Below are 226,568 nucleotides of genomic sequence, written 5' to 3'. Positions count from 1 at the left end.
ATTGAAACACGCGCGCCGCCTTCCGGACACGCGCGCGAAACACCGACCGGACAGACTGGCTGCATCATCCGACACAATGGAGAGCGCCATGACCCTGACCCCGCAGCACATCACCGACATCCGCCTCAGCTGGCAGGTGCTGGCAAGCGACGCTGACGGCTTCGCATCGGGCTTCTACCACCGCCTGTTCCGCCGCGATCCGGACCTCGGGCCCCTCTTTGCCAGCACCGATCTGCCCGCGCAGCGCCGAAAGCTGATCGCGGCGATCGCGCTCGTCGTGCGCCATGCCGACGATCTTTCGCCCGTGCTCGGCCCGCTCGCGGAGCTTGGCGCCCGCCACCTGGGCTACGGTGTGAAGACCAGCGACTACACCACCGTCGGCGGCGCGCTGATCGAGACCATGGAAGCGCAGATGCAGGGGGCCTTCACGCCTGAGGTCCGTGACGCCTGGCTCACCGCCTACGGGGCCGTCGCCGGCACGATGATGGCCGGAGCCGAGACGGCCGCCCGGCGCGCGCGTGCCTGAGGTGATCGCCATGCCCGCTGCGCCCGCTCCCTCGATTTCGCCCGCCGCACTGACGGCGGCGGGTCCGCGCAGGCTCCTTGTCGCCGGGGTGCTGGCCTCGGCTCTCGGGGTCCTCGTCCATTGCCTTCTCCCGCTTCTCTGAGCGCTCTACACAAAGGGATTTTCTCATGACCAGAGCTTTCCAGAACATCCTGCAGACTGTCGGGCATACGCCCATCGTCCGCATCAGCAAGCTCGCGCCCGAGGGCGTCGAGCTTTACGTCAAACTCGAGGCCTTCAATCCAATGGGCTCGGTCAAGGACCGGCTGGCCCTGGGCATCATCGAGGCCGCGGAACGCGACGGCTCCCTCAGGCCCGGCCAGACTGTCGTCGAGGCGACAAGTGGAAATACCGGCATCGGCCTTGCCATGGTCTGCGCCGCCAAGGGCTACCCGCTGGTGGTCACCATGGCCGAGAGCTTCAGCATCGAGCGCCGCAAGCTGATGCGCTTTCTTGGCGCCAAGGTCATCCTGACCCCGGCCTCGGAAAAGGGCTCCGGCATGATCGCCAAGGCGCGCGAGTTGGCCGAGAAGCACGGCTGGTTCCTTGCCCGGCAGTTCGAGAACGAGGCCGGGCCTGACTTCCACTCGCGCACCACGGCGCAGGAAATCCTCGATTGCTTCGAAGACGCGCCGCTCGACTATTGGGTGAGCGGTTTCGGAACCGGCGGCACGCTCAAGGGCGTGGCGCGGCGGCTGAAGGCCGAAAGCCCCGGCACGCAGATCGTCGCCGCCGAGCCGGACAATTCCGCGCTGCTCGCCTCGGGGTGGTGCCAGCCCTACAACGCCGACGGCTCTCCCGCCGCCAGCCATCCCGCGTTTCGCCCGCACCTGATGCAGGGCTGGTCGCCGGACTTCGTGCCGAAGCTGGTCGATGACGTGCTGCGCGAGGAATGGATCGACGCGCTGCAGCCGGTCGCCGGGGCCGACGCGATGAGGTGCGCGCAGGAGCTCGCGCGCCACGAGGGCATCCTCTGCGGCACCTCGGGGGGCGCGACCTTTGCCGCCGCGCTCGAGGTGGCACGGCATGCGCCGAAGGGCGCGCGCATCCTCGCCATGCTGCCCGACACCGGCGAGCGGTACCTCTCGACCCCGCTCTTTGCCGAGATCGAGGAGGTGATGAATGCCGGGGAGCTGGACATCGCCGCCTCCACCCCGCGCTTCCGCTTCGACGCGGGCGCCAGCGCCCCGGCGCCGCAATCCGCGCCGGTGGCGGCGAGCGGGAGGGCCAAGGCCGAACTCGAGGCGCTGATCTCGGACCCGGCGCAGCCGGTGGTCTTCTTCGCGCTGGAGTGGTGCGAGTTCTGCTGGTCGGTGCGCAAGCTCTTCGCCGCGGCGGGGATCGAATACCTCTCCGTGGATCTCGACGGGGCGGCCTACCGCGAGGGCGATCGCGGCGGCGCGCTGCGCCGGGCGCTGGCCGAGAAGACCGGCGCGGTGACCATTCCGCAGGTCTTCATCGGCGGCAGGCACGTCGGAGGCGCCACCGAGACCTTCGATGCCTTCAACAGCGGTGCGCTGCAACAGATGCTGGCCTCCGAGGGCCGAGAGGTGCATACCGAGGGCATCGGCAATGCCTATGGCTTCTTGCCTGCCTGGCTGCACCCGCGCACGCCGGCCACCGCCTGAGGAGGCGAAACGATGCAAGAGATCTGCAAGGATACCCCCGCGCAGCCGGGCCGCTACCGCTGGGTCATCGTGGGCGCCGCCTCGGTGGTGCTGGCGGTGGCCATGGGGCAGCTCGTCAATGGGCTCTCGGCCTTCTTCACCCCGCTCGAGCAGAGCGAAGGCTGGAGCCGCGGCGACATCGCCCTGATCAACTCGGCGGGGCTTATCGGTCTTGCCATCGGCGGCATCGCAATGGGCTGGCTGGCCGACCGGATGGAGACGCGCAAGGTTGTGCTGGCCGGAACCGTCGTCACCGGGCTCTGCGTGACCGCGGCGGGTTTTGCCAGCACGCTCTGGCAGCTCTATGCGCTCTTTTTCGTGGCGGGCGCGCTTGGCGGCGGGGCGCTGTTCGCGCCGCTCTTCGCCCTTGTCGGCAACTGGTTTCGAACCGGTGCGGGGCTGGCCATCGGCATCGTCTCGGCCGGGCAGGCCATGGGGCAGGGCGGCATCCCGCTCGCCAATGCCATGCTGATCGACGCCTTCGGCTGGCGCGGTGCCTTCGTCGCCATCGGCCTCGCCTCGCTCGCCATCATGGTGCCGCTTGCGCTGCTGGCCCGCGCGCCGAGCGCCGCGGAAGGTGCCGGCGCTCAGGCCGAGAAAGACGCGCCCGCCGTCCACCCCGCTGTCGTGGTGGTGCTGATGAGCCTTGCTGTCATCTTCTGCTGCGCATTGATGTCGGTGCCCCTGATGCATCTCGCACCGCTGGTCGAGCTTTGCGGCGCGACCGGGCCGGAAGCCGGGGGCGTGCTTTTCGTCATGATGCTGACCGCCATCGCCGGCCGTGTCGCCTTCGGCAAGCTGGCGGACATGATCGGCGCGCTGCCGGCCTATCTGGCGGCAAGCGTTTGGCAGACGGCGCTGGTCTATGTTTTCATCCAGATCGACGATATCGGGCTCTTCTACCTTTTCGCGCCCATCTACGGCTTCGGCTATGCCGGGGTGATGACCGGGGTGCTGACCACCCTCCGTGCGCTGATCCCGGCCCGGTTCCGCGCCAGCGCAAGCGGCATCGTCATCGCCTTCGCCTGGGGCGGTCACGGGCTGGGCGGATGGCTCGGGGGTCTGTTCTTCGACCGCACCGGCAGCTACGATCTGACCTTCGGCGTGGCCGCGATGGCCGGGCTGGTGAACCTCGCACTGCTCTTGGCCCTCGGGGCACTGGTGGTGCGCGGCAAGTCCGGGCCGCCCTCGCAACAGGCGTTGACCCGAACGGCCTGATGTTTCTGCGCGGGAGACCGCGGCAGGGCCACGACGGGCAGGGCGCCTTCCCCCCGGACCGCCGAACCACAGCGGATCCCGCAGCGCGCGACCTCGCGTCCCCCGTCAGAGGTCCTCGAGCGAGGCCATGAACTGCGAGAAAAGCTCGCCCTGCGAGCTTACCCCCAGCTTGCCGTAGATATTTCGCCGGTGGATGCGCACCGTGCCGGGGGCGATCCCCAGCGCGTGGCCGGTGGCCTCGGCGGAATGGCCCTTGAGCGTGTATTCAACGATCTCCGCCTCGCGCGGGGTCAACAGGTTGCGCCCGAAACTTTGGAAGGCATCGTCGATCAGCTTGGGCAGGCGTGGCCCCTCGCTGCTCGGCTGTCCGGCGAAGTCCTCGATCAGCCCCGCCCAATGGCGCTTCGCGCAGGCTTCGACGAAGGGAAAGATCGTCTGGAAGTCGCGGAATTCCCGCGCCGAGAACGCCTTCAGCTCGCGCATCGCCGATATCACGACGCTTACATCGTCACCAACGTCAACGATAAAGCCTATTTCTTCGGCAAGCCCGGTCTGCACATAGTAGTTCCGGAAGTATTCGGCTTGGTAGAAACGGTCGGGCGCAAGCTCGCGCAGGCGCACAAGCCGGGACGTCGTGGGAGCGGCGGAGTGGAGGTAGAACGGGTCCAGAAGATAGGGGCCTTCCTGGTAGTCATCGACCATGACCCGCCGCTTGGCGCTGGGAAAATCGTCATAGATATCAATAGGTCGGCGGTCCTTATAATAGGCGAATGTGACGGTGAACTCGAAGGGCACGACAGCGCGCATCGCCGCGGTCAGCGCCTTCGGAAAGCGCGGGGTGCCAATGGCAGAGACGACCTCTGTACTCGCCGCGACCCAGCCTTCTACGTCAAATTTCCCAGCCATCTATGCCCTTTGTGGTATATACAACCATTTACTGTTTTTGTACCGTTTTTTAAAATTACGGCATATGCCGCTCGGCGCAAGGGGAAACAGCCATGCCGGGCAAGAGGGGATAAGCCGGGCCGGGGAGCACGATGATTCAGGAACCGCACATGACCGACGCCACCACCACTCACGTCCGCGCGCCGGAGGCCGTGGCGGAATTCGTCGGCGCGACCAAGCGCTTCGGCGAGGTACTGGCTGCCGACCGCATCGATCTGCGCATCCGGCGCGGCGAGTTCCTGTCGTTCCTTGGTCCCTCGGGCTGCGGCAAGACGACAGCGCTGCGCATGCTGGCGGGCTTCGAAAGCCCGACCGAGGGCGAAGTGCTGATCGATGGGCGCGATGTCTCGGCGGTTCCTGCGCACAAGCGTCCGGTCAACATGGTCTTCCAGCACTACGCGCTCTTTCCGCACATGACCGTGGCGCAGAACGTCGGCTACGGGCTGCGCCAGCGCCGCCCGCGCCTGCCGAAGCGCGAGATCGAGATCAAGGTCGCCAAGGCGCTCGCCACGGTGCGGCTGACCGATTTCGGCCCGCGCCGGATCTGGGAGATGTCGGGCGGCCAGCAGCAGCGCGTGGCGCTGGCGCGGGCCATCGTCAACGAGCCGCAGATCCTGCTGCTCGACGAACCCATGGCCGCGCTTGACGCCAAGCTGCGCGGCGAGATGCAACGCGAGCTCTTGGAGTTGCAGCGCAGCCTCGGGATCACCTTCGTGCTGGTCACCCACGATCAGGAGGAAGCGCTCGCGATGTCCGACCGCATCTGCATCATGGGCAAGGGCCGGATCGCGCAGGTGGGCACCCCGCAGGAGCTCTACGACCGCCCGCGCAGCCGCTACGTCGCCGATTTCGTCGGTAAGGCCAATATCGTCTCGGGGCAGATCACCGGCCGTCAGGGCGGCATGGCGCAGGCGGTGCTGGGCAACGGCGTCAAGGTGGTTCTGCGCGACGAGCCCGGCGACGCGCGCACCTCGGCCGAGATCGCCGTGCGTCCCGAGGCGCTGGCTCTCGCGCTGCGCGAAAGTGCTGTCCCCGCGGGGACAGCGGCTGTCCCCGCGCGCATCACCCACCGCACCTTCCTGGGAAGCCACACCGAATACCTGCTGACGGCCGATGGAATAGGACCGCTTCAGGTGAATATCCCGCGACAGGCCGAAAGAGCCTTGGGCGGACATGACGTGGGCGCCTCTGTCCACGTGCTCTGGCCGGAGGGAACGGGTCTCGTTCTCGCCGCCGACGACTGAAGACATCCAGATAAGTCAAAGTCCAACAAGGGAAAATCGAAATGAAAGACGACAACACGCCGATCTCGCGCAAGGCGTTCATGGAAGAGCTGCGGCGCTTTCAGAAAGGCTCCGTGACCCGTCGCCACTTCCTCGGGGTGACCGGCCTAGGCACCGCTGCGGCGGTGATGGGCGGCGCCATGCCGGGCCTGCTGCCGACCCGCGCCCGCGCCCAGGACATCGGCGACCGCGTGGTGCTGGCGACCTGGCCGAACTACCACGATCCGGCCAACTTCGATGCCTTCACCGACGAGACCGGCGCCTATACGCAGGTCAACGTCTTCGGCTCGAACGAGGAAATGCTGGCGAAGATCCAAGCCGGCGGCTCGGGCTGGGACGTCTTCGTGCCCACCAACTACGCCATCCCGACCTATGTCGAGGCCGACCTGATCGAGCCGCTCGACCTGAGCAAGATTCCGAACTTCGACGCGGCGGCTTTTGAGAAGCGCTTCTCGGACGCGGGCACCATCGACGGTGTCGTCTACGGCGTGCCGAAGAACTGGGGCACCACCGGCATCGCCTTCAACTCCGACAAGACCGGCGGTGTTGTGGACAGCTGGAAGGCCTTCTTCGACGGGGCGCGCGACAAGTGGGACGGCCGGGTGATGGTGCATGACTATCAGCTCACCACCATCGGCAACGCACTGTGCTACCACGGCTTCTCGTTCAACTCGGTAGACCCCGAGGAACTGGCTCAGGCCGAGAAGCTGCTGATCGACGTCAAGCCGCACCTCTACGCGATCTCGTCGGACTACCAGCCGGCGATGCGCAACGGCGATGCCTGGCTGACCATGTGCTGGACCGGTGACGGCAAGCAGATGAACACCGACATGCCGGAGATCGGCTTCGCGCTCGGCAAGGAAGGCGGCGAGATCTGGTCGGACTATTACGCCATTCCCAAGGACGCGCCCCACAAGGAGGCCGCCTACGCGCTGATCAACTTCCTGCTGTCGCCGGAGGTGAACGCCAAGGAGGCGCTTGCCCATGGCTACCCGGTGGCCGACAGCCGCACCAACGCACTGCTGCCCGAAGAGCTGCTGAACGATCCGATCATCTACCCGGCCGCCGAAGCGCTCAGCCCGCTGGAGTTCGGCGCGGCGGTGACCCTGACCGACCCGAACCGCGCCGAGCTGATGGCGCGCTTCAAGTCGGCGTAAGACAGAAGACGGAGACAGGACGATGGCCATGACCCAATCACGGGCGCGGGCGCTGCTGCTGACACCGGCAGGGCTGTGGTACGCGGCGATGTTGCTGCTGCCGCTGGCCGTCGTCCTGATCTTCTCTTTCGGCGAGCGCAGCGCCATCGGCGGCTACGCGCCCGGCTTCACCTTCGAGCAATATGCCAACCTGCCGGCGCGGTTCGCGGCCTTCCGCAACACGCTGACGCTGGCGCCGGTGGGCACGCTGGCCTCGCTGCTCATCGCCTATCCGCTGGCCTATTTCCTGGCGGTCAAGGTCTCGCCCAAGTGGAAGACCATGCTGCTGGTGCTGGTGATCGTGCCGTTCTGGACATCGATCCTCATCCGCTCCTACGCATGGATTTTCTTGCTTGGCGGCAAGGGCATCCCGGCACTGCTCGAGACCATCGGCCTCGATGACGTGCGGCTGCTCAACACGCCCTTCGCAGTGCTGGTGGGCATCGTCTATGGCTACCTGCCGCTGATGGTCTTCCCGATCTACGTGGCGCTCGAAAAGCTCGACAAGCGGCTTCTCGAGGCGGCGGCCGACCTCGGCACGCCGCCCTGGCGCGCCTTCCTGCAGATCACCCTGCCGCTGTCGATGCCCGGCGTTCTGACCGGCTCGATGCTGGTGTTCATCTTGCTGATGGGCGAGTTCCTGATCCCCGCGATCCTTGGCGGCGGCAAGGTCTTCTTTGTCGGCAATGCGCTGGTCGATCTCTTCCTGCAGTCGCGCAACTGGGCCTTCGGCTCGGCGGTGGCGGTCGGGCTGGTGGTCATCATGCTGATCACCGTCGGCATCTACACCCGCCTCGTGAAGCGCTTCGGCGCGAGCCGCGACGATGTCGGCCTGATGTAATCCTCCGGAGGCACCCATGAGACTTTACGCCTGGGCGGTCTACGCCTTTCTCTACCTGCCGATCGGCATCATCGCGCTGTTCTCCTTCTCGGCGGGGCGCTCGGCCTCGCAGATGCAGGGCTTCTCGCTGCAATGGTACGGGCGCGCGCTGAACAATCCCTTCGTGATGGAGGCGCTCTGGACCTCGGTGCGTGTCGCCTTCCTGTCGGCGGTGCTGGCGACGGTGGTGGGCACCATGGCGGCGCTGGCGCTGACCGGGATGCGCGGACGCGCCCGCAAGGTCTTTGACCTCCTGGTGCAGATCGCGGTGATGATCCCCGGCATCGTCATCGGCATCGCGACCCTCATCGCGCTGGTGTCGGTCTTCGATCTGGTGAACCCCTGGCTCGAGGCGCTGACCGGCTGGAAGCTCTCGCTCGGCACCGGCTCGCTGATCGGCGCGCATGGTCTCTTCACCATGTCGCTGGTGGTGCTGCTGGTGCGCGGGCGGATGGAGACGCTGGACGGGGCGCTGATCGAGGCGTCGAGTGATCTTGGTGCCACGCCTATGGGCACCTTCTGGCAGGTGACCTTTCCGCAGATCCTGCCGGCGATCCTCGCGGGTTTCCTGCTCGCCTTCACCTTCAGCTTCGACGATTTCATCATCGCCTTCTTCGTCGCGGGCGCCGAGACGACGCTGCCGATCTACGTCTTCTCGTCGATCCGCCGCGGCGTCACCCCCGAGATCAACGCGATCGGCACCATGGTGATGGCTGCCTCGCTGCTCATGCTGATCGCCGCGCAGCTTCTGCTGCGGCGCTCTCAGGCGCACGCGCGCCGCTAACTCAAGACTTCAGGAGAGACCCATGCTGAAAGACCGTGTCGCGCTGGTGACCGCCGCCGGATCCGGGATCGGCCGCGCCGGGGCCGTGGCCATGGCCCGCGAGGGGGCCTATGTGGTGGTGACCGATCTGCGCGAGGATCTCGCCGCCGAGACTCTGGCCGAGATCGACGCCGCGGGCGGTCGCGGCATGGCGCAGGGCCTTGATGTGCGCGACGATGCGGCGGTCGAGGGGCTGATCGAGCGGGTCGCAAAGGACCACGGTAGGCTCGACGTGCTGCACAGCCACGCGGGCATCCAGATCGAGGGCAAGGTCGAAGAGGTCACCCCTGCGCAGATGGATGCCGCCTGGGCGCTGAACGTGCGGGCGCATTTCGTCGCCTCGCGGGCTGTGATCCCGCACATGCGGGCGCAGGGGGGCGGGTCGGTGATCATCACCGCGTCGAACTCGGGCTGCCAGTATGACCGGGGCATGGTCTCTTACGCCACCACCAAGCACGCCGCCGTGGCCATGGTGAAGCAGATGGCGGTGGATTACGCGCGCGAGAGGATCCGCTTCAACGCGCTTTGCCCGGGGTTCGTGGATACGCCCTTCAACCTGGGTTTCGAGAAGCAGATGGGCGGGCGCGCGGCGCTCGAGAGCTATGTCGCCGACACCATCCCGATGGGCCGCTGGGCCAGCACCGAGGAAATCGCCGAGGGCATCCTCTACCTTGCCTCGGACCGCTCGGCCTTTGTCACCGGGCTGGCGCTGGTGATCGACGGGGGCGAGATCCTCTGATCTCGCCCGGCGCGGCTCAGCCGTTTGGGGAGCCGAAACCGATGGTCGCCTCGACCGCGCGTTTCCAGGCCGCGTATTTGCGCTCGCGCACGGCGGGGTCCATCTTCGGCTCGAAGCGCGCATCGCGGGCCCAGGCGTTGGCAAACTCCTCCATCCCCGGCATGATCCCGGCCTTCTGACCGGCGAGCCACGCCGCACCCATGGCGGTGGTTTCGAGCACCGTGGGCCGTTCGACCGGCGCGTCGAGGATGTCCGACAGGTACTGCATCCCCCAGTCCGAGGCACTGAGCCCGCCATCCACCCGCAGCGCCGCCATTTCGGCGTCGCCATGTTCGGCACCCCAGTCGGCCTTCATCGCCTCGATGAGGTCGCGGGTCTGGTAGCCGACGCTTTCCAGTGCGGCGCGGGCGAATTCGGCGGGGCCGGAGTTGCGGGTGAGCCCGTAGATGGCCCCCCGGCAGTCGGCGTTCCAATAGGGCGCGCCGAGACCGGTGAAGGCGGGGACCAGAACGAGTTCCTGCGCCTCGTCGGCGGCCTCGGCCAGCGGCTGGCTTTCCGCGGCATCGCGGATCACCTTGAGCCCGTCGCGCAGCCATTGGATCACCGCGCCAGCGACAAAGATCGAGCCTTCGAGCGCGTAGGTGGTCTTGCCGTCGATGCGGTAGGCGATGGTGGTCAGCAGGCGGTTCTGCGAAACGACCGGCGTCTCGCCGGTGTTGAGCAGCGCAAAGCAGCCGGTGCCATAGGTGGATTTCACCATGCCGGGGGTGAAGCAGGCCTGACCGATGGTCGCCGCCTGCTGGTCGCCCGCGATGCCGAGGATCGGGATCGGGCGGCCGAAGAGATCAGCCCGGCAGTCGCCGAAGTTGGCGTCGCAGTCGCGCACCTCGGGGAGCATGTTGGTCGGGATATTCAGGCGCTTGCAGATGGCTTCCGACCAACGGCCTTCGCGGATGTTGTAGAGCATGGTGCGGGCGGCGTTGGTGGCATCGGTGGCATGCACCGCGCCGCCGGTCAGCTTCCAGACGAGCCAGCTGTCGACCGTGCCGAAAAGCAGCTCGCCCGCCTCGGCCTTTTCGCGCGCGCCGGGGGTGTTGTCGAGGATCCACGCCAGCTTGGTTGCCGAGAAATAGGGGTCGAGCAGCAGGCCGGTCTTTTCGGTCACCGTTTCCTCGAAGCCCTCGTCGCGCAGGGCCCGGCACATCTCGGAGGTACGGCGGTCCTGCCAGACGATGGCGTTGTGGATCGGCTTGCCGGTGGTCTTGTCCCAGACCACGGTGGTCTCGCGTTGGTTGGTGATGCCGATGGCGGCGATGTCATCCGCGCCGACGCCCGCCTTTTCCACGACGGCGCGGCAGGTGGCAGCGGTGGTGGACCAAAGGTCGAGCGGGTCGTGCTCGACCCAGCCGCTTTGCGGGAAGTGCTGCGGAAACTCCTCCTGCGCCGAGGCGACGACCTGCAGCTTGTCATCAAAGAGGATCGCGCGCGAGGAGGTGGTGCCCTGGTCGATGGCGAGGATGAGGGTCATGTCTGTCTTCGGCCTTCCTGTGTGTCGTCAGTCCCGTTTGGACGCGCGGGGCTCGGCCTGCGCGATCGTCGTCCCGGAGTTTTGCGTCCGGGATCAGTGTCTTGCCCGACTCGTATCGGCGATGGCCCCGCTTGGCCATGGCGGAGACGAGAAAGCGGGGGCAGGCCATGGCCCGCCCCCGCGCAGTTAGCTCAGTTCCAGGAGGCGACGAGCTCGTCGTAGGCGACAGTCTTCGGCTCCTCGCGCTCGTTCTCGATCTTCGGCTTCGGCGAGCCTGCGGTATCGAGCCACTCCTGCGGATCCTTCTCCTCGTTCATCACCGGGCCCAGATCGCCCTGGATGCCGGCGCGCTCGAGGCGCTCCATCACCTTTTCCATGTCCGAGCAGAGGCTGTCGAGTGCGTCCTGCGCGGACTTGGCACCCGACATGGCGTCACCGATGTTCTGCCACCAGAGCTGCGCGAGCTTGGGGTAGTCCGGCACGTTGGTGCCGGTGGGCGACCAGCGCACGCGGTCGGGCGAGCGGTAGAATTCCACGAGACCGCCGAGGTTCGGCGCGCGGTCGGTGAAGCTCTCGTCCTGGATGGTGCTCTCGCGGATGAAGGTGAGACCGACGTGGCTCTTCTTCACGTCCACGGTCTTGGAGGTGACGAACTGCGCGTAGAGCCAGGCGGCCTTGGCGCGGTCCTCGGGCGTGGACTTCATCAGCGTCCAGGAGCCCACATCCTGATAGCCAACCTTCATGCCGTCTTCCCAGTAGACGCCATGCGGCGAGGGGGCGAGGCGCCACTTCGGCGTGCCGTCCTCATTCATCACCGGCAGGCCGGGTTCGACCAGCGAGGCGACGAAGGTGGTGTACATGAACATCTGCTGGGCGATGTTGCCCTGCGCCGGGACCGGGCCCGCCTCGGAGAAGGTCATGCCCATGGCCGAGGGGGGCGAGTACTTGTTGAGCCACTCGATCGCCTTGTCGACGGCATAGACCGCTGCCGGGCTGTTGGCCGCGCCGCCGCGCGCCATGCAGGCGCCCACGGGCTGCGACTTGTCGTTCACCCGGATGCCCCATTCGTCGACCGGCAGGCCGTTCGGCTCGCCCTTGTCGCCCATCCCGGCCATCGACATCCACGCGTCGGTGTAGCGCCAGCCGAGCGAGGGGTCCTTCTTGCCATAGTCCATCGAGCCGAAGATTTCCTGCCCGTCGATATTGCGACCGGTGAAGAACTCCGCGATGTCCTCATAGGCCGACCAGTTGACCGGCACGCCCAGCTCGTAGCCGTACTTTTCCTTGAACTCGGCCATGATGTCGGGATCTGTGAACCAGTCGTAACGGAACCAGTAGAGGTTGGCGAACTGCTGGTCGGGCAGCTGGTAGAGCTTGCCGTCGGGGGCGGTGGTGAACTGGGTGCCGATGAAATCGTCCAGATCCAGCGTCGGGCTGGTGACGTCCGCGCCCTCGTTCGCCATCCAGTCGGTCAGGTTGCGCACCTGCTGGTAGCGCCAGTGGGTGCCGATGAGATCGCTGTCGTTGACATAGGCGTCGTAGATGTTCTCGCCCGACTGCATCTGGGTCTGCAGCTTCTCGACCACGTCACCCTCGCCGATGAGGTCATGGGTGATCTTGATGCCGGTGATCTTTTCGAAGGCCGGGGCGAGCACTTGGCTTTCGTACTCGTGGGTGGTGATCGTTTCCGAGACCACCTTGATCTCCATGCCCTGGAACGGCTGGGCCGCGTCGATGTACCACTGCATCTCGGCTTCCTGGTCGGCGCGCGAGAGGGTCGACAGATCGCCGATCTCCGCGTCGAGGAAGGCCGTGGCCGCCTCCATGTCGGCGAAGGCCGGCCCGCTCAGCAGGCCGAGCGCAAGCGCCATGGCGGTTGATCTCTTAAGGTTCATGGTTTCCTCCCTTATTGAACCATTTATTCTCTTTCGGCGGTCCGTGCACCTCCAGCCCGGGCCGGCGTCCTCGGGGGTCTCAGACCCAGCGGAACACCGCCGCCGCGTAGATAAGGCAGACGACAAGCGCCGCCGGCTGCGCCTGGCCGACAAGGCCGAGCCAGGCGAGATTGATGAAGGCCGAGCCCAGCAGCGTGATGAAGAGCCGGTCCCCGCGCGTGGTCTCGATGCCGAGGATCCCGCGCTGCGGGGTCTCGGGAAAGCGGATCGCCAGCACGGTGAAGATCACCAGCAGCGCCGCGATGGTCAGAAAGAAGGCCGCTGTGGGCCAGGTCCATGCCATCCAGTCCATGTCGATCTCCTCTCAGACCCGGCCCAGGGCAAAGCCCTTGGCGATGTAGTTGCGAACGAACCAGATCACGAGCGCCCCCGGGATGATGGTCAGCACCCCCGCCGCCGCCAGCACACCCCAGTCGAGCCCCGAGGCCGAGACGGTGCGGGTCATGGTGGCGGCGATGGGCTTTGCATCCACCGTGGTCAGCGTGCGCGACAGCAGCAGCTCGACCCAGGAGAACATGAAGCAGAAGAAGGCAGCGACGCCGATGCCGGACGAGATCAGCGGCATGAAGATCTTCAGGAAGAAGCCGCCGAAGCTGTAGCCGTCGATATAGGCGGTCTCGTCGATTTCCTTGGGCACGCCACGCATGAAGCCCTCGAGGATCCAGACCGCCAGCGGCACGTTGAAGAGGCAATGCGCCAGCGCCACGGCAATATGCGTGTCGAAGAGCCCGATCGAGCTGTAGAGCTGGAAGAAGGGCAGGGCGAAGACCGCCGGCGGCGCCATGCGGTTGGTCAGCAGCCAGAAGAACAGGTGCTTGTCGCCCATGAAGTGATAGCGCGAGAAGGCGTAGGCCGCCGGCAGCGCCACGGAGAGTGAGATCACCGTGTTCATCACCACGTAGATCAGCGAGTTGATGTAGCCCGAGTACCAGCTCGGATCGGTGAGGATCGTCGCGTAGTTAGCGAAGGTCAGGTTGCGCGGCCAGAGCGTGAAGCTGCCGAGGATCTCGGTGTTGGTCTTCAGGCTCATGTTGAGCAGCCAGTAGATCGGCAAGAGCAGGAAGAGCAGGTAGAGCGTCATGACGATGGCGCGCCCGTTGATCCGCGGCAGGCTGCGCGACCGGCTGGCGGCGGGGGCGAGGGTGGTGTCGGTCATCTCACATCCCCTTTTTGTCGAGGTTGGTCATCACGGTATAGAACACCCAGGAAATCAGCAGGATCACCAGGAAGTACATGATCGAGAAGGCCGCCGCCGGGCCAAGGTCGAACTGCCCAAGCGCCATCTTCACGAGGTCGATCGACAGCAGCGTCGTGGCATTGCCCGGACCCCCGCCGGTGACCACGAAGGGCTCGGTGTAGATCATGAAACTGTCCATGAAGCGCAGCAGGATGGCGATCATCAGCACCCCCGCCATCTTCGGCAGCTCGATGTAGCGGAACACCTTCCAGCGGCTGGCCTGGTCGATCTTGGCCGCCTGGTAATAGGCGTCGGGGATCGACTTGAGGCCCGCATAGGCCAGCAGCGCCACCAGCGAGGTCCAGTGCCAGACGTCCATGACGACGATGGTGATCCAGGCGGCCAGCGTGCTCTGCGTGTAGTTGTAGTTGATGCCCATCGACGCCAGCGTCCGGCCCAGCAGGCCGATGTCGACCCGTCCGAAGACCTGCCAGATGGTGCCCACCACGTTCCACGGGATGAGCAGCGGCAGCGACATCAGCACCAAACAGAACGACGCCCAGAAGCCCGACTTCGGCATGTTGAGCGCGACGAAGATGCCCAAGGGGACCTCGATGGCGAGGATGATCCCAGAGAACATGAGCTGCCGACCGAGCGCATTCCACATCCGGTCGGAATGCAGCATCTCGTCGAACCATTCGAGCCCGGCCCAGAAGAACTGGTTGTTCCCGAAGGTGTCCTGCACCGAGTAGTTGACCACGGTCATCAGCGGGATCACCGCCGAGAAAGCCACCAGCACCAGCACTGGCAGCACGAGGAACCATGCCTTGTGATTGACGGTCTTGTTCATCAGGCAGCCTCCCCCGAGGGTGCGACGCGCCAGTCGTCGCGGTAGACGTTGACGTGGGCGGGATCGAAGCGCACGCGGGTCATGTCGGGCCCGATGCTCTCGTCCTCGCCGGCGACGATGTTGATGTCATGGCCGAAGAACTCGGCGCGGATGATCTTGTGCCGCCCGGCGTCCTCGACCCGGCGGATCTTGACTGGGAGCCCCTCGGTGGCGCTCAGCCGGGCAAACTCGGGGCGCACGCCGATCTCGACCTTTCCGTCCATTGCCCGATAGCCGGCGCCGAGGTCGAAGTCCGAACCGTTGATGTAGCCACGGCTGCCCTCGACCTTGGCGGGGATTACGTTCATCCCCGGCGAGCCGATGAAATAGCCGACGAAAGTGTGCTCGGGCCGCTCGAAGAGCTCCTCGGGCGTGCCGATCTGCACGACGCGGCCGTCGTACATCACCACCACCTTGTCGGCGAAGGTCAGCGCCTCGGTCTGGTCGTGGGTGACGTAGATCATCGTGTGGCCGAAATCATGGTGCAGCTTCTTGAGCTGGGTGCGCAGTTCCCACTTCATGTGCGGGTCGATCACCGTCAGCGGCTCGTCGAAGAGCAGCGCGTTCACGTCCTTGCGCACCATGCCGCGCCCGAGGCTGATCTTCTGCTTGGCATCGGCGGTGAGCCCGCTGCACTTGCGGCGCAGCTGGTCTTCCATGCCGATCATCCGCGCGATCTCCTGCACCCGCTCGGCGACATAGGCCTCGTCGCGGCCGCGGTTGCGCAGCGGGAAGGCCAGATTGTCGCGCACGGTCATCGTGTCGTAGACCACCGGGAACTGGAACACCTGCGCGATGTTGCGCTCGGCGGTCGGGGCATGGGTCACGTCCTGCCCATCAAAGAGCACGCGGCCCTGCGAGGGGATCAGCAGACCCGAGATGATGTTGAGCAACGTGGACTTGCCGCAGCCCGAGGAGCCGAGCAGCGCATAGGCGCCGCCATCGTCCCAGTCGTGGGTCATCTGCTTGAGCGCGAAATCCTCTTCTCCGCGCGGGTTCGCCATGTAGGAGTGAGCGAGATTGTCTAGCGTTATCTTGGCCATATCGCCTCCTCCTCAGGCAGCTTGCGCATAGGCGGCGGGGGCGACCAGATCGCCGTTCTCGCCGAAGACGTAGACGTGCCGCGGCGACAGCCAGACATCCAGAGGCTTGCCGAGCGGCAGGTCGTGCACGCCGCCCACCAGCCCCACCCAGCGCTCGCCGTGGTGATCGAGGTGGACAAAGGTCTCTGAGCCCGTGAGCTCGCTCACCTGAAGCTCGGTGCGGAAGTGCAGCGCGTCGGGATCGTGTTTCCGGATCTCCAGGTGGTTGGGCCGGAAGCCCGCCATGTAGCGCCCGTCGGGCAAATCCTTGAGCTTGCCGGTGGCTGGCGCGCTCTGGCCCTCGCCGAACATGAGCCGGTCGCCGGTCTTGGAGATCTGCAGGAAGTTCATCGGCGGGTCGCTGAAGACGCGCGCGGTGGTCGCGTCCAGCGGCTGGCGGTAGACCTGCGGCGTCGGGCCGAACTGCGTCACGCGCCCCTCCCAAAGAGTCGCGGTGTGCCCGCCAAGCAGGAGCGCTTCCTCGGGTTCGGTTGTGGCATAGACGAAGATCGAGCCGGAAGCCTCGAATATCTTTGGGATTTCCACCCTAAGCTCTTCGCGCAGCTTGTAGTCGAGGTTGGCAAGCGGCTCGTCCAGAAGCACCAGTCCGGCGTTCTTCACCAGCGCCCGCGCCAGCGCGCAGCGCTGCTGCTGGCCGCCCGATAGTTCCAAAGGCTTGCGCTCGAGGAAGGGGGTCAGCTTCATCAACTCGGCGCTCTCGCGCACCCGGCGGTCGATCTCGGCCTTGTCGACACCCATCAGCTTCATCGGAGAGGCGATGTTCTGGTAGACGGTCATCGAGGGATAGTTGATGAACTGCTGGTAGACCATGGCCACCTTGCGGTCCTGCACCCGCATCCCGGTGACGTCCTTGCCTTCCCAGAAAATCTTGCCGGTAGAGGGCGCATCAAGCCCCGCCATCAGCCGCATCAGCGACGTCTTGCCCGACAGGGTCGGGCCCAGCAGCACGTTCATCGTGCCATTCGCGAGCGTCAGATCGGTGGGGGCGATATGGGTCTGCCCCTCGACGATCTTTGAAACGCCCTTCAGTTCCAGCGACATAAGGTCCTCCTCCCCGCGCCGTATGTCTCCGCCGTGCTATTCGGCGGCGTCGGCCCTTTCGCGGCGGGATGTCATCCAGCCGTCCAGCGCCGATATCTCCTCCTCGCTCAGGCGCAGCCCGAGCTTGGTGCGTCGCCACACCACGTCCTCGGCCGTGCGGGCGAACTCCTGCCGCATCAGCCAGATCACTTCCGCCTCGGTGAGAGTCGCGCCGAATGCCCTCCCGAGATCCGCAGCGCTTATTGCCTCCCCCAAGAGGGTTTCTGCCTCGGTGCCGTAGGCGCGCGCGAGCCGGCGCGCCCAAACCTCTCCGAGAAAAGGATATTTCTCGGTCAGAGCTTGCACAAGAGCGTCGAAGCCGTCGACCGGGAAATCCCCGCCGGGCATCGCAACGCCCGCAGTCCAGGGGCCGGACTTCAAGGTAACATGTTCGCCGATCTTCTCGAGCGCGCTTTCCGCCAGCCGCCGATAGGTGGTGATCTTGCCGCCGAAGACATTCAGCACCGGTGCGCCGCCCTCCGCGTCCACTTTCAGCGTGTAATCCCGCGTCGCCGCCGTGGCGCTGGAGGCGCCGTCGTCATAGAGCGGCCGCACGCCGGAGTAGGTCCAGACCACGTCCTTATCCGAGATCGACTGCGCGAAATACTGGTTGGCGAAATTGATCAGATAGGCCTGTTCCTCGGGGGTGCAGACCGGGCGGCGATCCGGGTCTTTATGCTCGGCATCCGTGGTGCCGATCAGGGTGAAATCGCGCTCGTAGGGAATCGCGAAGATGATCCGCCCGTCGGTGCCCTGGAAGAAGTAGCACTTGTCGTGGTCGTAGAGCCGTCGGGTCACGATATGGCTGCCACGGACCAGCCGGACGCCCTCGCGCGATGGCAGGTCAATCTTGTCATGGATCACGTCGCCGACCCAGGGACCGCCCGCGTTGATGAGCATCTTCGCGTAATGCGTCGCTTTCGCGCCGGTTTCGGCGTCCTTGGTCTCGATCCGCCAGAGCGCGCCGTCGCGCTGTGCGTGGGTGACCTTGGTTCGGGTCATGATCGTCGCGCCGCGCGCTTCGGCGTCGCGCGCGTTGAGCACCACCAGCCGCGAATCCTCGACCCAGCAGTCGGAATATTCATAGGCGCGCTCGAAGCGCGGCTGCAGCGGCGCGCCCTCCTTCGCGCCCTTCAGCGAGAGTGTCGCCGTGCCCGGCAGGATCTTCCGTCCCCCGAGGTGGTCGTACATGAACAGCCCCATGCGGATCAGCCACGCCGGACGGCGCCCCTTCATCCAGGGCATCGCCAGCCCGAGCATCTTGGAGATCGGCGTCTCGCTCTCGAAGCGCATGTCCCTGTGGTAGGGCAGCACGAAACGCATCGGCCAGCTTATGTGCGGCATGGCGCGCAGCAGAACCTCGCGCTCGACCAGTGCCTCGCGCACCAGCCGCACCTCGAGATACTCGAGATAGCGCAGCCCGCCGTGGAACAGTTTGGTCGAGGCCGAGGAAGTCGCCGAGGCGAGATCGCCCATCTCGGCCAGCAGCACGGAAGCGCCGCGCCCGGCCGCGTCCCGGGCGATGCCGCATCCGTTGATGCCGCCACCGATGACGAAAAGATCTGCAGGGGTATCGGGGGTGGTCTTGCGCACGGGAGCCTCTTTCACGTTGGGGGCAGGCTAAACCTGGACCGCGCATTCACGCAAGGAATTTGTTTTCGTTTTTTTTCGTTCAAGAACGCGTGGAGATTTCCTATTATAATCGCGCACTTCTGTCGCAATCTTTGGTTCAGACCATGCAGATGCAGAAACGAATCCTCTGGAACCGGCGAAGATTTGCGGTTTTTCTGCCCGAGTCAGGATAAAGCGAAAGAAACCGAACACCCATGTCCCAGTCCCTGCGCCACCCGGAGATTCTCGAGATCGCCCGCCGCGACGGCAAGGTCACCGTCGAAGGGCTGGCGCAGCACTTCGGTGTCACGCTGCAGACCATCCGCCGCGACCTGAGCGATCTGGCGGACGCCGGGCGGCTCGACCGGGTGCACGGCGGAGCGGTGCTGCCCTCGGGTACGATGAACATCGGCTATGAGGAACGGCGCCATCTCAACATGGAGGCCAAGACTGGCATCGCCCGTGCCTGCGCCGCGCGCATCCCGCACGGCATCTCGCTGTTCCTCAACATCGGCACCAGCACCGAGGCGGTGGCGCGCGAACTCTTGCATCACAAGGGGCTGATGGTGGTGACCAACAATATGAACGTCGCCAATATCCTCGTCGCCAATCCCGATTGCGAGGTGCTGGTCAGCGGCGGCAGCCTGCGCCGCACCGACGGCGGGCTCATCGGCGCGCTGGCGACCGAGAGCATCCGCCAGTTCAAGTTCGACCTCGCGGTGATCGGCTGTTCGGCGCTGGACGCCGAGGGCGACATCCTCGACTTCGACCTGCAGGAAGTCGGCGTCAGCCGCGCCATCCTGCGACAGTCGCGCCGCACCTACCTTGTGGCCGACCAGTCGAAGTTCAAGCGCAGCGCCCCGGCGCGCATTGCCTCGCTGGCGGAGATAGACAAGTTCCTCACCGACGCCCCGCTCGAGCCCGGCCTTGCCGCGGCCTGCGCCGATTGGGGCTGCGAGGTGGTGGTGGCCGCGCGGAGTTGACCGCCGGCTTGCGCCCGTCACCGGTCCCGCTATAGCACGCCCATGCGTTTCGAGACCCCGCTCATCCCCGCCCGCCTGCTGCGCCGCTATAAGCGTTTCCTCGCCGATTGCCGGCTCGAGGATGGCTCAGAGATCACCGCCCATGTGGCCAATCCGGGCAGTATGCTTGGCATGGCCGAACCCGAGAGCCGGATCTGGCTCGAGCCAAACGAGGATCCGAAGCGGAAGCTGAAATACGCGTGGCGGCTGATCGAGCACGAGGGCGGCGCCTTCATTGGCGTCGACACCGGTGTGCCCAACCGCGTGCTGCGCGCCGCGCTCGTGGCCGGGCAGGTGGGGGGACTGGAGGGCTACGAGACCGTCCGCCCCGAGGTGAAATATGGCGAGAAAAGCCGCATCGACTTCCTGCTCACCGGGGCGGCCCGCCGGGACTGCTACGTGGAGGTGAAATCGGTGACCCTTTCGCGCAGCCCGGGCCTCGCCGAGTTCCCCGACAGCGTCACGGCGCGCGGGGCCAAGCATCTCGCGGAACTCGCCGCGATGGTCCAGCAGGGCCACCGCGCCGTGATGCTCTATCTGGTGCAGCGCACCGATGCCGAGGTGGTCACGCTCGCCTCCGACATCGATCCCGCCTATGCTGCGGCTTTCGCCAGCGCGCGCGCGGCGGGGGTCGAGGTTCTCGCGCTCGGCTGCCGGATCACGCCCGAGGAAATCACCCTCGGCGCGCCACTGCCGTTCCGCGCGCCCTGAAGCGTCCGGCGCGTCCCCCTCTAGGTTCAAACGTCCCGCGGGAGTCTTCCAAAGCGGACGGGACGGTGCCCCATCCGCCGATGCCATCAAGGGACTCAGGCCAGTCGCGAACGCGGCTCCGCGGCCACCTCGGCATCCTCGTCGCGCGAGAGGTGCAGCGTGCGGGTGGGGAAGGGGATGTCGACGCCATTGGCGTCCAGCGCTTCCTTGACCTTGCGCTTCATGTCGGCCTGATAGGCGAAATAGTCGCCGCTCCCGACCCAGACGCGCACCAGGAAATCGACCGAGCTGTCGTTCAGCGCGTTGACCTGGATGAAGGGTTCGGGATCGTTCAGCGAGCGCGGATCGGCCATGATGGTCTCGCGGATCACCCGCTCGGCGGTGGCGAGGTTTGCGCCGTAGCCGACGCCAAAGGTCCATTCCGCGCGGCGAGTCTTGTAGATCGAATAGTTCTCGATGACGTTGCCCCAGACTTCGGAATTCGGCACGATGATCTGCGTGTTGCCGAGGCTGGCAAGCTCGGTGGTGTTGAGGGTGATGTCCTTGACCGTCCCCGAGACCCCGGCCACCGAAACGAAATCGCCCAGCTTGATCGGGCGGAAGATGATGATCATCACCCCCGCTGCGACATTCGACAGGGTGCCCTGAAGCGCGAGCCCGACGGCAAGGCCGGCAGCGCCGAGCGCGGCGATGATCGAGGTGGTCTGCACGCCGAAAGTGTTGAGCACAACAAGGATGGTGAAGATCAACACCACGTAGCGCGCGATATTCCCGAGGAAGTTGAAGAGCGTGTCATCGAGCCGGGCGCTGCGCGCCGACATCGCGGTGATCCGGCCCTTGACCCAGCGGCCGATGAAAAGCCCCACCAGCAGCAGCACGATGGCTGCCACCACGTTGCCGAGAACGCTGGCCATGAAGTCCAGCGTGAACACGTCGGAAAGCGACGTGCCGTTGTAGATCTCGGTGTTCATGACTTCGTTGATACTGTCCATTGTCCCTCGTCGGTCCTTTTCTGCGCCTTGCGGCTTTCTTGCGCGCCGCTGCGTCCGGCACGTCTTTGGGTCGGGTCTGCCTGATCCCCTTCAGGCGGTCTTCGGGCGATGCCCTGGCTGGCAGGATCGGCGCCGCGGCCCGCATCGCGGGACTTAACTCCGGGACATGCCATTGCGTTCCCCTGCCATCCTCTGGCAATGGAGCGCAATACGCATTAAGTATTGAAGGGAAGAGACCCATGGAGCGCCCCGTCTTGCGAAATGACACGAGCGGCCGTCTCACCCGCGACGGCATCCGCATTCACGAAACCGCCGATTTTGCCGGCATGCAGAAGGCCGGCGCGCTGGCCGCGAAGATCCTCGACGATCTCGCGCCGCTGGTCGAGCCCGGTCGCACCACGGCCGAGATCGACGACTTCATCCGCGGTGCGGTCGAAGAGGCGGGCGCGGTTTCGGCCACGATCGGCTACAAGGGCTATCAGCACGCCAGCTGCATTTCGATCAACCACGTGGTCTGCCACGGCATCCCCGGCGACAAGAAGCTGAAGGATGGCGACATCCTCAACGTCGATGTCACGGTGATCGTCGACGGCTGGTACGGCGACACCAGCCGCATGTACGTGGCCGGCAAGCTCTCGCGCAAGGCCGAGCGGCTGATCCAGGTGACCCATGACTCGCTCATGATGGGCATCGAGGCGGTGAAGCCGGGCAACACCTTCGGCGACATCGGCCATGCCATCCAGAGCTATGTCGAATCGCAGCGCATGTCGGTGGTGCGCGATTTCTGCGGTCACGGTCTCGGCCGGGTGTTCCACGCCGCGCCCAACGTGCTGCACTATGGCCGAGCCGGCACCGGGCCGATGCTCGAGGAAGGCATGTTCTTCACCATCGAGCCGATGGTGAACCTCGGCCGTCCCGAGACAAAGGTGCTCGCCGACGACTGGACCGCCGTGACCCGCGACAAGTCGCTCTCGGCGCAGTTCGAGCATTCGGTTGGCGTGACCGTCGACGGGGCCGAGATCTTCACCCTCTCTCCGGGCGGTAAGTTCCACCCGACCTGGGGCTGAAGGGCTGAAGGGCTGGCCGGGCGCGATCTCGGGCGAGGGGCAGTCCACCAGCCTCAACGCCGTCTCGATGCCTGGATGGTCCAGCGCCTCGCCGAGGGATGAGGCGTCGGCCCGACAGGCTCAGCCCACCAGCGCCTTGCGGAGCATGTTCCCGGCCAGCACCAGCACGGTGATCGCAAAGACCAGCCGGAGCCGGGCCGGGCTCAGGCTGTGCGCCAGCTTCACACCGATCGGCACGGTGAGCAGCGAGGTCACCATGATCAGCAGAACGGCGGGCAAATTGACGTAGCCCACGGTGCCCGGCGGCTTGCCGGTGATCCCCCAGCCGGTCAGCAGGAAAGCGATGAACCCGGGGATCGAGATCAGCAGCCCGAAGCCGGGCGAGGTGCCAACGGCACGGTGCGGCGGCACGTTGTAGGCGGTCAGCAGCGGCACGGTGAAGCTGCCTCCGCCAATGCCCATCAGCGCCGAGAAGAAGCCGATGATGCCGCCGTAGAGCGCGCTCAGCCCGCGCCCCGGCAGGGTCTCGGAGATCCGCCAGGTCTTCTTGCCGAGCAGCATGTAGAGCCCGAGGCAGACGCCGATCACGCCGAAGACCAGCAGCAGCTGGTCGCTGTGCAGCACGGTCGCGGCCAGAACGCCCAGCACCGAGCCCATGGCGATGAACGGCCCCCACCCCTTGATCAACTCGAGGCTCACCGCGCCCCGCTTGTGATGCGAGGTGACCGAGCGCAGCGAGGTCACGATGATCGTGCCGGTCGAGGTGGCGACGCAGATCTGCATCAGCTGCTCGGGGTGATAACCGAGGCCGGTGAAGACGTAATAGAAGGCCGGCACGAGGATGATCCCCCCGCCCACGCCCAGAAGACCCGAGATGATTCCGGCCACCGTGCCGGCGGCGGCGATGACGGCGAATAGCGTGACGTAATCCATGGGGCTCTTTCTGCTGTGCGGCGGATGCGGCGGGGCGTGGACCCGGCGGCGCGGTGGCCGCCTGCCGGAGAAACGCGGCGCCGGGGCGAAGGTCAAGGGGAAGCGGTGCGCGCCTCGGGGATCACGCGGCGACTGCGCCCCGAATGCCGCGCCCCGCGCCACGCAGGGCCGAGCGGCGCGTCACACGAAAAAGACCCCCCGCCGGTTCGGGCGAGGGGCCTTGTATCAGGGGCAAGCGCCGCGGGTCAGGCCCGCAGCAGGATCTTGCCGCTGCGGGCGGGCGTCTGGGCTGCGTGCATCGCCTCGGTGACCTGCTCCAGGTCGAAAACGCTGCCCACGTCGAGCGCCAGCTTGCCTTGCGCCGCCAGGGTCACCAATTCGGTCAGCAGGCGCACCTGCGTCTCGCTGTTCATCTCGCCGAACACGCGCGAGGCCCAGAAGCCGCGAACGGCCAAGTGCTTGGTGATCATTTCACCGCTCGGCAGCTGAAGCGGTGCGCCGGTCGCCGTGCCGAAGACCACGTATTCCCCGTCCTTGCCCAGCAGCGCGGCCAGCGCCATGCCCAGCTCGGCGCCGACGGAGTCAATGGCCGAGACCGCGCCCGCGGGACCGATCAGCGCCTTGGCGGTGTCGAGCCAACCTTCGTCGGCGGTGGAGAGGACGTGTTCGGCGCCGAGCGCCTTCATTTCCTCGACCGCATCGGCGCGGCGCACGAGGTTCAACAGGTTGATGCCGCGCGCCTTCGCAAGGCTCACCATGATCTTGCCGACAGCGCCATTGGCCGCGGTCTGCACAAGCCAGTCGCCTTCGCCGGCCTTGAGCGAGTCGAGCAGGGCGATGGCGCTGAACGGCATGGCGATGAGCTGCGCCGCGTCCTCGTCCTGGATGCTCTGGGGCAGTTGCACGAGCGTCGCCGCCTTGGCGACGAAGAACTCGGCCCAGCTGCCGTGCACGCCGCCGACCGAAACGCGCTGGCCGAGCAACGCCTTGTCGACGCCCTCGCCAAGGGCGGCGACCATGCCGACCGCCTCGGAGCCGCCGATCTCGCCGGGCAACTCGGGGACGTAGCCGTATTGGCCGCGGATCGTCCACAGGTCGTGATTGTGGATCGGCGACAGGATGGTCTTGATCAGCACCTCGCCCGGACCGGGCTTGGGCGTCTCCATCTCGCCAAAGAGCATCACTTCGGCGGGGTCGCCAAAAACGTCGTGATATGCAGCACGCATGTCGGGGTCCTTCGTGTCAAAAACAGGGGTCAGGGAGTGTCGGGGAAGAGGCGGCGCACGGTGTCGGCGCGAGCCTGCCGCAAGGGCGCGTCGCTCTGCGAGAGCTTGGCAAGGATCGCCGCGCCAAGCCATTGCGCGTAGGCTCCGCCCGCCGCGCCCTCGGGGTCGGGCAGCGGCCGCAGCGAGCCATCCTCGGCGCCTTCAATCAGCAGCGCGGCGAGGCGCGCAACAAGGTCAGAGACCCCGTCGTCGAGCACCCGGCGCATGTCGTCCGAGAGGTCGGCGATCTCGGCGGCGAGCTTGACCACAAGGCAGCGTGACGCCAGTCCCGCCGAGGCGTCCTCGCCGAGCCAGGAGTCCCAATAGGCTGCGAGCCGGTCGCCAGCGCTGCCCGGGGTCTCCGCGAGGGCATCAAATCTCTCGAGATATTCGGAGACGTAGTCCTCGAGCAGGGCGCAGCCGAAGGCCTCCTTGGAAGCGAAATAATAGTAGAACGACCCCTTGGGCACGCCGCTTTCCTTGAGGATTTGCGACAGGCCCACGCCGGTGAAGCCGCCCCTCAGGACAAGCTCGCGGCCGCTGGCCAGGATCTTCTTGCGTGTTGCTTCGGATTTGCTCGACTCGGTCATGGGGAGCTATGTAGTTAAAATAGACCGGTCGTCTAGACGCTCCGCGGCAGATTTTCCCGATGACGTCGCGCCAGACGGAGGCCGCGTGTCACGAGGCGTGATCGGCAGGCGCAGAGCCTGCCGGGGCCACCCAAGGAGGTCTTAGTCGAGACTCGCGGCGAAGCTCGCGAGATAGGCCTGCAGCTGCTCGCGCACGGCGCTGTCGGTGAGGGTGCCCTGCGCATCAAAGGATTTACCCGCGCGCGACACCATCAGTTTTGCGCCAAGCCAAGGTTGCGCCCCCAATGCGCGCAGCACGGGCAGCCAATGCGTCTGCGACAGGATTGTCCCGAACCCGCCGGGCGACGCGCCGATGATCGCCACCGGCTTGCCCTTGAACGCTTTGCCGCCCTCGCCGCGTGACATCCAGTCGATGGCATTCTTGAAAACGCCCGGAATACCGCCGTTGTACTCGGGGGTGACCAGCAGCAGCCCATCGGCCTCCGCCAACTGCGCCTGCAAGGTCTTCACCGCCACGGGCAGCCCCTCGGCGGCCTCTTCGTCGGCGTTGAAAAGCGGCACCTCGTGGATCGAGCCGGGCAGCACCGGGCAGTCTTCGGGCGCCAGCTCCATGGCGGCGCGCAGCAAGCCGGCGTTGTAGGAGGCGGCGCGCAGGCTGCCGCTGAGGCCGAGAATTCGGGGCATGGGTCAGTCCTTCCGCTAGGTGAACCGTAGCATGGCTCGCGGCGGCGCCCCCGGCAAGACATTGATGGTGCGGAGAAAGCGACCGGTCAGTCGAACTTCCGCGAGGGCGCGAGCACCTTGGCCTCGCCAACCAGCACCGGTTTTCCGTCGACCGAGCATTTGCAGTCCAACATGACCCTGCGTTTTGAAAAATCGATCTCGCGGACCGTGACCTCGGCGAGCACCGTGTCGCCGGGGCGGACGGGGGCGATGAACTTCAGAGTCTGGCCAAGATAGACCGTTCCGTGGCCGGGAAGCTGCTCGCCGATCACCGCCGAGATCAGCCCTGCGGTGAGCATGCCATGGGCGATGCGCCCCTCGAAGATCGTATCCTGCGCGTAGGCGTCATCGAGGTGGACCGGGTTGTGGTCGGTTGAGATCTCGGCAAAAAGCGCGATGTCGCGGTCGGTCACCTCTTTGCGCAGGTGCCGGGACATACCCATCTCGATGTCCTCGATGCAGATCGTCCCGCGGGGCAGGTTGTCGAGCATCTTCTCCTCCATGATCTGCGGTCCGGTAATAAAACTGCGACTGAATTGGATCATTGAGTAATTTTATTACTTCGCGACCGCAGAAAATCAAGAGGAGAATTTGTATTTTTCAGCGTAGGAAGCCAATCGAATAGGTCGGTTCCATTTGCTGGTCGGCGAGGTAGCGTTCGAGCGCCTCGGCCTCGGGCTGTTCGTCGGTCTTCGTTTCCTTGGCCGCGAGCCCGCCCGTGATGAACAGCGAGTCGATGTCCTCGCCCACCGCACCGAGGATGTCGGTGCGAATGCCGTCGCCGATGCACAGGATCGTGCTGTCGGGCACGCTGCGGTCGATCTCGGCGAGCCGGCGGCGCGCGAGGTCATAGACCGGCGGATGCGGTTTGCCGAAATAGAGGCTCTCGCCGCCCATCTCGGTGTAGAGCTGCGCCACCGCGCCGGCGCACCATTCGCGGGTCTCGCCGCGGTCGACGACGATGTCGGGGTTCGCGCAGAGCAGTTTCATGCCCTTTTGCTTGGCGTAGAGCAGCTGCGGGCGCAGCTCCGAGGGATCCGCATGCGGATCGAACGGACCGCAACAGACGATGCCTTCGGCCTCTTCCAGCGCGACGCGCTCGATCGGCAGCGGGTTCTCGAGCAACTTGATCGGCTCGAAGAAGGGCTCATCGAAGGGCGTGCCCATGAAGTAGACTTTCTGGCCGACCTCACCGCGGAACATGGCGACGCGGGCGCTGTCGCCGGAGGTGGCGATATTGTCCCAGGCGTCCTCGGGCACGCCGAAACCCTCGAGTTGCTTGACCACCTCGTGGCGCGAGCGCGGGGCGTTGGTCAGCAGCACCACGGTGCCGCCCCGGGCGCGGAAACCGCGCAGCGCCTCGATGGCGGCGGGAAAGGCCTTCACGCCGTCATGCACGCAGCCCCAGAGGTCGACGAAGGCCGCCTCGTAATTCTGCGAGATCTCGGAAAGCGACTGGATGATGCGGGTCATGGGAAGCCTTTGTCGGACTTTGAGTGTGAGAGCTGCGCCCTTGATAGGCCAGCGCGGGCGATGAGGCCAGCGCCGCGGAGCTCAGAGATGCGGGGTGACGGTGTAGCCGAAGCTCGCGCCTTCGCCGGGAGCGAGGCTTAGCGCGCCGGGACGTTCCGAGAGCTGGGACGAGGCGCCTTGGAGCGCATGCATCCCATGCCAGGGCTCGACACAGAGGTAGGGCGCGCCGGGCTTTTGCCAAAGCGCGAGAAAGGGCAGGTTTTCGAAGGTGAAATCGAGCCTCGGGCCGTGCTCCGCGCCATAGGAGAGCGCCGTCCCCGCGCCCTCTGGGAAGATCATCGCGTCCGCCTCGAACTGCTCGTGGGCGAGAGTGAGCTTGCCGTTGCTGAAGGGCGAGGGCAGGCGGGCGTCGCCGAGACGTCCAGCGTCGATCCGGGCCAGCGCTGGCTCGGCCTTGTCGGCGAGCGTTACCTCATGCGGCCGGCCCTCGGCGCCCGGCAGCGGCCAGGCAAAGGCGGGGTGAAAGCCAAGGCAGAAGGGCAGCGGCGCATCGCCGGTGTTGGTGACATCGGCGGAGACCTTCAGCGTGCCACCTTCGAGCGCGTGAGTCACCGCCAGCCGGAAGGAAAATGGGTATTGCGCGCGGGTCGCTTCGCTGTCGATCAGCACATGGCGGCAGGAGGTTGCGGAGCTTTCTTCGAGCATGAATTGGCTCTGGCGGGCAAAGCCGTGCTGGGCCATCTCCGACTCGAACGCGTCGATACGAAGGCGCCCGCCAGGCGCGGGGCCGACGATCGGAAACAGGATCGGCGCACGGCCGGACCACCACGTAGGATCGCCCTGCCAGAGGAGCTCCTTGCCGCTCTTTGCAAAGCTCTGCAGCTCGGCGCCGAGTGGCGCGACGGTGAGGGTGAGATCGGCGTCGGAGAGGGTGACGAGGTCGGTCATGGCAGGGCTCCGGGCAGGGAGGTCACGGGACAAAGGGCACGAAAAAGGGCACCCGCCGGGGTGCCCTTGGGGGTCTGCGCGGCGCGGCGGCTCAGACCTTCAGGTTCGGGATGATCTGCTTCTTGCGCGACATGATGCCCGGCAGCACCACGGTGTCGCCCTCGACACTCGCGCCGAAGCTCTTTTCGGCCACCGTCTTCACCAGATCGTTCGGCACCAGCAGCGTTGCTTCTTCCTTGAGGATGTCCACCACGAAGAGCAGCACCTCGTCGACGCCATCCTCGGCGGCGACGGTCTTGAAGCTCTGCATGAGGCTGTCCTTGCGGCCAAGCGGGATCTCGGGCGCGGTGGTCTCCAGCACCGAGACGCGGAACTTGGTGCCGCCGACTTCGTACTCCTTGCTGTCCATGCGGATCAGTTCGGCGTCCGAGAAGTCCGACACGTCCGATTTGGCGGCGAACATCTCGACGGCGAAGTCGGGGATCTCGACGCCGAGATCGGCCGCCAGCGTTTCGGCGACGGCGCGGTCGTGCGGCGTGGTGGTCGGCGAACGGAAGGCCAGCGTGTCCGACAGGATGCAGGTCAGCGCCGCGCCCTTGATCGCTTCGGGCATCTTCACGAAGTCCTTGCCCATCAGGTCGATCATGATGGTGGCGGTGCAGGCCAGCGGGCGGACAGTGATGTCGATCGGGCCTTTGGTTTCCAGCCCGCCGACCAGCTTGTGGTGGTCGATGATGGCGCGGATGTCGGCGCTGTTGATCGAGGCGGGCAGCTCGGCGGGGTTGTTGGTGTCGACGATCACCACGGGCGCATCGGCCTCGACGTCGGCGATGATCTCGGGCTTCTCGAGGCCCCAGTGCTCGAGCATGAAGGCGGCCTCGGTGTTGGGCTCACCCAGCAGCACGGGCTTGGCGTCCACGCCCTTCACCTCGCTGAGGTACCACGACCAGATGATCGGGCTGCCGGTGGAGTCGGTGTCGGGGGACTTGTGGCCAAAAACCAGGGTGGTCATGCGGAAGAAACTCCTCGGGTTCATAGGGAGGTGCATCGGGATGCGTCACGGCTTTCGCGGGGCGTTATAGGCAGATGCCCGCGGCTTGTCACGCCGCCAAATGCCGCTGCCCTCGCGGGATTTGCGCTGTCTCTGCCACGTTTTCGTTGTGTTTCTGCCCTGTTTCCGCGGTGTCATGGAACCGCGCCCGCAAACCCGCGTTGAGTGCCCCATAAGGAGGAACCACGATGAGTTTCATGACCAGCCCGCGCCCGATCGACGCCGCCATGGATGTGCCGCCCGATCCGCGCCAGCCAATGACCGCTGAGCAGGAGCAGCGCCTTCGTGATCTGTCCGAACGCGCGGGCGAGACCTTTGACGCCGAGCTGACCCTCTGGCAAGCCGAGCGGCGCATCGCCGAGCTCGACGATCTTGCTGGCACCACCCCTCCGGCGTCCTGACCACGCGGCCCGATCACGGCCCTGCTCGAGAGCGGCGGGGCGGGCAGGTCTCCGCCCTTCCAAACACAGCCGTGATGGGCTGTCCGGCGTTTTTCGTTTACCGGCATCGCAAATCCTGATACCCGGCCCCCGAGCCCGCATGGGCAGATTGTTCAACGTTGAACCATCTTCGATGGGAGGCCTAAGACATGACCGATACCGCTCAGGAAAGCCTGCGTCAGGCGGCGCTTTTCTACCACGAGAACCCCAAGCCCGGTAAGCTCGAGATCCGCGCGACCAAGCCCTTGGCAAACGGACGGGATCTGAGCCGCGCCTATTCCCCCGGCGTTGCCGAGGCCTGCCTCGAGATCAAGGCGGACCCCGCCAACGCCGCGCGCTACACCTCGCGCGGCAACCTCGTCGCGGTGGTCTCGAACGGCACTGCGGTGCTCGGGCTCGGAAATATCGGCCCGCTGGCGTCGAAGCCGGTGATGGAAGGCAAGGCGGTCCTCTTCAAGAAATTCGCCAATATCGACTGCTTCGATCTCGAGCTCAACGAGCCCGACCCCGAGAAGCTGGCCGAGATCGTCTGTGCGCTCGAGCCGACCTTCGGGGCGATCAACCTTGAGGACATCAAGGCGCCCGATTGCTTCATCGTCGAGAAGATCTGCCGCGAGCGGATGAACATCCCGGTCTTCCACGACGACCAGCACGGCACAGCCATCGTGGTGGGCGCCGCGGCGACCAATGCGCTGCACGTGGCCGGCAAGTCCTTCGAGGACATCAAGATCGTCTCGACGGGCGGCGGCGCGGCGGGCATCGCCTGCCTCAACATGCTGGTCAAGCTCGGCGTCAAGCGCGAGAACATCTGGCTCTGCGACATCCACGGCCTGGTCCATGAGGGCCGTGAGGAAGACATGAACCCGCAGAAGGCCGCTTTTGCTCAGGCCACCGACAAGCGCACGCTGGACGAGGTGATCGAGGGCGCGGACCTCTTCCTCGGGCTTTCCGGCCCCGGCGTTCTGAAACCCGAGCAGGTGGCCAATATGGCCGCGCGCCCGATCATCTTCGCGCTGGCCAACCCGACGCCCGAGATCATGCCCGACCTCGCGCGCAGCGTCGCGCCGGATGCGATCATCGCCACTGGCCGCAGCGATTTTCCGAACCAGGTCAACAACGTCCTGTGCTTCCCCTTCATCTTCCGCGGCGCGCTCGACGTCGGCGCGACCGAGATCAACGACGCCATGCAGGTCGCCTGCGTCGAGGGGATCGCGGCGCTGGCCCGCGCCACCACCTCGGCCGAGGCCGCCGCTGCCTACCATGGCGAGCAGTTGACCTTCGGCGCCGACTACCTGATCCCCAAGCCCTTCGATCCGCGGCTTTCCGCCGTGGTTTCCTCGGCCGTGGCCAAGGCGGCGATGGAGACCGGCGTGGCGCAGCGGCCGCTCGCCGATCTGAAGGCCTACAAGGACAAGCTGAACGCCAGCGTCTTCAAGTCGGCCCTGCTGATGCGTCCGGTGTTCGAGGCCGCCGCCACCGCTTCGCGCAAGATCGTCTTCGCCGAGGGCGAGGACGAGCGTGTGCTGCGCGCCGCGCAGGCCATCCTTGAAGAGACCACCGAAACGCCGATCCTCATCGGTCGCCCCGAGGTGCTGGAAATGCGCTGCGAGCGTCTTGGTTTGACCGTGCGCCCGGGCCGCGACTTCCACGTGGTGAACCCCGAGAACGACCCGCGCTACCGCGACTACTGGGAAACCTACCACGGGATCATGGCGCGGCGGGGCGTGACGCCGGATCTCGCCCGTGCGGTGATGCGCACCAACACCACCGCCATCGGCGCGGTCATGGTGCATCGTGGCGAGGCCGACGCGCTGATCTGCGGCACTTTCGGCGAGTACCGTTGGCACCTCAACTATGTGACGCAAGTGCTTGGCAGCGAACGGGCGCAGCCGCATGGCGCGCTGTCGATGATGATCCTCGAAGACGGTCCGCTGTTCATCTCGGACACGCAGATCTGGATCGAGCCGACACCCGAGCAGATCGCCTTGACCGCCATCGGCGCAGCGCGTCACGTTCGGCGCTTCGGCCTCGAGCCCAAGGTCGCGCTCTGCTCGCGCTCGCAGTTCGGCAATCAGGCCGACGGCTCTGGCCCGCGTATCCGCAAGGCGCTCGAAATCCTCGACAGCGCACCGCGTGACTTCGTCTACGAGGGCGAGATGCATGTCGACAGCGCGCTTGACCCCGAGCTGCGCGCGCGCCTGCTGCCCAACGGCCGGATGCAGGGCGCGGCCAACGTGCTGGTCTTCGCCGAGGCCGACGCCGCTTCGGGCGTGCGCAACATCCTCAAGGTGAAGGCGGGCGGTCTGGAAGTCGGGCCGATCCTCATGGGCATGGGCAACCGCGCACATATCGTCACCCCCTCGATCACCGCGCGCGGGCTGCTCAACATGGCCGCCGTCGCCGGAACCCCGGTGGCGCACTACGGCTGATCCGAGCCCGGCCGCGGCGCTCTGGCGCCGCGGCCGACACTCCAGGCTCCGCCGTCATTGCGATTCTCCCGTCCGCGCTGGTCGTTCTCCATGGAACGGTTGCGCCGAATTTGCAAAAAATGGCGCGGTTTGCAGAAGAATTTGCAGTCCTCGCGGCTTTGCAAATTTTTTTCGCCGGTGCTTCGCAAAAAACAGCAAACTTCTGCGTCCTTCTGTCCCTGTGCGCGGTAACAGACTTGCCGGGTGACAGCTCCGAGCCGTATCAAAATTGCGCACCGCTGTGGAGACGGGCGCGAGGAGGAGGCACCATGGGCTATAAGGACATCTATGCCGGCTGGGCGTCGGACCCCGAGGGGTTCTGGATGCAAGCCGCCGAGGCGATCGACTGGGACAAGGCCCCCTCGAAGGCGCTCTTCGACCGGGGCGCGGGCATGTTCGAATGGTTCGCCGACGGGCTGACCAACACCTGCTGGAACGCGGTCGACCGTCATGTCGAGAACGGCCGGGGCGAGCAGGTGGCGATCATCTGGGACAGCCCGATCACCCACACCAAGCGCGAGATCACCTATGTCGAGCTGCGCAACCGCGTCGCCACCCTGGCCGGCGCGCTGCGGGCCAAGGGCGTCGAGAAGGGCGATAGGGTCATCATCTACATGCCGATGATCCCCGAGGCACTCGAGGCGATGCTTGCCTGCGCCCGGCTCGGCGCGATCCACTCGGTGGTCTTCGGCGGCTTTGCCGCGCGCGAGCTGGCGGTGCGCATCGACGACGCCAAGCCCAAGTGCATCATCGCCGCTTCCTGCGGGCTCGAGCCGAACCGAGTGGTGCATTACAAGCCGCTGCTCGACGGTGCCATCGACGCTGCCACCCACAAGCCCGACTTCTGCGTCATCTTCCAGCGCGAGCAGGAGGTTGCAACGCTGACCCCCGGCCGCGACGTGAACTGGCACGGCTTCCAATACGGCGTCGAGCCTGCCGAATGCGTCCCGGTCGAGGGCAATCACCCGGCCTATATCCTCTATACCTCCGGCACCACTGGCCAGCCCAAGGGCGTCGTGCGCCACACCGGCGGTCATCTGGTGGCGCTGAACTGGACGATGAAGAACGTCTACAACGTCGAACCGGGCGACCGCTTCTGGGCGGCCTCGGACGTCGGCTGGGTCGTGGGTCACAGCTATATCTGCTACGGGCCGCTGATCCACGGCAACACCACCATCGTCTTCGAGGGCAAGCCCATCGGCACCCCCGACGCGGGCACCTTCTGGCGGGTGATCTCCGAGCACAGGGTGAAGAGCTTCTTCACCGCGCCCACCGCCTTCCGCGCTGTGAAGCGCGAGGATCCCAAGGGGGAGTTCGTCAAGAAATACGACCTCAGCTGCCTTCAAGCGGTCTACCTCGCCGGGGAGCGCGCCGATCCCGACACCATCCAATGGGCGCAGACCCAGCTGAACGTTCCGGTGATCGATCACTGGTGGCAGACCGAAACCGGCTTTGCCATCGCTGCCAACCCACTGGGGATCGAGCAGTTGCCGGTCAAGCTGGGCTCGCCCTCGGTGCCGATGCCGGGCTATGACGTGCGCATCCTCGACGAGGGCGGCCACGAGGTGAAGGACGGAGAGCTGGGCGCCATCGCCATCAAGCTGCCGCTGCCGCCGGGCACGCTGCCGACGCTGTGGAATGCCGAGGAGCGTTTCAAGTCCGCCTATCTCACCCATTTCCCGGGCTACTACGAGACCGGAGATGCGGGGCTGAAGGACGAGGAGGGCTATCTCTACATCATGTCCCGCACCGACGACGTGATCAATGTGGCTGGGCACCGGCTCTCGACCGGCGCGATGGAAGAGATTCTGTCGAACCATCCCGATGTCGCCGAATGCGCGGTGATCGGCGTGACCGACCCGCTCAAGGGCCAGCTGCCCATGGGGTTCCTCTGCCTCAACGCCGGCTGCGACCGGCCGCATGACGAGGTGGTCCGCGAGGCGGTGAAGCTGGTGCGCGACCAGATCGGACCGGTCGCGGCCTTCAAGCTCTGCACGGTGGTGGACCGCCTGCCAAAGACCCGTTCGGGCAAGATCCTGCGCGCCACCATGGTCAAGATCGCCGATGGCGCCGAGTTCAAGACGCCTGCGACGATCGACGATCCCGCCATCCTAGGCGAGATCCGCGAGGCGGTGACGCCGCTCGGCTACGCCAAGGCGTCGGCCTGACACCGTAGGCCCTCACGGCGTCGCGCACCCTGCCTTTGGAGTGGCAGGGCGCGCGCATCATGCGCCCCGCTCGAGACATCACCCGTGCTTCATGGCCGAGCCTTGGCGGTGAGCGTGAGGGCTTTCCGTCGAGGGGTTCTCGCCATGATCGGTCATCCGCGGATCCATCATGCCCTCTTTCACGCCGAACTTGAGCAGCAGCAGGTTCACAGGGTAAGCGGCGAAGAGCCCGCAGCTCAGCGAGACGATCATCGAGGACCAGAAGATCACCTCGCCCATCCCGGCATTGCCGGCCAGCGACAGGTCGACGCCGATGGCAACGATCTCCATGACAGCGATCGACGGGGTCTCGGCGATGAAGGTGTCCTTCAGCGCCTTGTGCAGCGGCACGCCGTCCTGCACCAATGGCCCGAGCGTCAGCAGAAAGCCGATGACATAGGCAAAGACGAAGGTGGTGAGCGCCGTGCCGAGGTTGCCGAAACGCAGCAACCCGACGGCGAGCATGACCCCGGTGATCTCGCCCAGCCCGCAGCCCGAATAGCAATGCGCCACCGAGCGGAAGCCGCGTCGCCAGAGACTGTCGGTTATGATCTCCTTGCGGCCGCAGGTCCAGTAGACGGCGAGGCCGATCGGGCCGGAATAGAGCACGGTCAGCCCCCAAACGAGCTTCATCAGGCTCATCAAGTGGGCGTTGTTGCGTCTCAGGTCTCGGATCAGCACGATCTCGGAGGGGATCATCAGCGCCAGCCAGGCGGCGAGGAACCAAGGGGAGGAGAAAATGTCGGTGAGCATGGTTGGCCTCCTTGCCAGAGGCCAACACGCCGCGGCGTGGCAGGGTTCCGACTGGGTCAGTCCGGCCTTGGCAGCAGCACTCCCACGGCCAGCTCCTGATCGCTGCCGCCCCGCGCCTTGCGGTATTCGGCGGGGGTGATACCGCGCTCGGCCTTTAGGGTGCGCGACAGGTGCGGCCCGTCGCAGAAGCCGCAGGCCAGCGCCACCTCGGTCACCGAGGCATCGCTGCTGCGCAGCCGGATCAGCGCGCGCTCGAGCCGCAGCTCCATGTAGGCCTTGAGCGGGGTCTGCCTGAGATCCGCGAGGAACCGCCGTTCCAGCGTTCGGCGAGAGGTCCCGAGTTCGCGGGCGATCTCGTCGATGGGTTTCGGCAATTCGATGTGCTGCTGCATGCGCAGCACCGCGCGTTTCACCAGCTCGTCGCGGGCGCGCCGGGTGAGTGCCTGACCGGGCTGCGCCTTCTCGCCGCTCATCGCCTCGTCGATCATCATGATGTTGAGGCTCTTGACCGCCGCCGACTGGCCGATGTGGCGCTGCACGAGAAAGGCGGCGAGGTGCGCAGCCCCGTGCCCGCCCGAACAGGTCAGCCGGTCACGGTCGACCACGAAAATCTGGTCTGACACCGGCGTCTCCGCCTCGAACCGGTCGACAAAATCCTGGTGGTGGAACCAGCTCACGCAGCAGCGGTAGCCCTTGAGCAGCCCCATCTCCTGCAGGATGAAGACGCCCGTGCAGAGACCGACCACCGGGACCCCCGCTGCTGCCTGCCGCCTGAGATAGGCAAGCTCCGCCGGGCTCAGCGCCACCTCGTCGCTGATCAGCCCGCCGACCACCACCAGGTAGTCGTAGCTCCCGGCATTGCGCAGGCGCGTGTCGGGCTGGACGCGCACCCCGCAGCTCGACCGGACCGGCCCGAGCGTGTCCGAGAGCACGGTCCAGTCGCAGAGGATTGGGCGCGACAGGTCGGCCTCGTCGGCGGCGAGCCGCAGCACGTCGACGAAATTGGCAAAGGCCGAGAGGGTGAAGCGCCCCGCGAGAAGGAATGCGACACGCAGGCGTTTGGTGGGCAAGGCAGACGGCATGGCGGGATTCTTCATGGACTGGCGTAATCCTACAGAGATGCGGCGGGCAGGGGAAGATGCGCCTCGCGCCGCCGAGAGAGCGGCCTCACCGCGTCGGAAATCCGGCTCATGACGCTTCAGTTCATTTTCTGTGGCGCAATTCTACACGTGGAAGTGACCCGGATGGCTTAGCAAGGGTCCCCAGCACTCTCCTCCAATCCGGGGCCCGCCGATGACGCGCTTCAACGCCTTTTCCCTTCTCAAGAACGCCGTGACCGGTCACAAGGACTGGACAGAGCAATGGCCGGACAGCCAGCCGAAGGCCGCGTACGACGTGGTCATCGTCGGGGCGGGGGGGCACGGTCTGGGCGCGGCCTATTACCTTGCCACCCAGCACGGGATCACCAATATCGCGGTGATCGACAAGGGTTGGCTCGGCGGCGGCAACACCGGGCGCAACACCACGATCATCCGCTCCAACTACCTCTACGACGAGAGCGCGCGGCTCTTCGACCATTCGGTCGACCTTTGGCAAAATCTCAGCCAGGAACTGAACTACAACGTCATGTACTCGAACCGCGGCGTGCTGATGCTGGCGCACACCGTGCACGACGTGCAGAGCTTCAAGCGCCACGTGCATGCCAACCGGCTCAACGGCGTCGACAACCGCTGGCTGACGCCGGAGGAGTGCAAGGAATACTGCCCGCCGATCAACATCTCGCGCGGCGCGCGCTACCCGGTGATGGGCGGCGCGCTGCAGGAGCGGGCGGGCACCGCACGGCACGACGCCGTGGCCTGGGGCTATGCCCGCGGCGCGGCGGCGCGCGGCGTCGACATCATCCAGAACTGCGCGGTGACCGCGATCCGGCGCAATGCCGACGGCTCGGTGGCGGGCGTCGAGACCGAGAAGGGCTTCATCAAGGCGGGCAAGGTCGCGGTCTCGGCCTCGGGCCACAACACCCAGGTGATGGCCACCGCCGACGTGCGCCTGCCGCTCGAGAGCATGCCGCTGCAGGCGCTGGTCTCGGAGCCGGTGAAGCCGATCTTCCCCTGCGTGGTGATGTCCAACGCCGTGCACGCCTATTGCAGCCAGTCGGACAAGGGCGAGCTGGTGATCGGCAGCGGCACCGACCAATACGTGAGCTATTCCCAGCGCGGCGGGCTGCCGCTGATCGAGCATACCATCGCCGCGATCTCCGAGGTCTTCCCGATCTTCAACCGCATGCGGATGCTGCGCAAATGGGCGGGGATCACCGACAACACCCCCGACCGCTCGCCGATCATCGGCAAGACGCCGGTGAAGAACCTCTACGTCAATTGCGGCTGGGGCACGGGCGGCTTCAAGGCCACCCCGGGCTCGGCGCATGTCTTCGCCTGGACCATCGCCAAGGACGAGCCGCACCCGATCAACGCGCCCTTCACCCTCGACCGGTTCCGCACCGGCCGGCTGATCGACGAAGCGGCCGCCGCCGCGGTCGCGCACTGACCTGCGCGCGATGATGTCTGCACATTAAGGACGACGCCCATGCTCCTGATTCATTGCCCCTATTGTGACGAGACGCTGCCCGAGGTCGAGTTCACCTATGCCGGCGAGGCGCATATTGCCCGCCCCGAAACCCCCTCGGAGATGAGCGACGAGGACTGGCAGCAGTTCCTCTTCATGCGCGCCAACGTCAAGGGCGACCATTTCGAGCGCTGGCGCCACCTGCATGGCTGCGGGCGGTTTTTCAACGCCGTGCGCAACACCATCACCGACAAGTTCCTCACCACCTACAAGGCGGGCGCGCCCCGTCCCGATCTCGCCGCGCTGAAGGAGGGCCTGAAATGAGCAGCCATCGCGTTTCCGGCCGTGTTGAAGGCAAGGGCCGGGTCAACCCGAGCCGCCCGGTGAACTTCACCTTCGACGGCAAGACCTACCAGGGCTACGAGGGCGACACCGTCGCCTCGGCGCTGCTGGCCAATGGCGTGCACCTGATGGGCCGCTCGTTCAAGTACCACCGCCCGCGCGGGCCGGTGGCGGCGGGCTCGGAAGAGCCCAACGCGCTCATCGGCACCCGCCGCGGCCCGGGCCGCTTTGAGCCCAACACCCGCGCCACGGTGCAGGAGATCTGGGGCGGGCTCGAAACCAGCTCGCAGAACAAGTACCCGAGCCTGAAGTTCGACGTCGGCGCGGTGAACGATGCCGCCTATATGCTCTTCTCGGCAGGGTTTTACTACAAGACCTTCATGTGGCCGCGCAGCTTCTGGGACAAGGTCTACGAGCCCTTCATCCGCGCCGCCGCGGGCCTTGGCGTCAGCCCCACCGAGGAAGACCCCGACAGCTACGCCTCGCGCAACCTGCATTGCGATGTGCTGATCGTCGGCGCCGGGCCCTCGGGCCTTGCCGCGGCGCGGGTGGCGGCAGAGGCGGGCCTGAAGGTCGTGCTGGTCGACGAGAACCCGGAAGTGGGCGGCACGCTGCTCTCGGAGCCGCAGGCGCAGATCGGTGGCACCGCCGCCTGGGACTGGGTCGCCGCCGAGCTGGCCGCGCTGAAAGCGGCGGGCGTGAAGGTGATGACCCGCACCACCGCCATCGGCTATTACCACCAGAACCTCATCGGTCTTTGCGAGCGGCTGACCGACCACCTGCCCAACCTGCCCGCCGACACCCCGCGCGAGCGGCTGTGGCGGGTGCGCGCGAAGCAGGTGGTGCTGGCGCAGGGCGCGCTGGAAAAGCCGCTGGTGTTCCACGGCAACGACCGTCCGGGCGTGATGCTGGCGGGCGCGGCGCAGAGCTACCTCAACCGCTACGGCGTGCTGGTCGGGCAGCGCCCCGTGGTGCTGACCTCGCATGACAGCGCCTGGTACGCCGCCTTCGATCTGGCCGACGCCGGCGCTAGGGTGCAGGCCATCGCCGACACGCGCGAAACCGTTGACGAGGCGCTGCTGACCGGCGCGCGCCAGCGCGGGATCCCCGTCAAGCTCGGCCGCACCGCCACAGCCACCAAGGGCCGCCTGCGGGTCGCCTCGATCCGGCTCAACCCGGTCTCGGGCGGCAAGGTGGGCAGCGGCGAGGAGATCGCCTGCGACGCGGTGCTGATGTCGGGCGGCTGGACGCCCTCGCTGCATCTTTTCTCGCACACCAAGGGCACGCTGGCCTGGGACGAGGACCGCACCACCTTCCTGCCCGAGCGCACCCCCGAGGACTGCGTCATCGCCGGCGCCAGCCGCGGGATCTGGGGCATCGCGGCGGCGCTGAACGACGGCGCCGAGAAGGGCCGGGAGGTGGCGCTGGCGCTCGGCACATCCGCCGACGCGGCCAGCTACACCGTGGCGCAGGACCGCGCCGGCACCGGCGTGTCGCACAAGGAGCTGCCGACCGACCTCAGCCCCGGCAAGGCCAAGGCCTTCGTCGACTACCAGAACGACGTGACCGCCAAGGACCTGCGGCTGGCGGTGCGCGAGGGCATGCGCTCGATCGAGCACGTCAAGCGCTACACCACCAACGGCATGGCCACCGACCAGGGCAAGATGTCCAACATCAACGGCCTCAACATCGCCTCGGATGCGCTTGGAAAGAAACAGCCGCAGGTCGGTCTGACCACCTTCCGGCCGCCCTATACGCCGACCAGCTTCGGCGCCTTCGCGGGCTATCACCGCGGCGGCCACTTCGAGGTGACGCGCAAGACCCAGATCGACCTCTGGGCCGAGGAGCAGGGCGCGGTCTTCGAGCCGGTCGGCCAGTGGCGCCGGGCCTGGTACTTCCCCAGGCCGGGCGAGGACATGGAGGCCGCGGTGCGCCGCGAGTGCAAGGCGACCCGCGCCGGCGTCGGCATCTTCGACGCCTCGACGCTGGGCAAGATCGAGGTGGTCGGCCCCGACGCGGTCGAGTTCATGAACCGCATGTACACCAACCCCTGGAGCAAGCTCGCCCCGGGCCGCTGCCGCTACGGGCTGCTCTGCGGCGACGACGGCTTCATCCGCGACGACGGCGTCATCGGCCGCATGGCGCAGGACAAGTTCCACGTCACCACCACCACGGGCGGCGCGGCGCGGGTGCTGAACATGATGGAGGACTACCTGCAGACCGAATGGCCCGACCTCGACGTCTGGCTGACCTCGACCACGGAAGCTTGGTCGACCATCGCGCTCAATGGCCCCGAGGCCGCAAAGCTGCTCGCCCCGCTGGTCGAGGGCGTCGAGCTGACCGAGGCAGCCTTCCCGCACATGTCCTGCGTGGAGTGCACCGTGGCGGGCATGCCGGCGCGGCTCTTCCGGGTCAGCTTCACCGGCGAGATCGGCTTCGAGGTCAACGTGCCCGCGCCCATGGGCCGCAAGCTCTGGGAGCTGCTCTGGGAGGCCGGGCAGCGCTTTAACATCTGCGCCTATGGCACGGAAACCATGCACGTTCTGCGCGCCGAAAAGGGCTATATCATCGTCGGCCAGGACACCGACGGCACGGTCACGCCTTACGACGCGGGCATGGGCTGGGCGGTGGGCAAGGCCAAGCCCGACTTCGTCGGCAAGCGCGGGCTGGCGCGGCCCGACCTGGTGGCCGAGGGCCGCAAGCAGCTGGTCGGCCTGCTGACCGAGGATGGCAGCAAGCTCGAGGAGGGGGCGCAGATCGTCTTCGACCCCAAGCAGGCGATCCCGATGACCATGGTCGGCCATGTGACCTCGTCCTACCACTCCGATGCGGCGGGCCGTCCCATCGCGCTGGCGCTGGTGCAGGGCGGTCACGGGCGGATGGGCGAGACCGTCCATATCCCGATGCCGGAGCGCACCATCGCCGCCAAGATCACCTCGACGGTCTTCGTCGATCCCGAAAATGCCCGCCTGAAGATCTGAGGAGGCCTTGATGAACGCTCCGCTTTCCGCCTTCCCGCCCGCCACGCAGGTCGAGACACCGGCCGCCAAGGTCAGCTCGATCCTGCCCAGGCCGCGCTTCTCGCTGCGCGCCCGCGGCGACCTTGCACCGCTCGAACAGGCGCTCGGCGTGGCGCTGCCGCGCACGATCGGGCAGACCGTGAAGGGCGCGGTCGAGCTCGCCTGCCTCGGTCCCGACGAATGGCTGGTGCTGGCCGCCGATCCCGCGCCGGTCGTGGACGCCTGCGCCGGGGTCTATGCGCGTCTGCCGCACAGCCTGGTGGAGATCACCGCCCGCGAGGTGAGCTTCGTCATCGAAGGCCCGCGCGCCGCCGAGCTGATGACCATCGGCTGCGCCCGCGACATCGACGCGATCCCGGTCGGCTCCGCCCGCCGCACGCTCTTTGACGGCGCCACCGTGATCCTCTGGCGCGACGCCGAAACCCGCTTCCGCATCGACGTGTGGAACAGCTTCGCTCCGCACCTGCTCCACCTCCTGCAGGTCGGAGCACGCGAACTTGCCGCTGAAAGTGTTTGATGCGATGAGGGTTTTGCCAGAGGTGATGGCTCAAGAAGAGGCGCTCCAGAACGGGGTTGCGCAGAGCAAGACCTTCCTTCTGTCCGTGGTCTTGCCGGCAGGCCCGGGGGAGTATGCGCCGGAGCGCATGGGCTGACACCGGCGCCGAGCACAATGGAAAAGGCCCGCCGCGACATCCGCGGCGGACCTTCGCTTTTCATGGCGCGGCGGGCAGGGCGCCCGCCGACCGCGGCTTACCAGGAGGTCAGCACGGTGCCGTGGTACTTCTCTTCGATGAAGGCCTTGATCTCGGGGCTGTGGTAGGCGTCGATCAGCGGCTTCACCCAGGGCTGCTCCTCGTCGCCCTTACGCACCACGATGATGTTCACGTAGGGGTTGTCGGCGCTTTCCATGGCGATCGAGTCTTCCTTCGGGTTCAGGCCCGAGGCAATCGCGTAGTTGGTGTTGATCAGCGCGGCATCGAGGTCGGCCAGCGAGCGCGGCAGCTGCGCCGCGTCGAGCTCCTGGAAGCGCATGTCCTTGGGGTTCTCGACCACGTCGAGCACGGTCGGCACGAGGCCGGTGCCCTCGGCGAGCTTGATCAGACCGAGCTGTTGCAGCACCAGAAGCGCGCGGCCGCCGTTGGTGGGATCGTTGGGGATGCCCATGGAGCCGCCCTCGGGGAAGCCGTCCAGCGCGGTGACTTTGTCCGAGTAGACGCCCATCGGGGTGGTGATGGTTGTCGCCACCGGCGCCAGTTCGAAACCGCGGTCCTTCATCTGGTTGTCGAGGTAGGGCTCGTGCTGGAACGAGTTGGCCTCGATGTCGCCGTCGGCCAGCGCCTGGTTGGGCACCACGTAGTCCGAGAATTCGACCACGTCGATGTTGAGGCCCATGGGCGCGGCAACCTTCGCCACTTCTTCCATGATCTCGGCGTGCTCGCCCGGCGAGACGCCGACCTTGATGTCTTCGGCCATCGCGGTGCCGGCCATCAGGGCCAATGCGGAGACGAGGGGGATCATACGCTTCATGGGATTTCTCCTTCCATCTGTGTTCTTATTATGGAGTCAGCGGCCGCGGTTGCGCGGCGCGCGCTTGTCGACCAGCCGGGCCAGACCCTCGCCGAGGGATTGCACGAGCTGGACCAGCACGATGAGGATCACGACCACCGCCAGCATCACCTCGGGCATGAAACGCTGGTAGCCGTAGCGGATGCCAAGATCACCAAGGCCTTCGCCACCCACGGCCCCGACCATGGCCGAGTAGCCGATGAGGCTGACGAGGGCGAGCGTCAGGCCAAGGGTAATGCCGGGCAGCGCCTCGGGCACCAGCACCTTGCGGATGATCTGGAAGGGCGTTGCGCCCATCGCCCGGGCCGCCTCGATGAGGCCGCTGTCGACCTCGCGGATGGCGTTTTCGACGAGCCGCGCGATGAAGGGCACGGCGGCGATGGTCAGCGGCACGATGGCGGCAGTGGTGCCGATCGAAGTGCCGGCAATCATCCGGGTGAAGGGGATGATTGCCACCACGAGGATGATGAAGGGCACCGAGCGCGTCGCGTTGACAACGAGGCCGAGCACCTTGTTCACCAAGGGCGAGGACAGCAGCTCGCCGCGTTGCGAGACGGCCAGATAGACGCCGATGGGCAGGCCGAAGAGCGTGCCGAGCGCGCCCGAGATGGCGACCATGTAGAGGGTCTGAAGCGTGGCTTCGATCAGCAGGTTGATGAGGTTAGCCGACATAGCCCAGCACCTCCGTGAGCAGTTCGTGGCGTTGAAGAAAGGCGCGGGCTTCTGCGCCGCGGTCCGCGTCGACCGAGACCAGCAGGTTGCCGAAGGGATGCGGGCCGATCTCCTCGATCGCGCCGGCCAGGATGTTGACCGGGATGCCCAATTCGGAGGTGAGCTTGGCCAGCATCGGGTCGGTGGCGTGTTGCCCGGCAAAGGTGATGCGGATCACCTCCTGGCTGTCGCCTTGCGGGCGCTCGGCGACCAGCTTGCCGGCGATGAAGCTCGGCAGGGTGATGCCGGTGATCCCCGACAGGAAGGAACGGGTGGTCGGGTGCTGCGGGGCGGCGAAGACCTCGTAGGTCGATCCCGCCTCGACGATGCGGCCGCCGTCGATCACCGCCACGTGGCTGGCGATGTCGCGCACCACGGCCATTTCGTGGGTGATCAGCAGGATGGTCAGGCCGAGGTCGCGGTTGATGTCCGCCAGCAGCTTCAGCACGGTCTGGGTGGTCTCGGGGTCGAGCGCCGAGGTGGCCTCGTCCGAGAGCAGGACCTTGGGCTGGGTGGCGAGGGCGCGGGCGATCCCGACGCGCTGTTTCTGGCCGCCCGAGAGTTCCGCCGGATAGCGGCTGCTGAGCTGCTCGAGGCCGACGCGGGCGATGAGGTCATCGACGCGGCGCTTGATCTCGGCGCCGGGCACGCCCGCGATCTCGAGCGGTAGGGCGACGTTGCCGTAGACCGTGCGAGAGCTCAGCAGGTTGAAATGCTGGAAGATCATCCCGACGTCGCGCCGAATGCGCCGCAGCGCCGCGCCGCTGGCGCGGCCGACGTCATGACCGGCGACGGTGACCGCGCCGGAGGTCGGCTGTTCCAAGCCGTTGACCATGCGCAGCAGCGTGGATTTGCCGGCGCCGGAGCGCCCGATGATCCCGGTGATCGTGCCGGGGGCGACGTCGAGGCTGATATCCTCGAGCGCCATGACCTTGCCGGAGCCCTTCTTGTCGAAGGACTTTCCCAGCTTGTCGAAGGTGATCGCGGCACCTGATGTCTGCACGTCGGCCATCCGAGTCTCTTGTTTCCGTCCGGCCTCCTCCCGCGGCGCGATAGACCGGATATGGGCCGGGGACGCAAGCCCTACCGGGCACTTGCGGGCGCAGGGGTACTGTGCGGCGGAGTGTATCATGCCTGCAGGGCTGGGAGGGTGTTCCGGCTTGTGGCAGGGCACGCGGGGGCTGTTCGCCGGGTGGCGGGCCGGGCCGGAGGATGTTCTTTTTGCAAGAGGACAGACGCGTACATGCCTCACCCGGCGCCTGGTCGGTCCCGGGTGAGGATGTGCAGGGCGGCGCTACCCTTGGCTGCGCGCCGCGAGCCAGGCCTGCCAGGTCGCCTCGTTGCCGGCGAAGGCGTTCAAATCCACCGGCCCGCGCACCCCGGGCACCAGCCCGGTGCCGGTGTATTGCCAGAAGCTCCAGCGTTCGTCGGGATAGCGCTCCGAGGGGTGCGCAGTGACCGAGCGCAGCCAGAACTCAGTGCCGCGCAGGCTGCCGAGATCGTTGCGGGCGTAGAAGTCCGGCGTCGTGTAGATCACCGGGGCGGTGCCATAGTGACGCTCGACGATCCGCGAGAACTCGCGGATGCTGGCGCGCACCTCGCTCGCGGGCGGCCGGATGCGGCAGGTGGGCGAGAGGTGGTTCCACTCCATGTCGAGGATCGGCGGCAGGTCGCCGCGCCGTTTGGGCACGTTGGCGATGAACCACGCGGCCTGCTCGTGCGCCGGGCGGCAGAAGTAGTAGAAGTGATAGGCACCGACAGGCACGCCCGCGGAGCGGGCCCCCGCGGCGTTCTGCCCGAAGGCCGGGTCGATGTGATCGCCACCCTCGGTCGCCTTGAGATAGCCGAAGCGGATACCCGCGCCGCGCGCCGCGTGCCAGTCGATCACGCCCTGATAGCGCGCGGCGTCGAGCCCATGCACAGGGTAGCGGGCCGGGCTGATTGCGCCCCAGTCATGCGGCTTGGTGTCGCCGAAGCGGTGGGGGATGCCGGAGGCGCGGTTCTCTCGCACGTAGAGCGCCTGGGTTTCGCTTGGGGAGAGGGTCGCGGTGCGCGGCGCCGAACTGCCGCAACCACCCAGGGTTGCCGCCAGTGCGACGATCAATGCGCCCGCCCTGACCCATGGTCGGGGGGATGGGGTGATCATTTTCTTGTCCTGCTCTTGCCTGGGACAAGCGTAGCCTGAAAAGTGAGTCGCGGCATCAGGGAGTTGTGCAACGCCGGGTCATCCCCGGGCAGCATCCGCGCCGCCGGTGTGGCGGCGCGAGAAAGGCGTCAGCGCTGTGCCGTTCTCCACTCCGGATGTACCCACGGCTGGGCGTTGTCGCGGGGCAGAGGGTGCTTGCCGAGGATGTGATCCGAGGCCTTCTCTCCGGTCATGATCGAGGGCGCGTTGAGGTTGCCGTTGGTGATCTGCGGGAAGATCGAACTGTCGGCAACGCGCAGCCCCTCGACGCCGATCACCCGGCACTCGGGATCGACCACGGCCATCGGATCGGAGGCCGCCCCCATCCGGCAGGTGCCGCAGGGGTGGTAGGCGCTTTCGGCATGCGCGCGGATGAAATCGTTCAGCTCCTCGTCCGTCTGCACGGCGTCTCCGGGCTGGATCTCGTGGCCACGGTAGGGGGCAAAGGCCTCCTGGCCGAAGATCTCGCGGGTGAGGCGGATGCAGGTGCGGAAATCGACCCAGTCATCCTCATGCGACATGTAGTTGAAGAAGATGCTGGGGGCGTGCTTGGGGTCGGCGGACTTCAGCGTCACCGCGCCCCGCGACTTGGAGCGCATCGGGCCGACGTGGGCCTGAAAGCCGTGGCCTTCGGCGGCCGCCTTGCCGTCGTAGCGCACGGCGATGGGCAGGAAGTGGTATTGGATGTCGGGGTATTCCACGCCCGGCTTCGAGCGCACGAAGGCGCAGCTCTCGAACTGGTTCGAGGCGCCCGGGCCCTTGCGGGTGAAGAGCCATTGCGCGCCGACATAAGCCTTGCCGAAGAGGTTCCAGTACTTGAACAGCGACACCGGCTGCGTCGCCGCCTGCTGGATGTAGAGCTCGAGGTGGTCCTGAAGGTTCTGCCCGACGCCGGGACGGTCGGCGACGACCTCGATGCCGTGTTCCCTGAGGTGCTCGGCCGGGCCGATCCCCGAGTGCATCAGCAGCTTCGGCGAGTTGATCGAGGAGGCCGCGAGGATCACTTCCTTGCCGGCCGTGATCACCTCGACCTTGCCCTTGCGCTCGATCTCGAGGCCGGTGGCGCGGCCGTTCTCGATCACGACCTTGCGTGCGAGCCCGCGCACCACTTCGACATTGCCGGTGGCGATGGCGGGCTTGAGGTAGGCCTTGTAGGCCGACCAGCGCTCGCCCTTGTGGATGGTCGCGTCGAAGGGGCCGAAGCCCTCCTGCTTCTCGCCGTTGTAGTCATGGGTCGCCTCGTAGCCCGCCTGTACCCCAGCCTCGACGAAGGCGCGGGTGAGCGGGTTATCGCGCTTGCCGCGCGAGACGTGCAGCGGGCCCGAGGTGCCGCGCCAGTCCGGATCACCGCCGTGACCGCCCTCGTGCCAGCTCTCCATGCGCTTGTAGTAGGGCAGCACGTCGGCATAGGCCCAGCCCTGCGCGCCCATCTCTTCCCAAGTGTCGAAGTCCCGCGCGTGGCCGCGCACGTAGACCATGCCGTTGATCGAGGACGAGCCGCCCAGCACCTTGCCGCGCGGCGTCGCAAGGCGGCGCCCGCCAAGATGCGGTTCGGGCTCGGACTCGAAGCCCCAGTCGTAGCGCTTCATGTTCATCGGGTAAGAGAGCGCGCCGGGCATCTGGATGAAGGGGCCCGCGTCCGTGCCGCCGAATTCCACCACGATGACCTTTTTGCCTGCCTCGGCGAGCCGGTAGGCGATGGCGCAGCCTGCCGAGCCCGCGCCGACGATGACGTAGTCCGCCTGCATCACGGCCTCCTTCAGAACGGGGCTTCGGTCGGGTTCATGCCGACGTAGACCGATTTCACTTGGCTGTAATGCGCGATGGCGGCCTTGGAGTTCTCGCGGCCAACACCCGACATCTTGGAGCCGCCGAAGGGCGCCTCGACCGGGGTGAGGTTGTAGGCGTTGATGTAGCAGGTGCCCGCTTCGAAGCCCGCGGCCATGCGGTGCGCGCGGGTAAGATCGGCGGTGAACACACCGGCGGCAAGGCCGAACTGCGTGTCGTTCGCGCGGGCTAGTGCTTCGTCCTCGGTGGCGAATTTCAGCACCGACATGACCGGGCCGAAGATCTCCTCGCGGGCGATGGTCATCTCGTCGGTGACATCGGCAAAGAGCGTCGGCTCGATGTAGAAGCCCGCGCCGTCCAGCACCTTGCCACCCTTCACCAGCCGCGCCCCTTCTTCGACGCCCTTGGCGATGTAGCCCTCGACAATGCTGCGCTGGCGGGCCGAGACCATCGGACCGATGGTGGTGGCCTCGTCCATCGGATCGCCGATCACGGCGTTCTCCATGCGCTCGGCGACCCGGGCGACGAATGTCTCATACAGCCCCTCCTGCACGAAGACGCGGGTGCCGTTAGAGCAGATCTGGCCGGTGGAATAGAAGTTGCCGTTGATCGCGGCAGCGACGGCGCTTTCGAGGTCCGCATCGTCAAAGACCACGATCGGGGACTTGCCGCCCAGTTCCATGGTGACATGGCGGATGCCGTCGGCGGCGGCGGCGTAGACCTTGCGGCCCGTGGGCACCGAGCCGGTGAGCGAGACCTTGTCGACGCGCGGATCCGTGATCAGCGACGCGCCGACGGCGCCATAGCCCTGCACGACGTTGAAGATGCCCGCAGGCGCGCCGGCCTCGATCAGGATCTCGGCGAGCTTCAGCGCCGTCAGCGGCGTCATCTCGGAGGGCTTGAAGATCATCGCATTGCCGCAGGCCAGCGCGGGCGCAGCCTTCCAGCTGGCGATCTGGATCGGGTAGTTCCAGGCGCCGATGCCGATGCAGACGCCGAGCGGCTCGCGGCGGGTGTAGACGAAATCGCCGCCTGCCACCGGGATGTGCTCGCCGGTCAGCGTGCCGGCAAGACCGCCGAAGTATTCCAGCGCATCGGCGCCCGAGGCGGCGTCGGCAATCAGCGTCTCGGACATCGGCTTGCCGGTGTCATGGGTTTCGATCTCGGACAGCTCGCGGTTGCGCGCGCGCAGCAGGTCAGCCGCCTTGCGCAGCACGCGGCCGCGCTCTGTGCCCGACAGTGCGCCCCATTCGGCCTGCGCGGCTTCTGCCGAGGCCAGCGCCTGCTCGATGATCGCCGGGGTGGCGGCGTGCAGGGTGGCGATCACCTCTCCGGTGTGGGGGTAGATCACCTCGATCTTTTCGCCTGCGGTGTCATCGACATAGGCGCCGTTGATGAAGTGGCTGCCAGCGGGTTGGTAAGCAGAGGTCATGATTACTCCTGAGGTCCTGCAAGGGGGGCCATGGGCGCCGGATCGGCGTCCGCCATGGAGATGTCGTCGTTTTCGTGGACTTCGGTGCATTCGGCGGCGATGGCGCGCAGCACGTGCTGCGCCCCCTCCGAGCCGTCGACCGCGCCGACCGCCTCTTCGGGCGGGCGCAGCATCTTGGTGTCGAGCGCGTAGCGCAGATAGAGCCCGTCGATCAGGCCACCGATTCGCCGTGCCACATCCGGGGCGCGTTCACCGATTCTGGGGCGCAGCGCGTAGACCAGATTGCTGTGCAGCCGGCGCTGATAGAGATAGAGCAGCCGCCGCGCCTCTTCCGAGCGCAGCGCGAGTGCGTAAAAATTCACCCATGCCGAGATCGCCTCGCGGCGGAAGCTGCCCATGCCGAAACTGGCCTGGACGATGGCATTGACGCGGTCTTCGGGGGTGATGGCGCTCGCTAGCGCCCGGGTCACGTCTGCCTTGTAGTCCGACAGGATAGACCGCATCGCGGCGAGAAAAAGCGTGTCCTTGTCGTGGAAGTAGTGGAACGCGAGCCCCGGCGAGACCCCGGCGCGCTTGGCGATCTGGCTGGTCGTGACGTTGAGCGTGCCCGAGGCACCGATCTCGCGGATCGTCGCAGCGATCAGATCCCTGCGTCTTTCTTCCTCGGATTTGCGGGCCATGTGGGGCTCCCAGAGATTTTTGGTTGCTTTTCCGGGATAGCCTGTCATTAATTGACTCGTCAATCAATATCTCAGATTCATCACGCTAACCTCAAAAGGGGACCCTATGAAACTCGTACTGACCACCTCCGCCATCGCTCTTTGCGCAAGCGCCGCCGCTGCAGATTGCTCCAAAGTCAGGTTCTCGGATGTGGGATGGACGGACATCACCGCCACCACGGCAGCCACCACGACCGTGCTGGAGGCGATGGGCTATGACACTGAGATCAGCGTGCTTTCCGTGCCGGTGACCTACGTGTCGCTGGAAGAGGGTGACATGGATGTCTTCCTCGGCAACTGGATGCCCACGATGGAGGCCGACATTGCCCCCTACCGCGAGGCCGGCACCGTCGACACGGTGCGCGCCAACCTCGAGGGCGCGAAGTACACGCTGGCCACCAATGCCGCAGGCGCCGCGCTGGGAATCAAGGATTTCGCCGACATCGCCGCCCACGCCGATGAGTTGGACGAAACCATCTACGGCATTGAGCCCGGTAACGATGGCAACCGGCTGATCATGGACATGATCGAGGCGGATGCCTTCGGGTTGAAGGACTTCGACGTCAAGGAAAGCTCGGAACAGGGCATGCTGAGCCAGGTGGCACGCCTGTCGAAAAAGGACGACCCCATCGTCTTCCTCGGCTGGGAGCCGCACCCGATGAACGCGAACTTCGATCTTACCTACCTGTCGGGCGGGGATGACTGGTTCGGCCCGGACTTCGGCGGTGCCACGGTCTACACCAACACCCGCGCGGGCTATGTCGAGGAATGCCCGAACGTCGGCAAGCTGCTGACCAACCTCGAGTTCTCGCTGCAGATGGAGAACGAGATCATGGGCGCGATCCTCAATGACGGCGAGAAGTCGGACGCGGCGGCGGAAGCCTGGCTTGCTGCGAACCCCGACGTGCTCGACAGCTGGCTCGACGGCGTGACCACGCTGGACGGCGAGCCGGCGCTTCCGGCGGTGAAATCGGCCCTGGGTCTCTGATCCTGGCTGTCGCAGCTTGGCTTTGCGTTCCGGCGCGGAGCCAGACGACATCCTTCTCCTGACTGCTCATCATAAGGAGCGCAGCCTTGGATTGGCTCACTTCATACAAGATTCCCGTCGGCGACTTCGCGGCCTTCATCTTCGAGGGCATCCGTGACCACGCCGAGGGGCTGCTCGACCTGCTCTCCGTCGTTCTCGAGGCGATGATTGAGGGCATCCTCTGGGTTCTGCAGGAACCCAACCCGTTCTTCATCATCGCCGCCTTCATACTGATCGCCTGGCTTCTGCAGCGCAGCTGGAAGGTCTGTGCCTTCGTCGCGCTCGGCTTTCTGTTCATCCTCAATCAGGGCTACTGGGAGGAGACCACGGAGAGCCTGACGCTGGTGCTGTCGGCCTGCGTGGTCTGCATGGCGATCGGCGTGCCGGTGGGCATCGCTGCCGCGCACCGGCCCCGGCTCTACGCCGTGCTGCGCCCGGTGCTCGATCTGATGCAGACGCTGCCCACCTTCGTCTACCTTATTCCGGCAATCGTCTTCTTCGGCATCGGCATGGTGCCGGGGCTCATCGCCACGGTGATCTTCGTGCTGCCCGCGCCGATCCGCCTGACCCAGCTCGGCATCTCCTCGACGCCGCAGCAGCTGACCGAGGCCGTCCGGGCGTTCGGGGGCACCAACCGCGACGTTCTGTTCAAGGCCGAACTCCCCTATGCGCTGCCGCAGATCATGGCGGGGCTGAACCAGACCATCATGCTGGCGCTGTCGATGGTGGTGATTGCCGCTCTGGTCGGCGCTGACGGGCTCGGCGTGCCGGTGGTGAGGGCGCTCAACCAGGTGAACACCTCGCTCGGCTTCGAGAGCGGACTGGTGATCGTGGTCGTGGCCATCCTGCTCGACCGCCTGCTCAACCTCGGAGGCGACAAGAAATGACCACGGCCGTGAAGATCGACAATGTTTCCATTGTCTTCGGTGATGCGCCGGAAGAGGCGCTGCCGCTGATGGACCAGGGGCTAGACCGCGCCACGATCCAGAAGAAGACCGACCAGGTGCTCGGCGTGCACGATTGCTCGCTCGACGTCGAGGAGGGTGAGATCCTCGTGCTCATGGGCCTTTCGGGCTCGGGAAAGTCGACGCTTCTGCGCGGCGTCAACGGGCTCAACCCGGTGGTGCGCGGCGGCGTGCATGTGCGTGAGGGCGCGCGCATGGTCAATGTCACCGACGCCTCCTCCGCCGACCTGCGCCGCATCCGCCGCGAGCGGGTGGCCATGGTGTTCCAGCAATTCGGCCTGCTCCCCTGGCGCTCGGTCGCCGAAAACGTCGGGCTCGGACTGGAGCTGGGCGGCATGGGCAAGGCGGCCCGCCGAGCCAAGGTGATGGAGCAGCTCGAACTGGTCGGCCTGTCGAACTGGGCCGACAACAAGGTGGGCGAGCTTTCGGGCGGGATGCAACAGCGCGTCGGCCTTGCCCGCGCCTTTGCCACCGAGGCACCGATCCTGCTGATGGACGAACCCTTCTCGGCGCTCGACCCGCTGATCCGCAGCAAGCTGCAGGACGAGCTGCTGGAACTGCAGTCCAAGCTCAAGCGCACGATCATCTTCGTCAGCCACGATCTCGACGAGGCCTTCAAGATCGGCAACCGCATCGCGATCATGGAGGGCGGTCGCATCGTGCAATGCGGCACGCCGAACCAGATCGCCAGTGATCCGGCGAACGACTACGTGGCCGAGTTCGTGGCCCATTCCAACCCGCTCAGCTTCCTGCGGGCCAAGGACGTGATGAAGCCCTCAGAAGCGCCCGCCGAGGTCGAGGTCGACGAGGAGACGCCGGTGCTCGAGTTCGCCGCCGCGATGACCGAGCGCAACGCGCCGGTGGCGGTGACGCGGGGCGGCGTGCGGATTGGCACGGTGACCCCCGCAACGCTGCTGGAGCGGCTGGTGGCGCAGTAGGGCCCTCTGGGCGATGCAGCGAAAAGGCGCGGCTCTGGCTGCGCCTTTTTCAGTGTCCGGTGGTTTGGGCTCGCAGCGCGGGGAGCGGCTCAGCCCGAGTAGACCAGCAACAGGTTCACCCGTGTTTGGCGCCGCCGTGCCTCGCGCTCCAGCAGCGCCTGCCTGCGCGCGAGCTGCAGCTTTTCGAGCGCCCTCTGCCGCGCGTTGTAGAGCTGGCGCACTTTCGAGCCGCGGTTGCCGATCTGCACCGACAAATGCGTCTGGCGGCCCGGGAAGAACCCGGCTAGGTTGCTCTGCGCGGCGCGAAAGGCCGCGTCCGCCTCGATCCAAGCGCTGTAGGTTTTCAGCAAAAGTCGTCGTGATGCGGAAGCCATGCGTTCCTCCCCAGGATGAGCCTCGTCTCGACAGACCCCGAGTATAGGCGGCGCGGCGCCGCCTGTCAGCACCGCGAAGTGACGCAGGGGGAAGATGTGAATGAACGAGAGGCTCAGCTCCCGGCGCGCACCGCCCAGGGCAGGATCTCGGAGACCATCCGCCGCGAGGCCCGGTCGAAGGCGGCGACGACGGTCGTGGTTTCGTCGTCCGCCGCGGGTTCGCGCACCTCGAAAGTGCGGCTCGCCACCACCGCCGAGTCGCGCTCGCGCACCAGTCGCAGCATCAGCCGCAGGTGCACCGAGACCGGCCCCTCGGAGCCAAGGCTCTCGGCCTGGAAATCTGTCAGCTCGCCCAGCAGCGCGTAGTCGCCCTGCGCGCCAAGTGGCGCGCGACCGACCGAGGCAAAGGCGCCGGTCTCGGCAAGGCTGCGCACCAGAAGCGTCTGCAGCATGGCGGGGGTCTCGTCGGACCAGCGCGCGCCGGGCAGGTATTGTGCCTGAAGCGGCGCGGGCCGGATCATGATGCGGTCGGTGCTCAGCGCGCCGCTGGCGATCGGCGGCTCGACCACAAGCTCGGCCCAGCCGCGCCGCGCCGCGCCCTCGATGGCGGGCGTTTGCAGCTCGTAGACATCGAGCGCTTCCGAGGCGCTGTCGAGCGCCGAGATCGCGGCGCAGCCGGAGGTGCCGAGCGCGAGGGCGAGGACGGGCAGGAGGGGTCTCGGGAACATGGGGCTACCTTCGGTATTCTGGGGCACGGTCGTCGAGGAAAAAGCGGGTCGGGTTTCGACGGAGCTGCGTGGTGAGCGCGTCGAGATTGTCGATGAGCGCGCGCGCCTCGGCGGCGAGCCGGCTGAACTGCGGCAGGGCGGTGGCGCTGAAATCGCGCAGGGCCGGGCGGGTCTCGCCGACCGCGCCCTCGAGTCCCGAAAAGGCCGCGGCGGCGGATCTGCTGGCGGCGCGCAGCTCGCTGGTGATCCCGGGGATGTCGCCCGACACCTGGGAGATAGCCGCCTCCAGCTCGGCCAGGGTGCCGCGCAGCTGCGCCGCGATCGGGCCGAGTTCCTGGCTGATCGCCCGGTCGGCGCCGTCAAAGGCCCGCTCGGCGGCCGAGAGCGCGCGGTCACCCGTCTCCAGCGTGCCATTGATCGAGGAGAGCGTGACATTGGCCGCGGCGAAGGTCGAACGCGCCGCCTCCAGCGTCTCCGAGGCCTCCCCTGCGAGCCCGTCGAGCTGCCCGGAGGCCGAACTGAGATCGGCGCCCACCGTTTCGATGGTCTGCACCGCCGAGCGGGTGGCGGTGCGGATGTCCTCGAAGATGGCGCTCAGATCGGCACCGGTGCTGTCGCCGAAGCCCTGGATCACCGAGGTCGCCTCGGCGGTCGCGGTGCGTAGCTCTGCGATCAGCGCGGCACCGTCGCCGGCGAGCAACCCGTCGAGTCGCTGCGCCGCCCCGTCGACGCTGCGCGAGGTCTGCGACAGATCGGCGATGAGCCCGTCGAGACCAGCCAATGTGCCCTGCGCCTCGGCCAGCCGGGCGCTGGCGGCGCTACCGGTCTCGGTGAAGGTCTCGGCCAGGGTCTCTGCGCGCTCGCTCAGGCGGGCGAAGCGCGCCTCGATCTCCGAGACTGTGCCCTGAAGCTGCTCGGTCGCCGGGCCCAGCCGGTCGGTGATGTAGCTCTCTGCCGCGGCAGCGGTCCCGGTGCCCTGGGCGACAAGTGCGCGAGCCTCTTCAGACAGAGTGGTGATCGCGCGCAAAGTCTCCTGCGCGTCGGCGAGCACGCCCGCCACGTCACCGGTCATACCCTCGACGCTGGCGTTGAAGCGGTCCATCTGGTCGGTGAAGGTCGAGACCGCACCGGTCACGCCGGAGACATCCTGCAGCGTCTGCGACAGCTCGGCCGAGGCCTGCTCGACATTGGTCAGGATGGTGACGACACGCTGCTGGTTCTCGGAGCCGAGGAGGGTACGCAGGCTGCGCACCAGCTCCAGCGTCTCGTCGAAGATCTCGGGCGCGGATTCAGTGAGCGATTGCAGGGCCGACTGGCCAGCGTCGATACGCGGCACCTGCTCGCCGGTCTGATCGGACAGCAGCCGCGCGCCGGGGCTGCCCGGGGCGATGCTGACATAGCTGACGCCGGTGACGCCCTGCGCCTCGATTGTGGCAGTGGAGTTGCTGCGCACCGGGGTGCCCGCGGTGACCTCGACGCGGACCCGGACCGTGCCGTTCTGCTCCGGCGAGAGGCCGAGGCCGACCACCTGTCCCACCGGCAGCCCGGCAAAGCGCACCTCGGAAGCGATCGACATGCCCGAGACCGAGGGGAAGTCGATGTCGTAATAGTCGAACTGCTTGTCCAGCTCGACGTTGGCGAACCACAGCAGAAAGCCGAGCAGCCCGACAAAGCCCGCGATGGCGAAGGCTCCGACAAGCACGTAGTTGGCGCGGGTTTCCATGGTCAGTCAGCCTCGGTCTTGGTGTCGGTCCAGACCGCGTCGCGCGCGAGCCGCGCTCTCGGTCCGGTGAAATATTCCTGCACCCATGGGTGATCGACCTCCAGCATCTGGGGCAGCGTGCCGGTGGCGAGCACCCGCTTCTCGGCCAGCACCGCGATACGGTCGCAGGTTGCATAGAGCGTGTCGAGATCATGGGTGACAAGAAAGACGGTCAGTCCAAGCGCGTCGCTTAGTGTGTTGATCAACTCATCGAAGGCCGAGGCGCCGATCGGATCGAGCCCGGCGGTCGGCTCGTCAAGGAAGACGATCTCGGGGTCGAGGGCCAAAGCCCGCGCCAGCCCGGCGCGCTTGCGCATCCCGCCCGAAAGCTCCGACGGGGCGGCATCGCCTGCGCGGTAAGGCAGGCCGACGAGCGAGATCTTGAGATCCGCCAGCGCCCGCCGCAGCTCGGGTGTCAGCTCGGCGATGCGGCGCAACGGCACCTCGACATTCTCGCGCACGGTGAGCGAGGAGAAAAGCGCCCCGTCCTGGAACATCACCCCCCAGTGGTCGTCGAGCCGAGCGCGGTCTTCCGCCGAGGCGGTCAGCACCTCGGTTCCGAAAGCCTCGATCCGGCCCGCGGTCGGGCGCTCGAGCCCGGTGATGGCACGCAACAGCACCGACTTGCCGGTGCCCGAGCCGCCGACCACGCCCAGAACCTCGCCCCGGTAGACGTCAAGGTCCAGACCGTCGTGCACCACGTGGGTGCCGAACTGGGTGCGCAGCCCGCGCACGCGGATGAGCACCTCTTTGTCCTGTTCCGGGCTCACAGTCCCACCTCGGCAAAGAAGATCGAGAACAGGGCGTCGGCGACGATGACCGCGAAGATGGCGGTGACCACGGCGCTCGAGGTCTGCCGCCCGAGCGATTCCGCGTCGCCCTTGACTTGCATCCCGGCGTGGCAGCCAACCACGCCGATGATCACCGCGAAGACCGGCGCCTTGATGAGCCCCACGACGACGTTGCTGATGTCGGTGTCAGAGATCAGCCGGGTGCGGAACATCGAGGGCGAGATCCCGAGCTCGATCCAGGACATCAGCGCGCCACCGAAGAGCCCCATGATATCCGCGATCAGCCCGAGGATCGGCAGCATCAGCAACAGCGCGAGGATGCGCGGCACGAAGAGCACCGTCACCGGGTCGAGTCCGAGCGTGCGCATAGCGTCGATCTCCTGGCGCATCTTCATCGAGCCGATGGCGGCGCAAAAGGCCGAGGCGGTGCGGCCCGCGACGATGATCGCCGTAAGCAGGATCCCCAACTCGCGCAGCACCGAGATCGCAATGAGATCGACCACGAAGACCTCGGCCCCGAACTGCCGCAGCTGGGTCGCGCCCTGAAACGCGAGAACAACGCCGATCAGGAAGGCCATGAGCGACACGATCGGCACGGCCCGCAGGCCGACATCGTCGCAATGGGCGACCAGCGCCGTGAAGCGGAACTCGCGCGGGTGGATGACCGCGCGGAAAAGCCCGGAGAGGAACATTCCGAGAAATTCCAGCAGCCCGCGCAGGAAGTGCAGCCCGCCTATGACCCGGCGCCCCGTCGTCTCGAGAAGCGCCGTAAGGCCTGTCGGGGTGGCGGGCGCGGGCTCGGGCACCGGCAGGGCGCGGCGTACCGTGGCCAAAAGCAGATCGGCGGCTTCGCTCGCGCCGCGATAGCGCAGCGCGCCGCCTTGTGCCGCGACCCGGCCTTCGTAGGTGGCCAGCGCCCAGGCCCCGGCGGTGTCGATCCGCGTGACCCGGGTGAGGTCGATGACCGGGGCAGGCGGCGCCGCGAGCAACTGCGCCTGCAGGCCCGCGAGTTCGCGCACCGTCAGCGGTCCCGAAAGGCGGATGACCTGCCCGGAGCCTGATTCTTCGTGCTCGACCTGCAACCCGCTGCTGTTCATGGATGCGTGGGCTCCCCGCGTATCGTTCTCATTTTGAAAGCTTTTGCCCCGCTGCACCAGCCCATTTCGCGGCGAAGGGCAGGGCGCTTTGACGCAACCGGCGCGGCATGCGCTGCCGAGGCTTTTATCCTCATGGCGGGTGCTCGATGATTCCAATACCCGTCTAGAGGGTGTTGCCGCATGTTTTTTGTGCGCCTTGCCAGCGGAAGCGCTTTGAGTCTGATTAAACGTTTAATTGTCGGTTGACGGGTGCGAAAGCCACTGATTAATCGTTTCACCAAAGAGGAAACGGCATGGCCAGCATCAAGGAAATCGCACAGGACATCGGGGTTTCGGCCGCCACCGTCTCGAACGCGCTCACCGGAAAGGGGCGGGTTTCAAAGGAGCTGGCGGAACGCATTCAGGCCCGCGCCGAGGCGCTTGGCTACCGCCCGAGCCGCGCCGCGCGTGCGTTGAAGACCGGCCAGAGCGGCATCCTCGGGCTGGTGATGCCGGACCTCACCAACCCGCTCTTCCCGCGCATCGCGCAGAATCTGTCGATTGCTGCCGAGGCGCGCGGGCTCGGCATCCTCATCGCCGACTCGCGCGGCAGCGAGGCGCGCCAGACCGAGGCGCTGCAACAGCTCGTGGGGAGGGGGGTCGACGGCGTGGTGATCGTGCCGCAGAAGGGCACCTCGCCCGAGGCGCCCGGCCTGCCGATGGTGACGATCAACACCGCGCGCGACCCGCGCAACACCGTCTCGGCCGATCATGTCGGCGGCGGCGCCCTTATCGGCACGCATATCCGCGAGCTGGGGCACAGCCACGTGGTGCTGCTTGGCGGCGACCGGGTGTCGGACGTTCAGCAGGACCGCCTGCGCGGCATGGGCGAGGGGCTCGGCCCGAGCGTCCGCATCGAGACGGTCTGGGGCGATGCCGGGCTCGCCACGCTGCCCGAGCGCGTGGGGCAGGGCGCCACGGCGATCCTTGCGACCTCGGACCTGCTGGCGCTGGCCGCCTTGTCGGAACTCGCGCGCGCAGGGATCTCGGTGCCCGGGGATGTGAGCCTCACCGGCTTCGACGATCTGCCCTTCGCCACCGCCATGCACCCGGCGCTGACCACCACCGCGCAGGACGTGAGCGCCATCGCCGAGCATGCGCTCGAGGTGCTGAGCCGTCTCATCGCCGGCGCCGCCCGCCCCGAGAGCCACGCCGTGCCCATGCGGCTGGTACCGCGCGGCTCCACCGCCGCCCCCCGACACCCAACCACGACCAACACGGAGAGACTGCCATGAAGACCACCCTATCGCTCCTCGCGCTTGCCAGCGCCTTCGGCACCGCGGCGCATGCCGGCGACAAGACCCTGACCATCTCGGTCTATTCCTTCGCCCAAGATGAATACAAAGAAGCGCTCTACGATCCCTTCGAGGCGATCTGCGGCTGCGACCTGGTCGTCGAGACCGGCAACAGCGTCGAGCGCATGGCGAAGATCGAGGCCAACGCCGCGGACCCGGTGATCGACATGGCTGTCATCTCGACGCAGGACGCCCTCGCCCTGGCCCGCAAGGATCTCATCCAGCCGCTCGACAGCGCCAAGCTGAGCAACTTCGACAAGCTCTACGACAGCGCCAAAGATCCGATCGGCGATCACATGGCGGTCGGCTACACCTTCTACGCGAGCTCCATCGTCTACCGTTCGGACCTCGTCGACATCCAGAGCTGGGGCGATTTGCTGGGCGAAGAGCTGGCCGGCCAGGTCGCGCTGCCCAACATCACCACCACCCAGGGTCCGCTCACGCTGATGATGCTGGGCAAGGCCATGGGCAAAGAGGGAGACCTCGCGCCGGTGATCTCCGAGATCGGCGCGCATTCCGACGACATCGTCACCTTCTTCTCGCGCTCGTCCGAGCTGGTGCAGCTGATGAACCAGCAGGAAGTCATCGCCGCCCCCGTGGGCCGCTTCGCCTGGGGCAGCTTCAAGGACGCGGGTCTGCCCTTTGCCTGGGCCGAACCCGAAGAGGGGCAAGCTGGCGGCATGAACGTGATGGTCATGACCAAGGGCAACGGCAACGAGGATCTCGCTTACCAGTTCATGGACTACTGGCTCTCGACCGAGGTGCAGACCAAGATCGGCGAGATGCTGATCGACAGCCCGGCCAACAAGGAGGTCGAACTGAGCGCGGAAGCTGCCGAGAACCTCACCTACGGCGCCGACGTCATCGAAGCGCTGAACATCATGCCCGCCGCCGAAGTGCTCGACAAGCGCGAGGGCTGGGTCGAGCAGTGGAACGCCGAGGTGATCCAGTAACCCCGCCGGGGCGGCCCCTGCCGTCCCAGCACCCCGCCGGGGGTGACGCGCTCCCCGTTGCCCCCGGCACCTGACACCGCTCCAGACAGACGGGATCCCTACCCATGTTTCGCAACACGCGCGAAGGGCTGGCGCTGGCTCTTCCGGCCGCCATCTTCTCGACGCTGCTCTTCCTCGTGCCGGTGGGCATCCTGCTCTCCGAGGCCTTCCGCTCCGGCGGAAGCTGGTCGCTGCAGGGCTACATCGACTTCTTCTCGACGCCGCTCAACCGCACGGTCTTCCTGCGTACGCTGAAGCTGGGCGTTCTGGTGGCCGGGACGGCGGCGGTGATCGGCTACGCCGCAGCTTTCTGCATCGTCAACCTCGGCCCCAAGTCGCGCGGCAAGGTCTTCGGCATGGTGGTCCTGCCGCTGATGATCTCGCCCGTCGCCCGCACCTATGCGTGGATCGTCATCCTCGGCCGCACCGGCATCGTCAACGAGACGATCACCGGGCTGGGCCTGTCGGACACGCCGCTGCGCCTGCTGTTCACCGAGACCGCCGTCTTCCTCGGCCTCTTGCAGCTCTTCCTGCCGCTGATGATCATCTCGCTGGTGTCGGCCATGGAGAACATCCCGCGCGACGTTATCCCCGCTGCCCGGGTGCTTGGCGCAAGCTGGATCGCCGTCTTCTTCAAGGTGATCCTGCCGCTAACCAAGGAAGGGCTCGTCATCGGCGGCACGCTGGTCTTCACCGGCGCGCTCACCGCCTACATTACCCCGGCGATCCTTGGCGGCTCGAAGGTGCTGATGCTGGAAACGCTGCTCTACCAGCGGGTCAACGTGTCGAATGATTTCGTCTCGGCCAGCGTCATCGCCATGATCCTCATCGTCATGTCCTTCTCGGCGAACCTGCTGCTGAAGCGCATCGCCACCGCCCGGAGCTGACCTCATGCGCCATCTTGCGACCTGGTCCATCCTGGGCCTCACGCTGACCTTCCTGATCGGACCGTTCCTGATCATCATCCTCGCCGGGGCCTCGGCCACCGACTACCTGGCCTTCCCGCCCGAGGGGCTGACCCTCAAATGGTATCTCAAGGTCTTCACCGTCGAGAGCTTCCGCGCCTCCTTTGCGCTGTCGATGGCGCTGGCGGTCTTCGGCACGTTCATGGCGCTGCTGTTGGGGGTGCCCGCGGCCTATGCGCTCAACCGCTACGACCTGCCGGGCGCCGAGACGCTGCGCACCATCGTCGCGGCCCCGATCATCGTGCCGGGGATCATCGTCGGCCTTGCGCTCCTGCGCTACATGGTGGTGCCGACGGGTGTCACCGTCACGTTGGCGCTCTTCATGGCACACACTGCGCTGGTGCTGCCCTATGCGGTGCGCGTGGTCTCCTCGTCGATGCACAACCTGCGCGCCGACATGGAAGAGGCCGCCGTCCTGCTCGGCTGCTCGCGGCTGCAGGCCTTCACCAAGGTGGTACTGCCCAACATCCGGGGCGGGGTGCTTGCCGCCTTCATCCTCGGCTTCGTCACCTCCTTCAACCAGGTGCCGGTCTCGCTGTTCCTGTCGGGTCCCGGCGTCCGCACCCTGCCCATCGACATGCTCGCCTACATGGAGATCACCTTCGATCCCTCCGTGGCCGCGCTTTCGGCGCTCCTTGCCTTCATGTCGCTCGCCATCGTCTTCACCGCCGAACGCCTGCTGGGATTCTCTCGCTATGTCTGACGCTTTCGTCCAACTCTCCGATCTCACCCTCAGCTACGGCAAGTCGGTCGCCGTGCCGAACCTCGATCTGTCGATCCGCGAGGGTGAGCTGATCGCGCTGCTCGGGCCCTCGGGCTGCGGCAAGACCACCACCATGCGCGCCATCGCCGGGCTGCTCTCGCCCACCGGCGGGACCATCACCATCGACGGCCGCGACGTGACCCGCGTGCCCGCCAACAAGCGCGGCATCGGGCTGGTGTTCCAGAGCTACGCGCTGTTCCCCCATCTCAGCGCCTTCGAGAACGTCGCCTTCGGGTTGCGCCTGCAAAAGTTGCCCGAGGCCGAAATCAAGCAGCGCACCGAGGAAGGGCTGGCGACCGTCGGCCTCACCGGCTTCGAGAAGCGCAAGCCCGCCGAGATGTCGGGCGGTCAGCAGCAGCGCGTGGCGCTGGCGCGCTCGCTGGTGATGCGCCCCAAGGTGCTGCTGCTCGACGAGCCGCTGTCGAACCTCGACGCCCGGCTGCGGCTCGAGATGCGCACCGAGCTGCAGCGGGTGCAGAAAGAGACCGGCATCACCATGGTCTTCGTCACGCACGATCAGGCCGAGGCCCTGGCGCTGGCCGATCGCATCGTGCTGATGAAGGACGGCAAGATCGAGCAGCTTGGCACGCCGTCGGATCTCTATGCGCGGCCCGCCACGGCCTTTGCCGCCGAGTTCATGGGGTTCGAGAACATCTTCAGGGTCGAGGGCACCGAGGTCGTGACCGACAGCGGTCGCCTGCCGCTGGAAGCCCGCCCGGAGAGCCCGATCCTTGCCTGGCGTCCGGACGCGGTGACCGTGGGCAGCGGCCCGCATGAGGGCCGCGTTGCCGCCTGCAGCTTCGCCGGGGCGCATCGCGAGTATGTCATCGACAGCGCGCTCGGCCCGATCAAGGCCGATGCCGCCATCGCGCTGCCCGAGGTGCCGCTGGGAGAGACCATCCGCTTCGACCTGCCGCTCTCGACCGCGCGGGGCCTCGCGGCATGAGGCTCTGGGTCGACACAGATTACGGCTTCGACGACCTGTGGGCGCTGCTGCTCTTGCGCCGCCATGGGGCGACGGTCGAGGGTATCTCGCTTGTCGCGGGCAACACGCCGCTGCCGCAGGTCATCGCCAACGCGCTCGGCGCGGCAGAGGCTTATGGTCTCAAAGCCCCGCTGCACGCCGGGGCCGAGAAGGCGCTGGTCCGCGAGGTCGAGACCGCGCAGGCGATCCTCGGCGCGAAGGGCATGGACAGCCGGGGCCGTTTCCTGCCCGATGTGGACGGCCCGCGGCCGCCTGCCGATGCAATCGAGGCGCTGGCGGGCTGGCTGATGCAGGACGGGCCGCGCCCGGTACTGGCGCTGGGGCCGCTGACCAATATCGCGCTGCTGGTGCAGCGCTTCCCCGAGGCCGCCGCCCGCATCACCCGGCTTGTCTGGATGGGCGGCAGCAACGGGCCAGGCAACCATTCGCCGCTGGCCGAGTTCAACGCGCTCTGCGATCCCGAGGCCGCCGCCATCGTCGCCGGGGCCGGCCTGCCGCTCGAGGTGATCGACCTAATGATTTGCCGTCAGGCCACCTTTGGCCCCGAGGACATGCCGCAGACCGATCCGCTCACCGCCGATCTGCTCGGCGGCTACCTCGACATCGGTCTCAAGCGCGGGCGCGCAGGGATGGCGATCTACGATCCCGTTGCGGCGCTGGCCATGGTGCGGCCCGAGGCCTTTGCCTTTGAACGTCAGAGCCTCACCGTCTCGACAATGCAGGACGAAACCTATGGCGCCACCCGCTTCACCGCTGATCCCGAGGGGCTGACCCGCCTGCCGACAGCGCCGCTCGAAGACGTCGCGCGGCTCTGTCTGGACGCCTTGACCGGAGGCGCGGCATGACCTTTCCGAGCGATCTCAATGACCCCGCGCTGCGCGCCCGCGCGGTGCAGGCCGCGCGCGGCGAGGCGCCGTTCGACCTGCTGATCGAAGGCGGCACCGTGCTCGACATGATCACCGGGCGCGCGCGCAAGGCCGATGTCGGCATCACCGGCCCGCTCATCGCCAGCGTACACGCACCCGACCCTGCGCGCAGGGCAAAAGCGCGCATCGGCGCACGCGGCATGACCCTCGTGCCGGGGTTCATCGACAGCCACATGCACGTCGAAAGCTCGATGATCACCGCCGCAGAATATGCCGCCGCCGTGGTGCCGCGCGGGGTGACCACGGCGCTCTGGGATCCGCACGAGCTGGCCAATGTGTCGGGTGAGGCGGGGATTGGCTACGCCTGCGAGGCGGCAAAGGACCTGCCGTTGCGCCTCTTGCCGCTGGTGCCGACCTGCGTGCCCTCGGCGCCGGGCTTCGAGGCCTCGGGCGGGGATTTCACCCCCGAGACCGTCGCGCGCTGGCTGGCGCGCGGCGACACCCATGGCGCCGCCGAGCTGATGACCATGCGCCCGCTGCTCGAGGGCGACGCGCGCGTTGCCGGGATCGTGCAGGCCGGGCTCGACGCGGGAAAACGGGTCTGCGGCCACGCGCGGGGGCTCACCGGCGGCGATCTTGCGGGCTTTGCCGCTGCCGGGGTCGAGACCGACCACGAGCTGACCGGCGCCGCAGATCTGATGGCGAAGCTCGAGGCAGGGTTCACCATCGAGCTGCGCGGCTCGCATGAACACCTGTTGCCCGAGTTCGCCGAGGCGCTGACCGGGTTGGGCGAACTGCCGCAGACGGTGACCCTTTGCACCGACGACATCTTCCCCGACGACCTGCTGCGCAAGGGTGGGCTCGACGGGGTGATCCGACTGCTGATCGATTGCGGCCTGCCGCCGCTCTGGGCCTATCGAGCTGCCACGCTCAACGCCGCAAGCCGGATCGGACGGCCGGACCTGGGCCTTGTCGCGCCGGGCCGCCGCGCCGACCTGGTGCTGCTGTCGGACATCGAGGCGGTGCGCGCCGAGGGAGTTGTCGCGAATGGTCAGCTCGTGGCAGAAGCCGGACGGCTGACCGCCCGACCCGAGCCCGCGCCGGTGCCGGCCGCGCTGCGCGAGACCATGCGGCTTGCGCCCGTGGCTGCCGGGGATTTCGAAGTCCCTGCGAGGGGTCCGCACGCCCGCATTGCGACGCTTTCGAAGCCGCGGTTCCCGGTCTGGGGCGAGCGCAGGGTCGCGGTCGAGGACGGCCGCCTGGTGCTGCCCGAGGACATGATCCGCATGGGCATCGTCAACCGTCATGGCGCCGGCACGCCGATGCGGGTCGCCTTCCTGGAAAACTGGGGCGACTGGCGCTGCGCCTTTGCCACCACGGTGTCGCACGACAGCCACAACCTGACGGTCTTCGGGCGCCGTCCCGAGGACATGGCCGCCGCGGCCAATGCACTGCGCCACTGCGGCGGCGGGGTGGCGGTGGCGTCGCGCGGCAAGGTGCTGCACTGCCTGCCGCTGCCGATTGCCGGACTGATCAGCGACGCGAAGCTGGCACAGGTCGCCGAGAGCTTCGCCGCACTGCGCGCGACGCTCGACGGGCTGGTGGGCTGGCAGCCGCCCTACCTGGTGTTCAAGGCGCTCTTCGGGGCGTCTCTGGTCTGCAACCCCGGGCCGCGGCTGAGCGACATGGGCTTGGTCGACCCCTTCGAGGGGCGGCTGCTGGAGAGCTGCGTGTTGGAAGACGGGTTGGCCTGAGCGCGCGTCTTCGGAGCGGGGCAGAGGAGGAGGGCTCTGCTCCCCGTCCTGCCGCCGTCTCAGGAAATGCACGCGCAGGCCATAAGGGCGCGCTGCGCCAAAAGCAGAAGGGCCCGCACCTCGGGGAGAGGTGCGGGCCGGTGTTTCAGAATGGCTGCCGGATCACTTCAGGTCGAAGCGATCGGCGTTCATCACCTTGGTCCAGGCATTCACGAAAGCCGCCAGGAAGGTCTCGGTGCCATCGTCCTGGGCGTAGATCTCGGCGTAGGCGCGCAGGATCGAGTTCGAGCCGAACACCAGGTCGACGCGGGTCGCGGTCCATTTGATTTCTCCGGTCTTGCGATCGCGGATCTCGTAGAGGTCCTTGCCCGCCGGAACCCAGCTATAGGCCATGTCCGTCAAGTTGACGAAGTAGTCCGTGGTCAGCGCGCCGGGGCGGGCCGTGAAGACGCCGTGCTTGCTGCCGCCGTGGTTGGTGTCCATGGCCCGCATGCCGCCCAGAAGAACGGTCATCTCGTTCGCCGTGAGCCCCAGCAGCTGTGCCCGGTCGAGCAGCATCTCTTCCGACGAGACCGCGTAGTCCGTCTTCTTCCAGTTGCGGAAGCCGTCGGCCAGTGGCTCGAGCGGATCGAAGCTGCCTGCGTCGGTCATCTCGTCGGTGGCGTCACCGCGCCCGGGTGCAAAGGGCACCGAGATGTCGTGGCCCGCGGCCTTGGCGGCGAGTTCCACACCGACGTTGCCAGCCAGCACGATGGTGTCCGCGAGGCTTGCCCCGGCGGCCGTCGCCAGCGGTTCGAGCGCCGACAGCACACGGGCCAGGCGGTCGGGCTCGTTGCCCTCCCAGTCCTTCTGTGGGGCAAGACGGATGCGCGCGCCATTGGCGCCGCCGCGCATGTCCGAGCCGCGGAAGGTCCGGGCGCTGTCCCAGGCGGTTGACACGAGGTCCGACACGCTCAGGCCCGAGGCCGCGATCTTCGCCTTGAGACCACCGATGTCGTAGCCGGTTGTCCCCGCGGGGACAGGGTCCTGCCAGATGAGATCCTCGGCGGGCACGTCGGGGCCGATGTAGCGGACCTTCGGACCCATGTCGCGGTGGGTCAGCTTGAACCAGGCGCGGGCGAAGGTGTCAGCGAAATACTCCGGATCGGCCATGAACTTCTGGCAGATCGCATTGTAGATCGGGTCGACCTTCATCGCCATGTCGGCATCGGTCATGATCGGCATGCACTTGATCGAGGGATCCTCGACGTCGGCAGGCATGTCTTCCTCGCGGATGTCGACGGGCATCCACTGCCAGGCTCCGGCGGGGGATTTCTTCAGTTCCCACTCGTAGCCGAAGAGCAGTTCGAACCAGCCCATGTCCCACTGGGTGGGATTGGAGGTCCAAGCGCCCTCGATGCCCGACACCATCGTGTCGCGGCCGATGCCACGGCCCTTGGTGTTCATCCAGCCCATGCCCTGCGCGGTCACATCGGCGGCTTCGGGATCCTCGGAGAGGTTCGCCGCATCGCCATTGCCATGCGCCTTGCCGATGGTGTGGCCACCGGCGGTCAGCGCCGCGGTTTCCTCATCGTTCATCGCCATGCGGGCAAAGGTCTCGCGGACCATCGCGGCGGTGCGCATCGGGTCGGGCTGGCCGTTCACCCCTTCGGGGTTCACGTAGATCAGACCCATTTGCACCGCGGCGAGCGGGTTCTCCATGGTCGCCGGATCTGCCAGGTCGCCGTAGCGGCCATCTGACGGCGCGAGCCATTCCTTCTCGGCGCCCCAGTAGACGTCCTTTTCCGGGTGCCAGATGTCCTCGCGGCCAAAGGCGAAGCCGAAGGTCTTCAGGCCGGCGACCTCATAGGCGATGGTCCCCGAGAGGATCATCAGGTCGGCCCAGGAAATCTTGTTGCCGTACTTCTTCTTGATCGGCCACAGCAGGCGGCGGCCCTTGTCAGTATTGACGTTGTCGGGCCAGCTGTTCAGCGGCGCGAAGCGCTGGTTGCCGGTGCCAGCCCCGCCACGGCCGTCGGCGAGGCGGTAAGACCCAGCGGCGTGCCAGGCGACGCGGGCGAACATGCCGACGTAGGAGCCCCAGTCGGCGGGCCACCACTCCTGGCTGTCCTTCATCAGGGCGCGCAGGTCGTCCTTCAGCGCCTCCACGTCGAGCGATTTCAGCTCTTCACGGTAGTCGAAGTCCGGGGCGAAGGGCTTCGTCTTGCCATCGTGCTGGTGCAGGATGTCGAGGTTCAGTGCGTTCGGCCACCAGCTGGTCACCGAGGTGGCGGTCGAGGTTTGACCGCCGTGCATCACCGGGCATCCGCCCGAGGGTTTCACATCATTTCCGTCCATCGTTGGCTCCGGCCTTCGCTGCGTTGGGTTCTTTGGTGCGGGGCCTCTGCGCCCTCGACCCTGGGGTCGTGGGGTTGTCAGACACCGCGCACCTTTGGTCTAAAGATCAAAAGCGATAGAGGGAAATCAGATTTATTTTGATTTTTGATAAGAATAGGCTATCACCACGCGGCGCATGAGAAGATCGGGCGCAGGACGGTTGCTTTTTCGGGAACTCCTGCGGCTCTGGACGGTTCCGATGGGATGAATAACCTCGGCAGCCCCTCCAGCCCCAGCTTCAGCAGCAGCGAAACCGTCCACCGGCCTGCCGAGGAGCGGTCGGTCGACAGCGCGTCGCGGCTCTCGGCCCGGCTGATTTACGAGGTCGTCCGCCGCGACGGCGAGGAGGAGTTGAACCGCCCCTCGGTGTCGCTGATCTGGTCGGGGCTGGCGGCGGGAATCCTGATCAGCCTCTCGGTGATCGCCCAGGCGGTTCTTCTGACCTACCTGCCCGAGGCCCGCTGGACAGTACTGGTCGAGAGCCTGGGCTATTCGCTCGGCTTCATCGTGGTGATCTACGGACGGATGCAGCTCTTCACCGAGAACACCATCACCACCGTCATGCCCGTGGTGGCGCAGCGCTCGGCGACTTGCCTGCGCAAGATGGTCCGGCTCTGGGCGATCGTGCTCTCGGCCAACGTGCTGGGGGCGGTGATCGCCTCGGGTTTCCTGCTGCTTCCGGGGGTGCTTCCGCCAGAGTTGAGCGAGAATCTTCTGGCAGTGGCCCGCCACGGGGTGGAGGGTTCGGCGGGTGGCAACTTCATGCGCGCGATGCCCGCCGGTGTGCTGATCGCCGCGCTGGTCTGGGTGATGCCCGGCGCACGCGGCGAGTCGCTGGTGATCGTGCTGGCGATGACCTGGCTGTTGGCAGTCGCCGGCTTTGCCCATGTGATCGCCGGATCGGTCGAGGCGGGCCTGTTAGTCTGGAAAGGCGCGCTCGGCATCGGCAGCGCGGTCTTCGACTTTTTCCTGCCGGTTCTGGCGGGCAACGTGGTGGGCGGCACCGCGATCTTCACCCTGGTCACCTGGGGACAAGTGAAGAACGAGGTGGCCCAGGCGGATGACGCGCCGGACGGTGAGCAGAGTTAAGCGGCTTTGGCCGCCCCGGCGGGCGTGTTGCCAGTCTGCTGGATCCGGAAGTTCCAGGCGATCACCGCATTCAGCACTGCGGCACCAACGAAGGAGTAGAGCACCAGCTCGAGCGGCAGCACGACGCACGAGACCAGGAAGATCACGGCGTCGAAGCTCATCTGGAACCAACCGGTTTTGAAGCCGGTCTTTTCCTCGACGATCAGCGCCAGAACGCCCAGCCCGCCGGCAGAGGCATTGTGGCGAAAGAGTGCGATCAGCCCGGCGCCCGCGCTCGCCCCGGCAAGGATCGCAGCGACGAGCGGCGGCAGTTGATCGAAGGAAACCCAAGCCTGCAACAGCGGCGTGGTGGCCGAGATGCCGACGACCGCGGCGATGGTGCGCAGGGTGAAGGCCTTGCCCCGGCGTTTCCACGAAAGCCAGAAAAACGGCAGGCTCACCAGCAGAAAGATCACCCCGAAATCGAGCGGCATCACATAGGAGAGCAGCACCGAGGCCCCGGCGGTCTGGCCGGTGATCAACCCGGCAGCCTTGAGGAATACCACGCTGAGGCTGGCCATGAGGATGCCGAAGGCGATGCCTTGCGCATCATAGAGCGAGATCGGGGATTTGAGCTTCATGGCGTTGGTCTCCAGCGGGGCGTCGTCTTATGGGAGGCGAGACGGGGCAGGGCGGTCAGAGCCCGCGGCCCGGCGCAAGGGCGCGGGAGAGATCGCTTTCCTCGCCCTCCAGCGCGGCGGCAAGCAGGTTCGCAGTGGTCGGGCCGAGGGTGAAGCCTTGGTGGCCATGGCCGAAATGGAACCACAACCCCTTGTGGCGCGGCGCGGCGCCAGCCAGCGGCAGCATGCCCGGAAGGCACGGACGGGTGCCGGTCCATTGCGGCTCGGCGATGCGGTCACCGATCTCGAGCATGTCCGACAGAGCGGCGCGGCCGCGGTCGAGCTGCCGCAGGTCGGCGGGCGCGGTGCGGGAAACCAGTGCGGCACCGGTGGCGATCCGCAGCCCGGCCTGCATCTGACCCGCAACCACCCCGTTGTCCATGTCGACGATGGGCCGCAGCGGCGGGCGCACGGTTGTGTAATGTCCGTGATAGCCGCGCTTGTAGATCATCGGGATGCGATAGCCGAAGCGGCGCAGCAGCGCGGGCGACCACGGGCCGAGCGCCACCACCGCGTGTTCGGCTTCGGCCCGTTCGGCGACCGTGGTCACGCGCCAGCCGCCGCCAGATTGAACAAGGCTGGAGGCGTCGCCCTCAAGCAACCGCCCGCCGCGGCTGGCAAAGAGCTTGGCATAGGCATGCACCAGGCAGCCGGGCGCGTTGCAGCTCCAGCTGTCGGGCCAGTGAATCACCCCGGCGGGATCGGCGCGCAGGGCAGGGTCCTCGCGGCGATAGTCGGCGCCCGCCAGCACCCGGTGCCGGACGCCGTAGTCGCGCTGGAGCCGCTCGGCATCGGCAGCATCCGCTTCGAAGGCGGCGCGGTTTCGGTAGAGCTGCACCATGCCCTCGCGCGAAACCATGTTGCCTGCGCCTGCGGCCTCGATCAGCGGCGCGTGGTCCTGGGTGGCGCGGGCCGTGAGTTGGGCATAGGTGCGGGAAATCCCGGCGTGGCGGCGCGGCGCGGAGTTGAGGAAGTATGACCAGAGCGCCGGGGCCATCTGCGTGACGCCGCGCAGAGACCATGTCACGTCGTTGCTGCGCCCGGTGGCAAAGGACCAAAGCGTGCTGAGGTCGCGCGGCAGCCCGTAGGGTTCTGCCGCCTCCGCCTGGATGATCCCGGCATTGCCGAAGGAGGTCTCGCGGCCGGGCGCACCGCGGTCGACAAGGCTCACCGCGTGGCCACGGGCCTGCAGCGCGAGCGCGGTGGAGACGCCGACCATGCCGGCTCCGAGGACGAGGATTTCAGCCATGCGAGGGCTCCGAAAGTGCGGGGTCTGCAGGTCGGGACGCGCGGCGGGCGAGCCCGTCAATCAACAATTCGAGCAGCGCGGAAAAGCTCTGGTCATAGCAGACCCGCGCGCCGTTCTGCCAACGCAGCACGAAGATGCGGTTGGCGAGTTGGGGCAGCGCAGAATGGGTCAGCGGATAGGCCTCGGCATCGATCGCGGCCAGGCGCTCGGCGACCCGCCGTTCCCAGGCATCGTCCTCCGATGCCGGGCCGGGCGCCAGCTCCATGGTCACGAAACCGCAGAGCCCGCCGATCAGCGCGTTGAAGGCGTCGCGCAGGTCCGTGCCATGAAATCCGCCGTCGGCCAGCGCCCGGAGCACGGTCTCGATCCACTCGAGGCTGGAATCGCCGTTGGACATCATCTGTGCCCCGAGCAGCGGCGAGATATTCGGGTGCCGGTGGACCGCGGCGCGATAGGCGTGAAAGACCTGCCTGAGCCGTTCGGTCCAGGGCGCGCCAGGGTCCTGCGCAGCGACGAGACCGCCGGTGATCGTCGCAGCGATCGCGGCGAAGAGGTCTTCCTTGGCGCCGCCGACATGCCAATAGATCACCGCCGGAGAGACGCCGAGCCCGCGCGCCAGTTCGCGCAGCGAGAAGGCCGAAAGTCCTCGCGCGTCGATCTGCGCGATCGCGGCCTCGACAATTTGCGCACGGGTCAGGCCGATCGCGGCGGCGCGCCCGCGGGGTGCCTTGGCGGGCGCGGGGGCTCCGCTGTCGGCAACGCCGTTCACAGCGCAGCCGTCGCCGACCCGCACCGCGGGCGGATGGTCGAGCGCAGGATATGCGGGGCCGTGTCGCACATGGATATGGATCCGAAGCTGGGGTGTTTCCGCCATAGCCCATCAATTGAACGTCGTTCAATTGAAAAATGTGACCTCGCCGGACCGGACGTCGCCTGTGGCGCGACGCGGTGTCACCGCGGGCCGTTTGGCCGGCTGAGCACGAAGGACGCGGCGCCGCCCATGCAGATCAGCTGGAGAAGCAGAACGCGCTGCGGGACCGCGAGCCAGAGGCTGAGCGCCAGCGCCGCCAGCATCATGCTCACCGCCAAGGCTTTGTAGCGCGGCGCAATGGCGCCATGCGCGCTCCAGTCCGCGATCATCGGGCCGAAGCGCGGATGCTCGGCGAGAAAGCGATGCAGCCGCGGCGAGCTCTTGGAAAAGGCAAAGGCGGCGAGGATCACGAAGGGCGTCGTCGGCAGAAGCGGAAGAACGATCCCGATGACGCCGGCGCAGAGCGCGAGTCCGCCAAGCGCCAGCCAGGCGAACCGGAGCCGGCTGCGCGGCGGAAGGTGCGGATCCTCTGGGGGGACTGGACTCATCTGGAACTCGGGCGTGGGGTCTGGACGATCAAATAGCGCCACTTGCAGAGAACGCCACGTGGCAATCTTGATCCGATCCTCGAAACTCAGCTGAAGGCAACACCGACGCATCCCACATCCTCCATGCAAACTTCTGTTTTGATACAGAATTTGCACTTCGTTTGTGAATCCACCCACTGTGGGCTCAAGGGTCGTTGCGACAGGCTCCGCTATCTCAGTTTCGCCATTTCCTCTCTGAAGGCTTCCGTCGGCGTGCGCCATCCGAGGCATTTGCGTGGTGTCGTATTCAGTCTCTCGCTGATCTCCTTCATCTTGGGCGTCGAAAGCGATGCGAGAGGCGTATCGCGCGGCAGGACGCGGCGGGCACGTCCGTTCAGGTTTTCCACCGAGCCTTTCTGCCAGGGCGCCTGAGGGTCGCAGAACCAGGCGGTTGTCCCGATGCCGGCTTCGAGCTTTCTCCAGTCGCGAAACTCGAACCCGCGGTCGAAGGTGATCGACTTGCGCGCCACCTGGGGCAGTGGCGTCAGCACGTTCATCAAGCTGTTCATGAAGTGCGTGGAGCTGCGATCGTTGTTGCGGAACAAGACCGCGAAGCGGGTTTTTCGTTCGACCAGCGTTGCGACGTTCATCGAACCTTGCGCACGCTCGAAGATCATCAGATCACCTTCCCATTCTCCGAATGTTTCCCGTGTTTTGACGTACTCGGGTCGCTGGTGGATCGAGCGTTCGGGCGGGAAGACCTGGTTGCGGGACCGCCGTGCATGCCGGGGCCTGCGTTTCTTGCGCCGGCTGGGCAGATGTCGCGCCAACTCTTCGGCTCGACCCTCGGGGCCATAGATATGAGCGTAGATGGTCTCGTGGCTGACGGTCACGGACAGACCTTCGAAACGTAGCCGTCCGGCGATCTGCTCAGGCGACCATCCCGCCTTGAGGCGGTCGACCACCGCCGCGCGCAGCTCGGACAGCCGGATCAACTTCCGCCGTCGGGCGCGGCGATCGGAAGCTTTGCGCTGCGCGACCATCCCATAGTAGCCATCGAGATAGGCGACCTCTTCAGTGTCTGCAGAAAAGGCATTGCGCTTGATCTCGCGGTAGACGGTCGAACGATGCCGACCGATCTCTGCGGCAACCCTGCTGACCGGCAGCTTTGCGTTCAGCAGGTCTTCGATCCTGCGCCGCTCACGCAGATCCAGCTCTTTGTGCGCCATCGTCCGTTCTCCTTGCTTTCCAGCAAGATAGGGGATTTGTCGCAACCCAGTTTAGAATGTGCCCACGCCACCTAAACAGATCGCATAATGAGCATTATGGTAATAATTGTTTAATAATGGTTCAAAGTGTTCTGGACCGAGGGACACGCTGGGAGTTGGCGCCTGCGCGTTCATTCGAAGAACCATGCGTCACGCGACCGCAAGTGCGGCCGGATCCGTTTTCCTGGCAGACGGCAAAGCACTTGCACCTCACTTCGGACGCGCGTGGTCAGGTTTGGCGGCGTTCCTGTCCGGGGGTTACTGGCATCGGCTCGGTTTCCGAGCGCGGGTGCCTTGCGCTGGATCGGTGCAGAGACAGCAGGAAAAGTGCGAGGATCATCGCGGCGGGTGCCATCAGATAGGCCGCGAGCACGATCAACGGGTGCGCTCCAGCGCCCCAGAGCACGAAACCGGCGAGCACGCCGATGCTTCCCGAAAGCGCTGCAATCACGAAACCGCCCCCCGAGGCGACGGCCCGTTCCGTGTCAGTCTCGTTCTTCTTCTGGTTCATGCTCCTCCCTCTCCAGGCACCTTCCAGAAACGGTGCCCAGCAGCATGAATGACACAAAGAAACCCAACAGCCATCTCCCTGCCCGAGCGGAAATGTCACGGAAACCAACGTGGGGGCAGAAAGTTACCCTTAGCATAACCTCGGGGAAGTTACCTAACCCTAAATGCGGACGGCGCTGTGCGCCCGGCGTAGGTCTCTCAGCGTGGAGTTGTGCGTGGGCTGGATTTCCGCCTCGGTCGGCCCTCAGCCGCCGAAGGTGCCGCGGGCTGCGCCGGTCCGGCCGAAACCGCCACGCGAGGCCACGGTGGCGCGGGACATCGGCGGCTTGCCGACCGTCGCCGGCGGTTTCGAGAACATGCTGGTGCCGAGCTTGGCGCGGCCGGAGTTGCTCGAGTAGGTGCTGGCGCCGGTGGCATTGGTGAAGCGTCCGTCGGGCGTGCGGTAAAGCGGTTGCGCCGCGGCCATCCCCGAGCGCCCGCCCAGCATGTTGCCGATCAGATAACCCGCCAGCAGCGGCATGAAGATGCCACCCGAGCCGCCCTGCACCTGCTGCGCCTCGCTGCCGCAGGCGCCTTCGCCGTGCTGTTCCTCGCAGACCTGTAGGCTGTCGTAGCGCGGTGCGGATTCCACATGCAGCGTCTCGGCCTCGGAAAATGCGGCGTCGCAGTCCTGCGCTGAAAACAAGCCGCCGGTGAGCGCGGCGCTGCGGCAGCTCTCGAGGTCGGGAAAGGCCTGCGCGTCGACCTGCTCTTCGCGGCAGCCCGCGAGGGTGAAGGACGCGGCGCCGACAATCGCCAGCGCGACGGTTCTGGAACGTTTACGCATCTTGGTCTCCCTCTGGCCGCGCGTCAGTCGCGGATGAAATGCGGCTTGAACCGCGACAGGTCCTGCGTGATCCGGGCGCGATCCTCGCGCATGCCGATCCCGGCGCAGCTCGCGCCGACCATCCAGGCGCCGACCACCGGCCGGAAGCCTTCGAAGATCGGCAGTGGCTGATAGGCCTGCACCACGCGCGGATGTTCCTCGTAGCCCGCATCGGGCGCGGATTCCAGCAGCTTTCCCTGCTCGAAGATACGCACCGAGGCGCCTTCGCGCGAGAAGATGGGCTTGCTGACATGGCCTTGCGCAAAGACATCCGATGCGCGTTGAAACGCTTCGGGGCCGGACTCGCGCCCGGCCAGCGCTTCGACCACCTCGTCCTCGAAAAACGCCGGCAGCAGGTTCGGGTGGCCCTCGAACATCCGCCAGAGCACCGGCAGCAGGCCCTTGTTCGACAGTACCGCCTTCCAGACAGGCTCAAGCATCAGGCAACCCGCGGTTCGCAGGTGGTCGGCGTAATCGTCGCGCAGCAGATCTTCCCAGGGGTAGAGCTTGAAGAGCGTGCCGATCACCCGGTCCTCGGAATCGATGAACTGCCCGTCGGTGCTGATGCCGAGCTTTTCCAGATCGCTGTAATGCGCGCCGAGATCAGCCTCGCGCGCGGCCCAGGCCATTGTCTCGACCGTGCCGTAATCCTCGGGGCTGTCGGCGGCGGCGGCAAAGTGGAGGTCCGTGCCGGGGGCGAACAACGCGCGGAAGCGCTCGACCAGCGCCTCGTGAATGCCGTTGAACTGGTCGTCGCCCTCGCGCAGCACGCCGGCCGCGATCTGGTCTTCGAGCCAGAGCCACTGGAACGAGGCGCTCTCGTAAAGTGACGTGGGCGTGTCGGCGTTGTATTCGAGCAGTTTCGCGGGCCCCTGCCCGTCATAGGCAAAATCGAAGCGTCCGTAGATCTCGGGGTCGCCGCGCTGCCAGCTTTCGGCCACGAGGTCCCAGTGCGCGTGCGGAACGCCGAGCCGGGTCATCAGGTCCTCGCTCTGGACGATCTCTGCCACCGCCGCGCGGCACATCTCGTGCAGTTCGGTCGCCGGGTCCTCGAGGTCATCCTCGATCTCGCGCAGGCTGAAGCGATAGGCCGAGGTTTCGTCCCAATAGGGCTCGCCATGCATGTCGGCAAAGGTGAAGCCGAGCTCCTCGGCCTTCTCGCGCCACGTCGGGCGCTCGGTCAGGGTGAGTTTTTCCATGCAGGTCTGTCTTCGGCCTCCTCGGGGCGGATCGGCGCCTCCCGGACAGATAGGTCGGGAGAAGTCAGCGCGGATCGGCCGGTCCCGCAGATATAGGAAGCCCCGGCGACGCTTTGAGGCCCCGCGGCGAAATTGACGCAACGGAGCCACGGTTTTTTGCCCGCGGACGGAGCTTTGGACGATGGAGGTAGCGAGCCGCGCGCCCTACTCTGGGCGTTCGGTCAGGCGCAGGACCGTGACGCCCGCCGCATTGGTGAGGCTCAGGTTCTTGCCGTTGCGCACGTAGCCGGTGGTCTGCTCGAGCGCCGCGACCATGTCCTGATCGAGCTTCATGCGCGGCTCGGGGCAGGCCCGGCGCGTTCCCGCGAGCGGTTGCAGGATGCTGAGCGTGCCGTCGCCGATCTCGGCCCGACCCGTGAAGCGGTTGCAGCCCCCGTACATAGAAAAGGCGCCATCGTCGTTGAAGGCCATGCTGGGCGGATCCTCGGTCACCAGCATGCGGCCGCCGATCTCGAAGGCGGCCCATGCGATGCCGGTGATGCGGGGCATGTCGGCGACCGGCGCCGCTGCCATCTGCTCAAGCACGATCTCGGGACGCGCCGGCGCGTCGCGGGTGATCGCCGGAAAGGCGGTGGTGGTGCGCAGCAGCACGGTGTCGCCCTCGCGGACCTTGCCCGCGACCACGTAGCTCATCCGGGTGTCTATCTGCGCCTCATCGTAGGGCAGCTTGACGATCGCCGGCAGCATCTCGATGCGATAGCGGTGCGCCGAAAGCACAGTGGCCGGTGCGTCGGCGCGAGAGACGTCGAGCAGTTCCACCTCGAGCAGCGCCTCGTGTGGCAGGCTTGCTCCCTCGGCAAGGCGCACCACGACGGGCAGATCGACGGTTTCGGCCATGGCGGGCATCCCTCCGAGGCTGGCAAGCAGGGCAATCATTCCCGCGGGTCTGAGGACCTGGCGGACAAGGGGTCGAAAAATGCGCATGTCGCGTCTCCTTCCGGGCTCTGCCGCATTGCCTGACACGGCCCCTGCGGCTGCCGCCCCGCGTTCGCAAAGGGGGGCAAGGGTCGTCGGCATGATGGCGCAAGCCCCCGGACCGGGCAAGCCGGGCGGGCGCGGCGTAGGCGCAGATTTGCCAAGACCTGCCAATGCGATGAGGGTGATCGGCGGGGGCGACGGACGGGATTCGCTGTGCTAGGCTCACAGCGGATTCATCGCCGCGCGCTCCGCGGTGCAGCGCAGACCGGCGCTCAAGGGCATTCGACCAAGATATTCGACCACGACTTTTGACAAGGTGAGGATTTTGCCATGGCACGGCGCCAACGATCACCCAGATACGTGACGACCCTGATGATGGCCCTGATCGGGGTGCTGCTGATCGCCGCCTTCATGGCAGAGGATGCGATCGCCAGGGGGGGTGTCACCTGGGCCGACCTGCCCAAGGGGCTGATGCTCCGCTACCTGCTGGCAATGGCGCTCGGCGGCGCGCTCTCGGGCTGGCTTCTAGCCGGGATGTTCGGACGCAGCGGCCTCGGCGGCTTCATCCTTGGGTTCATCGGCTCGGTGCTTGCGACGCTGGTGGCCGGTCTCTTCGGCAGCGCGGCGGGGTTGCTGCCGGACCTGCTGCGTGACGGCTGGTCGAGCTCGGACCTGATTCCGATCTTCTACGGGCTCGCAGTGCTGCCGCTGGCCTTTGCGGGGCAACCGCTGCTGCTGGTGGGCTGGCTGGTCATCATGCTCTTCACCCACCTTTGGGCACGGCGGGTGCGGACGGGCTGAGCGGCCCCGCCAGACGAAAGACGGCAGCGCCGAAGCGCTGCCGGTTCCCTTCTTGAAGGGGCCCTGCCCTCAGGGCTTCAGCGTCACGCGGCTGATGTGATCGCCGGTGGCATCCTCTTGACCCTTGCTCTTGTTGACCACGAAGACACCGCCGTCCGCCGCGGCGATCAGGTGGTTGGGGAAGCTGCCGATTTGCGCCTTCGCCACGACCTCGCCGTCGGGCGAAACGGCGACCAGCGAATCCGAGCCGCGCACCGCAACCCACGCCAGATCGTTCACCGTGTCGAAGGCGATGTTCAGCGGCCCCGCGCCCACCGGCACGTCGTGCAGCGTCTCGCCAGTGGCGGCATCGACGATCAACACGTTGTCGGTGTTCACTCCGGCGGTGAAGATGCGGTGGGTCTTGGCATCATATGCGACCCCGATGGTGCGCTTCGACAGCGGCAGCGGGTAGACCGAGGTCTCTTCGCCCGACGCAAGATCGACCACGGCGACCTCGTCGGTTTCGAGGCTGACCACGTAGAGCGTGCCACTCGCCGCGTCGATATGCATGCTCGCTGTGGCGAAATCGGCGCCGCGCTTGCCCGAGCTCAGTTCGATGGGCGCCAGTTCCTCCAGCGTTGCCGCGTCGAAGACGTGGATCGTCGGCTCGAAGGTCGCGGTGACATAGACCTTGCCGTCATGCGCCAGAGCATCGCGGGGATGCGGCACCGCACCGGCCTCGAACTGCTTGATCAGCGACAGGTCCTCTCCCGCGTAGACGGCGACGGTGTTCTGCCGCGTGTTGGTCACCCAGACCTGCCCCTGTGCATCGACGCCCACGCCGTAGACCGCGAAGACCCCGCCGTCGCGCCCGTCCGGGCCGTCGGGTGCGTCCTGCGGCGTGGCTTCGGCAAGGATTTCCAGTGTTTGCGGGTCGAGCTTCATCAGCTTGCTCTGAGTCACCGGCGGGCGGCCGACGGCCGAGGTGACGTAAAGCGCATCATTCCCCGCGGCGACCTGGTAGAGACCCGGTGCCAGCTTCTGCGAGGTGATCTCTAGCGCGCCGCTGTCGGGCAGCACCGGAGAGATCTTGAGATCGAAAGTCATCGCATAGGCCGGATCGGCGATCTCGGCGACCACCGGGTAGAGGCCCGGCTCAGCGCCCTCGGGGATGCTGACCTCGGTGCGGAACGCGCCCTCGCCGTCGGCGATCACCGGGGCCTCCGCGTTCAGCACCGTGCCGTTTTGACGCAAGGTGACGCTCTGGCCTGGCAGGAAGCCCTTTCCGCGCACCTCTGCGGTGCTGCCCGCGGTGATCGGGGCGCGGTTGAGACCGTCGGCGATCATCTGGCCGTCGAAGCCCTTGGCGAGCCCGGCGAAGGGATCACAGAGCGCGGCGCCGGCGATCAGGGTGGAAAGCGCGATCCCGCAGACGCCGGAACGAAGTGCCGTGACAAGGGACATGGAAGTCCTCCTTTGAAGACGCGGGCTTGCCGCGTGAAATGTCGATGGGCTGGCTCGGACCCGCGGGTTCCGTGGCTCTGCGGCAGGGCACGCAGTTCGCACCTGCCTAGGATGGTTGACTGTTACAGTCAAGTATTCTGGGCCGCCCCCTACGAGCCCGTGAACGGCGGGTGCGACCGGCATGTCTCCGCAAAGTCAGTGCGCGCATTGTCGGATTGTCTGGCAATCTGGCGATTGTCTTGCTACCGATGGAGTCGGAGGACGATTTAAAGGGAGGAACCTCATGTCCAAGACACTTGTCGCCGTTCTGGCTGGCGCGACGCTGCTCGCCGGTGCCGCGAACGCTCAGACCACGCTGCGCATCCAGACCCATCAATCGCCGGAATCGGTCTCGGGCCAGCTCGTGCGCGATTTCGTCGATCAGGTCGAGACCATGTCGGGCGGCTCGCTCGATATCGAGATGTTCTACAGTTCCGCCGTTGTCGCTTCGGCCGAAACCTTCGGCGCAGCCGCCACGGGCATCCTTGACTGCGACATGACCAACGCCAGCTACCAGACCGGCCTCAACCCGGCCTTTCAATTCGTCGCCGACACGATGGGGGGCTACGACACGCCCCTGCAGTACCTGAGCTGGATCTCGCAGGGAGGCGGTCGCGAGGCAATCAACGAGCTCTACAATGCCAACGGCATGGAATTCGTTGGCGCCTATCTGGGCGGGCAGGAGTCGATGAACTCGACCGCGCCCCTCGCCGGGATCGAGGATCTGAAGGGCTGGAAGTTCCGCTCGCCGCCCGGCATGGAATCGGAGATCTTCGCCGAGCTGGGCGCGACCCCCGTCGTGATGGACTTCACCGAGATCTTCACCGCGCTGGAAACCGGCATTATCGACGGCGCCGACGCCTCGACGCTGGCCAACAACGTCGGTCTCGGCATCTATGACATCGCCAAGCACACCACCTTCCCCGGCTTCCACTCGATGAGCTCGGATCACCTTGCCTGCAACAAGACCGTCTGGGACGGACTTGAGCCGGCGCAGCAGGAAATCCTGAAGGCGGCGATGGACACGCTCGCCATGAACCTGATGATGCGCACCATCGTGCAGAACGGCGAGGCGCTGACCGAGCTGCCCGAGAAGGGCGTGACGATCTACGACTGGTCCGCCGAGGACCGCGCCGCCTTCCGCGAGGCCGCGATCAGCCGTTGGGATGTCTGGGCCGAGAAAACCCCGGAAGCCAAGGCGATGGTGGAGAGCCACAAGACCTTCCTCAAGCGCATCGGCCTCGGCCAGGACAGCGCGAACTGAGCCCGCAACGGCACCCCTAGGCGGGCGGCCCCACGGCGCCGCCCGCTCCCACCCCAGAGATACGGAAAGACACACGGGATGAACGTTCTGATCATCGGCGGCGGCGGCTTCATCGGCCGCAAGGTCGCCCAAAGCCTCGCCACCCGCGGCAACCTGCGCGACGCGCCCATCGACAAGCTGACGCTGGCCGACATCGCCGCGCCCGAGCCCCTCGAGGCCCCCTTCCCCGTCGAGACCCGCGCCTGCGACATCACCGACCGCGCCTCGATCGACGCGCTCATCGACGACGACACCGACGTGATCTTCCACTTCGCCGCCGTCGTCTCGTCCCACGCCGAGGCAGATTTCGAGGCCGGCATGAAGGTCAACCTCGACGGCACGCTCAACGTTCTGGAACGCTGCCGCGCGCTCGGCACCTGCCCGGTGGTGGTCTTCACCTCCTCGCTGGCGGTCTTCGGCGGCGAGGTGCCCGACCCGATCACCGATCACACCATCCCCAACCCGCAGACCTCCTACGGTATGCAGAAGGCGATCGGTGAGCTGCTGCTCAACGACTACTCGCGCAAGGGCTACGTCGACGGCCGGGGCTTCCGCCTGCCGACCATCTCGGTGCGCCCGGGCAAGCCGAACCGCGCGGCCTCCTCCTTCATGTCATCGATTATCCGCGAGCCGCTGAACGGCGAGCCGGCGATCTGTCCGGTGGACGAGGGCCAGGAGCATTTCTACCTCTCGCCAAAGCGGTGCGTCGAAAACCTCATCAAGGGCGCCGAGCTCGACGCCGAGGATCTGGGGATGCAGCGCTGCATGACCATGCCCGGCCAGCGCCTGTCCATCCGCCAGATGATCGATGCGCTCACCGCCGTGGCCGGGCCGGAGCCGGCGAAGCTGATCAAATGGGAGGAGCAACCCGAGATCGCCGACATCGTGCGCGGCTGGCGCTACGATTACCGTTTCGACAAGGCCCTCGCGCTGGGGCTTGAAGCGGATGCGAGCTTCGAGGAGAACGTGCGCTACTACATGGAAGATGACCTTCCGAAAGCCAAAACCCCCGCCTGAGGCCACGACCGAGACCCGCCATGCTGACCCCGATCGTCCAGACCCCGCGATATCGGCTGGTGGCCGAGGAGATCGCCGCGCGCATCCGCGCCGGCGACTTCGCCTCCGGCACCAAGATGCCCGCGGACAAGGATCTGGTTGCCCAACTCGGGGTCAGCCGGACGACGGTGCGCGAGGCGATGATCGCGCTCGAACTGATGGGCTATGTCGTCACCCGCTACGGCGCCGGCGCCTTCGTGGCCGACCCGCTGCCCATGGCGCAGGATGAGACGCACCCCGAGACACCGGGCCTGCCCGGGTTCTTTGAACTGGTCGAGGCGCGCTTCGTCATCGAGCCCGAGATCGCCGCCATCGCCGCCAGCACCGTGACCCCCGGGCAAATCGCGCAGCTGACCCGCTGCATCGAGGGCATGTGCGACACCCGCCTGCCCTTCGACCGGATCGAGGCGCATGACCGCGAGTTCCACCTCGTCATCGCGCGCTCCACCGGCAATTCGCTTTTTGTCACGATGGTCGAGGATTTCTGGCACGCCCGCCAGCGCTACCCGGAATGGACGCGCCTCAACAACCGCCAGAACGCCGAGGACATCGCGCGCTTCTCCCGCGACGAGCATGTCGCCATCGTCGACGCCCTGGTCGCGCGCGATGCCGGGGCGGCGCGCGCCGCCATGGCGCACCATTGCCGCAACTCGGGCCAGCCGCTGCTGGAGCGCTGGCATCGCTTCGAGGGTGAAACCGTTGGCGAGGAGGTTCTGCACCGGCTCAAGGCACGGGCGGGTCAGGGCTGACACCTACCACGGCGATGCGCGGGCTCCGCCATCTTTAAAAAAAGGGGCTCTGACCCCGGCCTGCGGCTCTCTTCGGGATACGTCTGCCAGGACGCAAGGGCGGCGGCTTTCCGTTCTGAGCTGGATGGCAAAAAGGCCCGCACATCTGTCACGTGCGGGCCTTTCCTCAACTTCCGCGCGGCCTCACTTCAGGTCGAAGCGGTCTGCGTTCATCACCTTGGTCCAGGCCTTGGCGAAGTCGGCAACGAACTTGCCAGCGTTGTCGTCCTGGGCATAGACCTCGGCGTAGGCGCGCAGGATCGAGTTCGAGCCGAACACCAGGTCCATCCGCGTCGCGGTCCATTTGACCTCTCTGGTCTTGCGATCGCGGATCTCGTAAAGGCCGCCGCTCACGGGCACCCAAGTGTAGCCCATGTCCACGAGGTTGACGAAGACGTCATTGGTCAGCGCGCCCTCTCGGTCGGTGAAGACGCCGTGCTTGGTGCCGCCGTGGTTGGTGCCCATGGCCCGCATGCCGCCGAAGAGCACCACCATCTCGGGGGCGGTCAGCCCCATGAGCTGTGCGCGGTCGAGCATCAGCTCCTCGGCCGAGACCGCGTAGTCCTGCTTGAGCCAGTTGCGGAAGCCATCGGCCAGCGGCTCGAGCGGATCGAAGCTGCCTGCGTCGGTCATCTCGTCGGTGGCGTCACCGCGGCCCGGTGCAAAGGGCAATTCCAGCTCCACGCCCGCGGACTTGGCTGCCCGCTCGACCCCGAGGTTGCCTGCCAGCACGATCACGTCGGCGATCGAGGCGCCGGTCTCGGCGGCGATCGGCTCGAGCGCCGACAGCACACGGGCCAGGCGGTCGGGCTCGTTGCCCTCCCAGTCCTTCTGCGGGGCAAGACGGATGCGCGCGCCATTGGCGCCGCCGCGCATGTCCGAGCCGCGGAAGGTGCGGGCGCTGTCCCAGGCGGTGGAGATCATCTCGGCATCCGTGAGCCCGGCAGCCGCGATCTTCGCCCTTACCGCGGCCACGTCGTAACCTGTGGCACCTGCGGGGATCGGGTCCTGCCAGATGAGATCCTCGGCTGGCACGTCGGGGCCGATGTAGCGCGCTTTCGGCCCGAGATCGCGGTGGGTCAGCTTGAACCAGGCGCGGGCGAAGGTGTCCGCGAAATACTCCGGATCGGCCATGAACTTCTGGCAGATCGCGTTGTAGATCGGGTCGACCTTCATCGCCATGTCGGCATCGGTCATGATCGGCATGCATTTGATCGAGGGATCCTCGACGTCGGCGGGCATGTCCTCTGGCCTGATGTCCACCGGCATCCACTGCCAGGCCCCGGCGGGGGATTTCTTCAGCTCCCACTCGTGGCCGAAGAGCATGTCGAACCAGCCCATGTCCCACTGGGTGGGATTGGAGGTCCAGGCGCCTTCGATGCCCGACACCATCGTGTCGCGGCCGATGCCACGGCCCTTGGTGTTCATCCAGCCGATGCCCTGGTACTCGGGGCCGGCATCCTCGGGGTCGGGACTGAGGTTCTCCGCAAGGCCGTTGCCGTGGCACTTGCCGATGGTATGGCCGCCGGCGGTGAGCGCCGCGGTTTCCTCGTCGTCCATCGCCATGCGCTTGAACGTCTCACGGACCTGCTCGGCGGTCTTCTGCGGGTCGGGCTGGCCGTTCACGCCTTCGGGGTTCACGTAGATCAGGCCCATTTGCACCGCGGCGAGCGGGTTCTCCATGGTCGCCGGATCTGCCACGTCGCCGTAGCGGCCATCTGACGGCGCGAGCCATTCCTTCTCGGCCCCCCAGTAGACGTCCTTTTCCGGGTGCCAGATGTCCTCGCGGCCAAAGGCGAAGCCGAAGGTCTTCAGGCCCGCGACCTCATAGGCGATGGTCCCCGAGAGGATCATCAGGTCGGCCCAGGAAATCTTGTTGCCGTACTTCTTCTTGATCGGCCACAGCAGGCGGCGGCCCTTGTCGGTGTTGACGTTGTCGGGCCAGCTGTTAAGCGGCGCGAAGCGCTGGTTGCCGGTGCCAGCCCCGCCACGGCCGTCGGCGAGGCGGTAAGACCCAGCGGCGTGCCAGGCGACGCGGGCGAACATGCCGACGTAGGAGCCCCAGTCGGCGGGCCACCACTCCTGGCTGTCCTTCATCAGGGCGCGCAGGTCGTCCTTCAGCGCTTCCACGTCGAGCGATTTCAGCTCTTCACGGTAGTCGAAGTCCGGCCCCATCGGGTTGGTCTTGAAATCGTGCTGGCTCAGAATGTCGAGGTTCAGGCTCTTGGGCCACCAGCTGGTGACCGAGGTTCCGCTCTCGGTCAGACCGCCGTGCATCACCGGGCATTTCCCCCCGGTATCGACGTCGTTTCCGTCCATGTCAGTTCTCCCATAGGATGAGCATCCTTGCGCGGGACAAGGCAGGGCAGCGGGCGAAAACGCGGGCCGTTGGTCCGGCCGGTGCCGCCGCCCAAGTCCCTCCTGCATCGGCAGTCTAACCAGAGGGCGCGGCTGGGTCAGGTGATTCGTAGCCGCTGACTTTGCGCCTGCGGCGGTCCGTCGCGCTCCGAAAGAGGATTTTGAAATCTCACAAATTCATCCCGGTCTCCCAGGGCCGGGGCAGCACTCTCTGCTCCGAAAAACCGCAGCGCCAGTCTCGGCGGGCACGGACGTCGGGGCGGAGCCGCCGCCCCGTGAGGTCGAGGCTCAGACCTTCGCGAGTGCCTCGGCGATGGCCTCCATCCGCCCTGCCCGCTCGGGCAGCAGCGGCAGCAGCGCGGCGAGCAGCAGGCGGGCCTTGGCGGCGCTGAGATCACCGGACAGGATCGCCCCGGCCTCGACCATCGTCACGCCGCCGCTGTCGGCGCCGTAGATGGCCCGGGTCCGCCCCTCGGGACAGCGGGTGGCAAGGATCACCGGGATGCCCGCCGCGACGAGCTTGCGGCAGACCTCGGCAAAGCCCTTGGGGGCATTGCCGCGCCCGAAGGCCTCGATGACCACGCCCGAGACGCCGTTCGAGGCACACCACTCCAAGTAGCGCGGCGTGCTGCCGAGCCCGAGCGCGATAAGCTCGACGTTCGGGTCCAGCGACGGCGCGTCGATCACCTCGCGCGGGCGCGCAGGGCGCGTGTAGAGATGCACCTCGCCCTCGTCGATCTCGCCCAGCTTGCCATGGCCGTTCGAGCGGAAGGTGTCCACGCGCGAGCTGTGCACCTTGCTGACGTAGCGCGCGCCGTGGATTTCGCCCTCGAAGACGATGACCGCACCCACGCCGGCCAGATCCGGCGCCGCCGCGCAGAGCAGCGCGTCGTGCATGTTGCGCGGCCCGTCGGTGTCGGCCTGGCCCGCGTGGCGCTGTGCGCCGGTGAAGACCACTGGCTTGTCGGACCTGACCAGCAGCCGCGCGAGAAAGGCGCTCTCCTCCATGGTATCGGTACCATGGGTGACGACGACGCCATCCACCCCGGGCTCGGCCAGTCGGGCGTCGATGTGGCGACAGAGCTTGTGAATCGTCTCGAGCGTCAGCGCGTTGCTGCCCGCGGCCTCGATGTTGTCGACCTCGACGGTGATCCCGGGCAGTGGTGCGTGCAGGCTTTCGAGCAGCCTGTCGCCGCTCAGCCCGGCGGTGACCGCGCCGCCCTCGGTCTTGGCATAGGAGGCAATTGTGCCACCGGTGGCGACGAGAACGATATGGGACATGCGGACCTCCTGCAGGGCTGAACTGACGGTGCGTGATGTCTGCATATGCGCGCGGGCGGGCGAAAGCCAGATCGCTTGGCGGCGCGCGCCTATCAGGAAGCTTGCGGAGGAAGGGAGGATGCGGCGGCCCCAAGGGAGGAGGAGAAGGGCCGCCGCCGATTTCCGGGGCTGAGGGAGGAGGAGAAACACCCCGAAAAAATCCTTGAACGCGTTGCCGCGTCGACAGGGGCACATTTAGGGGCCCTCCCTGGCCCGGGCAACGCACATTCCTGCAGGGCCGAGTTGTCGAGAATGCATGGCCCGCGCAACCCCTTGCAAAGGCCGCTCCAAGGGTGTCCACCGTGGCCGACTTGCTGCACACAGAGGCTGAAAAATTTTTTGAAGTCGGGCTCGCACAACAGGATATTGACGCATGACCTGCATCCTGTTCTAGATATAGTTGCTTTTCGGTTCATCGAGTCGGGCGACGGCCCGGCGCGGCGCTAAGAGGGAAACCGGTGTAACACCGGTGCTGCCCCCGCAACTGTAAGCGGCGAGTGAAGGCCCAATGAGCCACTGGGACATCCCGGGAAGGCGCGGCCGGACCCACGACCCGCCAAGCCAGGAGACCTGCCGAAGGCCTGACAGAATGACCACGAACGGAGGGTTCGGGGCGTGCGAGGACCGCGTCAGGCACAAGGCCTGCGCGGTGACGCGTCCCCGCCTTCGCAGCTGAGGACGCAAGAGCATGATCACCGTCTATTCGAAACCCGCCTGCGTGCAGTGCACTGCCACCACCCGCGCGCTCGATGCCAAGGGGCTGGACTACAACGTGATCGACCTCACCGAGGACGACGCGGCCATGTCGCTGGTCACCGAGCTCGGCTACCGCCAGGCCCCCGTCGTGACCTTTGGCGAAGACCACTGGTCGGGCTTCCGTCCGGACCTGATCGCCCGCCTCGCGAGCTGATCGCGGCGGGATCGGCAACAAGGGATCGACCATGTCGGGGCTCGTCTTCTTCTCCTCTGCCAGCGGCAACACCGCGCGCTTCGTCGCCAGCCTCGGCCGGGCGGCGCTGCGCATCCCGGTGTCGCCCAAGGAACTGACGCCCGATCCGCGCGATCCCTTTGTGCTGATCTGCCCGACCTATGCCGACGGCGAAGGCCGCGGCGCGGTGCCGAAGCAGGTGATCCGCTTTCTCAACGACCCGTCCCGCCGCGCGCTGCTGCGCGGCGTGATCGCCAGCGGCAATCGCAACTTCGGCGAGACCTTCGCGCTCGCGGGCCGCGTCATCGCGCAAAAATGCAATGTCCCCCTGCTCTACTCGTTTGAGCTGGCGGGAACGACCAAGGATTTCGCCCGCGTCAACGACGGGCTCGACGCTTTCTGGGGGACCCCATGCTTGACCGCCTGAACGAGACGCTGGACTACCACGCGCTCAACGCCATGCTGAACCTCTACGATGCGGACGGCAACATCCGCTTCGAGGCCGACCGGATGGCGGCGCGGCAGTATTTCCTTCAGCACGTGAACCAGAACACCGTGTTCTTCCACTCGCTGACGGAAAAGCTCGGCTACCTCGTCGAGGAAGGCTATTACGAGGCGGAGGTGCTCGAGCAATACCCGCCCGCCTTCCTGCAGAAGATCTGGGACGCGGCCTTTGCCAAGAAGTTCCGCTTCCCGACCTTTCTCGGCGCGTTCAAGTATTACACCTCCTACACGCTGAAGACGCGTGACGGGAAACGCTTCCTCGAGCGCTACGAGGACCGCGTCGTCATGGTGGCGCTGGCGTTGGCACGCGGCGACGAGGCGCTGGCGATGTCGTTCATGGAAGAGATGCTCTCGGGCCGCTTCCAGCCCGCCACGCCGACCTTCCTCAACGCCGGTAAGAAGAGCCGGGGCGAGCTGATCTCCTGCTTCCTGCTGCGCATCGAAGACAACATGGAAAGCATCGGCCGGGCGATCAACTCGTCGCTGCAGCTGTCCAAGCGCGGCGGCGGCGTCGCCCTGATGCTGACCAACATCCGCGAGGCCGGCGCGCCGATCAAGGGCATCGAGAACCAGTCCTCGGGCGTCATCCCTGTGATGAAGCTGCTCGAAGACAGCTTCTCCTATGCCAACCAGCTGGGTGCGCGTCAGGGCGCGGGCGCGGTCTATCTGAACGCGCACCACCCCGACATCCTCAAGTTCCTCGACACCAAGCGCGAGAACGCCGATGAGAAGATCCGCATCAAGACGCTCAGCCTTGGCGTGGTGATCCCCGACGTGACCTTCGAGCTCGCCAAGCGCAACGAGCCGATGTATCTCTTCTCGCCGCATGACGTGCAGAAGGTCTACGGCGTGCCCTTCTCCGAAATCTCGGTCACCGAGAAATACGAGGAGATGGTCGAGGACAAGCGCATCCGCAAGACCAAGATCAACGCCCGCGCCTTCTTCCAGACGCTGGCCGAGATCCAGTTCGAGAGCGGCTATCCCTACATCATGTTCGAGGACACGGTGAACGAAGCCAACCCGGTCGACGGGCGCATCACCATGTCGAACCTCTGCTCGGAGATCCTGCAGGTGGCCGAGGCGTCGGAGTTCAACGACGACCTGAGCTACTCGAAGCTGGGCACCGACATTTCGTGCAACCTCGGCTCGATGAACATCGCCAAGACCATGGACGGCCCGGACTTCGGCGCCTCGATCGAGACCGCGATCCGCGCGCTCACCGCCGTGTCGGAAATGTCGGCGATCGACAGCGTGCCTTCGATCCGCCGCGGCAACGACGAGAGCCGCGCGATCGGTCTCGGCCAGATGAACCTGCATGGCTACCTTGCCCGCGAGCACGTGCATTACGGCTCCGACGAGGGCGTCGAGTTCACCTCGGTCTATTTCGCCGCCGTGGCCTATCACGCCCTACGCGCCTCCTGCGCCATGGCGCGTGAAAAAGGCATGACCTTCAAGGGCTTCGAGAAGTCGAAATATGCCGACGGCAGCTTCTTCGAGAAATACGTCACGCGCGACTGGCTGCCCGAGAGCGAAACCGTCAGCAAGCTCTTCGACGGCATCATCCTGCCCACGCGTTCGGATTGGGACGCGCTGAAGGCCGACGTGATGGAGCACGGGCTCTACAACCGGAACCTGCAGGCGGTGCCGCCGACCGGCTCGATCAGCTACATCAACAACTCGACCTCCTCGATCCACCCGATCGTGTCGAAGATCGAGATCCGCAAGGAAGGCAAGATCGGCCGCGTCTACTACCCGGCTGCCTTCATGAACAACGAGAACCTCGAGTACTACCGCGACGCCTACGAGATCGGCCCGGAAAAGCTCATCGACACCTATGCGGCGGCCACCGAGCACGTCGACCAGGGCCTGTCACTGACGCTGTTCTTCCCCGCCGAGGCCACCACGCGGGACATCAACCGTGCGCAGATCTACGCCTGGAAGAAGGGCATCAAGACGATCTACTACGTGCGCCTGCGCCAGACCGCGCTCGAGGGCACCGAAGTGCAGGGCTGCGTCTCCTGTACGCTCTGAGGGGATGACCCGGGGGCGGCGCCCCCGCACCCCCCGGAGTATTTGAAGAAAGATAAACGGGGCGCGGGCGCGCGCTCCGGATGGGATGAGGGCCGCTGCGCCCGAACAAGGGATGATCCGATGAAGGACACCGTCACCTCCCCCGCCGTGCCGCGGGCGATCAACTGGAACCGGCTGCAGGACGAGAAGGACCTCGAGGTCTGGAACCGTCTCACGGTGAACTTCTGGCTGCCCGAAAAGGTGCCGCTGTCGAACGACGTGCAGAGCTGGGCGACGCTGACCGATGCCGAGAAGCAGCTGACCATCCGCGTCTTCACCGGGCTGACGCTGCTCGACACCATCCAGAACTCGGTCGGCGCACCGGCGATGATGCCCGATGCGCAGACCCCGCACGAGGAGTCGGTGCTGACCAACATCGCCTTCATGGAAGCAGTGCACGCGCGCAGCTACAGCTCGATCTTCTCGACGCTCTGCTCCACGCGCGAGGTCGACGAGGCCTTCCGCTGGTCCGACGAGAATCCCCACCTGCAGGCCAAGGCCCGCGCCGTGCTGGAAACCTATGCCGCCGGTGCCGATCCGCTGAAGCGCAAGATCGCCTCGGTCTTCCTCGAGAGCTTCCTGTTCTACTCGGGCTTCTACCTGCCGATGTACTGGTCGAGCCGCGCCAAGCTGACCAACACCGCCGACCTCATCCGTCTGATCATTCGCGACGAGGCGGTGCACGGCTATTACATCGGCTACAAGTTCCAGCGCGCGCTGGAGCGCGAGACCGCCGAGCGCAAGGCCGAGCTGAAGGATTACGCCTTCTCGCTGCTGTTCGAACTCTACGAGATCGAGGCGCGTTACACCGAAGAGCTCTACGACGGGATCGGTTTGAGCGAGGAGGTGAAGGCCTTCCTCCACTATAACGCGAACAAGGCGCTGCAGAACCTTGGCTTCGAAGCGCTTTTCCCACCCGAAGCTGCCGAGGTGAACCCTGCCATCATGGCCGCGCTGAGCCCCGACAGCGAGAACCACGACTTCTTCTCGGGCTCGGGATCGAGCTACGTCATCGGCAAGGCTGTCGCCACCGAGGACGAAGACTGGGATTTCTGATCCCAGCCTGACCTATCTCAACCCGCGGGCGGGTCTGCTGCCCGCGGCTTTTCGTGCCGGCCGCCTCTGGCCTACCGCGACAACATAAAGAGCTGCCCGCAAGATGCGGGCAGCTCTTAGTTTTTTTGAGGAACTACTTCGGAGATTAGAAGGTCTTGGTCAGACCGAAGTAATAGGCTCGTCCAGGCTCGTTGTAGGTGTTCGCACCGTCTCCCGAGCGCAGGATCTCGGTATCAAAAAGGTTGGTCACCCCGGCCTTGAGATCGAAGCCGTTGTCGAACTGGTAGGTCATGCCCAGATTGACCAGCGTATAGGGATCGCGGTCCTCGTCGTCGCCCTGGGCGTAGCCGGTCGCTGCGCTGTACTCCGTCGCCTCGATCGGACCATAATGGGTGAGCGAGGGGATAAGGCTGAACTTGTCGTTTACGTTCCAGGTCACCGCGGCGTTGATCGTGTACTCGGGCACCAGCGACAGCGGCACGTCTACCTCGACGGCATCATAGGTTTCGCCATCCGAATTGGTGCCGCCCTTGATCTTCAGCTTCTGGCTCGACTCGATCATGTAGGTTCCGTTCACCGCCAGCGAGACCCGCTCGCCGAGAGGCATCGCGAAGCTGCCCTCAAGACCCTCGACCGTCGACTGGGGAACGTTTTCCCATTGGTAGAGCCGCGCCGCGTTGCCACTGACCTGGGTGGTGCCGGCCTGCTCGGTGCCCGCCTGAATCTTGTCTCGGTAGTCGTTGTGGAAATAGGTCAGCGTCGCGTTGACACCATTGAGGCCGGCATAGGCGATCCCGATTTCGGAGTTGATCGAGGTCTCGGGGTCCAGGTCGTCGTTGCCCAGAACGTAGCAGGGGCCGTCGCCGACGTAGGGATAAGGGCAGCCATTGCCGCGCGTCGTGTAGACGTAGGTGTCTGACAGCTGGTAGAGCGTCGGCGCCTTGAACGCCCGCGCCACGCCGCCCTTGACCGTCCATTCCGAGTTCACCGCGTAGGAGGCATTCAGCCCGCCCGACCAGTTGTAGCCAAAGCTGTCGGCCCAGTCGACACGCACCGAGGGGGTCAGCGTCAGCCGGTCGGTCCACTCGATGTTGTCCTCGAGATAGAGACCGAGGGTCAGTTGCTCGGTGAGCTCGTCGCCGCTAGAGGAATTGATGCCACCGTCATCGCTGGTGATCGACGCGAATGAGCTGTAGTCGCCGAGATCGAGCCGCTCGTAGCGCGCTTCGGCGCCGAGCGTCAGCGCCGAGGGGCGGCCGAGGAAGCTGCGGTCGATGTAGGTCTCGGACTTGGCCGCGATGGCGTCGAGCAGTGCCGTATCCCATTCGTCGGTTGCATTGATCATGCCCTCGGACCCGCCGGCCGGCCCCTCGGTCAGACGGGTGTTGTCGGTGTGCTCGTATTGCAGGTAGCTGCGCGTTTCGCCCCAGCCGTAGCTGCCGTTATGGGTGATGGCGGCGGTGTAGCGCTCCATGACGTTGGTTTCGTCGCCGTCCTCGGCGAGGTCATCGACAACCGTGCCGCCGCTGTCGGTCAAGCCGCCACCGAGCAGCTTGTCACCGGCGTAGATGTTGCCCTGCCGCGACCAGCCGAGATCGAAGTCGAAGCTGTTGCGGTCGCTCGGCGTCCAGCGCAGCAGCAACGAGGCATCCTTGTTGACCACGCCCTCGCTGCCCGCGTCGTAGCCGCATTCGGTCTCTGCGCCGCTCCGGTCGGTGCAGGTCTCGCCCTCGACGGTTTCGGCATTGAGCTCGGGATCATCGGCATCGGTCTTGTTGTAGCTGCCCGAGAAGCGCAGCGAGAAGTCGTTGTTCAGATTCTTGGCCCAAAGCAGGTTGTAGCGCTGGGTCGCGCCCTCGAGGCTGCTTTCGGGCGCGTCGAAGAAGGTGCCGAGCTGCAGCAAGTCTTCTTCCGGGGCCTTGGTGATGATGTTCACCACCCCGCCCGCGGCACCCGAGCCATAGCGGGCCGCCGCCGGCCCGCGAATGACCTCGATGCGATCGACCATCTCGGCGGGCACCCAGTTGGTGTCACCGCGGGTGTCGCGCTCGCCCGAGCGGCCCATCTTCACCGAGGTGCGCGACAGCACCGGCTTGCCGTCGATCAGGATCAGCACGTTCTCCGGACCCATGCCGCGGATGTCGACCTGGCGCTGGTTGCCGCGCTGACCCGAGGGCGAGGTGCCGCTGAGGTTGACGCCCGGCATCTTGCGGATGATCTCGGCCACGTCGTTGACCACGGGCTGCTTCTCGATGTCCGCGGCGGTGATCGTCGAGGTGCCGAGCGCCTGCTTGATCTGCTCCTCGGCGGTCAAAACGATGGTGCCGAGCTCGTAGCCGCTGTCGTCGCCAAGTGTAAGGTCCTGCGCCAGTGCCGGGGTCAGCGGGGCGGCGGACAGGAGAAAGACGGCTGTGCCAGAGGCAAGCCGTGTGCGTGCGGATGCCATGAGCGATCCTCTCTGCGCTGAAGTTTTACAATTTTCTGAGGGGGCGCTGGCGGAAGCTGGCGAGCGGAGGAAAACCATCATCGCCCCCTCGCGACAATATTTCAGACAAAATTACTCAGTTACTTGTCGCATTTCTGCAACAAGGCGGGCTGCGCCGCGAGAGGCACCCTGCTCATTTCTGCTCCGGCTGTTTCTCTGGGTGGTCGGCGCGCGGCCCACCCGTCGCCCGGCTGGGTCATGGCGCCTCCGCGGCGCGACCGGCAATTGCCCACCCGCGTGGCACTGACGCGATATCGCCCGTTCCAATGCCGCGAAACTTCTGCAAACGTGATTGCAAAATCTTCCCGTCGAGGCCCACATAGGCCGGATCGGGAGACAGATAACAAAACCCGAACAACCACAGAGAGGTACACTATGAAACTCACCGCAGCCGCAGCCGCAGTCCTGACGCTGACCACCGCGCTCGCCGGCGCCGCCTCGGCCGAGACCTGGGACATGCCGATGGCATACCCCGCCAACAACTATCACACCGAGAACGCGCAGACCTTCGCGGATGCGGTCAAGGAATGCACCGGCGGCGAGCTCGAGATCGTCATCCACGCTGGCGGCTCGCTGTTCAAGGGCGACGAGATCAAGCGCGCCGTGCAGCTCGGTGAAGCGCAGATCGGCGAGCGCCTCCTGTCCGCCCATGCCAATGAGAACGCCGTCTTCGCCTATGACTCGATCCCCTTCCTCGCGACCTCCTTCGAGGCGTCCGAGAAGCTGCGCGCCGCCGCCGAGCCTGTGCTGGCCAAGGTGCTCGAAGAGCAGAACATCGTGCCGCTCTACTCGGTGCCCTGGCCGCCGCAGGGTCTCTATTTCTCCAAGCCTGTCGAGACCCCCGAGGCGATGGAAGGCACCAAGTTCCGCGCCTACAACTCGATCACGGCGCGCGTCGCCGAGCTTGCCGGCATGGTGCCGACGCAGGTCGAGGCCGCGGATCTGAAGCAGGCACTGGCGACCGGCGTCGTCTCGGCGATGATTTCCTCGGGCGCGACCGGCGTGGATGAGAGCGTCTGGGAAGACATGACCAACTTCTATGACGTGAAGGCCTGGCTGCCGCGCAACACCGTCTTCGTCAACAAGGACGCGCTGGACGGGCTGTCTGACGCGGCGCGCACCTGTGTGCTCGACGAGGCGGCGGCCGCCCAGACCCGCGGCGCCGAGAAGGCCTCCGAACTGGCCGGCGGCTTCGTCAAGACGCTGGCCGACAACGGCATGGACGTGAACCCGCCGAGCGAGGCGATCACCGCCAAGCTGCAGGAGATCGGCAAGACCATGACTGCCGAATGGCTGGAGAACGCGGGCGAGGATGGCAAGGCCATCGTTGACGCCTACGAGGCCCAGTAAGCACAGGCCCTTTAAGCACGGGCTCGACAGACGCGGGGCGCCCCGGCAGGACCGGGGCGCCGACCCTGCCTCCAGCGAGGCAGGTGCGTCCGAACTGTGCTGACAGAGCCACGACATCACCTAAAGACACAGGAGGCCGCGACGCGATGACTGCTGGCTCTACCTTGCGCCGCCTGACCGACGGGCTCTACACACTCTCCGGCTTCGGGGCGGCGCTGGCGCTGGTCTCGATCCTTTGCCTTGTCGTCGCCCAGATGGTCACCCGCTGGACCGGGGTGCTGTTCCCCGGCGGCGCGAATTACGCCGGCTATGCCATGGCCACGGCGTCCTTTCTCGCGCTGGCCGACACGTTCCGCCGCAACGAACACATCCGGGTCGGCATGCTCGTCGAGCGCGGCGGCGCCTTGCGCCGGGGCATCGAGATCTGGTGCTACACCGCCGGCGCAGCGGTCGCGCTTTTCTTTGCCTGGTACGCCGTGCAGGCGCCGATCCTGAGCCACAAGATCAACGACATCAGCCAGGGCCAGGATGGCACACCGCTGTGGATCCCGCAGATCGCCATGGCCGTGGGCGCGGTGCTGCTGGCCATCGCGGTGATCGACAGCCTGCTTGGGCTGCTCTTCACCGAAAAGATGGGTGTCGATGCCCCGCGCGGTCCGATGCTGCGCGATGCACTTGGATCGACGAAGGCCCGGTTGGCCATGTTCGCGGCATGCGCGCTGGTGCTCTACACCGCGGTCCATCTGATGACTGGCTTCGACCGTGATGCGGTGGGGCTGAAGATCGGCGTCTTCCTCTTCGTGCTGTTCTTCCTTCTCGGCTCCGGTCTTTGGGTCGGGCTGGCGCTGATGGGCGTGGCTTACATGGGGATGATCGGCTTCACCCCGCGCAACCCCGGCAGCTCGATGAGCATCACCGTCTGGTCCTCGTCCTCGAGCTGGACTCTCACGTCGCTGCCGCTGTTCATCTGGATGGGCGAAATCCTCTATCGCACAAAGCTCTCCGAGGACATGTTCAAGGGACTCGCACCGTGGCTTTCGCGCTTCCCCGGTGGCCTGCTGCATTCCAATGTGGTCGGCTGCACGGTCTTCGCAGCAGTCTCGGGCTCCTCGGCGGCGACGCTGACAACCGTGGGCAAGATGTCGATCCCCGAGCTGCGCAAGCGCGGCTATCCCGAGTTCATGATCATCGGCACGCTCGCCGGGGCGGCCACGCTCGGGCTGATGATCCCGCCTTCGCTGACCCTCATCGTCTATGGTGTGACCGTGCAGCAAAGCATCACCGGGCTCTTCATGGCGGGCGTCATCCCCGGCATCGTGCTCGCAACCATGTTCATGGCCTATATCGCGATGTGGTCCGTGGTCCGCAAAGACCAGACCCCCACGCCCGAGCCGCAAACCACTTTTGCCGAGAAGCTGCGTGCCTCGACCCTGCTGATCCCGGTGATCGTGCTCATCCTCGTGGTCATCGGCTCGATGTATCTCGGCGTCGCCACGGCGACCGAGGCGGCGGCCTTCGGTGTCATCGGCGCGCTGGTGCTGGCGGCGCTGCAGGGCTCGCTGAGCTGGGAGGCCTTCCGCCAGAGCCTGATGGGTGCCACCCGCACCTCGGCGATGATCGCGCTGATCCTGATGGGGGCGAGTTTCCTGACGCTGGCCATGGGCTTCACCGGCGTGCCGCGCGCGCTCGCGGGGGTCATCGCCGCGTGGGAGCTGTCGCCGGTGGCGCTGATCGCGGCGCTCACGGTCTTCTACATCATCATCGGCATGTTCCTTGACGGGATCTCGGCGGTGGTGCTGACCATGGCGATCATCGAGCCGATGATCCGCGCCGCGGGGATCGACCTCATCTGGTTCGGCATCTTCATCGTGGTGGTGGTCGAGATGGCGCAGATCACCCCGCCGGTGGGCTTCAACCTCTTTGTGCTGCAAGGGATGACCCGCCACGACATGAGCTACATCGCCCGCACCGCATTGCCGATGTTCCTGATCATGGTGCTGATGGTGGGCGTGCTGGTGGCCTTCCCCGGCCTCGCCACCTGGCTGCCGGACATGGTACAGGCCAAGCAATGAGCCCCGCCGGGCGCGCCTTTCGCGCTCCCGGCCCTTCGCCAAGGCACCACATGTCCCCCTTCATCGGCATCCTCAGTCTCGACACGCGCTTTCCGCGCATCCTTGGCGACGCGGGCAATCCGGAAAGCTACCACCTGCCCGCCCGCTTCCGCGTCGTGCCCGGCGCGGGCAGCCCCGACATCGTCAAGGACGGCCGCCCCGCGCCCGCTTTGGTCGAGGGGTTCCGCAGGGCCGCCGAGGATCTGGTGTCCGAAGGCGCCTGTCTGATCACCTCGACCTGCGGCTTCCTGATCACCGTGCAGCGCGAGATCGGGGCATCCTTGCCCGTGCCGGTGCTGCTGTCGGGCCTTTGCCTCTTGCCAAGCGTGCGGCTGATGGTCGGCGGACGGCCTGTCGGAGTGCTCACCGCCTCGGCTTCGGCGCTTGGGTCGGAGGCGCTCCGCGCCGCCGGGGCCAGCCCGGAGGACGTGCGGATCGGCGGGCTGCAGGACAGCGCGCTTTTCGCGGAAACGTTTCTTGCCCCCAAGCACAGTCAGCACGCGGCCCTCGATGCCGCACGGATGCAGGCCGAGGTTTGCCACGCCGCCGAAGCGCTCGTCGCCCGCGCGCCCGAGATCGCCGCCATCGTGCTGGAATGCGGCAACCTGCCGCCCTATGCGAAGGCGATCCGGCAGGTCACCGGCCGGCCGGTCTTTTCCATCCTCGATGCCGCGCGGTTGGTACCCGGGCTCTAAGCCAGCGCGGGATCCGCCGGGCACAGCGCGTCGAGCTGGCTCACGTCCTTCAAAACCGAAGCGAGGATGCCGCGGATCGCGGTGCGTCGCAGCAGAGCCTGCCCCGCCTCGCCAAACAGCTCCGGGCCGAAGTTGGTCGAGAAGGTCGCGCGGTTGGCGACGTTGAAGAAGCTGACGGCGCTGATCTGCCAGTGCAGCGTGACCGGCGAGATGTCCGGGCGGAAGAGCCCCGCCTCGCAGCCTGCCCGGCAGATCCGCTCGACCACCCCGATGGCGCGTTCGTTCTTTGCCGCCAGCGCGTGCATCTTCTGCATATGCCGCGCCTCGTGGATGTTCTCGATCATCACCAGGCGGATGAACTCCGGGTTGCGGCGATGGTGGTCGAAGGTGAATTCCAGCAGCGCCCGCAGCGCCACATCGGGCCGCAACCCTTCCAGGTCGAGCTCCAACTCCCCCTCGCGCACCTCGGCATAGCAGTCCTCGAGCACCGCCTCGTAGAGCGACTGCTTGTCCTGGAAATAATAGAAGATCATCCGCTTCGAGGTCTTCGTGCCCGCCGCGATGTCCTCGATTCGGGTGCCCGAAAGCCCGTTCTTGGCGAATTCGGCCCGCGCGACGCGCAGGATATCCGCCTTGACCGCTTCCGGATTCTGTTTCCACTTCCGGGACTTCTCGCGACTTTCCATGGGCTTTCCCTGCTGCCTCACCGGGGACCATCCTACATTTTTAACCTGTGGGTTCAATTATCTTGACAATTTAACCCGTGAGTTCAATGTTAATGCCAATTAACCCGGGAGTTCAAAGCATCCGGGCCTGGTTGCCGCGAGGCCGCCAACACGACGCAAGGGGGAGAAGACCGCTTTGGACACCGCGCAAACACGGGAAGACTGCCTGCTGGCCGGGCTGATCGGTCAGGGTATCGCGCTGTCGCGCACGCCTCTCATGCAAATGCAGGAGGCACGCGCGCAGGGTCTCTTTGCCACCTACAAGAAGCTCGACATGGACGCGCCCGAGCGGCGCGACATGACGCTGGCGCAGATGGTGCAATCGGCCGAGGCCGCGGGCTTCGATGGCCTCAACATCACCTACCCCTACAAGATCGACGTGATCCCCCTGCTCGACGAGTTGAGCGAGAACGCGCGCGCCGTCGGCGCGGTGAATACCGTTGTCTTCCAGGATGGCAGGCGGATCGGTCACAATACCGACATGTGGGGCTTTGCCGAAAGCTTCCGTCGCGGTCTCGACGGCGCCGATACAGATCACGCGGTGTTGCTGGGGGCCGGTGGCGCAGGCGTCGCCGTCGCTCACGCCCTGGCCGATTGCGGCGTAAAGAACCTGTCGATCTTCGACACCGATCCTGCCCGTGCCGAGGGGCTGGCAAGGCTCGTCGCCTCGAACCGTCCGGACACCAAAACGCAGGCAGTCAGCGATCTTGCCGCGCTCTTTGCGCAGGACAAGCCGAACGGTGTGGTCAACGCGACCCCTATGGGCATGGCCAAGCTGCCGGGCATGGCGATCGACGAAGACCTGATAGCCGCCGACCTCTGGGTCGCCGACATCGTATATTTCCCGCTGGAAACTCGCCTCATCGCCACCGCGCGCGCCAAGGGGTGCCGGGTGCTGCCGGGCTCGGGCATGGCGGTCTTCCAGGCGGTGCGCGCCTTCGAACTCTTCACCGGGCGGCCCGCCGATCCGGTTCGCATGAAGGCGACCTTCGACGCCTTCGATCAGCCTGCGCAGGACGCGGGCACACAGAAACGCTAAGGGAGGAACTCATGCGTTCGATCACCAAGACCCTGCTCGCCGCCACCGCGCTCTGCGGTGGCCTCGTCGCCACTGCCGCCGGGGCGCAGACCCTGCGGGTCGCCCACGTCGACCCCGACGACTGGACCGGCTCGAAGAAAGGCGCCGCGGCGCAGATCTTCAAGAACATCGTCGAGAGTGAATCCGACATGACTGTCGAGATCTTCCCGGCCGGCGCGCTTGGCAACGAGGACGAGCTGGTGGCGCAGGTGCAGGACAACCTGACCCAGGTCGCGCTGATCTCGGGCGCGATGTCTAAGGTCTGCCCGGCAGCCTCCGTGCTCGACATCCCCTACACCTTCTCGTCGGCGACCGTCGCCTGGGACGTGCTCGACGGACCCTTCGGCGACGAGCTGGCGCAGCACTGCCTCGAAGAGACCGGCCTGCGCACCCTCGCCTACGGCGAGACCGGCTTCCGTAACTTCACCAACAACACCCGCGAGATCAAATCGCCTGCGGACATGGAAGGCCTGAAGTTCCGCGTCCAGCCGATCCCGCTCTACGTGGAAATGGTCAAGGGCCTTGGCGGCGAGCCGACCCCCATCGCCTGGACCGAGCTGCCGAACGCGCTCTCGACCGGCGTGGTCGATGGCCAGGAGAACCCGGTCGGGGTGATCTACAACAACGGTCTGCACAAGCTGCAGAAGTACATGACGCTCGACGGCCACGTCTACGCGGCGGACTTCATCGTGATCTCGGACGAGTTTTATGACATGCTCGAGCCGGCGCAGCAGGAAGTTGTTCGCAAGGCAGCACGCGTTGCCGGCACCATGGGCCGCGCGATCCAGCAGTGGAACACCGCCGAAGGCGTCGGCAAGGCACAGGCCGAGGGCATGCAGGTCTATGCACCGACCTCGGACGAGATCGCAGCCTTCGCCGAAAAGGCACAGCCCGCGGTGATCGAATACCTGCGCGGCGAGCTTGGTGACGACGCCGAGTGGATCGATCGCCTGCAGTCGGCTGTCGCAGACGCGACCCAGTAACACCGCATGACATCCGGCCGGGCCCGCCCTGCGCGGCCCGGTCTTTCCCATGGAGGAGCCAAGATGGATCGTCTCATCCGCGGCGCGAGGTGGGTCTTCGCCTTCGGCGCAGGTCTCAGCATGGCGCTGGTCTTCATCATCATCTTCGTCAACTCGTTGCGGCGCTACGCCGTGGGGCGTTCCGTCCCCTGGGGCGAGGAGCTGCCGATCTACCTGACGATCTACGGGGTGATGTTCGGCCTGGCGCTGGCCTATCTTGGCGACAACCACATCCGCTTCACCGTGGTCTCGGACATGCTGCCCAAACGCGTACGTCACTGGTTCTTCGTGGCCGCTGACGCCGTCGGCGTCGCCACCGGCATCGCGCTCGCCTACGCCGGGCACGTCTTTGCCCTGCGCCGCGGCGATGTCGCCTCCTCCGGTCTCAAGAGCACCGCCGACGCGCTGGCGCAGGGCACCGGCATCGAGGCGCTCACCTGGCTCGGCAAGGTTGGTCCCTATCAATACGCCATCGCCTTCGGCGGCGCGCTCCTCGCCATCGCGGCGGCGCTGAAGCTCATGCAACGGCTCTCCGGCCGCGACGCAGAGGTCTGATCCATGGTCTACGTCATCCTCATCGGCGGCCTGCTGGCCGGAGCCCCCATCGCGGTGGCCATCCTCGCGGCGCTGCTTTTCTTCATGGGCATGGGCGAAGCGCCTTACACGCTGCGCATCGTGCCGACCGAGATCTTCAAAGGTCTCAACTCCTTCCCGCTGCTGGCAATCCCGCTCTTCGTGCTGGCGGGGGAGCTGATGAACGAAAGCGGCATCACCGGCCGGATCATCGCCTTTGCCAACGTGCTGGTGGGCCGCATGCGCGCCGGCCTCGCGCTGGTCAATATCTGGGCCTCGGTGATCTTCGCGGGCCTGTCGGGTTCGGCCGTGGCCGACACTTCGGCGATCGGCCGCGTGTTCATCCCGGAGATGGAAAAGCACGGCTATGACCGCGCCTTCGCCGCGGCACTGACTGCCGCCTCTTCGGTCATTGGCCCGATCATCCCGCCGTCGATCCCGGTCATCATCTACGCGCTGATCGTTTCGGGCGTATCGGTACCGGCGCTCTTCCTCGCAGGCGTGATCCCCGGCATCCTGCTGGCGGTGTTCCTCTCGGCCTACGTCATGATGACCGTCAAGGTCGACGCCGGCCACGAGGCCGGCGATCTCGGCGGCCCCTCGAACGCTCAGGCGCTGCTGCAGGGCATTTTGCCGCTGCTGATGCCGGTGCTGGTGGTGGGCTCGATCCTGCTGGGCATCGTCACCCCGACCGAGGCTGCGAGCTTCGCGGTGGGCTACGCGCTCATCCTCGGGCTCTTCGTCTACCGCAACATCCGCCTCTCGGCGCTGCCGCGGATCTTCTCGGGTGCGATGCGCGACAGCGCGGTGATCCTGATCATCATCGCGGCGGTTTCGGCGGCGAACTGGCTGCTGACCTACAACCGCGTTCCAAACATGCTGACCGACTGGGTCCTGGGGAACGTCGACAGCAAGACCACCTTCCTGCTGGCGGTGATCGTGCTCTTCCTCTTCGTGGGCCTGTTCCTCGAGGGCATCGCGGCGATGCTGGTGCTGGTGCCGATCCTGCACCCGATCGCCGTGTCGATGGGCGTCGATCCCACACATTTCGGCATTCTGGTCATCTTCAACCTGATGATCGGCCTGATCACCCCGCCGCTGGGCCTGTGTCTCTTCGTCGCCGAAGGGGTGGCGAACGTCGGCATGGCCAAGCTCATCCGGGCGATCATGCCGTTCTTCCTTGTTGAAGTGCTCGTGCTCATCATCCTGACCTTCGTGCCCCAGACCGTGATATGGCTGCCGCGCGTGCTCGGCTACTGAGGAGGCCCCCGCCATGAAAACCGCGATCGCCACCGTCTCGATCTCGGGCACCCTGCCCGAGAAGCTCGAGGCCATCGCCGCCGCCGGCTTCGATGGCGTCGAGATCTTCGAGCAGGATTTCATTGCCCATGATGGTGGCGCGCGGGACGTGGGGCGGATGATCCGCGACCACGGGCTCGAGATCCCGCTGTTCCAGCCCTTCCGAGATTTCGAATGCCTGCCTGAGCCGCTGCGCTCCAAGGCCTTTGACCGCGCCAAGCGCAAGTTCGACGTGATGCAGGAGCTTGGCACTGACCTGATCCTGATCTGCTCGTCGGTGCACCCGCGCTCGCTGGGCGGCATCAAGCGGGCCGCGGGCGACCTCGCCGAACTGGGCGAGATCGCCCGCGAGCGCGGCATCCGTCTTGGCTACGAGGCGCTGGCCTGGGGCCGTCACTTCAACGATCACCGCGACGCCTGGGAGATCGTGCGCCAGGCCGATCACCCCAATGTCGGGATCATCCTCGACAGCTTCCACACGCTGGGCCGCAAGCTGGATCCGGAGTCGATCCGCGCGATCCCTGGCGAGAAGATCTTCTTCGTGCAACTCGCTGACGCTCCCGCGATCGACATGGACCTGCTCTACTGGTCGCGCCACTTCCGCAATATGCCCGGCGAGGGTGATCTCGAGGTGCAGCGCTTCATGCAGGCTGTCATGGCGGCGGGCTACACCGGGCCGATCAGCCTCGAGATCTTCAACGACCAGTTCCGCGGCAGCAATGCCCGCGCCACGGCGCAGGACGGCTACCGCTCGCTGATCGCGCTGATGGACGACGTGCGCCGCGCCGAGCCCGAGACGCGCATCGACCTGCCCGCTATCCCGCCGCGCGTCCGCGCCGAGGATGTCAGCTTTGTCGAATTCGCCGCCCGCGACGGCGAGGTCGAGACGCTGACCGCCATGCTGCGCACCCTCGGCTTCCGCAACGCCGCCAAGCACCGCAACAAGGCGATCACGCTCTGGCAGCAGGGCGACGTGCGCATCGTGGTGAACTCCGAGACCGAGGGGCACGCCGCGCACGTCTGGAACACCCGCGGCCTGTCGGTGTGCGACATCGGCCTGCAGGTCTCCTCCGCAGAGGACACAGTGACCCGCGCCAATGCGCTTGGCTCGCCGACCTTCTCGCAGCCCACTGGGCCGGGCGAACTGGCAATCCCGGCGATCCGCGGGCTCGGCGGCTCGGTTCTGCATTTCATCGACCGCACCAGCGGGCTCGACGAAGTCTGGGACGTAGAGTTCGACGCATTGCCGACCGAGCCGCACGCCGGTGCCGGGATTACCCATGTCGACCACCTCGCGCAGACGATGTCCTATGAGGACATGCTGAGCTGGACGCTGTTCTACAGCACGCTCTTCGACATGAGGAAATCGCCCATGGTCGACGTGATCGATCCCGACGGGCTGGTGCGCAGCCAGGTTGTTGAAAGCGCTGCGGGCCGCTTGAAGATCACCCTCAACGGCGCCGAGACGCATCGCACGCTGGCGGGCCGCTTTCTCGCCTCGACCTTCGGCGCCTCGGTCCAACACATCGCGCTGTCGACCGAGGATATCTTCGACACCGTGGCGCGGATGGGGGAGCTCGGCTTCGAGCCACTGCCGATCCCGGGCAACTACTACGATGACCTGGCCGCGCGTTTCGACATGCCCGAGGGGCTGCTCGAGAGGCTGCGGGCCGGAAACATCCTCTACGACCGCGAGGGCGAGGCGGAGTTCTTCCAGGTCTACAGCCGTGCCTTCGCCGGCGGCATGTTCTTTGAGATCATCCAGCGCGGCCCGGGCTACAAGGGCTTCGGAGGGCCGAACGCGCCCTTCCGAATTGCCGCGCAGAAGCGGCTCGGGCCGCCCAAGGGCATTCCGCAGTCCTGAGCCGGGCAGTGGCGCTCAAATGAAAACCGCCGGACCAGCGATGGTCCGGCGGTTCTGCATTGCGGAAGGCTCAGCCCCCAAAACTCGCTATGAAGCGCCGCTTGATGTCGGCGCCGTCGCAATTCAGCGCAACGCCAATCTCGGGACGCCCGCTCGCACGGCGGGTGCGGCCGATCTCCGGCCCTTCCAGCACCACGTCCACCGCCGTGTGCTCCAATCCCACCAGCCCGGGCATGACGCAGGCCATCACGGCGAGCGGATCGTGTAGACCGCAGCCCTCTGCGCCGACAGTGCGGTAGAACTCGAGATAGAAATGGCTCATCTCACGCAGGAAGGCGCCATGCTCGGGGTCGCGCCGCTCGAGTTCCTCGAAGTCCTCTGCGGTGAGCAGCACCTCCATCGTCACGTCGAGCCCGATCATGCGAATCTCTGCCCCGCTTTGTAGCACGATGTCGAGCGCATGCGGGTCATGGTAGGTGTTGGCCTCTGCGTAGGGCGTGATGTTGCCGCGCGCGTCGAGCGCCCCGCCCATGAACACAATTTCGCGCAAGTTCCGAGCGAACTCGGGATCGAGCGCGATGGCGTCGGCGACATTGGTGATCGGGCCGATCGGACAGAGCACCAGCTCGCCCTTGTGCGCGCGCGCCATGCGCACGAGGAACTCGGCGGCGCTCTCGTCGATCTTGGTGCCCTTGGGGGCCATCTCGGGCAGGTGGCCGAACCCCTCGGGGCCGTGCACATGATGGCTTGGAGTGAAGGGCGGCAGCTGCATCGGCTTGGACGCGCCCTCGGCCACGGGGATGTCGAGCCCTGCGCGCTCAACCAGGTAGAGCGCGTTGCGGGTCGCCTGTTGCACGGTGACATTGCCGAACACGGTGGTCAGCCCCAGCAGCTCGATCTGTGGGTGCGCGGCGGCGTAGAGGATGGCCAGCGCGTCGTCGACTCCGGGGTCGGTATCGATGATGAGTTTCATGTCTGCCTCGGTCTCGAACGGCCGAGACGGTGCCTCGGCGGGATATCGGAAAGGCTTACCCTTCCGCGCCGGACAAGGAAACCGCCGAGATGCGGAGAATCGCAGAGGTCCCAGTGCGCGGTGCCAAGGAGCGGATCAAAGCTTGAGGGAGCGGGAAGTGCGGCGATCCCAGGGAGGAGGAGGGGGATCGCCGCCAATTTCCGGAACTCAGGGAGGAGGAGAGAGTTCCAGGAAACCCGTTGACGCATCGCTGCGTCGTGAAATGAAACTAGCCATTCTCACGGCCGCGAACAATGTACAGGATTGCAGACCCGCTCTGAACTGAGCGCATGGCACGCATCTCGGGCGGCGCGCGGAGGTGCGATCCCTGGCAAAGCGCTTGGTGGCCGCTGGCGCGCCGTGCCCCCGACTCTGCTCGCCGCGACGGTCTCCTCGCCGCTCTGGGACCGGGCGCAATTGCCCATGAAATGAGCAATTGTTTTCTCGGCCTTGCGAGCGGGGTGCTGGATCCGCGATTTTGCGAGGAAGCGGCTTGCGTCCCCTGGCTGCATATCCTGTAAGAAAAGTATCCGGCCGCCCCAACACCTCCCAAGGGGCGACCGGATCGCTGAAGATGGCCACTCCTCCCAAAGCGCCATCTTCCTGGTCGGCCTGCCGGACATCGTATCCGGTTGGCCGACCCAAATTCCGTTGCCCACAACACATGAAGATTCTGTAACTGTCCAGCGGATTTTTGCGCAGGCATCTTGAACCTTGCGTCTCGCTTTCCCATGCGCGCCTTCGGGGGACTGCCCACAGCTGGAAAAGCAAACGGTTTCGGGGGGTTTGAAAGCGCCGGGCCGAGGCCTATACCAAGGGCGACAGACGCCACTAGGAGTGCAGGACCATGGCCAATCCCACCGCCGCAATGCTGGTCATCGGAGACGAAATCCTCTCGGGCCGGACCCGCGATTCCAACATGCACTACCTTGCGCAGGCTCTCACCAAGCAGGGCATCGATCTTTGCGAGGCGCGCATGGTCTCGGACGACAAGCAGGCCATCGTCGGCGCGGTGCAGGCGCTCAGCGCCAGCTTCGACCACGTTTTCACCTCGGGTGGCATCGGCCCGACTCACGACGACATCACCGCCGATGCGGTCGCCGCGGCCTTTGGCGCCGCGATCGGAGTGCGGCAGGACGCCTACGAACTGCTCGCGGCGCACTATCGGCGCCAGGGCTCCGAGTTCAACGAGGCCCGCCAACGCATGGCCCGCATCCCCGAAGGCGCGACGCTGATCGACAACCCGGTCTCCATCGCGCCCGGTTTCACGCTTGGCAATGTGCATGTGATGGCCGGGGTGCCCGCGGTCTTCGAGGCGATGGTGGCGAGCGTGCTGCCGACGCTGACCGGCGGCGCGCCGCTGCTGTCACAATCGCTGCGCATCCAGCGTGGCGAGGGCGAGATCGCCGGCCCGCTCTCGGCGCTGGCCGCCGAGTTCTCTGACCTCTCGATCGGCTCCTACCCGTTCCAGAAGGACGGCGTCTACGGTGCCAACATCGTCATCCGCGGCGCCGAGGGCGCCCGGGTTGATGCGGCAATGACACGTCTCGCCGCGCTCTTTCCCCAGAGCTGATCCCCGGTTGCGCCGCGGCGATTGCCCTGGGGCACCGCTGCCGCCATAGATAGGGACAAAGACCGTAACCCGTTCCAGCCCGCGCGCGCCCTGCCCGCGCCGCGGCCCGGCAGAGTGCAAGAATGACGCCAGACCTTCCCCGCCTTTACGCCACGCTCGACACCACCTGGCCCGCCGCTTCGACGGTGGCCGCCGGCCCCTGGCTGCTGCGCGAGGGCGGCGGCGGCGGCAAGCGAGTCTCTTGCATCACTGCCGAGGACGGCTGGAGCCCGGACGACCTGCAGGCCGCCGAACAGGCGCAGCGGATGATGCGGCAGGAGCCTCTCTTCATGATCCGCGCCGGCGAGACGGCGCTCGACGTGGCGCTCGAGTCGCGCGGCTACGATATCATCGACCCGGTCAACCTCTGGGTCTGCAAGATCGGCCTGCTGACCGAGAAACCGCCGCACCGGATGAGTGCCTTTGCGCTCTGGGAGCCGCTCGCGGTGATGCGCGAGATCTGGGCCGCGGGCGGCATCGGCCCGGCCCGCGTCGGCGTGATGGAGCGCGCCAGGGGCCCGAAGACCGCGCTCTTCGGTCGGGTCTCGGACAAGCCGGCGGGCGCGGGCTACTGCGCGATCCACGACGGCATCGCCATGGTCCACGCGCTCGAGGTGCTCGAGGCCCACCGCGGCAAGGGCGTCGGCACGGCCATGATGAGGCGCGCGGCGCTCTGGGCCGAGAGCAAGGGCGCGCGCTACATGTCGCTGGCCTGCCTCACGGATAACGCCGCGGCCAACGGGCTCTATGCTTCCCTCGGGATGGAGCTTGTGGGACAGTACCACTACCGCATCAAGCCTGGAACCTGAACGCATGACCAAGGACCTGCCCACCGCCCTCGACCTGCCGATGGTCGACCCGCTCCCGGAGCGGACGCAGAAATACTTCGATGTCTGCGAGGAGAAGCTGGGCATGGTGCCGAACGTGCTCAGGGCGCATGCCTTCGACATCGCCAAGCTCGATGCCTTTACCGGGATCTACAACGAGCTGATGCTGGCGGACTCGGGGCTGAGCAAGCTCGAGCGCGAGATGATTGCCGTGGTGGTCTCCTCGATCAACCGCTGCTTCTATTGCTTGACCGCCCATGGCGCAGCGGTGCGCACGCTCTCGGGCGATCCGAAGCTCGGCGAACTGCTGGTGATGAACTGGCGCGCCGCCGACCTGAACCACCGTCACCGGGCGATGCTGCACTTCGCCGAGAAGATGACCAAGAGCAGCGCCGAGATCGCCGAATACGACCGCGAAGCGCTGCGTGACGCGGGCTTTTCCGAGCGCGATATCTGGGACATCGTCAACGTGGCGGCGTTCTTCAACATGACCAACCGGGTGGCCAGCGCCACAGACATGCGGCCGAATGACGACTATCACGCGCAGGCGCGCTGAGCGCCTTCTTCCTGGGCTGGTGCTGGCCGTCCTTGCCGCCCTTCCAGCGCAAGCCTTCGAACTCTCCCTGCCCGGCTCGGCCAAGCTCGCCGAGGAACGTATCACCGATCCCGGCAGCTACGCCGTCCCCTTGGCCCCTTGGACCGAGATGGAGGGGCTGCTCACCGAAACCGTCGAGGGCCGCATCCAGCGGCAGGCCTGGCGGATCGAGACCACCGGGCTCACCGTGCTGCAGATCATGGCACCGCTCCGCGCGCAGCTCGAGGACGCCGGATGGGAGATCCTGCTCGATTGCGCCGCGCGCGCCTGCGGCGGCTTCGATTTCCGCTTCGCCACCGAGGTGATGCGCGGTCCGGCGATGTACGTCGATCTCAGCAGCTACCGCGCCCTCTCGGCACGCAGCCCCGAGGGCGATTTTCTGAGCCTTCTGGTCAGCCGGAGCCCCGCCGTGGGCTTCGTGCAGGTGATCCGGGCCAGCGCCGCCGCGCCCGGGGCCGTCCCCGCGCCGGAGGAGACCGCAGAGGCAGAGCCGGTGATCGCCAGCAGCACGCCGGACCTCATCCAGACGCTCGAGGCGCGGGGCCATGCGGTGCTGGGGGATCTCACCTTCGCCAGCGGCGCAGACGAGCTGGAGCCGGGCGATATCGCCTCGCTCGACGCGCTGGCGGACTATCTTGCCGCCGATCCCGCGCGGCGGGTGCTCTTCGTGGGACACACCGATGCCACCGGCTCGGTCGCGGCCAACGTCGAGATCTCGCGTCGCCGCGCGCGGGCCGCGCGCAGCTACCTGCAGGCCAAGGGTGTGCCCGAGAGCCAGATGGAGGCGGATGGCGCGGGCTATCTCGCGCCCGTTGCGAGCAACCTCAGCGACGCGGGCCGCGAGCAGAACCGCCGCGTCGAGGTCGTGCTGCTGCCCGCCGTGGAGTGAGCGCCGCACGCGTTGCGGCGCAACCCTCGATCAGGGGGCCAAATCGCCGGCGCGTCCGGCCAGCGGCGCGCCCTGCTCGCGCAGCGCGCTGTCGAGATAGGACTCGAACTGCATCGCCAGTTCGCGCGCCGGACCACCGCTCTCGGTGCGCGACAAAATCACCCGGCGCGCGGAATCGTAGTCGGGCAGAACCCGTGTCAGACGCCCAACGCTGAGGTCCCGCGCCACAACGAAATCGGGCAGGCAGGCGATCCCGAGTCCCGCAAGGCAGGCCTCGAGCACGGAGCGCGTGTCGGCCATCTCGATCCGCCGCTCGGCGGTGACCGGGGTGACCGCACCGCGGCGATCGGTCAGCGTCCAGATCACGCCCTCCTGCTCGGACGGCAGGTGCAGCAGCCGGTGGTTTGCCAGATCGCTGGCGCTCTCCGGGCGGCCATGGCTGGCAAGGTAGAGCGAGGAGGCGACGACCACATGGGTGCTGACCGCGAGCGGCCGGCCGTCCATCGCCTCGCCGGTCTCGGCGCTCAGCGTCAGATCGCAGCCCTCGGAGCCCCCCGTCTCGAAGACCATCGAGCTGTCGGGGTGCGACGAGAGGAACCGGCCAAGCCGCGGCAGGATCATGTGCTCGACCAGCTCGGCGGGCGCCGCGACGCGCAGCGCGGCGACCTGCGGTTCGGCCAGCGCGCGGGCACAGGTGTCGGCCCAGTCAGCCTCGGCCAGCAGTTGGCGGGTCCAGCGGTAGTAGTGGTTGCCCTCGGTAGTCGGACGCACCTGACGCGTGGTGCGTTCGAAGAGCTTGAGCCCGAGCCGACGCTCCAGCGCCGCGACGTTCTTGGAAACCGCCGCCTTGGACATGCCAAGCGCTTCCGCCGCTGCTGTGAAGCCGCCGTGGTCCATCACATGTGTGAAGGCGCGCAGCTCAGCAAACTTGTCCATTCAAGTCTCTCCAGATACCTAGGGTACTCGTCACCCGCCCGCGGCTTATGTCTCGCGGGCGACAGATTTTCAACATTGTTAGTAACAATGTCATAGACTTTCCTGTTTCGTGCCGTAATCTCAAGCAGATGGACAGCCCAGCGAGCCGCCGACGAAGCCGTGATGAGAAGAGCGCCGCAACCCGTGCGCGCCTGACCGCAGCTGCCCGCACTCTCTTCGATGAGCACGGCTACCACAACGTTTCGGTCACGCAAATCGCCCGGATGGCCGGCGTCACCCATGCGATGATCAACGTCTACTTCCATTCAAAGGCCGGCCTGCTCTACGCCCTCATCCGGGAAAACAATGCTTCTCAGATAGATAGGCTGTGCGGCTCGGTGCCCTTGCACGCCAGCTTCGAGGAAAAGCTGCGCCACATCGTGACCGTTTACGTGGAGGGAGACCTCGAGGATCCGCGGCTTCTCGCTGTGATGCAGGCCTACTTTTGGCAATGGCCTGCCGACACCGAGATCGAAAACCGCCTGCAATTGAGGCAGGCGCTCGCTCCGATCCTCCAGGCGCTGCGGGACTCGCCACAATTCACCCATAAAAGCGGGGAGGAACTCGAGGAGGCGCTCGACGCCTTCTATGCGATCTACACCCATGGGTTGCGTCCGGCGATCTACGACGGTGCCAGCCCTGCCCAATGCGTCGAGACGATTCTGCGCCGCGGCAAAATCCTGTTTGACGGGCTCGCCCTGCCGGCGGCCACGGAGAGGTGAGGCCCCTGTGCCCCGCGGACAAAAAAACGCCCCGGCGACGAACCGGGGCGCAGGTGGGCCGTGAACGATCGCAGCCCGAGGAAAACAAGGTCACCAGTCGTGCGGGCCCTTCTCTGCGAAGGCATGCACGAGGAAATCGATGAAGGCGCGAACCTTCGGCTGGGTAAAGCGGCCCGGCGGGTAGACGGCATAGATGCCCTGCGTCTCGACCGGAAGATCGGGGATCGCGTCCTCGACCAGCCCCTGCTTCATGGCATCCGCGTAGAGGTAGGACGGCAGGTAGGCGATGCCGAGCCCGGCGATGCAGGCATTGAGCAGCGATTGCCCGTCGTTCACAGACAGCCAGCCCGCAGTGCGCACCTGCCGCTTCTCACCCGAAGGCGCGGTCACCTTCCAGACGTTGCCCGAGGACTGGTTGGAATAGTGCAGCAGCTTGTGCTCGTTCAGATCGTCGATCCGCTGCGGGCGTCCGAACCGCTGGAAGTAGTTCGGCGAGGCGATCATCCGCTTGGTGGTGTCGGTCAGCTTGCGGGCGCGCAGCGTGCTGTCCTCCAACTCGCCGATCCGCACCGCCATGTCGAAGCCTTCAGAGATCAGTTCGACGTAGCGATTGTTGAGCACCATATTGACGGTGATGTCGGGAAACTCGGCAAGGAATTCTCCCAGCACCGGGCTCAGGTGGTTCACTCCGAAATCCGTGGCGACGGAGATGCGCAGCAGCCCCGAGGGTGCCGATTGCATCGAGGTGACCAGCGCGTCGGCCTCGCCGGCATCATTCAGCACGCGGCGGGCACGGTCGTAATACGCAAGGCCAATCTCGGTGGGGGAGACGCGCCGCGTGGTGCGGTTTAGCAACCGTGCGCCGAGCCGCGCTTCCAGCGAGGAGACATGTTTCGATACGGCCGATTTCGAGATTCCCATCTTCTTCGCCGCGTCGGTGAAACCACCCTGGTCCACCACCGTGGCGAAGGCTTCCATTTCGGTCAGCCGATCCATACCCGTCACCTCGTAAACGTTCTTCACAAACTGGTATTGCCCCGGATTGGGGCAGGACTTGGACAGAGCGGGGACAATATCGGGGTTTTACTGCGCACTGTACGTGCCCTCGAAACCGGGAGGTAAAATCTGCGTCTGGGAGGGGCTCGGTTTGATACATCAAAAAGCCGCGCCGGGTGCCCGGCGCGGCCAGTCTTCGCAAGGCCACCACGGAAGGTTATGCGGCCGTACGGTTGTGCTGACCTTCCTCGATTTCCTCGACGATTTTCGCCACGAAATCCTTGAGGTCGTCCGGCTTGCGGCTGGTGACGATGCCCTTGTCACAGGCCACGGGCTCGTCCACCCAGGTGCCGCCTGCGTTGATGACGTCGGTCTTTATCGAGTGGTACGAGGTCACCTCGCGGCCCTTGACGATACCCGCCTCGACCAGCACCCAGGGTCCGTGGCATACGGCGGCGATCACCTTGCCTTCATTATAGAAATCCTTCACCAGGTTAATCACTGCAGGCTCGACCCGCAACAGATCGGGGTTGATCTGTCCGCCCGGGATCACCAGCGCATCGTAGTCATGCGAGTTGATCTCCGAGACCTTGGCATCCGCCTCGGCCTCGCGGCCCCAGTCAGAACCCTCCCAGCCCTTGATTGCCTTGCCATCCAGCGTGGCGACATGGACCTCGGCTCCCTTCACGCGCAGCTGGTCGCGGGGAAACTCCAGTTCGGACTGTTCGAAACCGTTGGTGGCAATGATCAGGATCTTGGCTTTGTCGATGGCAGTCATGGCGTGCCTCCTTGCATCTGTCTTCATTCCAGCGCCGCAATCGGCGCGTCTGGATATGCAACGGCAAGGTCCCGACGCGTGTTCCATCGGATACAGACACAGCTTCTTGACTCGCAGGCGGGAACCCGCGCGCCACTTTTTTTGCCGCTCGCCGTCAGCGGCCGCTGCGGGTCCAGGGCTCCGCGCCCTTTACATCGACAAAGACGCGGTACACCGAACTGGTCGCGGTGATATACATGCGCTGCCCGTCCGGCCCTCCGAAGCAGAGGTTGGCCACCACCTCGGGCACGAAGATCTTGCCCAGCAGCGTGCCGTCCGGGGCAAAGCAGTGCACCCCGTCCCCGGCAGACGACCAGAGGTTGCCGAGCGCATCGCAGCGCATCCCGTCCGGCAAGCCGCAATCGAGCGTGGCGAAATCTCCCAGCGGTGTAAGCGCGTCGCCGTCGACGGCGTACTTGCGGATGACCGGGGGCACGGTGTCGTCATGGCTCGATCCGCTCTCAGCGACGTAGAGGATCGACTCGTCCGGCGAGAAGCAGAGCCCGTTCGGCTGGGCGAAATCCGAGATCACCGGCACCGGTGCGCCACCCTCGGGCGGGATGCGGAAGACGTGGCGGGCGGGTTGCTCCGGCTCGGCGCGGTTGCCCTCGAAATTGGAGATGATGCCGTATGTGGGATCGGTGAACCACACGGCGCCGTCAGAGCTTGCCACCACGTCGTTGGGGGAGTTGAGCCGCTTTCCGTCGTACTCGGCGGCCAGCACGGTCAGCGACCCATCGTATTCGGTCCGAACCACGTCGCGCGCGCCGTGGCGACATCCCACCAGCCGTCCCCAGGGATCTCGCGTATTGCCGTTGTTGAACTGGCTTTGCGCGCGGTAGACGCTGAGCCCCTGCCCTTCGGTCCACTGGTACAGCGTCTGCGAGGGGATCTCCGAGAAGATCAGCGCGTTCCGATCGCCGAACCAGACCGGCCCTTCGGTCCAGGTGAAACCGGTGCAGAGCTGCTCGAGCTTGCCCATCGGGTGCACGAGGTTGCGGAACCTTTCGTCATGGATTTCCAGATGCTCGGGTGTGCGGATCATCTCTGGACCCTCCTCGTGCTGGCGGCGATGACGATGCCAATGATGATGAGACCGGTCAGCACCATGCGCACCCCGGCGCCCGCGCCATAGGAGTTGAGCATGGAGACGACGAGAAACATGAAAAGCGAGGCGCCCCAGACGCCGGGAACGTTGGACATGCCCCCGGCGATCGAGGTGCCGCCGATGACCACCACGGCGATCGACATCAGAAGATACTCGGCCCCCATGTTGAGCGCCGCGCCGCCCGAGAAGCTCGCCAGCAGGTAGCCGGCGATGGCGGCAAAGACGGTCACCGCAACATAGGTGGCCGCCCGCACCGCCTCGACCGGCACACCCGCCAGCCGCGCGGCGCGCAGGTTTTGCCCCGAGGCAAGCAGCCAGCGGCCCCAGACCGAGCGCTCGAGCAGCAGCCAGATCAGGATCGACAGGCCAAGCCCCACCAGCGCCACGTTGGGGATCCCGAAGCTGCGACCGGTGGCGAAGTCGGCCAGCCCGGCGGGCGGCTTGATGCGCAGGCCCCTGTTCGACCAGATCGCCAGCGACTGGTAGACGAGCGAGGCGGCGAGCGTGGCGATGATGGGCGGCAGTCGCAGCAGGTAGATCAGCGCGAAATTGGCCAGCCCTGTGCCAAGGCCGACGAGGATCGCCACGCCAAGCCCCATCAACGCCGTGCCGGGGTCAGACCCCATGGCCTTCAGTGCCAAGGTGCCCGAGAGCGTCATGGTGGCCGGGATCGACAGATCCACGTTGCCCGGACCGAGCGTGATCACCAGCATCTGGCCAAGCCCGACGATGGCGGCGAAGGCGCCAAAGCTGAGCGCGGCATAGGCGAGCTCTCCGGCGCCGCGCCCCTCGGTCAGTGCCACGGTGAGCGCGAAGGCTGCGGCGGCGGCGACCCAGGACCAGAGCCAGGGTTTCTGTATCAGTTTCATGCGCGCCTCCTCATGCCTGCGCGTCGCGGCGGGTGAAGAGCAGCCGCGCCGTCAGGACTAGGATCAGGATCGCCCCCTGCGCGCCGATCTGCCAATCGGGCGAGAGCCGCAGGAAGCTCAGGAAGGAGGCCGCGAGCGTCAGCGTCAGCGCACCGATCACTGCCCCCACCGGGCTCACCTTGCCACCGGTGAACTCGCCGCCGCCGAGGATCACCCCCGCGATGCTGAGCAGAGTGTAGCGCAGCGCGATATTGGCATCGGCCGAGGTGGTGAGCCCCACCAGCGCCATGCCCGCAAACACCCCGAAGAGCCCCGCAAGGCCATAGGCCAGCGCCTTGAGCCGAACCACCGGCCAGCCCGCGCGCTCGACCGAACGGGCATTGCCGCCGACGCCGCGCAGCACCGTGCCGATGCCGGAGCGGATCACCACGAGATGCGTCACCAGGGCGATGAGCACCGAGGCGCAGACGGCCATGGGAATGTAGGGCGGCTTGACGGTCATCAGGGTGCGCAGCCAGCCAGGGCTCTCGCCGCCGGGGCTGGGCAGGATGAAGAGCGCCAGCCCGCCCCAGACGAAGGACATGCCCAGCGTCACCACAATGGCCGGCAGATCGAGCGCATGGATCACCGCACCAAGAGCGGCGTAGCACAGCACCAGCGCCAGCAGGATCAGCACGCCGAGCATGGGACTGTCGTTGAGGATGGTCGCCGTCACGCAGGCCACCAGCGAGACGAAGGCCCCGAGCGACAGGTCGATGTCGTTGACCATGATGATCATCATCTGCGCGATGGTCGCCAGCGCGATCGGCACCGCGAGGTTGAACAGCAGGTTGATGCCGAAGTAGCTCATCGCCCGCGGCTGCATGTAGAAGGTCGCCGCCAGCAGCACCGCCAGCGAGACCACGGGCAGCAGGATCCGGTATTTCGCGAAGAGCTTCACGTCACGCCCCTTCCATCTCGAAGGAGGCCTCGAGGATACGCTCCTCGGTGATCTGATCGCCGGTCAGCTCGGCAGAGATCTCGCCGTCGCGGAACACGAAGACCCGGTCGCATTGGCAGACCTCTTCTGTCTCGGTGGAATACCACAGGAAGGTGCGGCCGCGGGCGGCCTCGGCGCGGATCATGGCATAGACGTCCTGTTTGGTGCCCACGTCGACGCCGCGCATCGGATCGTCCATCACCACCACCGGGGCGGAGGAGGCGAGCGCGCGGGCGAAGAGCACTTTTTGCTGGTTGCCGCCCGAGAGCGACAGGATGGGATTGGTCACGTCATCGGTGCGGATGCCGATGCGTTTCTTCCACTCGGCGACGATCTCGGCCTCGCGGCTCCGGTCGACCATGCCCCGCCGCGAGATCTGCGGCAGGATCGAGATCGAGGCATTGCGGAGGATCGACCAGAGCGGCAGCACGCCGTCCCGCCCCCGGTCCCCGGCGACAAACACCATCCCCGCCGCGCGCGGGCTGCGCCACGACGAGGTGGCCCCGAGGTAGAGCCGGGCCAGCGCCTCGGCCTGCCCGTGTCCGGCCAGACCCGACAGACCGACGATCTCGCCCTTGCGGGCGCGCAGGCCCTCGGGGGTGTGCAGCACTTCCTCGCCCTGCACGCGGGCGGCCTGCGCCGCTGCGGCCTCGCTCGCCACATGGCCCATGGCGTCGACAAGCCCCTGCCGGGTGAAGTCCCCCGTCGGGCGTTCGGCCACCACCTTGCCGTCCTTCATCACGATGATGCGGGTGGCGACCTCGAAGATCTCGCCCAGCATGTGCGAGATGAAGATCACCGCGCCTCCTCCCGCGCAGAACCGCTTGATGTGGCTCAGCAGCTGTTCGGCGATCCCGGCATCGAGCGACGAGGTCGGCTCGTCGAGGATCACCAGCCGCGCCTCGGTGCCACGCGGCGCGAAGCCGATGGCGATCTCGACCATCTGCCGCTCGGCGATGCTGAGCGTGTCGACCGCGGCGTCGGCGTCGATGCCATGGCCCGGAAAGACCTCATCCAGCGCGGCGCGGATCTCGGCCCGCGCGGCGGCGCGCCAGTTCATGCCCTTGAGCCCGGAATGCGAGATACGCAGGTTCTCGGCCACCGTCAGGTTCGGGCAGAGCGAAAGCTCCTGGAACACCGAGCGCACCCCGGCGGCAAGCGCGGTCGCCGCGCCCGAGGCCGGGAAGTCGACGGAACCGGCGGAGGGCGCGAGCCCGCCATTGACCACGTTCACAAGCGTGGATTTCCCGGCGCCGTTGTGGCCGACGAGGCCGAGGCAGTCGCCGGGAGAGATGGACAGGCTCACGCCGTCGAGCGCCCTGACCGGACCGAAGTGCTTGGCGGCCTCTGTCAGGGCGACGATCGGCGCAGCCGCGTGGGCTGCGGTACTCATGCTGGATTACATCGCCTCGGAGATCACGCCCTTGGCGTCGTCGAGCGAATAGACGGTATTGGCGACAGACCCCTCGGGCGTGCTCTCCAGCGCCTCGTCCAGCGTGTCCTGCGTCACCTTCAGGAAGGGCACGGTCAGATCCTTGGGCACCTCGGCCCCGTCGAGGATCTGCTGCGCCACCCAGAAGGCCAGCGAGGCCACGCCCGGCGCGATCGAAAGCGAGAGCGTCTCATAGCCGTTGGCGTCGCGCTGGTCGGCCCACCATTGCATCTCGTCCTGGCGGTTGCCGAGCACGATCAGCGGGGTGTCGCGGCCCGCGGCCTTGAAGGCCTGCGCCGCGCCGTAGCCGTCGCCGCCCTGGGTCACCACGCCAACCACGTCGGGCAGTGAAGGCAGCACGCCCGCCACGGCCTTTTGCGCCACGTCCTGCGCCCAGTCCCCGTGCACCGAGCCGACGATCTCGAACTGGTCGTTCTCGCTCACGCCTTCCTCGATGCCCGCGTGGATCTCGTCATCCACGAAGACGCCGGCAAGGCCCCGGATCTCCAGCAGGTTGCCGCCCTCGGGCAGACGGGAAGCAAGATAGTCCACCTGTTCCTTGCCCATCGCCTTGAAGTCCACCGCGATGCGCCAGGCGCAGGGCGCGGTGACGATGCCGTCGAAGCTGACCACGGTCACGCCCGCGTTGCAGGCTTCCTCGACGGCGCCGTTCAGAGCCGTCGGCGAGGCCGCGTTCAGGATGATCGCGTCATAGCCCTGCAGGATCATGTTCTGGATCTGCGCGGCCTGCTCCGTGGCCTGGTTCTCGGAGGTCGTATAGGCATCCGCCGCAGCGACGACGCCCTCCTCGACCGCCTTGGCGCCGACCTCCTCGAAGGTCTGCAGCATGGCCTGCCGCCACGAGTTGCCCGCGTAGTTGTTGGACAGCGCGATGCGCTTGCCCGAGGTGTCGGCGAATGCGCCGCCTGCCGCCATGGCAAGCCCCGCCGCGCCGAGCAGCATCATTGTCTTGGTCATATTCCCTCCCACCGCCCTATTCCGGACGCTCACTGGACGCCCGTCCTCCACGGGCACTCGCATGCTGCCGTGACCGAGGCCGCACGTAAAGTGTGCCCCCCGCAGATCACTTGCGGGTTTCCGCACCTCGACTGCGGGAAAGGGTGTTTTCTTCTCCACCCAGACGCGCCATCTTGCGGAGACGCGCAAGAGGAGGCGCGTGGGGAGGGATCATGAGTTTACCGCAGACGGCCGCGGCCGTACCCGCGCGCCGCGCGCCTTCGGGCGTGCAGCCCGGCGCCGCCGGGGTCTTTGCCGAGGCCTTCAAGCGGATGTCCGCGCGGCTCTCGACCGAGGTCGAGATCGGCTCGGCGCTCACCGCCGTCGCGCCCGAGATCGCGACCGTGTTGCCCTTCAGCCATGTCGACATCTGCCTGCACGACACGCCCGGCTGGGTGGTGAGCTTCGAGGCGGGGATCGAAACCCGCTGGTCGCAGCGCCGCACCCGCGTGCAATATTCGCCGGTGCGCGACGTGCTGCAGGGACGCAGCGCCGCGATGCTCTCGGCCAATGCCATGGAGGATCCGCAGCAGACCTTCCCCGGCGCCTGCTGCGAGCCGATCCTGAACCACCGGCTGCGCGCGCGGATCAACGTGCCGCTGCGGGTCATGGGCCGGGTCACCGGCACGCTCAATTTCTCCCATGGCACCGAGGGGTTCTACGGACCCGAGCAGGTGCCTGTGGCGCAGGCGCTGGCGGATCTGCTTGCGCCCTGGTTCCACGCTCTGCACGGTGCGGCCAAGGCCAGCCAAGCGGCGCAGATGCGCGCCCGCGCGCAGGAACAGGCCGAGGGGCTGCGGCAGGGCGCGCTGGAGCTGACCCAGACGCTCGAGCAAGAGCGCCAGCGCATCGGCATGGACCTGCACGACCAGACGCTCGCCGACCTCACCCGCATCCTGCGCGAGCTGACCGGCGAGGTGCCGCTCGACCGCGACCTGCTGGCCGAGCGCGTGACCGACACGATCGACGACCTGCGCGCGCTGATCGACACCGCCGTCCCCACCCTGCTCGATCTTTTCGGCTTCGCCCACGCGGTCCGGGTGCATCTTGAACGCGCCGTTGGCGCCGAGGCCGTCGAGGTGGATGTCGAGGACGAGACCGATGGCGCCCCCGACCGTCTCGGCCCCACCGAGCGCACGGCGCTCTTCCGTATCGCGCAGGAGGCGATCAACAACGCCGCCCGCCACGCTGGCGCTCGGCGCATTCTCGTCACCGTCAGCTCCGAGCCGCAGAACCGTCTGCGCATCTGCATCAGCGACGATGGCGTCGGCATCGACCCAGAGGTCGGCCGCCGCTCGGGCCTGTCGCACCTGCGCACCCGCGCCCACCTGATCGGCGCGGATCTCGAAATCGTGGCGGATGCGGGCACCCGCGTCACCGTCACCCTTCCCGAAACCTCCGCATGAAAGACCAGTCCGCATGAAAGTCCTGCCCCGATGAAAGTCCTGCTTGTCGAGGATGACCAGTTCCACGCCTCCTACCTCCAGGACGCCCTCGCCGAGGCGCTGCCCGAGGTGACCGAAATGCTCCACGCCACCGACGGGGCGGCGGGCGAGGCCGAGGCCCGCGCCGCCCGCATCGAGGCGGTGGTGATGGACCTGCAGATGGATGGCCGCAATGGCATCGAGGCGGCCCGCGCGATCTGGGCCGAGCGGCCGGGCACGCGCATCCTCTTCTGGTCGAATTACTCCGACGAGGCCTACCTGCGCGGCATCTCCCGCATCGTGCCCGAGGACAGCGCCTATGGCTACGTGCTCAAGACCGCCACCCGCGAGCGGCTGAAACTTGCGCTGCGCGCGGTGCTGCTGGAGGGCCAGATCATGGTGGACCGCGAAATCCACCGCCTGCAGCGGCGTAGCGCCTCGCCGCGCAACGCGCTCGACGACAGCGAATACGCGGTTCTGCTGGATCTGGCGCTGGGGCTGCAAGACAAGCTCATCGCCGAGCGCCGCGGCATGTCCTTGCGCACCGTGCAGAACCGGCTGCTGTCGCTCTACGACAAGCTCGGCGTGGACGGCGAGGACATTGGCCCCGCGCTCAACAAGCGGGTGAAGGCGCTGTCGCGCGCCTTCACAACCCGCACGCTGAACGTCGAGACGCTGGAGAGCGCGCAGCGCGACTACGAACGCTGGCTGGCGGGGCGGGCAAGGTCGGTGCACTAGACGCATCGCGTCACCCGACCGGAATCAAGCCGGAGGCGCCGGGCGAGCGCCTGCCCGTCCCGGCGGGCTGGCGCTTTGGGCACCGAGCACAGCGCTCATATGTCGTCAGAACTTGACAGGTATAAAGCGCAGACCCCAATCTTGGCGGCGCCATCCCACGGGCTGGCGCCCGCCCGGCTCACGTTGCACCCGGCCCTTTCGCGCAAGGATCAGCCGCCTCCAACGCGGCCTCTTGGCGCAGCCGCGCGGCGGGGCTAAACCGGCCTTCCCGAAGACCCAGAGGAGACCGCCCCCGTGGACACCCAGACCCGTATCGCCAGCACCATCGCCCGGGAAATCCAGGCCAGTCCAAAGCAGGTGACGGCGGCGGTCGAGCTGCTCGACGGCGGCGCCACGGTGCCTTTCGTGGCGCGTTACCGCAAGGAAGTCACCGGCGGGCTCGACGACACCCAGCTGCGCAATCTCGCCGAGCGCCTCACCTACCTGCGCGAGCTCGAAAGCCGCCGAAAAGCCATCCGCGAGTCGATCAAGGAGCAGGGCAAGCTCACCGACGCGCTCGAGAAATCCATCGCCGGGGCCGAGACCAAGGCCACGCTCGAGGACATCTACCTGCCCTACAAGCCCAAGCGCCGCACCCGCGCGATGATCGCCCGCGAGAACGGGCTCGAGCCGCTGCTTCGGGCTATCGAGAGCGACCGTACCGCCGATCCTGCCACGCTGGCCGAGGCGTATCTCGGGGAAAACGTCGCCGACGCGAAGGCCGCGCTGGAAGGCGCCCGGGACATCCTCGGCGAGGAGCTGACCGAGAACGCCGCTCTCCTCGGCAGCCTGCGCGAGTTCATGCGTGCCGAAGCCTACATCACGGCCAAGGTTGCGCCCGGCAAGGAGCAGGAGGGCGCCAAGTTCTCCGACTACTTCGACCACCGAGAGAAATGGGCCGATATCCCCTCGCACCGCGCGCTGGCGATCCTGCGCGCCTCGAAGGAAGAGGTGGTGACCGTCGACATCGCGCCCGATCCCGAGGTCTCGACCCGCCGCGGCGAGGACATTGTGGCAAGCGCCATTGGCATTCGCGGCAACACGCCGGGCGATCAATGGCTGCGCGGGGTTGCCGACTGGACATGGCGGGTGAAGCTGAGCCTTTCCATGTATGTCGACCTGATGACCGAGCTGCGCCGCCGCGCCCATGAAGAGGCGATCAATGTCTTCGCCCGCAATCTCAAGGACCTGCTGCTCGCCGCCCCCGCCGGGTCGAAGGCGACGCTGGGCCTCGATCCCGGCATCCGCACCGGGGTGAAATGCGCCGTGGTGGACGCCACCGGCAAGCTGCTCGACACCGCGACGATCTACCCCTTCCAGCCCAAGAACGACACGCGCGGTGCCACCGCCACGCTCATGGAACTGATCTCGCGTCACAAGATCGAGCTCATCGCCATCGGCAACGGCACCGCCAGCCGCGAGACCGAACGGCTGGTGGGCGACGTGCTGAAACTGCTGCCCGCGAGCGTGAAAAAGCCGACCAAGGTGGTGGTCTCCGAGGCCGGCGCCTCGGTCTATTCGGCCTCGGAGACCGCAGCGAAGGAGTTCCCCGACCTCGATGTCTCGCTGCGGGGTGCCGTCTCGATTGCCCGCCGCCTGCAGGATCCGCTGGCCGAGCTGGTGAAGATCGAACCCCAGAGCATCGGCGTCGGCCAGTACCAGCACGACGTCGACCAACGCAAACTGGCGCAGTCGCTTGAGGCAGTGGTCGAGGATGCGGTGAACGCCGTGGGGGTCGATCTCAACACGGCCTCGGCGCCGCTGCTGGCGCATGTGGCGGGCCTCGGCCCGTCGCTGGCGCAATCCATCGTCAGCCACCGCGACAGCACCGGCGCCTTCCCCTCGCGCAAGGCGCTCTTGAAGGTTGCCGGGCTGGGGCCGAAGGCCTTCGAACAATGCGCCGGTTTCCTGCGCATCCGCGATGGGATCGAGCCGCTCGACGCCTCCTCGGTGCACCCCGAAGCCTACGGCGTGGCGCGCAAGATCGTCGCCGCCTGCGGCCGCGACATCCGCCAGATCATGGGCCAGCCGCAGGCGCTCAAGGGCCTGCGCGCCGAGGAGTTCGTCGATGGTGCCTTCGGCCTGCCCACGGTGCGAGACATCCTGTCGGAACTGGAAAAGCCCGGCCGCGACCCGCGACCCGATTTCGTCACCGCCAGTTTCACCGATGGCGTGGAAGAGATCACCGACCTGCGCCCCGGCATGATGCTCGAAGGCACGGTGACCAATGTTGCCGCCTTCGGTGCCTTCGTGGACATCGGGGTGCATCAGGACGGGCTGGTGCACGTCAGCCAACTCGCCGACCGGTTCGTCAAGGACCCGCATGAGGTGGTGAAGGCCGGCGACGTGGTGAAGGTGCGGGTGACCGAGGTCGATGTGCCGCGCAAGCGCATCGGCCTTTCGATGCGCAAGGACGGCGCAGGCCGCGAGGCCGCGCAGGAGCGGCGCGGCGCCCCCGACAAGGGCCCGCGCGGCAAAAGCGGCGCCGGCGGAGGCCGCGGCGGCAACGCCCCCCGCGGACCGATGAGCGCCGGGCCGAAAGGTGGCAAGGGCGGCGGTCAGGGCGCGCTCGGCGCGGCGCTGCTGGACGCGATGAAGAAAAAGCCCTGAGCCGCACCGGCGCGGAGCGGGGCCAGTCGCCCCCCTTTCTCCGCGCCGGTCGCCGCGCTATGCTTGCCTCCATTCCGCTCACCTCTCTTTGCGCACGCACATCCCCCATGGATCACCCGCTCATCGACCTGATCAATGCCCGCATCGCCAAGGCCGAGGCCGAAGGCGCCTTTGAGAACCTGCCCGGGGCGGGAAAGCCGCTGCCCGAGTGCGACGATCCGGAAAACGCGGTGCTGACCCGGATTCTCAAGGACAATGGCGCCGTACCGCAGGCGGTGGCGCTCACCCGCGAGCTCGCAACCCTGCGCGAGGCGCTGCGCGAAACCTCCGACCGGGACCAGCGCCGCCGTCTCATAAGGGACATGGCGCTGCTCGAAACAAAGCTCGAGATCGCCCGCAAGTCACGCTGAGGCTTGGCCTATCTGCCCTACCGTGCCAGAACATCCGCACGGAAAGGGAGAGCGCATGGTCACGGTCAAGGAACAGTACGAGAGCTACCCCTATCCCGAGCGTGACCCGAAGGACGAGACCACCCGGCTCATAACAGGCTCGCCCTCGCACCCGCTCGAGATGGACCATTGGCTGTGGCGCGGCAGCCGCGACTGGTCGCAGCCGCTGCGGGTGCTGGTCGCGGGCGGCGGCACTGGCGACGGGCTGATCCAGCTCGCCACTCTGCTGACCGCGGCGAAGAAACCCTACGAGATCACCTACCTCGACCTCTCGACCGCCTCGCGCGGGGTGGCCGAGGCGCGGGCCAAGGTCCGCGGCCTCAGCGGTATCACCTTTCACACCGCCAGCCTGCTCGACGCTGCGGACTACGGCAGTTTCGACTACATCGACTGCTGCGGCGTGCTGCACCACCTGCCTGACCCCGAGGCGGGCTTTGCCGCCCTGCGCGCCGCCCTCGCCCCCGGGGGTGGTCTCGGCTTCATGGTTTACGCGCCCTATGGTCGCTCCGGCGTCTACCCGCTGCAGGAGGCATTCGGCGCGCTCTTCGAGGGGCTGGCGCCGCAAGAGCGTCTTGCCCGCGCGCAGCGGCTCGTGGCCGATCTGCCCGAGGGACATCCGTTTGCCGCCAACCGCAATCTCGGCGATCACCACGCCTCGGATGCCGGGTTCTACGATTTACTGCTGCACGGGCAGGACCGCAGCTACGCCGTCCCCGAGCTTCTGCAGACACTCGCGCAGACCGGCTGGCGGCTGGCCGGCTTCACCACCCCCGCGCTCTACGATCTGGCTCAGATCACCGAGGTCCCCGAAGGGATGGACGCGGCAACCCAGATGGCCACCGCGGAAAAGCTGCGCGGCACCATCCGGATGCACACCGCCTATGCCGTGCCCGCGGCGGCAGAGGACACCAGGGCCGCCCCCTCTGACCGCAAGCTGGTGCCGCACCTGCGTGGCGTGCAGCGCGCGGCGCTGGCGAAGGCCGTGGCGCAGGGCCGTCCGCTGCCGGTGAAGATAGGTGGGGTCCAGGCCACGCTGACGCTGCCCAAGGGCACCGCGCCGCTGCTTGCCGGCGTCGACGGTCGCCGCAGCCTGAGCGACATCGCGCAAGCCGCAAGGTTCGACCCGATCACCTTCGGCACCGGCTGGGCGCAGGTCCACAAGGCGCTGGAGCCTTGGGGCCTGCTCCTTTACTCGTCCCTGCTGCGCTGAGCGACCGACTGCCTCGAGGCGCGCGGCCCCGTCACTCGTAGCTGCGCGCGTCCTCGATCACCACGCCGTCGCGAGGCAGCCCGCCGGGCGCCACTAGCTCGACTTTGCCCTTGAGTTTCAGCAGCTCCGTCACGCTGGCCTCGAAGGCTCCGGCATCGGGCGCGCCGCCCTGCCCCGAGGTCTCGATCCGCACGGTCATCACGTCCATCTCGCCCTCGCGGCTGGCGACGACCCGCGCCCGGCCAATCTCGGCATGGCGGGCGACCAGCGCCGCCACCTGCTCCGGACGCACGAACATGCCCTTGATCTTCGTGGTCTGATCGGCGCGTCCCATCCAGCCCTTGATGCGCATGTTGGAGCGTCCGCAGGGGCTCGCCCCCGGCAGCACCGCCGACATGTCGCCGGTGGCAAAGCGGATCAGCGGGTAGTCGGGGTTGAGCGTGGTCACCACCACCTCGCCGACCTCGCCCTCGGCCACGGGATCGCCGGTGCCGGGGGTGACGATCTCGACGATCACCCGCTCGTCGACGATCATCCCCTCCATGCTCGGCGTCTCGTAGGCGATGAGGCCCAGATCGGCGGTGGCATAGCACTGCAGGCAGGCGATACCGCGCGCGGCGTAGAAGTCCCGCAGCGAGGGGAAGAGCGCCCCGCCCGAGACCGCCGCCTTGGTGATCCCGAGCTCCACGCCCATGGCCTCGGCCTTGTCGAGGATGATTTTCAGATAGTCCGGCGTGCCCGCGTAGGCGGTGACCCCCACGTCCGCCGCCGCCTGCACCTGCAGCTCGGTCTGGCCGGTACCGGCGGGCAGCACCGCCGCGCCGACCGCCCGAGCCCCGCTTTCGAAGATCATCCCGGCGGGGGTCAGGTGGTAGCCGAAGCAGTTCTGCACGATGTCGCCCGTGCCGATGCCCGCCGCATGCAGGAAGCGCCCGAGCCGCCACCAGTCGTGCGCGATGCCGCCCGGCTCGTAGATCGGCCCCGGCGACTGGAAGACATGTGCAAAGCCCGACACGGGCCGCGTGGTGAACCCGCCGAAGGGCGCAGCGCCTTTCTGCGCGCGGCCGAGGTCGGACTTGCGCAGCACCGGCAAGGCCGCGAGCGACTCGCGGGTGGTGACGCTTGCCGCATCCACCCCCGCCAACAGCTCCGCATAGCCCGGCAGCGCCTGCGCCCGGGCGATCTGCTCGGGCAGCGCCTCGGCCAGCGCCGCGGCGCGCTCCGCCGCGCTGCGCGTCTCCAGATCGTCGTAGTAACCGCTCATCCGAGCCTCCCTTCCAGCCCAGTCCTATCCTGCCCCGTCGCCGGCAGCACCGGGCGGGAGTGGCAGCGCATAGGCCGCCAATGTCTCGTAGATCGCCCCCTCGGGGGTCAGCCTCGAGGCGACGAGCCGCAGCTCCTCTGCCGCCTCTGCCCCGGTGGCGAGCGCAACCTGCCCCGCCACCGCCCGTTCAAGCCGCGCAAGCGCTTCGCCGCGCAGCCCCGCACCGAAGCGCGTCAGTGTCACATGCGGCCGGAACCGCCGCCGCTCGAGTTGGATGCCCGCCGCCCGGCAGGCCCGCACGACGCGCCCTTGCAGGCCGACCAGCCCCGGCTCGCACGCGATCTCCGCTGCCAAGAGCCGGGTCGCACGCCCGCCGAAACTCTCGAGCCCGGTCACCCGCAACCAGCACCCCGGCAGCGCCTGCCCCTCCAGCTCGAGGTGCAGCTCCTGCAACTCCGCCTCCGCCACCTCGCCGAGGAAGGCCAGCGTCACATGCAGGTTCTCCTCGGGCACCGCGCGCCCCACCGGCAGAGCCTCCTGCACCGCCAGCAGTGGCGGGACCAGCGGCTCCGGCAAAGGCAGCGCGAGGAAGGCACGCATTCACGCCAGCCACCGTTTGCGGCGGCGGTAGGAGCGCACGTCGCGGAACGACTTGCGCCCCTCGTCGGACACGCCAAGGTAGAATTCCTTCACGTCCGGGTTCTCGCGCAGCGCCTGCGCCGGCCCGTCCATCACCACCCGGCCGTTCTCGAGGATGTAGCCGTAATGCGCGTAGCGCAGCGCCACGTTGGTGTTCTGCTCGGCCAGCAGGAAGGAGACGCCCTCGCCCTCGTTGACCGCTTTCACGATCTCGAAGATCTGCTCGACCAGCTGCGGCGCCAGCCCCATCGAGGGCTCGTCCAGCAGCACCATCTCTGGGCGTGACATCAGGGCGCGGCCGATGGCGCACATCTGCTGCTCGCCTCCCGAGGTGTAGCCGGCCTGCGACTTCCGCCGCTCCTTGAGCCGTGGGAAATAGTCGTAGACCATCTCGAGATCGCGCAACACGGCGGCTTTCCCGTCGCGCCGTGTAAAGGCGCCGGTCATCAGGTTTTCCTCGACCGTCAGGTGCTCGAAGCAATGCCGCCCCTCCATCACCTGGATCACCCCGCGCTTGACCAGCGCCGCCGGATCGAGGTCCTGCACTCGCTCGCCGCGATAGGAGATCGTGCCCTTGGTCACCTCGCCGCGTTCGGACTGCAGCAGGTTCGAGATCGCCTTGAGCGTGGTGGTCTTCCCCGCGCCGTTGCCGCCTAAAAGCGCGGTGATCCCGCCCTGCGGCACCGAGAGCGACACGCCCTTAAGAACGAGGATCACGTGGTTGTAGATCACCTCGATATTGTTGACCTCGAGCAGCCTGTCGCGCGCCGCGCCGTCGCGGGCCGAGGTCTGATCGCTTCGCACTCCGTCCAGCATCTTCTTCACTTCCCAAATACGCGAAATCCGGCGGCGACACCCGCGCCGCCGCCGGAGGTGTCAGCTCAGCCGCCGCACTCTTCGTTCACCGGCCAGGGCTGGTTGGCGTCGGCGTATTCCATTGCCGCCTTTTGCTCGAGCGGGGCGATCATGTCGCTGTCGGGCATGATCAGGTCAGACGCCTTGACGAATTTCTCGCCGTCCCATTCGAGGATCCAGCCACCCGAGTGGCCTGTGTGGTTGTCGCAGGAGGTGCTGAACGGCGGCACCATGCCGGCCATACCCAGCTCCTCGAGCCGCTCCTCGGTGATGTCGAGGTTCTCGAGCCCCCAGCGCAGGTCCGCCGGCGTGATCTCGGGTTTGCCCGCGTGCTCCTGCGCCACCCGGATGCCCTCGCCGAGGATCATCGAGATGACCAGCCCCCGCGAATAGAAGACACCCGACATCTCTTCGGCGTTGCTCTGGGTGTTGCCCGGCTCGACCACGTATTTCTGCAGGTCGGCCATGATCGGCGCCTCGGGATTGGGGAACGACCAGCTGACGGACTTGTAGCCCTTGCCGTCCTCGCCGACGATCTTCAGGTCGGCGTCATGCCCGGCCCACCACACGCCCAGCATGTTCTCCATGGGGAATTTGGTCTTCACGGCCTCGGTGATGGCCCCGGCGTTCATCGCGCCCCAGCCCCACATGATCACGTAGTCCGGGCGCTCGCGGCGGATTTGCAGCCATTGCGCCGACTGGTTCTGCATTTCCTTGAGGCCCACGGGGATCGGCACCAGCTCGAAGCCCTGCGCCTCTGCGGCCGCCTCGAGATAGGGCAGCGGCTCCTTGCCGAAGGGGTGATCGAGGTGCAGGAAGGCGATCTTCTTGCCGTTCAGGTCGCCCTGCTCGCCCAGGTAGCGGATCAGGATCGAGGCGCCGTCCCAGTAGCTCAGCGGCGTGTTGAAGGCCCATTGGAACACCTTGCCGTCGGCCATCGGCGAGAAGCCGTAGCCCGGGGCGAGGATCGGGATCTCGTCCACGTTGGTCTTGGGCAACACCTGAAGAGTGATGCCGGTGGACCAGGGCTGGGTCACGATCGCCTTGCCCTTGGTCTTCTCGTAGCACTCGACGCCCTTCTCGGTGGAATAACCGGTCTCGCATTCGTCGAAGTCGATGGCGATGCCGCCGATGCCGCCGTCGCGGGCGTTCATCAGCTCCATGTAGTCCTTCTGCCCGTTCATCAGCGGGATGCCGGTCGCCGCGAAAGGCCCGGTCCGATAGGCGAGGTTCGGCGCGTAAAGCCCCTCGGCCATGGCACTCCCGGCCATCAGGGCACCAAGCGCCGCGGCCCCCGCAAGTCTGGTCAACGTTTTCATCCTGTCTCCTCCCTGAGATCTGCGATGATATGGAAAGCCCGGCCCGCGTCTCCTCAGTGCGGGAAGGGCCAGATGATCAGCTTCTCCCGGATCAGCGCCCAGAGACGCGCGAGCCCGTGCGGCTCGATGATCAGGAAAAAGACGATGAGCGCGCCGACGATCATGATGTTGAGATGCTCGACCGTGGCCGAGCTGATCGGCAGCCCCAGCGCCTGTGGCACCGTGCCCAGCACGACCGGCAGGCCGACGATGAGGATCGCGCCCAGGTAATTGCCGAGGATCGATCCCAGCCCGCCGATGATGGCGATGAAGAGGATACGGAAGCTCAGCGGAATGTCGAAGAGGTTGGGCTCGGCCGCGCCGCGCCACATGAAGACGAAGAGCGCGCCCGCCACGCCCACCACGTAGGACGAGACCGCAAAGGCTGTCAGCTTCGAGCGCATCAGGTTGATGCCGATGAGCTCGGCAGCAATGTCCATGTCCCGCGTCGCCTTCCAGCTGCGCCCCAGCGTGCCGCGGGTGAGGTTGATGCAGAGCACCGTCATCAGCGTGACGACGGCCAGCACCACATAGTACTGGGTGATCGAGCTGGCTTGCGGGCCGGCGACGTAAAGCCCGAACATGTCGAGGTTCGGCACCTGGATCGCACCCGAGGCGTTGTAGTTGTAGAGCCAGCCCCATTTCTCGAACAGCCAGACCAGGAAGAACTGCGCCGCCAGCGTGGCAATTGCGAGGTAGAACCCCTTGATCCGCAAAGAAGGAATGCCGAAGGCGACGCCCACGCCAGCGCTGAAGAAGCCCGACAGCAGGATGGCGATGATCGGGTTCATCCACGGAAACAGCGTCACCAGCTTGTAGCAGGCATAGGCGCCCACCCCCATGAAGGCGGCGGTCCCCAGCGACAGCTGCCCGGCGTAGCCGGTCAAAATGTTCAGCCCCTGCGCCGCCAGTGCGTAGATCAGGATCGGGATCAGCAATGTCTGGAAGGCAAACTCGCTGGCCGTGAGCGGAAAGACCACCCAGGCAAAGCCGAGGATCACCATCAGCAGCACCGCGTCCTGGCGGACCGGGAACAGCGCCATGTCCGACTTGTAGCTCGTCTTGAATTGCCCCGCTGTGCGATAGAGCATCGGTTTCTCCCTCTCCCGGCGCCGCTGCGCCGCTCCTTCAGGTCCGGCCGCGGGTCCGGGGCTCCTCTTCCCCGATCACGCGGTCCTCGTGTCTCTGCCGGGCCGCCCTCAGGCGGGCCCGTGCGTCTCTTTCGGGTAGGCGCGCTTCGGCGGCACGGCGTAGCCGGTCGCCTCCGAGTGCCGCACCAGCCAGAACCAGGCTTTGAGCCCCACCCCGGCGCCCGCCGCCGCCAGCAGCAACGCCGGCAGCACATGCCCCTCGGTGCCGGTCAGCGCGAGGTAGCCGAAGGCCCAGAAGCCCGCCCAGGCCACCACGTTCAGGATCGCCACGAGTTTTGCCATTGCGTTCTCCCCTTTGGTTTCGTCGACGCGCACCTGCATCCCACGGGAGCGCATCCGCTTTCGGCTTCTCCCGGCGCCGCGGAGCGCCGCCGGGAGACTGTCTAGACCCTTTCGATGATGCGCTCTCCGAACAGCCCCTGCGGGCGGAAGAGCAGCACGATCAGCGCCAGCACAAAGGCGAACCAGGTCTCGGTATTGCCGCCCATCAGCGGCTGGCCCCAGTAGATCTCGAAGAGCTTTTCGAGCATCCCGATCATCAGCCCGCCGATGATTGCCCCTGTGATGCTCTCGAGCCCGCCCAGCATCAGCACCGGAAGTGCTTTGTAGGCAATGACTTCCAAGGCAAAGCTCACCCCGGCTCGGGCGCCCCAGGCGATGCCGGTGACCAGCGCGATGATGCCCGCGATGAACCAGACCAGAACCCAGATCGTCTGCAGCGAGATGCCCACCGAAAGCGCCGCCTGATGGTCGTCGCCAAGCGCCCGGATGGCGCGGCCCATGCGGGTCTTGCCGAGGAACAGCAGCAGCGCCACCACCAGAAGCCCCGCCACGACGACCGCCGTGATGTCTTTCTGTTCGAGGATCAGCAGCCCGCCCCAGGGTTCCAGCACCACCGAGTCGGTCGGGATTCCCAGCTCCTCGGTGATCATCACCTTGTTCTCGCCGCCGAAGATGATCTCACCGAAGCCGATCAGGAAGAGCGTGATGCCGATTGTGGCCATGAAGAGGATGATGTCGGGCTGGCCGACCAGCGGCCGCAGCACGACCCGCTCGATCGTGACCGCGAGGACGAACATCACCGCCAGCGTCAGCCCCACGCTGATCCAGGCGGGCACCCCCATCGCGTGCAGCCCGACGAGCGTCAGCGCGGCAAAGACCACCATGATCCCCTGCGCGAAGTTGAAGATCCGGCTCGAGCGGAAGATCAGCACGAAGCCAAGCGCGATCAGCGCGTAGAGGATGCCCGAGACGAGCCCCTCCCACAGCACCTGCAGCAGGAAGTCCGGCGCGGAGAACATATCCACGAAGGGCTGGATGAAGATGTCGTTCAGCATGTCGCCTGCTCCTTCAATGCGCCACGCCGAGATAGGCGTCGATCACGTCCTGGTTTTGCCGCACCTCCTCTGGAGGCCCGTCACCGATCTTCTTGCCGTAGTCCATGACCACCACCCGGTCCGACAGATCCATGACCACGCCCATGTCGTGCTCGATCAGGCAGATGGTGGTGCCGAACTCGTCGTTCACGTCGAGGATGAAGCGGCTCATGTCCTCCTTCTCCTCGACGTTCATCCCCGCCATCGGCTCGTCGAGCAACAGCAACGACGGCTCTGCGGCAAGCGCCCGCGCCAGTTCGACACGCTTCTTCAGGCCGTAGGGCAGCCGCCCCACTGGCGTCTTGCGGATGTTCTGGATTTCAAGGAAGTCGATGACCTTCTCGACGATTTCGCGGTTGGCGATCTCCTCGTCGCGCGCCTTGCCCCACCAGATCGCCTGGCTGGCAATGCCCGCCTTCATGTGGGTCAGCCGTCCGGTCATGACGTTGTCGAGCACCGTCATCCCCTCGAAGAGCGCGATGTTCTGGAACGTCCGCGCCACGCCGAGCCGCGCCACCTCGTAGGGCTTCATCGGCGGGCGTTTCGAACCCTTGTACCACAGCTCGCCCTCCGACGGCGTGTAGAAGCCCGAGATGATGTTGAGCATCGAGGACTTGCCCGCCCCGTTCGGCCCGATGATCGCCCGGATCTCGCCCTCGCGGATGTCGAAGGAGATGTCCTTGATCGCGACGACCCCACCGAACTTGAGCGTGATATTCCGCAGCTCCATCAGCACGCCGCCGATCTGCCGCCCGTCCTCGGTGACATAGCCCCCGTCCTTGCTGGCATCCTTCACGGCATCCTGCCTTTCATTGTTCCCCCAAACACGCTGGTTCGACCCGTCCATCATTCCGCCGCCACCTTGATCGGTGCCACCGGCACCACCTGCGCATCGCGGATCGCCAGCGTCGCCTTGATCCGCCCCTTGCGCCCGTCCTCGTAGGTGACCTCGGTCTCGGTGTAGATGCTCTCCGAACCGTCGTAGAGGGCGGTCAGCAGATCGGCGAATTTCTCGGCGATGATATTGCGGCGCACCTTTCGGGTGCGTGTGAGCTCGCCATCGTCGGCATCGAGCTCCTTGTGCAGCACAAGGACGCGGTGGATCTGACAGCCCGAGAGCATCTCGTCCTGCGCAATCGAGGCGTTCACCTCCTCCACATGGCTCTGGATCATGTCCAGGACCTTCGGGTGCCCCGCCAGCTCCTGGTAGGAGGCATAGGCGATATTGTTGCGCTCGGCCCAGTTCCCCACCGCCGTGAGGTCGATGTTGATGAAGGCAGAGCAGCGATCGCGGCCATTGCCGAAGACCACGGCCTCGAGGATGTTGGGGTAGAACTTCAGCTTGTTCTCGACGTACTTGGGCGCGAAAAGCGCGCCATCCGCCATCTTGCCGACGTCCTTGGCCCGGTCGATGATCCGCAGGTGGCCCGTCGCCTCCTCGATGAAACCCGCGTCGCCGGTGGCGACCCAGCCTTCGGCGTCCTTGGTGCCCGCGGTACTGTCGGGATTCTGGTAGTATTCGACGAAGACACCGGGCGAGCGGTAGAAGACCTCGCCGCTCTCGGCGATGCGGATCTCAACGCCGGGCGATGGCACGCCGACGGTGTCTGGGCGCACCTCGTTGTCCGGCTGCTGGGTGATGAAGACCGAGGCCTCGGTCTGGCCGTAGAGCTGCTTGAGGTTGATCCCCAGCGCCCGGTAGAAATCGAAGATCTCGGGCCCGATCGCCTCGCCCGCGGTATAGCCGACGCGGACCCGGCTGAAGCCAAGCGTGTTTTTCAGCGGCCCGTAGACCATGAACTCGCCAAGCGCATACTTCAGACGCTCCATCGGACCCACCGGCTTGCCGTCGAGGATCTTCGGCCCGACCACCTTGGCGTGGCTCAGGAAGTGGTGGAAGAGCTTGCGCTTGATCGCACCCGCATCCTCCATCCGGATCATGATCTGCGTGAGCTGCGTTTCGAAAACCCTTGGCGGCGCGAAATAATAGCTGGGCGCGATCTCGCGCAGATCGGTCATCATCGTCTCGGCGGACTCGGGGCAGTTCACGCAGAACCCGTTCCAATAGGCCTGTCCGATCGAGAAGATGAAATCGCCAACCCAGGCCATCGGCAGGTAGGCCAGAACTTCCTCGCCGGGGGTCAGGTGGTCGAATTCGGACGAAGACTTGGCGGTCTCGATGATATTGCGGTTCGACAGCACCACGCCCTTGGGCTTGCCGGTGGTGCCCGAGGTGTACAGCATCACGCAGGTGTCGTCGTAACCCAAGCCATCGCGGCGTCGCTCGAGTTCGCCGATCAGCTCATCGCGGGCGGCGCGGCCCTGCGCCTGCACGTGGGCGTAGTCGTGCAGGGCGCGGTGGTCGTATTTCCGCATGCCGCGCGGATCGACGTAGATCATGTGCTCGAACTGGTTCAGGTCGTCCTGGATCTCGATGACCTTGTCGACCTGTTCCTGGTCGGCGGCGATGACGAACCGCGCGCCGCAGTGCTGCAGCACGTATTCCATCTCTTCGGCGACCGCGTCCTGATAGAGCGGCACCGGCACGGCCCCGGCCATCTGCGCCGCGACCATCGACCAGTAGAGCGTCGGACGGTTGCGCCCGATGACCGCCACGTGGTCGCCCGGCGCCACGCCGAGGTTCAGCAGACCCAGCGCAAAGGCCTCGATCTCCTCCTGCGTCTCGGCCCAGCTCCAGCTCTGCCAGATGCCGAATTCCTTTTCCCGATAGGCGGGCCTGCCGGCGAAGCGCGATGCATTGCGCTGCAACAAGGCCGGAACGGAGCGCAGACCAGCCGCGCCCTCGGACATGTAAGCCAAAGTGTCTCCTCCCTAGGCTCCCGGGATCTTGTCGTCTCCCGGACGTCACAAGCCACCTCCTCCGCGGCCTGTGACGCGCTGTTTCGCGAGTCAGCCCCATTAAGGGGTTCGGCCAGCCTGACGGTCAATGTTTTCGTGATCTTTGCCCGAATCTAACGAATTGTAACGCGCCTCTGAGCGGGGAGGTGGCCTGCTCACTTCTGCCTTCTTCCGACACCCATCGATATTCTTGCCTGGGAGAAACGGCGGCGCAGCCTGCGACGTCGCGGCGCGCTTCTCTCGGCGGCGGCAGGGTGCTAGCCCTTGGGTTGGAGGAGATTTCATGGACAAGGACGCGCTCACACAGGCAGGGCTGAACCTGATCCAGCAGGCGCTCTCGATCTATGATCGCGAGCTGAAGCTGGCTGTCTGCAACCGCCCCTTCGCGCAGATGTTCGACCTGCCCGGGCGGCTCACACGGCCCGGCGCCTGCTTCGAGGACACCATCCGCCACCTCGTCAGCGCGGGCGAATATGGCACGGTGGACGATCCCGAGGATTTCATCCGGGCGCGGGTCGAGCAGGCCCGCGCCTTTGCCCCGCACTACATGGAGCGCACGCGCGCGAACGGCCGGACCATCTCGGTCGAAGGGGCACCGCTGCCGCAGGGCGGCTGGGTCACGGTTTACACCGACATCACCGCCGTGAAGGCGCAGGAGGCGCTGCTGCGCACCCGCTCGGAACTCCTGTCGGAAGAGGTGATCCGCCGCTCCGAGGCGCTGGCGGCCAGCAACCGCCAGCTCGCGGCCACCAACGCCGCACTGGAAGAGGCGCGACGCGAACTGACCGAAATGGAAGCGCGCACCCGCCTTACCACCGAGATGATGCCCGCCCATATCGCCCGGGTGGATGCCTCGGGGCGGTACACCTATTCCAACCGCCGCTTGTCGCAGGTGATGCCGGGGCGACCCTCGGAGATCACCGGGCTGCATATCTCCGAGGCCCTGGGGCCGGCCTACGCCAAGGTGCGCCCGCATCTTGAGCGCGCGCTCGAGGGCGCGCAGAGCATCTTCGAATTCACCGACGACGGCTCATCGCGACGCATACGCGCTGTCTTCACGCCCGATCCGGCGGAGCGCGGGGTCTATATTCTCTCGCTCGACGTGACCGAAGAGACGCAGGCCCGCGCCGCCCTGCAGCACGCCCGGCGGCGCGAGCTGGCGTCGCAGCTTACCTCGGGGCTGGCGCATGACTTTTCCAACCTTCTGACCATCATCCTCGGCATGCAATCGAAATTGGCGCGCATGGAGCTGCCGCCCGAGGCGGCGGACCTGGCGGCGGGCACGCTGCAGGCGGCGCGGCGCGGCGGCGATCTGCTGGACCGGATCGCCGGGATCACCTCGCACCGCGCCTGGACTCCCGAGCCCGTATCGCCCGCGGACTTCCTGCGCGATCTGCAGGTGCTGACCGGCCCGACCTTGCCAGAGAACGTCACGCTAGAGATCTCGCCCGCACCAGAGGGCGCCTTTCTGCTCGACCTCGGGCTGCTGCAGGATGCCGCGCTGAACCTCGTGCTCAACGCGCGGGACGCCTGCGGCGCGGCGGGCGGACGGATCCGGATCGAGATGCGCACCGTCAAGGACACCTGGCTGGAACTGGCGGTCAGTGACAGTGGCCCGGGGTTCTCGCCCGAGGCGCTGAAACACGGGCTCGATCCCTTCTTCACCACCAAGGGCGGCTCCGGAACGGGGCTGGGGCTGGCGATGGTCTACGACATGGTCAAGCTGGCAGGCGGGACGATCAAGATCGGCAACACCGGCCCAGGCGCCCGGGTCACCCTGCGCCTGCCGCTGCGCCGCGCGCCGCCGGCGCAGGACCGTCCGCGCGGGCTGGCACTGCTGGTCGAGGATGACACCGAGCTGCGCACCCAGCTCCGCGACATGCTCACCGGCCTCGGTCACGCGGTGGTCGAGGCGAGTTCGGTCGCCGAGGCCTGCGCCCTGGCCGAGGGACTGCCGCTCGAGCTGGTGCTGTCGGACCTGATGCTCGAGGGCGACGCGCCCGGCTCGGCCCTGCCCACCGCCCTGCCCGGGCTCGACGTGCGGTTGATGACCTCGCTGCCGCCAGGCGATCCGCGCCGCGTCGCCGCCGAGGCCGCGGCCCCGGTGATCGCCAAGCCCTTCACCCAAGGGCAGCTCGCCACCTTCCTGAGCGGGGCGGAGACATGAGCGCGCCGCTGATCTCCATCCTCGACGACGAGCCTGCAATCCGCGCGATCCTGTCGGAGGCGCTGACCGAGGCCGGTTTCCGCACCATGGCCTTTGCGCGCGCCACCGAGTTCGAGGCGGCGCTGAAACGCGCCACGCCCGACGTCTGCCTGGTCGATCTGAGCCTGCCGGATCGCGACGGCCTGAGCCTTGTGCACCGGCTGGCGCTGGAACAGGGGGCGGTGGTGATCATCGTCTCGGGGCGCGCGCAGGTGCAGGACCGGGTGACCGGGCTGGAGCTGGGCGCGGATGACTACATCATCAAACCTTTTGATCCGGCCGAGGTGGTGGCGCGGGTCCGCGCACGGCTGCGCGGCCCACGCGCCGCGCCCTCGCGCGGCGAGACCGCCCGTTTCGCCGGATGGACCGCGCATTTCGACCGCTACGCGCTGGAAGATGCCGAGGCGCAGGAAACCCCTTTCTCCCATGCAGAGGGAGAAGTGCTCCGGCTATTTCTGGAAAGCCCGAAACGGCTCATCACCCGCGCGCACATGCAAGAAAGCCTCGGCGGCGCGGCGGGCGAGAGTTTCGACCGGGCCATGGATGTGCGCATCTCGCGGCTGCGCACGAAGCTCCGCGAAGATCCGAAGAACCCGCGCCTGATCAAGACCATCTACGGCGCGGGCTATATCTTCCTCGGAGATGTGGAGTGGGTTTGAGCGCAAGCCGAAGCCAGACTCATTCCTCCTTCGGCGTTTCCGGAAGCGAGCGCTCTTCACTTTGGACCGCCTGCAGCAGATCCTGCAGTTCGGCCTGCATCTGCACCAGCTCGTCGCGGTAGCGCGAGGGCTCCATGGCCTTGATCACCTCTGTGAAGCCGGCGAGCACCTTTGCCTCGGACTCGCGAATCCGGTCCATCATGTCGCCATCGATGTCGCCAAAGACCGCGCGCACCGAGAGGCCTGCACGCTTCAGCGCGGCGCTCATGTTGTCAGAGGGGTCGGCATCGCCGCCGACAGCGGTGATCAGCGAGGTCAGGCGCTGGACCTGCTCGACGTGCAGACCGTGGAAGCGGACGGCAACGAAACGAAACGCGGGGTCGGACTTCTCGACCATTTCCTCGAACCATCCGCGAGCGCCGATGCTGCGGGCCTGCAGGTGGTTCAGCAAATCGAGTTGCTGCGGGCTGGCGGTGATGGCCTTGGGCTCGATAGGGGCATCCTTCATGGCGGGGTCCTCCGGTGTCTGTCACCGAACAAACGCCGCCGCCCCGCCCCGGTTCCCGCCTTCAGCCGAGCGTGCTTACCGCGCCTGCCAATGCGCGCAGCCCGGTGACGAGGTCGGCCTCCGCCGTGTCCTCGGCGAAATCATGGCTGATCCCGCCGATCGAGGGCACGAAAAGCATCGCCACGGGCATCAGGTTCGACAGGTTCGTGGCATCGTGCAGCGCGCCCGAGGGCATCCTCTGCCAGCCACCCGGCGCCGCCGCTTCGGCACCCTGTTCCAGAGCCTTGCGCAGGCGGGCGTCCATGGAGACCGGCGCGAGCTTCAGCATCGGCGCCACCTCCAGCCCGAGGCCACGCTCGGCGCAGATCTCCCCCACCGTCTCGCGGGCAATGGCCTCCATCCGGTCGAGCCGCTCCGCCGAGCCATCGCGCCATTGCAGGGTGAAGCGCACTTCTCCGGGCACGATGGCGTGAGCATTCGGACGCAGCTCGACGTGGCCGATCGTCCAGACCGTCGCCGGGGACACAACGTTGCGAAAACGCTCGTTGAGCGCGGTGGTAAAGGCTGCGAGCCCTTGGAAGGCATCCTTGCGCAGCCGCATCGGCGTGGTGCCCGCGTGGTTTTGTGCACCCTTCAGAGTCATCGTCAGGTTGCGCAGTCCGACGATCGCCTCGACCACGCCAAGGCGGCCGCCCTCGGTGTCGAGCACCGGTCCCTGCTCGATGTGCATTTCGAGAAAGCCCGTAAAACGGTCGGGATCGAGGAAGGCCCCGGCGCGCGCGCCCAGCCTCTTGCGCGCCTCGGCAAGGGTTGTCCCGTCCGGAGCCTTCAGCGCATCCGCCTCGGCCAGAGAGATGTTGCCGCCCCAGATCGCGCTGCCGGTGGTAACGCCAAAGCGCCCTTCCTCGTCCTGGAACGACACGCAGGACACCGGCGGGCCGCCCGCCTCCTGTGCGGCGCGGGCCACCTCGAGCCCCGCGATCACCCCCAGCGCGCCGTCGAGCCATCCACCCTCGACCTGGCTGTCCGAATGCGAGCCGATCAGCAGCGAGGGCCCGTCGACCAGCCCGAAGAGCGAGCCGACCGGGTCGAAATGCGCGCGCAGGCCGGCCTCTTCCATGCGCCCGGCCAGCCAATCGCGCGCCGCAAGATCGGCCTCGGAAAAGGCCGGACGGCAGACGCCCTTGCCGGTGCCGCTGGCGCCGAAGGAGCGCAGCATGTGCAGATCCGCGAGGAAGCGTTCAGGATCGACGGGAAGCGTCGTCATCGGTGTCTCCTTCTTTGTGCCGGGACTGACGCCGGCGCCATTCCGGCCCGAGACCCCGGTTCAGTCGCCGCGCATGATCGCCTCGATCACCGGACGGAAGCGGTCGGGGATCGGTTCGGGTCGGGTGTTTCCGTCCACCGACACATGCACGATGAACCCCTCTGCGCAGGCTAGGTCGTCGTCGTTGCGAAAGAACCCCACCTCGAACCGCGCCGAGCTGCGCCCCAGATGCCCGCAGCGTACCCCGGCGTGGAGCACGTCGGGGAAGCGCGCCTCGGCATGGTAGGTGCAGCCGTTCTGTGCCGCAAGAAAGCGGAGCCCGCCGGGCCGGTAGATCTCCATGCCTGCCCCGAGCTGCCAGAGCGTCACCGCCGTGTCCAGATACGACAGGTAAGCCGCGTTGTTGAGATGCCCGTAGGCATCCATGTCCTTCCACCGCGTGGCGATGGGAAAGAAGGCGCAATAGGCGGCGCGGGTTCCGGGCGGCTGGCGGCTCATCCGGAACGGATCGCCCGGAACAGCGCCGAGGCACCCCAGCCCGCGAGCGCCGCGATGGCCAGCGACAACAGACCGTAGACCAGCGGCATCTGCCGCGACAGGGTGAAGAGCCAGCGCTCGAGACCCACCTTGCCGACCTGGATCTCGCTCTCGTGCACCGAGACGACCTTGCCCGCGCGGGTCAGGAAGACCCGGGTCAGGTAGCGCCCCTCGGAGATGTTCGCCGGCATCGAGATCGAGGTGTCGAAAAGCGTCGACTCGCGCAGCTCGACGCTCTCCTCCTCGACCCTGTAGAGCCCCTGCCTTTCGCGCACGCGGATCAGCGCCTCGGTGAACGCCTCGCTGTCCATGATGTCCATCGGCGCACCGACCGAGCGGATGGCGCGCGGGATCGACACCTTGTGGCGCAAATCCTCCACCGCCGAGATGCTCTCGGCCCAGGGTGCCGAGGTGGCGACCGCGTAAAAGCCCGGCGCACTGTCGACGTCGACCGCCTCGGCGTTGACCCAGATGCCGAGCTTGCGCGCCTTGCGCCAGACGGTGACCGGCTCGAGCGGGCCCTCGACGGTGACGATCACCTGCAGCGGAGGGTCGGCCTGGATCGCCACTTCACGCTTCACCGCGCCGAAAATGAGGATGTCCGAACCGTCGAAGTCGGTTGTGATCGACACGTTCGACTGGCTGAGCCCCATCACAACCTCCTCGGCCCGCGCGGGCAGCGCGGCGAGCAGCAGCAGAAGGGCCACGAGCGCTCTCATCGCGACACCAGCTCGTAGAGCTCGGAGGGGGTGATGAACAGATCGAGCGCCAGCTTGCCGCAGACCAGCAACACCAGCGAGGCCAGCGCGATGCGCAGTTGCTCGGCCTTCAGCCGGGTGCCAAAGGCGGTCCCGATCTGCGCGCCGATGACCCCGCCGAGGATCAGCACCAGCGCCAGCATGATGTCGACCGTGTAGTTGGTGGTGGCATGCAGCAGCGTGGTGAAGGCGCTGACGAAGATGATCTGGAACAGCGAGGTGCCCACCACCACCTTGGTCGGCATGCCAAGCAGGTAGATCATCGCCGGCACCATGATGAAGCCGCCGCCCACGCCCATGATCGCCGCGAGCACGCCCACCGAGAGCCCCACAAGCACAGGCGGGATCGCCGAAATATAGAGCCCCGAGGTGCGAAAGCGCATCTTGAAGGGCAGCCCGTGTACCCAGCCGTGGTGACGGCGCTTTGGGGCCGCGCCCTTGCGCGACTTGAAGATGGCATTGACGCTCTCGATGAACATCAGCCCGCCGATGATGCCGAGGAAGACCACGTAGCAAAGCCGGACCAGAAGATCGACCTGCCCCAGTTCCTTGAGCAGGTTGAAGATCCAGACCCCCAACGCCGCACCAACGAGGCCGCCCGCAAGCAGCACCAGCCCCATCCGGAGATCCACCGACTTGCGCTTGAAATGCGCCAGAACGCCCGAGATCGAACTCGCCACGATCTGGTTCGCACCGGTGGCCACGGCGACCGCTGGCGGAATGCCCATGAAGAACAGCAGCGGGGTGATCAGGAAGCCTCCGCCGACCCCGAACATGCCCGACAGGATGCCAACGATCCCGCCCAGCCCGAAGAGCAGGAAGACATTGACCGAAACCTCGGCGATGGGGAGGTAGATCTGCATGGCCCGACCTTGCTTGCGCGGGGGTGATTTGGCAACGGGCAGCGATGTGACAGCCGCCGCATTGTGCCGCGTCGCGGCGGTTTTCCCACAACCCCGTTGCAGCGCCGCCGTCGCGGGCGGGATCTGCGTAGGTGCCAACGAGAAGAAAGGCGCCGGCACGGTGATCCGGCCCGGCGGCGTTCCGGCTTTCCAGCTTCTTCACTTGCAAAAACCGCATGGCTGGGCGCCGCCGCATCGCGCGGCGCCCAGCCTGAGCGCCTCAGCGCTCCTTGACGTAGGGCTCGCCGCCGGCGCGCGGCGGGATCGCCTTGCCGACGAAACCGGCCAGGATCACCACGGTCAGGATATAGGGCAGAGCGTCCATGACCTGCACCGGGATGATGAAGCCACCGAGATCAATGTTCTGGTAGCGCAGCGCCACCGCCTGCAGCAGGCCGAAGAGCAGGCAGGCATAAAGCGCGTACCACGGCCGCCACTTGGCGAAGATCAGCGCCGCCAGCGCGATGTAGCCGCGGCCCGCGGTCATCTCGCGCACGAAGCCCGCCTGCAGGCCGGTGGCGAGATAGGCGCCCGCAAGGCCGGTCAGCAGCCCGCAGATGGCGATCGCGGCAAAGCGCAGCCCGACCACCGAGACGCCCGCGGTATCCACCGCCTCGGGGGCCTCCCCGACCGCACGCAGGCGCAGGCCGAAACGGGTGCGGAAGAGGATCCACCAGGTCAGCGGCACCATCAGGAAGGCGACGTAGACGAGGATCGAATGGCCCGAGATCAGCTCGTAGTAGAGCGGACCGATGACCGGCACGCCGCGCAGCGCCTCGGCGAAGGGCAGCGTGATGCTCTCGAAGCGCCCGCCGCCCATCAAAGACGGCGTGCGGCCCCCCTGGCTGAACCAGTCCTGCGCGATCAGGACAGTGATGCCGGAGGCGAGGAAGTTGATCGCCACCCCCGAGATCAGCTGGTTGCCACGGAAGGTGATCGAGGCCAGCCCGTGGATGCCCGACATGACCATCGAGGCGGCGATGCCGGCCAGCAGGCCGAGCCAGACCGAGCCGGTGACCGCGGCGATGGCCGCCGAGAAGAAGGCGGCGGCGAGCATCTTGCCCTCGAGCCCGATGTCGACGATGCCCGCGCGTTCCGAGAAAAGACCCGCGAGGCAGGCCAGCAGCAGCGGCGTGGCAAGGCGCACGGTCGAGTCGAGCACCTGCAGAAGCGTCGCGTAATCCATCACGAGGACCTCCGGCGCGTGGCGAGGAAGAGTTTTTCCAGCGGCAGGCGCACCATGTTGTCGAGCGCCCCGGTGAACAGGATCACCAGCGCCTGGATCACGGTGATCAGCTCGCGCGGGATATTGGTCCAGAGCGCCAGCTCCGCGCCGCCCTGATAGAGGAAGCCGAAGAGCAGCGCCGCGAGGAAGACCCCCACCGGGTGCGAGCGGCCCATCAGCGCCACGGCGATGCCGATGAAGCCCGCGCCCTCGGTGGCGTTGAGCACCAGCCGTTCGGCCTCGCCCATGGTGGTGTTGAGCGCCATCATCCCCGCGAGCCCGCCGGAGATCAGCATGGCGATGACGGTGATGCGGACCGGGGAAATACCGGCGTAGCGCGCAGCGCTCTCGGAATGACCAAAGGCGCGAATTTCATAACCCAGCTTGGTACGCCAGATCAGGTACCAGAAGGCGACGCAGGCGAGAACGGCGAGGAAGAAGGTCACGTTGGCTGGCGAGCCCCGGAAGAGCGGATTGCCCTCGGAGGCGAACATGTCCTGGAAGGTTGGCAGGTGGGTCGCGGCGGGGAAGTTGGCCGTCGCCGGCTCCATCGCGCCGACGGGGCGCAGCAGGTTGACCAGCACATAGTTCAGCAGCGCCGCGGCGATGAAGTTGAACATGATCGTGGTGATCACGATGTGGCTGCCGCGCTTGGCCTGCAGCCAGGCCGGGATGAAGGCCCAGGCCGCGCCGAAGGCCGCCGCCGCCAGCGTTGCCACGATCAGCGCCACCGACCAGTGCGGGAACGGGATGAAGAGGCAAGCCAGCGCCACGCCAAGCCCGCCGACCATCGCCTGCCCCTCGCCGCCGATGTTGAACATCTTGGCGTGGAAGGCGACGGCGACGCAGAGGCCGGTGAAGATGAAGTTGGTGGTGTAATAAAGCGTGTAGCCCCAGCCGGTGCTGCGCATCAGCGCGCCGTCGACCATCAGCTTGAAAGCCTCGATCGGGTTCTCGCCGATGGCGAGGATCACCAGCGCCGATAGGATCGCTGCCAGCAGGATCGAGATCAGGGGCACGAGCACCGCGTCGGCCCAGGCGGGCATCTTATCCATTCGGAACCTCGTTCATGCTCGCCAGAGGCGCGCCCTTCGGGTGCGTCAGTCTCCGGCGATAGTATTTTCGGAAAGATGTGAGGGGGCGGTCAGTCATGCTGCTGGGCCTCGCGGGCTTCCTTTTCGTGCAGCGAGGCATCGACCGCGTCGATCACCCGGCCCTCGGGCTTTTCGGTGACACCGGCCATCAGCAGGCCAAGCTCGGTCTGGTCGGTCTGGTCCGGCTGACGCTCGCCCATGATCTGCCCGTCGAACATCACGGCGATGCGGTCCGAGAGCGAGAAGATCTCGTCAAGCTCCACCGAGACCAGCAGGATCGCCTTGCCCTTGTCGCGCAGGCGGATGATTTCCTGGTGAATGAACTCGATGGCGCCGATGTCGACGCCGCGCGTGGGCTGGCCGATCAGCAGCACGTCGGGATCGCGCTCGATCTCGCGCGCCAGCACGATCTTCTGCTGGTTGCCGCCCGAGAAGTTGCGCGCCGCGAGGTTGGGATTGGGCGGACGGACGTCGTAGCGCTGCATCTTGTCCGCCGCCTCTTCCTTGATGCGCGCGTTGTTCATCAGCATTCCCGACTGGTAGTGCGGGTCGCGATGGTAGCCGAAGACGGTGTTCTCCCACGCGGTGTAGGGCATGATCAGCCCCTCTTCCTGGCGGTCCTCCGGCACGTGGCCGATGCCAGCCTTGCGGCGGGCGCTGCCATCGGCGCCAGTCCCCGAGAGCGGCAGCGAGACGCCCTTCATGGTGACCGAACCGGTGGCATCGGCGTAGCCACCCAGCACCTCGAGCAGCTCCGACTGGCCGTTGCCGGCAACCCCGGCGATGCCCAAGACTTCGCCGGCGCGCAGTTGCAGCGACACGCCCTTGAGCCGCTCGACCCCGGCGTCGTCGACATGGCGCAGGTTCTGCACGTCAAGCAGCACCTCGCCCGGCTGCGCAGCGGTCTTGTCGACACGCAGCAGCACCTTGCGCCCGACCATCAGCTCGGCGAGCTGCTCGGGCGAGGTCTCGGCGGTCTTCACCGTCGCGGTCATCTCGCCGCGCCGCATGACCGAAACCGTGTCGGTGATCTCCATGATCTCGCGCAGCTTGTGGGTGATCAGGATGACGGTCTTGCCCTCGGCCCGCAGGTGGTCAAGGATCCGGAACAGGTGGTCGGCCTCGGCCGGGGTCAGCACCCCGGTGGGCTCGTCCAGAATGAGGATGTCGGCCTGCCGGTAGAGCGCCTTCAGGATCTCGACCCGCTGCTGGTGGCCGACCGAGAGGTTCTCGACCAGCTCGTCGGGATCGACCGAAAGCTCGTATTCCTCGGCCAATTGCTTGAGAACGCCGCGCGCGCGGGCCAGCGAGGGGCGCAGCATCGGGCCATCCTCGGCGCCGAGGATGATGTTCTCCAACACGGTGAAGTTCTGCACCAGCTTGAAGTGCTGGAACACCATGCCGATGCCCGCCGAGATCGCGGCCTGGCTGTCGGTGATGTCCTTTCTCGACCCGTTGACCCAGATCTCGCCGGCGTCGGCCTTGTAGAAGCCGTAGAGGATCGACATGAGCGTCGATTTCCCTGCGCCGTTCTCGCCGATGATGCCGTGGATGGTGCCGGGCATCACGCGGATCGAGATGTCCTTGTTGGCCTGGACGGGGCCGAAGGCCTTGGAAATGCCCTTCAGCTCGATGGCGGGGGTGTCGTTCATGCGAAGCCTCGCGGCATTGGAAAGTACGGCCCGGCCTCCTGTAACCGAAGAACCGGGCCACACGAAAGAGAAAACGGGGACACGGCAGCAGCCGCCCCCCCGCTCGTCAAGTCCGGATCAGAAGTTCAGAGCCGGGCAGCTGTCATCCGCCGAGTAGTCGTGAACCTCGATCTCGCCGGCGACGATCTTCTCGCGCGCCTCGTCGACGGCGGCCTTCATCTCTTCGGTCACCAGCTCGGCGTTGTTCTCGTCGAGCGCGTAACCCACGCCGTTCTCGGCAAGGCCCAGCACCTGCACGCCGGTCTCGAGATCGGGGCCCGCGGTCATCGCCTCGGCCACGGCCACGTCGACGCGCTTGAGCATCGAGGTCAGCACCTTGCCCGGGTGCAGGTAGTTCTGATTGCTGTCGACGCCGACCGAGAGGATGCCCTCGTCCGCGGCGGTCTGCAGCACACCGATGCCGGTGCCGCCGGCGGCGGCGAAGATCACGTCGGCGCCCTGGCTGATCTGCGCCTTGGTCAGCTCCGAGCCCTTCACCGGGTCATTCCAGGCGGCGGGGGTGGTGCCGGTCATGTTCGAGATCACGGTGACGTCTTCGCTAACGGCCTTGGCCCCCTGGGCGTAACCGCAGGCGAACTTGCGGATCAGCGGAATGTCCATGCCGCCGACGAAGCCGACGGTGCCGGACTCGGAGGCCATCGCCGCCAGCATGCCGACAAGGTACGAGCCCTCGTGCTCGGAGAAGAGGATCGACAGCACGTTCGGGTGCTCGGCCGGATCCACATAGCCGTCGATGGTGACGAACTTGGTGTCCGGGTAGTCCGCGGCGACCGAGGCGATCGGCGAGGACATCGAGAAGCCGGTGGTCACCACCGGGTTGAACCCGGCCTCGGCGAAGCGCCGGAGCGCCTGCTCGCGCTGAGCCTCGGACTGCAGCTCGATGTCCTTGTAGGAGCCGCCGGTTTCCTTGGCGTAGATCTCGGCGCCATTGTAAGCCGCCTCGTTGAAGGACTTGTCGAACTTCCCGCCGAGATCGTAGATCAGCGCCGGATCCGCCAGCGCGGCGCCGGCGGTCAGGGCCAGCGTCGCGGCGGTGCCGAGGATGGATTTCATGAACGTCATGTCTTGCTCCCGGGTCTGGAATTGCGGGCGTCTTTAAGCTGTCCCGCGAATTGAACTGCACTGTGGCAGATCATGCCCGATTAATCCCGCGCCCTACCGGAGGGTCAACAGGTTTTTGCAAGTCTGCGCACAGGGTTGGCGCATCGTGTCTTGTAACCTCAGGTCAGCGCCCGGCGCATGAGCAGTGCGTCGTCACGGCTGCCATCCGCATGACGATAATAGCCTTTCCGCCTCCCGGTCAGCGTGTAGCCGCATGCAGAATAGAACCGCTGCGCGGGAGAATTGGCCGCTGCGACCTCAAGGAACACCGTTTTCGCCCCTCTCGTGCTGGCCTCGGCCTCGAAAGCCTCCAGCAGCCGCCGTCCGACACCCTGCCGCTGCAGCGATGGGTCGGTGGCCAAAGCGAGAATCTCTGCCTCGTCCAGCACCACGAGGCCCAGAACAAAGCCACCCGGCTCGCTCACCAGCAGCGACGCGGGCTGCTCCAGCGTGCCCGCGAAGGCAGGCGCGTTCCACGGCTTCATATGGATGTAGGCGCGCGCCGAAAGCGCGGCGAGCTCTTCGGCCGAAAGGCGCATCGGCTTAGTCCAGAAGCCGCGGCGCCGCATCGCGCGACGGCGCGGCGTCGGCGGGGCGGATGTAGAGCGGCGCAGGGCGCTGGCCCGGCTCCTTTACCGCGGCGGCGCGGGCGATGCGGATCGCCAGCTCGCGCGGCTTGGGCGGCAGCACCGCCTCAGTGCCCTCGGCGGGCGCCAGTTCGGGCGTCCCCCAATGGCGCTGCACGTAGATCTGCCCGCGCGGCGCGGGCACGCCGGCCAGCGCGTCAGGGGCATCGAGGTGGATCGCCTCAAAGGTGCTGATCCCCATCGCGGGCTTGCCCAGCCCCAGCGCCAGACCGCGCGCGGTCGAGACGGAAATGCGGATGCCGGTGAAATTGCCCGGCCCGATGCCCACGGCGATGCGGTCGAGATCGCCCCAGGTGGCACCGCCCTCGGCCAGCAACTCCTCGAGCAATGGCATCAGGCGTTCAGCCTGCCCCCGACCCATCTCCTCGGCGCGGGCGGCAAGCACCGCATCGCCACGCAGCAAAGCGGCCGCGCAATGCGCGGCCGATGTGTCGAAGGCAAGGATCAAAAGATCACTCATCAAGAGAGCCGGTCGCTCAGACGGCGACCGGGCGCACCTCGGTGACCTCGGGAATGTAGTGGCGCAGCAGGTTCTCGATGCCCATCTTCAGGGTGAGCGTCGAGGACGGGCAGCCCGCGCAGGCGCCCTGCATGTGCAGGTAGACCACGCCGCGGTCGAAACCGTGGAAGGTGATGTCGCCGCCATCCTGCGCCACGGCCGGGCGCACGCGGCTGTCGAGCAGTTCCTTGATCTGGCCGACGATCTCGGCATCCTCGCCTGTGAACTCCTTGTGGCCCGAGGACCGCGCCTCGCCTGCCATCACCGGCTCGCCGGACTGGAAGTGCTCCATGATCGCGCCAAGAACGGCGGGCTTTACGTGATCCCAGTCAGCCGCCTCGTCCTTCGTCACTGTGACGAAGTCGTTGCCGAAGAACACGCCGGTGACGCCGCTCACGCCGAAAAGGCGCTTGGCGAGCGGCGAGGTTTCGGCACCCTCGGGGCTGGGGAAATCCGCGGTGCCGGCGTCGAGCACGGTCTGGCCCGGCAGGAACTTCAGCGTCGCGGGGTTCGGGGTGGATTCTGTCTGGATGAACATCTGCGAGATACCTTTCTCCGGGCTGACACCTATATGCGCCCCCACCGCCCGAACGTCAAGTTTTGGAATGGTTCTAAATTGGCCCCAGGCGCCGCCGAGCCCCTGCCCTCAGGTGATCGCCTCGAGGCGCTCCTTGGACATGTCTCCGGGCACGATAGTCAGCGGGATCGGCAGGCTGCCAGAACTGCGGGTCATCGAGCTGACCAGCGGCCCCGGCCCCTTCTTGTCGGCGGCCGCGCCCAGCACCAGGACGCCGATGGAGGGGTCGTCATTGACCTGCCCGAGGATCTCGGTCACCGGGTCGCCCTCGCGGATCACCAGCTCGGGATCGACTCCCTGCCGGTCGCGCATCCACTTGGCAAAGACCTCGTAGTGCGCCTCGATCCGCTCGCGGGCCTCTTCGCGCATGATGTCGCCGACCCCGATCCAATGGTTGAATTCATCTGGCGCGATCACCGACAGGATCGCCACCCCTCCTCCGGTCTTGGCCGCCCGCATGGCGGCGAACCGCATGGCGTTGAGGCATTCGCGGCTGTCATCCAGCACGACGAGAAACTTGCGCATCCCTTGGTCTCCTTCGTGGCGATCATGGCGCAGGGGCAGGATGCAGGCAACGCCCTTTTGGAACCGTCGGAATTCAGCGCTCGAGATGCGCTGCCACGCCGCGCGCCGCCGGCCGCAGCATCCGCGCGCCAAGCCAGCCGCCAAGCGCCGTCAGCGCCTGCGCAAAGGCCAGCCAGAGCAGCGCCGCCGCGGCAAAGGCATGGTCCGAGAGCCGCACCAGCGTGCGGAAGGTCCGCGACTTGCCCAGCACCTCCATCACCCCGCGCGTTTCCGAACCCGCGACGTCCGACACCCGCGCCAGCCGCGCCGCATCCTCGGCGCTGTCGACGTGGCGCAGGAGCAGCACACCGTCGGTCATCGAGCTGTTGCGCACCACCCGGCTCACGTCGCCCGCCACCGTCTCGGCCCGCGCCAGCCGCGCGGTGTCGGCGGCCTCCCCGGCGCCCGAGACCAGCCGCCGCAGCATCGCGGGATCGGCCAGCCGCGCCAACTCGTCGAGGAAGGAGGGCGTCAGCGTGCGCAGCCTCCGGCCCATGCGCAGCGCCGTGGCCCCGGCCTTCACCGTGGCCGAGGTGCCCCCCGTCAGCGCCAGCGTGCCGGTTGCGGCGAGGCCGACCGCGGCAAGCGTCACCTCGACCTCGTCCACATCGGCGCCGCTGAAATAGTCGCCCCCGGCGCGGCGCAGCGCGTTGAGATCCCCGATCGGGGTCAGCTCCAGCGGGATGCCGCAATAGGCCAGCATCTGCAGCGACGGGCAATTGGCGATGTCGGCAGCGCAGATGCCGCAGGCCTCGACCTTGCCCCAGACGCTGTCCTTTTCCTCGCGCAGCGCGGCGATCAGTTCGGCCTGCTCCACATCGGGCGAGACGCCGACCCGCGCCGCCACCGGCAGCAGCATGTCGATGCGGTCGAGATCCTCTGCCTCCAGCGCGGCGCCGATCTCCTGCGCGAGCCGATCCGGCGTCAGCGTCTGCGCCAGCGCCATGTCGAGCGCGCGGCGCACCTCGGCCTCGCTGGCCGAAAGGAAAGGGTGCGCAAAGGGGTTGGTGGTCAGCGCCCAGATCCCGAGCGCGAGGCTCAGCAGCAGCGGCAGGGCGCGGATGGCCCGCGCCAGCCGCCGCCGGGGCCTGCGCGGCGCGGCGATGTGGTCCGCGGCCCGCCCCTTGCCAGTCTCGACGCGCGGCGCGCGCTTGCCAACCGCCGGGTCAAAATGCCGCTCGGCCCGCAGCACGGGCCGCTGCGGCGCGTCGGTGCGTGTCGCGCGAAGCGGTGGCTCGCGGCGCAAGGCTCAGCCTTCGGTCAGCGCCCAGTCCCAGTAGAGTTCGCGCACGCGACGCGTCACGGGACCGATTTGGTAGCTGGTGTCCTCGAAGCCCGAGACCGGCGTCACCTTCTGAAGGTTGCCCGACAAGAAGACCTCGTCGGCGCCCTCGAAATCCTCGAAGGACAGCACGGCCTCACGCACTTCCATGCCATCGGCGCGCATGTTCTTGATGTGGCGCGCGCGGGTGATGCCCGACAGGAACGTGCCGTTGGCGACGGGCGTGAAGACCACGCCGTCCTTGACCATGAAGACATTTGCCGTGGCGCTCTCGGCCACATTGCCGAGCGCGTCGGCCACCAGCGCGTTGCCGAAGCCGCGCGCGCGCACGTCACGCAGCATGCGGGCGTTGTTGGGATAGAGGCAGCCCGCCTTTGCGTTACAGACCGAGCTCTCGAGCACCGGGCGGCGGAACTTGGTGCGTCCGAGGTGGGTCGCCGCGCCCTCGGGCGCCATGGGGATTTCCTCGAGCGAGATGGCAAAGGCGGTTCCCTCCTCACCCGGCACGATGGCTGTGGCGTCGCCCTGCGTCGCCCAGTACATCGGGCGGATGTAGATGGCCGCCTCCTTGGGATAGGCGGCGAGCCCTTCCCAGACGATCTGAACCATCTCCTCGGTGGATATGAAGGGCGTCAGCATCAGCGATGTGGCCGAACGGTTCACCCGGGCGCAATGGGCGTAAAGGTCGGGCGCGATGCCGTTCACGTAGCGCGCGCCGTCGAAGACCGAGCTGCCGAGCCAGGCCGCGTGGTCGGCACCGCGCATGATCATCACGTCGCCGTCGTGCCAGGTGCCCTGGAAATAGGTGCGGATGTTCTTGCCCGTTGCCATCGTCGTGTCTCCTGCGAAAGTTGCGCGGACCCTATTCCCGCCGGCCCGCGAGGTCCAGTGGCACGGCGCGCGCTCTCACGGAAGAGCGAGCGCCGGGCCAGTCACCCCAGCGTCACGTCGAGGAACATCATCAGGATGAGCCCAAAGATCAGCCCCGTCGTCGCGCGCTTCTGATGGCCATTGCGATGCGTCTCGGGAACGATCTCGTGGCTGATGATGTAGAGCATCGCGCCGGCGGCAAAGGTCAGCCCCCAGGGCAGCAGCACCGAGCTGACCGACACCGCGACCACCCCCAGCAACGCCCCGACCGGCTCCACCATGCCGGTCAGCGCGGTGTAGAAGAGCGCCCGCCCCCGCGAGTAGCCGAGACCCACCAGCGCGACGGCGACGGCCAGCCCCTCGGGCATGTCCTGCAACGAGATGCCGGTCATCACCGACAGCCCGTTGGCCCGATCCAGCCCGTAGGCGACGCCGATCGAGAGCCCCTCGGGAAAGTTGTGGATCGAGATCGCCAGCACGAAGAGCCAGATCCGTGCAAAAGTCGCCTGATCCGCCCCGCCCTCCGGGCCGGTCTTGAAGTGCTCGTGCGGGATCGCGTGGTTGAGCCAGGCGACGAAGCCCGAGCCAAAAGCGATGCCGAAGGCGGCAATGGCGGCGGCGATCCAGACCGAGCCGGTCTGCTCCTGCCCCACCTCGATGCCCGGAATGATCAGCGAAAAATACGAAGCCGAGAGCATCACCCCCGCGGCGAAGCCCAGCATCATGTCCGAGGTCGCCTGGGTCATCTTGCGGCCGATCAGCGCCGGGATCGCGCCGACCGTGGTCGCCAGCGCCGCGATCATGCCGCCGCCGACGCCCCAGAGAATGTCCTGCATGGTACCTCCGAACTGCTCGCGCGCACTAGACTGTCTGGGCAGACGAGATTCAAGCGCGGGTTATTGCGCGAACACCCCGGAAGCGGTAAGGAAACCTGACCAGTCCAAGGAGGAACTCCGGCCCATGCCCGTGATCACCGAGATCGAAGACCTCAAGCGCCTCTACAGGCGCCGGGTGCCGAAGATGTTCTACGACTACTGCGAGTCGGGCAGCTGGACCGAGCAGACCTTCCGCGAGAACAGCTCGGATTTCGACAAGCTCTACCTGCGCCAGCGCGTTGCCATCGACATGACCGGGCGCAGCACCACGACGCAGATGATCGGCCAGGACGTGGCGATGCCGGTGGCGCTCGCGCCGGTGGGCATGACCGGGATGCAGAACGCCGACGGCGAGATCAAGGCGGCAAAGGCGGCCGAGAAGTTCGGCGTGCCTTATTGCCTGTCAACCATGTCGATCTGCTCGATCGAGGATGTGGCCGAGAACACCTCGAAACCGTTCTGGATGCAGGTCTACACGCTCAAGGACGACGACTACATGAAGCGGCTCTTCGACCGGGCCAAGGACGCCAAGTGCTCGGCGGCGGTGATCACGGTCGATTTGCAGATGCTCGGCCAGCGTCACAAGGACCTGAAGAACGGCCTTTCGGCCCCGCCCAAGCTGACCCCGACATCGGTCGCCAACATGATGACCAAAGTGCCGTGGGGCCTCGAGATGCTGCAGACAAAGCGGCGGTTCTTCGGCAATATCGTCGGCCATGCCAAGGGCGTCACGGATCCCTCCTCGCTGACCACATGGACCGCGCAGAGCTTCGACCAGGCGCTCGACTGGGACCGCATCCGCGAGTTCCGCAAGATGTGGGACGGCCCGCTGATCATCAAGGGCATCATCGACCCGCGCGACGCTTTGGAGGCCTGCAACGTCGGCGCCGATGCCATCGTTGTGTCGAACCACGGCGGACGGCAGCTCGACGGCGCGCTGAGCTCGATCCGCGCGCTGGCGCCGATCATGGACGCGGTGGGCGACAAGATCGAGGTCCATCTCGACAGCGGCGTGCGCTCGGGCCAGGACGTGCTGAAGGCCATTGCCATGGGCGCGAAGGGCTGCTGGATCGGCCGCGCCTACATCTACGGCCTCGGTGCCATGGGCGAGGCGGGCGTGACCCGCGCGCTCGAGGTGATCCACAAGGAGCTCGACGTGTCGATGGCGCTCTGCGGGCGCACCGACATCAACACGGTGGACCGCGATATCCTGATGATCCCCAAGGGGTTTTCCGGCGACTGGGAAGAGTGATTCCGAAGTCCTTGTGCTGAAAAGAAAAAGTCCAAAAACGACAAAGGCGCGGCCGTGAGCCGCGCCTCTGCACGTCCGGCTCAGCCGATGCTGATGCTCAGCGGCGCGAGGCCGTCGATCTCGACCAGACAGGTGTCACCGCGCTCCAGCGCACTGACCCCGGCGGGCGTGCCGGTGTAGATCAAATCGCCGGCCTTCAGCTCGACCAGCCCGGACAGGTAGGAAATCACCTCGGGCACCGACCAGATCATATCCGCAAGATCGCCGTTCTGCCGCTGCTCGCCGTTCACGCTAAGCCGCAGACTGCCCTTGTCGAGATGACCCGTTTCGGCCACAGGATGCACCGGGCCGCAGACCGCCGAGTAGTCGAAGCCCTTCGCCATGGTCCAGGGACGACCCTTCTTCTTGGCCTCGGCCTGCACGTCGCGGCGCGTCAGGTCGATCCCGGCAGCATAGCCCCACACACAGTCCAGCGCCGCATCCTCGGGAATATCGACACCGCCCTTGCCGAGCGCCACCACCAGTTCGCCCTCGTGGTGCAGTTCGGCGGTTGCGGGCGGGTACGGGATCGCATCGCCTTCCTCGGCGATGGTGTCGATCGGCTTGTCGAAAAAGAACGGTGGCTCGCGGTCGGGATCGTGGCCCATCTCACGCGCGTGCTCGGCATAGTTGCGACCGACGCAGAAGATGCGGCGCAGCGGGAAGCGGGCCTCGCTGCCGGCGACGGCAACCGAGGGCTGGGGCTGCGGGGGAAAGACGTACTCACTCATGCGGGGCTCCTACCTGTGGTCTTGCCGCTGCACCCTCGGCAGGCGGTCAAGTTGCGGAAATGTCTAGCAGGCCCTGCGGCCGTGACCAGCCGGTAGAAGAAAGATTGATGTACCGATCAGCGCGCTTGCCGTCAGGGATTTGCCCGCCCCCCTGCGATCTGCTAGCGCATTGGGCAACGCCAAAACCACAGGCCCCCTCATGAGCGATCTCTTCGACGCCGCGCCCCTCAAGGGCCACGTGCCCCTCGCCGCAGCGCTGCGGCCCGAGACGCTGGACGACGTGATCGGTCAGCAGGCGATCACCGCCCCGGGCTCCATCCTGCGCCGGCGGATCGCCGCAAAGGCGCTGGGGAGCATCATCCTCTACGGCCCGCCGGGCATCGGCAAGACGACCATTGCCCGCGCCGTGGGCAACATGCTGGGCAAGGAGTTCCGCCCGCTGCACGCCACCCGCGACGGCGTCAAGGAGTTGCGCAAGATCGCTGACGAGGCCCGAATCCGCCCGCTGCTGATCTTCGTCGACGAGGTGCACCGCTTCTCGGCCACGCAGGCCGACGACCTCTTGTCGATCTGCGAGGAAGGCACCGCCGATTTCGTCGGCGCCACCACCGGCAACCCCTACCACGCGCTGCCGCCCGCGCTGGTCTCGCGCTCGACCATCCTCAAGCTCGAGCCGATGACCATCGAGGACATGGAGGTGGTCGTGCGCCGCGGCATCGCGCATCTGGCGGCACAGGGTCTCGAGGTGACCATGACCCCCGAGCAGGTCCGGCTGATCGCCGGCCGCTCGGGCGGCGACGCGCGCCGCGCGCTGACCACGCTGGAAAGCCTTGCCATCGGCCATGGCGTCGGACAGGACGGCAACGCGATCGCCATCACCGAGGCGATGCTCGAAGAAGCCTATGCCTCGGCGGCGATCAACCACGACCGCTCCGGGGACCAGCATTACGACGTTGTCTCGGCCTTCGTGAAGTCGATGCGCGGTTCGGATCCGGACGCGACGCTCTACTGGCTCGCCCGGCTGATCCACGCTGGCGAAGACCCGCGCTATATCGCGCGGCGCATCATGATCCACGCCTCCGAGGATGTGGGGCTGGCCGACAACACTGCCCTGCAGACCGCCGTCGCCGCCTCACAGGCGGTCGAGAAGATCGGCTACCCGGAAAGCCAGATTATCCTCGCCCATGCGGCGCTGCACGTGGCGCGGGCGCCGAAGTCGGGATCGGTCACCCGAGGCATCGGCGCGGCGCTCGGCCATGTCACCAGCCAGCCGCCCGCCCCGGTGCCGCTGCACCTGCGCGACGCGCACTACAAGGGCGCCGAGAAGCTCGGCCATGTCGGCTATCTCTTCCCGCACGACGACCCGCGCGGTTGGGTTGAACAGGTCTATGCCCCCGGCATCCACCGCGGCGCGTTCTACCAGAGCGACGCGCGCGAGGCGGCCACCTTCGAAAAGCGCGCCGATGCCTTCTGGGAGGGGGTCACTGGCGCCGCGCAACCGCGACGCCCCCAGCGGCAAGGCGAGTAGCCCCGTAAAACTTGCAAGCCCGGAGAGAATGCCGCGACTTTGCTCGCGCATGAGCCATTCTTGGCCGAAAAAGCCGACTTAAACCCGGGATTGCATCTCTGCGCCTAGGTAATCGTTTTGGTTGCGGTCTATTAGCGGTAAATTGACAGATGTGAGCGGCTCGGCGATTTGCCGAATTTATCCTTTTTTCCAGCGTTTTACCGGCCATTATTTCGCAACTTCTTCATTTTTCTGACGTCGATCGGATTGCTCCGGATGAAGTACCGCGCCGAAATCGATGGGCTGCGCACGGTCGCGGTCCTCCCCGTCATTCTTTTCCATGCCGGATCGAAGCTGTTTGGTGGCGGCTTTGTGGGGGTCGACATCTTCTTCGTGATCAGCGGCTACCTGATCACCACCATCATCGTCGACGAGCTGAGCCGGGGCACGTTCAGCCTGCTGCGCTTCTACGAGCGCCGCGCCAAGCGCATCCTCCCCGCGCTCTGCCTCGTCAGCCTCACCGCGCTCGGACTGGGCTGGCTCGTCCTGCAGGGACGCGATTTCGTCGAGTTTGTCCGCAGCCTTCTCGGGGTCGCGACCTTTTCGTCGAACATCCTGTTCTGGATGGAGGCGGATTACTTCGACACAGCCGCCGAGCTGAAACCGATGCTCCATACCTGGAGCCTCGCGGTCGAAGAACAGTTCTACATTCTCTTTCCGCTGCTGCTGATGCTGCTCTGGCGCTTCGGGCAGAGGGCGGTGCTGCCGACGCTGGTCGGCATCTTCGTGTTCAGCCTCGGGCTGGCACAATGGCAGGTGCGCACCGACCCGATGTCAGCCTTCTTCCTGCTGCCCGCCCGCGCCTGGGAACTGGGCCTCGGCGCGTTCTGCGCCGTCTACCTGCGCGCGGGTCATCCGCCGCTGGCTGGCGGCCTGCGCAACGCCCTCTCGGCGCTCGGGTTGGCGCTGGTCTGCGCGGCCGTCTTCGGCTTCGACGCCGAGACGCCCACGCCGAGCCTGATCACCCTGATGCCAACGGTCGGCGCCGCGCTGATCCTCCTCTTCGCCACCGGCGGCACGCTGGTGCAGCGCCTGCTCAGCACCCGGGGGATGGTCGGCATCGGGCTCATCTCATACAGCGCCTACCTCTGGCACCAACCGCTGATGGCCTTCGCCCGGCACAACTCGCTGGAGGAACCGTCCTGGGTCATCATGGCCGGGCTGATCGCGCTGACCCTCGGGCTCGCCTGGCTGAGCTGGACATACGTCGAAATCCCGGTGCGCAAGGGCCAGTACGGGCGGCTCAGGCTCTTCGGCATCAGCGCCACCGGCCTTGCCACCTTTGCCGCGCTGGGGCTCTTCATCCACACCTACGACACGCTCGATTACCGCAGCGGCCAGTTAAATGTTCTGGGCACGCAGATCAGCCTGCTGGACTACGAGAACGACAACATGGCCCTGCTCGAAGCCAGCGCGATGCCGTTCAGCGGCTATGCCCACAACCTCGCCTGTCTCGGGAATTGCGACAACGGCCACCAGGAGCGCGACTGGTTCGGCGCCGACACCGGGAAGCTGAAGCTCCTGCTCGTCGGCAACTCGCACTCCAAGGATGTCTTCAACATGCTCCTCTTCAGCAAGGAGGCCATGCAATGGATTCAACCCGGCCGCTATACCGCGCAAATCGGAGAGCTCGGGCCGCATAGCAAGTTCTTCGGCGCGCGGAGCTACGCCCAGGCAGATGCGGTCATGATCGTCAGCCGGTTCAAGGACTCACGCGACGATCTTCAGGTGCTGGACGGGCTGGTGAGACACGCGCTCGACGACGGCAAGCGGGTGATCGTGGTGAAGAACATCTTCGAGTTCCCGAGATATCTCGGCGGCAAGTGGACGGTCTTCGACAAGAACGTGCACACCGCGCTCGCCGAGGGTATCAGCGACCCCGCGACCATCGTCGCACGCTCGAACCGGGAGCATTACCAGCTCTACAAGAGCGGCGCGACCGAGCCGCGGGTGATCGAAGCCAATGCCGAGATCGACCGGCTCAAGGCCAGGTATCCCGGCCTCATCGTGCTCGACCGGATGGACTATGTCTGCTCGGAAACCGAGGAGATCTGTTATTCGGCCAGCGCCACGCTGAAGAAGTATTTCCCCGACTACGGCCACCACACCCAGGCCGGGGCGGAGTTCTTCAGCAGCCGCATGGACGAGGTGGGATGGCTCGCGCCGGTGCTGGAAATGGCGCAGCACAAGCACACGGCGCAGATCACCGCGACCAAGTGAGGCGGGCCCTGAGCGCCGCGCCTTGTGTCCGCTCCCGGCATCCACTCCCAGTGTCCGCGCCGGCCCGCGTCTCCCCGGCTCGCGGACACGCCCGGCAACCGCCGCGAGCCCGGGGGTCACCCTGTCCTAGCTCGGCGTGTAGAGCGCCCGCGATGGCCGGTGCAGGTTGACCCGCTTGTCGTAGCCGCAGTTGCAGTTCGGACAGTTGAGATTGAAGGCATCGCGGGAAAATCGCTTGTGTTTCTCGGTAAAGAGCATCTCGGTGAGCCGCTGCTTATGCAGATCGCCCATCTTGAAGGTCACGAAGCAAAGCTGCACCGTGCCGTCGGGACCGATCCAGAGCATGTCGTAACTGGTGCAGGGCAAACGCATCTTCTCCTTGCGGATCAGCCAGTCGGGGATCGAGCGGATGCCGCGCTCGGTGTTGCGGATGAGGTCCGGCTCCTTCTTCTTGGCTTCGAGCAGGATGCCGCAAAGTTCGTCGAGCAGCGGGCGGTCCTCCTCCTCGAACCAGAAGGGCTGGTTGTCGCCCGCCTCATCCTTTTTCACGAAGTACGGCAGCGAATAGTGGATCAGGTTGATGTAGACCTGCATGTCGAGATCGCGGGCGAACTGCAGCGTGTCGCGCACCGTCTCCGGCTTGCCGGTGCCGCGCATGAGCAGCCAGTCGAGGCTCATCGGCAGCTTGTCGGCGCCATAGCGGCGGCGGGTCTCGGTCAGCGATGTCTTGACCAGCTCGAAAGAGCCGCGGCGCTGCACGTAGTCGTCGTAGTCCTGTCCCAGACCGTAGAGCCCGACCGAGACCTTGCGCAGGCCCGCGTCGACCAGCTTGTCGATCTTCTTGTCGAGCAGCAGCCCGTTGGTGGTGACATACATGTTGAGGCCGCGGTCGCGGATACGGGCGACGAACTTGTCGAGGTCGCGGTGCAGCAGCGGCTCACCGCCATAGAGCCGGATATTGCCGATGCCAAGCTCCTTGCAATCGTCGATGAGCTGCGCGCCGATCTCCCAGGGCAGCTGCGTTCCGTGCATGAAGTCTCTTCCGTAACAGCATGCGCCACAACGAAGATTGCAGTTAGACGTCAAGCTCAGGAAGACCTCGTGCGGGGCCGGGCGCACCAGCTTGTCGCTGACCTGCGCCATGGAGAAATGCGCCCGGCGCAGGCTCTCCTTGACCACCTTGGCGGGCGCGTAGAGCGGCGAGCCCTGCAGCGCCGACTTGACGCGCCTATCGATCTTGTTGCCGTTCGGCATGGTGTCCTCTCCTCCGTGTTGGGTCGTTTTTCGCGTGTTGTGTTCAATCCTCACCGGCGGGAACAGCCGCGCGGTGCGGCGCCGGGCCGGTCTCGCCGGGGAAGTCGCCCTCAAGGGTCTTGCTGTAGAGACGGCGCAGCGCAGCACTCCAATCCTCGACCCGGTAGCTGCGCAGCACCCGGGCCCGCCCCGCCCGCCCGAGCTCGGCGCGCAGCACCGGGTCACCGGCAAGCTCGGTCATGGCGCGGGCCAGCGCCTCGGGATCGCCCTGCAGCACCCGCCGCCCGACGCTGCCGTCAACCACCGCAAAGGCGCTGCCCGCCGGGGTCGCGATGACCGGCAAGGCGTGGCTCATGGCCTCCAGAAGCGCAATCGACAGGCCCTCGGCGCGCGAGGCGCTGACGTAGACATCGTGGCGGCTCAGCAGCTCGGGCACATCGGCGCGGGCGCCGAGAAAGCGTACGTGATCGCGCAGCGCAAGCGCCTGCGCGCAGTGCTCCAGCGCGGCGCGGCAAGCGCCCTCTCCGGCGATCCCCAGCTCGAAGGGCACGCCGCGCTGAGCAAGTCGGCCGGCGGCCCGGAGCACGGTGTCGACGTCCTTTTCCGGCGACAGCCGTCCGACGACGAGAAAGCGCGCGGGATCGCCGGGAACCCGGCCCGAGCGGCGACGGCGCTCGATCTCGGATAGATCGGGCGGCGGCGGCGCAGGATTGGGCAGCGTCGCAAGAGAGAGCCCGCCGAGCCGCGCGCGGTTGCCGCTGGCCACGCTCTCGGAACAGGCAATGACCCCGCTGGCGGCGCGGCGGAGCGCCTGCGCCTCGGCAAGCCCAAGCAGCCGCGCCCGGCGACCGGGCCCCGGCGGCGGCAGGTGCAGCCCGCCCAGCACCGGCACCCCGGCCAACCGCCCGGCGGGGGGCGCCACGGTATTGGCCAGCCGCAGGTGGGCATGGGCCAGCTGCACGCCGCAGCCGCGGAACTCGGTGGCAAGGCGGTGCACCAGCCCCGGCAGGCCCCCGGCGCCGCGCCGCAGATGGGTGACCGGCACGCCGACGCGCTCCAGCCGCGCGGCATAAGGGGTGTCGACGGGCTCCGACAGCACAAAGACCCGCAGCTCCAGCCGCTCGACCCTCTGGCGCTCGGCGAGGTAGACCAGCAGCTCCTGCGTGCCGCCCCATTCGAGGTTGCCGATGACCTGCGCCACCCGCAGCGGTGTCCGCGATTGACTGGTCCCGAGACCCGGCGCGGCGCTCATGTGCCGGCCCGGTGGAAGGCGTGGAATTTCGAGTCGCGCCCGGTCAGCTCGTCGTAACGGCCCTGTTCAAGCACCCGGCCCGCACCGATCAGGTAGATGAGGTCGCAATTGCGCACCGAGCTGAGCCGATGCGCCACGATCACCACCGTGGTGCGCCCGCGCAGCGCCTGCACGGCGGCGGTAAGCTCGGCCTCGCTGATGGTGTCCAGCGCGGAGGTCGACTCGTCGAGCACAAGCAACGCCGGGTCGCGGTAGATCGCCCGGGCGATGCCGATGCGCTGACGCTGGCCGACCGACAGGCTCTGGCCCCGTTCGCCGAGCGGGGTGTCGTAGCCCCGCGGCAGCTCGGCAATCAGGCCGTCCAGCCCGGCGAAGCACCCGGCCCGGCGCAGCGCCGCGGCAGCGTCTGCCCCGGGAGCGAAGCCAAAGCGGATGTTGTCCCCGATGCTGCCCTCGATCATGCAACTGTCCTGCGGCACATAGGCCACCGAGCGACGCCAGCGGGCAAGGTTTTCGGGGGTGATCCTCGTGCCATCCACGTAGAGCCCGCCGCTGCCGGGACGGATCAGCCCGGTCAGCATGTCGAGGATGGTGCTCTTGCCCGCTCCGGTGGCCCCGACGAGGCCGACGATGCGCTTTGCTGGCACCCTGAGATCGAGGTCGCGGATAAGCTGGCGCTGCCCGTCGGGATAATCGTAGCCGACGCCGCGCAGCTCGAGCGCCTCTTCGAGCGGAAGTCCCTCGACCGCAAGTGCATCCGACAGGTCCACCCCCTCGACCGCAACGAGATCGGCATGCAGCTCGTCCACCGCCGGCAGATCGCCCCTCAGCGCTGCCGCCGAGGCGTAGATGCGCTGGAGCGCCGGGAAAAGCCGTGCCGCGGCAAAGGCATAAAGCGCGACGACCGGAAGGGCGCTGCTGCCCTCACCCTGCTCGGCGAGGGTCCAGATCACGATGAGGATCATCGTGCCGAAGGTCAGCACCTCGAGCACCGACTTGGGGATATCGCGCAAGAGATCGGCGGTGGTGGTGGCCTCGGCGCGGTGGCGGAAGGCCTCTTCGAAGCGTTCGAGATAGCTGCGCTCCATGCCGTAGAGTTTTACCTCTCGCGAGCCCGAGAGCGCCTCACTGAGCAGCCGCGCGGTCTCGCGCGTGGCACCCATGCGGGCGTCGCCGACACGGCGCATCGGCCCGCGCACGGCGGCGAAGATCGCGCCGTAGCCGAGCCCCAGCAACAGCCCCATGGTCAGCGCGGCGCGCGGCTCGACCACCACCAGCATCACGGCCAGCGACAGCGCGGTGCTGAGCGCGGTAAGCAGCCGGACCGCGTTCATCATCACGCCGTTGACCACCCGCTCGACCTCGGACTGGATGTTGCTGACCAGTTCCGCCGAATGCCGCCGAAGCCGGGTGTCGAGCGGCGCGCGCATGTAGCGTGAGACCAGCCGCGAGGCAAGGCTGACGCTCTGCCCGCGCACGAAACCGCGCAGGTAGGTGAAGCCCCAGATGCGAAAGACGATGGCCGCGGTCAGCATCCCCAGCGAGGCGAGCGCCAGCAGCACCAGGAAACCGGTCTCTCCGCCAATCCCGAGCGCGTCGCGCAGCCCGACGAGCATGGGATTTCCGAGCGCCTTCTGCGGGCTCGCCGCGACCATCAGGAAGGGCGCGATCGAAAGCACCGCCGCCATGTCGGCAAGGCCCATGCCGATGCTCACGGCAAGCACCCGCCAGAGCCGCTGGCGGGCCTGCGTGTCGAGCAGAAACAGGATGCGAGCCATCGTACCGCCCAAGACAATCCTCCATGGGCTTCGCGTCTGAAATGCAATGTCGCGCCGCACGGGGTCGGTGACCGGCGCGCGAGGGATGAAAATATCTTCTGAAAATCAGGTCTCAGGATCGCCGATCGCCCGAGAAGAGCAAGAGTTTCCTGAGCCGCCCCCATAGCGGCGCAAGAAGAGCGGCAAGAACCCGCCGATCCGCCGCCCCGAGGCCGAATTCTACTTCGGCGATAAGCCCCCGAGTTCCATTCTCGCCGAGGGTGGCGGCGCGGCCGCGCTTTGCAAAGCGAGACGTCTTTTGGCCGCCGCCTCGTTTTTCGTTCTCGCTGCGACCCCACTGCCGGTCCTTGGCCCGGGTAGCCCCGGCGCGCGGCAAGGGCGCGCCGGGGGTGCCTTTTCAGATCAGGCTTTCGGGATGGATCGGGAAGCGCCTCGGCTGCACCCCGGTGGCGTGCCAAACCGCGTTGCCGATGGCCCCCACCGTGCCGGTGACGCCGATCTCGCCCACGCCCTTGATCCCGAGCGCGTTCACGTAGGGATCGTCCTCGTGCACGGTCATGGCCTCTATCATCGGCACGTCGGCATTGACCGGCACGTGGTAGCCTGCAAGGTCGGCATTGGTCAGCCGGCCCGTGCGCGGGTCGTGCAGGGCCTCTTCCTGCAGTGCCATGCCGATGCCCCAGATCATCCCACCCACAAGCTGACTGCGTGCCAGCCGCGGGTTGATGATCCGCCCGGCGGCGAAGGCACCGATGAGGCGGCTGACCCGCACCTGACCGAGGTCGGGATCCACCAGCACTTCGGCAAAGACCGCCCCATGTGAGAACATTGCCCGCTCGGGCTCGCCCTCGCGCGCACCTTTGCCTTCGCCCCGGACCAACTCGAGCCCGGCTCGGGCGAGGATGTCCTCATATGACTCCGAGCGCTCGTCATCGTTGTGCCAGAGCCGCCCGGCGCGCGCCGTGACCCCGGCGTTGCCAGCCCCGAAAAGCGGCGAGGCAGGATCGGTCGTAGCCAGCTCTGCCAGCTGGCGTACCGCATCCGCCCCGGCGTTGAAGAGCGCGGTCCCGGCGGTTGCGGTATGACCCGACCCCCCGGCGACCCCCGCATCGGGCAAGTCCGAATGGCCCGAGCGGAACTCCACCTTGTCGAGGTCGATCCCCAGACCATCGGCGGCGATCTGCGCCAGCGCGGTCCAGGTGCCCTGCCCCATGTCGGCGGCCGACGTCTCGATCACCGCGGTGCCGTCGGCGCGGAGTGTGGCATGGGCAGCGGCCTGGAACATCGGGCAGGGAAACTGCGCCGTGCCCATGCCCCATCCCTTCAGCAGCCGCCCCTCGCGCAGGCTGCGTGGTGCGTCGGGACGCCCGGACCAGCCAAAGCGTTTCGCCGCCTCGGCATAGCATTCGCGAAGGGCCTTCGAGGAAAACACCAGCCCGGTCGAGGGGTCGCTCTCGGAGTAGTTCTTCAGGCGGAACTCCAGCGGGTCCATGCCAGCCGCCTGCGCCGCGGCGTCCATGGCGATCTCGAGCGCCGCCGAGCCCGGTGCCTCGCCCGGCGCGCGCATCGGCCCCGGGGTGCCCACGTCCGCACGCCGGCCGTGGTGCGCGGTGCGCAGGTTGGGCGCGGCGTAAAGGCTGTGCGAGGCGTTGGATGCAGCTTCGAGGAACTGGTCGAAGGTCGAGGTCAGCGTGACCGTGTCATGCTCCAGCGCCGCGATAGCGCCGGTCTCGTCGAGGTCGATCCGCAGGGACTGACGGGTGGGCGCGCGATGCCCCACGGGCCCGTACATCTGGTCGCGCCTCAGCACCAGCTTCACCGGTCGGTCCAGGTCGCGCGCCGCGAGCACCGCCAGAAGCTGCCCCCCATAGAGGATCGCCTTCGAACCGAAGCCGCCGCCGATGAACGGGCTGCGCAGCAAGATCTGCGACGGATCGATCCCGAGGAAGGCCGCGAAGGTCTGCTTCGACAGGCCAATCGCCTGGTTGGGGGTGTCGATCTCGAGCCGCGCGCCGTCCCAGCGGGCGGTGATGGCATGGGGCTCGAGGGCGTTGTGGTATTGCGGCGATGTCTCGACGATGGTCTGCACATGGAGCGCCGCGCCCTCGCGCGCCGCATCGACGTCGCCCGAGCTATGCGCCGCGGGGCGACCAAAGGCGGTCGTGTCGTTGTCGAAGGGCTCTGCGTTATCCAGCGTGACCCTGTGCGGCTCCGCCGCGTAGCGCGGGGCGAGCAGCCGTGCGCCCTCGGTCGCGGCCTCGAGCGTCTCGGCCAGCACCAGTGCGATCGGCTGGCCGGCGTAGCGCACGCGATCGTCGGTCAGCGTCTCCATGCGCCAGACGAAGGGGTGGATCTTCTCGTCCGGGCTGATCGCCAGCTTGGGCGCATTGCCCGGCGTGTAGACCTTCACCACCCCCGAATGCGCCTCGGCGGCGGCGACGTCGAGATGGGCGACGCGCCCTTTGGCGATGCCGGCGGTGGCGAGCACCGCATGCAGCAGCCCGTCCGGGCGGTTGTCGGCGGCATAGGTGGCGGTGCCGGTGACCTTGAGCCTGCCGTCGCGCCGGGTCAGCGCCTGCCCGGTGCTGGAGCCAAGGCGGACGTGGCCCTGGCCCTGCATGTTTATCAGGTCATCCATTGTCATCTCCTGCAAAGACGGAGGCGGGAAGCGCGGGCAAGCGGCGGGGTGTTCCCGCGGCGGCCCGCTCCAACGCGCGCAAGGCGATGCGCTGCGCGAGGGGAATTTTCGCGGCGTTGTCCCCCGAGGGCCGGGCGCCTTGGGTGGCGAGCTCCGCAGCCCGGGCGAAGCTCTCGGCCGTCGCGGGTTGCCCCTTCAGCGCCTCTTCCGCCTCGCGGCAGCGCCACGGACGGGCGGCGACGCCGCCAAGGGCCAGCCGCGCCTCGGTGATCACCCCCTGCTCGATCGCCAATGCTGCGGCGGCGGAAACGATGGCAAAGGCAAAGGAGGTCCGCTCGCGCAGCTTCACGTAGCGGGCATGGCGGGCCAGCGCACCGGGATCGGGAAGGCGGATGTGCGTGATGATCTCGCCCTGTGCCAGCGGCGCGGGACCAGCCCCTTTCGCATCCGGCAGGGGGTGGAAATGCTCCATCGCCACCTCGCGCAGACCCTGCGGCCCGGCGATCTCGACCACCGCGTCATAGGCGGCAAGCGCCACGCACATGTCCGAGGGATGCACGGCGATGCAGCCTTCGGTCCAGCCAAGCACCGCGTGGCCTCGGGTCACCCCGCCAAGCGCCCCGCAGCCGCTGCCGGGCGCGCGCCGGTTGCAGGGAGAGAGCGGATCCTGGAAGTAGCTGCATCGGGTGGACTGCATGACGTTGCCGCCGGTCGAGGCCGCGTTGCGCAGCTGCGCCGAGGCCCCCGAGAGCAGCGCCTCGGCCAGCGCCGGGTAGCGCGCCAGCACCTGCGGATCGCGGGCGATCTCCGAATTGCGCACCATGGCGCCGATGCGCAGGCCACCACCACTCTCCTCGATCCGGTCCAGCGGCAGGCGGGAGATGTCGACCAGCCGATCCGGAGCGGCGGCGCCGATCTTCATCAGGTCGAGAAGATTGGTGCCCCCGGCGAGAAGCGCCCCCTCTGCCCCGACGGCGGCGCCGATCGTTTCAGCCCGGGTGTACTCGAAGCGGTTCATGCGGTTTTCCTTTCCTTGGTCCCCGCGCTCATCTCGCGGGTGGCCTCGAGCACGGCCTCGGTGATCCCGGCATAGGCGGCACAGCGGCAGAGGTTGCCGCTCATCCCCTCGCGCACCCGCTCGGGGTCGAGCCCGGCCTCACCCTCGGCGATGAGCCCGACGGCGGACATGATCTGGCCCGGGGTACAATACCCGCACTGAAAGCCGTCATGGGCGATGAAGGCGGCCTGCACCGGGTGCAGCGTCTCGCCGTCTGCCAACCCCTCGATGGTGGTGACCTCGGCGCCGTCATGCGAGAGCGCCAGCGCTAAGCAGGCATTCATCCTGCGCCCGTCGATCAGCACCGTGCAGGCGCCGCACTGGCCGCGGTCGCAGCCCTTTTTGGTTCCAGTCAGGCCGATCCGCTCGCGCAGCAGATCGAGCAGCGTGGCGCGCGGATCGTCGAGGGCGATCTGCTGCGGCACTCCATTGATTGTCAGATTGAGTGTCGGTGTCATCTTTCCCTCTCTTGCCATAAGCTGGTGGGAAGGCCGGGGCATCCGGCCATGGATGATTAAATACGGAGGCACCCTCCGTTTTCAAGTGAGTTAACGTATGGGAAGCGAAATAGGCCAAGAAAAGCCTAGACCGAGGAAGCCGCGTGCTGATCAATTGCGCAATCGCGAACGGCTGCTGGATGCCGCGCGCGAGGTTTTTGGCAAGGAAGGCGGCAGCCTCGAGGCGGTCGCCCGCGAGGCCGGGGTCGGAATCGGCACGCTTTATCGGCACTTCCCATCGCGCGAGGCGCTGTTCCAGGCGGTCTATGCGCGCGAGGTCGAGACGCTCGAGCGGCGCGCCGCCGAGGATGAGCTCGAGGACTGGATGCGCGGCGCGCTGCAACTGATGGCCACGAAAAGGGGAATGATCGCCGCGCTCGCGCCGGTCTTCGAGCCCGACTCGACCTTCTTCGGCGAGCAGTCCGAGCGCCTGCGCGGTGCCATTGCCGCGTTGCACGCCCGCGCGCTCGCCGACGGTCGGCTGCGGGGCGACGTGACCAGCGAGGATCTGCTGCGGGTGCTCATCGGGCTGAACTACGGTCCCGGCGCAGATCCGGCGCGCTCAGAGGTGCTGCTGAACGTCTTCCTCGACGGGTTGCGGGCGAAATAGCCCTGCCCGGCCTGTCCCCGCGGGGACAGCAATCTTTGCCATTGAAACGAAAGCGGCGGCGAGGACATCGGTCCCCGCCGCCGCGATTTTGCGCTGCCCCTCAGCGGGGCAGCCACTTTCAGAAGTGCGCGGAGCGCGAGGTCGCGGGCGCCTGAACCGGCGGCGCGAACTTGGTCAGGTCGATGCCTTCCACCGCGGACTTGTACTCATCGGCGCTCGGCGTGCGGCCGAGAATGGCCGAGAGCACAACCACCGGGGTCGAGGCGAGCAACGACTCGCCCTTCTTGTCGGCGGCGTCCTCAACGACACGGCCCTGGAACAGGCGGGTCGAGGTGGCCAGGACGGTGTCGCCCTTGGCGGCCTTTTCCTGGTTGCCCATGCACAGGTTACAGCCCGGACGCTCAAGATAGAGGATGTTCTCGTACTCGGTGCGGTTCTGGGTCTTCGGGAAGAGGTCGTCGAACTCGAAGCCCGAGTACTTCTGCAGAATTTCCCAGTCGCCCTCAGCCTTCAGCTCGTCGATGATGTTGTAGGTCGGAGCGGCCACGACGAGCGGTGCCTTGAACTCAACCTTACCCTGAGATTTCTCAATGTTCTTGAGCATCTGCGCGACGATCTTCACGTCGCCCTTGTGCACCATGCACGAGCCCACGAAACCAAGGTCCACCTTCTTTTCCGCACCGTAGTAAGAGATCGGGCGGATGGTGTCATGCGTGTAGCGGCGCGACGCGTCAGCGTTGTTGACATCCGGATCGGCGATCATCGGCTCGACGATCTGGTCGAGGTCGACGACGACTTCGGCGACATACTTGGCGTTGTCATCCGGGGTCAGCGCGGGCTTCTCGCCCGAACGGATCTCGGCGATGCGCTTGTCGGCCTTGGCGATGAGACCCGCCAGCGTGCCCGCGGCGTTGTCCATGCCCTTGTCGATCATCACCTGGATGCGGTGCTTGGCCAGCTCGAGCGAGCCGATCAGCGTCTCGTCGTTGGAGATGCAGATCGAGGCCTTGGCCTTCATCTCGGCGGTCCAGTCGGTGAAGGTGAAGGCCTGGTCGGCGAGCAGCGTGCCGATGTGCACCTCGATGACGCGGCCCTGGAAGACGTTGTCGCCGTGCTGTTGCAGCATCTGCGCCTGGGTGGCGTGCACCACGTCGCGGAAGTCCATGTGATCGGCCATCTTGCCCTTGAAGGTGACCTTCACGGACTCGGGGATCGGCATGGTCGCCTCGCCGGTCGCCAGCGCCAGCGCCACGGTGCCCGAGTCTGCGCCGAAGGCGACGCCCTTGGACATGCGGGTGTGGCTGTCGCCGCCGATGATGATGTCCCAGTCATCCACGGTGATGTCGTTCAACACCTTGTGGATCACGTCGGTCATCGCGTGGTATTCGCCCTTGGGATCGCGCGCGGTAATCAGGCCAAAGTTGTTCATGAACTTCATCAGGCGCGGGATGTTGGCCTGGGCCTTCTTGTCCCAGACCGAGGCGGTGTGGCAGCCGGACTGGTAGGCGCCGTCGACCGACGGCGAGATCACCGTTGCGGCCATCGCCTCGAGTTCCTGGCTGGTCATCAGGCCGGTGGTGTCCTGCGAACCCACGATGTTGACCTTGACGCGCACGTCCGAGCCGGCGTGCAGGGTCTTGCCCGGCGTGGTGCCGCGGGCGTTGCGGTTGAAGATCTTCTCGACCGCGGTCAGGCCCTGGCCCTCGTGGCTGACTTCCTTGTTCGGTGCGAAGACCAGCGGCGCCTTCACGCCCAGGGTTTCGGCAGCGAACGTCTGCAGCATCTTGCCAAAGACCACGGCATAGGAGCCGCCGGCCTTCATGAATTCGACCTTCTGCGGGGTGAAGGCCGAGGAGACGTCGGCCAGATCTTCGCCGTCCTCGCTGGTCAGCTTCTTGGCCTTTGTGTCGATCTTCAGCACGGTGCCGGTCTCGACCGAGTATTTCTGGTCGAGGATCGGGTTGCCCTCGTTGTTGAGGATCGGCTTGCCGTTCTCGTCGAGCTTCTTGACCCAGTTCTTCAGGTCAAGGCCGATGCCGCCGGTCACGCCCACGGTGGTCAGGAAGATCGGCGAGATGCCGTTGGTGCCCGCGACGACCGGGGCGATGTTGACGAAGGGCACATAGGGGCTGGCTTGCTTGCCGGTCCAGAGCGCCACGTTGTTGACGCCCGACATCCGCGACGAGCCCACGCCCATGGTGCCCTTCTCGGCGATCAGCATCACGCGCTTGCCCGGGTGCTGCAGCTTGAGCGCCTCGATTTCCTTCTGCGCGGTTTCCGAGATCATGCACTTGCCGTGCAGTTCGCGGTCCGAGCGCGAGTGCGCCTGGTTGCCCGGCGACAGCAGGTCGGTCGAGATGTCGCCTTCGGCGGCGACGTAAGTCACCACTTCGACCACGTCGTCGAGTTCGGGCAGCTTGGTGAAGAACTCGGCCTGGACGTAGCTCTCGAGGATCTCCTTGGCCACGGCGTTGCCGGCCTTATAGGCATCGGCCAGACGGGCGGTGTCGGCCTCGTAGAGGAACACCTGGGTCTTCAGCACCTCTGCGGCCTGGGCGGCGATCACCGCGTCATCGCCAAGCGCGAGGTCGAGAAGGACCGCGACCGAGGGGCCGCCCTTCATGTGCGACAGCAGCTCGAAGGCGAAGGCGGGCGGGATTTCCGCGACCACGGCCTCGCCGAGGATGATCTTCTTGAGGAAGTCTGCCTTCACGCCGGCGGCGCTGGTGGTGCCGGGCAGCGTGTTATAGATGAAGAACTCGAGCGAGTCCTTGCGGTAAGCGTTGTCCGCGTCCTCGATCTGCGCGATCAGCTCTGCGACCAGAGCGCCATCGTCGATCGGCTTCGGATGCAGACCTTCGGCTTTCCGCGTTTCGATTTCTGCCAAGTAATCGGTGTACAAGCTCATGGCGATCCCTACGGTTCAATGTTGGATTAAGCTGGAGCACCGGGCGGCGAGAGACGTCCGGCGAACGGCGGTCGGCTTATTGTATGCGGCAGTATACCAGTGACGTTTTGCTGGCAAGGGCCAATACCAGATGGCTTGGCGGAGGCTGGCCGCCCGGCCTGCGCGCGCTGTTTCGGCAATCTCGAAGGGCCGCGGCATGGCACGACGATCGCCCAGCCAAGATCTGCCCGGCCGCAGGGTGCGAGGCGGGAAACTGCCCCACCCGGGGCAGATTCCCGCGAAGAAAATTCGCGACCTGGCCTCTTCCCCGCTTGCCCGAGGCGCGCGGCTTGCTCATGGTTCCGGCACCGCGCGGCAGAAACGAAAGCTTTCCTGCCGCGAACGTATGTTTCGGGAGGACCAACATGATCAGAACTTTCGGGCTCGGCGCATTGATCGCCGGCAGCCTCGTCGTCACCGCGCCCGCCGCTATGGCAACGGAATTCGTCAACGTGCTGACCGGCGGCACCTCGGGTGTCTATTACCCGCTCGGCGTCGCAATGGCGGACATCTATGCCAAGAACATCCCCGACGCGCGCGCCCAGGTGCAGTCCACCAAGGCCTCGGTCGAGAACCTGAACCTGCTGCAGCAGGGCCGCGGCGAAATCGGCTTCGCACTCGGCGACTCCGTCAAGGACGCCTTTGAGGGCAACGCTGACGTCGGCTTCTCGAAGCCGCTCGACAAGCTGCGCGCCATTGCCGCGATTTACCCCAACTACATCCAGATCGCCGCTTCGGCAGATGCCGGCGTGACCACCGCGACCGAACTGGCCGGCAAGTCCGTCTCGGTCGGCGCAGCCAAATCCGGCACCGAGGTGAACGCCCGCAAGATCCTCGGCGCGCTCGGCATGACCTACGACGACCTCGGCAAGGTCGAGTACCTGCCCTTCGCGGAATCGGTCGAACTAATGAAGAACCGCCAGCTCGACGCGACCCTGCAGAGCTCGGGCCTCGGCTCGGCAGCGCTGAAGGATCTGTCGTCGACGCAGGACGTGACCTACGTATCGATCCCCGCAGAGGTGGCCGGCACCCTTGGCGCGCCCTACGCCGCAGGCGTGATCCCGGCCGGCACTTACCCGGGCCAGGACGCGGACATCCCGACGCTGGCGATCACCAACATCCTCGTCACCAGCACCGACGTCTCGGACGAGCTGGCGTACCAGATGACCAAACTGCTGTTCGAGAACCTCGACCAGCTCAAGGCCGCGCATGCGGCAGCCGGCGCCATCGACATCAAGGACGCGATCAAGAACTCGCCGATCCCGATGCACCCGGGCGCCGAGAAGTACTACAAGGAACAGGGTCTGATGTAATCAGACTTGTGCGGCGGCCCGGCCAAGCCCGGGCTGCCTGCACGACGGGAGGACCACATGACCGGACAAACTGCGGCCGAGCACGGCCGGGCCGAGGAACTGGCCGAACTGCACGACCCGCTGGCCTCGAGCTTTCCGCCGAGCCTGACCGGGCGCTTTCTTTTCTGGCTGGCGGTGGCCTTCTCGCTCTACCAGATTTCCATTGCCGCCCATGTCATCGACCTGCCGAGCCAGGTGATGCGCGCGGTCCATGTCGGCTTCCTGATGGCGCTCGGCTTCCCGCTGCTGGCGCTCGGGCGCGGCTTCGGCGCACCGCTGCGGACCCTTTGCACGCTGTTTGCCGTCGCCGGCGTGGCCGTCGCGGCCTACCAGTGGATCGAATACACGCCGCTGCTGATGCGCGCGGGCGATCCGACGCTGACCGATCTGGTCTTCGGCTGCATCGCCGTCGTCACAGTCTTTGTCGCCGCCTGGATGCTCATGGGCCCCGCCCTGCCGATCATCTGCGGGCTCTTCCTGTGCTATGCGCTCTTCGGGCAGCACCTGCCCTCGCCGTTCAACCACCGCGGCTACGCGTTTGAACAGGTGGTCGAGCAGATCGCCTACGGCACCGAGGGGATCTACGGCATCCCGACCTATGTGTCGGCGACCTACATCTTCCTGTTCATCCTCTTCGGCTCCTTCCTCGAGAAGGCCGGGATGATCAAGCTCTTCACCGATGTCTCTCTGGGCCTCGTCGGGCACCGCATGGGCGGCGCCGCCAAGGTCTCGGTGCTGTCGTCGGGGCTGATGGGCACGATCTCGGGCTCGGGCGTGGCCAACGTCGTCACCACCGGCCAATTCACCATCCCGCTGATGAAGCGCTTTGGCTACCGCTCGGCATTTGCCGGCGGCGTCGAGGCGACCGCCTCGATGGGCGGGCAGATCATGCCCCCGGTCATGGGGGCCGTCGCCTTCATCATGGCCGAGACACTGGGCGTGCAATATGTCGAGGTCGTCAAGGCCGCGCTGGTGCCCGCCATCCTTTACTTCGCCGGGGCGTTCTGGATGGTCCACCTCGAGGCCGGCAAGCGCGACCTGCGCGGGCTCTCGGCCGACGAGATGCCCTCGGCCCGCAAGGCGCTGAAAGAGGGCTGGTACCTGATCCTGCCGCTGGCGGTGCTGGTCTGGCTGCTGTTCTCGGGCTACACGCCGCTGTTTGCCGGGACCATCGGGCTTGCGCTGACGGGCATGCTGATCCTCGGCGCGGCCATCGCCATGGGGTTCTCGTCGATGGCGGTGCGGGTCATCTTCTGGATCGTGCTGGGCCTCTGCGCCTCGGCCTTCTTCAAGTTCGGCATCCACGCGCTGCTGCTGGTTCTGGCGGTGCTCATCGCCGCCTGCGCCGCCTTCAAGGGCGGACGCGAGACGTTGGCGGTCTGCCGTGACAGCCTTGCCGATGGCGCCAAGACCGCGCTGCCGGTCGGCATCGCCTGCGCCCTCGTCGGGGTGATCATCGGCGTCATGACCCTCACCGGCGCGGCCAACACCTTTGGCCAGTTCATCGTCTCGGTGGGGCAGAACAGCCTGTTCCTGAGCCTCGTGCTGACGATGATCACCTGCATCATCCTCGGCATGGGTATCCCGACGATCCCCAACTACATCATCACCTCGTCGATCGCCGGCCCGGCGCTGCTCGATCTCGGGGTGCCGCTGATCGTCAGCCACATGTTCGTCTTCTACTTCGGCATTCTCGCGGACCTGACGCCCCCCGTGGCGCTGGCCTGTTTCGCCGCCGCGCCGATCGCCAAGGAAAGCGGGCTGAAGATCAGCTTCGAGGCGATCAAGGTTGCCGCCGCGGGCTTCGTCGTGCCCTTCATGGCGGTCTATACCCCGGCGCTGATGCTGCAGGACGGCGGCGCTTTGGCGGGCGCCATCGGCTACTGGCCTGCGGTCGCCTACATCGTGCTCAAGGCGCTCATTGCCCTCGCACTCTGGGGCGCCAGCGTCATCGGCTGGCTCGGCCGTCCGCTGGCAATCTGGGAGCGGCTGATCGCCGTCGCCGCCGCCTTCACCCTCGTCGCGGCGCTGCCGATCACCGACGAGATCGGCTTTGCCCTCGCCGTGGTCTTCGGACTGCTGGTCTGGCGGCGCAAGGCCCCGGTGTCGGCATGACCGGCTGCCTGATGGCGGGGGCGATGTTGATCGCCCTCGCCGAGGGCGGCAGCTTCACGCTGGAGTGGACCCATTCGGTCGAACGCGAGGACTGGCGCGAGACCTGGGAAGTCACCGAAGATCACCGCCTCCACCTGACGCAGGCGGCGGTCAAGGGCTCGGGCGCGGGCATGGAGCCCGGCGAGGGCGGCCACTTCGAAGACGGCTGGTGGGTCTGGGCGCCGGACCTGCCGCCTGTGCCCGCGCTGAGCCTCGCCGCCTCGGGCAAGACGCCTTCGGCCTGGACGCTCTGTGCCGCGGACTGCACCGAACTCGGCGCCAGCTCCGGCAAGCCGGTGCAGCTCGCCCCCTGCCCCGACGCGGACTGATGGCCCGTCGCGGCGCCCTTCTGCCCGGCCTCCGCTCGGCCTGGCGGCTGCGGCTGATGCTGGTGACAATCGGCGCGCTGCTCTGCGGCGCGCTGGCCTGGCAGCTGGTCATCGCCGAATTGCGTCAGGGGCTCGAGCAGGAGCTGCTGGTCAGCCACCGCGCGCTGCAGACCGAGATCGACCGGTTCCGCTACCTGCCGCGCGTCACCGGCGAAGACGCCCGGATCCACGCCGCGCTGAATGCCCCTTCCGATGCCGCCACCATCGACGCCGCCAACCGCTACCTGCAGAAGATTGCCGCGCAGACCGGATCGGGGCGTCTCTACCTGCTGAACGCGGCGGGGGTGACCATTGCCGCCTCGAACTGGAGCGAGCCCGACAGCTACGTCGGCCACGACTACAGCTTCCGCCCCTATTTCACCGATGCACGCGCCACCGGCAACGGCGCGGTCTATGCCATCGGCGTGACCACCGGCGAGCCCGGCTACTTCATCTCGGCCCGCGTCGACGATCCCGGTCTCGGGGTGCATGGCGTGATGGTGGTGAAGATCGACCTGCGCCCGCTGGAGCAGGCCTGGGCCGAGACCGGCCAGCACATCGCCGTCACCGACAAGGACGACGTCGTCTTCCTCTCGTCGGTGCCGGCCTGGCGCTATCGCCCCCTGACCCGGCTGCCCGGCGCCACGCTCGACCGGCTCGACACCTCGCGCCTCTACGAACGCACCGACCTTGGAAGCTCGGCACCGCTTCTGCCCAATGGCCGCGCACTGCGGATCGAGGGCGAGGGCCGCGCCATGACCCTTCGAGGCACGCCGTTCGAGACCGGCTGGCGGCTGCTGGCGGCCAGCCCGACCTGGCCCGCCCGCGCCGCCGCTGCCGGCACCGCCGCGCTGGTTCTGCTGGCCGCGCTCCTGGGGCTCGGGCTCGCCGACATGCGGCGCCACCGCCAGCGGTTCATCGCGCTGCGGCTGCGCCAGACAGAGGTGATGGAGCGCAAGGTCCGCCAGCGCACCGCCGAGCTGGCGCGCGAGGTCGAGGCCCGCCGCCAGGTCGAGGCCGACCTGCGCGCGACGCAGGCCACCTTGGTGCAATCGGAGAAGATGGCCGCGCTTGGCCGGATGTCCGCGGCCATCGTGCACGAGGTCAGCCAGCCACTCGCCGCGATGGAGGCGACGCTGACCGCCGCCGAGTTCGGCCTCTCGCGCGCGCCGGAGCAGACCGCCGCCCGGCTGCAGTCGGCGCGCGGGCTGATCCGGCGGATGCAGCGGATGACCAAGCACCTCAAGAATTTCTCGCGCCGTGAGGCGGCCCCGCTCTCGCCCGTCTGCGCCGTCGACGTGGCGCGTTCGGCGCTGGCGCTGGCCCAGCCCCGCGCCGACGCCGCCGGGGTCCAGCTCCAGTTCGACGCCCCCGCCGATGCCCCCATGGTCGAGGCCGGCCACGCCCGGCTCGAGCAGGTCTTGATGAACCTCTTGCACAATGCCATCGAGGCCGTCGAGCCGGGCCAAGGCGAGGTGACGCTGTCGATCGAGCGCGGCGCGCGGGACGTGACCCTTCTGGTGACCGACAATGGCCCCGGCATCGCCCCCGACGTGCTGCCGCGGGTCACCGAGCCCTTTTTCTCGACCAAGATCGGCGGCGAGGGTCTGGGACTCGGGCTTGCGATCTGCTTCGAGGTAGTCCAGCAATTCGGCGGACGGCTCGACATCCGCTCGGCCCCCGGCCGGGGCGCCGAGGCCGCGGTGATCCTGCCGTTGCTGGAAAGTGACGACGAACGAGAGGCCGCCGAATGAGCCCGCTGATCCACGTGGTCGAGGATGACCGCGACCACCGTCTCGCGCTCTGCGATCTGATCGAGGCCGCAGGCTACCGCGCCGAAGCCTTTGCCGGCGGCGCCGAGGCGCTTGCCGCCGGCAGCCGCCCCGACCTGATCCTGACCGACCTGCGGATGCCCGGCATGGACGGGCAGCAGCTGCTCGAGGCCGCCCGCGCGCGCGATCCCGATTGCCCGGTGGTGCTGATCACCGGCCATGGCGATCTGGCGCAGGCCGTTCAGGCGATGCGCGCCGGGGCCGAGGATTTCCTCGAGAAGCCCTATGACGGCATGCATCTTCTGTCGGTGATCGAGCGCGGCCTGCGCGGCCGCGCCGCGCGCGCCGAGATCGGCCGGCTGCAGGAGCGCATCACCCGCCGCGACGAGGGCGGGCTGCTCGGTCAGTCGGCGGCCATGTCTAGGCTCCGCGCGCGCATCGCGGCGATCGGCCCGACCGATCTCGATGTGGTCATCACGGGCGAGACCGGCACCGGCAAGGAACTAGTCGCCCGCGCTCTGCATGAGGCCAGCGCCCGCGCCGCCGGACCCTTGGTCGCGGTGAATTGCGCCGCACTGCCCGAGAGCCTCTTCGAGATCGAGATCTTCGGGCATGTGGCCGGTGCCTTCCCCGGGGCCCAGGACAAGCCTGGCAAGCTCGAGACCGCCTCGGGCGGAACGCTAATGCTCGACGAGATCGAGGCGATGCCCGCGGCGATACAACCCAAACTGCTGCGCACCTTGCAGGAACGCGCCGTCGAACGGCTGGGCGAGAACCGCCTGCGGCCGCTCGACCTGCGGATCATCGCCACCTCCAAGACCGACCTGCGGCCGCTGACGCTCGACGGCAGCTTCCGCGCCGACCTCTTCTACCGGCTCGCCGGGGCCGAGATCACCGTCGATCCGCTGCGTGTGCTTGGCGACGACATCACGCTGCTGTTCAGCCATTACGCCAACCTGGCGGCGGCGCGCTACGGACAGGAGACGCCGGCGGTCGATTACACGCTGAGGCAACGGCTGCTGCGCCGGCCCTGGCCCGGCAACGTGCGCGAATTGAAGGCAATGGCGGAACGCTACGCCCTCGGGCTCGACCTGCCCGAGGAGGCCGCGGCACCGATCGCCGAGCCCGAGAGCCTTGCCGCCCGTGTCGCCGCCTTCGAGGCCCGCGAGATCAGCCTCGCGCTCGAACGCTGCCGAGGCAACACCGAGCGCGCCGCCAAGGCACTGGGGATGGCGCGGCGAACCCTCAACGACAAGATCAGCCGCTACGGCATCCGGGTCTGAGACCGGCACGGCACGCTCCGCTCGACCACTGGCGCGTGGCATGCACATGCCCCCTTGCCAAATCGCGGTGGCCTGCGCATGGCATGCGGATGCAAACCACAAACGCCCCCCACGCCGCGCCGACGGCCGCCCTGCACGTCGACCGCCCCCTGCTCGGGGCGCTGCTCATGCTCGGCTTCTGCGCCACGGCGCCGCTGATCGACGTCGGCTCGAAACTCGCCACCCGCAGCCTGCCCGTTGCCGAGATCACCGTAGCGCGCTTCGTCGTACAAGGGGCGCTTATGCTGGCGCTGGCGCTGGTCCTGCGCATCCGCCTGCGGCTGACCCGGCGCGAACTGGTGCTCACGATTGCTCGCGCAGCGCTGTCGCTGGTCGCCACCATCGCCTTTGTCGGTGCGATGGTGCGCATGCCCATCGCCGATGCGCTGGCGATCGGCCAGATCGAGCCCTTCGTGCTGATGTTCCTCGGCTGGGCGCTGCTGGGAGAGAGCGTCGGGCCGCGCCGGATCCTCGCCTCCATCGTCGGCTTCGGCGGCGCGCTTCTGGTGGTCCAGCCCGGGCTGGCGAACCATGGCCTGTCGGCCATCCTGCCGCTCATCACCGCGGTGTCCTTCGCCGGCTACATGCTGGTCACGCGGCAGCTGCGGAGCCTGGCGCCGGTGGCGCAGCAGGCCACCACGGCGATTGCGGCGGTGATCCTTGGCGCGCCCTTCATGTGGCTGCTGCCCGAGAGCCTCGGCGGCGGCGCGGTCTGGCCGCAGGGCGCGGCCTGGGGCTTTCTTGGCGGCATGGGCCTTGCGGCGACCCTGGCGCATATCTTCCTGACCTACGCGCTGCGGCTCGCCCCTTCGGCGCTGATCGCGCCCCTGGGTTATCTCGAGCTGGCCTCGGCGACGCTGCTGGGATGGCTGGTGTTCGGCGACTTCCCCGCTGCCATGGTCTGGGCGGGCATCGCGCTGATCGTCGGCTCGGGGCTCTACCTGATCCACCGCGAGCGGCTGGCCCACCGGCGCCCGCAGACCCCGGCGGTGCCGCCGGCCTGACGGGCCGGGTCTGCGTGGCGGCTTGACTTGCGCCGAATTTTGGACGCAAGGGAGGCACAGGGCGCCCTGCGCGCCGCCCCTCCTGGAACCCATCAGACCGTGTCCACCAACCCCTATGAACTGGCCGGGTTTTACGACTCCGCCATCGCCGCGGGCCGGCACCGCGCCATCGTCGGCGGCCGCTGGGATGAGACCGGGCGGATCGAGATGTCGATCCTCCAGGATGCCGGCCTGCTGCCGCATCACCACCTGCTCGATATCGGCGCCGGGGCGCTGCGGCTCGGCTGCAAGGCCGTGCCCTATCTCGAGCCCGGCCACTACTGGGCCACGGATGCCTCTCGCGAGATCCTGCTGGCGGGGCACAGGGCCGAACTCGAGGATCCGGCGCGGCTTGATCCGGCGCAGCTGATCGAGGATGCGCGCTTCGACTTTCCGGGGGTGCCGAGCAGCATCACCCATGCCATCGCCTTCGCGGTCTTCCCGCATCTGCCCATGGCCTATCTGCGGCGCGCCCTGACCAACCTGCGCCGGTTCGAGCGGCTCGAGAGCTTTCTCTTCACTGTCTTTCTCGCGCCCGATCCGGTCACCGCGATGCAGCCCTACCGCCAGCCCGACGGGGTGGTGACTCATGACATCCGCGCGCCCTACCACATCCTCGCCGAGGACGTGGAGCATCTGGCGCAGGGCAGCGGCTGGAGGGTCACGCGCAGCGCGGTGATGCTGCCGCGCGGGCAGGTGCTCTTCACCGCGCGCCCCCTCGGGGGCTGACGCGGCGAAGGCACGGCGCGTCTTTCAGGCGGCCAGTTCGCGGGCGACCAGTTCAACCCAGTAGCGCATCCCCGGAAGGATCGCGTCGTCGTTGAAGTTGTAGGCGGCGTTGTGCAACTCGGCGCTGTCGCCGTTGCCGTAGAGGACCATGGCCCCGGGGCGCGCCTCGAGCATGTAGGAAAAGTCCTCCGAGCCCATTGCCTGCGCGCAGTCGCCGTCGACATTCTCGGCACCTGCCACCGCCGCCGCCGCGGCCAGCGCCACCGCCGTTTTCGCCGCGTCATTCGCTGTCACCGGGTAGCCCGGCCGCCAGTCGAGCGTGGCCTCGCAGCCGAACTGCTCGGCGCCGGACTTCAGCATGCGGCGCAGATGCGCCTCGATCTCGGCGCGGGTTGTCGAGTTCATCGTGCGAATCGTACCGCCAAAGACCGCCGTGTCTGGGATCACGTTGAGCGCGCCGGCCGAGCCCACGTCGAGATAGGTGATCGACACCACCACCTGGTCGAAAGGATCGGAAAAGCGCGACACCAGCGTTTGTGCCGAGGCAATGAGATGCGCCGCCGCCACTACCGGGTCGATCGACTTGGTCGGCGCCGAGGCATGGCCGCCGCGCCCGGTGACGGTGACGACAAACCGGTCGCCCCCTGCCATCATCGGGCCGGGCCGCGTGGCGAACTGGCCGACCGGCAGACCCGGATCGTTGTGCATGGCGTAGACCGCGTCGATCCCGAACCGATCAATCAGACCCTCCTCGATCATCGCGCGCGCCCCCGCGCCGCCCTCTTCGGCGGGCTGGAAGATCAGCGCGACGGTGCCAGCGAAATCGCGTGTCTGGCAGAGGTACTGCGCAGCGGCGAGCAGCGTCGCCGTGTGCCCGTCGTGGCCGCAGGCGTGCATCATGCCGGGCACCTTCGAGGCGTAGGGAAGGTTGGTCTTCTCGTCCATCGGCAGCGCATCCATGTCGGCGCGCAGACCGATCACCGGGCCGTCGCCCTTGGCGCCCTTGATCAGCGCCACGATGCCGGTCTTGGCGATGCCGGTCTCGATCTCGTCGACGCCGAAGCCCTTCAGCTTCTCTTCCACGAAGGCGGCGGTCTTGTGCAGCTCGTAGAGCAGTTCCGGCTGCTGGTGGAGGTGTTGTCGCCAGTCTTTCGCGTCTTTTGCGATGCGGGCCATGTCTTCGGCCCTGTCTTCGGGCATGTCTGGTGCGTGACTCACGCGGGTCTCTCCTGTTGTGCCGATCCGGCGGCGCCCTGCGCGCTTGGCCTGGGAGATGCCGGAGTCCGCGCCATGCTTGCAGACGCGCGCGGCGAGGCCAAGCTGTTCAGAGCGAATCTTCGACCCGGAACCCCTCGGGGATGGCATCATGCCCGTCGAGCAGCAGATCGGCCATGACCTGCGCCACCTTGGGACCCATGCCGAAGCCGATCTTGAAGCCGCCGTTGGCGATAAAATGCCCCTCCCGCCCCGGCCAGGCACCGAGCATCGGCGCGCGGCTTCGCGCACGCGGCCGTACCCCGGCCCAGCGTTCTATCACCTCGGCGCCCTGCAGCGCGGGCACCGCCAGCGCCGCCCGGGCAATGAGCGCCTCGCATTGATCGTCCGTGGCGCTGGGATCGTCGAAGTCCCGCTCCGAGGTCGAGCCGACCGCCACGGTGCCATCCGCGTGCGGCACGACATGCAGCCCCTCGGCGTAGATCTGCGGCACCTCTCCCGCATCATAGCGCAGGCTCACCGACTGGCCCTTCACGCCGGTGCCGACGTTCTTTCCGAGCGCCTCCGACAGCTCTTTCAAACCGCGCCAGCCGGTGGCCCAGAGCACCTGCCCCGCGTCCTCGGCCTCGGGCTGCACCTCGACCCCGCGCGCCGCGAGCGCCGCGACCAGCGCGGCGCAGGCCCGGCGCGGGTTCATCCGCGCGGTGAGCGTGTCGCGCACCAGCAGGCCCGAGGCGCTGACCGGCGCCCAGCTTCCGGCCTCTGCCGCGGGGATCACCTCCCAGACGGCGTTGTCTGCCCAAAGCGCGCGCGCGGTGGCCTCGCGCCCGCGCGCCAGCGCCACCGCCTTGTCGTCTTCCAGCGGCTGCAGTCGCCCAAGCCGCCCGTACCCCGAGGAGACACCGCCCGCTGTCTCGACTCCGGACCAGAACTCTCCGGCCATCAGCAGGCTGTCGAGCTGGAAAGCCTTCTTCGGGTTCCAGGTCTCGGGCACGTGCGGGGCCAGAGCACCGACCTGCCCGCCGCTCGATCCCGAGCCCGCGCCGAAGGGGTCCACGACCTGCACCGCCGCGCCGCGCAGCGCGCAGGCCCAGGCGATCGACAGGCCGAAAATGCCCGCCCCGCGCACCGTCACATCCACGCTCTTCTGGCTGCTTGCCATTCCGCCGACTCCGCTTCATGTAGGATCACAGTTTTAGGACAGGACCGCAGGATGAGCCAGCCCGACACCCCGGAGTGGCGCGACGGAGACGTGCCTGTCTCGCCGCGCTTCGACGATCCCTATTATTCGCTGGAAAACGGCCTGTCGGAGACCCGGCACACCTTCCACGCGGGCAACGATCTGCCGGCGCGCCTGCGGGACGGGTTCCACGTGGCCGAGCTCGGCTTCGGCACAGGGCTGAACCTGCTGGCCACGCTGGCGCTCTGGCGCGCCGAGGGCATCGACGGGCAACTCCGTTTTACCACCTTCGAGGCCTTTCCGCTTGCCGCCGAGGACATGCTGCGGGCGCAGGCGGCCTTTCCCGAGCTGTCAGGGATCGCCGCCGAGCTGGCACCTTTCTGGCAACGCGATGCGCGCGAGATCACCCTGCCCGACCTGCAATTCACCATGGTCGAGGGGGACGCGCGACAAACCCTGCCCGCGTGGCAGGAGCTGGCCGACGCCTGGTTCCTCGACGGTTTCTCCCCGGCCAAGAACCCGGAGCTCTGGGGGCCGGAGCTGATGGCCGAGGTGGCGCGCCACACCGCCCCCGGCGGCAGCGCCGCCACCTATACCGCCGCGGGTCACGTGCGGCGGGCGCTGGCCGAGGCGGGCTTCGAGGTCGAGCGTCGCCCGGGCCACGGGCGCAAACGCCATATGACCGTCGCAAGGAAACCCTGATGGCCCAGCAGAACACGCGCCTAGGCATCTGGCTGATGGTGCTCACCACCTTCATCTTCGCCATGCAGGACGGGCTGTCGCGGCACCTGTCGGAGGCCACCAATGTCTACATGGTCACGATGGTGCGCTACTGGTTCTTCGCCGTCTTCGTTCTGACGCTGGCGGCGCGCAGCAAGGGCGGGCTCAAAGCCGCGGCGAAGAGCGGCCAGCCCTTCGTGCAGGCCTTCCGCGGCGTGCTGCTGGTGGTCGAGATCTGCGTCATGGTCTCGGCCTTCGTCCACCTCGGCCTGGTCGAGAGCCATGCGGTCTTCGCCTGTTACCCGCTGCTGATCGCCGCGCTTTCGGGACCGGTGCTGGGTGAGAGGGTCGGCTGGCGGCGCTGGACCGCGATCGGCATCGGCTTTGTCGGCATCCTCATCATCCTGCAACCCTCGGGCGGGGTGTTCTCGCCGCTGGCGGCAATCCCGCTGGTGGCGGCGCTGATGTTCGCCCTCTACGGGCTGCTCACCCGCCGCGTCGCCCGAACCGACAGCGCCGCGACCTCCTTCTTCTGGACCGGTGTCGTTGGGGTGGCGACGGCGACGCTGATCGGCATGTGGTTCTGGGAGCCGATGAGCCTGCCCGACTGGGGTATGATGGCGCTGCTCTGCCTGACCGGGGCGACTGGCCATTACACATTGATCAAATGCTACGAGGTGGCCGAGGCCTCGGCGGTGCAGCCCTTCGCCTATCTTCAACTGGTCTTCGCGGCGGCGCTGGGGATCGTGGTCTTTGGCGAGACGCTGCGGCCGAACGTGGCGCTCGGCACGGCGATCATCGTCTGCGCCGGGATCTTCACGCTGATCCGGGCGCGCAGGGCCGAGCAGCGCTGAGCCACCCGCCCCGCGCAAGTCAGGCCGGCTCTGGCTCCGTCTCAGAGCCGGCCAGGTGCAGCGCTTCGTAGGACGGCGGGCGGATATCCAACACCCGCCCCTCGCGCACCAGCAGCCGGTCGGACTGAGGCCGGGCGATGATCTGGTCGAGACTCCAGGCATCAAGCACCATGAAATCGGCCCGGCGCCCGGCGCCGAGGCTGCCCGCCTCGAACCTGCAGATCGCCGCCGGCGCCCTCCCCGCCAGACCCGCACTGTCCTCGAACGGGTGGTCGAGATGGCAGATCCGCACCGCCTCGCGCCAGGTGTCGAGCATGTCGTGATCGCCGTAGGCGTAGAAGGGATCGCGGCAATTGTCCCCGGCCACCGCCACCGGCACCCCGGCGGCACGCAGCTCGTGGATCGGCATCACCCCGCGCCAGCGCGGCGTGCGGCCCGGCACGCGATCCTGCAGGTACATGTTGACCGTCGGCAGGGTGATCAGCGAGAGCCCCGCCGCCTTCACCAGCGCGATGGTGGCGTGCATCTCGGGCTCGGGCAGACGCGCGAGCGAGCAGCAATGGCCGCAGGTCACCCGCCCCTCGTAGCCATGGCGGATCGCGGCGCGGGCCACGTGCGGGAGGGCATCCGCCTCGGCGGCCTCGTCGACGTGCAGGTCAAGGTCGAGGTCGCGCTCCTTGGCCAGGGTGAAGACCCGGTCGAGAAGAGCCTCGATGTCATCAAGCGCACCATGGGTGCCGCCGGACGGGCGGGTCACCCCGCCGAGCAGCCCGCCGTGCTCGGCCACGATGTCAGCAAGGCGCGCCGCGTAGTCCGTGCCCCAGGCATCGAAGGGCACCAGCGCCGAGGCTTGCAGCGCGACCCGCCCCTTCCAGGTCTCGCGGATTTCGGCAAAGGCGCCCCAGACGGTTTCGCCCTGCCCCTCGTGGCTGTCGAGATGGGTGCGGATCGCGGCGACGCCATGCGCCTCTGCGCAGGAGAGCCCGAAGTCCATGCGGTGGATCAGGTCGTCGTGCCGCCAATGGGCGATGCGGTCGCGGGTCGTGGCCTCGCGCGCGCCGGGATGGGTGCCGCCGGAGCTGGGCGCGCGGCCCATCACGTGGCCCTTGTCGAGATGGGTGTGGGCGTCGACCAGCATCGGCCAGACGTGCCGTCCGCCAAGGCTCAGACGCGGCGCATCGGTCGCGATCCCGCCCGGCGCCGCGACAGCGGCGATGCGCCCGGCGCGGATCAGCAGATCGACACGCGCGGTGCCGTCGGCGTCCACCGGGGCCCCGACGGGCGCACCCTCGGTCAACAGCGCGGCGGGACAGCGCAACTGGGTGAGCAGCAGGTCTCCGCCTGCCGCGAACGCCTCTTCGAGGCGGCGGTGCATCTTGGTGGTCATCTCAGGTCTTTCCGTAGCTTGTCGGGCGCTCAGCTATCGCCCCGCCCGAAGTGGTCCTTGATCGCCTGCATGAAGCCGTCCGCCGCCGAGCTGAGCGCCCCGCGGCTGCGGTGCACGAGGCTGAGCCGCTGCCGTCCGGCGGCGGCCATCAGCGGCAGGAAGGCAAGATCGCCGTCGCGCAACTCCTGGTCGACGTCGACGCGGTTGAGAAAGGTCACATGCGGCGGGCGGCGCACGAGGCGCTTCATCATCTCGGTGGAATTGGTTTCCACCACCGGCCGCAGATCGGCATTGGCCGGGGCGAGGTTCTCGATCAGCGGCCGCAGCGACAGCTGCTGCGAGGCCAGCACCAGCGGGTAGATCAGGCAGTCGGCGACGCGCACGTTCGGCTTGGCCGTGAGCGGGTGACCCGGCGCCACCACCGCGCCGAGCCGGTGCTGGAAGACGGCCGAGAGCTGCATGCGGTTGTCCTCGGGCAGGTTGTAGCCAAGGCCGATCTCGGCCTCGCCCGAAGCCACCATCTCCATCAGCTCGGAACGGTTGCAGACGGTGACCTTCAGCTCGACCCGCGGATGACGCTCGCAATACTCGGCCACCACGTCGCCGAGCCGACCGGCGGCGAGCGTCGCCATTGTGGCGACGGTAACCTCGCCGTGCGACAGGCCCTTCAACGCATGGACGCGCGCCTGCAGCCGGTCGTGGCCCTTCAGCGTCTCGCGGATATGGGCAATGAGCAGCTCGCCCGGGGCGGTCAGCTTCAACCCGCGCGGCAGGCGCTCGAAGATCGGCACGCCGAAGTCGGCCTCGACCTCGAGCACCTGCCGGTTGACCGCGGAGGCGGCGACATTCAACTCGCGCGCCGCCTTGCGGATGGAGCCCTGACGGGCGACCTCGTCGATGTAGCGCAGAGCGCGGCCGTGCAGCATGGACCTTCCGAAGCTGGGTCTGGCAGGGATCTGCGCCCTGCCCTTTGTCGCGATGGTGTCACCCGAACGGCCCATGCTCAACGCCTTACTTCTTGGCGGCCTGGCTGGCGGCGAAGTTGGCATTGATGCGCATGGTCAGGTAGTCGCCCGCGGTGATCGGCTCGTACTTGCCCAACGGGCCCTGCATGACCGCGTCGCGGTTGGCCTGGCAGAAGAACGGCAGCGACAGGCGGCGGCCCTTGTACTCGCCCTCATAGGGCATGCGCACCCGGTGCAGCGTCGACTGCAGCTGATCGTCCGACCAGCGCATCAGCATGTCGCCGATATTGCAGGTGATGTAGCCGCGGCGCGGCGGCACGTCGGTCCAGGCATTGGAGCCCGCGTCCTTGCCCGGGCAGACCTGCAGCCCGCCCTCGCCTTCCTTCTGGTGCAGGATGGTGAGGCAGTCGAAGTCCGAATGCGCCCCGGCGCGCCAGGCCTTGAAGTCCTCGGGCTTGGCGTCTTCCATCGACATGTAGTGGATGAGCCGCAGCGTCGACTGGTACTGGTCCGACTCCGGGTCATGCGCATGGGTGAAGAAATCTTCGGCAAAGCCCATCTTGAGCGCAAAGCACGACAGGATCCGCATGCCCAGCTCCCAGTTCTGGCGCTCGAACTTCAGCGCGCGTTCCTTGAACCGGGGAAGCTCTTCCTCGGTCGGCCACTTGCCATCCATCAGCGGGCGGGTGACCTGATAGCTTTCCTTGTTGTCGGGCGTGCCGGTGGAGGGGCGCACCTGCGCCTTGAATTCCCAACCGGCGTTGGTGCCCTTCGGCATCGGGTATTGCGCCTTCACCTCGGTCGGCAGCTCGAAGAACTCCCAGGCGGTGTCGAAGGCGGCGTCGATGTCTTGCTCGGGGATGCCGTGGTTGTAGACCTGGAAGAAACCGATGCCCGTGGCGGCGTCCCAGAGGGCGTCGGCGATCTCGTGCTTGCGGGTGTCGAAGTCGGACAGATCGATGGCAGGGACGTCGCGCTCGATGGTGCTGCCCATGCCGCCGATGGTGGTTTCCTTGTTCAGCTCGGCAAGGTCGTAGTTGGTGCTCATTGCGGTCTCCAAAGTAGGATGCCGGAAGGTCCGGCAGGGTGGGGAGCAATGTCCGGGCCGTGGCCTGACTGCTTCTACTCCGGGGGAAGGCACCGGGCGGCGGGCCGCCCGATGCGAAAGGGGGGCGAGCGGGCTCAGCGCCTGCGCGGCAGGCTCCAGGGGAAGAGCAGCTTCTGTGCCCAGCTCACCGCCTGGAACAAGGCCAGTGACATGGCGGCGAGGACGAAGAGCCCGGCCCAGGCCTGCGGCAGCTTGAACATCGAGGTCGAGAATTGGATGAAGTAGCCGACGCCTGCGTCCGAGGCGCAGAACTCGGCCACAACCGCGCCAATCACCGCCAGCGTCACCGAGATCTTCAGCGCCGAGAAGATGTAGGGCACGGCGAAAGGCAGCCGGATCTGGGTGATTTCTCGAAAGACCGGGGCGCGCAGGCTCCGCGACAGCTCGATGAGTTCAGGCGGCGTGGCGGCAAGCCCGGTGGCGGTGGAGACCACCATCGGGAAGAAGCAGATCAGCGTGGTGATGACGATGCGCGGCGCATCGCCGGCTCCCAGCACCACGATGATGATCGGCGCGATGGCGACGACCGGGGTGGATTGCACGATCACCAACAGCGGGTAGAGCGTGCGGTTCAGCGCCGGCGAGCGCACCAGCGCGATAGCCAGAGGAATGGCGATGGCGATGGCGAGCGCGAAGCCCAGCAGCGCGACCCGCAGCGTTGCCCAGACGTGGCCGGCCCAGCGTTCCGCGCCGATGCTGGGGAAGGTCGAGAAGATCGAGCTCGGAGCCGGCAGCAGGTAGCTGGGGATATTCAGCGAGCGCGCGGCAAGCTCCCAGAGCGCGACTGTGCCGAGGATGGTGAGGATCGCCGCGACACCCGGCGCGGCGAGGATGCGCCGGAGATCGGGGCGTTTGCTTTCGGGCTTGGAAAAATCTGGCATCGAAAGGCTCATCAGGCGGCATCCCTTTGCAGCAGCAGGTCGCGCAGGTGGGCGGCAATCTCGGTGACCGCCGGATCCTTGATCGTCTCGCGGCCACGCGGGCGGGCAACCGGCACCGGCAGCTCGGTCAGCACCGAACCGGGGCGACCGGTCATCACCAACACGCGGTCGGCGAGGAGCGCCGCCTCGCTGACGGAATGGGTGATGAAGACCACGGTCTTCGGGCGCTCGCCGAAAATGCGCAGCAGGTCGAAGCCCATTTCCTCGCGGGTCAGCGCATCGAGCGCCGAGAAGGGCTCGTCCATCAGCAGGATATCGGGGTCCATGTGCAGCGCGCGGGCGATCCCGACGCGCTGCTGCATGCCGCCCGACAGCTCGTCTGGCAGGCGCTTGCCAAAGCCCTCGAGCCCGACCATGCGCAGCAGGTCCTGCGCCCGGTCGCGGTCGTGGCGGCCCACCCGTCCGCGCTTGTGGCGGACGGGGAACAGCACGTTGTCTTCAATCGTGGCCCAGGGCAGCAGCGTCGGCTTCTGGAAGACGATGCCGATGTCCTCACGCGGGCCTGTGACCCGCCGCCCGAACACCTCGACCGTGCCCGATGTCGGCTCGAGCAACCCGGCGATCATGCGCAGCAAAGTGGACTTGCCGCAGCCCGAAGGGCCAAGCACGGCGAGAAACTCATGCCGGGCGACCTCGAAGCTGACGTTGCGCAGGGCCTCCACCCGGCCGGAGCCGGTCTCGAAGACCTGGCCCAGCCGGTCGAAACGAATGGCGGCGGGGGTTTCCATCAGCCTTCCCCGCCGGGCAGGAAAGCGCGGGTCACGAAGACCTCGGGGTCCTGCGCCGCCCCGTCCAGTCCCTGCGCCTGCGACACGCGGGTCCAGGTGGCGGCAAGCCGGCCCGGCTCGAAGACGCCGAGCCCGTCGGCCTCGGTCACCTCGTTGTACACCAGCCCCAGCATGTCGTTGAGCGAGCCGAGCACGTCGCCATGCTCCAGCTCCGGCACCATGTTGACAACGGATTGCGCGGCCTCTTCCGGGTTGGTCCTGCAGAACTCTATCGACTTCTTGAAGGCGGCGACGAAGCGCGCGGCGACGTCGGGACGTTCGGCGAGGAAGGCGTCGTTGGCATTCAGCGAGGCGGAGTAGAGTTCAAGGCCAGCAGCCGACCAGGGCAGCGCGATGATCTCCTTGCCCGCGTCCTTGCCCTGGCCCTGATAGCGCGAGAGGTCGGTCATCCAGGCGACGATGCCGTCGACCTGCCCGGTCATCAACATCGGCCCGAGCGCGCCGGCGTCGGCTTTGGTCAGCTCGACGTCGGCCTCGCTCAGGCCCACGTCCTTCAGCACCAGCGGGAGATAGACGTTCGAAGAGGTGAAGGGCGACGTGGCGATCTTCTTGCCCGTCACGTCGGCGACGCTGTCGAAGCCGCTGTCCTTGACCGTGTAGAAGGCATGCGGTCCCTTATTGAACACCGACATCACCGAGGTCACCCCGACGCCTTCCTGCGCCTTGGCGGCCATCAGCGCGCCGATGTCGGCCATGCCGATGTTGGACGAACCCGCCGCAAGGCGCGAAATCGCATCCGACGAGCCTCGGCCCGAGGCGATGGTGACGTCGAGGCCCGCATCCGCGCAGAAGCCCTGGTCGACGCAGACCTATATGGGCGCCTTATCGCCTCCCGGAAGCCAATCGAGCTGGTACGTGACCGGGTCCCCGGCAAGCGCGGTGGTCGCGCTGAGCGCGAGCCCGAGGGCCGTGAGCGTGGTGGACTTGGACAACATGTGGAGGTCTCTCCCTAGTGTGCTGATTTGTTGGACAGTCGCAGGTGGTCGATCTCGGCCTTGCCGATGCCCTCGGCGCGCATCCGGTTGCGGGCACAGCGCTGCCGTTCCGGATCCGCGCACATCAGGCAGGCCCGGCATTGGTGCGTCGCGAGATCTTTGATTTCTATTTTATCTTTTTTAACTCGATAGTTGCTGGTCATATCTGGCCTCGTCAGAGTCGGAACTTCTGGCGAGCAATGTCCAGGATTTGGTCCAGACCGCTTCTACTCGTGGCCTCATTTATGGAACGCTCAAACCCGACCGATCAACGGAAATTTCGCAGTTTTCAGGCCGCATATTTTTTTAAACAATTCCTGAACGCAAGATCTGCCATTGCCGGTGAGCCGGCGAATTATGGAGAAAACAAGTGATATTCCGGCAATCTCTGCGGGGCGCCTGGTCCAACAGTCTCACAGCAAGCGAACAAATTTAAATCGTACGCATTTTTAGAACGCTTTTGGCGAGAAATTCTCCCGCCGCGAGCCAAGCTCGGTTCCCTCCCTGCGTGGGCTTGAACCTATGCACGCGGCCCGCAGGCCCGCCCTAGCCCAGGCCCAGCACCAGCAACACGAGGGGAATCGTCAGCACGCCGAGCAGGGTCTGCGCCATCACCAGCCCGGCCATGAGCGTGCCGTCCCCGCCCATCTGCCGGGTCAGCACGTAGGCCGTCGGCGCGGTCGGGATTGCCGAGAAGACCACCAGCACCAGGGCTTCCACCGGGCCGAGGCCGACGGCCGCCGCCACCAGCGCCGCGATGCCCGGAACAAGCACCAGACGCAGCGCCGCGTTGCCCGCGAGCGCCGGCAGGTCCCCGCGCAGCGATCCCGGCCGCAGGGCCGCGCCGACGCACAAGAGGCCCAGCGGCAGGCTGCCGCGCGCGAGCAACTCGAGGAAGCGGTCTGCGCCGAAGGGCAACCCCGCGCCGACAAGCGCAAGCGCGATCCCGGCAAGGCAGGCAAGGATCAGGGGATTGCGCAGCATGGTCTTCAGCAGCACGCCGGGACGGCGCAGCACCTCAGCCTCGCTCAGCGCCACGATCGACAGCACGTTGACCAGGGGAACGGCGATGGCGAGATAAACCGCCGCGCGCGAGACGCCCTCGGGGCCGGCAAGACTCGCGGTGATCGCCAGCCCCAGGTAGGTGTTGAAGCGCACCGCCCCCTGCAGCGCCGGGCCGAAGCGCGCCGCGGGTGCCGGCCGGATGCGGCGTGCCAGCGCCATGCCAAGCGCCACGATGCAGATCGTGGCGACGGTCGCCCCGCCGAGCTTCAGCAATTGCGGATCATCCAGCGGCGCGCGAAGCAGGCTCGACACGAGCAGGGCCGGGAACAGGAGGAAGTAGTTCAGGCGCTCCGCGGCGGGCCAGAAGCCCGGGTCGGGAAACCCCTTGCGGGACAGGAAAAAACCCAAGCAGATGAGCCCGAACAAGGGCCAAATGGTGATGAACAGCACGCCGCGACTCCAAGTATGCCGCCGTGGCACCCGGGCCGGACGGCGCCTCTCCCATATAGCGCGGCCGTGGTGCTAGGTCAGCGGCCTTCTGCCCCTGGTCGCCGCAGCCTTCACGGACCTACCATTACCGGACTTCTTAGGATAGATTGCCCCAACTTCAGCCCGGGGAAGAAATCAATGCTCGACACCTACGATCGGAAGATCCTCGCACTGCTCCAGCGCAACGCCGAGATGCCGGTCACCGAGATCGCCGCCGAGATCGGCCTCACCACCACGCCCTGCTGGCGCCGCATTCGCAAGCTCGAGGAGCGCGGCTACTTCAAGCGCCGCGTGGCGCTGCTCGACGAGGAGAAGCTCAACGTCGGGGTTTCGGTTTTCATGGCGATCCGCACCAACCAGCACAGCCGCGATTGGGCGCGCGCCTTCGTCAAGGCGGCCGAGGAGATCCCCGAGATCGTCGACATCTTCCGTCTGGCGGGCGAGGTCGACTACATGCTGCGCGTCGTGGTTCCGGATATCGCGACCTTCGACAAGGTCTACCAGCGACTGATCCAGAAGGTCGAGATCCACGACGTCTCGTCGATGTTCGCGATGGAGACCATCAAGTCGAGCACCGAGCTGCCGCTCGACTACGTCTGAAGCCCGACTTCAGGCCGCGCTGGCGGAGAAGATCGCCCGGGCGCCGTCCACCTCGTAGCTGCTAACATGGGCCACCGCGTCGCGCGAAAGCGTGGCGACGCTCTGCAATATGAAATCCACCTCTGCCTCGCTCATCAGCACCGACAGGTTGAGCCGTACGAAGCCGGGTTTCTCCAGTTCCTGGCCCGACAGGATCGCCGCGCGGATCCGCGCCGCGGCCTCGGTGTCAAAGCCCAGCAGGCGCAGCACGTAGGGGCCGGCGCAGGCGCAGCCGCCGCGGGCCTGGATGCCAAAGCGGTCGCTCAGCATCTTCGTGGCCAGCTGCTGGTGGATGTACCCGCCACGCGGGTCGCGCAGGCGAAAAGAGAGGACGGGGAGGCGCGCGGCCCCGGTGTTTCCGAGCAGCTCGATGCCGGGCTCGGCCTGCCATGCGGCGATGGCGCGCGCGGCCAGTTCGGCGTTGCGCTGCGCCATGTGGTCCGCACCAATCTCTTCCTTGACGATCACCGCCAGGGCCGCGCGGATGTCGCCGACGACATTGGGCGTACCCGCCTCCTCGCGCGCCTCCAGCGCGCCGGAATAGTCATGCCCGTCGGAGGACACGAAGCGCACGGTGCCGCCGCCGACCCATGTCGGATGCTCGGCGACCACCGCGTCGCGGCGCAGCACCATCACGCCCGATGCGCCCGGCCCGCCGATGAACTTGTGCGGCGAGAAGACCAGAGCGTCGATGCCTGCGCCCTGTTGGTCCATGGCCATCGGCAGGTAGGGCCCTCCCCCGGCATAATCCCAGACCATCAGCGCACCCGCATCCTTTACCCGGCGGGTGAGGCCCGCGACGTCGGCGATGATCCCCGAAACATTGGAGGCCGCAGAAAAGGCGCAGATCACCCGGTCGTAGTCCGCCTTGTCGGCGAGCGCCGCATCGAGCGCGGCAAGCTCCGGCCCGCCGTCGCCTGCCTCGGGCAATTCGACCACCTCGGCACCGCTCTCGCGCCACGGCAAAATGTTGGAGTGATGCTCGTAGGGGCCGAGGATGACTTTCACCTTGCCATGGTCCGCGCCCAGCAGATGCACCAGCCGGTTGATCCCCGCCGTCGCCCCGCTCCCCGCGAAGATCACCGCGTGTTCGGGACCGGCGCCGCAGTGGTCGGCAATTGTGGCGCGGGCGGCGGCCCGCAGCCGGGTCATGAAGCCGCCGCAGAAGGACGCCTCGGTGTGGCTGTTGGCATAATAGGGCAACACCTTCTCGAGCAGGAACATCTCGAGCGCCTTCAGTGCCCGGCCCGAGGCGACGTAATCGGCGTAGACCAGCGGCTTGGGCCCGAAAGGTCCATCCACCATCACGCCCTTGCCCACGAGGTCTTCGCCCATCCGTGCCACAGGCGGCAGGGCCTGACGGAAGGAGGTCAGCAGGGCGGTGGGATCTGTGCAGGACATGGGATGCTCTTCTTGCTCGATGGGGCAGCTTTGCGCGTTCAGCGCGGTTGAAAGCAGCCTAGCATCGGCAGAGGCGCAAGAGTTTCCAAATGCGCTCTCCCGGACCGCCGAACACAGCAATCTCATTCCAAGATTCTGCCCGATATGAGCAAACCATTTCCCTCATGCGCCTCGCCGCGCCACCTCTGCCCTCATTGTCCGCGCTCCAGCCCACCTTGGCGGCGCGTTGCCCCTTCCCCGAGGAACAGGCTTGCGCGGTGCGCGCAAAGCGCCCTTCAATGCGCCTGACACCCGGGGAGCGCGCCATGTCCTTTACCTTGAAACAACTCCGCTATTTCGTCGCCGTGGCCGAGAAGGGCTCGGTGATCGGTGCGGCGCAGACGCTGTCAATTTCGCAATCGGCGGTGACCGAGGCGCTGAAGAACCTCGAGGCAGATCTCGGCGTCACCCTGTTCGAGCGCCACGCGCGCGGCCTCGACATCACCCACAGCGGCCACCAGTTCCTGCGCCACGCGACGAAGATCCTGTCGGACGTGTCGGGCGCGCGGCGGGCCTTTCAGCGCGCACCGGGCACCACGCAGGGGCGGCTCAACATCGGGGTGACCTCACTGATGGCGGGCTACGTCATGTCCGACCTGCTGTCGCGTTACCGGCGGATGAACCCTGCGGTGGAGGTCTCGGCTCTGGAGGATCAGGGCGAATACCTCGAGCACCTGCTGATCGGCGGCGAGCTCGACGTGGCGGTCATGGTGATCTCCAACCTGCGCGACCGCATGGCGCTGCAATCCGAGATCCTCGACGTCTCCTCCTTCCGGCTCTGGCTGCCGCTGGGCCACAAGCTGACGGCCCGCGAGAGCATCGGCCTCGACGACGTGGCGCGCGAACAGCTCATCATGCTCAACGTCGACGAGATGGAGGAGGAGGCGGTGAAGTTGCTCTCGGCCTTCGGACGCAAGCCGCAGATCGCCTTTCGCACGCGGTCGGTGGAGGCGGTGCGCAGCCTCGTTGCCACCGGCGCGGGCGTGGCGCTGCTGCCGGACCTCGTCTACCGGCCGTGGTCGCTCGACGGCGACCGGATCGAGAGCCGCGACGTCTCGGGCAGCCTGCCGATCGTGCAGGTGGGCATGGTCTGGCGCAAGGGGTTGCCACTATCGGAAGCGGTGCAGGATTTCCTCTCGCTGGCGCGGATGGGACAGGCCGAAAGACCGGGACGGTTCTGAAGGTCCGGGCTATCGGTTTTTCCGAATGGTCATTTCTGATTTATGAATTTGCGAACGCAGCGACGGCGTCACATGATTTTCGTGCGGGAGAATGGCGCGTGGCCGAACGGCCGAAAGACGCCCCCGTGCCGCGGCGCAGGTCGCCACCGGCTCTGACACCAACAGCGAATTTCGGGCCGTCGCCCGAGCCGGGGACGTGTCTCGCAAGGCCACCCGTCTCCTGCGGCCTGCCCACAGGGAGAGTGCAATGACCAACCGTTTCATCACCGCCGCAGTGAGCGCGATCACCGCCGCTTCGCTGGCGACGAGCGCCGTCGCGCAGATGACCGAGATCGGCGAGGGCGAAGGTGAGCTGTCGATCGTCGCCTGGGCCGGATACATCGAGCGTGGCGAGACCGATGCCGCCTTTGACTGGGTCACCAAGTTCGAGGAAGAAACCTCCTGCAAGGTCTCCGTGAAAACCGCCAACACCTCGGACGAAATGGTGGCGCTGATGAACGAGGGCGGGTTTGACCTCGTCACCGCCTCGGGCGACGCCTCGCTGCGGATGATCGCGGGCAAGCGCGTGCAGCCGATCAACGTGGACCTCATCCCCTCGTGGAGCAAGGTGGACGACCGCCTGAAGGACGCGCCTTGGCATACGGTGGACGGCGAGCATTACGGCACCCCCTACATGTGGGGTCCGAACGTGCTGATGTACAACACCGAGGCCTTCCCCGAGGCGCCGACCTCGTGGAACGTCGTGTTCGAGGAAACAACCCTCGCCGACGGATCGAGCAACAAGGGACGGGTGCAGGCCTATGACGGGCCGATCCACATCGCAGACGCAGCCAATTACCTCATGGCGCACCAGCCCGAACTCGGGATCACCGACCCCTATGAGCTGAACGCCGACCAATATGCTGCCGCGCTCGACCTGCTGCGCGGCCAGCGCGAGCTGGTGAGCCGCTACTGGCACGACGCCTTCATCCAGATCGACGACTTCAAGAACGAAGGCATGGTCGCCTCGGGGTCCTGGCCGTTCCAGGTCAACCTGCTGCAGGCCGACGGCGTGCCCGTCGCCTCGGTGATCCCCGAGGAAGGCGCCACCGGCTGGGCCGACACCACCATGCTGCACGCCGAGGCCGAGCATCCGAACTGCGCCTACAAGTGGATGGAGCACACGCTCTCGTCCAACCTGCAGTCCGATCTGTCGGTCTGGTTCGGCGCGGTGCCTTCGGTGCCCTCCGCCTGCTCGGACGGCTCGGGCATGCAGACCCAGGAAGGCTGCGACGCCAACGGCCTCGCGCAGTTCGACAAGATCAAGTTCTGGAAGACCCCGGTGGCGAACTGCGAGAGCCAGGACGAATGCGTGCCCTACTACCGCTGGGTGTCCGACTACATCGGCGTGATCGGCGGCCGCTGATCGCCCTGCCCTGACCTTCCCCGCGCCGCCACCCTGCGGCGCGGGCACAAGAACCGGAATACTCCCATGCCAGCCGTGAGCTTCGACCACGTCTCCCGCCACTTTGGGGCGGTGAAGGCGGTGGATGACGTCATCCTCGACATTGCCGAAGGCGAGTTCTTCGCCATGCTGGGGCCCTCGGGCTCGGGCAAGACCACCTGCCTGCGCCTGATCGCCGGCTTCGAGCGCCCGACGGCGGGCGACATCCGCATCTTCGGCGCCCCCGTCGCCGATCTGCCGCCCTACAAGCGGCAGGTGAACACGGTGTTCCAGGATTACGCGTTGTTCCCGCATCTCAACGTCCGCGACAACGTCGCCTACGGGCTGATGATCGCCGGGCGTGGCAAACGCGAACGCCACGCCGAGGCCGAGGCGGCGCTCGAGATGGTGCGGCTCGGCGGCTACGGCAGCCGCAAGCCTTCCGAGTTGTCGGGCGGCCAGCGCCAGCGTGTCGCACTAGCCCGCGCATTGGTCAACAAGCCGCGGGTGCTGCTGCTCGACGAGCCGCTCGGCGCGCTCGATCTGAAGCTGCGCGAGCAGATGCAGGAAGAGCTGAAGACCCTGCAGCGCCAGCTTGGCATCACCTTCGTCTTCGTCACCCACGACCAGGGCGAGGCGCTGTCGATGGCCGACCGCGTGGCGGTGTTCAACGACGGCAAGATCATCCAGGTCGGCAGCCCCGAGGACATCTACTTCCGACCCGAGGTGCCCTTTGTCGCTGATTTCGTCGGCTCGTCCAACGTGCTGCCCGAGGCGCTGGTCGTCCGGCTGACCGGCGAGACCTGCCCCGCCGCGATCCGTCCCGAACGGCTGCGGCTGACCTCCGAGGGGCCGCTGAAGGCGCGTGTCACCGGGCTCAGCTTCCTTGGTCTCAGCACGCGGGTCAGCTTCGACGCGGGCGGCACACGGCTGACCGCGCTCTTGCCGCAGGACGCGCTGCGCCCCCGCGAGGGCGACGAGGTGGCGTTGAGCTGGGCACCCGAGGATCTGCACCTGATGCGGCCCGACCAGCGAGCCGGGGCATGAGCATGGTAGATACGAGCCCAACCGCGCAGGCTGGCCCCTCCGAAGGGCTGCTGACGCGGGTTTCCGACACCCTTTGGCGGCGTCCGAAGCTGCTCTTGCTGATCCTGCTGACGCCGCCGGCGCTCTGGCTCGGGATCATCTACCTCGGCTCGCTCTTTGCGCTGCTGCTGCAGAGCTTCTTCTCGATCGACCACTTCACCGGGCTGATCAACCACGAGGTCACGCTGGCGACCTATGCCGAACTTTTCACCCCGGCCAACTTCGACATCATCCGCCGCACCGTGGGCATGGCGGCGCTGGTCACGGTGGCCTCCGCCGCGGTCGCCTTTCCCATCGCCTACTATGCCGCGCGCTACGCCAGGGGCGCGTGGCGGGCGCTCTTCTACCTCGGCATCATGATGCCGCTGTGGTCGAGCTACCTGGTGAAGGTCTACGCCTGGAAACTGATCCTTGCAAAGGAAGGCATTCTGACCTGGATCTTCGACGGGCTGCACCTGACATGGCTCCTCGACGCCTATCTCGCGCTGCCGGTCATCGGGGGCAACTCGCTCTCGGTCAGCCCGACGGGCACCTTCCTTGTCTTCGTCTACGTCTGGCTGCCCTACATGGTGCTGCCGATCCAGGCCGCGCTGGAGCGGGTGCCGACCTCGATGCTCGAGGCCAGCGGCGATCTCGGCGCGACACCCTCGCAGACCTTTCGCCACGTGCTGCTGCCGTTGGCGCTGCCGGGGGTGGTCGCGGGCTCGATCTTCACCTTCTCGCTGACGCTGGGGGATTACATCATCCCGCAGATCATCGGAACCTCGCGGCTGTTCATCGGCCAGGCAGTCTACCAACACCAGGGCATCGCCGGGAACATCCCGCTGGCCGCCGCCTTCGCCGTGGTGCCGATCGTGATCATGGGCGTCTACCTCTGGATCGCCAAGCGCATGGGGGCCTTCGATGCACTCTGAGCGCGCCTCTCTGAAGCTCAAGATCGCCGCTGCCGCGGGGCTGCTGTTCCTGCATCTGCCGATCCTGCTCATCTTCGTCTACGCCTTCACCACGGAAGAGAAATCCTTCCAGTGGCCGCCGCCCGGCTACACTTTGAAGTGGTTCGCGGCCACGTGGGAGCGGCCCGACGTCTGGGAGGCGATGGCGCTCAGCCTCAAGGTCGCGGCGATCTCGACGCTGCTGGCGATGATCCTCGGCACGCTCTGCGCCGCCGCCGTCAGCCGCACGAAGTTCTTCGGCCGCGAGAGCATCTCGCTCTTGGTGATCCTGCCCATCGCCCTGCCGGGCGTTGTGACGGGCATCGCCCTGCGCTCGGCCTTTTCCATCGCCGAGGTGCCGTTCAGCACCTGGACCATCGTGCTCGGCCACACGACCTTCTGCGTGGTGATCGTCTACAACAACGCTGTCGCCCGTTTCCGCCGCACCAGCGGCAGCCTCATCGAGGCCTCGATGGATCTGGGCGCCAACCTCTTCCAGACGCTGCGGTACGTGATCCTGCCCAATATCGCCACCGCGCTGGTGGTGGGCGGCATGCTCGCCTTTGCACTCAGCTTCGACGAGGTCATCGTCACCACCTTCACCGCCGGGCAGCAGCAGACGCTGCCCATTTGGATGCTCGAGGAATTGGTGCGCCCGCGCGAACGCCCGGTGACCAACGTGGTCGCCATGGTGGTGGTGCTGGTCACCCTGCTGCCCATCCTGGGCGCCTATTATCTCACCCGCGGGACCGAAGCGGTCGCCGGTCAGGGCAAGTAAAGAACGTAAAGTAACGGAGGACATCATGCAGACCAAGATGCTGATCGGCGGTGCTCAGGAAGCCGGGAAAGAGACCGAGGAAGCGGTGCTCAACCCTCGCACCGGCGAGCTGATCGTGAAGATGCCCGAGGCGGACATGGATCAGGTGAACCGCGCCGTGGGCGCTGCCCGCGCCGCCTTCTCCGGCTGGGCGCGCACCACCGCGGCACACCGCTCCGGGCTGCTGCTGGCGCTGGCCGACGCCATCGAGGCGCGGGCCGAGGAGTTCGTGGCGCTTGAATCGCTCAACTGCGGCAAACCCATCGAGTGTGTGCGGGGTGACGAGGTGCCTGCGGTGGCCGACTGCTTCCGTTTCTTCGCCGGCGCGGTGCGCAACATGCACGGGCCCGTGGCGGGTGAATACATGGAGGGCCACACCTCGATGATCCGCCGCGATCCCATCGGCGTCGTCGCCTCGATCGCGCCGTGGAACTACCCGATGATGATGATGGCCTGGAAGCTGGCCCCGGCGCTGGCGGGCGGCAACACGGTGGTGATGAAGCCCTCGGAGCAGACGCCGCTGACCGCGCTCCTGATGGCCGAGATCATCGCCGGGATCTTCCCCGCAGGCGTGGTCAACGTGATTGTCGGCCAGGGCGCCACCGTCGGCAACGCGCTGATCAACCACCCGCAGGTCGACATGGTCTCGATCACCGGCGACGTGGCGACAGGGCGCAAGGTGCTGCAGGCGGCCTCGAAGTCGGTCAAGCGGACGCATCTGGAGCTGGGCGGCAAGGCCCCGGTCATCGTCATGGACGACGCCGATCTCGGTCGCGTCGTCGAGGGGCTGCGCGCCTTCGGCTATTACAACGCCGGGCAGGACTGCACCGCCGCCTGCCGCATCTACGCGGGCGCGAAGGTCTACGACAATCTGGTGGCGGATCTCTCCTCGGCCGTCTCCTCGATCACCTTCGACGATGCCGACGACACCAAGAACGAGATCCCGCCGCTCATCTCGCAGCGCCAGCGCGACCGGGTGGCGAGCTTCGTGCAGCGCGCCTCGGAGCTCAAACACATCGAGGTGACCACCGGCGGCGCCCTGCACGAGGGCTCGGGCTTCTACTACCGCCCCACGGTCATCGCGGGCGCCCTGCAGGAGGACGAGATCGTCCAGCGCGAGGTCTTCGGCCCCGTCGTCTCGATCACCCGTTTCGACGATGCCGACACCGCCGTGGCCTGGGCCAACGACAGCCAGTACGGGCTTGCCTCCTCGGTCTGGACCGAGAACATCGGCCGGGCGCTCGATATGTCGGCACGGCTGCAATACGGCTGCACCTGGGTGAACACCCACTTCATGCTGGTCAACGAAATGCCGCACGGCGGGCTCAAGCAGTCGGGCTACGGCAAGGACATGTCGATGTATGCGCTCGAGGATTACACCGTGGCGCGGCACGTGATGATTGCCCACTAGACATGCGCTGGGGCGGCCCCGCCGCCCCACGCCTCAGAGCGGGACGAAGCGGTATCCATCCTCCGCCCGCTCCACGTGGCCCATGCCGCCTTGCGACAGGTGGAAGCCGATGACCGGCATCTGTTCCTGCACCAGCCGGTCCATCAGCGCCACGCGGGTCTTCGCGCCCAGTTCTGGGTCCTGGTCAGAGTTCGCCTCCCACCCCGGGCGGGCAAAGGCCACGTGGTCGTTGCCAATGGCATCACCGACGACCAGCGCCGCCGCCTGTCCTTGCCGCAGTTCGAACGACATATGGCCGGGCGTGTGCCCCGGCGTGAGGATCGCCGCGAGGCCGGGCAGGATTTCATCGCCATCCTCGAAGCGCTCGATCCGGTCCTCGATCACCTCCATCCTCCGCCGCGCGCCGAGAGCGAAGAGTTGGCGTTCGGCGCCGATGGACTCCACGGTCGCCGGATCCCACCAGTAGTCCCATTCCGCGCGGCCCATGAGGTAGCGGGCCTCTGGAAACGCGGGCTCGTCGAAATCGTCGAGAAGCCCCCAGATGTGGTCGGGATGCGCATGGGTGAACACCACTGCCGTCACCTGCTCGGGGGTGATCCCGGCGGCGTCGAGGTTGCCTTGCAGCGCCCCGGCGCTCTGCATGAAATCAGGCCCCGCGCCGACGTCGAAGAGCACGGTCTGCTCGCCATCCTGCCAGAGGGTCACGTTGCATTCGGGTGTCAGTCGCTGGCGGTCGATGCGCAGCGCGGCAAGGATCGACGCCAGTTCGGGCTCGGGCATGCCGTCGAACACGAAGTCGCCGGGCAGCACGAGGTTGCCGTCGCTTACGGTGAGCAGCCGGCCCGTACCGAGCTGGGTCTCGGCGATCAGCCTACGGGGCAGCAGCGGCACGAGGCCGGAGGCCGCGGCAGTTTGCAGCAGGTGTCTGCGGGTCAGTGGCATGGTCTCTCCTCCCATTCACACATTCGCATTCTATGATGCAAATCGTGGGACGGGAAGAGCTGAATGCGTCGCTACTCTGCGGGCGCGAAACCGACGATGAGCTGGCGCAGCCCGATCGCCGCCCCCGCGAAGATCGACAGCAGCGCGACGGGGGCGCTGAACGACAGCAGGGAGAAAGCGCTCAGCCCCTGCCCGACGCTGCAGCCCGCGGCCAGAACCGCCCCCGGGCCCATCAGCGCCGCCCCTAGGATCTGCCGTTTCAACTCGCGCGGGTCCTCACAGGCCTCCCACCGGAAGTGCCCCTTGCGCAGCGAGCCGAGGAAGGCGCCGATCAGAACGCCACCCACTGAGCCCACGGCAAAGCCGGGCGCCGCCGCCGAGGCCGTCATCAGCCACAGAAGGGTCTCGCCAAGCGGGCGCGCGAAGGAATGGCTCTCGATTGAGGTTGCGCCGAAGCTCTGCGTCGCGGCCATCTGCGTGCCGACCCAGCCCGAGGTTACCGCGAGGCCAACCACCACCCCCCAGAAGATGTGCCGGCCGGCGCGCGCCATGCCGCCGCCCGACAGCGAGATCACGATCAGTGCACCGCCCACCACCAGCCCGGTCAGCAGCGGTGCCCCGGTGATCTGCGACAACGCTTGCGGCGACGTGGCCGGCGTGTCGGGAAAGACGGTGATCCGCAGCAGCGCCAGCGGGCCAGAGAGGGTGACATAGGCGGTCAGCCCCATGACGACGACGATCACCAGCGAGCGCAGGTCTCCGCCGCCAAGACGCGCCAAAGCGCCGTAGCCGCAGTTGCCCGAGAGCGCCATGCCGTAGCCGAAGAGCAGCCCGCCGAGCGCGGTGCCGGGCAGCGACCATTGCCGCGAGAGATAGAAAGTCTCGCCGGCGTCGAGCCATCCCGCGGAAATCGCGGTCTGCGTGGCGATCACCGCCGTGCCGATCGCAAGCCCCCACGTCCTCAGACGCCGGGTGTCCGAGGAATAGAGCGCGTCCTCGATCGCGCCGAGCGTGCAGAAACGCCCGAGCCGGGCGGCAAGGCCAAGTGCGATGCCTCCAAGCAATCCCACGAGCGCCGCCAGCGCGGCGCCGTCACCAAAATCGAACATTCCGACTGTCGCTCCCTTCCGACCGCCAGCATGCGCCGCCGGTCACTCCTCCCGACAGAACAGGTCGTAGATGACTTCCATGATCTTCTTCGGACGGTCATCCGTCAACGAGTAGTAGATCGTCTTGCCGTCCCGCCGCGGCGTGACCAGCCCCTCGAGCCGCAGCCGAGAGAGCTGCTGCGAGACCGCCGACTGCCGCGCCGAGAGCAGATCCTCGAGTTCGGTGACCGATTTTTCGCCCGAGGCAAGGTGGCACAGGATCATCATCCGCCCGCCGTGGCTCATCGCCTTGAGCAGGTTCGACGCCTCTTCGGCCTTTTCCATGAACCGGTCCATTTCCGGCTCGCTCATACCCTCGTCAAAGACGGGGAGGTGGGCTGCGTTCGACATCGGCGTCATCCGTTAATCTGCGCGGGAGGTGGCGCGGGCGAGGCGGAAACCTCTTCGATCAAGCGGGCAAGCAGTGCCCAGAAAAAGTCTTCTCCAGGATAGCCTTCGATTCGCCCAGTTTCCATCCCGTCCGTCACCAGAATGAACGTTGGCGTAAAGGCAACGGGCCGCGCGAGGTCAATATCTTGCGGCAGGTCACGAATGTCGGCCCGGCGCAGCGGCGCGGCCTGCCCCTCTGCGGTCTTGGGATAGATCGGCGCGATTTCTTTGTCCCAGGCCTCGCAATAGCGGCAACCAGCCTGCTCGGCCATGAGCAGCAGGGTCTCGGCCCGCAGAGGCAGGGGCAGGATCAGAAGGAGCAGGAGAAGAAGTCGCATCTGGGGTGTTCCACAGTGGATTGACCAAGAGCCTATCACATACGTAACGTTATATGCGAATATGTATTGAGGTAGGAGCGTCGCAAAGATGTTTGATGTCACTTTTCTGGGCGCTTTCCTTGCCGGACTGCTGTCTTTCCTCTCACCCTGCATTCTGCCGATCGTGCCCTTCTACCTGTCCTATCTTGCCGGACAGGGGGTGCATGTGGTCGCCGAGACCGGCGTCGTGCCGCCCGGGCTGCGCCGCCGCGCGGTGACCGGAGCGGTGCTTTTCGCGCTCGGGGTGATCACCGTCTTCATCGGACTGGGCGCCACGGCCACCGTTTTCGGCCAGATGGTGCGCGAATGGTTCGGTGTGCTGCGTTGGGTCGCCGCTGCGATCATCATCCTGATGGGGCTGCATTTTCTCGGCGTGCTGCGCATTCCCCTGCTCTACCGGCAAGTCCGATCCGAGGCCCGGGGCGCAACCGGCTTCGTAGGCGCCTACGTCATCGGGCTGGCCTTTGCCTTCGGCTGGACCCCCTGCGTAGGTCCGGTGCTTGCGGCAATTCTCTTCACCGCCGCCGGGCAGGACACCGCGCAGCACGGCGCGCTGCTGCTGCTCACCTATGGCAGCGGGATGACCCTGCCCTTCGTGCTGGCTGCCGTCTTCATCGGCCCCTTCCTGCGCTTCATGGCCCGTTTCCGCCGCCAGCTCGGGCGGGTGGAAAAGGCCATGGGAGTGCTGCTCATCCTGTTCGGCGTGCTCATCGCGACCAACAGCGTCAACCTGATCGCCGCCTGGCTCATCGACACCATCCCCTGGTTCAGCCGCATCGGCTGACCTTGCCCACTCCAAAGGAGGAGAGTGATGACACGACTGTTCCCCGCGCTGGCCTCGGCGGCGCTGATCGCGCTGGCCACCGCCCTGCCCGCGCCCGCTGCCCAACTCGGCGACGACGGGCTGCACAAGGCGCCCTGGATGCACGACACCTTCAAGGATCTTCGCGAGGATCTGGCCGAGGCCAATGCTGCCGGTCAGCGCCTCCTGATTCTCATCGAGCAGCGCGGCTGCATCTACTGCACCAAGATGCACGAGGAGGTGTACCCGCAGCCGGACATCGAGAGGATGCTCTCCGAAGATTTCTTCGTCATCCAGATCAACATGTTCGGCGATGTAGAGGTCACCGACCTCGATGGCACGGTTCTGCCCGAGAAGGACATGGTGCGGCGCTGGGGAATGCTTTTCACGCCCACGATGATCTTCCTGCCGGAGGAGCTGAAGGAGGTGCCCGCGCCGCAGGCTGCGGTGGCCGTCATGCCCGGCGCCTTCGAGAAGAGCACCACCCGCCACATGCTGCGATGGGTGCTGGAGAAGGGCTACGATGGCGACGAGCCGTTCCAGAAGTACCACGCTCGGAAACTTGAAGAGGGCCGCGCAAGGAACTGACAAGGCTCGACAGTTACAGGCCAAAGCACAGGCGGCGCCTTGGTTGAGAGGTCCCGAAGGACGGCGCTGTCGGATGGTGTACATATCTTTAAATTCATGGCTATGAATTTGTTGTTGCAAAAACCTTGATGTGTGCCGTAGCATTCAAGTCATGGAAGGGGAGGAGACATGAAAACAACGGTCGCACTTGCGTCCGTCATCGGGATCGTTGCGTCTGCCGTGCTGGCAGACACGACAGATCCAGATGACGTCAGCTTCACCGAATACGGCGAGGTAAAGGTCTCGCTGTCCGGCACCGCGGGCGATCCCGCGAAGGGTGCCGAAATCATGACCACCAGGTCGAAGGGCAACTGCGTGGCCTGCCATGCGGTCACCGCGCTGGCCGACGCGCCGTTCCACGGCGAAGTCGGCCCAACGCTCGACGGCGTCGGCGGATATCGCTCCGAGGCCGAGCTGCGCGGCATCGTCGCCAACGCCAAGAAGATGTTCGACGGCACGGTGATGCCCGCCTTCTACAAGACCAGCGGCTTCATCCGGCCCGGCGACGGCTACACCGGAAAAGCCGCGCCCGATGACCTGCCGCCGATCCTTTCCGCCCAAGAGGTGGAGGACGTGGTGGCCTTCCTGATGACCCTTCAGGACAGCTGAGAGAGGAGACGGCATGAGCCTGACCAGACGAGACACCTTTGGGCTTGCCCTTGGCGCCATGGCGCTGACGGTCCTGCCCTTCCGCGCCAATGCCTCGGTCGACGACCTGATCGCCGAGTTCACCGGCGGTGCCGACATCGGCGACAGCGGCGTCGAGCTGACCGCGCCGGAGATCGCCGAGAATGGCAACACCGTGCCGATCAGCGTGGATGCGCCCGGCGCGTCCGAGATCCTGGTGCTTGCCGCCGGCAACCCAACCCCCGCCGTCGCCACTTTTTCCTTCGGCCCGCTGGCCGGCTCGCGCATGGCCTCGACCCGCATCAGGCTTGCCGGCACGCAGGACGTGATCGCGGTGGCGAAGCTCGAGGACGGCAGTTTCGCGCGCACCGCCAAGACCGTGAAGGTCACCATCGGCGGCTGCGGCGGCTAAGAGGAGACAAGACAGATGGCATCCGGAGTGAAACCCCGCGTCAAGGTTCCCAAGTCCGCGTCCGCGGGCGAGGTGATCACCCTCAAAACACTGATCAGCCACCCGATGGAAAGCGGCCAGCGCAAGGACAAGGAGGGAAACCTGATCCCGCGCTCGATCATCAACCGCTTCACCTGCGACTTCAACGGCCAGAACGTCATCGACGTGAAGATGGAGCCAGCGATTTCGACCAACCCCTACTTCGAGTTCGAGGCGCTGGTGCCCGAGGCCGGGGAATTCACCTTCACTTGGTACGACGATGACGGCTCGACCTACACGGACACCAAGCCGATCGAGATCGCCTGATACACGGCGGGACGCCCGGAGAGGAGCCGGGCGCCCGATACCGTCTTGCCCGTTCCCATGCCGGCCGGGCCAACTTGAGGGAGGAGACACATGACACGCAAGGCGATTGCGCTCACCGCGCTCGCCCTGCTGGCCGCACCGCTGGTGGTGCTGGCTGGCGGGCCGGATGACGACGAGCTCGTCATCAACGGCGAGATCGAGATCACCACCAAGGCCCCGGCCCCGGCGTTCCTGTCAGACGTAATGGACGAGGTCATCTCGGGCTGGCACTTCCGCTCGGACGAGACCCAGGCGCTGGAGCTCGACGACTTCGACAACCCCGGAATGATCTTCGTCGATCAGGCCCGCGAGCAATGGGATATGGTCGACGGTACCGAGGGCGAGAGCTGCGCCTCCTGCCACGGCGCACCCGAGGAGATGGCCGGTGTCAAGGCCAGCTATCCCAAGTGGAACGACGCGGCCGAGGAAGTCCGAACCCTGCAGATGCAGGTCAACGGCTGCCGCACCGAGCGCATGGGGGCCGAGCCCTGGAAATACGACAGCGCCGATGCGATCAACATGGAGGCGCTCTTGGCCTCGGTGTCGCGCGGGATGCCGGTCGACGTGGCCATCGACGGCCCGGTCGAGGCGGTCTGGGAGCAGGGCAAGGACCTCTACTACACCCGCACCGGCCAGCTCGAGCTTTCCTGCGCCAACTGCCACGAGCAGAACTACGGAAACTACATCCGCGCAGACCATCTCAGCCAAGGCCAGATCAATGGGTTCCCGACCTACCGGCTGAAGAACGCGGCCCTCAACGGGGTGCAGTCGCGCTTCAAGGGCTGCGTGCGCGACACCCGCGCCGAGACCTATTCGCCGGGCAGCCCCGAGTTCATCGCGCTCGAGCTCTACGTCGCCTCTCGCGGCAACGGCCTGTCGGTCGAAGGCCCCTCCGTCCGCAACTGATCCCAGCCCCGCGCGAGATGCTCGCGCGGGGTTTCTCTCCCCACACGAATTCACGAATTTGAATGCGTACAAGGATACCCCGATGATCTCCCGACGTGATTTCCTCCAGGTCTCCATGGCTGCCGCAGCGGCCTATGGCGGCTCCGGCTTCGGCAACTGGGCACGGCTCGCGGCGCAACAGCGCCTGACGCAGGACGACCTGCTGGCCATGCCAGCCTTCGGGAATGTCTCGCTGATCCACATCACCGACATCCACGCGCAGCTGAAGCCGATCTATTTCCGCGAGCCTTCCGTCAACATCGGCGTCGGCGGCAACCATGGCGAGGTCCCCCACCTCACCGGTGCCGAGTTCCGCAAGATGTACGGCATCGAGGACGGATCCCCCTCCCACTACGCACTCTCCTCGGGCGATTTCACCGCCCTCGCCCGCGGCTATGGCCGTGTCGGCGGCATGGACCGGGTGGCGACCGTGGTGAAACAGATCCGCTCCGAGCGCCCGGACGCGCTGCTGCTCGATGGCGGCGACACCTGGCACGGCAGCTATACCTGCTACCAGACCGCCGGGCAGGACTGCGTCAACGTGATGAACCTGCTGAAGCCCGACGCGATGACCTTCCACTGGGAGTTCACCCTCGGCTCGGAGCGGGTGCGCGAGATCGTCGAGAGGCTGCCCTTCGCCGCGCTCGGCCAGAACATCTTTGATGCCGAGTGGGACGAGCCGGCCGAGCTGTTCCAACCTTACAAGTTCTTCGAACGTGGCGGCGTGAAGATCGCCGTCATCGGCCAGGCGTTCCCCTACTTGCCGATCGCCAACCCATCTTGGATGTTCCCCGAGTATTCCTTCGGCATCCGCGACGCGCGCATGCAGGAGATGGTCGACGAGGTCCGCGCGGCCGGCGCCGAGCTGGTCGTGGTGCTCAGCCACAACGGCTTCGACGTCGACAAGAAGATGGCCGAGAAGGTCACCGGCATAGACGTGCTGCTCTCGGGCCATACGCACGACGCGTTGCCCGAGCCGGTGCTCGTGGGCGAGACGATCCTGATCGCCTCGGGCTCCAACGGCAAGTTCGTCTCCCGCGTCGATCTCGACGTGCGCGATGGCCGGATGATGGGGTTCCGCCACAAGCTGATCCCGATTTTCTCGGATGTGATTGCCGCCGACCCCGAGATGACCGCGCTCATCGACGCGCAGCGCGCGCCCTATGCCGAGCAGCTGTCCGAGGTCATCGGCCATACCGACACCACGCTCTACCGCCGGGGCAATTTCAACGGCACCTGGGACGACCTGATCTGTGACGCATTGCTGACCCAGCGCGACGCGCAGATCGCCCTTTCTCCCGGCGTGCGCTGGGGACCATCGCTGCTCGAGGGCGATCCGATCACCCGCGAGGATCTGTGGAACGTCACCTCGATGAGCTACCCCGAGGCCTATCGCTCGGAGATGACCGGCGCGTTCCTGAAGACCGTCCTGGAAGACGTCGCCGACAACATTTTCAACCCCGATCCCTACTACCAGCAGGGCGGCGACATGGTTCGCGTCGGCGGGCTCGGCTACCGCATCGACGTGAGCGCCCCGGTGGGACAGCGCATCTCGAACATGACGTTGCTGGGGACCGGCGAGGCGATCGACCCCGCGAAGAGCTACACCGTCGCCGGCTGGGCCAGCGTCAACGAGGCCACCGAGGGCCCGCCGATCTGGGACGTCGTGGAAAGCCACATCCGCAGTTTGGGCCGCGTGCAGCTGGACGAGAACACCTCGGTCGAGGTGGTTGGCGCATGACGCAGGACCCCAAAAGAACAAAGGAGGACAAAATGAGCGAGCCGAAGACATCGCGCCGTGCCTTCCTGAAGGGGGCCGCCACCGTGGCCGTGACCGCAGGGGCCGCGCGGGCCGCAGAACCCGATCCGCTGATCACCGAGGTGCAGCCCTGGGCGCAGGGCCTCGGCGACGGCGTCGATGCCACCCCCTACGGGCTGCCGATCCGCTTCGAGGACGACGTGGTGCGCCGCAACGTGCCCTGGCTGACTGCCGACCCGATCAGCTCGATCAACTTCACCCCGATCCACGCGCTTGATGGCACGATCACACCGCAGGGCTGCGCCTTCGAGCGGCACCACTCGGGCGCGATCGAGCTCAGCAAGAGCGATTACCGCCTGATGATCAACGGGCTGGTCGATAGACCGCTAATCTTCACCTACGAAGACCTGGAGCGCTTCCCGCGCGAGAACCACGTCTACTTCTGCGAGTGCGCCGCGAACACCGGCATGGAATGGGCGGGCGCGCAGCTCAACGGCGCGCAGTTCACACACGGCATGATCCACAACATGGAATACACCGGTGTGCCGCTGCGCACCCTGCTGCGCGAGGCAGGCCTGCCCGCGACCACCGACAAATGGGTCTATGTCGAGGGCGCAGATGCCTCCTCCAACGGCCGCTCGATCCCGATGGACAAGGCGCTCGACGACGTGCTCGTCGCCTTCAAGGCCAACGGCGAGGCCCTGCGCAAGGAGCACGGCTACCCGGTGCGCCTCGTGGTGCCCGGCTGGGAAGGCAACATGTGGGTGAAATGGCTGCGCCGCATCGAGGTACTGGACGGCCCCGTCGAGAGCCGCGAGGAGACCTCCAAGTACACGGACACGCTGGCCGACGGCACCTCGCGCAAGTGGACCTGGGTGATGGACGCGAAATCCGTCGTCACCTCGCCCAGTCCGCAGGCGCCGATCAAGCACGGCCACGGCCCGCTGGTGATCACCGGCCTCGCCTGGTCCGGCCACGGCAGGATCACCCGCGTCGACGTCTCCACCGACGGCGGTCGTAACTGGCAAACCGCGCGGCTTGCCCGCGAGGGCGAGAACAAGGCGCTCACCCGCTTCTACCTCGACACCGAATGGAATGGCGAAGAGATGTTCGTGCAGTCCCGCGCCATGGACGAGACCGGCTACGTGCAGCCCACCAAGACGCAGCTGCGCAACGTGCGCGGAGAGAACTCGGTCTATCACAACAACTGCATACAGACCTGGTGGGTCAAACCAAACGGGGAGGCCGAAAATGTCGAAGTCTCTTAAACTCTACGGCAGCGTCTTCGGCGGCATCGCGGTCACCCTGACCTTCGCGGTCAACATGGCCGACCGTTTCGTGGCTCAGGCGCCCGCCGACCTGCGGAGCCTGACCCCGCTTCAGCTCGCCGCGCCGCCTTCCCCTGCGGGCGGCCTCGTCGCCGCCGCCGGGGCCGGCGAAGCGCCCAAGGACGACCCGCTCGGTATCGGCCGCGAAGCCCTGCCCGAGGAGATCGCCGCCTGGAACCTAGACGTCTCGCCCGACGGCACCGGCCTGCCGCCCGGCAGCGGCTCGGTCGAGGATGGCGAGATGCTCTTTTCCGAGAACTGCGCCTCCTGCCACGGTGAGTTCGCAGAAGGATCGGGCAACTGGCCGAAGCTGGCCGGCGGCGAGGACACGCTGGCCAACAAGGATCCGGTGAAGACCGTGGGCAGCTACTGGCCGCACCTGTCGACCGCCTGGGACTACGTGCACCGCTCGATGCCCTTCGGCAACGCGCAGTCGCTGGAGCCGGACGAGGTCTATGCCATTGTCGCCTACATCCTCTATTCGAACTTCATCGTCGACGAGGACTTCACCCTCTCGAACGAGACCTTCTCCGAGGTGGTCATGCCCAACGAGGGCGGCTTCATCGTCGATGACCGGCCCGAGACCGAATACCCGCAATGGACCGGCGAGCCCTGCATGACGGATTGCAAGGAGAGCGTCGAGATCACCATGCGCGCCACCGTGCTCGACGTGACCCCGGACCATGGCAGCGACGAGGCTGCGGCTGAGCCTTCTGCAGAGGCCCGCGGCGAAAAAGTAGAACTGGCCTCTGCCGTCACTAGTACCGAGGCCGCAGGGGTCGCAACGGATGCCGCAGCCGAGCCCGCGCCCCCCCTTGCTGCCGCCGACCCCGAGTTGATCGCCGCCGGAGAGAAGGTGTTCAAAAAGTGCATGTCCTGCCACGCGGTGGGCGACGGGGCGAGGAACAAGTCCGGCCCCGAGCTCAACGGCATCGTCGGACGCGGCATCGGCTCGATCGACGGCTTCCGCTACTCCAAGCCCTTTGAGGAGGCGCACGGCGCAGGCGAGACCTGGACCCTCGAGCGGCTGCACGCCTTCCTCGAGAAGCCCAAGGAGGCGATGAAGGGCACCAAGATGTCCTTCCCCGGACTGCGCAAGCCCGAGGCTATCGACGCGGTCATCGCCTATCTCTCGACCTTCGCCGAATGACGGACTGCCCGGCCGCGGAACTCCGCGGCTGGGCCTTGCACCACGGAGACCCGCCATGCTCAGAACGCTTGCCCTGCTGATCACCCTGCCGGCCGCCGCCACGGCGCAGGAGGTCATCACCCACGCCTATGACGGCAGCTTCGAGGAGGCGACTTTCGCGCTCGAGAATGCGATCATCGGCGAGGGGCTGGTGGTCGATCACGTCAGCCATGTCGGCGAGATGCTGGCCCGGACCGGCGCCGACATCGGCGCCGAGACCCATCTTTTCGATGCCGCCGACGTGTATCTCTTTTGCTCCGCCACCACCTCGCGCGAGGTGATGCAAGCGGATCCGGAAAACCTTGCGTTCTGCCCCTATGCGATGTTCGTCGAGAGCCGGGGCGCCGAGACCAAGATCGGCTACCGCAGCTTTGCACGTGAAAGCATGGCGCCGGTCAACGCGCTGCTCGCCCGCATTGCCGGCGCCGCCACGGAGTTCTGAGCATGTATGATGCCTTGTTCCGCGACCAGCTCGACAGGCTCAAGGCCGACGGCAACTACCGCCATTTTGCCGAACTGCAACGTCTACGGGGGGCGTTTCCCGCTGCCACCCACCACGGCGCGCACCGCGAGGTGACCATCTGGTGCTCGAACGACTATCTCGGCATGGGCCAGCACCCGGCGGTGCTTGAGGCGATGCACACCGCGCTTGAGTCTTGCGGCGCTGGCGCGGGCGGCACCCGAAACATCTCTGGCACCACCCACGAGCACGTGCTGCTCGAGGCGGACCTGGCCGAGCTGCACGGCAAGCAGGCGGCGCTGCTTTTCACTTCCGGCTATGTGTCGAACTGGGCCAGCCTCGGTACGCTCGGCGCGCGCATTCCGGGTCTGGTTATCCTGTCTGACGCGCTCAACCATGCCTCGATGATCGAGGGCATCCGGCAGTCCAAGGCAGAGCGGGTCATATGGAGGCACAACGATCTGGCCGATTTGGAACGCCACCTCGCCACCCTGCCTCTCGACCGGCCCAAGCTGATCGCCTTCGAAAGCGTGTACTCGATGGATGGCGACATCGCTCCGATCGCTGGGATCTGCGCGCTGGCCGAGCGCTACAACGCGATGACCTATCTCGACGAGGTCCATGCCGTCGGCCTTTACGGACCGCGCGGCGGCGGCATCGCCGAGCGCGAAGGCCTGATGGACCGCATCGACGTGATCCAGGGCACGCTGGGCAAGGCCTATGGTGTGGCCGGTGGTTATATCGCCGCGTCGGCGACGCTCTGCGACTTCATCCGCAGCTTCGCCTCGGGCTTCATCTTCACCACCGCGCTGCCGCCCGCCGTCGCCGCAGGAGCCCGCGCCGCCGTGGCGCACCTGAAGCGCTCGCAGCGCGAGCGCGCCGCGCAGCGCCGCGCGGTGGCCAGCGTGCGCGAGGGGCTCGACCGGATCGGCGTGCCGCATCTGCCGAACCCCAGCCACATCATCCCGGTGATGGTCGGCTGCCCGCAGAAATGTCGCTACATCTCGGACCGGCTGCTCGACGAGCACGGCATCTACATCCAGCCGATCAACCATCCCACGGTGCCGCGCGGCACCGAGCGGCTGCGCATCACCCCCGCGCCGGTCCATTCCGCCGAGGACATCCGGCGGCTTCTTCTGGCGCTCGAGTCGCTTTGGGCCGAATGCCAGCTGGCGCGGAGACCTATGGCGGCGCAGTAAGGCCGAACGGTTTCCGACAAGAGCGCCGCGTGCCGCGCAGCGCTCTCTTTCGGCATCAATGCTTCACTTTAAATGCACTTTAGAATTGCGGGAATTCGTTGACGAATCGCACATTGGGCCCGCAGCTTTCCTGAGGTCCTCCCGGAGGAACTCCGTCAGCAGGCGGAGTGTGGAGGGCTGATTTAGGGAGGAAACCATGAAAGCCAATCATTTCGTTTCAAATCTTCTATTTTCCACCATCCTGACGACGCCGGTCGTTGCGCAGGACAATATGGACAAGCTGTCCAACATGCAGCGGACCGATGCCGCCTTCACCTTCATCGACCAGGAGGGCGAACGCGCCGACGCGCTGAAGGAAATCCTGCCGCATATCAACGTCCCCGACGGCTTCGAGGTCAGCCTCTACGCCGTGGTGCCGGATGCCCGCTCGATGGCTGTCGCGCCGCAGGGCACCGTCGTTTTTGCGGGCACCCGCAAGGACAAGGTCTGGTCGATCGTCGACCGCGACCGCAACCGCGTGGCGGATGAGGTGAAGGACTTCGCGCCCTCGGTCACCTTCGACGTGCCGAACGGGCCGTGTTTCTCGCCCGACGGTTTCCTCTATATCGCCGAGCGCAACCGGGTGCTGACCTTCCCGGCGGCGGAGTTCTTCTTTGAGGGGCCGGACCCCGCGGTGGGCGAGGTGATCGCCAAGGGCGAGCTGATCCCCGCCGAGGAAGAGAGCTTCAACCACACCGCCCGCGTCTGCCGCGTCGGGCCGGACGGCAAGCTCTACATCTCGCTCGGCCAGCCGCACAACATCCAGCCCAAGGACAAGCTGGAGATGTACGACAAGATGGGCATCGGCGGCATCATCCGGGTCAACACGGACGGTACCGGGCGCGAGGTCTACACCCGCGGGATCCGCAACTCGGTCGGCCATGACTTCAACCCTGCCGACGGCTCGCTGTGGTTCACCGACAACCAGGTGGACGGCATGGGCGACGATATCCCGCCGGGCGAGCTGAACCGCCAGACCGAAGCCGGGCAGCACTTCGGCTTCCCCTGGACCAACGGCGGCACCGAGATCCCCGACTACAAGGACGTGGAGCGTCCCGAGGGCGTCGAATTCGTCGAGCCGCAGGTCAACATGCAAGCGCATGCGGCAGATCTGGGAATGCGCTTCTACACCGGTGGCTCGTTCCCAGACAAATACAAGGGCGGGATCTTCTCGGCACAGCACGGCTCGTGGAACCGCACCGAGCCGGTCGGCGCTCGGGTGATGTTCACCTCGCTCGACGAGGAGGGCAACGCCGCCAACACCGAGGTCTTCGCCGACGGCTGGCTCGACGAAGAGACCGGTGAATATCGCGGACGCCCGATGGACGTCGCCTTCCTGCGCGATGGCTCGATGCTGGTGTCGGACGATTTCGCCGGGGCCATCTGGCGCATCGCCTTCGCTCCCAAGGCGGCCGAATGAGGGCTGTCGCCTCGATGATCCTCGGCGGGCTGATGCTCGCCGGGGGCACCCCGCTCTCTGCCGGTGATCCGGCGGCGGGCCGGAAAGTCGCCAACATGTGCCGCACCTGCCACGGCATTGATGGCATGGCACAAATCCCCATCGCGCCGAACATCGGCGGCGAGCCCGAGACCTATCTCGAGAGCCAGCTCATGGCGTTCAAGAGCGGCGCGCGCGAGCACGAGATGATGTCGGTCGTCGCGGCGGGCCTCACGGCGCAGCAGATCGCCGATGTGGCCGCCTGGTACGGATCGCATAGCGCCAGCGCCAGCTTGCCCGAGGGGGTGAGCGAGGCAGATGCACCCGAGGCCTGCGTGTCGTGTCATGGGGCAGACGGCATCGCCCTGCTGCCCGAGGCGCCGAACCTCGCGGGTGAGGTCAACATCTACATCGACACCCAGCTCAAGGCGTTCAGGACCGGCAAGCGCAAGCATGACATCATGTCCTCGATCGCCGCCGAGATGACCGACGAGGACATCCGCGCAGTGGCCGACTGGTACGCGGCGGTGAAGCTGGAGATCGACGGGCCGGAGTGATCCGCTGCAAGACCCGGTCTCTCGGGAGGTCCCCGGCCGGTGCCTGCCCGGCACCGATGCGGCCCAAGAAAGCCCCTTGCCTCAAGGCGCCGCCAATACGCCTTGAGGCACCGCAATCGCATGCCCCTCGCTATCCCCTCTGGACATTCGGCGCCCGATCCGTTTCCTGAAGGGCGCAGATCGGCGCCGCGCGCCCTGACCCAAGCGCAGGACGTGCCCCGCCTCCGCGCCCCGAGCCTCCGGGCTCTCCCCGGCCTCGACCGCTCCGGCGGGCGCGCCCATCCTTGTTCCGAGCGGAGGCCGCATGGCCCGTCCCACCCACTCCCGCCTGCTGGCGTGGCTCGCAGTCTTCCTGCTCTCGGTGGTCCTGGGCGCCGGGCTCGAGCTGCTGCACGTTCCCGCGGCGCTGCTCTTGGGACCAATGATCGCCGCCATCGCGCTGGCCTCGAGCGGGCTGGCGTCGGGCCCGCGCGCCATCGCAACGCCGCGCCCGCTCTTCGAACTGGCTCAGGCAGCAGTGGGCACGATGATCGCCGGGCAAATCCCCGCCTCGGTGCTGCCGGAGATTGCGCAGGACTGGCCGATCTTCGCGCTCGGGGTGGTTTTCGTGATCGCGGCCGCGGCGCTTCTTGGCTACGTGCTGGCGCTCAGGCAGGTGCTGCCGGGCAACACCGCGGTCTGGGGCGCGTCGCCCGGCGCGGCACAGGCGATGGTCTTCCTCGCCGAGGCGCATGGCGCCGACATCCGGCTTGTCGCCGTGATGCAATACCTGCGGGTGGTCATGGTCGCGGCGGGCGCATCGCTGGTGGCGCGTGTCTTCGTCGGCGCGCCGGAGATGGCCAGCGACCCGGCCCCCTTGTTCGCAGTCCCGGACCGCGGCCTGCGCGACGCACTGATCGTCATGGCGCTTGGCATCGTGCTGACCCGGATCACCCGCATGCCGGCAGGCACCTTCCTGATCCCGCTGCTTCTGGGCGCGGTGGCGAACGGGCTCGGGTGGCTCGCGCCGGTGACGCCGGGCTGGATGATGGCGCTGGCCTACGCGGTTATCGGCTGGACGATCGGGCTGCGCTTCAGCCGTGACATCCTCCGCCATACCGCGCGCGCCCTGCCGAGGCTGGTGATCTCGGTGCTGTTGCTGATGGCACTCTGCGGGCTGATGGCGGCGGCACTGGTGGTCTTCGCCGGGGTCGACCCGTTGACCGCCTACCTCGCGACCAGCCCCGGCGGCGCCGATTCCGTTGCCGTGATCGCCGCCGCCAGCAACGTCGACATGGCCTTTGTCATGGCCATGCAGACGCTGCGCTTCATCATCGTGCTCGCCACCGGGCCGATGATCGCGCGTTTCGTCGCCGCACGGGTCGAAGCCAGGCTCCCTGCCCTGAGGCGAGACGCCTAGGCGCTCAGTGCGAAAGTCGCCTCCGCGACGTCGCGGCCGTTGACCTGCACGATCACCGCATGGGGACCGGGATGCAGCCGAAAGGTCGTGGCATCGCCCTTCATCCGGTGGTGCTTGTCCAGCCGCAGCGGTGTGCCGGGCAGGAGCCGGGCCGACTTCAGCTTGAACACTTTCTCTGCGCTGCCGCCCGGACGGTGGAAGCGCAGGCGGTAGTCCACCAGCACTGGCCCGCCCTCGGGCGAAACCAGCTCGACCGCAAAGCCCAGCCTGTCGCCAATCTTCACATCCGCGGAGGAAAGCGTCACCCGCGCCGCCACCGGCAGATCCGGGCGATAGCCGAGCAGAGCCAGGGCCTCGGGCTCGCCGCGCTTCACCGCAGTGCGCAGGGCGTGGCGGGTGATCCAGTCCATCTCCCTGGGTGCCTGCCGCGCCTCCTCCTGCCATCGCCCGAGGCGGGTGAGCACCTCGCCCGGTGCAATCTTCGACAGATCGTTGAGGTGGTTGGCCACCGAGCGCGTGACAAAGCGCGTCTTGTCCGCATGCAGCGCGTCGAGGTAGCGCAGCGGCACCAGCGGATCGAGGCTGATCCCCATGCCCCAGGGCAGCTTGGGCCGGGTGCCCTCGGAGACCAGCCTCCGCACATGGTAGTTCGGATCCGCGACCCAGTTGTCGAGCCGCGCCAGCACGTCGGCCTGCCAGCGGTTGAGGAAGGGTCGCAGCGCAAATTCCATCGAAAAGCGCTGCGTGGCCGCATGGATCAGGTCCAGCGCCCGCTCGGGATACGCCATGCCATGCTTGACCGCCAGAACGCCCGGCACCGCATGGATGAACCGCCCGAAGTCGTCGTCGCCGAGCGTGGGATCGAGCGGCTCCGGCAGGGCTGCTTCGACCTGTTCCGCCATTTCGGGAAATCCCGAAGGAAGCTGCTCGGCCAGCGCCTCGGCCAGCACCTCGAGCCGTGCGTGCACCCCGAGGCCGGCGAGCCGGGACAGGGAGGTCTCGACGAAACGTTCCGCGTCGAAGCCGGGCAGCACCGAGAAATCGCGCCCCAGATCGGTCAGAGACTGGCGGTGGAACAACTGGTCGGCGAGCGAGAATCCCGCTCCGCCGCCCTGCCCGTCGGGTCCTCGTGCCATGGCTCTTCGCTCAGATCGTCGCCAGCGTCTCGCCGCCGTCGAGCACGATGTTCTGCCCGACGATGAACCGCGCATGGACCGAGCAGAGATAGGCGCACATGCGCCCGAAATCCGCGGCCTGCCCGTATTCCCGCGTCGGGATCCCCGCCGCCCGCTCGGCGCTGATCTCGGCGATGGGGCGGCCGGTTTTCTCGGCGTCGTGCTTGTCCATCTGCACGATGCGCGCGGTCTCATGCACGCCCGGCAGCAGGTTGTTGATCGTCACGCCCTTTTCGGCCACCTGGCGCGAAGTGCCGGCCACAAAGCCCGTGAGCCCCGCCCGCGCCGAGTTCGAAAGGCCGAGCTGCAGGATCGGCGCCTTGACCGAGCGCGAGGTGATGTTGACGACCCGGCCCCAGCCGCGCTCCATCATCCCCGGCAGCAGCGACTGCATCAGGGCGATCGGGGTGAGCATGTTGCCGTCAAGCGCCTTGAGAAAATCGGTGCGGTCCCAGTCGCTCCATATCCCCGGAGGCGGACCGCCCGCGTTGGTCACCAGAATGTCGGCCCCGCGCGCCACCTCGAGCACCTGCGCCCGGCCGTCCTCCGAGACGATGTCGGCCGCTACGGTGGCCACCTCGACCCCATAGGTGGCGCGGATCTCGGCGGCGGTCGCCTCGAGCGCCTCGGCGCCACGCGCGTTCATGACAAGGTTGCAGCCCGCTTCGGCCAGCGCCTCGGCACAGCCACGCCCCAGCCCCTTCGACGAGGCGCAGACCAGCGCCGTTTTCCCCGCGATCCCGAGATCCATCTTCTTCTCCCTGTGCACTCTGCCGGCAAAACGCCGGGTCCGGGGCCATATGATGACACATTCCCCTGAGAGACAATGGCGTGTAGGCTGAGACCGCCTCGGGGGACCGCGTCGCCCGGGGCAATGTAGGAGCGGGCGGAGGCATTTCGGGAAACCCCGAAAGACCCGTGCGAATGTAGAGACGAGTGATGGCAGAGGCCCTTTCCAGTGCGATGCCCGGCGCCGCCCGCCCGGCGCACAGCGTGACCGTATACCGCGGCAGAGATCTGCGCGTGGTCAGCGGCGCCAACCTCGGCGATGCGCTGACCTTTGCCGAAGAGCTGCAACCCGACGATGTCTACGCGCTCTCGCCCCTTGCCCGCCCGGCGCGGCTGAACCTCTTGCCCGCCGCCGCCTCACCCTTCGAGATCGCCCTCGGCAGCGAACTGGGTCGGCGCGGCGCCGATCTGCACCTCGACGCCTGCCTGACCTTCATGAGCCGCGACGGCGCCATCACCGAGGCGCTGGCACTGGTCGAAACCTGCGCCGACGGGCTGGTGACCGAAGTCTACTTGATGCCCCTCGCGGCGATGCAGCCGCGCAAGGACTACGCGCTGATCGGGGTCAACCGCGACACGGCGCTGGCCCGCTTCGCCCAGCTTGCCTGCGTGTCTTTCACCGCCGGCACGTTGATCACCCTCGCGTCCGGCGCGCAGTGCGCCGTGGAGGACCTCCGGGTCGGCGACCGGGTGCTGACCCGCGACGACGGCGCGCAGGAGATCCGCTGGATCGGCCACCAGACGCTGCGTGCGGTCGGTGCTTTCGCGCCAATCCTGATCCGCGCCGGCACGCTCAACGCCGCCCGAGACCTGCTGGTCAGCCCCGACCACCGGCTTTTTGTCTACCAGCGCCGCGACCGGCTCGGCGCCGGCCGGTCCGAGCTGCTGCTGCGCGCCCGCCACCTGATCAACGGCGAGACAATCCTGCGCCGGGAAGGCGGCTTCGTGGACTACTACCAGATGCTCTTCGACCATCACCAGATCATCTACGCCGAGGGTATCGCGGCGGAATCCATGCTGGTGGACACCCGCACGCGCGCCGTGCTGCCAGCCGAGCTGTCGGAACAGGTGAGCGCGCTGCTGCCGCGGCACAGCGCCTCGGATCAGCCGGAGCTGGAGGTGCAGGAAACGCTCCTGCAGCGGCCCGACGCGGCGGAGATCCTGCGGCAATCGTCGGCGGGGTGAGCTGACCCATCTGCCCCGTCGCGCGGCGAGCGTCTCCTCTGAGTTATCTTTGCCCCGAAGGCTGCGCGCCGGGCCGCCTTCGGACTTTTTCTCTTTGCGAATGCCCGCCCGAGCGGACCACACACCCAGATCCTAGTGGGAACGCAGGGCGTCGATCAGTTCAGCCTTTGTCATCTTCGAGCGCCCGTCTATGCCGATCTCCTGAGCGCGCTCGTAAAGCTCCGCCTTGGTCCAGTCCTCGTAGGGGGGCGCCTTGCCGCCCTTTTCGGACGGGTGCATGTCGGGATTGGCCTTGGCGTTGGAAATGCGCGCCGCTTTCTCCTCCGAGTAGCCCTTGTCGCGCAGCGTCTCGTAGAGGTCGGGGTCCTTGATCGACGGGGCGTGGTCCTTGCTCATCCGGGGTCTCCTTTCAAAGCCTCAACCGCCGCCGGCGCGGCGCGGTTCCCCATAGACAAAACCCCCGCCCGCACCTATACGCGCGCTCATGCTGGACACCGCTTCGAACCGCCCCACCCTGCCGCCCGAGATCGCGCGGCGCCGCACCTTCGCGATCATCTCGCACCCGGATGCGGGCAAGACCACGCTGACCGAAAAGTTCCTGCTTTTCGGCGGGGCGATCCAGATGGCCGGACAGGTCCGCGCCAAGGGCGAAGCGCGGCGCACACGCTCGGACTTCATGAAGATGGAGCAGGAGCGCGGCATCTCGGTTTCCGCCTCGGCGATGTCCTTCGAGTATGGCAACTTCCGCTACAACCTCGTCGACACGCCCGGCCACTCGGACTTCTCGGAAGACACCTATCGCACGCTGACGGCGGTGGATGCGGCGATCATGGTCATCGACGGCGCCAAGGGCGTGGAAAGTCAGACCCGCAAGCTCTTCGAGGTCTGCCGCCTGCGGGACCTGCCGATCCTGACCTTCTGCAACAAGATGGACCGCGAGGCGCGGGATACCTTCGAGATCATCGACGAGATCCAGGAAAACCTTGCTATCGACGTGACACCCGCCAGCTGGCCGATCGGCATGGGCCGCGATTTCGTCGGCTGCTACGACATGATCCACGACCGTCTGGAACTGATGGACCGCGCCGACCGCAACCGGGTGGCGGAATCGATCAAGATCAGCGGCCTCGACGACCCCAAGCTCGCCGAACATGTGCCTGCCGACCTGCTCGAGCAGCTGCGCGAAGAGGTCGAGATGGCGCGCGAACTGCTGCCCGCGCTCGACCCGCAATCCGTGCTCGAGGGGCATATGACCCCGATCTGGTTCGGCTCGGCGATCAACTCCTTTGGCGTCAAGGAACTGATGGACGGCATCGGCGAACTCGCCCCCGAGCCGCAGCCGACCTCGGCCGATCCGCGGCAGATTGCCCCCGACGAGAAGAAGGTCGCCGGTTTCGTCTTCAAGGTGCAGGCCAATATGGATCCCAAGCACCGCGACCGCGTCGCCTTCGTGCGTCTGTCGTCGGGCCATTTCGAGCGCGGCATGAAGCTGACCCATGTGCGCACCAAGAAGCCGATGGCGATCTCCAACCCGGTGCTCTTCCTCGCCGCCGACCGCGAGCTGGCGGACGAAGCCTGGGCGGGCGACATCATCGGCATTCCCAACCATGGACAGCTGCGCATCGGTGACACGTTGACCGAGGGCGAGACGCTGAAGGTCACCGGCATTCCGTCGTTTGCTCCGGAACTGCTGCAAAGCGTGCGCGCGGGCGATCCGATGAAGGCCAAGCATCTGGAAAAGGCGCTCTACCAGTTCGCCGAGGAAGGTGCCGCCAAGGTCTTCAAGCCGTCGATCGGTTCGGGCTACATCGTCGGCGTCGTCGGCGCGCTGCAATTCGAAGTGCTGGGCGCGCGGATCGAGCAGGAATACTCGCTTCCGGTGCGCTTCGAGCCCTCGCAGTTCACTTCGGCGCGCTGGGTGCACGGCGAGAAGGCGTCGGTCGAGAAGTTCGTCAACGCCAACAAGCAGCACATCGCCCACGACAATGACGGCGACATCGTCTACCTCACGCGCATGCAGTGGGACATCGACCGGGTCGAGCGCGACTATCCGGGCGTGACCCTTTCGGCCACCAAGGAGATGATGGTCTGAGCCGGCTGTTGCAGCGCTGCACAGGTTAAGCTGCTGACCCAAGGTCACTTTCCATTTTCGGACGCCGCGAAATCACAATTTCGCGGCGTCTTTCTCTTTCGCGGGACAAACCCGGGGCCGCTCCGGCTATACTGGCGCAGCAGAGGGTGCGAAGCCCCGGGCAGTTCACGATAGATAAACCAAAAGAAACGCATAGAGGCAGCATGTCCCAAGACTCCCTGACCATCCGGCCGCTCGAGGCCGGGGACGAGGCCGCGTGGCGCGCGCTCTGGACCGGCTATCTCACCTTCTACGAGTCCTCCGTGCCCGAGGAAGTCTATGCCAGCACCTTCGCGCGTCTCTTGGGCGACGATCCGCAGGATTTCCACGGGCTGCTCGCGCTGGTGGATGGCGTGCCTGTTGGGTTGGTGCATTACGTCTTTCATCGCCATTGCTGGCGGATCGAGAATGTCTGCTACCTGCAGGACCTCTACGCCGCGCCCGAGGCGCGCGGGATGGGCGTCGGAAGGGCGCTGATCGAGGCGGTCTATGCCGCCGCCGATGCGGAAGGCGCACCTTCCGTCTACTGGATGACTCAGGAATTCAACGCCACCGCACGGCAGCTCTACGACCGGATCGGCACCGTAACCCCCTTCGTCAAATACCAGCGGCGCTGAGCGATGCGGCGGCTGGTCTTCTTCCTCGGCCTGCTGATCGGTGCCTGCGCGCCGATGGCGCCCGAGAGCGTCAGCCGTGCCGCTGGCCCTGCCACCGTGGCACCCGAGGTGAGCCCGCCGCTCGCCAGCCGCTTCGGCGCGCCCAGCCCGTTGCCCCCGCAGGCCGGCAACGCGCAGATCGCGCGGGACATCCTCGATCTCGCCTTCTCGCTGGAGTCGGGGCGCGCGCTGCCAGTCTTCAGCCGCTTTGAGGGACCGGTGACCCTGCGGGTGGCAGGCACGGCCCCGACAAGCCTTGCGCCCGATCTCGACCGGCTGCTGCGCCGACTGCGCGAGGAGGCCGGGATCCACATCACCGAGGTGAAGCGCGGAGAGGCGAACATCACGCTGGTCCCGGTGCCGCGCGAGAAGATCCGCAAGCAGCTGCCGCAGGCAGCCTGTTTCGTCATTCCCGGTGTCAGTTCTTGGAGCGAGTATCGCCGCGCGCAGAACGCCGGTGAGGCGAGCTGGACCGAGGTGCGCGAACGCGAGACCGCCGCCGTCTTCCTGCCCTCCGACGCCGCGCCGCAGGAAATCCGTGACTGCCTGCACGAGGAGATCGCGCAGGCGCTCGGCCCGCTCAATGACCTCTACCGGCTCGGCGAGAGCGTCTTCAACGACGACAACGTGCATACCGTGCTCTCGGGCTACGACATGCTGGTGCTGCGCGCCTTCTACGACCCGGCGCTGCGCTCGGGGATGGCGCGCGCCGAGGTGGCCGCCGCCCTGCCCGCGATCCTCGCAAGGCTCAACCCGGCGGGGCAGGACGTGCCCGACCGTCGCCTCGCGCCCACGCCGCGCGCCTGGGTGGAGGCGATCCAGACCACGCTCGGCACCTCCGAGCCGCTGCCGCGGCGCCGCGCCGCCGCAGAGCAGGCACTGCGCCTCGCCCGCGCCGAGGGCTGGACGGATCACCGTCTCGGCTTCACGCATTTCGCCCTCGGCCGGCTGCTGGTCAGCGACGAGCCGGCGCAGGCCGAAACGCAGTTCCGCGCCGCGCTGCGCATCTTCTCGACCCTGCCTGACGCCCGGCTTCACGAGGCCTATGCCGTCGCCCAATTGGCCGCGCTGGCGCTCAGGACCGGCCGCCCCGAGGAGGCACTGGCGCTGACCGCCCCGCAGGAAGCCGTGGCCCGCCGGCACGAGAACGCCGCGCTTCTGGCCAGCCTTATGACCCTGCGCGCCGAGGCGCTTGATGGGCTTGGGCGCAGCGCCGAGGCCGCCGCGCTGCGGCTGGACTCTCTGGGGTGGGCGCGCTACGGCTTCGGCCCGGACTGGGACGGCGGTGCGCAGGTGCGCAGGCGGGCCGCCCTCGACCCGGTGCAAGGGAGCTGAGGAACCACATGATCGTCATCGCGGGAGCCATTCTTGGCGCCATCATCGGCGGGATGACCGCCGCGCGCCGCAAGGGCAACAAGGCGGACATCGCGCAATTCGTCGCGGTCTATGGCATCGCCTTCTCGCTGGTTGCGCTGATCCTGACGATCTTCGTGGAAAAGCTGGCGTTCTGAGTCCGGCGACTGGGCTTTCGGGCGCACCCCTCGGCGTGTTTTGCAAGAGAAGAAGACCCGGGTTGAGGCTCCCTGCAACGCGCGGCATCATCCCGCGCGGAGGTGGCCGATGTTCCTACGATTTTTCGAAACCTTGAGAACGGCGCAGGTGCCGGTCTCCCTGCGCGAGTTCCTGAGCTTCCTCGAGGCGCTGAAGGCCGGACTCGCGCTGTACGACGTGACCGGTTTCTACTACCTCGCGCGCAGCGTGCTGGTGAAGGACGAGCGCCATCTCGACCGTTTCGACCGCGCCTTTGCCGAGGCCTTCCGGGGGCTCGAGGCGGTGTCGCTTGATGACATGCTCGAGGCGCTCGACCTGCCCGACGATTGGCTGCGCAAGATGGCCGAGAAACACCTCACGCCCGAGGAGCGCGCCGAGATAGAGGCCCTGGGCGGCTTCGACAAGCTTATGGAAACCCTCAAGGAGCGGCTGCGCGACCAGCAGGGTCGACATCAGGGCGGCAACAAGTGGATCGGCACCGCCGGCACCTCGCCCTTTGGGGCCCATGGCTACAATCCCGAAGGGGTGCGCATCGGCCAGGAAGAAAGCCGCCACCAGCGGGCCGTGAAGGTCTGGGACAAGCGGGAGTTCCGCAATCTCGACGACCAGGTCGAGCTGGGCACGCGCAACATCAAGGTGGCGCTAAAGCGGCTGCGGGCCTGGGCGCGGGACGGGGCGGCCGAGGAGCTCGACCTCGACGGCACCATCCGCGCCACCGCCGAGCACGGCTATCTCGACGTGAAGACCCGCCCCGAGCGGCGCAACGCGGTGAAGGTGCTGCTGTTTCTCGACGTGGGCGGCTCGATGGACCCGCACGTGAAGGTGGTCGAGGAGCTCTTCTCGGCGGCGCGGGCCGAGTTCAAGCACCTCGAGCAGTACTACTTCCACAACTGCCTCTATGAGGGCCTCTGGCGCGACAACAGGCGGCGCTGGGATGCCCAGATACCAACCTGGGAGGTGCTGAACACCTACGGCCCGGATTACAAGTGCATCTTCGTCGGCGACGCCTCGATGAGCCCCTACGAGATCGCTGTGCCGGGCGGGGCCAACGAGCATTGGAACAAGGAGGCGGGCGAGGTCTGGCTGCGCCGGGCGCGAGCGCAATGGCCCGATCACCTGTGGATAAACCCGGTGCCCGAGAAACACTGGGGCTACACTCGCTCCATCGACATGATCCGCGAGATCTTCGAAGAGCGCATGGTGCCGATGACGCTGGAGGGGATCGCGCGCGGCATCCGCGACCTCGCGCGCTAGAATTCGACCTCGAGTTCGACGATCTCGTCAGGCTCGGCCAGCGCGCCTTCTGTCCATTCCTTCATCGGCGCCCAGTCGAGAATGGTCTCCATGTAGGGCTGGAGCCGATCCTCAAGCTGCACCGCGTAGGTCCGGAAGCGGGTGCAGACGGGCGCGTACATGGCATCGGCCACCGAGGGTTTCGCGCCGAAGAGGAACGGGCCGCCATAGGCATCAAGGCATTCGTGCCAGATCACCTTGATCCGCTCGACGTCGGGCCGCGCGCCGGAGAAGATCTTGAAGCTCTGGTGCCGTGCCTTGAGGTTCATCGGCAGCGCCGAGCACAGGTTGTAAAATCCCGAGTGCATCTCGCCCGAAATCGAGCGGCAATGCGAGCGCGCAGCGATATCCTCGGGGTAGAGACCGGCATCGGGAAAAATCTCGTTCAGGTACTCAGCAATGGCCAGCGTGTCCCAGACTTGCACCCGCCCGTGGATCAGCCGCGGCACCCGCACCGTCGGCGAGAGCAGCAGCAATTCCTGCCGGGCGGTGGCGTCGGAGGTATCGACCATCTCCTCGCTGAAATCGAGCCTCGCCATGCGGCAGAGCAGCCAGCCGCGCAGCGACCAGGACGAGTAGTTCTTCGATGAAATGGTGAGCGTTGCTTCCGCCATGACTGCCCCTCGGTGCTGCCTCTCGACGCGAGACCTCATTTTCTTGTCGCATCGGGCGCATCGAACTGGCTAGCCTTTTCGCGAGGCAGGGAAGGGAAAACGACGTGCTCTACGCCGGATACCAGGGACTTGATGATTTTATCGCCCCTTTCCGCATGGCGGCGATGCAGGGCCTCTATTTCATGCCGCGCCTCAACGGCCCTTTTGCCCAGCTGACCCGCCACAACGCCGCGGCGCTGGAGATGCTCTCGCGATTCCGGCTGAGCCACGACCGCCCGGCCTTCGGCCTCTCATCAGTGAGGGTCGACAATCGCGATGTGCCGGTGGTCGAGGAGGTCGCGCTCGACCTGCCCTTTGGCACGCTGCTGCATTTCCGCAAGGACATGGACACGCCGCAGCCCAAGGTGCTGGTGACCGCGCCGCTCTCGGGCCATTTCGCCACGCTGCTGGCAGGCACGGTGAAGATGTTGCTGCGTGACCATGACGTCTTTATCACCGATTGGAAGAACGCCCGAGATGTGCCTCTTTCCGAAGGGGATTTCGGTGTCGAGGACTATATCTCCTACGTCATCCGCTTTCTCGAGGAGATCGGCCCCGGGGCGCATATCCTCGCGGTCTGCCAACCTTGCGTGCAGGCGCTGGCGGCGGTCGCCGTCATGTCCGAGGACCGCAACCCGGCAACGCCGCTCTCGATGACGCTGATGGCCGGGCCGGTGGACGTGCGCGAGAGCCCCACGATGGTCAACGATCTGGCCAACCAGAGACCCATCGAATGGTTCCAGCGCAATGTGATCGCCCGGGTCCCCTGGCGCTATGGCGGCGCCGGGCGCAAGGTCTACCCGGGCTTCGTGCAGCTCACGGCCTTCATGTCTATGAACATGGACCGGCACCGCGCGACGCATCGGAAGCTTTACGATCACATCCTTGCCGGGGAGACCGAGAAAGCACACAAGATCAAGGAGTTCTACGACGAGTATTTCGCCGTGCTCGACCTGACAGAGGCGTTCTACATCGAGACGATCGAGCGCATCTTCCAGAGGGCCGAACTGGCCACGGGCGCGCTGAGCTACCGCGGCCGCAAGGTCGACCCTGGCAAGATCCGCCACACCGCGCTGCTCACCGTCGAGGGCGGCCGCGACGACATCTGCGGGCTCGGACAGACCTCGGCCGCGCATGACCTCTGCGCGTCGCTACGCCCGCATCTCAAGCGCCATCACCTGCAGGCCAACGTCGGGCACTACGGCGTGTTCAACGGCCGCAGGTGGGAGACCGAGATCTACCCGGTGGTGCGCAACATGATCCTCGCCATGGAGTGACCCCGCCGGGCCGTGGCGGAAAGGCGACGCTGGCCATCCATGCGCCGCCGCGCGGCTGCGGGAGATTGCCTGTACCGTGCGATGGCGCCAGTCTCCGCGCCATGAGCGGAGAGAAGACACCCCCCTATCCCGGCGGAATCGCGGCCATTCTCACCCAGATGGAGGGGCGCCGGGACGCGCTCGATTTCGCGCCGGGCGAAGCGCTGCCACCGATGGACACGCCGCTCGCCGGGCTGGCTGCGCAGATCGTCTCCGAGCCAGATGCAGATCCTGCCGAGGCGCCGCCCTTCCGTTCGAACCATCACCGGAAGCGCCACGCGCTGCGGCGCGAGCTGACTGGGCGGTCGGAGCTGGTATTTCTCAACGCGCTGCTCATCGCGCACCTGCGCAAGCGCGTGTTCCCCGCCCACGCCCCGGGGCTGTTCCAGCGGCTCTGGGCCGAAGAGGCCCCGGCGCTTTTACAGCAGCTCGACCCGCGCTGGCTGGTGTCCTCGGTGACCACCTTCGGCGATCACGGGCTGAGCGCCGTGCAACGCTCCGTGGGGCTGGCGCTGAGCACGCTTTTCGGCACGATGAAGCTTTACGAGAGCGAACGGCTTTATTCGGGGCATATGGCCGACCGCCCCTTTGCGCTCGACGGCAAGGCACCGGGCCCGCTGCCGCTTGAGATGGACGGCTACGCGCTGCCGAGCGGAGGGCTCGACGTGAACATGATCGGGCGGCTCTGGCGTGAGGCCGAGGGCGACCCGGTGATCCAGCCGCTCGCCCATCGCTTGCTCGAGATGCTAATCGCCGACGACCGGACGGTGTTCTCCCGGCTGATGACCATGCGCCAACGGCAGGCCCGGCGCGATGGGGCAAAGACAGACGGCGCGCCCGTTCCAGTGCCTGCCAGCCATCGGGCGCTCACGTCCGAGACGCTGCGCTGGGGTCTGACCTCGACCATCCGCGCGCCGCTGCCCGAGATCGCCCGCTTTGCCGCGCATCACCTCGAACTGGGCGCCGCGGCGCTGCACATCCACCTCGATGCGCCCGATCCCGAGGCCGCGGCCTTCCTCACGCGCCACCCCGCGATCCGCGTCACCCAGTGCGATGCGATCTACTGGCAGGCCAGCGGCCGCGCCCGACCCGAAGCGCATCAGGTCCGGCAGGCCTATAATGCGACGCAAAGCCTGCGGGACGGGTTGGGGGTGCACTGGCTTGGTCACATCGACGTCGATGAGGTCCTGCTGCCGCAGCGGCCGCTGGCGGAGCTGCTCTGCGAAGTCCCGCTTTCCGCCGCCGTCGCGCGCGTCGCTCCCGCCGAGGCGCTGGCAAGCGAGGATGGCCTGCCGCATCGCTTCAAGCTCACCCACAAGCACGCCGGCCAGCCCAAGGCGGTGCTGCAAGCGATCTATCCGACCTTCGGAGCGCATCTCTACGGCGGCTTCCTCAGCCACACCTCGGGCAAGGTCTTTGCCCGCACCGGCATAGAGGACACGAGGCTCGGCATCCACACGCTGAAATACCGCGGCACGGAGGCCAGCAACCGCCACCGGCTGGACGAGGTCTGGCTGGGCCACCTGCACGCGCGCAGCTGGGCGCAATTCCGCGCCGACCTGGGCTTTCGCCGCACCCTCGGCTCCTACAGGAAAAGCTCGGAGCGTCCGGAGATGGGACAGGCCGAGCTGATCGGCTATCTCATGGAGGAAGAGGGCGAAGCCGGGCTGCGGGCACTCTTCGACGAAGTCTGCGCCGACACGCCCGCGCTGCGCGACCGGCTTGCTGCGCATGGCATGCTGCTGGAGCACCCCTTCGACCCCGATGCCGCCGTGAACCGCATCTTCGGAGCCCTGCCGTGATCCGCTGGGGCACCGTCACCACCACGAATGCGCCCCTGGCCCGAATCCTCGATTTCGCCGCTTGGCACCTCGAGCAAGGCGCGCAGCGGCTCTATATCTACCTCGATGACGCCGACCCCGCGGCGGCGGCGGCGCTGTCGGCCCACCCCAAGGTGCGCGTCGTCACCACCGATGCTGCCTGGTGGGCCAAGCGCGGCAAGCGCCCCGAGACGCACCAGGTCCGGCAGACCCGCAACGCGCGGCACGCGAACAACCGCAAGCCCGAGCTGGACTGGCTGGCGCATGTCGACGTCGACGAATTCCTTTTGCCCGCCCGCCCCCTGGCCGAGCAACTGGCGGATTTGCCCCGCGACTGCCTCTGCGCCCGCGTCCGCCCGGTC

General features: G+C 66.8%; 207 protein-coding genes, 3 pseudogenes and 1 riboswitch (1 of these 211 only partly in view). Of the genes and pseudogenes, 102 read left to right on the top strand and 108 right to left on the bottom strand.

Going from position 1 to position 226,568, the window contains the following annotated elements; genetic code table 11:
- The first annotated feature begins 88 nt into the window (after positions 1-88).
- The 4 genes and pseudogenes from CEW88_RS17465 to CEW88_RS17455 all read left to right on the top strand — a co-directional run bounded on the left by CEW88_RS17465 (position 89) and on the right by CEW88_RS17455 (position 3,450).
- A complete protein-coding gene (locus CEW88_RS17465; RefSeq protein WP_159099649.1) occupies positions 89-526 on the top strand; it encodes a globin domain-containing protein in 438 nt (145 codons plus the stop codon).
- Positions 527-693: 167 nt separating this feature from the next.
- A pseudogene (locus CEW88_RS17460) lies at positions 694-1,731 on the top strand (PLP-dependent cysteine synthase family protein); the annotation flags it as partial.
- 42 nt (positions 1,732-1,773) lie between these two features.
- A complete protein-coding gene (locus CEW88_RS24950) occupies positions 1,774-2,193 on the top strand; it encodes a glutaredoxin domain-containing protein (RefSeq protein WP_254694545.1) in 420 nt (139 codons plus the stop codon).
- Between the two features lie 12 nt (positions 2,194-2,205).
- Positions 2,206-3,450, top strand: a complete 1,245-nt coding sequence (locus tag CEW88_RS17455; protein WP_108969277.1) for an MFS transporter — start codon at positions 2,206-2,208, stop codon at positions 3,448-3,450.
- Between the two features lie 105 nt (positions 3,451-3,555).
- Here the strand turns inward: CEW88_RS17455 and CEW88_RS17450 are convergent, their stop codons facing one another.
- Positions 3,556-4,356, bottom strand: a complete 801-nt coding sequence (locus CEW88_RS17450; RefSeq protein ID WP_108969276.1) for a helix-turn-helix transcriptional regulator — start codon at positions 4,354-4,356, stop codon at positions 3,556-3,558.
- A 149-nt stretch (positions 4,357-4,505) separates the two neighbouring features.
- On the opposite strand from CEW88_RS17450, the gene CEW88_RS17445 reads away from it, so the two are divergent.
- Genes CEW88_RS17445 through CEW88_RS17425 form a run of 5 tightly spaced genes read left to right on the top strand, consistent with a single transcriptional unit; the run spans position 4,506 to position 9,316 of the window.
- Positions 4,506-5,639, top strand: a complete 1,134-nt coding sequence (locus CEW88_RS17445; RefSeq protein ID WP_108969901.1) for an ABC transporter ATP-binding protein — start codon at positions 4,506-4,508, stop codon at positions 5,637-5,639.
- A 41-nt stretch (positions 5,640-5,680) separates the two neighbouring features.
- On the top strand, positions 5,681-6,835 hold the full coding sequence (locus CEW88_RS17440) for an ABC transporter substrate-binding protein (protein ID WP_108969274.1): 1,155 nt from the start codon (positions 5,681-5,683) through the stop codon (positions 6,833-6,835).
- 22 nt (positions 6,836-6,857) lie between these two features.
- Positions 6,858-7,715, top strand: coding sequence for an ABC transporter permease (locus CEW88_RS17435; protein ID WP_108969272.1), 858 nt, complete (start codon positions 6,858-6,860; stop codon positions 7,713-7,715).
- Between the two features lie 16 nt (positions 7,716-7,731).
- Entirely contained in the window at positions 7,732-8,538 is an 807-nt protein-coding gene (locus CEW88_RS17430) for an ABC transporter permease (RefSeq protein WP_108969271.1), read from the top strand.
- 22 nt (positions 8,539-8,560) lie between these two features.
- Positions 8,561-9,316, top strand: coding sequence for an SDR family NAD(P)-dependent oxidoreductase (locus tag CEW88_RS17425; protein ID WP_108969269.1), 756 nt, complete (start codon positions 8,561-8,563; stop codon positions 9,314-9,316).
- 16 nt (positions 9,317-9,332) lie between these two features.
- Here CEW88_RS17425 and glpK read toward each other — a convergent pair whose 3' ends face one another.
- The 8 genes from glpK to glpD all read right to left on the bottom strand — a co-directional run bounded on the left by glpK (position 9,333) and on the right by glpD (position 18,641).
- Positions 9,333-10,844, bottom strand: a complete 1,512-nt coding sequence (gene glpK / locus CEW88_RS17420) for a glycerol kinase GlpK (RefSeq protein ID WP_108969268.1) — start codon at positions 10,842-10,844, stop codon at positions 9,333-9,335.
- A 191-nt stretch (positions 10,845-11,035) separates the two neighbouring features.
- The gene (locus tag CEW88_RS17415) at positions 11,036-12,739 is read right to left on the bottom strand and encodes an ABC transporter substrate-binding protein (RefSeq protein ID WP_108969266.1); all 1,704 of its coding nucleotides are present in this window, start codon (positions 12,737-12,739) and stop codon (positions 11,036-11,038) included.
- 79 nt (positions 12,740-12,818) lie between these two features.
- Positions 12,819-13,091 (bottom strand): DUF2160 domain-containing protein, encoded by a 273-nt coding sequence (locus CEW88_RS17410; RefSeq protein WP_108969264.1) that lies wholly within the window; start codon positions 13,089-13,091, stop codon positions 12,819-12,821.
- 12 nt (positions 13,092-13,103) lie between these two features.
- Complete coding sequence (locus CEW88_RS17405) at positions 13,104-13,955, bottom strand: carbohydrate ABC transporter permease (protein ID WP_108969263.1); 852 nt, start codon at positions 13,953-13,955, stop codon at positions 13,104-13,106.
- 1 nt (position 13,956) lies between these two features.
- Positions 13,957-14,826 carry a carbohydrate ABC transporter permease gene (locus CEW88_RS17400; RefSeq protein WP_108969261.1) on the bottom strand — a complete coding sequence of 290 codons (870 nt, stop codon included), beginning with the start codon at positions 14,824-14,826 and terminating at the stop codon, positions 13,957-13,959.
- Positions 14,826-15,908 (bottom strand): ABC transporter ATP-binding protein, encoded by a 1,083-nt coding sequence (locus tag CEW88_RS17395; protein WP_108969260.1) that lies wholly within the window; start codon positions 15,906-15,908, stop codon positions 14,826-14,828. The genes CEW88_RS17400 and CEW88_RS17395 overlap by 1 nt, the downstream gene beginning before the upstream one ends.
- A gap of 12 nt (positions 15,909-15,920) precedes the next feature.
- Complete coding sequence (locus CEW88_RS17390) at positions 15,921-17,009, bottom strand: ABC transporter ATP-binding protein (protein WP_108969258.1); 1,089 nt, start codon at positions 17,007-17,009, stop codon at positions 15,921-15,923.
- A gap of 36 nt (positions 17,010-17,045) precedes the next feature.
- Positions 17,046-18,641: a glycerol-3-phosphate dehydrogenase gene (gene glpD / locus CEW88_RS17385; protein ID WP_108969256.1), complete on the bottom strand. Its 1,596-nt coding sequence runs from the start codon at positions 18,639-18,641 to the stop codon at positions 17,046-17,048.
- Between the two features lie 233 nt (positions 18,642-18,874).
- On the opposite strand from glpD, the gene CEW88_RS17380 reads away from it, so the two are divergent.
- Together CEW88_RS17380 and sfsA are read left to right on the top strand one after the other, a co-directional pair.
- Positions 18,875-19,642 (top strand): DeoR/GlpR family DNA-binding transcription regulator, encoded by a 768-nt coding sequence (locus CEW88_RS17380; protein ID WP_108969255.1) that lies wholly within the window; start codon positions 18,875-18,877, stop codon positions 19,640-19,642.
- A gap of 42 nt (positions 19,643-19,684) precedes the next feature.
- Entirely contained in the window at positions 19,685-20,392 is a 708-nt protein-coding gene (gene sfsA, locus CEW88_RS17375; RefSeq protein ID WP_108969253.1) for a DNA/RNA nuclease SfsA, read from the top strand.
- A gap of 95 nt (positions 20,393-20,487) precedes the next feature.
- Here the strand turns inward: sfsA and CEW88_RS17370 are convergent, their stop codons facing one another.
- Entirely contained in the window at positions 20,488-21,384 is an 897-nt protein-coding gene (locus tag CEW88_RS17370; RefSeq protein ID WP_108969251.1) for a mechanosensitive ion channel family protein, read from the bottom strand.
- A 239-nt stretch (positions 21,385-21,623) separates the two neighbouring features.
- Between CEW88_RS17370 and map the strand changes: the two genes are divergently transcribed.
- Positions 21,624-22,451: a type I methionyl aminopeptidase gene (map, locus tag CEW88_RS17365; RefSeq protein WP_108969249.1), complete on the top strand. Its 828-nt coding sequence runs from the start codon at positions 21,624-21,626 to the stop codon at positions 22,449-22,451.
- A 120-nt stretch (positions 22,452-22,571) separates the two neighbouring features.
- On the opposite strand, the gene CEW88_RS17360 is transcribed toward map, so the two are convergent.
- From CEW88_RS17360 to CEW88_RS17325, 8 genes are all read right to left on the bottom strand, one after another.
- Positions 22,572-23,384, bottom strand: a complete 813-nt coding sequence (locus CEW88_RS17360) for a sulfite exporter TauE/SafE family protein (RefSeq protein ID WP_108969247.1) — start codon at positions 23,382-23,384, stop codon at positions 22,572-22,574.
- A gap of 245 nt (positions 23,385-23,629) precedes the next feature.
- Positions 23,630-24,610 (bottom strand): zinc-binding dehydrogenase, encoded by a 981-nt coding sequence (locus tag CEW88_RS17355; protein WP_108969246.1) that lies wholly within the window; start codon positions 24,608-24,610, stop codon positions 23,630-23,632.
- A gap of 29 nt (positions 24,611-24,639) precedes the next feature.
- Positions 24,640-25,239 carry a TetR/AcrR family transcriptional regulator gene (locus CEW88_RS17350; protein WP_108969244.1) on the bottom strand — a complete coding sequence of 200 codons (600 nt, stop codon included), beginning with the start codon at positions 25,237-25,239 and terminating at the stop codon, positions 24,640-24,642.
- Between the two features lie 141 nt (positions 25,240-25,380).
- On the bottom strand, positions 25,381-25,923 hold the full coding sequence (locus CEW88_RS17345; RefSeq protein ID WP_108969242.1) for an NADPH-dependent FMN reductase: 543 nt from the start codon (positions 25,921-25,923) through the stop codon (positions 25,381-25,383).
- Between the two features lie 86 nt (positions 25,924-26,009).
- Positions 26,010-26,453: a MaoC family dehydratase gene (locus tag CEW88_RS17340; protein ID WP_108969899.1), complete on the bottom strand. Its 444-nt coding sequence runs from the start codon at positions 26,451-26,453 to the stop codon at positions 26,010-26,012.
- Positions 26,454-26,562: 109 nt separating this feature from the next.
- Positions 26,563-27,435, bottom strand: a complete 873-nt coding sequence (locus CEW88_RS17335; RefSeq protein ID WP_108969241.1) for a TIGR01459 family HAD-type hydrolase — start codon at positions 27,433-27,435, stop codon at positions 26,563-26,565.
- 81 nt (positions 27,436-27,516) lie between these two features.
- Positions 27,517-28,383 (bottom strand): aldose 1-epimerase family protein, encoded by an 867-nt coding sequence (locus CEW88_RS17330; RefSeq protein WP_108969239.1) that lies wholly within the window; start codon positions 28,381-28,383, stop codon positions 27,517-27,519.
- Between the two features lie 91 nt (positions 28,384-28,474).
- A complete protein-coding gene (locus CEW88_RS17325; RefSeq protein ID WP_108969237.1) occupies positions 28,475-29,395 on the bottom strand; it encodes a manganese-dependent inorganic pyrophosphatase in 921 nt (306 codons plus the stop codon).
- A gap of 227 nt (positions 29,396-29,622) precedes the next feature.
- Between CEW88_RS17325 and CEW88_RS17320 the strand changes: the two genes are divergently transcribed.
- The 3 genes from CEW88_RS17320 (at position 29,623) to prpE (ending at position 34,510) form a co-directional block, all read left to right on the top strand.
- The gene (locus CEW88_RS17320; RefSeq protein ID WP_108969235.1) at positions 29,623-29,835 is read left to right on the top strand and encodes a DUF3072 domain-containing protein; all 213 of its coding nucleotides are present in this window, start codon (positions 29,623-29,625) and stop codon (positions 29,833-29,835) included.
- Between the two features lie 188 nt (positions 29,836-30,023).
- Complete coding sequence (locus CEW88_RS17315) at positions 30,024-32,303, top strand: NADP-dependent malic enzyme (RefSeq protein ID WP_108969233.1); 2,280 nt, start codon at positions 30,024-30,026, stop codon at positions 32,301-32,303.
- Positions 32,304-32,611: 308 nt separating this feature from the next.
- Positions 32,612-34,510 (top strand): propionate-CoA ligase PrpE, encoded by a 1,899-nt coding sequence (gene prpE, locus CEW88_RS17310; RefSeq protein ID WP_108969231.1) that lies wholly within the window; start codon positions 32,612-32,614, stop codon positions 34,508-34,510.
- Between the two features lie 78 nt (positions 34,511-34,588).
- On the opposite strand, the gene CEW88_RS17305 is transcribed toward prpE, so the two are convergent.
- A complete protein-coding gene (locus CEW88_RS17305; RefSeq protein WP_108969230.1) occupies positions 34,589-35,302 on the bottom strand; it encodes a DUF4396 domain-containing protein in 714 nt (237 codons plus the stop codon).
- Positions 35,303-35,358: 56 nt separating this feature from the next.
- Positions 35,359-36,399 carry a GlxA family transcriptional regulator gene (locus CEW88_RS17300; RefSeq protein ID WP_217626454.1) on the bottom strand — a complete coding sequence of 347 codons (1,041 nt, stop codon included), beginning with the start codon at positions 36,397-36,399 and terminating at the stop codon, positions 35,359-35,361.
- 196 nt (positions 36,400-36,595) lie between these two features.
- Between CEW88_RS17300 and CEW88_RS17295 the strand changes: the two genes are divergently transcribed.
- From CEW88_RS17295 to CEW88_RS17280, 4 genes are read left to right on the top strand one after another with little or no spacing between them, the layout of a single operon-like run.
- Positions 36,596-37,849 (top strand): sarcosine oxidase subunit beta family protein, encoded by a 1,254-nt coding sequence (locus CEW88_RS17295; protein ID WP_108968787.1) that lies wholly within the window; start codon positions 36,596-36,598, stop codon positions 37,847-37,849.
- 39 nt (positions 37,850-37,888) lie between these two features.
- Entirely contained in the window at positions 37,889-38,191 is a 303-nt protein-coding gene (locus CEW88_RS17290; protein WP_108968789.1) for a sarcosine oxidase subunit delta, read from the top strand.
- A complete protein-coding gene (locus tag CEW88_RS17285) occupies positions 38,188-41,190 on the top strand; it encodes a sarcosine oxidase subunit alpha (protein ID WP_108969226.1) in 3,003 nt (1,000 codons plus the stop codon). Before CEW88_RS17290 ends, CEW88_RS17285 begins: the two co-directional genes overlap by 4 nt.
- A 10-nt stretch (positions 41,191-41,200) precedes the next feature.
- The gene (locus tag CEW88_RS17280; RefSeq protein WP_108969224.1) at positions 41,201-41,746 is read left to right on the top strand and encodes a sarcosine oxidase subunit gamma; all 546 of its coding nucleotides are present in this window, start codon (positions 41,201-41,203) and stop codon (positions 41,744-41,746) included.
- A 233-nt stretch (positions 41,747-41,979) separates the two neighbouring features.
- On the opposite strand, the gene CEW88_RS17275 is transcribed toward CEW88_RS17280, so the two are convergent.
- From CEW88_RS17275 to betI, 7 genes are all read right to left on the bottom strand, one after another.
- Entirely contained in the window at positions 41,980-42,756 is a 777-nt protein-coding gene (locus CEW88_RS17275) for a MetQ/NlpA family ABC transporter substrate-binding protein (RefSeq protein ID WP_108969222.1), read from the bottom strand.
- 36 nt (positions 42,757-42,792) lie between these two features.
- Positions 42,793-43,467, bottom strand: a complete 675-nt coding sequence (locus tag CEW88_RS17270; protein ID WP_108969221.1) for a methionine ABC transporter permease — start codon at positions 43,465-43,467, stop codon at positions 42,793-42,795.
- Positions 43,457-44,518, bottom strand: coding sequence for a methionine ABC transporter ATP-binding protein (locus CEW88_RS17265; RefSeq protein ID WP_108969219.1), 1,062 nt, complete (start codon positions 44,516-44,518; stop codon positions 43,457-43,459). Before CEW88_RS17265 ends, CEW88_RS17270 begins: the two co-directional genes overlap by 11 nt.
- Before the next feature lie 282 nt (positions 44,519-44,800).
- Positions 44,801-45,652 (bottom strand): glycoside hydrolase family 25 protein, encoded by an 852-nt coding sequence (locus CEW88_RS17260; protein WP_108969217.1) that lies wholly within the window; start codon positions 45,650-45,652, stop codon positions 44,801-44,803.
- A 128-nt stretch (positions 45,653-45,780) separates the two neighbouring features.
- Positions 45,781-47,439 (bottom strand): choline dehydrogenase, encoded by a 1,659-nt coding sequence (betA, locus tag CEW88_RS17255; protein ID WP_108969216.1) that lies wholly within the window; start codon positions 47,437-47,439, stop codon positions 45,781-45,783.
- Between the two features lie 11 nt (positions 47,440-47,450).
- Positions 47,451-48,911, bottom strand: a complete 1,461-nt coding sequence (betB, locus tag CEW88_RS17250; protein ID WP_108969214.1) for a betaine-aldehyde dehydrogenase — start codon at positions 48,909-48,911, stop codon at positions 47,451-47,453.
- Between the two features lie 2 nt (positions 48,912-48,913).
- On the bottom strand, positions 48,914-49,591 hold the full coding sequence (gene betI, locus CEW88_RS17245; protein WP_108969212.1) for a transcriptional regulator BetI: 678 nt from the start codon (positions 49,589-49,591) through the stop codon (positions 48,914-48,916).
- A gap of 106 nt (positions 49,592-49,697) precedes the next feature.
- On the opposite strand from betI, the gene choX reads away from it, so the two are divergent.
- From choX to choV, 3 genes are all read left to right on the top strand, one after another.
- Positions 49,698-50,618 (top strand): choline ABC transporter substrate-binding protein, encoded by a 921-nt coding sequence (choX, locus tag CEW88_RS17240; protein ID WP_108969210.1) that lies wholly within the window; start codon positions 49,698-49,700, stop codon positions 50,616-50,618.
- Positions 50,619-50,704: 86 nt separating this feature from the next.
- The gene (gene choW / locus CEW88_RS17235) at positions 50,705-51,544 is read left to right on the top strand and encodes a choline ABC transporter permease subunit (RefSeq protein ID WP_108969208.1); all 840 of its coding nucleotides are present in this window, start codon (positions 50,705-50,707) and stop codon (positions 51,542-51,544) included.
- Positions 51,541-52,560: a choline ABC transporter ATP-binding protein gene (gene choV / locus CEW88_RS17230; RefSeq protein ID WP_108969207.1), complete on the top strand. Its 1,020-nt coding sequence runs from the start codon at positions 51,541-51,543 to the stop codon at positions 52,558-52,560. The genes choW and choV overlap by 4 nt, the downstream gene beginning before the upstream one ends.
- 89 nt (positions 52,561-52,649) lie before the next feature.
- Here the strand turns inward: choV and CEW88_RS17225 are convergent, their stop codons facing one another.
- The 5 genes from CEW88_RS17225 to CEW88_RS17205 form a co-directional block, all read right to left on the bottom strand.
- A complete protein-coding gene (locus CEW88_RS17225; protein WP_159099648.1) occupies positions 52,650-52,934 on the bottom strand; it encodes a hypothetical protein in 285 nt (94 codons plus the stop codon).
- Between the two features lie 113 nt (positions 52,935-53,047).
- Positions 53,048-53,662: an ABC-type transport auxiliary lipoprotein family protein gene (locus CEW88_RS17220; RefSeq protein ID WP_108969203.1), complete on the bottom strand. Its 615-nt coding sequence runs from the start codon at positions 53,660-53,662 to the stop codon at positions 53,048-53,050.
- A gap of 4 nt (positions 53,663-53,666) precedes the next feature.
- Positions 53,667-55,385 carry an MCE family protein gene (locus tag CEW88_RS17215; RefSeq protein WP_108969202.1) on the bottom strand — a complete coding sequence of 573 codons (1,719 nt, stop codon included), beginning with the start codon at positions 55,383-55,385 and terminating at the stop codon, positions 53,667-53,669.
- Between the two features lie 2 nt (positions 55,386-55,387).
- Positions 55,388-56,194, bottom strand: a complete 807-nt coding sequence (locus CEW88_RS17210) for an ABC transporter ATP-binding protein (RefSeq protein WP_108969200.1) — start codon at positions 56,192-56,194, stop codon at positions 55,388-55,390.
- Positions 56,191-57,312, bottom strand: a complete 1,122-nt coding sequence (locus tag CEW88_RS17205; RefSeq protein WP_108969199.1) for an ABC transporter permease — start codon at positions 57,310-57,312, stop codon at positions 56,191-56,193. Before CEW88_RS17205 ends, CEW88_RS17210 begins: the two co-directional genes overlap by 4 nt.
- A 293-nt stretch (positions 57,313-57,605) precedes the next feature.
- Here CEW88_RS17205 and CEW88_RS17200 point away from each other — a divergent pair, with 293 nt between their 5' ends.
- The 7 genes from CEW88_RS17200 (at position 57,606) to CEW88_RS17170 (ending at position 64,971) form a co-directional block, all read left to right on the top strand.
- A complete protein-coding gene (locus tag CEW88_RS17200) occupies positions 57,606-58,586 on the top strand; it encodes a LacI family DNA-binding transcriptional regulator (protein ID WP_108969197.1) in 981 nt (326 codons plus the stop codon).
- Positions 58,583-59,599, top strand: coding sequence for an ABC transporter substrate-binding protein (locus tag CEW88_RS17195; protein ID WP_108969195.1), 1,017 nt, complete (start codon positions 58,583-58,585; stop codon positions 59,597-59,599). The genes CEW88_RS17200 and CEW88_RS17195 overlap by 4 nt, the downstream gene beginning before the upstream one ends.
- Positions 59,600-59,703: 104 nt before the next feature.
- Complete coding sequence (locus CEW88_RS17190; RefSeq protein ID WP_108969194.1) at positions 59,704-60,525, top strand: ABC transporter permease; 822 nt, start codon at positions 59,704-59,706, stop codon at positions 60,523-60,525.
- A 4-nt stretch (positions 60,526-60,529) separates the two neighbouring features.
- Positions 60,530-61,306 carry an ABC transporter permease gene (locus CEW88_RS17185; RefSeq protein WP_108969192.1) on the top strand — a complete coding sequence of 259 codons (777 nt, stop codon included), beginning with the start codon at positions 60,530-60,532 and terminating at the stop codon, positions 61,304-61,306.
- Complete coding sequence (locus CEW88_RS17180; protein ID WP_108969191.1) at positions 61,299-62,312, top strand: ABC transporter ATP-binding protein; 1,014 nt, start codon at positions 61,299-61,301, stop codon at positions 62,310-62,312. The genes CEW88_RS17185 and CEW88_RS17180 overlap by 8 nt, the downstream gene beginning before the upstream one ends.
- Complete coding sequence (locus tag CEW88_RS17175) at positions 62,309-63,196, top strand: nucleoside hydrolase (RefSeq protein WP_108969189.1); 888 nt, start codon at positions 62,309-62,311, stop codon at positions 63,194-63,196. Before CEW88_RS17180 ends, CEW88_RS17175 begins: the two co-directional genes overlap by 4 nt.
- Entirely contained in the window at positions 63,193-64,971 is a 1,779-nt protein-coding gene (locus CEW88_RS17170; protein ID WP_108969187.1) for an adenine deaminase, read from the top strand. The genes CEW88_RS17175 and CEW88_RS17170 overlap by 4 nt, the downstream gene beginning before the upstream one ends.
- 162 nt (positions 64,972-65,133) lie before the next feature.
- Here the strand turns inward: CEW88_RS17170 and katG (CEW88_RS17165) are convergent, their stop codons facing one another.
- A complete protein-coding gene (gene katG, locus CEW88_RS17165; RefSeq protein WP_108969185.1) occupies positions 65,134-67,308 on the bottom strand; it encodes a catalase/peroxidase HPI in 2,175 nt (724 codons plus the stop codon).
- Between the two features lie 243 nt (positions 67,309-67,551).
- On the opposite strand from katG (CEW88_RS17165), the gene CEW88_RS17160 reads away from it, so the two are divergent.
- Positions 67,552-68,436, top strand: a complete 885-nt coding sequence (locus tag CEW88_RS17160; protein WP_108969184.1) for a formate/nitrite transporter family protein — start codon at positions 67,552-67,554, stop codon at positions 68,434-68,436.
- Here the strand turns inward: CEW88_RS17160 and CEW88_RS17155 are convergent.
- The 9 genes from CEW88_RS17155 to CEW88_RS17115 form a co-directional block, all read right to left on the bottom strand.
- On the bottom strand, positions 68,433-69,056 hold the full coding sequence (locus CEW88_RS17155) for a YitT family protein (protein ID WP_108969182.1): 624 nt from the start codon (positions 69,054-69,056) through the stop codon (positions 68,433-68,435). The genes CEW88_RS17160 and CEW88_RS17155 overlap by 4 nt on opposite strands.
- A gap of 55 nt (positions 69,057-69,111) precedes the next feature.
- On the bottom strand, positions 69,112-70,344 hold the full coding sequence (locus CEW88_RS17150; RefSeq protein WP_108969180.1) for an NAD(P)/FAD-dependent oxidoreductase: 1,233 nt from the start codon (positions 70,342-70,344) through the stop codon (positions 69,112-69,114).
- Positions 70,337-71,182 (bottom strand): TetR/AcrR family transcriptional regulator, encoded by an 846-nt coding sequence (locus CEW88_RS17145; protein ID WP_254694470.1) that lies wholly within the window; start codon positions 71,180-71,182, stop codon positions 70,337-70,339. Before CEW88_RS17145 ends, CEW88_RS17150 begins: the two co-directional genes overlap by 8 nt.
- A 113-nt stretch (positions 71,183-71,295) precedes the next feature.
- Entirely contained in the window at positions 71,296-71,703 is a 408-nt protein-coding gene (locus CEW88_RS17140) for a YbaN family protein (RefSeq protein WP_108969177.1), read from the bottom strand.
- A gap of 209 nt (positions 71,704-71,912) precedes the next feature.
- Complete coding sequence (locus CEW88_RS17135) at positions 71,913-72,911, bottom strand: IS30 family transposase (protein WP_108969175.1); 999 nt, start codon at positions 72,909-72,911, stop codon at positions 71,913-71,915.
- A 268-nt stretch (positions 72,912-73,179) separates the two neighbouring features.
- Positions 73,180-73,461: a hypothetical protein gene (locus CEW88_RS17130; RefSeq protein WP_108969173.1), complete on the bottom strand. Its 282-nt coding sequence runs from the start codon at positions 73,459-73,461 to the stop codon at positions 73,180-73,182.
- 243 nt (positions 73,462-73,704) lie between these two features.
- On the bottom strand, positions 73,705-74,286 hold the full coding sequence (locus CEW88_RS17125) for a DUF1190 domain-containing protein (protein ID WP_108969172.1): 582 nt from the start codon (positions 74,284-74,286) through the stop codon (positions 73,705-73,707).
- 23 nt (positions 74,287-74,309) lie between these two features.
- A complete protein-coding gene (locus CEW88_RS17120; protein ID WP_108969170.1) occupies positions 74,310-75,524 on the bottom strand; it encodes a glutathionylspermidine synthase family protein in 1,215 nt (404 codons plus the stop codon).
- 204 nt (positions 75,525-75,728) lie between these two features.
- Positions 75,729-76,460 (bottom strand): META domain-containing protein, encoded by a 732-nt coding sequence (locus tag CEW88_RS17115; RefSeq protein ID WP_108969898.1) that lies wholly within the window; start codon positions 76,458-76,460, stop codon positions 75,729-75,731.
- A 372-nt stretch (positions 76,461-76,832) separates the two neighbouring features.
- On the opposite strand from CEW88_RS17115, the gene CEW88_RS17110 reads away from it, so the two are divergent.
- A complete protein-coding gene (locus CEW88_RS17110) occupies positions 76,833-77,303 on the top strand; it encodes a hypothetical protein (protein WP_159099647.1) in 471 nt (156 codons plus the stop codon).
- Positions 77,304-77,372: 69 nt separating this feature from the next.
- Here CEW88_RS17110 and CEW88_RS17105 read toward each other — a convergent pair whose 3' ends face one another.
- The gene (locus tag CEW88_RS17105; RefSeq protein ID WP_108969167.1) at positions 77,373-78,749 is read right to left on the bottom strand and encodes a Vgb family protein; all 1,377 of its coding nucleotides are present in this window, start codon (positions 78,747-78,749) and stop codon (positions 77,373-77,375) included.
- A gap of 283 nt (positions 78,750-79,032) precedes the next feature.
- On the opposite strand from CEW88_RS17105, the gene CEW88_RS17100 reads away from it, so the two are divergent.
- The 3 genes from CEW88_RS17100 (at position 79,033) to CEW88_RS17090 (ending at position 81,896) form a co-directional block, all read left to right on the top strand.
- Positions 79,033-80,052, top strand: a complete 1,020-nt coding sequence (locus CEW88_RS17100; RefSeq protein WP_108969165.1) for a TRAP transporter substrate-binding protein — start codon at positions 79,033-79,035, stop codon at positions 80,050-80,052.
- Positions 80,053-80,130: 78 nt separating this feature from the next.
- A complete protein-coding gene (gene denD, locus CEW88_RS17095) occupies positions 80,131-81,108 on the top strand; it encodes a D-erythronate dehydrogenase (RefSeq protein ID WP_108969164.1) in 978 nt (325 codons plus the stop codon).
- A 20-nt stretch (positions 81,109-81,128) separates the two neighbouring features.
- Positions 81,129-81,896, top strand: coding sequence for a FadR/GntR family transcriptional regulator (locus CEW88_RS17090; RefSeq protein ID WP_108969162.1), 768 nt, complete (start codon positions 81,129-81,131; stop codon positions 81,894-81,896).
- 183 nt (positions 81,897-82,079) lie between these two features.
- On the opposite strand, the gene katG (CEW88_RS17085) is transcribed toward CEW88_RS17090, so the two are convergent.
- Positions 82,080-84,254, bottom strand: coding sequence for a catalase/peroxidase HPI (gene katG, locus CEW88_RS17085; RefSeq protein ID WP_108969160.1), 2,175 nt, complete (start codon positions 84,252-84,254; stop codon positions 82,080-82,082).
- 327 nt (positions 84,255-84,581) lie between these two features.
- Positions 84,582-85,574, bottom strand: coding sequence for an asparaginase (locus CEW88_RS17080; RefSeq protein WP_108969159.1), 993 nt, complete (start codon positions 85,572-85,574; stop codon positions 84,582-84,584).
- Positions 85,575-86,004: 430 nt separating this feature from the next.
- A riboswitch (cobalamin riboswitch) is annotated at positions 86,005-86,205 on the top strand.
- 96 nt (positions 86,206-86,301) lie between these two features.
- Between CEW88_RS17080 and nrdH the strand changes: the two genes are divergently transcribed.
- The 4 genes from nrdH to nrdF all read left to right on the top strand — a co-directional run bounded on the left by nrdH (position 86,302) and on the right by nrdF (position 90,171).
- Entirely contained in the window at positions 86,302-86,523 is a 222-nt protein-coding gene (gene nrdH, locus CEW88_RS17075) for a glutaredoxin-like protein NrdH (protein ID WP_095881531.1), read from the top strand.
- A 31-nt stretch (positions 86,524-86,554) separates the two neighbouring features.
- Positions 86,555-86,968, top strand: a complete 414-nt coding sequence (nrdI, locus tag CEW88_RS17070) for a class Ib ribonucleoside-diphosphate reductase assembly flavoprotein NrdI (RefSeq protein ID WP_108969157.1) — start codon at positions 86,555-86,557, stop codon at positions 86,966-86,968.
- Positions 86,953-89,076, top strand: a complete 2,124-nt coding sequence (gene nrdE, locus CEW88_RS17065) for a class 1b ribonucleoside-diphosphate reductase subunit alpha (protein WP_108969155.1) — start codon at positions 86,953-86,955, stop codon at positions 89,074-89,076. Before nrdI ends, nrdE begins: the two co-directional genes overlap by 16 nt.
- A 120-nt stretch (positions 89,077-89,196) precedes the next feature.
- Entirely contained in the window at positions 89,197-90,171 is a 975-nt protein-coding gene (gene nrdF / locus CEW88_RS17060) for a class 1b ribonucleoside-diphosphate reductase subunit beta (protein WP_108969153.1), read from the top strand.
- A 145-nt stretch (positions 90,172-90,316) separates the two neighbouring features.
- Here the strand turns inward: nrdF and CEW88_RS17055 are convergent, their stop codons facing one another.
- Positions 90,317-92,617: a FepA family TonB-dependent siderophore receptor gene (locus CEW88_RS17055; protein ID WP_108969152.1), complete on the bottom strand. Its 2,301-nt coding sequence runs from the start codon at positions 92,615-92,617 to the stop codon at positions 90,317-90,319.
- Between the two features lie 414 nt (positions 92,618-93,031).
- Between CEW88_RS17055 and CEW88_RS17050 the strand changes: the two genes are divergently transcribed.
- From CEW88_RS17050 to CEW88_RS17040, 4 genes and pseudogenes are all read left to right on the top strand, one after another.
- Positions 93,032-94,006, top strand: coding sequence for a TRAP transporter substrate-binding protein (locus CEW88_RS17050; RefSeq protein ID WP_108969150.1), 975 nt, complete (start codon positions 93,032-93,034; stop codon positions 94,004-94,006).
- Between the two features lie 146 nt (positions 94,007-94,152).
- A pseudogene (locus tag CEW88_RS24945) lies at positions 94,153-94,614 on the top strand (TRAP transporter small permease); the annotation flags it as partial.
- Between the two features lie 138 nt (positions 94,615-94,752).
- On the top strand, positions 94,753-96,078 hold the full coding sequence (locus CEW88_RS17045) for a TRAP transporter large permease (protein WP_254694544.1): 1,326 nt from the start codon (positions 94,753-94,755) through the stop codon (positions 96,076-96,078).
- Positions 96,079-96,128: 50 nt separating this feature from the next.
- Positions 96,129-96,812 carry an aspartate/glutamate racemase family protein gene (locus CEW88_RS17040; RefSeq protein WP_108969147.1) on the top strand — a complete coding sequence of 228 codons (684 nt, stop codon included), beginning with the start codon at positions 96,129-96,131 and terminating at the stop codon, positions 96,810-96,812.
- Here the strand turns inward: CEW88_RS17040 and CEW88_RS17035 are convergent.
- Positions 96,809-97,498, bottom strand: a complete 690-nt coding sequence (locus tag CEW88_RS17035; RefSeq protein ID WP_108969145.1) for a TetR/AcrR family transcriptional regulator — start codon at positions 97,496-97,498, stop codon at positions 96,809-96,811. The two genes, CEW88_RS17040 and CEW88_RS17035, sit on opposite strands and share 4 nt — an antisense overlap.
- Before the next feature lie 175 nt (positions 97,499-97,673).
- Here CEW88_RS17035 and CEW88_RS17030 point away from each other — a divergent pair, with 175 nt between their 5' ends.
- The 5 genes from CEW88_RS17030 to CEW88_RS17010 all read left to right on the top strand — a co-directional run bounded on the left by CEW88_RS17030 (position 97,674) and on the right by CEW88_RS17010 (position 103,373).
- Positions 97,674-98,576, top strand: coding sequence for a shikimate dehydrogenase (locus CEW88_RS17030; RefSeq protein ID WP_108969144.1), 903 nt, complete (start codon positions 97,674-97,676; stop codon positions 98,574-98,576).
- Positions 98,577-98,587: 11 nt separating this feature from the next.
- Positions 98,588-99,598: a DctP family TRAP transporter solute-binding subunit gene (locus CEW88_RS17025; RefSeq protein WP_108969142.1), complete on the top strand. Its 1,011-nt coding sequence runs from the start codon at positions 98,588-98,590 to the stop codon at positions 99,596-99,598.
- A gap of 63 nt (positions 99,599-99,661) precedes the next feature.
- Positions 99,662-100,192 carry a TRAP transporter small permease gene (locus tag CEW88_RS17020; RefSeq protein WP_108969140.1) on the top strand — a complete coding sequence of 177 codons (531 nt, stop codon included), beginning with the start codon at positions 99,662-99,664 and terminating at the stop codon, positions 100,190-100,192.
- A gap of 3 nt (positions 100,193-100,195) precedes the next feature.
- Positions 100,196-101,470: a TRAP transporter large permease gene (locus tag CEW88_RS17015; RefSeq protein WP_108969139.1), complete on the top strand. Its 1,275-nt coding sequence runs from the start codon at positions 100,196-100,198 to the stop codon at positions 101,468-101,470.
- Positions 101,471-101,483: 13 nt separating this feature from the next.
- On the top strand, positions 101,484-103,373 hold the full coding sequence (locus CEW88_RS17010; RefSeq protein WP_108969137.1) for a bifunctional sugar phosphate isomerase/epimerase/4-hydroxyphenylpyruvate dioxygenase family protein: 1,890 nt from the start codon (positions 101,484-101,486) through the stop codon (positions 103,371-103,373).
- Between the two features lie 70 nt (positions 103,374-103,443).
- Here CEW88_RS17010 and CEW88_RS17005 read toward each other — a convergent pair whose 3' ends face one another.
- Positions 103,444-104,346, bottom strand: coding sequence for a nucleoside hydrolase (locus tag CEW88_RS17005; protein ID WP_108969135.1), 903 nt, complete (start codon positions 104,344-104,346; stop codon positions 103,444-103,446).
- Between the two features lie 886 nt (positions 104,347-105,232).
- On the opposite strand from CEW88_RS17005, the gene CEW88_RS17000 reads away from it, so the two are divergent.
- The 4 genes from CEW88_RS17000 (at position 105,233) to CEW88_RS16985 (ending at position 108,308) form a co-directional block, all read left to right on the top strand.
- Positions 105,233-105,958, top strand: a complete 726-nt coding sequence (locus CEW88_RS17000) for a competence/damage-inducible protein A (protein ID WP_108969133.1) — start codon at positions 105,233-105,235, stop codon at positions 105,956-105,958.
- Positions 105,959-106,080: 122 nt separating this feature from the next.
- Positions 106,081-106,806, top strand: coding sequence for a GNAT family N-acetyltransferase (locus CEW88_RS16995; RefSeq protein WP_108969131.1), 726 nt, complete (start codon positions 106,081-106,083; stop codon positions 106,804-106,806).
- Positions 106,807-106,810: 4 nt separating this feature from the next.
- On the top strand, positions 106,811-107,380 hold the full coding sequence (locus CEW88_RS16990) for a peroxidase-related enzyme (RefSeq protein ID WP_108969129.1): 570 nt from the start codon (positions 106,811-106,813) through the stop codon (positions 107,378-107,380).
- Positions 107,352-108,308 (top strand): OmpA family protein, encoded by a 957-nt coding sequence (locus CEW88_RS16985; RefSeq protein ID WP_108969127.1) that lies wholly within the window; start codon positions 107,352-107,354, stop codon positions 108,306-108,308. The genes CEW88_RS16990 and CEW88_RS16985 overlap by 29 nt, the downstream gene beginning before the upstream one ends.
- Positions 108,309-108,338: 30 nt before the next feature.
- Here CEW88_RS16985 and CEW88_RS16980 read toward each other — a convergent pair whose 3' ends face one another.
- Positions 108,339-109,244, bottom strand: coding sequence for a LysR family transcriptional regulator (locus CEW88_RS16980; RefSeq protein ID WP_108969125.1), 906 nt, complete (start codon positions 109,242-109,244; stop codon positions 108,339-108,341).
- A gap of 128 nt (positions 109,245-109,372) precedes the next feature.
- Here CEW88_RS16980 and CEW88_RS16975 point away from each other — a divergent pair, with 128 nt between their 5' ends.
- Positions 109,373-110,005, top strand: coding sequence for a TetR/AcrR family transcriptional regulator (locus tag CEW88_RS16975; RefSeq protein ID WP_108969123.1), 633 nt, complete (start codon positions 109,373-109,375; stop codon positions 110,003-110,005).
- 90 nt (positions 110,006-110,095) lie between these two features.
- On the opposite strand, the gene CEW88_RS16970 is transcribed toward CEW88_RS16975, so the two are convergent.
- From CEW88_RS16970 to CEW88_RS16940, 7 genes are all read right to left on the bottom strand, one after another.
- A complete protein-coding gene (locus CEW88_RS16970) occupies positions 110,096-111,001 on the bottom strand; it encodes a LysR family transcriptional regulator (RefSeq protein WP_092420218.1) in 906 nt (301 codons plus the stop codon).
- A 217-nt stretch (positions 111,002-111,218) separates the two neighbouring features.
- Positions 111,219-111,779 (bottom strand): type 1 glutamine amidotransferase domain-containing protein, encoded by a 561-nt coding sequence (locus CEW88_RS16965; protein ID WP_108969121.1) that lies wholly within the window; start codon positions 111,777-111,779, stop codon positions 111,219-111,221.
- 154 nt (positions 111,780-111,933) lie between these two features.
- Positions 111,934-112,863, bottom strand: coding sequence for an SMP-30/gluconolactonase/LRE family protein (locus tag CEW88_RS16960; RefSeq protein WP_108969120.1), 930 nt, complete (start codon positions 112,861-112,863; stop codon positions 111,934-111,936).
- Positions 112,860-113,795 (bottom strand): ABC transporter permease, encoded by a 936-nt coding sequence (locus CEW88_RS16955; protein ID WP_108969118.1) that lies wholly within the window; start codon positions 113,793-113,795, stop codon positions 112,860-112,862. The genes CEW88_RS16960 and CEW88_RS16955 overlap by 4 nt, the downstream gene beginning before the upstream one ends.
- A 10-nt stretch (positions 113,796-113,805) precedes the next feature.
- Positions 113,806-114,735 (bottom strand): ABC transporter permease, encoded by a 930-nt coding sequence (locus tag CEW88_RS16950; RefSeq protein WP_108969116.1) that lies wholly within the window; start codon positions 114,733-114,735, stop codon positions 113,806-113,808.
- Position 114,736: 1 nt separating this feature from the next.
- Complete coding sequence (locus tag CEW88_RS16945) at positions 114,737-116,167, bottom strand: sugar ABC transporter ATP-binding protein (RefSeq protein WP_108969114.1); 1,431 nt, start codon at positions 116,165-116,167, stop codon at positions 114,737-114,739.
- 6 nt (positions 116,168-116,173) lie between these two features.
- A complete protein-coding gene (locus tag CEW88_RS16940) occupies positions 116,174-117,184 on the bottom strand; it encodes an ABC transporter substrate-binding protein (RefSeq protein ID WP_108969112.1) in 1,011 nt (336 codons plus the stop codon).
- Between the two features lie 212 nt (positions 117,185-117,396).
- Between CEW88_RS16940 and CEW88_RS16935 the strand changes: the two genes are divergently transcribed.
- From CEW88_RS16935 to CEW88_RS16915, 5 genes are all read left to right on the top strand, one after another.
- Positions 117,397-118,629: a GAF domain-containing sensor histidine kinase gene (locus CEW88_RS16935; RefSeq protein WP_108969110.1), complete on the top strand. Its 1,233-nt coding sequence runs from the start codon at positions 117,397-117,399 to the stop codon at positions 118,627-118,629.
- A gap of 30 nt (positions 118,630-118,659) precedes the next feature.
- Positions 118,660-119,385 (top strand): response regulator, encoded by a 726-nt coding sequence (locus tag CEW88_RS16930; protein ID WP_108969109.1) that lies wholly within the window; start codon positions 118,660-118,662, stop codon positions 119,383-119,385.
- 294 nt (positions 119,386-119,679) lie between these two features.
- Positions 119,680-122,034 (top strand): Tex family protein, encoded by a 2,355-nt coding sequence (locus CEW88_RS16925; RefSeq protein ID WP_108969107.1) that lies wholly within the window; start codon positions 119,680-119,682, stop codon positions 122,032-122,034.
- Between the two features lie 107 nt (positions 122,035-122,141).
- Positions 122,142-122,444, top strand: a complete 303-nt coding sequence (locus tag CEW88_RS16920; RefSeq protein WP_108969105.1) for a DUF1992 domain-containing protein — start codon at positions 122,142-122,144, stop codon at positions 122,442-122,444.
- A 55-nt stretch (positions 122,445-122,499) separates the two neighbouring features.
- A complete protein-coding gene (locus tag CEW88_RS16915; protein WP_108969103.1) occupies positions 122,500-123,693 on the top strand; it encodes a class I SAM-dependent methyltransferase in 1,194 nt (397 codons plus the stop codon).
- A 31-nt stretch (positions 123,694-123,724) separates the two neighbouring features.
- On the opposite strand, the gene CEW88_RS16910 is transcribed toward CEW88_RS16915, so the two are convergent.
- The 9 genes from CEW88_RS16910 to CEW88_RS16870 form a co-directional block, all read right to left on the bottom strand.
- The gene (locus CEW88_RS16910; RefSeq protein WP_108969102.1) at positions 123,725-124,957 is read right to left on the bottom strand and encodes a phenylacetate--CoA ligase family protein; all 1,233 of its coding nucleotides are present in this window, start codon (positions 124,955-124,957) and stop codon (positions 123,725-123,727) included.
- 24 nt (positions 124,958-124,981) lie between these two features.
- The gene (gene thpR / locus CEW88_RS16905) at positions 124,982-125,557 is read right to left on the bottom strand and encodes an RNA 2',3'-cyclic phosphodiesterase (protein ID WP_108969100.1); all 576 of its coding nucleotides are present in this window, start codon (positions 125,555-125,557) and stop codon (positions 124,982-124,984) included.
- Complete coding sequence (locus CEW88_RS16900; protein WP_108969896.1) at positions 125,558-126,412, bottom strand: ABC transporter ATP-binding protein; 855 nt, start codon at positions 126,410-126,412, stop codon at positions 125,558-125,560.
- A gap of 65 nt (positions 126,413-126,477) precedes the next feature.
- Entirely contained in the window at positions 126,478-127,770 is a 1,293-nt protein-coding gene (locus CEW88_RS16895; protein WP_108969098.1) for an ABC transporter substrate-binding protein, read from the bottom strand.
- A 53-nt stretch (positions 127,771-127,823) separates the two neighbouring features.
- On the bottom strand, positions 127,824-128,900 hold the full coding sequence (locus CEW88_RS16890) for a branched-chain amino acid ABC transporter permease (protein ID WP_108969096.1): 1,077 nt from the start codon (positions 128,898-128,900) through the stop codon (positions 127,824-127,826).
- Between the two features lie 108 nt (positions 128,901-129,008).
- Positions 129,009-129,242 carry a hypothetical protein gene (locus CEW88_RS16885; RefSeq protein WP_108969894.1) on the bottom strand — a complete coding sequence of 78 codons (234 nt, stop codon included), beginning with the start codon at positions 129,240-129,242 and terminating at the stop codon, positions 129,009-129,011.
- Between the two features lie 101 nt (positions 129,243-129,343).
- Positions 129,344-130,297, bottom strand: coding sequence for a branched-chain amino acid ABC transporter permease (locus CEW88_RS16880; protein ID WP_108969094.1), 954 nt, complete (start codon positions 130,295-130,297; stop codon positions 129,344-129,346).
- A 13-nt stretch (positions 130,298-130,310) separates the two neighbouring features.
- Complete coding sequence (locus CEW88_RS16875; protein WP_370457144.1) at positions 130,311-131,066, bottom strand: ABC transporter ATP-binding protein; 756 nt, start codon at positions 131,064-131,066, stop codon at positions 130,311-130,313.
- A 116-nt stretch (positions 131,067-131,182) separates the two neighbouring features.
- On the bottom strand, positions 131,183-133,147 hold the full coding sequence (locus tag CEW88_RS16870) for an AMP-binding protein (RefSeq protein WP_108969092.1): 1,965 nt from the start codon (positions 133,145-133,147) through the stop codon (positions 131,183-131,185).
- 331 nt (positions 133,148-133,478) lie between these two features.
- Here CEW88_RS16870 and CEW88_RS16865 point away from each other — a divergent pair, with 331 nt between their 5' ends.
- Both CEW88_RS16865 and CEW88_RS16860 read left to right on the top strand, forming a co-directional pair.
- Positions 133,479-135,362 carry a PAS-domain containing protein gene (locus CEW88_RS16865; protein WP_108969091.1) on the top strand — a complete coding sequence of 628 codons (1,884 nt, stop codon included), beginning with the start codon at positions 133,479-133,481 and terminating at the stop codon, positions 135,360-135,362.
- A complete protein-coding gene (locus CEW88_RS16860; RefSeq protein WP_108969089.1) occupies positions 135,359-136,060 on the top strand; it encodes a response regulator transcription factor in 702 nt (233 codons plus the stop codon). The genes CEW88_RS16865 and CEW88_RS16860 overlap by 4 nt, the downstream gene beginning before the upstream one ends.
- 19 nt (positions 136,061-136,079) lie before the next feature.
- On the opposite strand, the gene CEW88_RS16855 is transcribed toward CEW88_RS16860, so the two are convergent.
- The 16 genes from CEW88_RS16855 to CEW88_RS16780 all read right to left on the bottom strand — a co-directional run bounded on the left by CEW88_RS16855 (position 136,080) and on the right by CEW88_RS16780 (position 150,439).
- The gene (locus CEW88_RS16855) at positions 136,080-136,568 is read right to left on the bottom strand and encodes a DUF2383 domain-containing protein (protein ID WP_108969087.1); all 489 of its coding nucleotides are present in this window, start codon (positions 136,566-136,568) and stop codon (positions 136,080-136,082) included.
- A 61-nt stretch (positions 136,569-136,629) separates the two neighbouring features.
- Positions 136,630-137,835 carry a hydantoinase/carbamoylase family amidase gene (locus CEW88_RS16850; RefSeq protein WP_108969085.1) on the bottom strand — a complete coding sequence of 402 codons (1,206 nt, stop codon included), beginning with the start codon at positions 137,833-137,835 and terminating at the stop codon, positions 136,630-136,632.
- Positions 137,836-137,895: 60 nt separating this feature from the next.
- Positions 137,896-138,333 (bottom strand): acyl-CoA thioesterase, encoded by a 438-nt coding sequence (locus tag CEW88_RS16845; RefSeq protein WP_108969084.1) that lies wholly within the window; start codon positions 138,331-138,333, stop codon positions 137,896-137,898.
- Positions 138,330-139,091 carry a TIGR02186 family protein gene (locus CEW88_RS16840; protein ID WP_108969082.1) on the bottom strand — a complete coding sequence of 254 codons (762 nt, stop codon included), beginning with the start codon at positions 139,089-139,091 and terminating at the stop codon, positions 138,330-138,332. Before CEW88_RS16840 ends, CEW88_RS16845 begins: the two co-directional genes overlap by 4 nt.
- Positions 139,088-139,993, bottom strand: a complete 906-nt coding sequence (locus CEW88_RS16835; RefSeq protein WP_108969080.1) for a sulfite exporter TauE/SafE family protein — start codon at positions 139,991-139,993, stop codon at positions 139,088-139,090. Before CEW88_RS16835 ends, CEW88_RS16840 begins: the two co-directional genes overlap by 4 nt.
- 259 nt (positions 139,994-140,252) lie before the next feature.
- Positions 140,253-141,218 (bottom strand): ABC transporter permease, encoded by a 966-nt coding sequence (locus CEW88_RS16830; protein WP_108969079.1) that lies wholly within the window; start codon positions 141,216-141,218, stop codon positions 140,253-140,255.
- Positions 141,218-142,312, bottom strand: coding sequence for an ABC transporter permease (locus CEW88_RS16825; protein ID WP_108969077.1), 1,095 nt, complete (start codon positions 142,310-142,312; stop codon positions 141,218-141,220). The genes CEW88_RS16830 and CEW88_RS16825 overlap by 1 nt, the downstream gene beginning before the upstream one ends.
- 89 nt (positions 142,313-142,401) lie before the next feature.
- Positions 142,402-144,003: an ABC transporter ATP-binding protein gene (locus tag CEW88_RS16820; RefSeq protein ID WP_108969075.1), complete on the bottom strand. Its 1,602-nt coding sequence runs from the start codon at positions 144,001-144,003 to the stop codon at positions 142,402-142,404.
- Between the two features lie 117 nt (positions 144,004-144,120).
- Positions 144,121-145,125, bottom strand: coding sequence for a BMP family lipoprotein (locus CEW88_RS16815; RefSeq protein ID WP_108969073.1), 1,005 nt, complete (start codon positions 145,123-145,125; stop codon positions 144,121-144,123).
- Between the two features lie 158 nt (positions 145,126-145,283).
- Positions 145,284-145,703, bottom strand: a complete 420-nt coding sequence (gene rimI, locus CEW88_RS16810) for a ribosomal protein S18-alanine N-acetyltransferase (protein WP_108969071.1) — start codon at positions 145,701-145,703, stop codon at positions 145,284-145,286.
- Positions 145,704-145,707: 4 nt separating this feature from the next.
- Positions 145,708-146,274 (bottom strand): tRNA (adenosine(37)-N6)-threonylcarbamoyltransferase complex dimerization subunit type 1 TsaB, encoded by a 567-nt coding sequence (gene tsaB / locus CEW88_RS16805; RefSeq protein ID WP_108969069.1) that lies wholly within the window; start codon positions 146,272-146,274, stop codon positions 145,708-145,710.
- Between the two features lie 13 nt (positions 146,275-146,287).
- A complete protein-coding gene (locus tag CEW88_RS16800) occupies positions 146,288-146,848 on the bottom strand; it encodes a NifU family protein (RefSeq protein ID WP_108969068.1) in 561 nt (186 codons plus the stop codon).
- Between the two features lie 108 nt (positions 146,849-146,956).
- The gene (locus CEW88_RS16795; RefSeq protein WP_092419857.1) at positions 146,957-147,412 is read right to left on the bottom strand and encodes a universal stress protein; all 456 of its coding nucleotides are present in this window, start codon (positions 147,410-147,412) and stop codon (positions 146,957-146,959) included.
- A gap of 73 nt (positions 147,413-147,485) precedes the next feature.
- On the bottom strand, positions 147,486-148,697 hold the full coding sequence (locus tag CEW88_RS16790) for a hypothetical protein (RefSeq protein ID WP_108969066.1): 1,212 nt from the start codon (positions 148,695-148,697) through the stop codon (positions 147,486-147,488).
- 3 nt (positions 148,698-148,700) lie between these two features.
- Positions 148,701-149,564: a branched-chain amino acid aminotransferase gene (locus tag CEW88_RS16785; protein WP_108969065.1), complete on the bottom strand. Its 864-nt coding sequence runs from the start codon at positions 149,562-149,564 to the stop codon at positions 148,701-148,703.
- 101 nt (positions 149,565-149,665) lie between these two features.
- Positions 149,666-150,439 (bottom strand): ZIP family metal transporter, encoded by a 774-nt coding sequence (locus CEW88_RS16780; RefSeq protein ID WP_108969063.1) that lies wholly within the window; start codon positions 150,437-150,439, stop codon positions 149,666-149,668.
- Between the two features lie 124 nt (positions 150,440-150,563).
- Between CEW88_RS16780 and CEW88_RS16775 the strand changes: the two genes are divergently transcribed.
- A complete protein-coding gene (locus CEW88_RS16775; protein ID WP_108969062.1) occupies positions 150,564-151,730 on the top strand; it encodes an alpha-hydroxy acid oxidase in 1,167 nt (388 codons plus the stop codon).
- Positions 151,731-151,810: 80 nt separating this feature from the next.
- Here the strand turns inward: CEW88_RS16775 and CEW88_RS16770 are convergent, their stop codons facing one another.
- A complete protein-coding gene (locus CEW88_RS16770; protein WP_108969060.1) occupies positions 151,811-152,500 on the bottom strand; it encodes a fumarylacetoacetate hydrolase family protein in 690 nt (229 codons plus the stop codon).
- 199 nt (positions 152,501-152,699) lie between these two features.
- Here CEW88_RS16770 and CEW88_RS16765 point away from each other — a divergent pair, with 199 nt between their 5' ends.
- Both CEW88_RS16765 and CEW88_RS16760 read left to right on the top strand, forming a co-directional pair.
- The gene (locus tag CEW88_RS16765) at positions 152,700-154,028 is read left to right on the top strand and encodes a replication-associated recombination protein A (protein ID WP_108969059.1); all 1,329 of its coding nucleotides are present in this window, start codon (positions 152,700-152,702) and stop codon (positions 154,026-154,028) included.
- 255 nt (positions 154,029-154,283) lie between these two features.
- Positions 154,284-156,287: an acyltransferase family protein gene (locus CEW88_RS16760; RefSeq protein ID WP_108969057.1), complete on the top strand. Its 2,004-nt coding sequence runs from the start codon at positions 154,284-154,286 to the stop codon at positions 156,285-156,287.
- A 126-nt stretch (positions 156,288-156,413) separates the two neighbouring features.
- Here the strand turns inward: CEW88_RS16760 and CEW88_RS16755 are convergent, their stop codons facing one another.
- The 6 genes from CEW88_RS16755 to CEW88_RS16730 all read right to left on the bottom strand — a co-directional run bounded on the left by CEW88_RS16755 (position 156,414) and on the right by CEW88_RS16730 (position 164,724).
- The gene (locus tag CEW88_RS16755) at positions 156,414-157,541 is read right to left on the bottom strand and encodes a radical SAM protein (RefSeq protein ID WP_108969055.1); all 1,128 of its coding nucleotides are present in this window, start codon (positions 157,539-157,541) and stop codon (positions 156,414-156,416) included.
- Between the two features lie 43 nt (positions 157,542-157,584).
- A complete protein-coding gene (locus CEW88_RS16750; protein ID WP_108969054.1) occupies positions 157,585-158,793 on the bottom strand; it encodes a glycosyltransferase in 1,209 nt (402 codons plus the stop codon).
- Positions 158,790-160,571, bottom strand: a complete 1,782-nt coding sequence (locus tag CEW88_RS16745) for an ABC transporter ATP-binding protein (protein ID WP_108969052.1) — start codon at positions 160,569-160,571, stop codon at positions 158,790-158,792. Before CEW88_RS16745 ends, CEW88_RS16750 begins: the two co-directional genes overlap by 4 nt.
- A gap of 397 nt (positions 160,572-160,968) precedes the next feature.
- The gene (locus CEW88_RS16740; protein WP_217626453.1) at positions 160,969-163,209 is read right to left on the bottom strand and encodes a xanthine dehydrogenase family protein molybdopterin-binding subunit; all 2,241 of its coding nucleotides are present in this window, start codon (positions 163,207-163,209) and stop codon (positions 160,969-160,971) included.
- Positions 163,202-164,227 (bottom strand): FAD binding domain-containing protein, encoded by a 1,026-nt coding sequence (locus CEW88_RS16735; protein ID WP_108969048.1) that lies wholly within the window; start codon positions 164,225-164,227, stop codon positions 163,202-163,204. Before CEW88_RS16735 ends, CEW88_RS16740 begins: the two co-directional genes overlap by 8 nt.
- Positions 164,224-164,724, bottom strand: coding sequence for a (2Fe-2S)-binding protein (locus CEW88_RS16730; RefSeq protein ID WP_108969046.1), 501 nt, complete (start codon positions 164,722-164,724; stop codon positions 164,224-164,226). Before CEW88_RS16730 ends, CEW88_RS16735 begins: the two co-directional genes overlap by 4 nt.
- 154 nt (positions 164,725-164,878) lie before the next feature.
- Here CEW88_RS16730 and CEW88_RS16725 point away from each other — a divergent pair, with 154 nt between their 5' ends.
- The gene (locus tag CEW88_RS16725) at positions 164,879-165,373 is read left to right on the top strand and encodes a TetR/AcrR family transcriptional regulator (RefSeq protein WP_254694469.1); all 495 of its coding nucleotides are present in this window, start codon (positions 164,879-164,881) and stop codon (positions 165,371-165,373) included.
- Between the two features lie 118 nt (positions 165,374-165,491).
- Here the strand turns inward: CEW88_RS16725 and CEW88_RS16720 are convergent, their stop codons facing one another.
- Positions 165,492-168,281 (bottom strand): bifunctional aconitate hydratase 2/2-methylisocitrate dehydratase, encoded by a 2,790-nt coding sequence (locus tag CEW88_RS16720; RefSeq protein WP_108969044.1) that lies wholly within the window; start codon positions 168,279-168,281, stop codon positions 165,492-165,494.
- A 404-nt stretch (positions 168,282-168,685) separates the two neighbouring features.
- Here CEW88_RS16720 and CEW88_RS16715 point away from each other — a divergent pair, with 404 nt between their 5' ends.
- The 7 genes from CEW88_RS16715 to CEW88_RS16685 all read left to right on the top strand — a co-directional run bounded on the left by CEW88_RS16715 (position 168,686) and on the right by CEW88_RS16685 (position 177,060).
- A complete protein-coding gene (locus CEW88_RS16715) occupies positions 168,686-169,633 on the top strand; it encodes a TAXI family TRAP transporter solute-binding subunit (RefSeq protein ID WP_108969042.1) in 948 nt (315 codons plus the stop codon).
- Positions 169,634-169,690: 57 nt separating this feature from the next.
- Complete coding sequence (locus tag CEW88_RS16710; protein WP_108969040.1) at positions 169,691-171,787, top strand: TRAP transporter permease; 2,097 nt, start codon at positions 169,691-169,693, stop codon at positions 171,785-171,787.
- Positions 171,784-172,155, top strand: coding sequence for a DUF1850 domain-containing protein (locus tag CEW88_RS16705; RefSeq protein WP_108969038.1), 372 nt, complete (start codon positions 171,784-171,786; stop codon positions 172,153-172,155). The genes CEW88_RS16710 and CEW88_RS16705 overlap by 4 nt, the downstream gene beginning before the upstream one ends.
- Positions 172,155-173,948, top strand: coding sequence for a sensor histidine kinase (locus tag CEW88_RS16700; protein ID WP_108969036.1), 1,794 nt, complete (start codon positions 172,155-172,157; stop codon positions 173,946-173,948). The genes CEW88_RS16705 and CEW88_RS16700 overlap by 1 nt, the downstream gene beginning before the upstream one ends.
- On the top strand, positions 173,945-175,249 hold the full coding sequence (locus tag CEW88_RS16695; RefSeq protein ID WP_108969034.1) for a sigma-54-dependent transcriptional regulator: 1,305 nt from the start codon (positions 173,945-173,947) through the stop codon (positions 175,247-175,249). Before CEW88_RS16700 ends, CEW88_RS16695 begins: the two co-directional genes overlap by 4 nt.
- 89 nt (positions 175,250-175,338) lie before the next feature.
- Positions 175,339-176,292 (top strand): DMT family transporter, encoded by a 954-nt coding sequence (locus CEW88_RS16690; protein WP_108969032.1) that lies wholly within the window; start codon positions 175,339-175,341, stop codon positions 176,290-176,292.
- Positions 176,293-176,391: 99 nt separating this feature from the next.
- Positions 176,392-177,060 (top strand): class I SAM-dependent methyltransferase, encoded by a 669-nt coding sequence (locus tag CEW88_RS16685; RefSeq protein WP_108969030.1) that lies wholly within the window; start codon positions 176,392-176,394, stop codon positions 177,058-177,060.
- A gap of 24 nt (positions 177,061-177,084) precedes the next feature.
- Here the strand turns inward: CEW88_RS16685 and CEW88_RS16680 are convergent, their stop codons facing one another.
- Both CEW88_RS16680 and CEW88_RS16675 read right to left on the bottom strand, forming a co-directional pair.
- The gene (locus tag CEW88_RS16680; RefSeq protein ID WP_368074605.1) at positions 177,085-178,278 is read right to left on the bottom strand and encodes a M20 aminoacylase family protein; all 1,194 of its coding nucleotides are present in this window, start codon (positions 178,276-178,278) and stop codon (positions 177,085-177,087) included.
- A gap of 106 nt (positions 178,279-178,384) precedes the next feature.
- The gene (locus CEW88_RS16675) at positions 178,385-179,437 is read right to left on the bottom strand and encodes an NAD(P)/FAD-dependent oxidoreductase (protein WP_108969026.1); all 1,053 of its coding nucleotides are present in this window, start codon (positions 179,435-179,437) and stop codon (positions 178,385-178,387) included.
- Positions 179,438-179,488: 51 nt separating this feature from the next.
- Here CEW88_RS16675 and mnmD point away from each other — a divergent pair, with 51 nt between their 5' ends.
- Entirely contained in the window at positions 179,489-180,157 is a 669-nt protein-coding gene (gene mnmD, locus CEW88_RS16670) for a tRNA (5-methylaminomethyl-2-thiouridine)(34)-methyltransferase MnmD (RefSeq protein ID WP_108969025.1), read from the top strand.
- Positions 180,157-181,029: a DMT family transporter gene (locus CEW88_RS16665; protein ID WP_108969023.1), complete on the top strand. Its 873-nt coding sequence runs from the start codon at positions 180,157-180,159 to the stop codon at positions 181,027-181,029. The genes mnmD and CEW88_RS16665 overlap by 1 nt, the downstream gene beginning before the upstream one ends.
- Before the next feature lie 19 nt (positions 181,030-181,048).
- Here CEW88_RS16665 and CEW88_RS16660 read toward each other — a convergent pair whose 3' ends face one another.
- The 8 genes and pseudogenes from CEW88_RS16660 to CEW88_RS16630 all read right to left on the bottom strand — a co-directional run bounded on the left by CEW88_RS16660 (position 181,049) and on the right by CEW88_RS16630 (position 188,647).
- Positions 181,049-182,416: a cytosine deaminase gene (locus CEW88_RS16660; RefSeq protein ID WP_108969021.1), complete on the bottom strand. Its 1,368-nt coding sequence runs from the start codon at positions 182,414-182,416 to the stop codon at positions 181,049-181,051.
- A 29-nt stretch (positions 182,417-182,445) separates the two neighbouring features.
- The gene (locus CEW88_RS16655) at positions 182,446-183,342 is read right to left on the bottom strand and encodes a LysR family transcriptional regulator (RefSeq protein WP_108969019.1); all 897 of its coding nucleotides are present in this window, start codon (positions 183,340-183,342) and stop codon (positions 182,446-182,448) included.
- 85 nt (positions 183,343-183,427) lie between these two features.
- Positions 183,428-184,429, bottom strand: coding sequence for an isopenicillin N synthase family dioxygenase (locus tag CEW88_RS16650; RefSeq protein ID WP_108969017.1), 1,002 nt, complete (start codon positions 184,427-184,429; stop codon positions 183,428-183,430).
- Positions 184,430-184,563: 134 nt separating this feature from the next.
- Positions 184,564-185,382, bottom strand: coding sequence for an ABC transporter permease (locus CEW88_RS16645; RefSeq protein ID WP_217626452.1), 819 nt, complete (start codon positions 185,380-185,382; stop codon positions 184,564-184,566).
- Positions 185,382-186,158, bottom strand: a complete 777-nt coding sequence (locus CEW88_RS16640) for an ABC transporter ATP-binding protein (protein ID WP_108969016.1) — start codon at positions 186,156-186,158, stop codon at positions 185,382-185,384. Before CEW88_RS16640 ends, CEW88_RS16645 begins: the two co-directional genes overlap by 1 nt.
- A pseudogene (locus tag CEW88_RS16635) lies at positions 186,158-187,006 on the bottom strand (ABC transporter substrate-binding protein); the annotation flags it as partial. The gene CEW88_RS16640 and the pseudogene CEW88_RS16635, both read right to left, overlap by 1 nt.
- Before the next feature lie 161 nt (positions 187,007-187,167).
- Complete coding sequence (locus CEW88_RS24545) at positions 187,168-187,356, bottom strand: hypothetical protein (RefSeq protein ID WP_159099646.1); 189 nt, start codon at positions 187,354-187,356, stop codon at positions 187,168-187,170.
- Positions 187,357-187,738: 382 nt separating this feature from the next.
- On the bottom strand, positions 187,739-188,647 hold the full coding sequence (locus tag CEW88_RS16630; RefSeq protein WP_108969014.1) for an AEC family transporter: 909 nt from the start codon (positions 188,645-188,647) through the stop codon (positions 187,739-187,741).
- 177 nt (positions 188,648-188,824) lie between these two features.
- Here CEW88_RS16630 and CEW88_RS16625 point away from each other — a divergent pair, with 177 nt between their 5' ends.
- A complete protein-coding gene (locus CEW88_RS16625; protein WP_108969012.1) occupies positions 188,825-189,286 on the top strand; it encodes an Lrp/AsnC family transcriptional regulator in 462 nt (153 codons plus the stop codon).
- Between the two features lie 9 nt (positions 189,287-189,295).
- On the opposite strand, the gene CEW88_RS16620 is transcribed toward CEW88_RS16625, so the two are convergent.
- A complete protein-coding gene (locus CEW88_RS16620) occupies positions 189,296-190,726 on the bottom strand; it encodes an aminotransferase class V-fold PLP-dependent enzyme (RefSeq protein WP_108969010.1) in 1,431 nt (476 codons plus the stop codon).
- 305 nt (positions 190,727-191,031) lie between these two features.
- Between CEW88_RS16620 and CEW88_RS16615 the strand changes: the two genes are divergently transcribed.
- The 6 genes from CEW88_RS16615 (at position 191,032) to CEW88_RS16590 (ending at position 197,615) form a co-directional block, all read left to right on the top strand.
- A complete protein-coding gene (locus tag CEW88_RS16615; protein ID WP_108969889.1) occupies positions 191,032-191,946 on the top strand; it encodes a LysR family transcriptional regulator in 915 nt (304 codons plus the stop codon).
- Between the two features lie 247 nt (positions 191,947-192,193).
- Positions 192,194-193,351, top strand: a complete 1,158-nt coding sequence (locus CEW88_RS16610; RefSeq protein ID WP_108969008.1) for an ABC transporter substrate-binding protein — start codon at positions 192,194-192,196, stop codon at positions 193,349-193,351.
- 66 nt (positions 193,352-193,417) lie between these two features.
- Positions 193,418-194,416, top strand: a complete 999-nt coding sequence (locus tag CEW88_RS16605; protein ID WP_108969006.1) for an ABC transporter ATP-binding protein — start codon at positions 193,418-193,420, stop codon at positions 194,414-194,416.
- A 2-nt stretch (positions 194,417-194,418) separates the two neighbouring features.
- Positions 194,419-195,369 carry an ABC transporter permease gene (locus CEW88_RS16600; RefSeq protein ID WP_108969004.1) on the top strand — a complete coding sequence of 317 codons (951 nt, stop codon included), beginning with the start codon at positions 194,419-194,421 and terminating at the stop codon, positions 195,367-195,369.
- Entirely contained in the window at positions 195,359-196,165 is an 807-nt protein-coding gene (locus CEW88_RS16595) for an ABC transporter permease (RefSeq protein ID WP_108969002.1), read from the top strand. The genes CEW88_RS16600 and CEW88_RS16595 overlap by 11 nt, the downstream gene beginning before the upstream one ends.
- Positions 196,166-196,190: 25 nt before the next feature.
- Entirely contained in the window at positions 196,191-197,615 is a 1,425-nt protein-coding gene (locus CEW88_RS16590) for a gamma-aminobutyraldehyde dehydrogenase (RefSeq protein ID WP_108969000.1), read from the top strand.
- A gap of 33 nt (positions 197,616-197,648) precedes the next feature.
- On the opposite strand, the gene CEW88_RS16585 is transcribed toward CEW88_RS16590, so the two are convergent.
- The 4 genes from CEW88_RS16585 to CEW88_RS16570 all read right to left on the bottom strand — a co-directional run bounded on the left by CEW88_RS16585 (position 197,649) and on the right by CEW88_RS16570 (position 200,433).
- A complete protein-coding gene (locus CEW88_RS16585; RefSeq protein WP_108968998.1) occupies positions 197,649-198,557 on the bottom strand; it encodes an MBL fold metallo-hydrolase in 909 nt (302 codons plus the stop codon).
- Between the two features lie 71 nt (positions 198,558-198,628).
- Positions 198,629-199,666 carry a YeeE/YedE family protein gene (locus CEW88_RS16580; protein WP_108968996.1) on the bottom strand — a complete coding sequence of 346 codons (1,038 nt, stop codon included), beginning with the start codon at positions 199,664-199,666 and terminating at the stop codon, positions 198,629-198,631.
- Between the two features lie 42 nt (positions 199,667-199,708).
- Positions 199,709-200,056 (bottom strand): ArsR/SmtB family transcription factor, encoded by a 348-nt coding sequence (locus CEW88_RS16575; RefSeq protein WP_235940372.1) that lies wholly within the window; start codon positions 200,054-200,056, stop codon positions 199,709-199,711.
- A gap of 5 nt (positions 200,057-200,061) precedes the next feature.
- Positions 200,062-200,433, bottom strand: coding sequence for a hypothetical protein (locus tag CEW88_RS16570; protein ID WP_108968992.1), 372 nt, complete (start codon positions 200,431-200,433; stop codon positions 200,062-200,064).
- A gap of 88 nt (positions 200,434-200,521) precedes the next feature.
- Between CEW88_RS16570 and CEW88_RS16565 the strand changes: the two genes are divergently transcribed.
- The 14 genes from CEW88_RS16565 (at position 200,522) to CEW88_RS16500 (ending at position 213,637) form a co-directional block, all read left to right on the top strand.
- Positions 200,522-201,256: a cytochrome c biogenesis CcdA family protein gene (locus tag CEW88_RS16565; RefSeq protein WP_108968990.1), complete on the top strand. Its 735-nt coding sequence runs from the start codon at positions 200,522-200,524 to the stop codon at positions 201,254-201,256.
- 27 nt (positions 201,257-201,283) lie between these two features.
- Positions 201,284-201,862 carry a thioredoxin family protein gene (locus CEW88_RS16560; protein WP_108968988.1) on the top strand — a complete coding sequence of 193 codons (579 nt, stop codon included), beginning with the start codon at positions 201,284-201,286 and terminating at the stop codon, positions 201,860-201,862.
- A 168-nt stretch (positions 201,863-202,030) separates the two neighbouring features.
- Complete coding sequence (gene soxX / locus CEW88_RS16555) at positions 202,031-202,510, top strand: sulfur oxidation c-type cytochrome SoxX (protein WP_108968986.1); 480 nt, start codon at positions 202,031-202,033, stop codon at positions 202,508-202,510.
- Positions 202,511-202,523: 13 nt separating this feature from the next.
- Positions 202,524-202,940, top strand: coding sequence for a thiosulfate oxidation carrier protein SoxY (gene soxY / locus CEW88_RS16550; protein WP_108968984.1), 417 nt, complete (start codon positions 202,524-202,526; stop codon positions 202,938-202,940).
- Between the two features lie 15 nt (positions 202,941-202,955).
- Entirely contained in the window at positions 202,956-203,285 is a 330-nt protein-coding gene (soxZ, locus tag CEW88_RS16545; protein ID WP_108968982.1) for a thiosulfate oxidation carrier complex protein SoxZ, read from the top strand.
- 90 nt (positions 203,286-203,375) lie between these two features.
- Entirely contained in the window at positions 203,376-204,230 is an 855-nt protein-coding gene (gene soxA, locus CEW88_RS16540; protein WP_108968980.1) for a sulfur oxidation c-type cytochrome SoxA, read from the top strand.
- An 82-nt stretch (positions 204,231-204,312) separates the two neighbouring features.
- Positions 204,313-206,010, top strand: coding sequence for a thiosulfohydrolase SoxB (gene soxB, locus CEW88_RS16535; protein ID WP_108968978.1), 1,698 nt, complete (start codon positions 204,313-204,315; stop codon positions 206,008-206,010).
- Between the two features lie 32 nt (positions 206,011-206,042).
- Positions 206,043-207,296: a sulfite dehydrogenase gene (gene soxC / locus CEW88_RS16530; protein WP_108968976.1), complete on the top strand. Its 1,254-nt coding sequence runs from the start codon at positions 206,043-206,045 to the stop codon at positions 207,294-207,296.
- A complete protein-coding gene (locus tag CEW88_RS16525) occupies positions 207,280-208,506 on the top strand; it encodes a c-type cytochrome (protein WP_108968974.1) in 1,227 nt (408 codons plus the stop codon). Before soxC ends, CEW88_RS16525 begins: the two co-directional genes overlap by 17 nt.
- A 55-nt stretch (positions 208,507-208,561) precedes the next feature.
- Positions 208,562-208,987, top strand: coding sequence for a DUF302 domain-containing protein (locus tag CEW88_RS16520; protein WP_108968972.1), 426 nt, complete (start codon positions 208,562-208,564; stop codon positions 208,985-208,987).
- Positions 208,988-208,989: 2 nt separating this feature from the next.
- Positions 208,990-210,204, top strand: coding sequence for a 5-aminolevulinate synthase (gene hemA / locus CEW88_RS16515; RefSeq protein WP_108968971.1), 1,215 nt, complete (start codon positions 208,990-208,992; stop codon positions 210,202-210,204).
- Positions 210,205-210,400: 196 nt separating this feature from the next.
- The gene (locus tag CEW88_RS16510) at positions 210,401-211,663 is read left to right on the top strand and encodes a PQQ-dependent sugar dehydrogenase (RefSeq protein WP_108968969.1); all 1,263 of its coding nucleotides are present in this window, start codon (positions 210,401-210,403) and stop codon (positions 211,661-211,663) included.
- Positions 211,660-212,238 (top strand): c-type cytochrome, encoded by a 579-nt coding sequence (locus CEW88_RS16505; RefSeq protein WP_108968966.1) that lies wholly within the window; start codon positions 211,660-211,662, stop codon positions 212,236-212,238. The genes CEW88_RS16510 and CEW88_RS16505 overlap by 4 nt, the downstream gene beginning before the upstream one ends.
- Positions 212,239-212,542: 304 nt before the next feature.
- A complete protein-coding gene (locus CEW88_RS16500; RefSeq protein WP_108968965.1) occupies positions 212,543-213,637 on the top strand; it encodes an AbrB family transcriptional regulator in 1,095 nt (364 codons plus the stop codon).
- Here the strand turns inward: CEW88_RS16500 and CEW88_RS16495 are convergent.
- Together CEW88_RS16495 and CEW88_RS16490 are read right to left on the bottom strand one after the other, a co-directional pair.
- On the bottom strand, positions 213,634-214,773 hold the full coding sequence (locus tag CEW88_RS16495) for a hypothetical protein (RefSeq protein ID WP_108968963.1): 1,140 nt from the start codon (positions 214,771-214,773) through the stop codon (positions 213,634-213,636). The genes CEW88_RS16500 and CEW88_RS16495 overlap by 4 nt on opposite strands.
- Before the next feature lie 10 nt (positions 214,774-214,783).
- Entirely contained in the window at positions 214,784-215,563 is a 780-nt protein-coding gene (locus tag CEW88_RS16490) for an SDR family oxidoreductase (RefSeq protein ID WP_108968961.1), read from the bottom strand.
- Positions 215,564-215,751: 188 nt separating this feature from the next.
- Here CEW88_RS16490 and CEW88_RS16485 point away from each other — a divergent pair, with 188 nt between their 5' ends.
- Positions 215,752-216,786, top strand: coding sequence for a Hint domain-containing protein (locus tag CEW88_RS16485; protein WP_254694468.1), 1,035 nt, complete (start codon positions 215,752-215,754; stop codon positions 216,784-216,786).
- Between the two features lie 132 nt (positions 216,787-216,918).
- On the opposite strand, the gene CEW88_RS16480 is transcribed toward CEW88_RS16485, so the two are convergent.
- Positions 216,919-217,182, bottom strand: a complete 264-nt coding sequence (locus tag CEW88_RS16480) for a Rho termination factor N-terminal domain-containing protein (protein ID WP_108968959.1) — start codon at positions 217,180-217,182, stop codon at positions 216,919-216,921.
- Between the two features lie 88 nt (positions 217,183-217,270).
- Between CEW88_RS16480 and CEW88_RS16475 the strand changes: the two genes are divergently transcribed.
- The 5 genes from CEW88_RS16475 (at position 217,271) to CEW88_RS16455 (ending at position 222,378) form a co-directional block, all read left to right on the top strand.
- A complete protein-coding gene (locus CEW88_RS16475; RefSeq protein ID WP_108968958.1) occupies positions 217,271-218,878 on the top strand; it encodes a peptide chain release factor 3 in 1,608 nt (535 codons plus the stop codon).
- Positions 218,879-219,081: 203 nt separating this feature from the next.
- The gene (locus CEW88_RS16470) at positions 219,082-219,534 is read left to right on the top strand and encodes a GNAT family N-acetyltransferase (RefSeq protein WP_108968956.1); all 453 of its coding nucleotides are present in this window, start codon (positions 219,082-219,084) and stop codon (positions 219,532-219,534) included.
- 3 nt (positions 219,535-219,537) lie between these two features.
- Complete coding sequence (locus CEW88_RS16465; protein WP_108968954.1) at positions 219,538-220,908, top strand: DUF2927 domain-containing protein; 1,371 nt, start codon at positions 219,538-219,540, stop codon at positions 220,906-220,908.
- Between the two features lie 8 nt (positions 220,909-220,916).
- On the top strand, positions 220,917-221,084 hold the full coding sequence (locus CEW88_RS16460) for an apolipoprotein acyltransferase (RefSeq protein ID WP_108968953.1): 168 nt from the start codon (positions 220,917-220,919) through the stop codon (positions 221,082-221,084).
- A 109-nt stretch (positions 221,085-221,193) separates the two neighbouring features.
- Complete coding sequence (locus tag CEW88_RS16455) at positions 221,194-222,378, top strand: vWA domain-containing protein (protein ID WP_108968951.1); 1,185 nt, start codon at positions 221,194-221,196, stop codon at positions 222,376-222,378.
- On the opposite strand, the gene CEW88_RS16450 is transcribed toward CEW88_RS16455, so the two are convergent.
- On the bottom strand, positions 222,375-223,031 hold the full coding sequence (locus CEW88_RS16450; RefSeq protein ID WP_108968949.1) for a glutathione S-transferase family protein: 657 nt from the start codon (positions 223,029-223,031) through the stop codon (positions 222,375-222,377). The genes CEW88_RS16455 and CEW88_RS16450 overlap by 4 nt on opposite strands.
- 104 nt (positions 223,032-223,135) lie before the next feature.
- Here CEW88_RS16450 and CEW88_RS16445 point away from each other — a divergent pair, with 104 nt between their 5' ends.
- The 3 genes from CEW88_RS16445 to CEW88_RS16435 form a co-directional block, all read left to right on the top strand.
- On the top strand, positions 223,136-224,347 hold the full coding sequence (locus CEW88_RS16445; RefSeq protein WP_193989070.1) for a polyhydroxyalkanoate depolymerase: 1,212 nt from the start codon (positions 223,136-223,138) through the stop codon (positions 224,345-224,347).
- A 101-nt stretch (positions 224,348-224,448) separates the two neighbouring features.
- Positions 224,449-226,188, top strand: a complete 1,740-nt coding sequence (locus CEW88_RS16440; RefSeq protein WP_108968947.1) for a glycosyltransferase family 2 protein — start codon at positions 224,449-224,451, stop codon at positions 226,186-226,188.
- Positions 226,185-226,568 carry the 5' end (the start) of a glycosyltransferase family 2 protein gene (locus CEW88_RS16435; RefSeq protein ID WP_108968945.1) on the top strand. 561 nt of this gene lie beyond the right edge of the window, so only the first 384 of its 945 coding nucleotides appear in the window; its start codon is at positions 226,185-226,187; the stop codon falls past the right edge of the window. The genes CEW88_RS16440 and CEW88_RS16435 overlap by 4 nt, the downstream gene beginning before the upstream one ends.

This window comes from Alloyangia pacifica (assembly GCF_003111685.1).
Classification (GTDB): domain Bacteria; phylum Pseudomonadota; class Alphaproteobacteria; order Rhodobacterales; family Rhodobacteraceae; genus Salipiger; species Salipiger pacificus_A.
This window is presented reverse-complemented; position numbering and strand designations above follow the sequence as displayed.

Coding starts and splice junctions, on each gene's coding strand:
- CEW88_RS16675 (WP_108969026.1), bottom strand. CDS start 179,437: ATGGCAAGCAGCCAGAAGAGCGTGGATGTGACGGTGCGCGGGGCGGGC.
- betI (WP_108969212.1), bottom strand. CDS start 49,591: ATGGCCCGCAAATCCGAGGAAGAAAGACGCAGGGATCTGATCGCTGCG.
- CEW88_RS16450 (WP_108968949.1), bottom strand. CDS start 223,031: ATGGCGGAAGCAACGCTCACCATTTCATCGAAGAACTACTCGTCCTGG.
- sfsA (WP_108969253.1), top strand. CDS start 19,685: ATGCGTTTCGAGACCCCGCTCATCCCCGCCCGCCTGCTGCGCCGCTAT.
- katG (WP_108969160.1), bottom strand. CDS start 84,254: ATGGACGGAAACGACGTCGATACCGGGGGGAAATGCCCGGTGATGCAC.
- CEW88_RS16610 (WP_108969008.1), top strand. CDS start 192,194: ATGACCAACCGTTTCATCACCGCCGCAGTGAGCGCGATCACCGCCGCT.
- CEW88_RS17125 (WP_108969172.1), bottom strand. CDS start 74,286: ATGCGTAAACGTTCCAGAACCGTCGCGCTGGCGATTGTCGGCGCCGCG.
- nrdI (WP_108969157.1), top strand. CDS start 86,555: ATGTCGGGGCTCGTCTTCTTCTCCTCTGCCAGCGGCAACACCGCGCGC.
- CEW88_RS17315 (WP_108969233.1), top strand. CDS start 30,024: ATGACCGATACCGCTCAGGAAAGCCTGCGTCAGGCGGCGCTTTTCTAC.
- CEW88_RS16580 (WP_108968996.1), bottom strand. CDS start 199,666: ATGTTCGATTTTGGTGACGGCGCCGCGCTGGCGGCGCTCGTGGGATTG.
- CEW88_RS17415 (WP_108969266.1), bottom strand. CDS start 12,739: ATGAACCTTAAGAGATCAACCGCCATGGCGCTTGCGCTCGGCCTGCTG.
- CEW88_RS17430 (WP_108969271.1), top strand. CDS start 7,732: ATGAGACTTTACGCCTGGGCGGTCTACGCCTTTCTCTACCTGCCGATC.
- CEW88_RS16840 (WP_108969082.1), bottom strand. CDS start 139,091: ATGAGAGCGCTCGTGGCCCTTCTGCTGCTGCTCGCCGCGCTGCCCGCG.
- CEW88_RS17000 (WP_108969133.1), top strand. CDS start 105,233: ATGGCCAATCCCACCGCCGCAATGCTGGTCATCGGAGACGAAATCCTC.
- CEW88_RS17130 (WP_108969173.1), bottom strand. CDS start 73,461: ATGAACCAGAAGAAGAACGAGACTGACACGGAACGGGCCGTCGCCTCG.
- CEW88_RS16585 (WP_108968998.1), bottom strand. CDS start 198,557: ATGCCACTGACCCGCAGACACCTGCTGCAAACTGCCGCGGCCTCCGGC.
- CEW88_RS16465 (WP_108968954.1), top strand. CDS start 219,538: ATGCGGCGGCTGGTCTTCTTCCTCGGCCTGCTGATCGGTGCCTGCGCG.
- CEW88_RS16755 (WP_108969055.1), bottom strand. CDS start 157,541: ATGCCGAACGGCAACAAGATCGATAGGCGCGTCAAGTCGGCGCTGCAG.
- CEW88_RS17115 (WP_108969898.1), bottom strand. CDS start 76,460: ATGATTGCCCTGCTTGCCAGCCTCGGAGGGATGCCCGCCATGGCCGAA.
- CEW88_RS16920 (WP_108969105.1), top strand. CDS start 122,142: ATGGATCACCCGCTCATCGACCTGATCAATGCCCGCATCGCCAAGGCC.
- CEW88_RS16565 (WP_108968990.1), top strand. CDS start 200,522: ATGTTTGATGTCACTTTTCTGGGCGCTTTCCTTGCCGGACTGCTGTCT.
- nrdE (WP_108969155.1), top strand. CDS start 86,953: ATGCTTGACCGCCTGAACGAGACGCTGGACTACCACGCGCTCAACGCC.
- betA (WP_108969216.1), bottom strand. CDS start 47,439: ATGCAGGCGGACTACGTCATCGTCGGCGCGGGCTCGGCAGGCTGCGCC.
- CEW88_RS17335 (WP_108969241.1), bottom strand. CDS start 27,435: ATGACCCGCATCATCCAGTCGCTTTCCGAGATCTCGCAGAATTACGAG.
- CEW88_RS16520 (WP_108968972.1), top strand. CDS start 208,562: ATGCTCAGAACGCTTGCCCTGCTGATCACCCTGCCGGCCGCCGCCACG.
- CEW88_RS16700 (WP_108969036.1), top strand. CDS start 172,155: ATGGCCCGTCGCGGCGCCCTTCTGCCCGGCCTCCGCTCGGCCTGGCGG.
- CEW88_RS16800 (WP_108969068.1), bottom strand. CDS start 146,848: ATGTTCATCCAGACAGAATCCACCCCGAACCCCGCGACGCTGAAGTTC.
- CEW88_RS16510 (WP_108968969.1), top strand. CDS start 210,401: ATGAAAGCCAATCATTTCGTTTCAAATCTTCTATTTTCCACCATCCTG.
- CEW88_RS17290 (WP_108968789.1), top strand. CDS start 37,889: ATGCTCCTGATTCATTGCCCCTATTGTGACGAGACGCTGCCCGAGGTC.
- CEW88_RS17190 (WP_108969194.1), top strand. CDS start 59,704: ATGTTTCGCAACACGCGCGAAGGGCTGGCGCTGGCTCTTCCGGCCGCC.
- CEW88_RS16760 (WP_108969057.1), top strand. CDS start 154,284: ATGAAGTACCGCGCCGAAATCGATGGGCTGCGCACGGTCGCGGTCCTC.
- CEW88_RS16480 (WP_108968959.1), bottom strand. CDS start 217,182: ATGAGCAAGGACCACGCCCCGTCGATCAAGGACCCCGACCTCTACGAG.
- CEW88_RS16740 (WP_217626453.1), bottom strand. CDS start 163,209: ATGGATGACCTGATAAACATGCAGGGCCAGGGCCACGTCCGCCTTGGC.
- CEW88_RS16765 (WP_108969059.1), top strand. CDS start 152,700: ATGAGCGATCTCTTCGACGCCGCGCCCCTCAAGGGCCACGTGCCCCTC.
- mnmD (WP_108969025.1), top strand. CDS start 179,489: ATGAGCCAGCCCGACACCCCGGAGTGGCGCGACGGAGACGTGCCTGTC.
- hemA (WP_108968971.1), top strand. CDS start 208,990: ATGTATGATGCCTTGTTCCGCGACCAGCTCGACAGGCTCAAGGCCGAC.
- CEW88_RS16770 (WP_108969060.1), bottom strand. CDS start 152,500: ATGAGTGAGTACGTCTTTCCCCCGCAGCCCCAGCCCTCGGTTGCCGTC.
- CEW88_RS17005 (WP_108969135.1), bottom strand. CDS start 104,346: ATGAAACTCATCATCGATACCGACCCCGGAGTCGACGACGCGCTGGCC.
- CEW88_RS16490 (WP_108968961.1), bottom strand. CDS start 215,563: ATGGATCTCGGGATCGCGGGGAAAACGGCGCTGGTCTGCGCCTCGTCG.
- CEW88_RS16475 (WP_108968958.1), top strand. CDS start 217,271: ATGCTGGACACCGCTTCGAACCGCCCCACCCTGCCGCCCGAGATCGCG.
- CEW88_RS16865 (WP_108969091.1), top strand. CDS start 133,479: ATGGACAAGGACGCGCTCACACAGGCAGGGCTGAACCTGATCCAGCAG.
- CEW88_RS16690 (WP_108969032.1), top strand. CDS start 175,339: ATGCAAACCACAAACGCCCCCCACGCCGCGCCGACGGCCGCCCTGCAC.
- CEW88_RS16470 (WP_108968956.1), top strand. CDS start 219,082: ATGTCCCAAGACTCCCTGACCATCCGGCCGCTCGAGGCCGGGGACGAG.
- choX (WP_108969210.1), top strand. CDS start 49,698: ATGAAACTCGTACTGACCACCTCCGCCATCGCTCTTTGCGCAAGCGCC.
- CEW88_RS16695 (WP_108969034.1), top strand. CDS start 173,945: ATGAGCCCGCTGATCCACGTGGTCGAGGATGACCGCGACCACCGTCTC.
- CEW88_RS17440 (WP_108969274.1), top strand. CDS start 5,681: ATGAAAGACGACAACACGCCGATCTCGCGCAAGGCGTTCATGGAAGAG.
- CEW88_RS16910 (WP_108969102.1), bottom strand. CDS start 124,957: ATGAGCGGTTACTACGACGATCTGGAGACGCGCAGCGCGGCGGAGCGC.
- CEW88_RS17280 (WP_108969224.1), top strand. CDS start 41,201: ATGAACGCTCCGCTTTCCGCCTTCCCGCCCGCCACGCAGGTCGAGACA.
- CEW88_RS16440 (WP_108968947.1), top strand. CDS start 224,449: ATGAGCGGAGAGAAGACACCCCCCTATCCCGGCGGAATCGCGGCCATT.
- soxY (WP_108968984.1), top strand. CDS start 202,524: ATGAGCCTGACCAGACGAGACACCTTTGGGCTTGCCCTTGGCGCCATG.
- CEW88_RS16985 (WP_108969127.1), top strand. CDS start 107,352: ATGACGACTATCACGCGCAGGCGCGCTGAGCGCCTTCTTCCTGGGCTG.
- CEW88_RS16975 (WP_108969123.1), top strand. CDS start 109,373: ATGGACAGCCCAGCGAGCCGCCGACGAAGCCGTGATGAGAAGAGCGCC.
- CEW88_RS17195 (WP_108969195.1), top strand. CDS start 58,583: ATGAAGACCACCCTATCGCTCCTCGCGCTTGCCAGCGCCTTCGGCACC.
- CEW88_RS16745 (WP_108969052.1), bottom strand. CDS start 160,571: ATGGCTCGCATCCTGTTTCTGCTCGACACGCAGGCCCGCCAGCGGCTC.
- CEW88_RS17445 (WP_108969901.1), top strand. CDS start 4,506: ATGACCGACGCCACCACCACTCACGTCCGCGCGCCGGAGGCCGTGGCG.
- CEW88_RS17325 (WP_108969237.1), bottom strand. CDS start 29,395: ATGACCACCCTGGTTTTTGGCCACAAGTCCCCCGACACCGACTCCACC.
- CEW88_RS17105 (WP_108969167.1), bottom strand. CDS start 78,749: ATGTCCCTTGTCACGGCACTTCGTTCCGGCGTCTGCGGGATCGCGCTT.
- CEW88_RS16575 (WP_235940372.1), bottom strand. CDS start 200,056: ATGTCGAACGCAGCCCACCTCCCCGTCTTTGACGAGGGTATGAGCGAG.
- CEW88_RS16570 (WP_108968992.1), bottom strand. CDS start 200,433: ATGCGACTTCTTCTCCTGCTCCTTCTGATCCTGCCCCTGCCTCTGCGG.
- CEW88_RS17225 (WP_159099648.1), bottom strand. CDS start 52,934: ATGGCTTCCGCATCACGACGACTTTTGCTGAAAACCTACAGCGCTTGG.
- CEW88_RS17135 (WP_108969175.1), bottom strand. CDS start 72,911: ATGGCGCACAAAGAGCTGGATCTGCGTGAGCGGCGCAGGATCGAAGAC.
- CEW88_RS16780 (WP_108969063.1), bottom strand. CDS start 150,439: ATGCAGGACATTCTCTGGGGCGTCGGCGGCGGCATGATCGCGGCGCTG.
- CEW88_RS16495 (WP_108968963.1), bottom strand. CDS start 214,773: ATGGCACGAGGACCCGACGGGCAGGGCGGCGGAGCGGGATTCTCGCTC.
- CEW88_RS17285 (WP_108969226.1), top strand. CDS start 38,188: ATGAGCAGCCATCGCGTTTCCGGCCGTGTTGAAGGCAAGGGCCGGGTC.
- CEW88_RS17410 (WP_108969264.1), bottom strand. CDS start 13,091: ATGGACTGGATGGCATGGACCTGGCCCACAGCGGCCTTCTTTCTGACC.
- CEW88_RS17330 (WP_108969239.1), bottom strand. CDS start 28,383: ATGACCGACCTCGTCACCCTCTCCGACGCCGATCTCACCCTCACCGTC.
- CEW88_RS16960 (WP_108969120.1), bottom strand. CDS start 112,863: ATGATCCGCACACCCGAGCATCTGGAAATCCATGACGAAAGGTTCCGC.
- CEW88_RS17455 (WP_108969277.1), top strand. CDS start 2,206: ATGCAAGAGATCTGCAAGGATACCCCCGCGCAGCCGGGCCGCTACCGC.
- CEW88_RS17055 (WP_108969152.1), bottom strand. CDS start 92,617: ATGGCATCCGCACGCACACGGCTTGCCTCTGGCACAGCCGTCTTTCTC.
- CEW88_RS17040 (WP_108969147.1), top strand. CDS start 96,129: ATGTCCCCCTTCATCGGCATCCTCAGTCTCGACACGCGCTTTCCGCGC.
- CEW88_RS17170 (WP_108969187.1), top strand. CDS start 63,193: ATGACCTTTCCGAGCGATCTCAATGACCCCGCGCTGCGCGCCCGCGCG.
- CEW88_RS17155 (WP_108969182.1), bottom strand. CDS start 69,056: ATGAAGCTCAAATCCCCGATCTCGCTCTATGATGCGCAAGGCATCGCC.
- CEW88_RS16605 (WP_108969006.1), top strand. CDS start 193,418: ATGCCAGCCGTGAGCTTCGACCACGTCTCCCGCCACTTTGGGGCGGTG.
- CEW88_RS16890 (WP_108969096.1), bottom strand. CDS start 128,900: ATGCTCTATCGCACAGCGGGGCAATTCAAGACGAGCTACAAGTCGGAC.
- CEW88_RS16720 (WP_108969044.1), bottom strand. CDS start 168,281: ATGAGCTTGTACACCGATTACTTGGCAGAAATCGAAACGCGGAAAGCC.
- CEW88_RS16935 (WP_108969110.1), top strand. CDS start 117,397: ATGAGTTTACCGCAGACGGCCGCGGCCGTACCCGCGCGCCGCGCGCCT.
- CEW88_RS16900 (WP_108969896.1), bottom strand. CDS start 126,412: ATGCTGGACGGAGTGCGAAGCGATCAGACCTCGGCCCGCGACGGCGCG.
- CEW88_RS17395 (WP_108969260.1), bottom strand. CDS start 15,908: ATGGCCAAGATAACGCTAGACAATCTCGCTCACTCCTACATGGCGAAC.
- CEW88_RS17080 (WP_108969159.1), bottom strand. CDS start 85,574: ATGTCCCATATCGTTCTCGTCGCCACCGGTGGCACAATTGCCTCCTAT.
- CEW88_RS16830 (WP_108969079.1), bottom strand. CDS start 141,218: ATGGATTACGCGACGCTTCTGCAGGTGCTCGACTCGACCGTGCGCCTT.
- CEW88_RS17435 (WP_108969272.1), top strand. CDS start 6,858: ATGGCCATGACCCAATCACGGGCGCGGGCGCTGCTGCTGACACCGGCA.
- CEW88_RS16980 (WP_108969125.1), bottom strand. CDS start 109,244: ATGGACAAGTTTGCTGAGCTGCGCGCCTTCACACATGTGATGGACCAC.
- CEW88_RS16965 (WP_108969121.1), bottom strand. CDS start 111,779: ATGACTGCCATCGACAAAGCCAAGATCCTGATCATTGCCACCAACGGT.
- map (WP_108969249.1), top strand. CDS start 21,624: ATGGAGCGCCCCGTCTTGCGAAATGACACGAGCGGCCGTCTCACCCGC.
- CEW88_RS16820 (WP_108969075.1), bottom strand. CDS start 144,003: ATGAACGACACCCCCGCCATCGAGCTGAAGGGCATTTCCAAGGCCTTC.
- CEW88_RS16860 (WP_108969089.1), top strand. CDS start 135,359: ATGAGCGCGCCGCTGATCTCCATCCTCGACGACGAGCCTGCAATCCGC.
- CEW88_RS16460 (WP_108968953.1), top strand. CDS start 220,917: ATGATCGTCATCGCGGGAGCCATTCTTGGCGCCATCATCGGCGGGATG.
- CEW88_RS17360 (WP_108969247.1), bottom strand. CDS start 23,384: ATGGATTACGTCACGCTATTCGCCGTCATCGCCGCCGCCGGCACGGTG.
- CEW88_RS17425 (WP_108969269.1), top strand. CDS start 8,561: ATGCTGAAAGACCGTGTCGCGCTGGTGACCGCCGCCGGATCCGGGATC.
- CEW88_RS16455 (WP_108968951.1), top strand. CDS start 221,194: ATGTTCCTACGATTTTTCGAAACCTTGAGAACGGCGCAGGTGCCGGTC.
- CEW88_RS16615 (WP_108969889.1), top strand. CDS start 191,032: ATGTCCTTTACCTTGAAACAACTCCGCTATTTCGTCGCCGTGGCCGAG.
- CEW88_RS17305 (WP_108969230.1), bottom strand. CDS start 35,302: ATGCTCACCGACATTTTCTCCTCCCCTTGGTTCCTCGCCGCCTGGCTG.
- CEW88_RS17045 (WP_254694544.1), top strand. CDS start 94,753: ATGACTGGCTTCGACCGTGATGCGGTGGGGCTGAAGATCGGCGTCTTC.
- CEW88_RS17150 (WP_108969180.1), bottom strand. CDS start 70,344: ATGGCTGAAATCCTCGTCCTCGGAGCCGGCATGGTCGGCGTCTCCACC.
- CEW88_RS16710 (WP_108969040.1), top strand. CDS start 169,691: ATGACCGGACAAACTGCGGCCGAGCACGGCCGGGCCGAGGAACTGGCC.
- CEW88_RS17160 (WP_108969184.1), top strand. CDS start 67,552: ATGAATAACCTCGGCAGCCCCTCCAGCCCCAGCTTCAGCAGCAGCGAA.
- CEW88_RS16930 (WP_108969109.1), top strand. CDS start 118,660: ATGAAAGTCCTGCTTGTCGAGGATGACCAGTTCCACGCCTCCTACCTC.
- CEW88_RS16505 (WP_108968966.1), top strand. CDS start 211,660: ATGAGGGCTGTCGCCTCGATGATCCTCGGCGGGCTGATGCTCGCCGGG.
- CEW88_RS17465 (WP_159099649.1), top strand. CDS start 89: ATGACCCTGACCCCGCAGCACATCACCGACATCCGCCTCAGCTGGCAG.
- CEW88_RS16590 (WP_108969000.1), top strand. CDS start 196,191: ATGCAGACCAAGATGCTGATCGGCGGTGCTCAGGAAGCCGGGAAAGAG.
- CEW88_RS17010 (WP_108969137.1), top strand. CDS start 101,484: ATGAAAACCGCGATCGCCACCGTCTCGATCTCGGGCACCCTGCCCGAG.
- CEW88_RS16880 (WP_108969094.1), bottom strand. CDS start 130,297: ATGCTGAACGACATCTTCATCCAGCCCTTCGTGGATATGTTCTCCGCG.
- CEW88_RS16970 (WP_092420218.1), bottom strand. CDS start 111,001: ATGGATCGGCTGACCGAAATGGAAGCCTTCGCCACGGTGGTGGACCAG.
- CEW88_RS17265 (WP_108969219.1), bottom strand. CDS start 44,518: ATGGCCGACGTGCAGACATCAGGTGCCGCGATCACCTTCGACAAGCTG.
- CEW88_RS17185 (WP_108969192.1), top strand. CDS start 60,530: ATGCGCCATCTTGCGACCTGGTCCATCCTGGGCCTCACGCTGACCTTC.
- CEW88_RS16955 (WP_108969118.1), bottom strand. CDS start 113,795: ATGAAACTGATACAGAAACCCTGGCTCTGGTCCTGGGTCGCCGCCGCC.
- CEW88_RS17390 (WP_108969258.1), bottom strand. CDS start 17,009: ATGTCGCTGGAACTGAAGGGCGTTTCAAAGATCGTCGAGGGGCAGACC.
- CEW88_RS16665 (WP_108969023.1), top strand. CDS start 180,157: ATGGCCCAGCAGAACACGCGCCTAGGCATCTGGCTGATGGTGCTCACC.
- CEW88_RS16595 (WP_108969002.1), top strand. CDS start 195,359: ATGCACTCTGAGCGCGCCTCTCTGAAGCTCAAGATCGCCGCTGCCGCG.
- CEW88_RS16885 (WP_108969894.1), bottom strand. CDS start 129,242: ATGGCAAAACTCGTGGCGATCCTGAACGTGGTGGCCTGGGCGGGCTTC.
- CEW88_RS16795 (WP_092419857.1), bottom strand. CDS start 147,412: ATGCGCAAGTTTCTCGTCGTGCTGGATGACAGCCGCGAATGCCTCAAC.
- CEW88_RS16625 (WP_108969012.1), top strand. CDS start 188,825: ATGCTCGACACCTACGATCGGAAGATCCTCGCACTGCTCCAGCGCAAC.
- CEW88_RS17380 (WP_108969255.1), top strand. CDS start 18,875: ATGTCCCAGTCCCTGCGCCACCCGGAGATTCTCGAGATCGCCCGCCGC.
- CEW88_RS16750 (WP_108969054.1), bottom strand. CDS start 158,793: ATGAGCGCCGCGCCGGGTCTCGGGACCAGTCAATCGCGGACACCGCTG.
- CEW88_RS17355 (WP_108969246.1), bottom strand. CDS start 24,610: ATGCGTGCTGCATATCACGACGTTTTTGGCGACCCCGCCGAAGTGATG.
- CEW88_RS17205 (WP_108969199.1), bottom strand. CDS start 57,312: ATGAACAGCAGCGGGTTGCAGGTCGAGCACGAAGAATCAGGCTCCGGG.
- CEW88_RS17050 (WP_108969150.1), top strand. CDS start 93,032: ATGAAACTCACCGCAGCCGCAGCCGCAGTCCTGACGCTGACCACCGCG.
- CEW88_RS17370 (WP_108969251.1), bottom strand. CDS start 21,384: ATGGACAGTATCAACGAAGTCATGAACACCGAGATCTACAACGGCACG.
- CEW88_RS16735 (WP_108969048.1), bottom strand. CDS start 164,227: ATGAACCGCTTCGAGTACACCCGGGCTGAAACGATCGGCGCCGCCGTC.
- CEW88_RS16775 (WP_108969062.1), top strand. CDS start 150,564: ATGCCCGTGATCACCGAGATCGAAGACCTCAAGCGCCTCTACAGGCGC.
- soxA (WP_108968980.1), top strand. CDS start 203,376: ATGACACGCAAGGCGATTGCGCTCACCGCGCTCGCCCTGCTGGCCGCA.
- CEW88_RS16485 (WP_254694468.1), top strand. CDS start 215,752: ATGGCAGAGGCCCTTTCCAGTGCGATGCCCGGCGCCGCCCGCCCGGCG.
- CEW88_RS17100 (WP_108969165.1), top strand. CDS start 79,033: ATGTCCAAGACACTTGTCGCCGTTCTGGCTGGCGCGACGCTGCTCGCC.
- CEW88_RS17120 (WP_108969170.1), bottom strand. CDS start 75,524: ATGGAAAAACTCACCCTGACCGAGCGCCCGACGTGGCGCGAGAAGGCC.
- soxZ (WP_108968982.1), top strand. CDS start 202,956: ATGGCATCCGGAGTGAAACCCCGCGTCAAGGTTCCCAAGTCCGCGTCC.
- nrdF (WP_108969153.1), top strand. CDS start 89,197: ATGAAGGACACCGTCACCTCCCCCGCCGTGCCGCGGGCGATCAACTGG.
- CEW88_RS16785 (WP_108969065.1), bottom strand. CDS start 149,564: ATGGCAACGGGCAAGAACATCCGCACCTATTTCCAGGGCACCTGGCAC.
- CEW88_RS16825 (WP_108969077.1), bottom strand. CDS start 142,312: ATGGATAAGATGCCCGCCTGGGCCGACGCGGTGCTCGTGCCCCTGATC.
- thpR (WP_108969100.1), bottom strand. CDS start 125,557: ATGCGTGCCTTCCTCGCGCTGCCTTTGCCGGAGCCGCTGGTCCCGCCA.
- CEW88_RS17400 (WP_108969261.1), bottom strand. CDS start 14,826: ATGAACAAGACCGTCAATCACAAGGCATGGTTCCTCGTGCTGCCAGTG.
- CEW88_RS16990 (WP_108969129.1), top strand. CDS start 106,811: ATGACCAAGGACCTGCCCACCGCCCTCGACCTGCCGATGGTCGACCCG.
- CEW88_RS17025 (WP_108969142.1), top strand. CDS start 98,588: ATGCGTTCGATCACCAAGACCCTGCTCGCCGCCACCGCGCTCTGCGGT.
- CEW88_RS16895 (WP_108969098.1), bottom strand. CDS start 127,770: ATGAAAACGTTGACCAGACTTGCGGGGGCCGCGGCGCTTGGTGCCCTG.
- CEW88_RS16645 (WP_217626452.1), bottom strand. CDS start 185,382: ATGAGCCTTTCGATGCCAGATTTTTCCAAGCCCGAAAGCAAACGCCCC.
- CEW88_RS24545 (WP_159099646.1), bottom strand. CDS start 187,356: ATGACCAGCAACTATCGAGTTAAAAAAGATAAAATAGAAATCAAAGAT.
- CEW88_RS17035 (WP_108969145.1), bottom strand. CDS start 97,498: ATGGAAAGTCGCGAGAAGTCCCGGAAGTGGAAACAGAATCCGGAAGCG.
- CEW88_RS17175 (WP_108969189.1), top strand. CDS start 62,309: ATGAGGCTCTGGGTCGACACAGATTACGGCTTCGACGACCTGTGGGCG.
- CEW88_RS17015 (WP_108969139.1), top strand. CDS start 100,196: ATGGTCTACGTCATCCTCATCGGCGGCCTGCTGGCCGGAGCCCCCATC.
- CEW88_RS17345 (WP_108969242.1), bottom strand. CDS start 25,923: ATGCCCCGAATTCTCGGCCTCAGCGGCAGCCTGCGCGCCGCCTCCTAC.
- CEW88_RS17220 (WP_108969203.1), bottom strand. CDS start 53,662: ATGTTCCCGAGACCCCTCCTGCCCGTCCTCGCCCTCGCGCTCGGCACC.
- CEW88_RS17260 (WP_108969217.1), bottom strand. CDS start 45,652: ATGATCACCCCATCCCCCCGACCATGGGTCAGGGCGGGCGCATTGATC.
- CEW88_RS17340 (WP_108969899.1), bottom strand. CDS start 26,453: ATGCTCGACAACCTGCCCCGCGGGACGATCTGCATCGAGGACATCGAG.
- CEW88_RS17020 (WP_108969140.1), top strand. CDS start 99,662: ATGGATCGTCTCATCCGCGGCGCGAGGTGGGTCTTCGCCTTCGGCGCA.
- soxX (WP_108968986.1), top strand. CDS start 202,031: ATGAAAACAACGGTCGCACTTGCGTCCGTCATCGGGATCGTTGCGTCT.
- CEW88_RS17450 (WP_108969276.1), bottom strand. CDS start 4,356: ATGGCTGGGAAATTTGACGTAGAAGGCTGGGTCGCGGCGAGTACAGAG.
- CEW88_RS17320 (WP_108969235.1), top strand. CDS start 29,623: ATGAGTTTCATGACCAGCCCGCGCCCGATCGACGCCGCCATGGATGTG.
- CEW88_RS17180 (WP_108969191.1), top strand. CDS start 61,299: ATGTCTGACGCTTTCGTCCAACTCTCCGATCTCACCCTCAGCTACGGC.
- CEW88_RS16500 (WP_108968965.1), top strand. CDS start 212,543: ATGGCCCGTCCCACCCACTCCCGCCTGCTGGCGTGGCTCGCAGTCTTC.
- CEW88_RS17110 (WP_159099647.1), top strand. CDS start 76,833: ATGGCACGGCGCCAACGATCACCCAGATACGTGACGACCCTGATGATG.
- CEW88_RS16660 (WP_108969021.1), bottom strand. CDS start 182,416: ATGACCACCAAGATGCACCGCCGCCTCGAAGAGGCGTTCGCGGCAGGC.
- rimI (WP_108969071.1), bottom strand. CDS start 145,703: ATGCGCCTTTCGGCCGAAGAGCTCGCCGCGCTTTCGGCGCGCGCCTAC.
- soxC (WP_108968976.1), top strand. CDS start 206,043: ATGAGCGAGCCGAAGACATCGCGCCGTGCCTTCCTGAAGGGGGCCGCC.
- CEW88_RS16640 (WP_108969016.1), bottom strand. CDS start 186,158: ATGGAAACCCCCGCCGCCATTCGTTTCGACCGGCTGGGCCAGGTCTTC.
- choV (WP_108969207.1), top strand. CDS start 51,541: ATGACCACGGCCGTGAAGATCGACAATGTTTCCATTGTCTTCGGTGAT.
- CEW88_RS16655 (WP_108969019.1), bottom strand. CDS start 183,342: ATGCTGCACGGCCGCGCTCTGCGCTACATCGACGAGGTCGCCCGTCAG.
- CEW88_RS16650 (WP_108969017.1), bottom strand. CDS start 184,429: ATGAGCACCAACTACGACCTTGCCGAGCTGAACAAGGAAACCACCATC.
- CEW88_RS17275 (WP_108969222.1), bottom strand. CDS start 42,756: ATGAAGCGTATGATCCCCCTCGTCTCCGCATTGGCCCTGATGGCCGGC.
- prpE (WP_108969231.1), top strand. CDS start 32,612: ATGGGCTATAAGGACATCTATGCCGGCTGGGCGTCGGACCCCGAGGGG.
- betB (WP_108969214.1), bottom strand. CDS start 48,911: ATGACCTCTGCTTACCAACCCGCTGGCAGCCACTTCATCAACGGCGCC.
- glpK (WP_108969268.1), bottom strand. CDS start 10,844: ATGACCCTCATCCTCGCCATCGACCAGGGCACCACCTCCTCGCGCGCG.
- CEW88_RS16915 (WP_108969103.1), top strand. CDS start 122,500: ATGGTCACGGTCAAGGAACAGTACGAGAGCTACCCCTATCCCGAGCGT.
- CEW88_RS17295 (WP_108968787.1), top strand. CDS start 36,596: ATGACGCGCTTCAACGCCTTTTCCCTTCTCAAGAACGCCGTGACCGGT.
- CEW88_RS17350 (WP_108969244.1), bottom strand. CDS start 25,239: ATGACCGAGTCGAGCAAATCCGAAGCAACACGCAAGAAGATCCTGGCC.
- CEW88_RS16620 (WP_108969010.1), bottom strand. CDS start 190,726: ATGTCCTGCACAGATCCCACCGCCCTGCTGACCTCCTTCCGTCAGGCC.
- CEW88_RS16815 (WP_108969073.1), bottom strand. CDS start 145,125: ATGACGTTCATGAAATCCATCCTCGGCACCGCCGCGACGCTGGCCCTG.
- CEW88_RS16995 (WP_108969131.1), top strand. CDS start 106,081: ATGACGCCAGACCTTCCCCGCCTTTACGCCACGCTCGACACCACCTGG.
- CEW88_RS17270 (WP_108969221.1), bottom strand. CDS start 43,467: ATGTCGGCTAACCTCATCAACCTGCTGATCGAAGCCACGCTTCAGACC.
- nrdH (WP_095881531.1), top strand. CDS start 86,302: ATGATCACCGTCTATTCGAAACCCGCCTGCGTGCAGTGCACTGCCACC.
- CEW88_RS16600 (WP_108969004.1), top strand. CDS start 194,419: ATGGTAGATACGAGCCCAACCGCGCAGGCTGGCCCCTCCGAAGGGCTG.
- CEW88_RS16835 (WP_108969080.1), bottom strand. CDS start 139,993: ATGCAGATCTACCTCCCCATCGCCGAGGTTTCGGTCAATGTCTTCCTG.
- CEW88_RS17140 (WP_108969177.1), bottom strand. CDS start 71,703: ATGAGTCCAGTCCCCCCAGAGGATCCGCACCTTCCGCCGCGCAGCCGG.
- CEW88_RS16870 (WP_108969092.1), bottom strand. CDS start 133,147: ATGTCCGAGGGCGCGGCTGGTCTGCGCTCCGTTCCGGCCTTGTTGCAG.
- CEW88_RS16525 (WP_108968974.1), top strand. CDS start 207,280: ATGTCGAAGTCTCTTAAACTCTACGGCAGCGTCTTCGGCGGCATCGCG.
- CEW88_RS16945 (WP_108969114.1), bottom strand. CDS start 116,167: ATGAGTACCGCAGCCCACGCGGCTGCGCCGATCGTCGCCCTGACAGAG.
- CEW88_RS16560 (WP_108968988.1), top strand. CDS start 201,284: ATGACACGACTGTTCCCCGCGCTGGCCTCGGCGGCGCTGATCGCGCTG.
- CEW88_RS16715 (WP_108969042.1), top strand. CDS start 168,686: ATGATCAGAACTTTCGGGCTCGGCGCATTGATCGCCGGCAGCCTCGTC.
- CEW88_RS17300 (WP_217626454.1), bottom strand. CDS start 36,399: ATGAAGAATCCCGCCATGCCGTCTGCCTTGCCCACCAAACGCCTGCGT.
- CEW88_RS16705 (WP_108969038.1), top strand. CDS start 171,784: ATGACCGGCTGCCTGATGGCGGGGGCGATGTTGATCGCCCTCGCCGAG.
- CEW88_RS17090 (WP_108969162.1), top strand. CDS start 81,129: ATGCTGACCCCGATCGTCCAGACCCCGCGATATCGGCTGGTGGCCGAG.
- CEW88_RS16875 (WP_370457144.1), bottom strand. CDS start 131,066: ATGGAGCTGCGGAATATCACGCTCAAGTTCGGTGGGGTCGTCGCGATC.
- CEW88_RS17215 (WP_108969202.1), bottom strand. CDS start 55,385: ATGGAAACCCGCGCCAACTACGTGCTTGTCGGAGCCTTCGCCATCGCG.
- CEW88_RS17200 (WP_108969197.1), top strand. CDS start 57,606: ATGGCCAGCATCAAGGAAATCGCACAGGACATCGGGGTTTCGGCCGCC.
- CEW88_RS16730 (WP_108969046.1), bottom strand. CDS start 164,724: ATGACACCGACACTCAATCTGACAATCAATGGAGTGCCGCAGCAGATC.
- denD (WP_108969164.1), top strand. CDS start 80,131: ATGAACGTTCTGATCATCGGCGGCGGCGGCTTCATCGGCCGCAAGGTC.
- CEW88_RS16850 (WP_108969085.1), bottom strand. CDS start 137,835: ATGACGACGCTTCCCGTCGATCCTGAACGCTTCCTCGCGGATCTGCAC.
- soxB (WP_108968978.1), top strand. CDS start 204,313: ATGATCTCCCGACGTGATTTCCTCCAGGTCTCCATGGCTGCCGCAGCG.
- CEW88_RS16940 (WP_108969112.1), bottom strand. CDS start 117,184: ATGACCAAGACAATGATGCTGCTCGGCGCGGCGGGGCTTGCCATGGCG.
- CEW88_RS16855 (WP_108969087.1), bottom strand. CDS start 136,568: ATGAAGGATGCCCCTATCGAGCCCAAGGCCATCACCGCCAGCCCGCAG.
- CEW88_RS17405 (WP_108969263.1), bottom strand. CDS start 13,955: ATGACCGACACCACCCTCGCCCCCGCCGCCAGCCGGTCGCGCAGCCTG.
- CEW88_RS16845 (WP_108969084.1), bottom strand. CDS start 138,333: ATGAGCCGCCAGCCGCCCGGAACCCGCGCCGCCTATTGCGCCTTCTTT.
- katG (WP_108969185.1), bottom strand. CDS start 67,308: ATGGACGGAAATGATGTGAAACCCTCGGGCGGATGCCCGGTGATGCAC.